This window comes from Microbulbifer maximicatervae (SeqCode) (genome assembly GCF_052467695.1).
Window position 1 is genome coordinate 2,669,956 of the sequence record NZ_CP174320.1, and the last position, 230,686, is coordinate 2,900,641.

The following is a 230,686-nucleotide window of genomic DNA, read 5'->3' on the forward strand; positions in this document are numbered from 1 at the left end:
GCCCTCAATTCTCCTCCGTAGACCGCCTGGATTTTCCATCTTCCGCCCACAAATTCGATATGCGTGATGGGGTTGAACCCTAGACCATACAGTTTCGCTTTAATAGTGGATAAGTCCAAGGCAATGACCGAAGGTTCTGCTCCGTAAAGGTCGGGGCTGTCGTAGATGGGGGCGGGTTTATTGGGATCGAGGCCGGGGGGGATTGGGTTAGTGAGATTGCCAACTAAAGCTATGGCGGTAAGAAAAATCATCTACGGCTCCATACTGCTAACAAGCCATAGTATTAGTTTGGACTAGGGATTATCGCAGTGCCAGCGGGCTGTAGTGATTTCGGTCTTACCTGAGTGCGATTATAGCAGTGAATGGCCCGGCAACAGATATTGCCGGACCTAGGGAGCCTAGCGTGTAAGCTTTAGCATAAAATCGATAACACGAGTTGAGAGTTTGCCATAGGGAGGCCGCAGTAATTTTAATAGATCGATTGGGCCCTGATAGAAGATGGGGCGAAGTTTAGAGAAGGTTAAAAACCCCTCGTAGCCATGGTAGTGGCCCATACCGCTTTCACCAACGCCGCCAAATGGAATATCGTGCTGACCAACGTGCAGTACACAATTATTTACCGACACGCCTCCAGACATTACCTTGTTGATATATAAATCTTGTAAGGTTTTGTCGTGAGTGTAAGGGTAAATCGCCAGGGGTCTGGGGCGAGCATTAATATAATCAATAACTTCCTCTGGCTTGGAATAAGTGATAATCGGCAATAGAGGGCCAAAAATCTCACGCTGCATTGCCAGCATCTCGCCGTCTACGTTGGTCAGGATATGCGGAGGGAATTTTCGCAGTTTATTGTCCCTATCCAATTTGCCAGCACTTAAATCTATGGCATTAGCACCCTTAGCCTTGGCGTCATCCAGGGTTGCCCAGATTCGCTGGTAAGATGTGTCGTCGATAATAGAAGTGTAATCCTGGCCATCTAAGTCGGGGTAGCGCTTCTGAACATAATGTTTTGCGTGCTCGATAAACTCTACGAGATGCTCCTCCGGCAAGAAAAGATAATCCACGTTGACACAGATCTGCCCGGCGTTTACCAGCTTCCAGTAAATTAGTTGCTCGGCGGCTTTCTTAACCGGGTAATCCGGGCCAACAATTGCCGGTGATTTACCACCAAGTTCCAATGTGACTGGAGTCAGGTTTTCTGCGGCGGAGCGCATTACTGCACGGCCGGTATTACTGGATCCGGTAAAAATTAAGTGATCGAATTTAAGGCTGGAAAACACCGGGCCTATTTCATCGGCATCGGGAATAAAAACCAGCTTTTCTTCTGGGAAGTATTGTTCACAGACTTTACTGAGTAACTCTGCAAGATGCTTGGAGTTGGTAGACATCTTGACCATCGCCTGATTGCCTGCGGCGAAAATATTGGTCAGTGGTGAAAAGCTTAAGTTTATTGGGAAGTTCCACGGCACTATGACGCCAATTACCCCCAGAGGTTGTGGGACCACACGATTTTTAGAGAGGGGATAGGATTTAAAATCTGTATGGCGCCCTGTGGGTTTCATCCACTTCTTTAAGCGCTTGATAGTCTCTTTAATGCCGGAGAGCGCTGGGTAGATATCGTAGAGCAGTATCTCTTCCCGGGCTCGATTGCCGTAGTCGTTACTGATCGCCTGGATAATGGGTTCCTGCTGTTCACGCAGGAGCTGGGCAAGGGTTCTAAGATCCTGCACACGTTGCTGATAGCTGGGAGCCGGGTTGGCCAGGTAGGCACTGCGCTGTTTGTCCAGATAGTTTTGCAGTACCGCTTTGTCTGCATCCTGCCGGGTCAGGGTTTGTGTTGTCATTTTATTATCCTGTGGCGTTGATCTCAGAAAGACTAAACGAAATTGAATCGGAGTGATTGACCAATCCGGTAAATTCCTTTGATGATCGGATAACAAATTTTATCCGGGGTATGGCCAAGTTTGTTTTGCCATCGCAATTTATGGCGCGGATTACATCACTATGTTCAAGCAGAATAGGTTAGGGCCGGCTTTGGCAGCCGGCCCTGGCAGGATAGCTCAGAATGAGGACGCTAATCCTTAATCGTTGTCCGGTTTTTCCGACAAAACTTCCGCAGAGTTGGGGTCTACGTGCAAGTCGTACTTCTGGTCACCCTTATAGGCCTCAATCTTCCACTTACCCTTGTCCAGATCGACCTCAACAATTGGGGTGTAGCCCTGCTGTTCCAATTTGGTCAATACGGTGGAAAGGGCCATAGCGCCGGGTGGGGGCTTTTCTTTGGCGAGTGCATAGGGTAGTGCTGTTGCGGCGATAAAGGCCAGCAACAACTTGCTGATAGGCTGCATGGTGCTATTACCTCGCTGTCTATTTGCTAAATCGCAGTATCCTATGAATCAAATCTTCCCTTAACCGAGCGATCGGTATTTCCAAACTGTAAAATAAAAACTAATGCGTCTGCGTTTGGTCTCCAGGCACTTATAACTGGTTTTGTGGACTGCCCTCGGTAAGATGCTTCTGGATAGCCTCGCACCACTCCATTCCTCCGGGTTTGAGACCGTTGGTATTGGCTCCGCTGAGCCGGGTGATGGCTGTGAACCACTCCTCACTACCGGTAGTTGGCATACCGGATGGGTATAGTTTCGCCATATCGCCATTCTGCTGGGCAAGCACTTGCTGTTGAACCCAGGCAAACCATTCCGGGGTGCATATAGCTGCAGCTTTCTTTTCCGCTTCCACTCCATTGCCCGGTGGGGCAATGGGCTCCTTCATGGCGCTGGTAGCCGACTCATCTGCAGGAGGGGTTGCAGGTGACTTGGAGTCCTTCGGGCCCCCACAGCTGCAGAGGACAAAGATCAGTGCTATTAAAGGGCCAAAGCGGTACATAGGACCTCTATGGGTGGCGGTATCAAGCCTAAGCATAGGAGGAAATTGACGACTTTGCCTTATCGCCTTAGGTCATATGTATTTTTATTGACATTGCCATTAAATCAAATGAGAATGTTTCTCGTTTAATCCAAGGGTGATCTACGATAATGTCTACCAGAGCTCTATTTCAAAAAGTGCTGGCTGTAGCCGGCTTGTTGGGTGCTGTGGGTGCCAGTGCGGCCGAGCAGGTAAATATCTACTCCTACCGACAGCCTTTCCTTATAGAGCCGATCTTAAAGGAGTTCACCGAAAAAACCGGTATTGAGGCCAAAGTGGTCTACGCCAGCAAAGGCTTGAACGAGCGTTTGCAAAGGGAAGGGCGCAATAGCCCCGCTGACCTGGTCCTGACTTCCAATACCAGCAGCCTGATGGATCTGCTTAATAAGCAGCTGACCCAACCGGTAAGCAGTGAAATCCTGGAAGACAATATCCCATCACAATTTCGCGATAAGGCAGGCAACTGGTTCGGCCTGACCACCCGGGCGCGTTTGATCTACGCCTCCAAAGACCGCGTTAAGCCCGGTGAAATTACTCGCTACGAAGAGTTGGTAGACCCTAAGTGGAAGGGCCGAATTTGTACTCGTAGCGGCAAGCACCCCTATACCTTGTCCCTGATCGCCTCCATGATCGCCCATCACGGTGAAGCAGAAACCAAAGAGTGGCTGCAAGGTGTGAAAGCGAATCTGGCGCGTAAGCCCCAGGGTAATGACCGCGCTCAGGTTAAAGCTATTAGCGAAGGTGTCTGCGACCTTTCCCTGGGTAACAGCTACTACTTCGGTAAAATGATTACCAATAAGGAGCAGCCGGAGCAGGTGGATTGGGCCAAGTCTGTAAACCTGGTCTTCCCTAACCAGAAAGATCGCGGTACCCATATGTTTATTTCCGGTGCGGCGCTGACCAAGCATGCCCCCAACCGTGAAAATGCCGTTAAGCTGCTGGAATTCCTCAGCGGCGCCGATGCTCAATACTCTTACGCCGAGAAAAACTTTGAGTTCCCGGTACGCCCTGGCACTGCCCGCTCTGAGTTGATTAAGGAGTATATGGGTGAGTTTAAAGAAGACGATCTGAGTCTCACGGAGATCGGTTCCTACGTTCCAACGGCTTCCCGCATGGTTGATGAAGTACGCTTTGACTTTTAGAATGGTTAACTGAATGGGAATTGCTGCCGAGTAAATTGACAGCACTATCTCAGCCTTATTCGAACGGCCCTGTCGAGAGACCAGGGCCGTTCTTTTATAATGAGCTTTTGATTCCTTAATCATGCTAAACCGAGCAAACTTATCAGCTTCCCGCTGGCTGCTACTGGTAGCTACCATTTCCCTACTGGTAGCCCTGCCAGTGCTATCCATTTTTTGGTTGGCATTTTTCCCTGAAGAAAATATCTGGCCGCACCTGGTGGACACGGTGTTGTTTCACTATGTGTCCTCCACATTGATTCTGGCTGGCGGTGTCGGTTTGGTAACGCTGATAACAGGCGTGGGCAGTGCCTGGCTGGTGAGCATGTGCCAGTTCCCCGGGCGTCGTTTGTTTGAGTGGGGGCTGTTATTGCCGTTTGCTGTTCCCGCCTATGTGATTGCCTACGTTTACACGGACTTGCTGGAATATGCGGGCCCTGTGCAAAAGTCCCTGCGCGCCTGGTTTGGCTGGCAGACAGCCAGGGATTACTGGTTCCCGGAGATCCGTAGCATGGGTGGGGCGATAGCCATGCTGTCACTGGTGCTCTTCCCCTATGTCTATATGCTCGCGCGAGCAGCCTTTATCGAGCAGTGCGGCAGTATACGTGCCGCGAGCCGGTCATTGGGCTGTACGCCCTGGCAGAGCTTCTTGCGCGTATCCCTGCCAATGGCACGCCCGGCAATTGCGGTAGGTTTATCACTGGTATTGATGGAAACCCTGAATGATTTCGGCACAGTGGACTTCTTTGCCGTACGCACCTTGAGTGTCGGGATTTACGATACCTGGTTGAGCCACGGTAATTTAGGAGGCGCGGCGCAAATTGCCTGTAGCACTCTGATTTTTGTTGTTCTGTTAATTACGCTGGAGCGAATGGGGCGGGCGAGACAGAAGCACTTTGTACAATCGCCAAATTCCCAGCGTGAACGCTATGTATTGCGCGGCTGGCGATCCGGTGTCGCTCTATTGTTCTGCGGGTTACTGTTGGTGGCCGGTTTTATTATTCCCCTGCTGGTTCTGGGAGGTTACGCATTTAGCAACTTCTCCAGTTACTGGAGCGAAGATTTTATACAGATCGCCAGCAATAGCTTGTTGCTGTCAATCACAGCGGCACTGGTCTCTGTACTGCTGGGCTTGCTGTTGGCTTACGGTAAGCGACTGCAACCCAAAAGATCCGTACGGGTCTTGGTCGGCTTTTCCAAGCTGGGTTATGCAATGCCCGGGGCAGTACTGGCGATTGGTGTCCTGATTCCCCTGGCCGCTTTTGATAATGCGGTGGATGGTTTTTTACGTGAACACTTTGATATCTCCATAGGGCTGCTGTTAAGCGGCAGTATTTTCGCCATTATTTTTGCCTACACGGTGCGCTTCCTGGCAGTGTCCACAGGGGCCATAGAATCCAGCCTGGAGAAAGTAACCCCTTCAATGGATCGCGCTGCCCGCTCCCTGGGACGCAATAGCTGGCAAACCCTGTGGGCTGTACATCTACCTTTGGTGCGTACAGGTCTACTAACGGGTGGCTTGGTGGTCTTTGTGGATTGTATGAAAGAACTACCGGCGACTTTGTTACTGCGCCCCTTTGGCTTTGACACCCTGGCGATTTATGTTTACCAGTTCGCTTCCGATGAGATGCTGGAGCGCTCGGCCCTGGGAGCTTTATTGATTGTCCTGGTGGGATTGATACCGGTAATTTTACTAAGCCGTTCCATTGGTTGGCGCAGAGGTGAGGAGCGCACAGCCGTGGCGGACTCAGAAGCGCCCGCCCTGTCCTGATAGCTTTTATCGGGCTTGGTCAAACACCAGAGCAGAGGAAAGGTGCAGGGGAAGTTTATCACCAGGAGCGGCTTGAACATCTGCATTCAAAGCGGCCTCGACAGTTTCCCCTGCGGCTAGCTGAAAGCGATACCTCACCTGGTTGCCGAGAAAATTCTTTTCCACAACCTGAGCCATCACAGCACCGGGATGTTCGCCTGCGGCAATATCCTCACTGCGCACAAACAGTTCGAGCTGATCTCCACTTTCGTATGCAGCTGTTGGCACCTTCACTTCCCCCAGAGGGGTACTGATCAGGCCATTGCCCACAACAGTACCGGAAATGATATTCCCTTCACTAACAATCCTTGCAACTGCCAAGTTTCTAGGTGTTTGATAAGTGTCTTGAGGGCTGTCCCACTGCTGTAATTGTCCCTGGCTGAGTACTCCCAGCTTATCTCCGGCAATAAAAGCCTCATGGCGGTCGTGGGTAACAATAATTGCAGGGATCTTCTCTTCGCGCAGTATATGGCGGACTTCGGCGGCGAGACTGCGGCGCAACTCGGTATCCAGGTTGGAGAAGGGTTCATCCAGGAGTAACAGCTTGGGACGTGGTGCCAGTGCCCGAGCCAGAGCGACACGCTGCTGCTGACCGCCAGAGAGCTGATGTGGGTACTGTTGCCCAAAGCCTTCCAGACGCACTAACTTTAGCAAAGACTGGGTGCGGGATTGCCGCTTGCTTTTCGGCACTGACTGGATACCGAAGACAATATTCTGTTCAACGGTAAGGTGTGGGAAGAGGGCGTAGTCCTGAAATACCACCCCAATATTCCGTTGCTCTGCGGGAATCTGTAATTCAGGAGAAGAGATTACTTCTCCAGATAGCTGAATATTCCCCTCAGCGATTGGCTGGAAGCCGGCAATGGCATGTAGCAGAGTCGTCTTACCGCAGCCGCTAGGGCCCAACAAACAGGCAATTTCTCCCGCTTGTAAAGCAAAGGAAACCGATTCGATAACTACCTGCTCACCGTAGCGGCATTGCAGGTTTTCTATAGAGAGTATAGGGAGCACGGGTCTTCCGGTAGTTTGGCCTGTAAACGATTAGGGCAGCTTTCGGGTTCATAGTTATCACTACACTAACCGGTAGCCAGTCCAGAGTGAAGTATACTTTTAGCTGTGCAGTAGTGTTGGATGTTTTTTAGGCGAGTGAATTATCTAAACACTCGCCATCAACCTTGTATACTAAGGTATCCATTCTCGTGGATATTGAAATCTCGCCTGTTCCAGATTCACAGTGCTCAGCTGAATAGTAACGATATTTGATTTTAAGATAAGCCGGCCCAACTCCGATTATACCATCAGCCCCCGCATTTGGTGCATGTATCGGACTATGAGTGATCTCGAGAGAAGATAACAATACATTTCTTACATTGAATTTTTCAGGGAGGGATATCTTCACGGGGCGTTCATCAATACTGAGGTCGATATAACTAACGGAATTATCATCTGGTGTGAGGGAAATTTGCAGTGAAAATTCTTTGAAGGGGCTAATTAAACTTCCGCTTACTCTTGTGTTTAGAATCTCGGCATAGAGATCTTGAGCTGTATGCGCTATAGCAGGTGAAATAGCAAAAATTAATACAGATAGGTACTTTATCAAGTGAGCTACCTAGCGCTTGCTGACAACGATATGTACTAGTGCGTTGCTTTATTGCCAAGCATTTTTGTCACTCTTGGAATTTCCTCCCAGCAATCGCCGAAAAAGCCCGGAGAAAATATCTGCAACGATATCCTCTTTGTTGATAATGTCTTTTTCTCTTAGGTTCTTGGCCTTTATGTCTAGTTGTGTAGCCATAGAATAGTTATTGCGGACCCTAGCTTCCTCTGCTTGAGCTTCAAGTTCGTTAGCTTTCGCGTTTCTTTCATATATGTTTGGGGTTGAGGCACACCCGGAAATAAATAAAAAGGACAGTATAAAATATAAACTCTTCATGTTCGGTAAAATAAATTCGAGTTTCATAAAATTATGACTGGTAGGTGTTGGCCTGTATAGGATTACCAGCAATATACCATGGTAGCGAACTAAATGCTGGGCTTCTGATAATCAAAGCCCAGTGTAGTTGGCACGCTGACCGCATTTAAAATCCGCGTGCAAGCTATAAGGCGACCCTATTGATTTTCTATTAGCATGGACCTTTACGCATTCTCATTGTACTTCCGCGAACCATTTCAACTTTGCTTGGGGTAACTGATAAAAGTTTATGTGTCCCAACATTTGACATTATCAGCTTGTCGTCTTCAACAGACCAAGTGCCATCCTGCTTCCAAAAACTATCGACCCACTTATAGGAGCCATCTTTCTTGAAAGTAATTGTGACATTTTCAGCGGCGACATTTCCTGCTGCTTCTTGTTCGTAAAAGCACCAAGCACCATTAAGTTCATTTGCCTCGTAGGCATTGGTAACTTGTGAAGTTGAAGCAATAATAATTGCTAGCACAATTTTCTTCATTTTATATTCCTTTTAGTTTAAGGTTTCCAGTTTTCAGGTTTGATTTATATGGCCTTGAGGTTGGTTCCCCGCCTAATTATATGCAGCATTAAACTTGACCAAATATTTAACGCGAAGTGACTAGGTGCTGTAATGTAGCTTTCTATTATATTTTCCTTTCTCCTATCTCAAATACATGCTCGTGAGAATAGAATAAAATTTTGTTTGAATCATTGTGCAGAACTATTGCATCATCTCTGGCGGGCATAAATATATCCTGCCAAGCATCAAGGAAGATGCTGGTTGCTAGAATAAAAACTTCATTCTCGCTAAATACCACCTGAACTGTTCCCGCGGTGTTGAAATTACTCTTTAGCCAAGCGTCTGTAATGGTATCACTCACAATCTTAAGTCTAAAAATTGATTCAACGACTTCACTATTTAGCCCATAGAAATCGGTCGCATAGTATTTGGCTGTAAAATCGTAAGCATTTTTGGCATTCTTAGAATCAAGCCAACGAACACTTAAGTTGAGTCTTTCTATTTCAGCTTTTCGATATTTCATTTTGATACACAAAATAGTGCGAGTGCACTATTACGAGGGCGTACTAACGTACAGAACGGCAAGGAAGTGAATTGGTTGGGCATAAACCGCCTCATCTGGTATTTGATTTTGCTTTTAGAGTAAGAAAGTACCCTGCTATGAACGAGGGTACCAAAACTATATTCGATGCTATTTCATACCAAATGGGGTACTCTTTATCTAGATTCGATGGAGATTGGCCAATATAGTACATAAAACCACCATACATGGCCGCGACTAATATCGCATTTACTATATTTGGGCTTCCCGATATTTGAGCTGATAAGTAAATACCAATAACAATACCAACAAATATTGTGAACAGTGAATATACCAAAGGTTCAACTGAGGTCATCAGTATATCCATTGGGGCCTTGTCAACAATAAGGTAAGAGAATATAAAAATACTAAAGAATGAGAGAACCATTATTGTAACTAGCGCAACAATAAATCCAACGAATATACCAACTAAACTTTTAAATACTACTTTCAATTTATCTATCCTAGCTAAGAACATATCCATATTTGGAGCAGTAGGAGTATTCTGCTACAAGGCGGTGAAAATTATAGCCTATTTTATCTTCAAAATTCACAAACCAAATGTGACATACTCCAAAAATAAAGAGGTGCCTCTTAATTTCAGATGTTTTTGCTCTCACTCAGGAGTGATTGCGTACATGAAATGTTATCGGATTACAAGGGAGAAAAAATATCTCCTTTCTGTGATAAGAAAATAAAATATTTCAAGTTCGCAGGTTGCTGAGCGGATAGATTGCCATTAGTCAATGATTTATCTCGGAACAAAGAGAAAACTAAGTTTTTGTGCTCGCTACTACCAACCTTTGGGGCTCACAGAATGTCACAAGAGTGCCATCATTGATCTCGAAGGAGCTAATTTACCTCCGATAAAAAGTTTGTCCTTATGATACCACTATTATCTTAATTGCTACCTCAGGAGTAATCGCTCTGCTAAACAAAAACATTGTTTTAAAGTAATAGAGATAAGCTTATCTAGCTCGGTTGTAAAGAATATAATAACTATCAGTTTGGCTGCTATCTTATTTTCTATATCAAACTGTAACTCTTTCACCTGCAGATTATTTTCCCATATTCCTACGCGGACCTCTGAATAACGGTAGCTGTGACTATAGATTGATCAACATCTGCAATCCCTGTGGGGCTATTGAAGACCCAGAGGATAAGTGTGCCAAAAGAGGGCAGGGATTTGGTAGGCAGTCTGAAAATAGATAATTGATGTTTGTCCGTTGGAATTAGCGCTAGTTTAGAGTTTGGATGGATTACTCTCTGAGAAGAAAACTTAAATTGGTTCTTAAATTTTGATTTATAGATATTCAACATGAACATATTTAATAATAACTGCTAACTATGGAAAAATTATATATCTCCTAATGCAGTGACTAATATTGGCTTTGTGTGGTAATCATGAGGCTTGTTTTTTCATATTTGCTTTATGATTATTTAGCAATAGAAAATATATCCATAAAGTTGATATTGCAGCAAAGAAACACCAGGTTGATACCCATGTTTCACGCTGGGTAAAGTAGACGATAACACCGAGTGCCATGACAAGTGCCCAAAACTTCCTAAAAATCATATTGCTCGATAATAAAAACAAAAATCCGAGTAAAGAATAAATAATATGTCCAGCTGTAATGGCGAACAAGCTGTAATCGGAAGTGATATAGCATAAGCTATGTCCGCATACACTCGTTTTTATCAAGTGTCTTGGCCCTGTTTCTAATAAGATGGGTACCCAAAGATATAAGCCAAAAATAAAACCTATGATTATTAATGTAATAAAGAAGATTCTTTTCCATTTTTTTGCCTCAAGACTAAAGGCAACGATTGGTATCCAGACAAGCCAAAAAAATAGAGCAAAAAATAAGTAAAAAATAGAAGACGCTGCCGTCAGTGACACTAAATTTTCGTTGTATCCAATCCATACTACCCCTTCACTTGCTTGTTGTAACGCAAAAAGGAGGGGGGTAACAGCGAGTAATAAATAGGTTTTATCATTTTTCATAGCATGTGTTGTACACAAAGCACCACCGACAATAAGCAGAGCTGCTGACCCGAACGATGCCGTGACTGAAAAACACATAATGATTTTCTCTATATGTAAAATATTCTAACTTAAGCTAAAGCCATATGATTTGATATGCAACATAACAATATCCTTAGCGTAGAAAATTAGTTGATTTTGCTATGTTGTACTAAACTTATGAATTAGTCTGTGATGACTAGGTCTACTTCAATGTTTTTAATTCTCCTTGTAAGTTAAGTCTATAAAATTCGCAAAGATACATTTAGTTTGCCTTTGGATATTGATGCTTACAGAAGTAAAGCCTATTTCGATAGGGTGTAACAAGCCCAGTGTAATACTAATTGGATAGTTACTGTTCTTTATTCCATTTATCAAAATTGGTCACCGATATTACCCTTGGGTTAAGGGTTAAGGGTTAAGGGTTAAGGGTTACTGGTTGAATGCTAGAGTGATGATGTTTCACCTAAATTGGGGGATTTATTCTAGTCGGTACTCTCCGGTCATTCACGTTGCACTAACTAAGCGGGGATCTCCAATGACTAGGAGGTAATAGGATTGCTGGACAAGTCACGACTACAATCCGATTTTTGCATGTTTATTTGAGCATTAAATACCCCCCAATTCTATTGGTGGCGCTAACGCTTCTTCGATCGAAAATTTTTTGTTGTCCGTTTTTACGAGCTCTTAATAGATCCTCTTTAGCGTGCCAATCTGTACATACTAATATACTGCGATCATGAAGCTTGTTTTTTCATCTTTGCTTTAAAATCATTTATTAATAGGAAATAAATCCATAACGTTGATATTGCAGCAAAGAAACACCAGGTTGATACCCATGTTTCACGCTGAGTAAAGTAAGTGATAACACCGAGTAGCATGACAAGTGCCCAAAATTTTCTAAATAGATGATTGCTCGATAACAAGAATAAAACACCTAGTAAAGCATAAATGCTTTCTCGAACTGTGACGGGTAGTAAACCACCTTCGGATAACTCATAACATAAACTATGTCCACATACACTTGTTTTTATTATATGTCTTGGTCCTGTCTCCAATAGAATAGGCACCCAGAGATATAATCCAAAAATAAATCCTATAATTATTAATATGATATAAAAATTTCTTTTCCATTTTTTTGTTTCAAGCATATAGGCTACAAGAGGTATCCAAATAAGCCAGAAAAAGAAAGCAAAAAACAGATACAAAATAGAAGCTTTTGTCGTTAGTGAAATCAAATTTTCGTGGTACCCAATCCAAACCATCCCTTCACTCGCTTGCTGTAACGCAAACAAGAGAGGGGTAACTGCGAGTAATAAATAGGTTTTATCATTTTTTATAGCATGTGTTGTACACAAAGCACCACCGACAATAAGCAGAGCTGCTGATCCGAATGATGCTGTAGCTGAAAAACACATACTGATTTTCTCTATATGTAAGATATTCTAATTAAAACAAAGGTCTTATAACTTGATGTACAACATAACAATACCCTTAACCAAGAAAATCAGTTGGCTCCGCTAATTTGTACTAAGCTACTTAATTTATTTGCGAAGACTATTTTTACTTCAATGCTTTCAATTCATCTAATGAGTTAAGCTGAAAAGACTAATAATGCTATATTGAGTTTGCTTATGTAGGTCGACACCTATATAAGTAAAATCTATACCGAGAGGGTTAAACAAGCCAGTGTAATGTTGCTGTGGTGGTTGCATTATCTATTCAGTTAATCAAAGTGGGTTTCAGTTTTGCCTCTTGGGTGTGGGGTTGGCTTTTATGATTAACTACCTTAATACGTCCGTTAAATTAAATACATTGGAGGTATTAACCCATTTGATACTTGTCGGTCATTACGATGAGCACATTTAGCAGGGGGCGCTAATAAGTCGTTGATATCAGAGTAATTGCCTTTTATTCAAGAGATGTTAGATTTCAGATGTGCGTGTTACGAATAAACCTATCTACCGTAAACGAGAACTGACAGTCAAAGGTCATCACTGCCATAGCCCCGGTATCCTTGCCATGCTTTACGACTCATTTTGGATATTGCGGTTAGGGCTGGCAGTCACGTCCATTTGAACCCTATTTTTCCAGATGACTGGCCATATAAGAACGATTAGGGCGTTTAAAATGACGTTGTCTTGTTCGCGGTGATTGTAAATGAGGCAACCAAGGTTTAATCCAGCAGCTAGGGTGAATGGATATACCTTATTTTTTTAATCTAAAACTCATATTCAAATCAATAGGCTTTTAACAAAGAGTATGGGTGGGGTATTGGCGCCGTGTTCAACATTAAAGGGGCAATATTTTATGATCGCTGATTATCAAGCTTTTGGAAGTGGCCGCAGTCCTTGCATTTAACTCCATGTTGATAGAAAAATAAAGGCATCCCCAAAAGTAGGAAAACCAAAAATGCGGGCTTTTTCTCCTTGGTAAACGGCTCGACATTTCGTGATGAGCAGGACTCGCAAACTCTTTCTTCATCATGCCCTAATTCTTGGTCTACAAAAATGGAACGGTCTTGATTTAGTATTTCATTGGCTTCATCAAGGTCTCTTTCCGACACTTGGAGCCTTACTCCACCCATAGCATTAGAATATAGCCACTGCATATTCACTGTGTGCTCATCTGCAATGAAAGCGTGTATTCCTTCAGATTCAAGTCGTGCTTTTGCAATCTGCGCTTCATATGGAAATGAGAATCTAGCAACGGTTACTAGCAAGTGATCACCTTAGCGCTTAACGTCTTGAGCTGCGGGACGAAGTGTCTGAAAACTTAGACGTGTTATCTTTTTATAGCCCACTAAGGAAACCCCACAACTTACCCCAGCGTTCTAGCTTTTGATCAGCGCTCAATAGCCTCGGCTGAACTTGAATAGGGTCGCCAAGTCTATCTACACCTTTCAATAAGTTGAGATTTACTGCTCCACGAAGCTGGCTATTTATATTGCAGCCTACGGCTAGCAGTTGATTACAACCTTTGCAATGGTAGAAAACTGCAAGCTGATCTCCATTTTGATTAGTTGAAATTCCATCGCCAATGAAAACCGCAGACATAGTTGGGTCACTTATAATTGGGGAAGGATTGGCTTGGCAATAACTGCAATCGCAAATCCGCGGATTCAAAGCTTCGAGCGGCTTTGCTAACTGAACTTCAATATGCCAACGGTTACATTTACACGATCCCTTAAAGAGCATAAAAATTAGTTCCAATTATGATGAAGCATAGTGTCTATATAATGGGCAAGTGCAGCGGCTCCAGAGCTTTATCGCACCTGCCACCCTAAGGACTGTAGCAACGAATGCTTGGTTTATTTGATTGTAATGTCGTTTAGCTTGAACAGGACACATCGTTTGCCACCCCAACAACAATTACGAAGTTGGTGAAAAACTCACTCGCAGTGAAGTAACCACATTCCCCAGACAAATTTACACCAGAGTTCAAAGCAATTGTGTATTTGTAGCTTCCACTATTTTGCTCAATGGCCGGTAAATTGTCCCGGACTCATCTGGCGCTACAGCACCAAACCTAAGTCTATTGCTTGGAAGCTGAACAACTGCCGAGTCTACCTATATTCCACTTTGGCTCTTGATCATATTCGGCATCACCCCAAAGTGAGTCTCTCTAACACCAATACAGCGGTAACTAGTAAGCAATATCTTCTCTTCAAAATCGGATACTGCACAGAACGGAATAATACCCGCCAGCAGTGGCCGCAGAGAAGTGGAGTTTCCTCTGGCTGAACTTGGATTACTGGAATGAAAGCCCCTTTAGCACGACCGCCGTTTATGACTCCCATTAAATGCCAACTACTAAAGAATGGCAACCAAAAGACGGCGAGATTCTGAGGGAAAGACGCCCTATGAAAGTAACGAGTTGACGAACAGAAAACGATATAAGGCTTGACCTGTAGGTGAGGTGGTCAGGGACACCAAAACTATATGATCGTGAATGCGGAAGTTGTATTGTGAAAGTTCATATTCTTATATAGCGAGCTACTTTAAAGCTGTTAGTGTGGCCGCTGACTCATAAGATGAGTAGTGTTGGAGCCGGTAGTTTTAAACTATCGGCTACCCGATTTAGGCTGGCTGTATCTTTGTATTGCGCGGATTAGAATTTGGGTCTGTGTTTTTCGATGATTTGGGCATCTACCCAATAGATATCGCCCTCAGGATCGACACCATCTTCTCTCTTAATGGGGTTGTGATTGAAGAACAGATACTTACCGTCTAGTGACACATACGCGCTGCCTCATTACCGGCGGTGTTTATGGTATCTCCTAGGTTTATTGCTTTACCCCAGGAACCATCTTGTTGGCGGAAACTGATGTAGAGATCTTTGTCACCGTAACCGTCGTCTTTTTCGCTGTCCCAGATGAGGTAAGAGCCATCGGCGGCAATGAAGGGGTGGGCTGTCCACTTACCAGAGTTGATATGCGGCCCCAATAATACAGGTGGTTGCCGCTTGCCGTTGCTAACGGTTGATATACGTAGCACGTCATTGCTCTTGTAGTCGTCAAACACTATGGTGCCATCAGCTGATGACGTCAGACGCATGATGCCCCAATCTTTGCGGTCGAACATCGTCCCCATACTTTTAATATCTGACCAGCCTGATTCGGTACGGACCATGTACTTGTTCCCCAAGTGCATGGTTTTGCCATCTGGGGCAAGTAGAGGGCGGCCGACCCTTGGTCCAACAACGGATTCGTGCCACTGGTTACCTATCTGCTTGAAACGAATGAGCAACCACTTTTCAGTGTCGATATCCATTCGGCTAAAGTAAAACTCGGTCATATCTGGTGTGAAAGAGCCGCTATAGTCACGATGCCGGGTTGCGACATAGCCCGGCGCGAATATTTTGGGTGTTAGTCCCGGTGGTGTTTGCCCAAGGTAGGGGCCTTCCAGCAGGGGAAGTGCTTCTTGGCTACAACCGTGGCTACTCACCGCAAGAAGAGAGATCAGGAGTATGATAGAACTACAAAAATGCTTCACAGCTTGCCCTTGTTTTTACATCAACGAATAAATGAACTGCGGGCAATTTAATCAGTTCGGCATGAAAACACCTGAAGTACTTATGATTTTTAAATGATTTTGAGCTGACGACACCAAACTTTTAAACCTAAAGTGCACAAAAACCGACACACTTGGCAAAGGTAAAGACCGGCAGCTGGCCACTGTAGGCTGGTCAACTTTCAAATATCTAGGGCAGGAAGATCATGGGAATCCGTACCAACCAGCTGTCCTTGAAAGAAGGATACTAGATGGAAGCGCTTACTGGACTGAAATCTTTAGTCTGGAGCATCGCATAGTGCCTCCATCAAGGGTATAAGGTCGCCTCTCGCTGCTGTGCCGAGAGTACCCACTAAGGATGTTGCAGCGCCAGCACGAAGCTTTAAACACACCAAACTCAACTCTGCCATATCGGTGTAAATTGACCACCATTTAAGAAATTCAGGCCTTGAGAAATCGCTAGGCGAATATGGCTTGGAGGTGTGCGAAAAGGGTTAGTTGTTTAACGATTCAATGCTGGGTGGTCGAATGAAGTTAGAATTTGCTGTGGCTGGCGTGTGACGTAAGCTGTCTGATCGCGATAGCAACGAACAGCATTCGCTAGTTAGGCGCTAGCCTTCTAAATTGGCTCATATGATGAAATTCCAATATATGAGTCATATTCCTGTTTTTCTTTTTCCGAACCAAGCTGTTCTCTTGTTACCCGCAAGGTGTAAGCGCCTATTGCATGCCCGTTTTCAATCACCATCCAATCAAATAAATCCTCTGGATCGAAACCAAGTCGCTCACCTACTTGATGCCACTTTCTAAGCTCTTCTGGGACATCGAAGAATACTCCTGAAAGGAAGTTTTCTTCGACATGGAAATATACATCTGACAACCAGAGGTATAGAAACCGATCTTCTCCAAGCTTTTCAGATAAATCCGGATCTCTAAACCTTAGCTTTGCTGCGTAAATGGCTTTAGGGCCGGATTTCACAAGATTGATGAAATCACCAATAGTGTTCGATGCTCGAGCGGCTGCCTTAAGCATTTCTTGATCTTGATTATGCGTGTTTCTGAATAACGGTTCGGTCATTCTCGATTTTTCCTTGCCCGCTAACGCCCAGTCTGTGTTTTATACACATTATTTAAGTCCATTTAAAACCTCTGCTGCTTCAATATAATGGAGTAATTTAGCATATCCTTGCCAAACAGTTTTAACCCCTGGCTCGCCATCCCCTTTACGTCCTAGAAATCCTCCTAGACCTGCCAGCATACGCGTTATATCTCTTATGCTCGGAGGTATATTTGGCGGGGAGCTTTTATCTCGCATCATCCATACCATGCGCCATTCTTTTTCAGAGTAAGCACTCGTACATGGTTCATCAGGAAGACTTCTTGCTTGTGTAGTTATCGAATGTAGTCGCCATCCAATAATCATATAGATCGCAATACAGTTCAACATTCGCTGCTCTGTTCTAAAACGATTACTTTCTATCTGGCATCCACCTTTTACCACCCGAAAATAGGTTTCAATTTCCCACCGGCTTCGATACCACTCAATGATAACTCTCGCCTGCTTATAGTCTTCAACTGGAAGATCAGTTAACAGCATCCACTCAATGCCTTTTTCACCCTCTGGTGGGTTTAATTCTTTAGCCAATACAGCATAGAGAGAAAGTGGTCGTTTAGATTTTCCTTTTCCAAGTAGCCGTATCTCAGTAGTGGATACGCTGACTTTGGCTTTTCTTCCAGGTTCCCCATTCCGTTTGGGAATGTCTACCGTGTATAGACCAATAGATTTCTGCTCGTTCATATGATCCCAAAGCAAAACCGTTTCTTCTCCATCGAGCTCTAAAGTGCGATTGGCCTTAGCTCGAACGATATAGCTCGCCCGCCGCTGTTCACTTTGCTCTTCAGCCAGCTGAAACCACTCATGAATATCACCCTCTCTATCAGCAATACTCACAATTGTGCTTTCAGGGCAGTGCTCTTGTATCTGACAAGCCGTTTCGTAATGGTCTAGCCAGCGTCGACTCTCCTTATCCTTTATCGACTTTGTATAGCGGGAATTAGAACTTGATTCCTTATCTCTCTGCCACATACTACCTTCAACAACACCCAAATTAATTAACACATAGGTAAACCACCGCCTCTGGCGGTGAGACTTGACAGGGCTCTGCCGTTCCGGCGTGCAGAGTAAAAATATGGCCTCCATGAACCGGCAAGTTCTATAAGGAGGCCATATACGAGATTGGCAGTGCCAAGCTCACGTGAAACATTATTGCAGGTACCACGTGGTGTTTGTGCCCAAGTATCGAAAGAAAGCGTTATTTGGGACATTAAGGCGGGAGATTGGAGCAATATTTCGAGACTTATGTCGTCAAAAGGGCATTGAGTTGGTCGAGGGGTACGCAATGAAGGATCACATCCATATGTTGTTAATGATTCCTCCGAAGTTCAGTGTTTCCAATACGATTGGGTTTCTGAAAGGGAAATCTGCGATCCAGATATTTCGGAAGTACAAGCATGTACAGAGAAATTTCACAGGAAGACACTTTTGGGCTCGGGGCTACTGCGTGAGTACAGAGGGGCTTGATGAGCGGGTGATTCGAGAGTACATCAAAAATCAAGAGGTTGAAGAGCGCCGCCAAGAGCAGATGCGACTGGCAGGGTTGTAACTAGCCCCCTCTGGGGGCTTTCACCATACCACCCGCTATGCGGGTGGTTGCTGATTCTGGATGGTGTTATTGCGATGGAGGTGTGCAAGAGTTGTTGGTTGGTCTCTTTACGCCTAAGTGTTCCCATCTCTTTACCTTCTAGGTCAGTGGCAAAATTTAGAAAGGTAGTATCTTGTGGGATAAGAACAACAGGCTGCGCCTTGATTCTCTCAAGAGTTGCCGATTTATGGCCGCTCATAATAGAGTCAAAATTGACTTTATCATTTTCGATAAAGCGATAAGCTGCAAACGTTTCTGCCCAAGTTTTGTTTGCACAAGGAATGCTATTCTTTGGGTCGGAGCTTAAATTACTAAGAATATTAGACAAGCGCTTATTCAAGCGTGTATCACCCATAACCTGATTTTTTACTTCGTCCATGACCCAGTCCTGCATAATTATCCAGCCAAATCTGTAGTTCTTACTGGGCTAAACTGTAACTTATTGATTTATATAATAAAACTGAAAAAACTTGTGTATAAAACTTAGCGCCCTGCTCACGGATCAAATTTTTGATGGCGGCTTTTGTGAGCCTTTTCACAAAAGGTGGCAGCAAAAATTTGTCCGGTGCAGCCGATTGTTATGTGTTCCGAATTCATACACTAAATGTTTACTCATTATATTCAATAAAATCCCATGGAATTTCTTTTGAATATATCAATACATTCTTGCATTAGCTCAAGAAATACTGATGCTCTGAAGACTGTGATAGTGCGAGTTTTATCCGTATCATCTCGGAATATCTCTATGGCAAGCTCGTCGTCTCTATAAATTTCGACGCCGATGCCACCTCTTGGGTTTACGTCGCTAGCCACTACAACTCTATCTTTTGGTTGAGGCATCAATACTCCATTGACACATAACCCCCAAAACACGAGTCGGAACGGAGGTGCCAATTTTGTAGTTCACAAAATTGAGAACCGCAGTGGAGGTCCGGCCAGCTATCTGGCTTTACGTAGTTTTGTTTGCTATGCATTTTTGCATTTATATACTTGGTTTAAATTGAGTTTTAGCTACCAACTAAAGAAAGAGGCAATGCAAGAACAAGAATATAAACAGCTTTTGGATACCTGAAACCCACCCCCCCCGCGAAAATACCAACAAGAAGAGCTGCGATGTATTGAAGAGTAACTGATTCCGTTGAATTACCTGCTACTAGATATGAAAACATAAAAATCACAACAATGGACAATAGTGCGTAGCAAACTCTCTCCTTCTGTGAATATTCACTATTCCTTTTCTTCAATCCTTTAAACATATCCGTAAAACCCTATTCATGTATAACGCCTCAATAACCGGCAGCTGGAACGAAGCGAAGCGCAGTGTAAGCTGTCCGGCGCCGAAGGCGCGTAGTTGATTGATTTGGTACGCCCAGCATGGGCGTGAACTAATGGGGTGAAAGTCCCCTGTAGGAAGATCACCGTTTAATGGACTTCATTAAATGCTAACTACTAGCGAATGGCAACTGCAATACCGCGAGGTCTTGTGGGGAGGAAGCCGCTAGCAAAACTACGAGCTGACGGACAGAAACATCATATAAGACTTAGCCTGGAGGCGAGGTGGCCAAGGACACCGAAGCCATGTGATCTAACGGGTAGAGTAAATGATGCAGTTGTGTAGTGAAAGTTCACGTTCTTATCTGGGGAGATCTGTTTAACTTGCCGCTGTGAAGCTGTCAGCGTGGCCGCTGACTCATAAATAGACCCAGCCCGCTAGCCACCATCGCGGGGATAGAAAAAAATGGTGGAACACAGCAGGGCTCCGCTCAGTAATGAGTAGGGTGATTAAACAGAAGTCAGCAGAAGGCATCGTAGCCAAATGCCAAGATTAATACCTTGGACAGGGTGAAGGCCTGAACCTAAATCCACGAGTTGAAAGACAGGGCTAGCCTACTGATATGTTTCCAGTCGGTTAAAGTTGATGTAGCGCACTGCCATGACACTCAACTCAAATGAAGATCTGCTCGACACTATCGTTGGGTAGAGATTCATTATGGATAGGAACCGCCCATTGCGAACCCGCACGATGGGTGGTGTGGGGGCCGGTAGCTAAAACTACCGGTTACCCGATTTAAGTGCAGGACTATCTACCTGCACCACAGTTAATTTAAACCCTTTGATACCTAAGCCATCAAATTTTTTACGATGCTCTGGATACCAAATTGACACATTCGTTGTTTCAGCAGCCGACTCAATTCTGGGCTTTTGCCAATAGCTATAACTTTCTCGCCCTGCTAAATATGCGTTGTTAGAGTTTACTAGCCCAGAACAGTTTGGGGTGCCTATTTTAAATGTGGCACTATCTGAGAGCGGTGCTGATAAAGTGATGCTCTCGGCCGGGACTGTTTCCCAGACCTCTGCAAGCCCCATTTCTCCGGCGTGGCACAGATAATCTACTACGTTGCACTGGATGGTTGTTTTTGCCTCATGCTCACCTAGCTCGCTGGTAAAAACCATTTTTGCCTCGAAGTACTTCGTTTTTTCAACTAACGAAGTAAATGGCTTTTCTACGGCACAACTTGTAAAAAGAATTGGTTCAATACAACCAGTAAGTGCAATCGATGCAATTGTAAGTATGAGTAGCTTCATTTCCTTTGTACACTTAACGCCTAAAGTAACGGCGAGCGTAGCGAGTCCAGGCCCGCAAGGCCGATTTTGGCTTTACTTGGTACGCCCAGCATGGGCGTGAACTAATGGGGTGAAAGTCCCCTGCAGGAAGATCACGGTTTAATGGATTTCATTAAATGCTAACTACTAGCGAATGGCAACTGCAATACCGCGAGGTCTTGTGGGGAGGAAGCCGCTAGCAAAACTACGAGCTGACGGACAGAAATATCATATAAGGCTTAGCCTGAAGGCGAGGTGGCCAAGGACACCGAAGCCGGGTGATCAAGCGGGTAGGGTCAATGATGCAGTTGTGTAGTAAAAGTTGATGTTCTTATCTGGGGAGATCTGTTTAGCTTGCTGCTATGAAGCTGTCAGGTGGCCGCTGACTCACAAATAGACCCAATCCGCTAGCCACTATCGTGGGTTAAAAAATGTTGTTGAACACAGTAGTGATCGTTGAGTAGAAATTCATTACTGATACGGAATTGCCCATTGTGGACCTGCACGATGGGTGGTGTGGGGGCCGGTAGCTAAAAACTACCGGCTACCCGATTTAGCATTGAGACTCGTCCCCCGTAGCAAATTTTACGTACCAGTGGTCTCGATTCTTTCCTATTTCTAAACTTGTTTCTTTATACAATCTGTTCCAGCAAAACACCTTTTCTCCTTTTTTCCTGCGTGAATAAGGATTTGGTGGATTGTTGGCAATTTCGGTTAGGAGCGCATCTGGAGAACCTAGCGCTTCTGCCGAAACGTTATATATTTTCCTAAATAGTATTTTTGCTCTTTCAAATTCAACCTCCGTTGTAAAGAAAACCACATCGTAAAGCCCGATATCGTTAAAACATTGAATCTTTAGATGCCCCTCTTTCCCGAAATACTCTTTACCAATAAATATTTCACCATCATTTTTTAGAACCGGATCGAAACCCTCTTCCTTGAATCCCCTTAGGAGGCTGTCACAGGAGTCTCCCATTCCTGCTTCTACCAAGGTGAGTGCATAAGAACAAGAAGAAAACAATAATAATGTCGTAAATAATAGTTTTTTCATGATTGCATGCTAACGAGGGTGTAGAAAAACTCACCCTACTTTTCATATTATGGTTGTACGTAAAAAATTGAGTCTTTGTCAGTGAAAATTCAGCCAGACTTCACGCAGGACCACGATTTTTGATCGATATTTAATCAATCTCAACCTCTCACAAGTATAATTTAGTTTTTCTACAGCCTGAACGCCTCAAACAGCGGCAGTTTTGGAGCGGCGAAGCCGCGGAAAAGCTGTCTAGCGCACGACGTGCAGCGTTGCTGCTTTGACTTATTACGCCCAGCATGGGCGTGAACTAATGAGGTGAAAGTCCCCTGTAGGAGGATCACCATTTAATGGGTCCCATTAAATGCTAACTACTAGCGAATGGCAACTGCAGCATTGCGAGGTCTTGTGGGGAGGAAGCCACTAGCAAAACTACGATCTGACGAACAGAAACATCATATAAGGCTTAGCTTGGAGGCGAGGTGGCTAAGGATGCCGCAGCTATGTAGCTAATGAGCCGAGCTAATGATGTAGTCGTGCATTGAAAGTTCACGTTCTTATCTGGGGAGATCTGTTTAACTTGCTGCTATGAAGCTGTCAGCGTGACCGCTGACTCATAAGTAGGCCCAGCCCGCTAGCCACCATCGTGGGAGTAAACAAAATTGGTGGAACACAGCGACGCCTCGGTCAGTAATGATCAAGGTAATTAAACAGAAGTCACCGACGGCATAGTAGCCAAATGCCAAGATGAATACCTTGGACAGGGTGTAGGCCTGAACCCAAAATCCACGAGTTAAAAGACAGGGCTAGCCTACCGATTTGTTTCCAGTCGAGTAAGTTAAGGTATTGCACGGCAATGACACTCAACTCAAATGAAGATCTGCTCGAGACTATCGTTGGGTAGAGCTTCATTACGGATAGGGAACCGCCCATTGCGGACCCGCACGATGGATGGTGCGGGGGCTGGCAATTAGAAACTACCGGCTACCCGATTTAAATGCGTGGTTCAGATTGCTCGTAGATCTTCATTGAATTCTAACCCTGAATGGCCATTAATTAGATCTATAAAACCCTTTTGGCAATAAATTCCCATGAACCCATCATAGCTTGTTTTGAAGATAAGATCGTCAGGAGATGGATTAAAAGAAATCTCTTTCACATATGAAGATTCTTTCCCATCGATTATTTCTTTTGAACTTTTTGTTACATCAGCTTCAATACTGTGGGTTATATTGAAAATAAACCACGTTTCTCCAGAAAGATCTATTGGCAGAAACTCACCATATCTGTCAAGATTCAAATGAAGAGCATTATATGCTTTTAAGTTAAAGCATATATTTCTTTGCCATTCTCCTAAGTCAGTTGCAATTTCTTCATTGTTAAAGAGCGACGCTGTGAATTTTTTCCAAATTTCCTCTCGAGGAGTGCCGTCAAAGACAAACTTGAAACCACCAAGTGTCTTCATCATTGTTGGCACATCTATGTTTATTCGTGGAGCTTTTTCCTGAAAGGTTACTTTGTAGACTGACACTTTTATATCCTACCAACACTTTTCCAAGGTGTACCATCCCAGAAGGGCTCTTGATACTCTGCAAGACTAGCCCTTTTATCTCCTTTTACAAGCATTACCTTTTTAGGGAAATTAGCTGTCAGCAGCATATTTTCAATCACATTTAGTGTAGTAATAAATGTGCTTAAATCCCGTATATGCAAAAGAGATTCATTAAGCCAGTCATAGTAATTTTGACGATGTATTCTACTATGAGGAACTGCTCTTGGGTAGGGATTTTGACCTGTATCAGCCGTTCTGCGCGGAAGCCAAACACCATTATTAGGGTCGTCTATTCGTAGTTTTAACAAAGCAATTATTCCGCGTAATGCGGCAGCTTCATTATGAGATCCACTGACTATGTGATGCGCATCCCACCTATAATTTGGTTTTGGCTTTCCAGATGCTCTCATGTTTTTACCAAGTTTTGCAGAACTTGCTTCTTCGTTCATTAATTCTTCTGCATCGAGACTTGATGCTTCAGATTGATATTTGTCCAATTGTGTTTGAAGCTTTACGATTGATTTTATATGTGATATTTCATGCCTAATATACGCATCCTTTTCAGCTTCATTCTTCCATGGCCTTTTGCCATACCCTTGAATGGCAGAATCGATAGTCCTTTGAAGTATATTTCTTGTTTTGAACACCTTGCTTTCCTTGAACTCTGATGTTGATATTTTGGGAGCATTTAACGTCTAAAGGCGGCGCGCAGCTTTAGCTGTCCGCTGCCTTTACTTGGTATGCCCAGCATGAGCGTGAACTAATGGGGTGAAAGTCCCCTGTAGGAAGATCACCGTTTAATGGACTTCATTAAATGCTAACTACTAGCGAATGGCAACTGCAATACCGCGAGGTCTTGTGGGGAGGAAGCCGCTAGCAAAACTACGAGCTGACGGACAGAAACATCATATAAGGCTTAGCCTGGAGGCGAGGTGGCCAAGAACACCGAAGCCATATGATCTAACGGGTAAAGTAAATGATGCAGTTGTGTAGTGAAAGTTCACGTTCTTATCTGGGGAGATCTGTTCAACCTGCTGCTGTAAAGCTGTCAGCGTGGCCGCTGACTCATAAGTAGGCCCAGCCCGCTAGCCACCATCGCGGGGGTAAAAAAAAAGTGGTGGAACACAGCGGCGCCTTGGTCAGTAATGATCAAGGTAATTAAACAGACGTCAGTCGACGGCATAGTAGCCAAGTGCCAAGATTAATACCTTGGGCAGGGTGAAGGCCTGAACCCAAAATCCGCGAGTTAAAAAACAGGGCTAGCCTACCGATTTGTTTCCAGTCGGATAAGTTGAGGTAGCGCGCTGCCATGACACTCAGCTCAAATGAAGATCTGCTCGACGCCAAGGTTGGGTAGAGCTTCATTACGGATAGGGAACCGCCCATTGCAGGCCCGCACGATGGGTGGTGTGGGGGCCGGTAGCTAAAAATCACCGGCTACCCGATTTATGTATTTATCTCACTGCTGCTTTTTCACTATAAATTGGGTTTACATACCCGCTTATCAAATAACAATAAAGCTCATTCATATCCCTGTAAAGGTGATAGTAATCATCTTGGCAGTGTGGAGCATGCGGATAAATACCAAAACGACTTTCTGGATGAAATGCTTTGATTCTATTTTGGTAATATTCTTCGAAGTATGAATCTAGTTTATATGGGTCATTAAAGACATCATGTAAATGATGCATAGCTTCTTTAGATGATGGGTTCTTATTTCCTTGCGCAGAGAGAATGCCCAAGACTAATCGATAGGATACTTCCATAGCTATAAAAAGCGTATTTATAGATTGCTCTGCAAATTGATAATGCTCATGGAGCATTCTAGACTTCAATAACGCAGTAACTCCTCTAACGATCAAGTTATTATTTATATCAAAGTCGTTATATAGTTGATCAATTAGCTCAAAATTGATTCCCTTTTCCACAAGCCTATATTCTCTATCTCCTATTATCGTAGGTAACGGAATATCGTGGCAGTTTAAGTAGTAGTTTGGAATCTGGTGCCCTGAATTTGGATGCTTAACACAAGGCACGTTAAATATATCTAAAAGAAAAGACTTAATAATTTCTTTAAGGTTTGGAGATTGATACTCTTGTAATGAAAGCGAAATCGACTCTGTTTTTGGGAATGGATAAAACATCGAGTAGCCCTCGTGTTTATCTGTCGCTAGGTTTACTATGCCGTATAGCCTAGCTTCTGTTGGATTAAGCCACTCAACCTCGCTGTAATATTCATCTCCATCATCAATATCATATTCATGAAATCTACTAATTGAAAAGCAAATATCTTCGTCTTTAAAGAATGCGCAATCATCAAAGATTAGATCCCTATTTGGATATACACCTATCGGAGACAGCACTCTAATTTTATACTCTTCTCTATCCATAGATCACAGTTCTAGTTTTTTAAATAACGTCGCGCTCAGCCGTGGCTAACTTAATGCGCTTTACATGCAAAATCGGAGCGTAGCGACCGCGCACAAAGCGTATAAAGTTAGACGTCGGTCCGCAGCGCATTGTTAGGCATGCAGAGGTACTGATACCTTTTGGTGATCGGCACCACATGAAACAGTAACCTCTGATGTCTTCGGGTCACCATTAGGAAAACCTAAGGGCTTCTGAACCCACGGTACAACCTCTATTGTGTAGGTTTTATCCACCAACAATGAACCAGCTTCGATCACGCAATGTTTGTCTGTACATTTCGCCACATTTACTCTAGCTCTGGCAGGAACAGATATAACCCCCTTGGATGCCGATGCATTTGAAATACTTGACTCTTCATAGTTGAGAATGCTGTATACGGACGAAAAAACGTCATTGTAAGATATTTTAAGATCTAAGCAGGTGGAATTTCCGCTATTTGAAATATGCAGGTATCGAGTGTCACTTATATTCGAGAGTCGTACTTCAAGTTCCGGCTGTGTATTATTTTGAGACAGCCCATAGGCTCCAAAACCTATTGCAGCTAAAACACCGATAATTCCAAATATTCCATTTGCCGAAGTTATTTCAGTGCTGAATTTTTTTAATGCCATGTCATCTTCCTTGTAAATGCCTAACGCTTGCCAGCAGGGGCGGTAACGTCCCCCTGGCTGGCTTTGGTACGCCCAGCATGGGCGTGAACTAATGGGGTGAAAGTCTCCTGTAGGAGATCACCGTTTAATGGACTTCATTAAATGCTAACTACTAGCGAATGGCAACTGCAATACCGTGAGGTCTTGTGGGGAGGAAGCCGCTAGCAAAACTACGAGCTGACGGACAGAAACATCATATAAGGCTTAGCCTGGAGGCGAGGTGGCCAAGGACACCGAAGCCATGTGATCTAACGGGTAGAGTAAATGATGCAGTTGTGTAGTGAATGTTCACGTTCTTATCTGGGGAGATCTGTTCAACCTGCTGCTGTAAAGCTGTCAGCGTGGCCGCTGACTCATAAGTAGGCCCAGCCCGCTAGCCACCATCGCGGGGGTAAACAAAATTGGTGGAACACAGCAGCGCCTCGGCCAGTAATGGCCAAGGTGATTGAACAGAAGTCAGCCGACGGCATAGTAGCCTAATGCCAAGATTAATACCTTGGATACGGTGAAGGCCTGAACCCAAAATCCACGAGTTAAAAGACAGGGCTAGCCTACTGATATGTTTCCAGTCGGTTAAAGTTGATGTAGCGCACTGCCATGACACTCGACTCAAATGAAGATCTGCTCGAGACTATCGTTGGGTAGAGCTTCATTACGGATAGGGAACCGCCCATTGCGGACCCGCACGATGGGTGGTGTGGGGACCGGTAGTTAAAAGCTACCGGCTACCTGATTTAGCCATTCAATAATGGAACAACTGTGTTATTAAGGAACTTTGTTCCTTTTTCAGTATGAAGCCAAATTAAGCCACCTAAATTCAAAAAGACAGTTACCCAATAAACACTTTTAAATTCTTTTTTACTCGACTTGTGACGTAACTTGTTTTGAGCAAAGTAAGCACCAGGCCAACCACCAAATGTAGAAAACAAATGTAATGTACTTTCTTTTGTTCTCCAACGCCCATTTTGAGCAGCGGACTTATCAATTGCGTAAGCGATAAATGTTATTAAACTCATTGCAACATACAAGCCAGCAACGATTAACGGTAATTTACCGACAACGATCGATGTCGAAAGGCCAATACAAAAAACTATTATAAAAGGTACACCAAAGTTGCCACCACCGTTAGCTTTGCTTCGATTACTTGAAGATTCAGTATCTCGAGCAAATTTGATATTTGTAGCTTTAAACCGATTACTATTTTCTCTGACTAGTTCGTAGATGATGACTTCACCATTAATAGGCCTACGTGAACGAGGCTTAAAAGCTTTAATGTGAACAAAAGCACGATCGCCTCCACCATTAGGCTCAACAAAACCGAAGCCTTTATCATCATTCCAATTTACTACTTTACCTTGAAGCTGCATGCTCCCTCTCGAACCTGATGGCTAACGCCCGTACCTACGCTTGGTACGCCCAGCATGGGCGTGAACTAATGGGGTGAAAGTCCTCTGTAGGAAGATCACCGTTTAATGAGTCCCATTAAATGCTAACTACTAGCGAATGGCAACTGCAACACCGTGAGGTCTTGTGGGGAGGAAGTCGCTAGCAAAACTAGGAACTGACGGACAGAAACATCATATAAGGCTTAGCCTGAAAGTGAGGCGGCCAAGGACACCGAAGCCGGGTGATCTAACGGGTAAAGTAAATGACGCAGTTGTGTAGTGAAAGTTCACCTTCTTATCTGGGGGGACCTGTTTAGCTTGCTGCTATGAAGCTGTTAACGTGGCCGCTGACTCATAAGTAGGCCCAACCCACTAGCCACCATCGAGGGGTAGACAAGAGTGGTGGGACACAGCAGCGCCTCGGTCAGTAATGATCAAGGTGATTAAACAGAAGTCAGCCGACGGCGTAGTAGCCAAATGCCAAGATTAATACCTTGGACAGGGTGAAGGCCTGAACCCAAAATCCACGAGTTAAAAGACAGGGCTATCCTACCGATATGTTTCCAGTCGGGTAAGTTGAGGTAGCGTACTGCCATGACACGCAACTCAAATGAAGAGCTGCTCGACGCTATCGTTGGGTAGAGATTCATTGCGGATAGGGAACCGCCCATAGCGGACCTGCATGATGGGTGATGTGAGGGCCGGTAGCTAAAAACTACCGGCTACCCGATTTAGCACTGTTATTTGCACGGTATAGCAAAATCAACATGGTAGTGTTCATCATGCCTGACCCACGACCGTTTTTTGGAAAACTGGATATATTCCTTCAAATACTGCGCATACTTTGTCTTATATAAATTTGGCTGTAATTTTGGGTCGAAAATCACTCGCCATAAATCATGCCCATGTTCCTTGGCTTGTTTGTGTAAAGCTACAACATGAGCTGCAATCGCTTCGTAATCAATGTACATGCCATCATAATGATCATTAGCATCAAACTCGATATTGTAACCCAACTTATTTAATGCGTTTGTTGGCAAATGGACTGATTTTCCATTCTTATCCTTTACTGGAGTCATGAAATCAACTGAAAGTCCATTTCTGTGGGTTTTATGAGGCTTGAATTGGCCACCATCCTTAAATCCTGTTTCTGCGTATTTGTAGACCTTTGTTGGCTGTTCAGTTTCTAAGTCTTTATATGCAGATACTATGATATCTCTTACTTCTGAATGAACGTAGGTACGACCAGTCAATCTCGCTATAGTGCTATAGCCTACGTAGTTTTCCCCTTCGGATGGCAGTTTCACTCCATTAGTAAGGCTGCCATTGGAAGTCGTCCCAAAGCATGTGCTGGTTTCAGCCAAAGCTATCAGCGGAAACAAAAATGTAATTAATAAAAGATACTTTATGTTCATGTGGTGCTATCGCCTTGCGAGGGGGCGAAGTGCGCAGCACTTTGTCCCGCTTGCGCAATTTGTTATGACAGGGAGCCAATTCATGGCACGAGCTTATAGTCATTGCCGAATTCTTTTGTTTTAAACAAGCGGAATTGCACATTAGTTAGATCGAGGTAAGGGAAGCGGCTAGCGTACTCTTTGACCTGATCATCGAATGCCTCCCTACCATCTGAGTGATACCGCCATAATGTTGGACCATAAGCGCAATCTAGGTAAAAGTTGCCAATAAAAACGGCCTCGCCCGGCTTAACTGTGAATGTACCACCAACGGGTTTGCCAGCAGAATACAGTTTATCTCGTTGCGCCGTAAGAAAACCTACATTGGATACAGACTTTGCTGCCTTGATGCTAAAGGCGCTGATCGCATATTCTCCGGGCTCTAGAGAGTAAGCATAATTTGTAAACACTGGATCAACAGCCAAGCGTGAAGGGCTATGCAGTACAAGGGCTGGCTCGGCTTCATTATTGATAGAGCTCATTGGTAGCTTATCGAATGCCATGCTAATGAGTTGCGCATTTTCATAGCCTCCACAGTCCCACCAACGCCCCCAGTTTACGTCTAGCAGGACAACACCATTTGTTACTTTGGTGGCGTGATAATAGTCCTCTGTTAAGACACTAGAAGCTTTAAACTTTATCGGCTCAGTGACACCCGCGCACGCAGTCAGCACGACAGACATTGCAATTAGGGTATATTTCTTGGTGATCATTCTTCGATCCCTGTGGAGTCATAACGCCGCTAGTAAAGGCGCCGCGGATGCGGTGTCCAATAGAGCGTAGCGTAATGTTTTTGCCTAGCCTTGGTACGCTCAGCATGGGTGTGAACTAATGGGGTGAAAGTCCTCTGTAGGAAGATCAGCATTTAATGGGTTCCATTAAATGCTAACTACTAGTGAAAGGCAACTGCAACACCACGAGGTCTTGCGGAGAGAAGCCGCTAGAAAAACTGCAAGCTGATGAACAGGAATATCATAACGCTTAGGCTGGAGGCGAGGTGGCTAAGGGCAGCGAAGCCATGTGATCTAAAGGGTAAAGTAAATGATACAATTGTGTAGTGAAAGTTCACGTCCTTATCTGGGGAGATCTGTTTAACTTGCTGCTATGAAGATTTCAGGTGGCCGCTGACTCACAAATAGGTCCAATCCGCTAGCCACTATCGTGGGTTAAAAAAAGTGGCTGAACACAGTAGTGATCGTTGAGTAGAAAATCATTACAGATAGGGAGCTGCCCATTGTGGATTCGCACGATGGGTGCTGTGGGGGCCGATAGCTAGATACTACCGGCTACACGATTTAGAGCCTTACTCTTGATCCCACTCTTCTTCATAGCCATTACTCACCAAGTAGCCATTCAGTGAGTGAAAAATATACTCCATCCACTGCTCGATTCCTTCTTTCTCCAGCAGTGGGAATCCAGAACCTTGATCATCAGCAGCAACGTCTATCATTCCCCAATAGAGTTGAGAAAGAGCTAATGCCTGCTCTCGATTAGAAACTACGCCTTTCTGCAGAATATCTAGTGCAGTTTCATTGTCCATCTTTTCAGCGTAGTGAATAAGGATCTCGCGTTCTTCTGGGTATTTATATTCAATCATAGTGCGTCTTGAGCCTCTTTAATTACTGGTATTCGATCAGCAACCCAAGTTAACTTACTTACCAAGTCTTCAACCCTCATTCTTTTGGTGGCTACAATCAGGTAGTGCCTCTTATCCGGTAAGGCCTGTTTAACTTGCTGCTATGAAATTGTGTGTGGCTGCTGACTTGTAAGCAGGCCCAACCCGATTTTCACTATCGTGGGGATAGAAGAAGTGGTGGAACACAGCAGCGATTCTGTCAGTAATGACCAAAGTGATTAAACGGAAGTCAGCCGACGGTATAGTAGCCTAGCGCCAAGATTATTACCTTGGACATGGTGAAAGCCTGGAGCCAAACTCCATGAGTTAAAAGACAGGGCTAGCCTACCAATATGTTTCCAGTCGGGTAAAGTTGCGGTAGCGTACTGCCATAACACTCAGTTCAACTGAAGATCTGCTCAAGACTATCATTGAATAGAAAATCAGTACGGATAGGGAGCCGTCCATTACGGGCCTACACGATGGGTGGTGTAGGGGCCGGTAGCTAGAAATTACCGGCTATCCGATTTAGAGTTCAATTCTCCAATTGGAGTGAAGAAACTAAATCCTCATAACTAGGATAGTTACAGTTATCGCTCCACTTATGCTTATACAATTCCGCAAGTGCTGTCGATAGAGATAATAGTTGCATGGAATGCTCTCCACTGGCATCCACTTCCTCTTCTGTTGAAGAGGGATTATCTATTATCAATTTCATTCGATATATTTCTGACTCAGTTAGCTCGATCATGAGTGACAAATGTGAAAGGCTTAGTTCCATAATTAATTCTCGAATATTATTTCTTTAGTAAGTTCATCTAAGAGTATACAAAACTTAGCGACTGGTATATCCCAATGAGGCCGGATTGAGTAATGTGTAGCTTCATAACTTCTATTATATGAATCCTTCGTTATAACTAGGCCATGAGGGATTACAATGTTTGGTGATAGCCTATAATAATCCCAACGAGAAACCGGTACTCCCAGTACATCAAATAATGAAACACCCCCTGAAGTACAGTCTACCCACCACTCACCATTGCTCCAGTATGTGTCTATGTCAGGATTTCTAATTTTTCCGTTAGAAAGCCTAAAAGACTTTAGTATAGGATACAAAACAGGCGATCCTCGATCAGCTCTACGCTGCCCTCTCCACAAATTTACGTCTAAATTAAATTCGGAGTCAAAAAGTTCACCAAGTTCCCTCTTTTTAATGAAGAACTCTTCTTCCTTCTTGTTTTTTTTCATAAATTCATTCCATTGAATATTTGAAATTGGTTTTATTTTAACGCGGTAAGTATGGGCATGCAGCGTGGGCACAAAGTGCGACGGAGAACCAGCCGAAGCTGAATATGCCTTAACTTGGTACGCCCTGCATGAGTGTGAACTAATGAGGTGAAAGTCTCCTGCAGGAAGATCACCATTTAATGGACCCTATTAAATGCTAACTATTAGCGAATGACAACTAAGACACCATGAGGTTTGTGAAGGGCGGCAGCTAGGAACTACTTGCTATCCGATTTAGCTCTCGGACTGCCCGCCGGGCATGGGTTTAACGTTTATATCCACATTATCAGCAAAAGGCCATTTAATTGAAATTTGTTGTATAAAACTTCCTGCGTCACAAAAAGCGATTACACTTCCTTCAATGTTTTTTTCCCATGACACGCCATTCCAACTTGCGAAATCATAACATCCCGCTGCCGGTCCCATTTTAACCGCTACAAAATATAAACCTTCTAGTGAAGGGTTTCCGTCCTTCCATTCGATTTCTTGCATAAAACCCTCCTAAAATTTTGATCTAAACCTTTCTGCTTCTTCCGCTAATAATGTGGCTCAGCGCTTCATTCAGGCCTAACTGGACTGCAGTGAAAAGAACAAGCTTAAAGAGCTGATTGAGCTGTGGCGAGAGCGATTAATGGATATCAGTTGGTTTATGCGCTGCCTAAACGAATCTATTGCTCGCCAAGCCAATGCAGAAGACCGTTGTACTGGCCGCTTCTGGGAGGGCCGTTTCAAGTCTAAGGCGCTATTGGATGAAAGAGCCTTGGTTGCCTGCATGGCCTATGTCGATCTCAATCCTATCCGTGCCGATATTGCAAAAATCCCGAAGGACTCCGATCACACGTCCATTCAGCAGCGTGTTCGCGCTGTGATCTCAGGTGAGAAGCCCAAAGAGTTACTACCGTTTGTGGGCGGCGAGCGCCTTAATATGCCGAAAGGGTTGCCCTTTCAATTGGAACACTATTTGGCGTTAGTAGACTGGAGTGGCCGGCATTTAGACCCCAAAAAGCGCGGTGCCATTTCTCAAAACGCGCCCCCTATCCATGAGCGGCTGGGCATCTCAGCAAAACACTGGCTCTATCTCAACCGGAACGTTGAAAGCCGCTTTAAAGGACTGGTGGGATCAGCAGAGGTTGTACGGCTCAATAAACGCTGTGTACATGGTATAGGCGACTGCCAACGTTTCCTTTCGTTAAGTCCTTCCTAATTCCCCCCAGCCTTTCGATACTATTCCTTCCGGCTTGACCAAAATCATGCAATTTTTAAACCTAAAGCATAACTTTTCAGTATTTCACTTTGCCCTATACTTGATCAGGAGAAATGGCTGTCAAGATGGAAGGCCTGTACTTTTTCCTGTGTCATATTTCAATCTATGGGTGTCCTAGTGTTGCTATTCTAATAATACTTAACTCCGTGATTAACCGCGCATAAAGTGCACAAAGGTGGCCGCCGGTCTGCAGCGCTTTATCAGCCTAAACCTGCTGTGCCTCACTAGCTGCAGTAACCTCTTTCCCAATATTTTCAGCTGAACTGATAATTTCCATAGACTTTTCTAGAACGAATTTAGCATCTTCACCAGGCAAAGTTGACGCTTTTAGCGCCATTGCCACAAAGGAAAAGCCTACTGCAGCCTCAAAGCTTTTATTGAAAACTTCTCTAGCTTGCTTCATAAGGAGTTTCGACGATTCTTTTCTTCCTATTTCTGGAAGTTCGAACACACTTTTTCCATACTCTTTATGTAGGTTACCCATCAAAGAATAAATGGTTTCAATAAGAATTGGGCTGCCGACAAGATTGCGAGATTGCAGATGTTCAATCATATCTATGAATTCTTTTCTGAGCTCAACTCCGCCCGCCAAGTCCCAATTAGGTTTTAGAGAGCCAAATAGCCCGCGACCACCTTCGGTGCTTTCGACTGAACCGCTTCTAATCATGGCGGTTACAATTTTAAAAGCAGCAACTTCAGTAATAAATGCTAGAAATGCAAAGAATCCATATGTCGAATTGCTAAGTAAGTACCCCCATATAGCACCTGCAGCAGCCCCAAAAATAAGCATAATACCGAATAGCTCACCAAATTTTTTGTCTTTTGTTGAAAGGTGAAAAACTAGGGCTGCAATTATGAGTAATGGGTCAACCATTATTCCGGCTAGGGATCCTAAAAAGTATGCTAGTGAGTTTGACATGATATTTTTTCTCAGGCTTATAGATACTGTTTAAAGTACTTGCGTTGAAATCATAGCGAAGCGACGATTTTGAAGTCGGGTGTCCTTGCTTGATACGCCCAGCATAGGCGTGAACTAATGGGGTGAAAGTCCCCTGTAGGAAAGCCGCTTCCGGACACCTATAAAAGGTAGAGCTTAAGGTGCCACAGCCATTGACACAATACGGAAATCATAATAAAAATACTGGACATTAAACAGTTAAACCTATACCCCCATGACTCAGCCTCGCCGCATCATAGATCTCTCTTGATGCGACAAACGCTGGGTAAATGGCATAGGCGATTGCCAACGTTTCCTTACTGCAATGCCCCACTAATTCCCTCCAAACCTTTAGATGCTGTTCCTTCTGGTTTGGCCAAAATCACGTAATTTTCAAATCTAAATCTTATTTTTCAGCATTTCACCTTGCCCTACACCAAGCCAGGAGAAATGGCCGTTAAGGTGGAAGGCCTATACTATTTCCGATCTCATCTTTCAATCTGTGAGTGTCCTAGTGTTGGTTCTCTTGTTGCCCATTGCGGACTTGCAAGATGGTTGGTGTGGGGCCAGTAGCTAGAAACTACCGGCTACTCGATTTAAGTGTCTACCGAAAATTTAGCTAATCCAAATCTACTGTTTGGTCATGACGATTAGCATCTGAACGATAGTGATCTGCAAGTTCCCTTAATATTTTAGCTGTTCGTGGATAAATCAACTGCACTGATTCTGAGTCCGTTTGATATCGATCAGCCAACGTCCTCTCTTGTTGTCCACCAGCATATGGATGCCTTGTGGTAATCCCTCTGGAATTTAGTTTTCCATTGATTATACCTTCTTCAAAAGACTGACTCTTTAGAGATTCTATAACATCTCTAACAGATTTTTTAGGCCATATACCATCTTCTTCATCTGAATGACACTTGGATAGGTATTTCCCTATATACAAGTCCCCAATTTCTAACCTGCCGCATTCTATTAACTGTTCTCTAGCCAGTGAAACCCACTCATCGGTAAAATCATCTTCTGGCAAAAGGTGTAAAGAATTGAGTATATCCCATGCGGCACCAGCTACTTGTTTGGCTTGTCCTTCCTGCATGGTCTCCTCTTCTTCAATGCCATCTTTCCTTAAACACATCCACTTTATGAATTGAATAAAGTTCGATGGATTTGTTGCAATTGACTTATGAATAAAAGTTGGAGAGAAATCATGATGGCGAAATGCTTTTGCATATAGCCATTCAACCTGCATCACTTCTTCATCACTGCACTGGCCAGAATCCTGAATAAACTTTATCGTCCGGGTGATATCATGAATTACACTCTGTATTGAAACCCTATCTATATCTTCAGCGTTAGTAGCTACTTTTATAAGTATTTGATAAGCAAGCTTGGCATCCATATCTCCCGCACTGGTTCCCCTGTGAAGCGATTGGGCAAAGGCATCAATGGCTGCTAGAGGCCTTCCATTCTTTAACAGATTGCTAGAAATATACTCGACCAAGGACGAATCTTTATCCTGAACAAAGTAATATGCAACTTTCTGCCAATAACTCTCTTTTACAGAGCCATCACACTCTTCAAGAATATCGAATGTTTCTTGAAAAACAGGGAAGTTTACTAATAATTGGCTTTTAATGATTTCATTCATCAAGTGATGATCGCTAAGAATTTTCTTGGCACCAGCAAAATCAGAGTGCGCCATTGCTGAAAAATATCCATTTGCACATTCTTGATAGCCACCATCTTGACCTAACCAAACAACCAACTCATCAATAAAAAAATCCTTGATCTTAGATTTATATAATGAGAGACCTACTAGGCGAGGAAATTTACAACTTTCTAACAGCTCTTTAAAGCCATCAATCCCAGACTCATCGTATAAATCCTCTAGTTTTTCAACTCGCAGTGAATCTAAGTATTCCTGTCTTTCATTATATGGCACTTCTTTTCTTTTTGTAGGGTCAATCAAATCGGGCCAATGATCATCAAAAAGATATTTCGCGTTGAGTACTGGGCTTTCAAAATCAAGGTGCAGATATACCTTTTCTAATTTGGTTATTACTTCATCTGGCCATGCCCAATCTGAATCTGAAAACTCTCTATGCCTAGAGATTAAGTCCCTTAAGTGTTTAAGTAATTCTTTGCGAGACTCGTCAGATATCATATCGATATTAACTGACAGTAATTTGTTAATGATAACTTCGCGTTGAGCAATGGTATAGGAATCAAAGTTACTCGCGAGATCAATGTATCTGCTGTCTATATCTTTGTCAGCTTCAGCGATTATCATGTCAACGATCCTTCCGATGTATGAAAAGTAATCGCTTTGTTTTGTGGATTCATCAACCCCTTCAGCCCAATCTTGATAATCTGGACTAGATAACCCACTTGACGATCTAGCACTACCAACTAATAATTCATTCATCAACCTCCAGGTAACTTCAGAATACTGTTTTAAAAGAACTTCTTTAATTAGATTGGCCCGTTCATCATGCGTAGCGGAGCTATATGTTATCCAGCCAATAAAAATATTGACTAAGGAGGAAAATGGCCTATTACTATATCTGCCACCAGGGTCTATTTCTGAAAGCCTCGCTAAAGCCTGACAGACTCTAGTTAGGTAGTTTTTATTCCAGGATATATTTTCTAAGGCCCATAAAAGATCAGAGTGATAACAGCCGCCTGCAAAACTATCTTCGGCTTCCGCGTTAAATAGGCCGAGTAATGGTGAATTTTCACCTAACGAGGAGTTATCTACCGCATCTAGAAAAACGTCTGGCGCAGCTTCCGCCAAAGATGATGTGGACTTTCCAAGTGAATACCAAAATTCTGTCGTATTATTTTCATTGAAAAGGTGGCTCAGCCATACATCAATCTTATTCTTTACGGACACCCCACCAAGCTGAGATGCATGATCATCACTATAAGTTGATAGTAATGCTAAAGTATCGGCTATCCCCCCTTTTAATAACCCGGAATATTTTGGTGTATTTCCCTTGACAGAAGCCATCCACCTTTCATTTGAATCCATATCATACGATGGATCAATATCTCCTAGTACTTTGCCGCAAATGTCACCAAGCCTATCGATATGGGACACGGACATTAAACCTCTTATATTCAGCCAATAGTCAATCTTAGATATCACTTGCCAAATCCTACCAACTCTACGGATAGGCGTATCAGAATAACTGGAAAGTTTGTCTAGTTGACTTTCAAGCTGATTGTAATTCATTCCTGATAAAGCGGACAAAATATCCTTGTCATTATCATTATTTGAATTCCATTCTGTAGCAAAAAATGCTGCAAACAAAACATCTACATCAACTTCTGTTGGCCACTTTGGCGCAATATATTCACGAGGCCTTAAAATTTCATGTCTCAGCAGAGGTTCCAAATAGCCTTTAGTATCAGAATATAGCTTAGAGGCTTGGCTATCGTTAAAACCGAGCTTTTGTATTGCCTCCTGCTGAATCAATCGAGGCCTCTTTTCCAAACGAATAAGAGGGGTCTGCTGGCTTGATTCATCCACAGGCAGAATAACAGTGTGTCCATTACTAACTGCGTCACCGACACCGTTTGGTTGAAAATTAATAGGCATCAATATGAGCGGAGATTTAGATGAAGCAATATCATCCCAAGCCGACTGGTCGAGTACTGTTAGAAATTTTGAGCTTAATGAATCACCATTTAATATGATTGAAAGGATAAAACCCTGAGATTCATTAATAGACTTCGCACATACTGCATAACTGGCAGGGCCACCCATTAAAGAATCTTTTAAGCGATCGGCTTGCTCATCCCTACTATGAAGGAAAAAATCATCAGTAAGTGAAATCTCTGTGATATTCGAAAACTTTGACCAGCTTTGTTCAATATCCCATAAATTAGGGCATCGTTTATCGATTAACTCTGCAAACCAACGATGTACCGCCGGGCATTGCTCTAGCCAGTCACACAAAAATTTTGCATTAATTGCTTTTACACTACCCCATTCTTCTTCAAGGTTTTTTTCGGCTTCCCACTTTGATCTATCTTTCCAATGCCTCGATGTTACAAAAACATAGGTAGTGTTTTTTTTATCAAATGGGTCAGGATCCTTGGTTCTTTTTTCATAGTCATCATTAGCTTTAGAGTTAACGCTTTTATCGGTTCCAAACTCCCAAGCTGACAATCCCGATGGTACAAATAGACTACCCTGATCAACTTCAAGCTCGCCATCCCAACCACCGGTGGATACAGAGTCCCCAAATGGAAAATTAATTTTTGTTGGATTTGATGAAGCCAGTATAAGTTTATATATAAGCCGAGGAAGTAACTCTTCTGACCTGCGCTTATCTGTCGCAGTCCAGTTTTTTATATCATTCTCCGTGACATGCCAACCAGACATATTTACTCCTTTTAGTGATCGATAATCATGAACTCATGATTATTTAATTTGCTTAGCCCGCATAAGTTACACGTGAACGTGATTTCAATGCCGTATAATACCCGCGTAATAGATCCGAGCTTGCGAGCGTCCTATTTGATGCGTTTGTTAATTATTTTAGGTACATAAGTATGAGAGCTGTCTTTCTAGGTCGTCAATCAAATTATCTAGCTTGAATGGATTTATATTTTTTATCGGCTCCCTAGACATTCTTTGAAACGATATTTCTTCGTTCCTCTTTAAAAGCTTAGTTACTGCTTTGTCACCAACCTTTTCTCCTATATCGACCATATCGAAACTTAATACAGGCATGCCGGTTCCATCATCATCTGTGCGGCATGCCAAATGTTGGATATCAAATAACTTGCCTATTTCGTAGAGCTTTACCTCAGAAGTTGCTACATAAGCAGTATTTAGCTCAGGCAAATGATTTGGTGTTAGTAGCTGTTCCGGTAGCTTGAGAAGATAAAGATCCCAAGCAGTAGCTTTTAAGTCATGCTTAGCATCTTCAGCAGCCATGTTGGTCTGAGTGTTTATAAATTTTCCTGCCAAATTGCAGAAGTAATATATAGCCAAACTCGATTCTCTAGCTAACCTGACACCAAGGTCGTTGATCATAAAATTTTCAAAAGCTTCGCTTTTCTTGTAAACACCCTTATTATCTTCAAACTTAATTAAGACCATTTTTAAAAGGCAGGAATATATTAATTTTATTTTGTACTCGATATCAGTGTCTTTTATATTCTTGACAATCTTTTTAGCCCAATTTAAGCCACAACCTTCATAATCACTTGCTTCATACAGGTCAAAGTAATGTTTGGTTTCTTTATCTTTAACTGATATCAATCCTTTGCTGACAAAGGTGCTTTCACACATTGAATGAAGTTTTAATATTGATGCCAAAGCTTTTGGCACATTCTCATAAAATTCAGATTCATCCGATTTAAAGAATGACTCCATTACATAGAAGATTGGACTATAATCGCAATTGACCTCAGACAGATGAGCCAGAAATGAATGTGTCGCTACACGCTGCCCATCTTTCATAGACTCCCTGTTGGTGACATACTGATGAAGTAGACTTACCACATTGGAGTCTAGAGTAATAGAGCACCAAAACTTTAGTTTTAATTCATTATCACTTGTGCAAAAGTCGTGGTTAAAAAGAGCTGGCCTCTTTCCACAAAATTGATCGACTATATGTATTTTGTGAGAACCAGTGCCGAACACCTTTGATTCAGAGTAAAACATAGATTCATAAGGGGATGCAGCTATTTCAAAGAAGTGTGCGTCTTTATCTTCAGTCCCTTCAAAATAATCCTTATAATATTGGTACATACCAATTTCCTTTTAGTACTTAACACTTATATAGTAATCAGTCATGACCACTATTATTATGATTGTTATCTTATAATCAATTTCTACGCCGCAGCAAAAAATTTCATTTTAATTTAAATGCTTAATGCAATCTTATACGTTCGTGCAAACTATGAAAATGATCGCTTTGACTGCTATCCAGATTTCAAGTCTGGCCTGTAACCTATTGATCTAAAAGAAATCTTTATGCGTATGTTCTTGTTCCTTAACATAAGGGCAAGATAATCATAAACTCCTAAGTTATCACTTGCTAACGTTTGTGGGCTGGTGATATTTCGGGGGAAGGTGTCGAAGTAGGTGGGGACACAGTAAACTTCTGTAAGAGTTACTTTTCTTTATTCGATAAACGCTTAAAGCTACTGCGACAAAACCAAAACTAAGCGGACGTTTGATACAGAGTATTTGGATTTTAGGTCTCGTCCAGAACTAACCGAAAGCTGTCTTCGCTCACTCTTTATATATTGGATGTGACTTCCTTTATTGAGGACTCTTTTCAGCTTTTAATCAGTGGCTTCAAAAGTCGCTGCAATGATATTGCCCGTCAACATATCTCAATTTATGAAAAATATAGGCACAAAAATAATCTTATTAGATTTTATTAGGATTGTTTTAGTGTCAAAGCCACGTAAAATCGATAGATATTTATTGGTAGTTTGGCCTTAACTAAGAAGCCATCTAAAGGGAACAATCAAAGCAGCTCGGTTCAAGAGTACCGAGAGAATCAAGAACCCAAGAATTCTCTAAAAACCATCCCCTCAAAGGAGAACGGTAGCGTGAAGTAAGAATAAGTAAAAGGCGCTGACCCAAGGTGCTGGAACACCTGGGGCCAGCTAACCAAATTGATAGGTAAAGTATCAAGATGGCTATATGCATAGTACGCTAGAAACCCGCTCGTCTTCAATAAAGTGGAGCACGATCAGCAGCTTGGAGAGTTTCTCCAAGCCCTGGGTGCGTTGCGTCTGCCTTTTCTTTTTCTATGCCTACCGTTCTCGCGCACCACCTCGCAGTTACTCAAAACATTTCTATCCAAACTTTCCCTTTGTGGAAGGTCTATCCATGGTTTGAGTATCAGTAGGAAACAAATATGTTGATCTTAAAGCGCCGCACAGGTGAAAACTTACGGATTGGAGCAAATGTCTCAATCACTGTATTGGAAGTTAAGGGCAATCAGGTAAAGGTGGGAATACTTGCTCCAAAATCCCTGCCCGTACACCGCGAGGAGATTTATAGGCGGATCAAAAGGGAAGGAAATATGGGCAGTGGAAATCGTTGAAAATCTGATCGGGATTGTGGTGTGTCGCCATAAGCGGGTGATGTTGCTATGAAAGCGCTAACTGCTGATAGTTAGCGCTTTCAGTCGAGCCTTTCGCTGCGGATAGTGCCACAGGTTAAGCTCGGAAGTGATCTGTATTAGTGATGTTTATGCTTAAATCCAGCAGCAAATTTGTCTGCTAATTTAAAGTAGTGATTTAGATCCTTGCGGGTTTTTTCTGGGCGGTTGTTTTCGGAGTTAATGTGGATGTTTTCCACAACAACGGCGATGTCTTTTGCCAGCTTTTGTCTTTCACCCTTCAGGTTCTCAGCGAAATACTCAACACTTTTTTCGAGTCTGTAGGTGATGACATGAATCTCGTGAAGTTCAGCAGGGTTAAGCTTTTTCTTGCCCTTAATTTCTTCTGTTGTTTCAACAAAAATCTTTCTCGCATCCTTCAAAGAAGTAACTTTCGCTACTTTAAAGTGCTGGATGGGCTTTTCGCCTGATGCAGGGCTAGCTTGAGCAGTGGTAGCAAAAGTAACAGCAAAAAGTAATGCAATTAAAGTTCTCATCTTTCCTCTCTAACGCCCAAACTTTAAGGGTTGGTAAGGCATTGATCGGGCGAGGTGAATGCCTAACATTTATCAGTGATCATTTTGACCACTTTGATCGCTATCGTAAATGAGGATAACTATCATTAACATTCATGATACAGGAATTTTTAGGTGCTCAAAACACTTCGCGTAAAAATTGCTATCAAGCTGATCGAAATTTGTAAGGAATAAGAAAATTGAATCTGGAAAGGATGCACAGGGGAGGGGCAACGGAGGTTTTTAGCCGGGAAGAGGCGCCCCCGTGTTATGGAATTTGATCTGTTAACCCTCTCTTCGCGGTAGCAAAGAGAGGGTTATTTATAGGATGAGTCGGTTAGTTCGGGATTATTGAGACCGGCTTCACAAACTAATTGGTACGGAGGCTAGGAAATCTCTCCCAGTGCATCAACCATTGCCGAGGTTAATTGGCTAAGGTCTTGTTTAGAGATCACATAGGGCGGCATGGCGTAGACCAGTTTGCCGAAGGGGCGCAGCCAAACTCCGCGTTCGATTAGGGCTTCCTGCACCTTTGCCGTATTTACCGGCTCGCGCATTTCCACCACGCCAATTGCGCCTAGGGTTCGAACATCGGCGACACCCGGTGCGGATTTTAACGGGGCCAGCTGTTCGGTCAGCTGCTGTTCGATCGCAGTTACTCGCTCCTGCCAAGGGCTGTTGAGTAACAATTGGATGCTGGCGTTAGCGACGGAACAAGCCAGGGGATTCCCCATAAAAGTGGGGCCGTGCATAAATACACCGGCTTCCCCTTGGCAAATACCTTCGGCCACTTTATCGGTACAGAGGGCGGCGGCGAGGGTCATGGTGCCGCCGGTGAGGGCTTTGCCCAGGGTGAGGATATCGGGGGTGATATCGGCGTGCTCACAGGCGAACATTTTGCCGCTGCGGCCAAAGCCGGTGGCGATTTCATCGGCGATCAGCAGTACGTCGTGCTCGTTGCAGAGTTCGCGCACCCGGCGCAAATAATCGGCAGAATAAAAACGCATGCCGCCAGCGCCCTGGACGATGGGCTCTAAAATAATCGCGGCCAGTTGATCGCGGTTTTCTTCCACTTGCTGACGCAGTTCGGCAATATCACTGTCACTACAGGTACTGCCAAATGGTGTTTGCGGAGCGGGTGCAAACTGGTGCTGGTTCAGATGCTCAGCAAACAAATGATGCATTCCGGTGACTGGATCACAGGTGGCCATGGCCCCGAAAGTATCACCGTGGTAACCGTTGCGCAGGGCCAGCAGGCGGTTCTTTTCGGGCTTGCCATGGGAGTGCCAGTATTGGACGGCCATCTTGATAGCCACTTCCACAGACACTGAACCGGAGTCAGCAAGAAATACCCGGTTGAGGCCAGCTGGAGTGATTTCCACTAATTTCTTGCACAGCTCGATCGCCGGTTCGTGAGTCAATCCCCCGAACATGACATGGGACATTTTGTCCATCTGATCGCGCATGGCCTGGTTTAGCTCGGGCACATTGTAGCCGTGCAGGGCGCTCCACCAGGAGGACATACCGTCGATCAGGCCGCGCCCGTCTTCCAGGTAAAGTCTTACCCCCTCGGCCCGCGCTACCGGGTACACCGGGGGCGGGTCGATCAGGGAGGAGTAGGGATGCCAAATATGTTTGCGATCGAAATCCAGGTCCATAAAAACTACATCTTTATTCTCAAGAGCCGACATTCATCAGTTAGGCCAGTTCGCGCAGTACTCTGAGCGGGGGCTGGCTGATCGAGCTGTAACAGGCCAGGGTACCGGCGGTGCCAACCAGTACTGCACCGGTGAGTGGTCCGGTTAGCCAAAGGACTGGGTGCAATATCACCGGCAGTTCAAAGACCCAATAAGACAGCACAGCCAAGGTGGCTTCAGCACCGATAGCCGCGAGCAAACCGGCGGCAAAACCCAGCAGGCCAAATTCCAGTATCAGGCTTCTCAGTAACAAGCGCCTGCGGCCTCCCAGTGTGCGGATAATTGCCGCTTCCTGCAATCGCTCGGCGATACTGGCGCGCACCCCGGCGATTAATACCAGGACCCCGGCAACCAGCATCAGGGCCATAACTGATTCGATAGCAAAGGACACCTGGTTAATGGTGTCGCGGATACGCTGGATGATCTTATCCAGCTCTATCACGCTGACGCTGGGGAAGGCGCGAACCAGATCGTTGACCAGCAACTTGTCCTCCGGTGGGAGGTAAAAACTGGTGATATAGGTAGCCGGGAAATCATCGATAGTGCCTGGCGCAAATATCATATAGAAGTTGGGGCGCATGCTGTTCCAGTCCAACGAGCGGAAGCTGGCTACCGGGGCTTCTACTTCCAGTCCGCCGATGGAAAAGCGCAACTGATCTCCCAGTGACAGTTCCAGCTGGGCTGCCAGCTCCACTTCTACGGAAACACCTTCGCTGGCCTTGTCCCACCACTCGCCTTCCAAGATGCGGTTATCCGGCGCCAGGGTGTCGGTGTAGCTCAGGTTTAACTCCCGGCGAACGCCACCGGGGCGATCTTTTTTCTCTTTAATCGAGACGCCGTTAATCGCCACTAAACGGCCACGCACCATGGGGTAAAACTCGGTGCTGCTTACCTCGCCCTCTGCCAGCATGTTTTCCATGGTTGGAACATCGTGGGGGGCGATATTCAGGAGAAAGTGGTTGGGGGCTTTTTCCGGTAATTGCATCCGCCATTCGTCCACCAGGGCGGTGCGGGCAAAGACCATGGCCAGCATTGCCAATAATCCGGTGCCAAAAGCGGCAATCAATAAAGTGTTGAACGCGGCTCGGCGTTGCAGGCTACCCAGGGCAATGCGCCAGGCGCCCCCCAGGGAAGCCAATTTGCCGCGCACCAGGAGTCGGTTAACCAGGGCGCTGCCCGCTACCAACAGGAGCATGCCGACAAACAGGGCGAGTGTCATAAGCAGGCTGCCGGAAAGCCACCAGATCAGGAGCAGCATGGCGCTGGGGCCGAGAATCAGCCCGAGCCATTCGCGTCTGTCCGGATTACTCCAGTCATGTCGCAAGGTTTGCATCGGGTCTGTACGCGCCAAACGGAACAGCGGTGGCAGGGCAAAGCCCAGGGCGCAGGCGAGGCCGGTAGCGAGTCCAATCAGCAGTGGGCTCCAGCTGGTGGCCGGGGGTTGAACCGGGAAGAACCCTTCCATCAGGTTGACCGCCTGGCTCTGGATAAAGGTGCCCAGTGCCAGCCCGATAGCAGTGGCAATCAGGGTGAGGGCGGCCAGCTGCCCCAGGTAGATACCGAGGATTTTATTGCGCCCGGCGCCGAGACTTTTCATTACGGCTACGTAGGCGCCATGGCGCAGTCCGTAGCGCCTTGCTGCCAGGCCGACGGCGACACTGGCGAGCAGTACAGCCAGGCTGGCGGCGAGAAACAGGAAGGACTCGGCTCTATCCAGGGCTGAGGCAACACGGGGCTGGCCTTCGCGCAGGTCCAGTATCCGCTGATGTTCAGTCAGTTGAGGTTTGAGCCAGTCAAAGTAATCCTTCAGGACTTGGTCATCACCGGCAAACAGGTAGCGGTAGCGCACTCGGCTGCCGGGCTGGATCACACCTGCGGCGGGCAGGTCGGCGGTATTGGCTAATACTCGCGCGCCCATATCAAACAGGCTGGTGCCCCGGTCGGGTTCCCGCTCCAGTATGGCTGTCACTTTTAATTGGGTGTCGCCGAGGGCGATAGGATCGCCGAGCTGGATTCCCATCAAAGGTAGAAGGCGGGACTCCACCCAGGCTTCTCCAGGGGGAGGTCCTTGTGGTGCCACTTCACTAGGGCCGCCCTGGGCCTTGCTGATTTCCAGTTGCCCCACCAATGGATAGCCTTTGTCGACGGCTTTGACCGAGACAAATTGGAACTGGTCGTTGGCGGAGATCATGGAGGAAAACTGGACTATCTGGCCCTGTTCCAATCCCTTTTTGTCGGCCTCTTCCAGCCATGCGCTATCCACGGGTTTGCTGCTGCGCAGCACCCGCTCTGCGGCCAGGAAAGTGAGGGATTGCTGCTCCATGGCGCGGGTAAGGCGGTCGGTAAAATGGGCGATCGCAGTGACACAGGTAACAGCTAAAACCAGGGCTGAGGCAATTAGCGCTAACTCGCCACCGCGCCAGTCCCTGAACAGCAGTCTGAGTGGCAGCATCAGGCGGACACCTCCGACAGGTTGTCCCCGTCGATAAGGGGAGCGTAGGAATCTACGGCACCGGCCGACATATGCAGGTGGGAGGCACAGCGCTCTGCCAGTCGCTGTTCGTGAGTCACCAGCACCAGGGTGGTGTCAGACTCTTCGTTGAGTTTAAACAGCAGGTCGATAATTTTGGCGCCGTTGCCGGCGTCGAGGCTGCCGGTGGGTTCGTCGGCAAAGAGGATGGCATCTTTGCTGCTAAAGCTGGCAAAGGCCCGGGCAATGGCCACCCGCTGTTGCTCACCGCCGGATAACTGGCGCGGGTAGTGGCGCAGTCGCTGTTCCAGGCCCACCCGGGCGAGAAACTCTTCCGCCCGCTTGGCGGCGCCCCGCTCACCGCGCAATTCGCTCGGCAGCATCACATTTTCCAGGGCGGTAAGGCCGGGTAGCAGCTGGAAAGTCTGGAATACAAAGCCCACGCAGCGGGCGCGCACTGCTGCGCGCTGCTCTTCGTCCATGGCGGTGATCTCGTCCCCCGCCAGCCAGATCTTGCCCTCGGTAGGTTTGTCCAATCCTGCCAGCAGGCCGAGCAGGGTGGACTTGCCGGAACCTGAGGCCCCTGTCACAGCGAGGCTCTCGCCACGGGCGACTTTCAGGGAGATATTGTTTAATAGGGTCAGTGGCCCTTCGCTGGTGGAGACCCTGTGATAGAGGTTTTCTGCCGTGAGAATGGCGGACATACTGTATTCCCTTTGCGGATACGCGAGATTTTTGGAGAGTATGACATGACAACAGCCTTTTTTCGGCAGTTACTGACTCGGTTCGGCTTGGTGCTGATGCTGTCGGTCCCCAATCTGGCACTGAGTGCCAACAAGCCCGGCACTCTGCTCGTATTAGGGGATAGCATAAGTGCAGCCTACGGTATCGATGAGGAGTTGGGCTGGGTCAACCTGTTGCAAGAGCGCTTGCAGGAGAAGGGGCGCCCGGTCAAGGTGGTCAATGCCAGCATCAGTGGGGAGACCTCCGCAGGCGGCCTGACCCGGCTGCCGCGCCTGATGGAAGAGCACAATCCCCAGTGGCTGATTGTCGAGTTGGGCGGTAACGACGGTTTGCGCGGCTACCCACCCCAGAGTTTGCAGCGCAATTTGCAGCAGATGGTCAAGCTGGCTAAGGATTCCGGGGCCGAAGTCCTGCTGTTGGGGATGCGTATCCCGCCCAACTACGGCCGCGCTTATACCGAGGCTTTTGCCGCTGTATTCCCCAAAGTGGCCAAGGCCGAAGAGGTCGCCCTGGTGCCTTTCTTGTTGGAAACCGTGGCCCTGGAGCAGGGCGCTATGCAATCCGACGGTATCCACCCCACCGCCAAGGCGCAGCCGGCCCTGCTGGATCATGTCTGGCCCTGCGTGAAGTCCCTGTTGGGGGAGAAGGCGGCTGGTGAGTCGTGTACTCCGTGATCGAAATGCGTACAATCGCGCCCCCAGGAACAGGAAAGCCTGGCTCTGGTCCCAAAGTTTAAGGTTTTGTGCCGGTACTCTGGGCCCGGTCACTGGTCGCGAATGAGTTAGAGAGACACCATGCCCGAATTGGAAAACCGCCGCGAGCGGCTCGAGTTTAATAAGCTGCAAAAGCGCCTGCGCCGCCATGTGGGCCGCGCCATCGCCGACTTCAACATGATTGAAGAGGGCGACAAGATTATGGTCTGTTTGTCCGGCGGTAAGGATTCCTACGCCATGCTGGACGTTCTGCTGAATTTGCAGAGGACAGCGCCGGTTAACTTTGAACTGGTGGCGGTCAATATGGACCAGAAACAGCCGGGCTTCCCTGAGCATATCCTGCCGGAATACCTGCAGTCCCTGGGTGTTCCCCACCATATTGTCGAGAAGGATACCTACTCGGTCGTGAAGGAAGTGGTGCCCGAGGGCAAGACCACTTGCGGGCTCTGCTCCCGTCTGCGCCGTGGCACCTTGTATGGCTTTGCTGAAGAAATTGGTGCCACCAAGGTGGCACTGGGCCATCACAAAGACGATATCGTCGAGACCCTGTTCCTGAATATGTTTTACGGTGGTCGCCTCAAGGCGATGCCCCCCAAACTGCGCGCCGACGATGGCCGCAATATCGTGATTCGTCCGCTCGCCTATTGCCGTGAAGAGGACATCGCCCAGTACGCCGAGTACAAGCAGTTTCCGATTATTCCCTGCAACCTGTGCGGCAGCCAGGAGAACCTTCAGCGCCAGGCGATCAAGCAGATGGTGCGGGAGTGGGATAAGAAATTCCCAGGCCGCAGCGAGAATATTTTCGCCGCGATTACCCGGGTGTCCCCGTCACAATTGGCGGACAGGGACCTCTACGATTTTGAGAGTCTGGAACTGGATCGCTCTACGCCGTCGGCTGTCGAGCGTCCTGACCATTCAATCCAGCGCCAGGTGAATTCTTGGGAGCCTGAGGATGCTCAGGAAGTGGAGCCCCAGTATATCGAGGCGCTGAATCTGTAGGATCGGCACCGCTGACCAGCTGTGCGTAGCTGCATTCAAAGTCCCGGGGACTGGCACTGGGTCCATGGTGAAAGTGCTGATGCCAGAGGCGCGCCATATTGGCCACGTCTGAGGTTTCCTCGTCCTGGATCTTGTGCACTTCGGCCGACCGGTAAATCAGCCAGGCGATGGCTGTGGCATAACGCAGGTTGGTGGTCAGTTCGCTGTGGGGGTGATCGAGAAAATCCCGCTGGCTCGCCAGCCCCCGCACTTTTGAGGCGAGGCTTGGGTGATCGATCAGGTATTGATCCCAGATTTCCCGGTGGGTGTGGGGCTGGATTTGGTAAATACCCAGCCCGTGGCGCCGTCCCTGTTTGAGGTGGAAGCCCAATTGCGACTCCTGGGCGGCGGTTCCCAGAAGGAGGTTCTCCATGCCCTGGCTCCAGGCTCTCAAGTGCTTGAGGGTTGGACGGATAACCTGGAGTCGGAGCTCGTCCAGACAAATGCCCATAGTGTTGTCTTTTTTTCTGTAGTTGTATCCAACATATATGTAGTTTGCTGATTGAGTCGGCGCCACCTTATGGGTAGATTTACGCGCAATAAACATAACAATTTTTAGGTGGTGCTCTTTCCATAGCTCAATGCGCTGAAAAATTGAGCAGGAAAACGCAGACTATTCCCGCGCCAAGTACCACCCCACTTTGATCAGAAGGAATCCCTTATGGCCGCCGAGTGGCTGATCGCCCTTACTTTTGTCGCCTATTTGGCGTTGATTGTTGTTATCGGTATTTACGCTTACATGCGTACAAAAAATGCCAGTGATTATTTCCTCGGCGGCCGTTCCCTGCCGCCGGCAGTGGCGGCCCTGTCTGCCGGAGCCTCGGATATGAGTGGCTGGCTGCTTCTGGGTTTGCCTGGCGCGGCCTATGCAGCGGGTCTCTCTGCCGGTTGGATCGCAATTGGTCTTTTCTCCGGCATCGTTCTGAGCTGGGTGACAATGGGCCGGCGTCTGCGCATCTACACCTATGAGCTGGACGACTCCCTGACGGTGCCAGCCTATCTGGATCGTCGGTTTAAGATGGGGCACCCCTATCTGCGCACAGTCTGCGCGATATTCATTCTGTTATTTTTCCTTTTCTATGTGGCTTCGGGCCTGATTGCCGGCGGCAAATTATTTGAAACGGTATTTGGCTGGGATTACCGCTGGGCGGTGATTATCGGTGCGGTTGCCGTTATTTCTTACACGCTGTTTGGCGGGTTTTTGGCGGTGTCCTGGACCGATGTGTTCCAGGGACTGCTGATGAGTGCGGCGCTGATTGCGGTGCCTCTCGTTGTTATTTCTGACCAGGGTGGTTTTTCTGCCAGCTGGACTCGCCTGCAAACGGAGATGCCACAGCTGACCCACTGGATGACCGATAACACCGGACAAACCTTAAGCCTGGTGGCGATACTCAGTTCCCTTGCGTGGGGACTGGGATATTTCGGTCAGCCGCATATCTTGGCGCGATTTATGGCGGTGCGCAGCCCTAACGATATTCCGGTTGCGGCGACAGTTGCGGCGGTTTGGTCCCTGGCCGGCTTCTTGGGGGCAATGGCGGTAGGTTTGTTTGCGCACCTGGAAATCCAACAGAGCCTGCCTGATGGCGAAACTGTGTTTATGGAAATGGTGCAGGTGCTGTTCCACCCGCTAGTTGCCGGTGTTCTTTTGGCGGCGATTCTATCTGCCATTATGAGTACGGCAGATTCCCAGCTGTTGGTGTCCTCGGCTGCACTGGCAGAGGATATTTACCACGTTTGGTTTGGGCGTGAGACCACCCCGGAAGCCATGGTGAAAGTGGGGCGCTGGGCGGTGGTTGCTTTATCACTGGTCGCTGTGTGGATTGCGATGGACCCGGATTCCAAGGTTCTGGATGTGGTGAGTTACGCCTGGGCTGGTCTGGGTGCCGCCTTTGGCCCGGCGTTGTTGATCAGCCTCTATTGGTCCCGTATGACCGGTAGTGGCGCCATTGCCGGTGTTATCGTTGGCGGTCTCACCGTTGTGGTGTGGGAGCAACTCTCCGGTGGCATTTTTGATGTTTATGAGCTGTTGCCGGGTTTTGTTTTCTCTTCAGCTGCTATCGTGTTAGTGAGCGCGCTGACGAAGTGCCCGGAAGCCGTTGCCTCACAGCACCGCAAGTTGCTTGGTTGAGGGGGCAGGGCAGGACTTGAGCCCGAGCGACTTGCTCGGGCCGAGACAGACCAGTCGCGCTAGGGACGCATCTCTGGCAAAGGTGCGACTGTTGTGAAGTGAAATGGATTTCCATCCGCAGCAATTATTCAAATAGCGGTTGGAGATGCTGAGTGATCAAAGTTCATCTCGGTGATATCACTCGATTGCACGTCGATGTAATCGTCAATGCTGCCAACAGCCGTCTCTTGGGAGGCGGTGGTGTCGATGGGGCCATACACCGCGCAGCGGGGCCCAATCTACTGGAGGCCTGTCGCAGTCTGGGCGGCTGTCCTGTTGGTGAAGTGCGCGCCACTGGCGCTTATTCCATTCCCGTAAAACGTATCTACCACACGGTTGGGCCAGTTTGGCGCGGCGGCAGTTTGGGTGAGCCCGAGTTGCTCTCCAGCTGTTATCGGCACTGCTTGGCATTGGCTCGGCGCGAAAATATGCGCTCGATCGCTTTTCCGGCGATCAGTTGTGGCGTTTACGACTACCCCCCGGAGCTGGCCGTAGAGGTGGCTGTAGAGCAGGTGCAGCAATTTCAGGAGAAGGAGGGGGCGCCGCAGCAGGTTGTATTCTGTTGTTTCGATAAATCGATGGCGGATCTCTATCTATCCCAGTTGGATGCCTACGTTAGGCGCTAAAAGCCACGTTTTGTAGGCCTCGTGGTATTTTCGGCCATTGATTGATATCCATGGGTTGGGGATTATTATTGCTCTGACAATAACAATATAAGAATGAGGAGATTGTCATGCGCAGTGCCCAGCAGTGGTTTTCCGAGTATGGTGAGAGTCATCAGAATCCGATCAACAAATCCATTCATTGGATTGCTGTTCCCGTAATTTATGCAACTGTGGCCGGACTTTTGTGGGCAGTTCCGCAGCCGGAATTTATGGCGACAATTCCCTGGCTGAACTGGGCTGTCGTGGTGACAATCCCGATTCTTCTGTTTTATTTCGCGATGTCGTTTCCCATTGCCCTGGGAATGACGGGATTAACTGTTCTGTGTTTGTGGGCTTGGTCGGTATTGGAGCGGCTGGGGGTGCCTATCTGGCAGACGGCACTGGCCCTATTCGTGATTATGTGGGTGTTCCAATTTATTGGCCACCATATCGAAGGCAAGAAACCCTCTTTCTTTAAGGACTTACAATTCCTGTTGATCGGCCCCGCCTGGGTGATTGGTTTTATTTACCGGAAACTGGGCATTCAATACTGATTGCCGGTTTGTGCAGATGAGTGGCTGTGGCCACTCATCGATCTATCCCGCTATCGGTTGTAGTGAACCGGTACTTCCAGTGTCTCTTTGACTTCTTCCATCACCACATAGCTGGTGCACTCCTGTACCTCCGGCAGCGTTAAAAGCGTTTCGCCGTAGAACTTCCGGTAGGCACTCATATCCGCCACTCGGGCTTTGATTAAGTAATCGAAATTCCCCGATACCAAATAACACTCCTGCACTTCCGGCAGGGCGGCCACGGCGTTGCGAAATTCCTCAAAGGCGTCCTGTGCGGATCGATTCAGTCTGATCTGCACAAAAACTACCAGGGCGGCATCGAGATACTCCGGGTTGATCAGGGCGGTGTAGCCCTGAATGACGTTGTCACTTTCCAGGCGTTTGACCCGTTCGACGCAGGGGGTCGCGGTCAGACCTACCTGCCGGGCCAGCTCTGCATAGCTGGTTCGTCCATTCTTTTGTAGAACACGCAATATGTTCCGGTCGATAGTGCTTAGCTCTCCCGCACGTTTGCGCATAACTGCTGACTCCGAATTGGTCGACATGGTCAAAAAGTAGACTTGGCGACAGGTTGTATAGTGGATTCCACTAGTTTTATCAAAAATCTACTAAATATCCACTTCTTATCTGTTCTTATACTGGGGAAAACATAGAAATTAGGTACTCCTATTTGATTAAGGCAGTACCGAGCGCACAGAGCGAGGAGAAGGAAAATGTTGATTGGCGTCCCTAAAGAGATTAAGAACCACGAGTATCGTATTGGCCTGACGCCGTCGAGTGTTCGCGAACTGGTTGGCCACGGCCACGAAGTGATTGTACAGAAGGATGGTGGTGCCGCTATTGGTTTCCCCGACGAGATGTACGTTCAAGCCGGCGCCAAGATTATCGATACTCCGGAAGAGATTTTTGCCACTGCCGATATGATCGTCAAGGTAAAAGAGCCCCAGCCCCACGAGTGCGAAATGCTGCGCCCTGGGCAGGTTCTGTACACCTATCTGCACCTGGCTCCAGACCCCAAACAAACTGAGCTGCTGGTGAAATCTGGCGCTACCTGCATCGCTTATGAAACTGTAACCGACCGCTTCGGTGGCCTGCCCCTGCTGGCGCCTATGTCTGAAGTTGCCGGTCGTATGTCTGTACAGTGTGGTGCCCACCACCTGGAAAAAGCCCAGGGTGGTCTCGGCGTACTGCTCGGCGGTGTTCCCGGTGTAGCTCCCGCTAAAGTCCTGATTATCGGTGGCGGTGTTGTTGGTACTAACGCAGCGAAGATGGCCCTGGGTATGGGTGCTGACGTTACTATCCTCGACCGCTCCCTGCCGCGTCTGCGTCAGCTGGACGATATTTTCGGTGGCGCGGTTCGCACTGAGTACTCCACTAACGATGCTATTGAAAAGCACGCACTGGAAGCTGACCTGGTTGTTGGTGCGGTTCTGATTCCTGGCGCGGCAGCCCCCAAACTGCTGACCCGCGACATTATCAGCCGCATGAAGAAAGGCGCAGTTGTAGCTGACGTTGCTATTGACCAGGGCGGTTGTTTCGAGACTTCCAAGGCGACTACTCACCAAGAGCCTACTTACGTAGTTGATGGTGTGGTTCACTACTGTGTTGCCAACATGCCCGGCGGTGTAGCTCGCACCTCCACTATGGCCCTGAACAATGCCACCCTGCCTTTCGCGGTAGCCCTGGCAAACAAAGGCGCCAAGCAGGCACTGTTGGACGATTCCAACCTGCTGGAAGGCCTGAATGTTCACGCTGGCATGGTGACCTACCAAGCCGTAGCCGACGTATTGGGTTACGAGTTTGTAGATCCCAAACTGGCTCTGCAAAAACAAGCAGTAGCGGAAGACGCTGTAGCTTAATTGCCCCCGGTGGCCGCCTGAGGGCGGCCGCATTGTAAATAAGCGGTAACGCGCTTGTTGTTGGGAAGTTTCCCCCGGAGCGCTCTTTGCGTTCCTCTCTGTGAGACCTGGTGGCATAGCCACTAATTGATAGCCGCGTATTTACGCGGCTTTTTTATGCGCGTTATTTATGTTTTGGAGAAAGCTGGGCTTGTTGTTTAGGGAAAAACTGGGGAAGGGGAGGGGGAAGAGAAAAAAGGATGCTGAGGGACGTCCTTGTCGCCTCACGGGGGAGAGGGGTTTAGGGCTAGGGTTAAATAACCCAGATTTCTACCCGGCGATTTTTTATCTTTGAGCTGGAGCTGTTGGAGGCTACCGGCAGATAGGCACCAAAGCCCTGAACCGGTGCTGTATTAATCTGGTGATCCCTTAGAGCGGAGCGAACGGTAACTGCGCGTAGTTTTGATAAAACGATTGAACGCCCCTCACTGACTTTCTCATCGCCAAACCCGATCAATAGCAGTCGCTTGTGGCTGTTCTCAGGCTTTTGCATAAAGCGGACAAGTCGCTGTATATCCTGTTTTGCCTTGTTATCTAAAGAGGCGCTGCCTTCAGAGAAACGGAAGTTAATGCTCAGGCGCTCTGCATTTTCCGTTAATTTCAGGTATTCGCTGGGCCCATCTCGGTTGGCTTCAGGTTTTACACCGATTGGCGTCTGCGCGACAAATCCAGTGGCCTTTACCAGCTCCTGCCCCTGCTCGCTCTGCACAAAGTGCAGGAACTCTTCGGCGACGGGTTTTAAACCGTAAGCAGCGGTATAGAGAAATAGACGGCGGGAGAGGGGGTAGTCCTCGGTTGCAATTGTCAGATGCTCTGGAGCTTGCGGTTGGGTGTTCTGGTCAGATACCGATACGGCCTTGGCTCGTCGAATAGACGCCAAGCCGACAAACCCAATACTGTTGGGATTCGCCGAAACACGGTCTGATAATTGATCATTCGATTCGAAGCGTTTTGCATTAGTAATAAGGGAGTGCTTTTTCCCGAGCACCAAGCTTTTAAACGTATCCCAGGTACCGGACTGATTATCTCTCGCCAGAACTTTGATACGACCTTTCCGCCCGCCCACTTCAGACCAGTCGGTAATTTTCCCGGAAAATATTGCTGCTATTTGTTGCAGGGTTAATTGAGTAATGGGGTTTTGAGGGTGAACAATAATGGCGAGTCCATCGATGGCAATGACATGTTCTGCACCTTGACCGCGCATATCTCCAAAGCGACTCAGGGCTGCGTGTTCAGTATCTTTTATTGGTCGCGAAGCCATGGCGATATTGGCCTGGGAACGTTCAAGGCCTTTAAATCCGGTGCTCGAACCGTGTGCCGCAATATCGACATAAATTTTATTGCCACCGAGATCCCCCTGTACTCGAACCTCATTTTCTTTCTCTAAAGGGATAATCTCCAGATTACTGCCACCTCGGGATTCCAGGTAATCACTCACCAGGTTGGGTGCCAGCTTTGCACCGACAGTATTGGAGCCGTGTAGAGTAAAAAGCAGGCCCGTTGTATCGGGAGGGAAACGGGTTTGGGCTGTAGAAGTTGCAGCAGCCAGTGCCCCCCCAATAAGAAGTAAGGTAAGGGTTTGCTTTAGCCGGCTTAAGAATACGCTCATAGTAATTCGACCGTAAGGTGGTAAAACGAGGGCGCAAAATATGACTTAATTGTGACAAATTGATGAAATATTGATTGCTGAATTGTGCAACTGTCTCATCGCAAGAGATAGGTAACTTTACTGGGGGTTATTTGAACAATTGAAGTATGGGTAGTTAAGCTTTCGTAAAAGCTTAAAAAGCAATACGTCGGGTAAGTACTCAGAGGCTCCTGTGGATATGCAGCAGAGCCTCGTAAAGTCCGATAATTTAAAACGCGGGAAATAACCGGCTAATCAGTACTGGCAGTGCAGTTTCTACCCGCAAAATACGTGGACCCAGGTGAACGGATTGAAAGCCTGCTTCCTGGAGCTTCTCGACTTCATAGCTGATAAAGCCGCCTTCAGGGCCAATGGCTAAAGTGATCGGTTGCTTTATGTCCACAGGGCAAGCCGTTCCCCCTACTGGATGAGCCACCAGTTTACGAGAGTCACTGGAGAGGGAAGGGAGTTCGTCTTCGACAAACGGTTTGAAGCGTTTGCGCAACAGAATTTCCGGCATTTGCGTATCGACAGCCTGCTCTAGTCCGAGTAAGCATTGCTCAAAGAGTTTGTCTTCCTGCAACCAGGGAGTTTGCCAGTAAGACTTTTCGACCCGGTAACTATTAATTAAAACCAGTTTTTTGACCCCGAGCGCAGTCAGGTGCTGGATAACCCGCTTGAGCATTTTGGGGCGAGGCAGGGCCAAAATAAGTGTGAGAGGTAATGGCTGGGGCGGATCAATTGCGAATGCCACTTCAAGCTCAACGCACTTCTCGTCGAGTTTAACAATCTCGCCACTACCTATTTGCCCGTCGAGCATTCCGACACGAAGTTGTTGTCCCGGTGCTGCTCTGTGAACCTTGGTGATATGCTCCAGCTGGCGTCCACTAAGGCGGACGCGATTGGGACTAATAAAGTCGTGCTTTTGTAAAACAATCAGGTTCAAAGTCGGGCGCCTTGGTACTTCAATTTATAATGGTGTCGATGCTATGGGGCTGGATTAGCTGGTTTGAGCTGAAGCAATCGCGCCTTTGCCAATACCTTCGTAGGCTCTTACGGTAATCGCTTTCCCCGGTTCTCTTGCCGCCAGGGTGTTGGCGATATATTGGGCCAACTGCTCCACCGTGGTATCACAGTCAAGAATTTCACAAACTTTGGCAGGGATGGACAGGGTGAAGTTTCCCTGTTGCGCACTGTAAGCAAAGTTATGGATTTCCTCACTGCGATCATCGGCAGTTGTTGAAACCAGATCCTCGCGAGTGCCCAGGTAGATATCTTCCCAGCGCTCAGCCCAGTACTTTTCCAGCTCTGTATCGCGTTGGCCACCCGTCATGATCTGAATGCGTGAACGGTGTCCATGGGCGATACGTTGGCAGTTGCCAAGGTGTTTTTTCAGGCCATGGCTGTAGTGGTAGAAGGCATCTTCAATCACTTCACAGTGGAAGCTGAGCTTGAGCTTCTCCACGCTGTCGGGGAAGTGGCTGGCCAGCTGCTGGACACACCAGACGGCGACGCTCTCAGGAGTAATTACCTCGGCGTCCACTAAGGCAAAAGCTTGTTCCGGACCTGACACTTTAATAGAGGCCCCGTTTTCCAGTAGCCAGGTCAGGTTAACCTGGTCTCCACTGTGCTCCAGGGTCAGTTGGGGTGAGCGGGTAGGTACCAAGAGGCGGTGGTCGACTTGATCATCCAGCCAATGCCTCAGGGTCTTTTTCACTATGCCAAAGTCGCAAACCATCCCCTGTTCATCCAAGGCGCCATCGAGGGCTGCGTTTGCCAGCCAGGTCTCGCCTACGATGCCTCGTTTTGAGTCGAGGTAGCTGAAGTCAACGTTGGTTAAATTATCGACAAACAAGTGCATGAGTAACTCTTTGCAGGGGGTGAGATAGTAGTCGTTTATTATAACCTGTTAATAGGGCTGGATCTTATTCGTTTATGCCTCTATAATCGCGCCCTCTTCGGATGCACTGACACCGAAGATCGTTGTGGCGGCCCTCCCGGTCCCCTCGCAATGAGCAGCTGTGAACTCCGCCAGGCCCGGAAGGGAGCAACGGTAGCAGTGGTATCATGTGCCGAGGGTGTTGCTGGTTGGGCTGCCTCCAATCTCTCCCTTCTTTGTTTCAAAAATCACCCCCTGAAAAACCCCCCGTTGAGAGTGTTTTGCTCGACCGTGTCCTGGGTTTTTACTCTTTTCCTCACCAAATTTTTTCCCGCAAAGACGATATAAAAGGGGATTTTGTGTCGATCTGGCTCGATCTTCGGCCTTGCCGTCGCTGATTGTGTGGGGCTTATGCTATAAACGGCGTCAACTATAAGCAGATCTAAAAATGATTCTTGAGGAGAAAATGAAAAAAGTTGCTCTCTCGATAGCGGTTGCCGTTGCACTGTCTGCCTGTGACAGTGGGCAGCAAGCGGTAAAACCGGTTGGTGTGGCCCAGGCGACTGCGGAAAGCCCAGCTGATAATTCCCAGCTGACAGCCAAAGATGCGCAAGCTTTCCTAAATGATGCCCAGGCTCGCTTGGAAAAAATGGGGCAAGAGGCAAGTCATGCGGCTTGGCTTGCTTCTACCTATATCAATATTGATTCCCAATATGTAGAGGCTTTGGCTTCAGAGCGATACACCACCCTGGCAGTGGAGCTGGCTTCAGAGGCCGCCAAATTTAACGACCTGGACCTGGACCCGGATACCCGTCGCCAGTTGACCATGTTGAAGCAGGGTTTGGTTTTTCCCGCGCCGAAAGATCCGGCATTAACTTCTGAGCTGGCGCAAATTGGCTCAAAAATGCAGGGCATGTACGGTGCCGGTAAATACTGCCGCGAAGATGCTGGTGAAGAAAAGTGCTATACCCTGACCGAGATGGGGCAGGTGATGGCGACTAATCGCGATCCTGAATTGCTTAAGGATTTGTGGGTTGGTTGGCGTAAAGTTTCTCCTCCCATGAAGCCTCTATATGAGCGCCAGGTGGAGATTGGTAATGCCGGCACCAAAGAATTGGGTTATGACAACCTGAGTGTTTTCTGGCGCTCCAAATACGATATGGCTCCGGATGCCTTTGCTGCGGATATGGATACCCAGTGGGGTAAAGTGAAGCCGTTGTACGAAGCTTTGCACTGCCATGTTCGCGCCAAGTTGAATGAGCATTACGGCGATGACGTAGTGCCGGCTCAGGGTAAAATCCCTGCGCACTTGCTGGGTAATATGTGGGCCCAGGAGTGGGGTAACGTCTATGACATAGTCAAAGACGATGACATGCAGGCGCCCTATGATCTGACTCAGCTGGTGGTTGATTCCGGCATGAGTGAAAAAGACATGGTTAAAGTGGGGGAGAAGTTCTTCACCTCCCTGGGCTTTAAGCCTCTACCGGAAACTTTCTGGGAGCGCTCCCAGTTCACCCAGCCACGCGATCGCGATGTAGTTTGTCATGCCAGCGCCTGGAATATGGACGGGCAGGACGATCTCCGCATCAAGATGTGTATCAATAAAACGGGTGAAGACCTGGTTACCATCCACCACGAGTTGGGCCACAACTTCTACCAGCGCATCTATAAAGATCAACCTTTCCTCTATAAAAATGGCGCTAACGACGGTTTCCACGAAGCTGTTGGCGACACCATCGCGCTTTCCATCACGCCGAAGTACCTCAAGGAAATCGGTTTGATGAATGAGGTGCCGGATGAGAGTAAAGATATCGGTTACCTGATGCAGCAGGCACTGGATAAGATTGCCTTCCTGCCATTTGGTCTGCTCGTTGATAAATGGCGTTGGCAGGTATTTAACGGTGAGGTGAAGCCGGAAGACTACAACAAAGCCTGGTGGAAACTGCGTGAAGATTACCAGGGCATTGCCGCTCCGGTAGAGCGCTCCGAAGAGAACTTCGATCCGGGTGCCAAGTACCATATCCCCGGTAATACGCCTTACGCTCGCTACTTCCTGGCGCGTATCCAGCAGTTCCAATTCCACCGCGCGCTGTGTGAAGCCGCTGGTGAAACCGGACCGCTGCACCGCTGCTCCATCTACCAGAATGATGAGGCTGGTAAGAAGCTGCGCGCTATGTTGGCAATGGGTGCAAGCAAGCCCTGGCCGGATGCTATGGAAGCGCTCACTGGTCAGCGCGACCTGGATGCTTCCGCCATTATCGATTACTTCCAGCCGCTGATGGCGTACCTGGAAGAGCAGAACCAAGGGCGTCAGTGCGGTTGGTAGTCTGAAGAGTCTTAGCTTTATTTTTGAAGCTAAATGAAGAAGGGGGCTTTGCCCCCTTTTTTTGGCTGGCAGTCTCGTTTCTAATGTAGTTTGGTTTGTTTCTCTTCCTCTTTTAAGAAGCTTGCGGCAGCCTTGGTGAAGGCTTCCATCGGAGGACGAAGAGACCCAATTCCCGCCATATAGCGGTTCATGGTTTTGTTCGCCAAGCTGGAGTTAATGGTTGGTGTAATATTTGCCTTGATGATTTTCAGTAGATCAAAGCCCAAGGGTGGACCCCTGTCATCAATTCCTGGAGTGAGGAAGGTGTCACTCTCTGAATGGGAAAGGTTATACATCTGCAATGTGTTGTTGACCGTTTCTACACTGGAGCCGGAAATAGACCTGACGGTGCCACCCAGTCCCACTGTTTCGGTAATCGCGCTGTCTCCCATGTCCCTGTTGACATCTGCTGGGGTAACGCCCTGTACTAATTGCCCGTGTCCTACTCCTGCAATTCCAGTAAACCAAGTGTTTCCAAGACCAGAGACCTTGATCCCAAACTCTGTTCCATTGCGGGCCATTGTGGTGATGATACTGCTATGGGGAATACCACTTCCTGCGTCGGCTACAGCTTTACAGGTGGCCATAATAGGGTTTAGGGAAAAGGAGCCGTCCTGATAGATTTGAGTCGATATTTTTTCAATATCGTGTTTGTTCGTACAGTTTTTGATGATGCCCGGTAATATGATTCCGGAAAGTAGTAATGTGGCTGCATTCGTCATCAGGTGGCAGTCATCACCCATCAGTAAGCTTCTGCCGATAATGGGCAGGAAATCGATACCGCCTTGCTCTTTGATCACTTGATCGAGGACTGGAGCTATATGATTTTCTATCCAGTGAAGTTGGTCGATTGCATCTTGGTCATAGACACCGAATCGCATCGAGCTTCCCCGGTTGTCACCTCGATCGTCGCTGAGATTGGAGTAAGCTCGATACCCGGTTACCTTGTCTTCTACGATATAAACCGACATTGAGTAGGTGATAATACCCGCCATTGGTCCAACGGCACTGTGATCGTGGCAGGGCTCCAGGTCCACCCCGCCTTCGGCCATAATTTTTTCAGCCTCAGCTTTATTCTTTGCCAGCCCTTCATAAATCAGGCCGGCAATAATGGCGCCCTTTAATGGCCCGGATGCCCGCTGCCAGGTTATTGGAGGGCCGGCGTGGAGCATTAAGTTCTTGCGCATGCCAGGTATATTATCTCCGGCCTTGCCTATGCCGATTAATACCGGAGTGGCCTGCTTCATGCGCTTGACCGTTTCATCATTAGCCTGTTGATTAAGAGCTTGGAAATCAGGGTCGGCCAGTTCGTGCAAGATTTTTTCTGTGCTGGGCCTGAACTCAATGTCCGTTCTCATTGCTACTCCTGTGAATTTAACAATTCGGCGTATTGTTGAGTAATGATGTTCATATTGCGTAGCATCAGATCCGTGGTGCCGGTGATCACCTGAATTTGGCGCTTTTCAGATATTTTCATGTTTCCCTCAAACCCCCGGCTGGCATAATTTAGGTGGTCTTTTGCCTTTCGTAGGTTGCCATTGATCTCTGGTGTATTGAGGGGGCTCTCCAGTAGTTGGTTTAGTCGATTGGAATACTCAGAAAGATCTTCTTGCAATCCGGTTTCGGCATCATCCAAGGATACTTCCCAAAGTTTAGCAGCGTAGTTCTTGGCGATTCTCTGGGAGAGCATACGCTGGCGGCCGGCGATATTAATGAGCTCGGCGCTGTTGTGATTGGCGACTTGTTGGAGTTGGACCACATAGGTGTGGGCAGCAGAAAGAAGGGAGTTGCTGCGCTTAAATAATTCGCTGGCACTTTGTTTATTGACGGGTTGTGAGGCGACAGACTCAAACGCTTTCCATTCTCTTTCAACTTTAACAAGTTGAGCTCTGATCTTTTCTGCGCCATGAAAATTATTTAGTTTCTCGTGATTCTTTTTAAATTCGTGAATTGATCGGGCAAATACCTTTTCGTGGCGTTCTGCATCCGGTTGAATGCCACGCAAGATGTAAGTCTGGGTGATGCGTTGGGATAGCATTCTCTGTCGGCCAGCCGTATTGATGGCGTCTCCCATAGAGAAAGCTGCGACATCCAGGCTTAAAATTAACAAGATAAATACTGCTGACAACTTCATGATTTTACTCTTGTAGTTTGACTTACTTCACAATTTAAGTGGGTTTTATGTTTGCAATGCATGCGTGAGCCCTCTCGGTTAATGAGAGGTCGCAGAGGTATTACGGAGTTATTCAGAGGTCCTTGAGTAACAGTGATGTGAGCTTATAGGTGCTGCTTTCTGAATAAGGCGATTTTGAACAATATTGATAAGTTAAACAAATAAGCTCCGAATTCCATTGATTGAGCAAAAATAAATAATTTAAATACGTTGTTAGGAAATATGATTTTGCAAACTCATCTGGTTTTAGGATTTGACGTTCCTTATATCAAATTTAAGGATGGAGATATCTAACCCTTTTTTTCAGTGTTAACGCTTTGGTGGTATTTGGATCGGGGGTGAGGGGGAGTTTTCTGGGGAGTGGATTGTTGTGGGGTTAATAGAGGCTTAGGTGAGGAGGATAATAGCTGGAAATAAAAAAGGCCCTACAAGGGGTAGAGCCTTCTTTTCATCAGATCTAAGGTGACTTAGAACTGGTAATTCAGAGCCAAGCTGAACAGGTAAGCTTCGGTTTTGGTGGTGCCACCATCGAAGTAGGTAATCAGGGAGTCGTTAATGTTGTTAGCTTCCTGGATAACTTCGTCATCACCCCAGATGTAGGCGAAAGCGCCATCAACAGTGAGTTTGTCAGTCAGTGAGTAGGTGCCGCCAACAGTCAGCCACTGGCGATCAGTGTCGGGAATAGACAGGGTACGCCAGGTAATCGGAAGGTCTTCGCCTACCAGTTCTGAGAGTTCTTCGGTTTCATGGCGGTTCAAGCCGTCGCGGGCAGCGCCTTGATCGTAAGCGTAACCAAAGCGGAAGGTCCACTCGTCATTGCGGTAGTATTCACCACCGATACTGAAACGAGAGCCGCTTTGGAAATTTTCTTCTTTCAGTAGAAGCGGGTTGTAGTCTTCACCAGCGGAGGGGATAAAGGCTTCGAGGCGCTCGAAACGGTCCCAGTTGGTCCACATGTAGCCTACTGCCACACCCCAGTTATTGTTGAAGCGGTGGTAGAAGCCCAGTTCCAGGGTGTCAGGCAGGTTCAGGGTCAGGTTGCCGGAAGTATCGTCAAATGAATCCAGCGGGCTCGGAGCGATGTCGGAGCTTACTTCACCCTTAATTTTGGGGTCGTACTTAGCGTGGTAAGAAATACCTGCGCGAGTGTTGTCGCTGATGCGCCACAGGCCGCCGATGGTCCAGCTCAGGTCCCAGGCATCCCCTTTTACGTCCAACACGGTGGCGCCGGAGGGGTTAAATCCAAAGGCGGGTGCTACAACGTCACCGATCAGGAAGTCATCGGGGAAGGTGGTGTTCAGTTCTGCATCAACGTAGAAAATATTCGCTGCCAGGCCAATGCTGAATTGATCGTTAAAATCGTAAGCAACAGATGGCTGGATGTTTACAGTCAGCAGAGAGGTTTTGTTAGCGATCGTAGTTGCGGGGAAGTTGTCCGGGAAATCAGTTTCCAGGCCAAAGTCGGTGTACATGGCCAGGCCCCAGGACCACTCATCATTGATCGGGGCGGCCAGGTAGCCGTTGGGGATTACTGCGCTGGTGGCGTAGTCTTTGGCACTCGCGGGAGTTTCGAATCCCAGGTAGCCAGTTTCCTCACTGCCGACGTAGTAGGTGACATCACCATCAACATCGATTTCGGGGTCAACGTAAGTCGCACCAAGAGAAATGGTGTAAGTATTGAATAGTGCTGAACCGGCTGGGTTGCGCGCCAGAATCGCAGCGTTGTCGCCGATAGTGTTTTCGGCAGCAAATGCGCGGCCAAGGCCTGTTGCACTGGTTTCCTGCAAGTAGAAACCTGCAGCCATAGCGCCTTGGGAAACGGAGCTGATAGCTGCGGCCAGAACTGCGTGTCGCAGGTATTTTTTATTCATGAGAACCCATCTCTAAGTCTGCTGATTACTGAAAGCCATAAACAGGTTGGAATAAACTCTGCCATGGCAGGAAGGCCTTTAGACTTATATAAGTACCTTCCACTTCCGTAGCAAATCCCTTACTAAAAAGTCTAGCAATACGTCATTGCCCTAGTGAGGGAGAGGAGTGACTTTATAAAGACAATGGGGACAAAAATCTATCCAAGTCGACGGATTTTTTTTCATCAGTCGAAAATGTGGCCATTTATTGGCTGGCAGCGACTTTTTCGCCGTTGATGGATAAATTTGTCAGGTTGATTTGATACCTTTTGCCATTTTCTTCTCTTTGGATAAGTTTCACCAAAGCGTAGTTCCATTGCGGTGCGATCCAGACAGTTGTCTCTCTTCCTGAGTCTTTATCTCTCACTCGAGCGACTTTAATTGTCTCCACCGGACCCAGAGGTGTTTTTAGGGTTTCAGTGCCAACTTGACTGAATTTGTAATCGCGAATTTTTTTGCCGTCGGCAACTTTGTATTGAAGGTCTGTTTTTCCAGCGGCGACATCGAGTGCCAGTTGGATTTGATAGCTCACCTTGTCAAGAATATTGGGTGGGGCGTCTTTGAGATCCCGCTCCGGATTATGGACGTTAAAGATCATACCTTTTGACGGTTCGAAATTAAGCACCGTGGCGCGATTTCGACCAAGGCCTTTGCGGCGATATTCGTAATGTTGGGGGGTGATATGGCCATCCTGGCTGGTAAAGCGAGAGTACTCTTTAATACTGGCAAAAAGGGCGCTGCTATCGAAGTCCAGGCGCCAGTTGCCGTCCTGTCCGGACAATTCCCGAGTGGCGGTAATGCTGATCCCATTAAATCGGGCGGCGTAGGTGGCTTTGAAAGGTTCCAGCTCAGCAGCAATTGCCTGGCCGGTAATTAAAAAAAGAAACAGAGAGGTAGCAAAAAGGCGCACTGTGATATCCCACAAAAAACTGAACCCTTTTGAATACTAGCTGGCGAGGCGCGCAAAGTACATTGAAGGACTTTTACCCCGCCAGCTATCAAGGGCTGGTTTTATGCGGAAACCTGAACCCCGTGGTGAGGTAGTAATTCACCATCCAGCTGAACTCGATCATCTGCCATTTGCAGGCGCTGTTGAGCAAACCAGGTAACTGCCATGGGGTAAATGATGTGTTCTTGAACCTGCACTCGCTTTGCCAGTAGCTCTGGAGTGTCTCCCTCCTTAATAGGAACAATGGCTTGGACGATAGGTGGTCCGCCATCGAGTTCCTCGGTGACAAAATGCACGGTTACGCCGTGTTCTTTGTCCCCGGCTTCCAGTGCCCGCTTATGGGTATGCAGGCCCTGGTACTTCGGCAGTAAGGAGGGGTGAATGTTGATCAGGCGGCCGTTGTAGTGGCGCACAAAGTCGGGTGTCAAAATACGCATAAACCCAGCCAGTACAACCAAATCTGGTTTGCACTTGTCGATCTCTTCGATCAAGGCGTGATCGAAGGTTTCTCTGCTGGAGAAATCCCGGTGATCCACCACAGAGGTGGGAACGCCTGCCTGTTCTGCGCGAGTCAGCCCATAGGCATCTGCCTTATTGCTGACAACTGCAGTCACGGAAAAAGGCGCGTCCTCTTGTGCGGCGGCATCCAGCAGAGCCTGCAGGTTGCTGCCACTACCGGAGATTAATACGGCAACTCTACAAGACATTACAGCCCCGCCAGCTCTACTGCTTCCGCCCCTTCTTTGGCATCTTCGATAGTGCCAACGACAAAGGCGTCTTCGCCCATTTGCTTGAGAGCGGATAGTGCCGACTCGGATTGCTCTGCAGGCACGCAAATAACCATGCCAACACCGCAGTTAAACGTGCGGTACATTTCGCGGCTATCGATATTGCCTGCATCACGCAGCCAATTAAATACAGGAGGCATTTCCCAGCTGGTGACATCAATACGCGCGCTGCAGCCTTCGGGCAGTACGCGGGGCAGGTTTTCCAGTAAGCCGCCGCCAGTGATATGGCTTAGCGCATTCACCTGGAAGCTCTTCATTAATTGCAGCAGGTTTTTAACGTAAATACGGGTCGGGGCCATCAACGCTTTGGCCAGGGTTTCACCGCCGATGTCCTGCTGGAGATCGGCACCGCTGACTTCTAGAACCTTGCGGATCAGGGAGTAGCCATTGGAGTGGGGGCCACTGGAGGCCAGGCCGATCAATACGTCGCCAGCTTTAACTTTGCTGCCGTCGATGATTTCAGATTTTTCTACGACACCGGTGCAGAAGCCTGCCAGGTCATAATCGTCGCCTTCGTACATGCCGGGCATTTCGGCGGTCTCGCCGCCGACCAGTGCGCAGCCTGACAGCTCACAGCCTTTGCCAATGCCGGTAACTACTTCTGCAGCAATATCGACATTGAGTTTGCCGGTTGCGTAATAGTCGAGGAAGAAGAGGGGTTCAGCTCCTGCTACGATCAGGTCATTCACACACATGGCGACAAGATCGATACCGATGCTGTCGTGAATGCCCAAGTCCATTGCCAGGCGTAACTTGGTACCTACACCGTCGGTGCCGGAAACCAAAACCGGCTCTTTATAGCCGCTTGGAAGTTCACACAGGGCGCCGAATCCGCCCAGTCCGCCCATTACCTCGGGGCGGGATGTGCGTTTGGCGACATTTTTGATGCGCTCTACCAGTGCATTACCTGCGTCGATATCGACACCGGCATCTTTATAAGAGAGGGATGTTTGCGTAGATTGCGGCTTGGAATCGCTCATGATTCTTCCTGCGGTGGGTATTCGAAGGGCGCGTATTCTATCTGGGTCTTGCCTCGGGAGCCACGCCCAGACGGCATCTCGAAGGGGGATTTCGGCATTTTCTCACCATTTGAACTGTGAAATCACTCCGATAGTGAGAACTCGGGGCTGAGAGAAACGTCTGACGCTGATACAATAGCCGCAATTTTTAGTCCGCCCTAAAATCTGGCGTCTTGCACATCGATAATAATTTCTGCAAGCTCAGGGGCGGAAAATAAGAGGTTTGGAGAGAAGTCCTATGCACAAGCTGCTCCGGCAGGGATTGGTGTTGCAGTTGCTGGCTCTGATCATCAGTGTTCTAGCCCTACCGGTCCAAGCTCGAGTCATCTCGGATTTGTACGAAGTTGTCGAGGCTGTGTCGAGTCGCGGAGCCACGGATCGTGCAGCAGCCGGAAGTCGCGGCCTGGAACGGGTGTTCGTACGTGTTACGGGAGATGCCGCTGTCGGTAGTAACCCAAATGTGCAGCCGATATTAAAAAATGCACAGCAGTTTGTTCAAGGGTATCGCTATACCCGTGAGGACAATCAGCTCTACTTGCACCTTTCCTTTGATCCCCAAGCGATCTCCCGGCAAGTTAATCAAATGAACTTGCCCATGTGGCCTAACAATCGCCCCGGCACTTTGGTGTGGCTTGCAGTAGATACCCTGCAAGAGGGCCGCAGTGCTCTGAGTGAAGAAGCGACCCCGGAGCTCTTCTCTGTACTTGAGGCAATGGCTATCGAGCGCGGTGTCCCCCTGGATTTCCCGGTAATGGATCTCAATGACCAGCGCAATATGCCTTTGGGAGCTCTCTGGGCCCAGGATGAGCAAGCAGCTGAGAAGGCGGGTTTTCGCTATAGCCCCGATGCCACTTTGATGGGCCGGGTGCTTCAAGCTTCAGGCCATCGCTGGCAGGCAGATTGGTTGCTAATTCACGGCGGTCGCAGCTATGCCTTCGATACCGCCGGAGGTTCGCTGGAAGAGGTCGCTCTGCGCGGCGTTAACCAGCTGGCCAATATTCTCGCTCAGCGCTATGCAGTGTCCCCGAATGGGCAGGACAATCAGTTGGGTGCGGTGATTGTTGAATTGTCTGGTATCGACAGTTTTGCTGATTATGCCAAGGCATCTGGTTACCTGCAGGGGCTGGCACAAGTCAGCAGTGCTAACCTGCTCTCTGTTGAAGGGGACCGAATGCGCCTGGCACTGGTCACTTCGGCAGGGTTGAGCAATTTGCGTGATACCCTGGCTCTAAACCATAAATTGCGAGCACAAGCGGACGGAGACGCCATTAACCTGAATGGATACCGTTCACCCTTGGGCAGCGCTGAGAATCCGTTGCGCTATCACTGGGATTGAGATGAGTATTCCGCAACAATTGCCGCTGGGGGTATCCCTGCGGGATGACGCCACTTTTGATAACTTCTACCTGTCGGATTCAGATCCAAATCGACAGGTAGTTGCCCTGCTGCAGTCTTTTGCCAGTGGCGAGAATCCCGAGTCTGTAATTTACATTTGGGGTGAGGCGGGTAGTGGTATTAGCCACTTGCTTCAGTCTGCTTGTCAGTGCGCAGAGGCCAATGGTCGCTCTTTCCATTATCTCCCTCTCGCAGACCTAATGAACATGGACCCGGCTGTTATTCTCGACGGACTCGAACGCCTGGACCTTGTCTGTATAGATGACGTTCATTTGTTGGAGGGGCAGCCCGAGTGGCAGACTGCTATTTTCCACCTCTATAACCGAGTTAAGGATGGCGGCCGGCAGTTATTAATGGGGGCTCGCAAGTCACCCCGCGGTATGGATATTGCCCTGGCTGATTTGCAGTCACGCCTACACTGGTCCCTGGTGTTCCAGCTCAAAACCCTGAATGACAGCGATAAAGTTGCCGCCCTGCGCCGTCGCAGCCGTCTGCGCGGTTTTGACCTGCCGGAAGATGTGGCCCAGTACATATTGCACCGCGCCCCGAGGGATACTCGAGCACTCTTTCTGTGTCTGGAGGAGCTGGACCGGGCTTCACTTATGGCTAAGCGTAAAATTACCATTCCTTTTGTTAAGCAGGTTTTGGATATCTGACCCCAGAATTGGGTCCTGGCCGACCTGCTTTAGCTCCCTGAGCTCATTTGGGCTCCTCTATCTTGTGTTTTAGCGGCACTAGACGCTTTTTCCGCCTACTATGGTTGGTGTTTACTCACTTCACCTCCCCCTATCTACTCCTGCTCCATCTCCTTCACCTGTGTATTTCCGTGTGAAATCTGCTCTGCTCACGATACCAATTTGAGGCAGCGAGTGGGTTTATGGTGAGTCTTGCCCCTGTTTGCTCCCAAATGTCTCTGGTTGAGGGCAGCGTTATGCCAAACATTCATAAAATCCTGTATGTCAGCCATGCTGCTGAGGATGAAAGCAGTGGGCTCATGCAGGCTTTTGCAGTGGCGCGCAATCATCAGGCGGAGATAAAGGTTTTACTGGTCTGTCCGAAGGTGCCGGAAGGGTTTGAGGAGTTTAGTCGGCTCTGTGTGAGGACAATGCTTGATAGGGTCAGGAGTGAAATTGAGTCGGCCCGCGTACATATGGAGTTATCGGCGGAAAGGACCAATTTGGAGATTGAGTCAGATTGTGGTGCCCGACCTGCCGAGCGGGTGATCCGCCGGGTATTGGCTGAGGGCTATGACCTGGTGATCAAGAATGTTGAGGGTCGTAGCCAGCTTAAGGGCTTCAAGGCAATGGATATGGATCTGCTGCGAAAGTGTCCCTGCCCGGTATGGCTGTGCCGCCCAATCAAGGAACATCGCAACAAGATACAGGTGGCTGTTGCTCTCGACCCTGAATGCGAGGATGGCAGCACTTATGACTTGGCGATCCGGTTGCTGCGCTGGTCGCGAGTACTCGCTGACAGCTGCAGTGGCGTGCTGAATGTTATTTCCTGTTGGGACTTCGATATCGATGAATACTTGCGGCGTCATTTTCCCTTGAGCGCTTCTGAGGAAGAGTTGGATGAGGCCACTGAATCGGCGCGGGCCCAGCACCGATCAAAGCTCGATGTATTGATACGTGCATCCGGAATTGAGGGGGAAATACGTATTCACCATGTGGTTGCCCATCCAGATAACTTTATTCCATTGCTGATTGATGAAGAAGGTCTCGACTTGCTGGTTATGGGCACTGTTGGACGGGCGGGTATTCCCGGTTTCATTATGGGGAATACTGCAGAGAATATATTGCAGAAGGTCAGTTGCTCCCTGCTGGCTCTGAAGCCCAGTGACTTTGTATCGCCGATAAAATAGTTGTGGATTATGGGTCTAATTCAGCTTGGCCCCTGCGCTGATCGCTCTATCGGAATTCTCTGCTGCGGGAGTTGAGGTGATCCTGATACCGGGACAAAATTACAGCTAAGAATTCGGGAGAAATATAATGATTAAGACTATTGCCAAATGGTTTGGCGGCTTATTTTTTGTGGGGGGTTTGGCAGTTTCTGCTTTTGCTATTAATGCAGTTTATTTCAAGCCTTGGTCTATAGATGTATTTTTTGAACGTGTCTTTATAAAAATCGGTAGTAGCAGTCCGGAAATCCTTTCACAAATTAGAATTTTGGAACAATTTGGAATTGATGGACACAATGCGCATCTCGATGATTTGTCTGAAGAAGAGCAGTTACGTGTTATTGAAATGATGAAGAGCGAGCTGGCGGTATTGCGCAGCTATGATCGCGAAAGTTTGGAAGGGCAGCAGGCCATTTCCTATGATGTGTTAGAGCATCTTCTCAGTATAAAGGCGGAAGTTGAACGCTGGAGGCACCATGATTACCCGCTTAACCAAATGTCGGGTGAGCAGAATAGGTTGCCGGAGTTTCTCGCTGAAGTACATCAGATCAACAATGTAAAAGAAGCTGATTATTACTTGTCTCGTCTGGGAGAGGTCGGACGTAAGTTTGATCAATTGCTGGATGGTCTGAAGATAAGGGAAGAGAAAGATATCCTGCCCCCGCGCTTTGTTGTCGATAGTGTTTTAGAGGAAATGCAGGGTTTTATCGCCGCGCCGGTAAAAGAAAATATACTTTATGCCTCATTACTGGAGCGACTTAACAAAATTGAAAAGCTGGATAAACAGGAGCGGGAACGTATTCTCAGCCAAGCTGAGTTGCTGATTGGTACAGAAGTTTACGCCGCGTATCAAGGGCTAATCGATTATTTCAGTACTCTCCGGTTAAAAGTTGGAGAGAACAATGGTGTTTGGACATTGCCGGATGGGGATGCCTACTATGCCTATCAGGTACGCAACTTTACCAGTACAGATATTGCACCGGAGGAACTCCATAGTATTGGATTGGAAGAGGTTGCAAGAATTGAAACGGAAATGAATGAAATTTTTTCATCCGTTGGTAGAACCAGTGGCACTATTAGTGAACGTTTCTCTGCACTGAATAATGATCCCCAGTTTCTTTATGAGGATTCAGATTTAGGGCGGGAGAAAATTATTGCCGATTACCAGGTAATGATTGATGAAATTGATGCAGGCCTGGGTGACTATTTTGATTTAAAACCCAAAATGGGTGTTGAGGTGCGCCGAGTCCCAGAGTTTAAAGAGCAAGGTTCGGCGGGAGCCTACTACAACCCTCCAGCAATGGACGGGTCTCGCCCCGGGGTATTTTATGCAAACTTGCGGGATGTTCATGAAACCAAAAAGTTTGGAATGCGTACCTTGGCTTACCATGAAGCGGTGCCTGGGCATCACTTCCAGTTGGCAATTGCACAAGAGCTAAAAGGTGTGCCGACTTTCCGTAAAATGGGGCTGTTTAATGCTTACTCGGAAGGGTGGGCACTGTACTCTGAGAAGCTTGCTAAAGAAGCCGGTTTCCAGGAAAACCCCTATGATGATTTGGGTCGGTTGCAGGCGGAAATGTTCCGGGCTGTGCGGTTGGTTGTGGATACTGGAATGCACTATAAGCGCTGGAGTCGCGAGCAATCGATTGAGTACATGCTGGAAAAGACCGGTATGACTGAGTCCGAAGTCACCACCGAGATTGAGCGATATATGGTTTGGCCCGGTCAGGCACTGGCCTACAAAACCGGTATGCTGAAGATTCTTGAGTTGCGTGAACGCGCTAAAAAAGCGCTTGGTAGTCAGTTTGATATCCGCCAGTTCCACAATGTAGTTCTCACCAATGGCGCTTTGCCATTGGCTGTGTTGGAGCAGCAGGTAGATCAGTGGATAGCAACCAACAAGAGTTAAGATTCACTTTTGCAGAGTATTGGGCTATAGGATCGTCAAAAGAGTAACTTAAAAGTTTGAGCGTCTTTACCGCTAGAAAGGGTGAAGGTGCTCGGATTATGTGGTTTTAGCTACTAAAAAGGGAGAAGGGAAGAATACACCGCGCTTGGGACCCTATGAGGCATGGATGCCGATTAGGAGCTATTCACAGCGTGTCTCGAGTGCGGTGTATTCTTTCCTTCCACCCCAGTAGTAAGAGTAGTACTTGTAAGGGGTTGGTAAGTGCCGAAGTCAAAAGCTATTACGGTAGATGATGGGTTTTCTAGAGTTAAATTTCTAAAAGGAAGAACTCCCGAAACAACGGATGAGGAAGCTAAAGATGCATTTGCCTTATTGTCCGAGTATAGGGATGGTGGAATATATGTAGCCCACTATTCAGGGAATAGCGAGTGGGAAAGGCACACCAATGGAGATGAGTTTGTTCAAGTTGTAGATGGAGAAACAACTCTAATTCTTCTCGTAAACGGTGAAGAGAAGCAGAACAAATTATCAGCCGGGCAAATATTGGTTAAACCAAAAGGTATCTGGCACCGATTTGAAACGCCTAGCGAAGTAAAAGTTATGACTATTACCCCGCAGCCAACTGAGCACAGTATCGCTAAGCCATGCGATACCTAAGAGATAAGATCATTCTACATACCGGCAGCGGTTTGCAGTATAAGAGCGAGCGCTATTAGCTTAAATTAAAAAAGGCCACAGATAGTGGCCTTTTTTAATTCTGTTTTAACCTTTTAGTTATACTTTTGGAGTTCTGGTGTTTGCTATCCACTCGTCAATAATTTCCTCCAGGGCATCCAGTGGTACTGGGCCGTTGGCCAGAACTGCATTGTGGAATTGGCGAATATCAAACTTTTCTCCCAGTTCTTTTTTGGCTTTCTCGCGGAGCTGTAAAATTTTGAGCATGCCAATTTTGTAGGCTGTTGCCTGGCCGGGTAATACGATATAGCGCTCGACAGCTTTAATAACATCCCCCTCAGGATTAGGGGTGTTTTCCATCAGGTATTGTATGGCTTGTTCTCGGGTCCACTTCTTAGTGTGAATTCCGGTATCGACTACAAGGCGTCCTGCTCGCCACAACTCCATGGCGAGGCGCCCAAAATCTGAGTAGGGGTCTTGGTAGAGTCCCATCTCTTTTGGCACCATTTCAGAGTAAAGGCCCCAACCCTCGGTATAGGCGGTATAGTGACCATATTTGCGGAATTTAGGGATATCCTGTAATTCCTGGGTGATAGAGAGCTGCATATGGTGGCCGGGGATACCCTCGTGGTATGCCAGTGCTTCCATCTGGTAACTGGGCATATCGTCCATGTTGTAGAGGTTGGCATAGTAGATGCCTGGGCGTGATCCGTCGGCAGCAGGTTGCAGGTAAAAAGCTTTACCGGCAGATTTCTCCCGGAATGGTTCTACCGCTCTCACATCGAGGTCCGCTCTAGGTTTGGTGATAAATAACTCGTCCAGCCTACCCTTCATGGTATCGATAATGGTAGTAGCCTTCTCAAGATATGCAGCTTTCCCCTGTTCAGTGGTCGGGTAATAAAATTGCTGGTCGGTGCGCATGAATTCGAAGAAGTTTTTCAACTTACCTTCGAATTTTACTTTACGCATAATTTCACGCATCTCATCATGGATGCGAGTCACTTCTTCAAGGCCAATCCTATGAATTTCTTCGGCTGTCATATCGGTAGATGTGTAAAAGCCGAGGCGAAAATTATAAAAGTCACTGCCATCTGCCAGTTTCCAGGCGCCATCATCAGTAGTTGCGCGTATCTCAAGCTCTTGCAGGTAGTCGATTAGGGTTTTATAGGCGGGGCCAGTGTTGTCTTTTAGTGCTGTTTTAGCTTTATCTATTAAGGACTTTTTCTGCTCTTTACTGATATCGAGACTTTCTACTTTTCCCTTAAAGTCAGCAAATAGAGGGCTGTCCTTTTGTCTGTCAAAAGGAGCACCAGTAATTAGGTTTTGTGCATCTCCAATAACATAGGGGAAAACGAATTTTGGGATAGTGGTGCCAGCTTTGGCGTTTTCTTCCAGTTGGTCTTGCAGCTGTGCGAAATACTGGGGAATTCTATTTAATCGGGAAATATAAGCTTCGGCATCCCTGATGTTATCGATACGGTGCTGGCTGATAAGTGTTGAAGCGGCGCCGGTATGGATGGCGAACATTTGGTTGACTGGGTAATTATGATTTCGCCACTTATAGGCTTCGATCTCTTGTTGCAACGTGCGTTTTGCCAGTCGAAGATTAAGTTGGGTAGGTCGATCCAGTATAGCGGGATCAATTTTATTCAGCTCGGATAATTGACGCTTATTAATTTCATGGGTTTCTTGCGCAAATTCAGGAGTTAGATCATTCCATTTGCCGTACTCCTCTTTCAGACCCAAGAATGTTTTAAATTCAGGGCTGCGGTCTAGATGCTCCTGGAAGAAATTATCGAACAGCAAATTGACCTTCTTGCTGGCCTCGCTCATTTCTTTACTGACCTTCGGGGGAGGTGGCTGATTAAGTGCACTTTCCTCTAAGGGGGCAATCTTATGTGCATCTGCATTGTTGGTACTATCGTTGCAGCCCGTGAGGATGAGTGAGCTTACTGCCGCTGCAATCAGAGTTACTTTTAACTTCATGAGTACAATCCTTGCGTTCAAAGAGTAGCTCTTACTTTTTTATCATTATTTTTGCAGTTAATGGACTTTTTTATGTAAAAGCATCCCATTATTTGGTTTTGTGGATATAAATTCAGCAGAAAATAAGAGCGGTGCACTTTTTTGGTATGGGGAATACTGGGTATGTTTTATTTTGGTGCTTTTATACGACAGTGGCGGCTAAGGTGAGCTGAAAATAGGGGGGGTTGAAATAAGACCACAGTGCCAATCATGCTGGGAGCTGGTGATTGCTTAATAAGAAGTCCGGAGTGTCATTCCGGACTTCCCTGTAAAACAATAAATGCCGTATTGTAAAAACTATACAGAATTTTTACTTCTGCAATGCTCTACTGACGATAAGAAAAAGACAGACAAGTAGTTATCAGGTACTTATCTGTCGCTTCTATTATTTATTGTTGGGTTTTTACTTTTGCAACCCACTCATTAACCAGTTCTTCCAGTACATCCAAGGGGACTGGGCCACTGGCCAGGATAGTGTCGTGGAAGCCGCGAACATCAAACTGATCACCCAGTTCTGTTTTGGCTTTTTCACGCAGCTCGACAATTTTCAGCATACCGATTTTGTATGCGGTCGCTTGGCCAGGCATGACGATATAGCGTTCGATCGCTTTAACCACATCGCCTTTCGGGTTCGGGGTGTTCTCTACGAGGTAGTCGATCGCTTGCTCGCGGGTCCATTTCTTGGCGTGAAGGCCGGTGTCTACCACCAATCGGCCAGCGCGCCACAGTTCCATAGCCAGGCGTCCAAAGTCAGAGTAGGGGTCCTCATAGAAGCCCAATTCCTTGGGTACCAACTCGGAGTAGAGACCCCAGCCTTCGGTATAAGCAGTGTAACCACCGTATTTACGGAACTTGGGAATATCCTGTAATTCCTGAGCGATAGAAAGCTGCATATGGTGGCCGGGGATACCTTCGTGGTAGGCCAATGCTTCCATCTGGTAAGACGGCATATCGTTCATATTGTACAGGTTGGCGTAGTAGATACCTGGGCGCGAACCATCGGGAGCCGGGCGCTGGTAGAAGGCCTTACCCGCAGATTTTTCGCGGAAGGCCTCTACGGCTCTTACATCGAGATCGGCTTTGGGCTTGGTGATAAACAGTTCATCCAGGCGGCCCTTCATGGTGTCGATAATTGCGGTGGCCTTTTCCAGGTATTCCGCTTTACCTTCCTCAGTGGTGGGGTAGTAGAACTGCTTGTCGGTGCGCATGAACTCGAAGAATTCCTGCAAGTTACCTTCGAACTTCACCTTGCGCATAATCTCGCGCATTTCGTCGTGAATACGGGCAACTTCCTTAAGACCGGTTTGGTGGATCTCATCGGCAGTCATATCCGTAGTGGTGTAAACACCGAGGCGGAATTTATAGAACTCTTCGCCGTCTGCCAGTTTCCAGGCGCCGTCGTCAGTGTTGGCTTTTTTCTCAAGCTCTTGCAGGTAGCTGATTAATTTTTCGTAAGCGGGGCCGGCGCTTTCAGTCAGGGCCTGGCTGGCTTTATTGACCAGTGATTTCTTTTGATCTTCACTGATTTCCAGCTTTTCTACTTTGTCTTTAAAGTCTGCAAACAGTGGGCTGTCTTTTTCACCGTTAAAAGGTGCACCGGTGATCAGGTTGCGGGAATCGCTAATAACGTAAGGGAATACAAACTTAGGTACGATTGTGCCGACTGCAGCATTGGCTTTCAGTTGTTCTTCCAACTGGGAGAAATACTTGGGCATGCCGTTCAAGCGGGCGATATAGGCTTCTGCATCGCTGACATCATCAATACGGTGCTGGCTGATCAACAGTGTGGCGGCGCTGGTATGGGTGGCATACATCTGGTTAACAGGGTAGCCGTGGTTACGCCACTTGTAGCCATCAATATCCTGTTGCCAGTTGCGTTTTGCCAGGCGCAGGCTCAGGCGGGTAGCGTCATCCAAGGTGGAAGGATCAATTTTATTCAGTTCCGCCAGCTGACGCTTGTCGAGCTCCAGGGTTTCCTTGGCAAATTCTGGGGAGAGGTTATCCCACTTATCGTAGTCTTCTTTTTTACCCAGGAAAGTTTTGGTCTCTGGACTGCGGGCGAGGTGCTCCTGGAAGAAGTCCTCGAACATCTGGTTTACGCGTTTGACTGCGGCTGGGTCCACTTTTCCTGCGACTTCTTGAGTCGCCGTGCTTTCCGTGGCTGTGGCGGTTGCACTCTGCTCGGCTGTGTTCGGGGCGCCGCGGTCACAGCCGCTGATTACCAGCGCGCTTATGGCGGCTGCGATCAGGGTTGGTTTCAACTTCATGAGCATATTCCCAGTGTTCGGTTCTTCGTTGCTAATTTGTGCCACTCCAGTGGCATTCTTTAGGTTGATTGCCTAAATCCCCCACACTTTATGCGGGATGTGTAGTGCAGATCAGCAGGTATTGTGCTGACTGGAGCAGCATTTGGCCAGTAGTGGGGAGAATTTGATTGGGAGGAGGGCATTAAGAAATAAAAAAAGCGGGCACATGGCCCGCTTTTTCTGGTGACTTCGGGATTAAGCGAAGTTCTGGTTTACAAACTCCCAGTTCACCAGGGCCCAGAAAGCTTCCATGTACTTCGGGCGCAGGTTGCGGTAGTCGATGTAGTAAGCGTGTTCCCAAACATCGCAGGTCAGCAGGGGAGTAACGCCTTCTTCAGTCAGCGGGGTTGCTGCGTTGGAAGTGTTTACAATAGCGACTGAGCCGTCAGCATTTTTTACCAGCCAGGTCCAGCCGGAGCCGAAGTTGTTCACAGCACTGGTAGTAAATGCTTCTTTGAACTGGTCGAAGCTACCGAAGGCTGCGTTGATAGCCTCGGCAATCGCGCCAGTGGCTTCGCCGCCACCGTTAGGGCTCAGGCAGTTCCAGTAGAAAGTGTGGTTCCAAACCTGGGCTGCGTTGTTGAACACACCACCGGAAGAGGACTTGATCACGTCTTCCAGAGATTTGTCAGCGTCAGCAGTGCCTTCCAGCAGGCCGTTCAGCTTGTCTACGTAGGTTTTATGATGTTTGCCGTAGTGGTACTCCAAAGTTTCTTCGGAGATATGCGGTGCCAGGGCGTTCTTAGCGTAGGGGAGTTCAGGCAATTCGAAAGCCATGGTGTTTTCCTTCCTTTGTCTGAGGGTTATTGGTGAGGGCATTCTACACGTGCCGTATCTCAGAATTAAGCCGGCGCGATGGATTAGGGAAGTTTGGGACGATTTCCTCAAACACAAGGGGGGAAGTTTTTGCTGTCAGCTCTATTCGACTGTCGTCTATTATTACTGACGACCGCTTACTTTTTCGTCAATTTTTGGTATAACTGCCGCAGAATTCGACGAATCTGAATGGATTCTATTGTCATATATTTCTGAAAATACGGTACCGGAAAGAGCAGCATAGAACTGGCGGGTACCGGACTCATCAGCACAGTTATCGGGTGTATCGAACCATGCAACGCAAAGAGCCCACACTGGGCGGCAGCGCCGCTCTTGAACCATCACTGGATCTCACTACCAGCGAAGAAAGGAGTGATTCACCAGAGCCCCAGGTGATCGTGGAGGAGCGCCGAGGTGGTTTCTCTTTCTTGGGGCTATGTGCCCTGATTATGGCGATGGGTGGCCTGGGTGCCTCGGGTTTCCTGTACCAGCAATGGCAGGACAGCCGGACCCTGTTGAGTGATGCTGAGACTCGTATTGCCGATGCGGAAAACCGTATTGCTGAACTGGAGAAGCGCTTTAGCCTCTCCGATGAGGAATCTACGGCATCGGTCGAAGTGCTGAATGCAAAAGCCAAGGAAAACTCCTCGGAGATCCGCAAACTGTGGGGTGTTGCCTATGACACCAACCGCAAGAGTATCTCGGCAAATAAAACAGCAGTCGCGGCTAACAAAAAGCAAGTCGCCGCTCTCAGCACAAAGCTCAGCGGCCTCGAGTCCAGCGTGAAGAAAATCGCCGCTGTAGAGGCTTCGCTGGCAGAGTTGCGCAAGGGCAATACAGATTCCCAGCGTGAGATGACCGACAAGCTTGCACGCCTGGAGCGCCAGCTGGCTTCAGTGCGCAGTGACCTGACTATGCGTGTCGGTGCGAATGAAGAGGCTGTAGAGTCTATCGATGCTTACCGCCGTTCGGTGAATAAGGATCTGGTGCAGCTTCGCGATGCGATTCGCTCCCTGCAGTCCAGCGGTGATTCCACAGCTTCATCCATGTAGTTTTCCGGTTGAGTTAAAAAAGGCGGACCTGGTGTCCGCCTTTTTTATTCCGTTTTCCCTTAAGGTGAATGGGATTTCTGGGAATATCTGGGTCAATAACCCTACATTTCGTGTAGAATCGCCGGCCTCGAGACGTTAATCGGAGTTGGCAATGACCACTATCCGCCAGGATGATCTGATCGGCAGCGTGGCCGATGCGCTGCAATTTATTTCTTACTACCACCCACAGGACTTCATTCAGGCCCTGAACAAGGCTTATGAGAAAGAGGTCAACCCGGCGGCCAAGGACGCCATGGCCCAGATCCTGATCAACTCACGCATGTGTGCCGAGGGCCACCGCCCAATCTGTCAGGATACCGGCATTGTCACCGTGAAGTTGAAAGTGGGTATGAATGTGCGTTGGGAAGCGGATATGAGCGTTACCGATATGGTTAACGAAGGTGTTCGCCGGGCCTATCAAAATGCCAGCAACGTGCTGCGTGCCTCTATTCTGGAAGATCCAGATGGTGCCCGTAAGAATACCGGAGACAATACTCCGGCGGTGATTCACTATGAAATCGTTCCCGGTGATACCGTAGAAGTTTATGTGGCAGCTAAAGGCGGCGGCAGCGAAGCCAAAACCAAGTTTGCGATGCTGAACCCATCTGACTCGGTGGTTGACTGGGTGCTGAAGATGGTTCCGCAGATGGGTGCCGGCTGGTGTCCGCCCGGCATGCTGGGTATTGGTATTGGCGGTACCGCTGAGAAAGCGATGCTGTTGGCCAAAGAATCCCTGCTCGACCCCATCGACATTCAGGAGCTGCAAGAGCGCGGAGCCTCTAACCGCGCTGAAGAGCTGCGTCTGGAACTCTATGATTCCGTCAATAAACTGGGCATCGGTGCCCAGGGCCTGGGTGGACTGACCACTGTGTTGGATGTGAAGATCAAGGATTATCCTACCCACGCTGCCAACAAGGCTGTAGCGATCATCCCCAACTGCGCGGCTACCCGTCACACCCACTTTACCCTGGATGGCTCCGGGCCCGCACGCCAGACTCCGCCTAAGTTGGAAGACTGGCCGGAAATTACCCGCGAAGCGGGCAGCAATACCCGTCGGGTAAACCTGAATAACATTACTGCAGAAGATATCCAAAGCTGGCAGCCCGGTGAGACCCTGCTGCTGAACGGCAAGATGCTGACTGGTCGCGATGCGGCGCACAAGAAAATGGTAGATATCCTCGCCAAAGGCGAGAAGTTGCCTGTGGATCTCACCGGCCGCTTTATCTACTACGTAGGCCCGGTAGATCCGGTGCGCGATGAGGTTGTTGGTCCCGCTGGTCCAACCACCGCTACCCGTATGGATAAATTCACTCGCACTATGCTGGAAGAAACCGGCTTGGCGGGGATGATCGGTAAGGCGGAGCGCGGCCCCATGGCAATTGAGGCGATCCGCGATAATAAAGCGGTATACCTTATGGCCGTCGGTGGCGCTGCTTATCTGGTTGCCCAGGCGATTAAAGGCTCCGAAGTTATCGCCTTCCCTGAGCTGGGAATGGAAGCGATTTACGAGTTCGAAGTAGAAGATATGCCGGTAACTGTGGCTGTCGACAGTCAGGGTGAGTCAGTACACACTACTGGCCCGCTGATCTGGAAAGCCAAGATTGCCGAAGGTGAGGTGTAACGCTTCCGCCATTTAAAGAAAAGGCCCCAACAGGGGCCTTTTTTATTGGAATTTATTGCCTTGCTCAGCTAAGTCCGCCAGCATCAGTTCGCGAATAATTGGTATAGGTGCACTGCCATAGCTCAGGAACATCTCGTGGAACCCCTTGAGACTAAAGTTGTTGCCCATTTTCTTTTTGATTTCCTCACGCAGGGCCAAAATATCTGTAAAGCCAGCAAAATAGCTGGTGAGCTGCACTTGGCTTAAGGTCGCCCTGCGCCATTTGCCCTCTGCTTCAGCCTGTTGTTGAAAGGCATCCCTGACCATTAACTTCATCGCCTCTGCTTGGCTGATACCCTTTACCTGTACCTCATAATCCAAAATGGTATTAGTGATAGTGCGCAAGTTCCACTTGTAGTACATCAGCCACAGCTCGGGGGAAAAATTACCGTAACCCGCATCCAGCATCATGCGTTCCGCATAGACGGCCCAGCCTTCGATCATGGCAGTATTGCCGAGAATAGTTTTCAGGATACTGGGGGACTGGTTGGCGTAAACCAGTTGGGTGTAGTGCCCGGGAATCGCTTCATGGATATTGAGTATCTGCAGGATATAGTCGTTGTATTCTCGCAGTAAGCTCTCCGCCCGTTGATCGGAGTAGGTCTCTATGGGCATCACGTTGTAATAGGTATTTGCATTTTTATGGTAGGGGCCAGGCGCATTAATGGAAGCTACAGCAAAGCCTTGCATATAGGCTGGAGTTGTTCGAACTACCAGTGGCTTTTCCTTGTCCAGGCTTAACAGGTTTTTTTCGGTCACAAACTCTGCCAGCTCCGGGATCTGTTGCTCTACTTTTTTCTTGAAAGTGTCTTTGGTGGCATGATATTGGGAAAGCTTGTTCAGCAGCTTTTCAATTTTTACCAGTGGCTCGTTGGGTGGGGAATCAGAAGGAAAGTATTTTGGCCAGAGTTGATCGGCAAGCTTAGTCATTTTATCGTGGGTTAGCTGCTTCTCTATGATGGCGCGCTGGTATAGTTCAGCAGCGCTCATTCCAATATTGATATCAAAATGGAATTTTTCTTCGTAGAGTTTTTCACCGATACGAAAATCACGGAAATTTCCGGATTTAGTCAATTTCTTTTGCAGGTTTTGCAGGAAGTCAATATAGCCTTGTATTGCCAAGCGAGAATCGTGCATTCGCCGTAGGAAAATCTCCTTTGCGTCCGCAGGCATCTGACTTTCTTTAACCGTTTTTTCCAGCTCTTCACCAAAGACTTCCAGTGAGCCTGTACTCTGTTGAATTGCTAATTCAAGCTGTGGCGCTGCCGGACGATAGATAGCTGCCTTAGCGGCCTGATAGTACTCGGGCACTTGCAGCATACGAGTGCTAACGGTATGTAGGCGCTTTAGAAGTGGCGCATAGTCGGTGTTTAGGATCAGGGCAAAAGAATGGGAAACATTATAGATGGATGGGTCCCATTGGTATGACTTAAAGCGGGTATATTGCCATTGTAGTCGCTGCAGAAAATTTTCTATAAGAGCGAGATTACTGCGTGAATTGATATTGAGCTGGCTTTTATCCAAGGCTGCAAATTTGCGTTCATAGATTTGAGCAAAATCCAATACAAATTCACGATAACTCTTATCGGGCACCTGAAGCTCTTTGGCTACTTCATAGTAGCCTTCACTGAGCGCCCAGGATGGGAATAAATTCCATAGGCCGTGTATAAATTGCTGACAGAGCTGCTCGAATGCCAGGTTTGTCTCGGAGCGCATTTCCTCCAGGATAACCTTCTCAGGTGGAGGAAGGCGCTCTCTATCCACTTGCTGGCGCTCACAGGCTCCTAGAGATACTAGAAGTAGTAATAGACTGAGGTGTGCTTTCATGACAATCCTCACGTTAATCTGCCGATGTCGACCCAAGGCTGCGGTGGCCATAGATCGTCCAATATTTTTAGCATGCGGTTCCATTTTGTGATGGTAAAACCGGATAAAATGCGTTTTTGAGCCCTGTACTTGTTTCGTTAAGGGGGGGCGGGTAGAGTGAGGCCGGCCCAATTGAGCCGATAATAAACAAGGTTTTGAGGACCGATTCATGACCGAACTAGCTCAACAACAATGTGAAGCCTGTCGTGCCGATGCGCCGCTGGTGAGTGATGACGAACTGCCAGGACTGCTGCGGCAGATCCCTGACTGGACGCCGATGACCCGTGACGGAATTATGCAGCTGGAACGCGTGTTTAAGTTTCGTAACTTCAAGCAGGCTCTGGCGTTTACCAACCGTGTCGGCGCGATTGCTGAAGAGGTGGGGCATCACCCCGCACTGCTGACTGAATGGGGTAAGGTTACGGTTACCTGGTGGAGTCACGAGGCTAAGGGCCTGCACAAAAATGACTTTATCATGGCTGCTCGCACCGATGAGCAGGTGGATGCCGCTTAACTAGTATTTCTTGTGGCGCCTATATCCGGCTTCGGGAGGCGATGGACCATTTGAAATAGCACTCACCGGTTCTTGGTAATCTTAGGGCTGGTGAGCATCCCAATTTAGCCCCTTTTCCCCAAGACTAGGGGTGTCGTCTAAAGGGAGATAAGTCTTGTCAGAGTATACTTCAACGGTGACCTGGAAACGCGACGAGCAGATTTTCACCGATAATCAATACAGTCGAGCCCACACCTGGCAATTTGATGGTGGGGCATCTATCCCAGCCTCCTCTTCCCCCCATGTTGTACCCATTCCCTATTCAGTAGTTGAAAACGTTGATCCAGAAGAAGCTTTTGTAGCGGCTCTGTCCAGCTGCCATATGTTGTTTTTTCTATCGATTGCAGCCAAGCGAGGGTTTGTGGTTGATGAATATTGCGATGAAGCTATAGGAATTATGGGGGCCGATAAGGATGGTCGAATTGCTATGACTAAAGTTACCCTGCGTCCTTCAGTGCGCTTCTCCGGTGAAAAACAACCCAGTCGCGAGCAGTTAGAAAAAATACATCACCTTTCCCACAAACAGTGTTTTATTGCGAACTCTGTGAAAGCTGAAGTGGTGACAGAGATCCGGGAAGTTCCAATTTAAGGAGCCTATAGCGGTTTGGTTGTCGCTGGGTACTAGATAGGCTTGGCGGCACTATTAATTTGTTTATTTTTTTCGGTAATATATGTACACAATTATTGAGAAAGTAGCTTCTACCGAGGATTTCCTCAAACTGCGAGAGATAACAGGCTTAACCCCCAGAAGCCGTGAAGCAGCGGAAAAAGGCCTTCCAAATAGCTTGTACGGTATCCATATAAAAAGACAATCTGAAACTGTCGCTATGGGGCGGGTAGTGGGGGATGGCGCACTTAATTTTGAGATAGTGGATGTTGCTGTCGATCCCAAATTCCAAGGTATTGGCCTGGGGCGTCAGATCATGGAGCACATTATGGCTTACCTGGATCGAGAAGCCCTTCCTTCAGCATATATTACGTTGATGGCAGATGTTCCCGAGCTTTATAGAAAATTTGGATTTGAATTGAGCCGTCCAGACACTGAAGGGATGTATCTTATCAAATAATAGTACAGAGCTATTATTGTGGATTCGAAGTTGGCTTTACATCAATGAACGAATGATTGATTCAGTGTTGGCTATATCGTTTATGGTATTGAAATCATTTAGGTGTTGAATAGGTTGCTTGTGTTTCATCATACAGTTGATTCCTTTAATTGCGTTACTTTGGATCTTGAGAATTTTTCTGGTACGGAAAATCAGTTCTTGGTTGAACTGGTAGCCATTATAGAAGTATCCAGAGTTAACAGCCGAAAGTTGATATGGATAGATCTCCGAGATGCACTTACCCGGTTTATCCCGATATGCCTAAAGCATGGTTTTACATTTCATAGCTGTCGGGATTCTGCTACAAGGCTGGTTCTTAAGCTTCAGGAAGATGCATATGTTCCCTTCTACCCAACCCATACGGTGGGAGTTGGGGGATTCGTACTTCTTGATGGGCAACTGCTCTGTGTCCAGGGCCACAGTGCAGCATCGAGCCCGAAGCTGCCTGGAGGAACCGTTGATCTGGGTGAAAAGATAGCCGATGCGGTGATTCGTGAGGTTTATGAGGAGACCGGTGTGTCCTGCGAGTTTTCCTCAGTACTCGGATTTGCTACCCGATTTCCTACGAATTTAGGCTATACGGATATCTACTTCGTATGTGAATTGAGTGCCTTAAATCGGGATATTGTAATAACAGATACAGAAGAAATTAAGCATGCTTCCTGGGTAGATATTGACCACTACTTAAATGGAGGGCATATCTCAGCATTTAATAGACATATCGCTGAAATGTCCATGCAAAGGCTTGGTTTAACCCAGGTCAGCCAGGATTCTTACAAGGATCCCTTCGCAAAGCAGGAAATATTTTGGACTAATGCCTAAAAGATCCAAGTGATTAGTTGAGTATATATCGCAGTTTAACTACTTACTTTTTGGGCAGAGGGAAAGACTAAGCTGCATTCTAAACACATCGTGAATTCTTCATTCTCATTGAGTCCAGAACGCGGCGTATGCTTTTCTTTCTCTTCTGATTATTAAATTATTAGTGGGTTAAATGGTTAGCTGGTGGAAAGATGGAGTGTTCCTATGAAAGGCAAATTTATAGCAATTTTAATTGCTGCATTTTGGAGTTTGACTGCTCAATCCAATGAGTTAACTATTGGTGAGCGCAAGGTTATTGTCTCGCAAACTCTCGAAGAGAGAAGGGAGTATTGGGTTTCTCTTCCCGCATCCTTTAAAGACGGTGGATATAAAGATTACCCGGTTCTCTATTTGCTTGATGCAGATTTTAATAGCTTCTTTCATGTCTTCACAGGTATGGTTCGGCAGCTGAGCTCTGATGCCACCCCAGTAATTCCTGAAATGATTGTCGTAGGTATTGTAAGCCAAGAACGTGTTAGAGATAGCTCACCTACTAGATCGCTAATTGAATATGGCGGGCGTAAAAATCAGGCGCTTTCCAATACAGGGGGCGCTGATCAATTCCTTGAGTTCTTAAGAGAGGAGCTTACCCCAGAGATAAACGCAGAATATCCGACATCCGGGTATCAAATTCTTGCAGGTTACTCATTTACAGGTCTACCTGTTATCCATAGCTTATATTCGGCGCCTGAAGCTTTTAATGCGTATATCGCTATTGATCCAAGTATGTGGTGGGATGAGCAGATTATGTTAAAGCGATATTCTGAGTTCCTACAAGGTAAATCAACTGAAAAGCGCAGATTGTTTGTCGCTACTTCAGAGAGAGTAGAAGGCGTATATCCTGAAGAAAACTATGTTGCAGAATTTATTAAGCTGCTAAATGAGAAGCCCAAGAAAGGGCTGTACGTTGATTCAGTAATATATGGGCCAGAGGAAAATCATCATACCATGCCCGTTATTAGCTTTTATAGAGGGCTTCGATCAATTTTTGAAGGTTATATGATCGATGATCAAGCTAGATTTCGCCCCGCAGTGAATGTTAAAAATCACTTCGAACAGTTTTCAAGAAAGCTCGGAGGAACGTTCATGTTGAGGGAAGATGTTATTAGTTTCTTTGGCTATGATCGTCTCTATAATGATCAGTTTGGCATAGATGTTGATAAGGCAATAGAGTTTTTCGAATTGAATACACAGTCTTATCCGGGTTCATATAAGACCTGGGACAGCTTGGCTGAAGCTTACATGGTAAAGGGGAAGAAAGAGCTTGCTATAGATTGCTTTAGAAAATCATTGTTAATTAATCCTGATAATGAAACAGCAAGAAATAGAATGGCTCAACTTGAGGTCGATTAGATTTATTTTCAGTAGTTATGCTTAACTTGGTGATCTGAAGTGCTGCCGTTGCCCTAAAGTCAGATCGCCAAGTTATTTTATGCTGTATTTTTCTGATTTCTATTGCGTTTGATCTAGTTATCTAAAATTAAGTTGTTCTCTGGATTGTAGTAGCAGTAATCGTAGTCCAAGTTCTTGCGAAAACAGTAGGGGTCTATAGCATCAGTGTTCGACCACAACCCAAGACCGTAGTAGTAAGCAAATTCCTGCTCGAGTTCAAACTCGCTGCCGCAATAGTATTCATAATTCCAGGCAGCTCCCCGTATTACCATTTCTTGATTGATATTGTACCCATTCACATGCAGATACCCAGTTTCCCGACCATAGATGTCTTTCCCTGTAGATTCAAAATCAACTGAACCAAATGACAATAGGTCGCTTAGGGTTTGAGTGGCTTCGGGGCCGTACGTTTGGGTGCTGGGGTTGGTCTCAGGGGCATCAATGCAATTCAAGCGTATTTTTACATACTCATTGTCGACGTAACCGTGAACTGTATCGCCATCAATAACTTGATAGTTTGTTAGCGGAGCTGCCTGACTAGAAGTGGATAGGACCGCCATGATAAGTAATTTTTTCATTATGTTTATCCTCGATAGAGTTACATGGCGCAGCATAGGTGTGGGTTGTTACGGGGCTAAGTAGGAATGGTGATGGAAATATAAAGCTCTTAAGGAGCCTCTGAATAACTCAGTGATGCCTCTGGCATGCAGAGCGGTTCACAATCAAGGCGCGGCTTCGCAGGAATGTCTAGACCTTTCAAGAAGTCGCAACGCGGAGTGTGAATCGCTCTGCAAGCCCCGAAGGGCGGGCCTTGAAGGCCGCATCTGCTGCGTTGCAGCTCTTGCAAAGGGCTACGGCCATTCGCGGCGAGCTGCGCCTAACATCTGCAGCCTTCAAGACCCGCAGAGTCATTGCGGTGTTATTCAGAGGCTCCCTAGTTATCTAAAATTAAGTTGTTCTCTGGATTGTAGTAGCAGTAATCGTAGTCCAAGTTCTTGCGAAAACAGTAGGGGTCTATAGCATCAGTGTTCGACCATAACCCAAGGCCGTAGTAGTAAGCAAATTCCTGCTCGAGTTCAAACTCGCTGCCGCAATAGTATTCATAATTCCAGGCAGCTCCCCGTATTACCATTTCTTGATTGATATTGTACCCATTCACATGCAGATACCCAGTTTCCCGACCATAGATGTCTTTCCCTGTAGATTCAAAATCAACTGAACCAAATGACAATAGGTCGCTTAGGGTTTGAGTGGCTTCGGGGCCGTACGTTTGGGTACTGGGGTTGGTCTCAGGGGCATCAATGCAATTCAAGCGTATTTTTACATACTCATTGTCGACGTAACCGTGAACTGTATCGCCATCAATAACTTGATAGTTTGTTAGCGGAGCTGCCTGACTAGAAGTGGATAGGACCGCCATGATAAGTAATTTTTTCATTATGTTTATCCTCGATAGAGTTACATGGCGCAGCATAGGTGTGGGTTGTTACGGGGCTAAGTAGGAATGGTGATGGAAATATAAAGCTCTTAAGGAGCCTCTGAATAACTCAGTGATGCCTCTGGCATGCAGAGCGGTTCACAATCAAGGCGCGGCTTCGCAGGAATGTCTAGACCTTTCAAGAAGTCGCAACGCGGAGTGTGAATCGCTCTGCAAGCCCCGAAGGGCGGGCCTTGAAGGCCGCATCTGCTGCGTTGCAGCTCTTGCAAAGGGCTACGGCCATTCGCGGCGAGCTGCGCCTAACATCTGCAGCCTTCAAGACCCGCAGAGGTATTGCGTAGTTATTCACAGGCTCCTTAAATGTCTGATAAGGCGTTTTTTGATTTTTTGTTTTTGCTAAGAAGTGCATAGCGAAGGGGGTGATATCGGTTGGCAAATAATGTGGCTTTTTTGGCTGAATATACCTCGAGCTTAAAATATATTTGAATGAGATTGAGGGAGATTTGGTGGTTATAGAGAAAACATTAATTCTAAAGTATGAATATCATGTGGATTAAGTAAATATTATTTCACTTTCTTTTTTCTACTAGGCATTATTATTTTGGTTGCATAACGAAGCGTATTCAAGGAAGCTCTATGAAGAATTTAAAATATGCCTGGGTTATTCTCTGTGTTTTTATTGGTTTGCCGGCTAAGGCTTATGATCAGGAATTTGATTATTTTATAGAGGTTTCTAATGCTGAGCTGCTTAGGCGAGATCCTGAGTTGGCATTGATTCATCAAGTGCATGAAGAAATAGGGCTTCTATCACCTGGTATTACACCAATATCTCTACAGTATAAAGCTAAAACGCTTGCGTTATATGTCAAAGTGCTGGCTAAGTTAAAGTCATTCGATAGACGGAAGTTGAGTGAGGTGCAGAAGGTTGATTATGACTATTATTTATGGTTTTTAAAGAATTACTTGTCGGTTGAGGGGCAACCTCAATTTAGAGTTAATGCATTTACTGCGATTAGTGCTTGGTATGTCTTCCAGAGCTTTAATCTTGATGATGTTAGTGGTGTTGAAAACTATTTAGAACAGATGAAACGCTTGCCTTCATATTATTCTTCAATAAATAGTTGGCTGTCTGTTAGGGCACGATTGGGAATAATTGATGATAAAGAAACAGTGATATGGGTGAGTGATACACTTGAATTTTGGAATGAAGTTCCTGAGCAAGACAACATCTATCTGTTATTTGAATCAGCCGTAAATGAAATGGCCGTTTCTGACTTGCAAAAAGAAGAGTGGTTGCTCCAGTGTAAAGATATCTTAGCAAATCAGATAGCACCAGCCCGTGCAAAAGTATCTAGCAAGCTCTTGAAGTTGCTACCAAACGCACCCGAAAACCCTGGGTTTTCACAGTACCCGGGAGGAAATGAATTTTACAATAGGCTGTTAAGTAGGTTTGTCGGTCTTCCACAAGATGCCCATGAAGCACATCAAATTGGGATTGCTGCTCTGAAAGATATTCACACTGAAATATATTCTGAGTTTGAATCACTTGGTTATGATGTCTCAAATGATTTGCCGACGCTATATGAGATGGCTCGCCGGGATTCACCGCAAATTGCCAGGGAAGATGTTCTGAGTGTATTTAAGACGTTGTTAGATGAGGCAGCAGGGAAAAGTGCTGGTCTGTTTCCTGATTTTCAGTACCCTGAATTGGAGTTCATAGAATCGCTTGGCTATGGGTACCGTCAGGCTAGCGGAGGAGAAAGTGCAGTGATCTTTGTAGATACTTCTGTAGATACCACCTTATTGGAATTGCCCGGATTTGTTTACCATGAGGGAATACCTGGCCACCATGCGCAATTTTCATTTACGGGTAATCTAGACCTGCCCCTATTTAGGAGTATTACCAATATTTCAGGTTTCTCTGAAGGTTGGGGGTTGTACGCAGAGCGTTTAGCCTTTGAGCAGGGTTGGCATGACAACAATCCGTATGGAAACTTAGGAAGATTACAAGCAGAGGCCCGCAGGGCAGCCCGCTTAGTGGTAGATACGGGTATAAATGCAAAAGGATGGGATCTAACTGAGGCCGAAGAATATTTTTCTCAAGCTACAGGGCTGGTAGAGTGGGAGGTTTTTAAAGATCTTAATCGCTTTGTTTTTCATCCCGGCCAGGCAAGCTCATATCATATTGGTTTTACACATATTCTTCAGTTGCGTCAGAAAGAGCAGGAGAGGGTCAATTTTGATATCAAAGAATTTCATGGAAAAATTTTGAAAAATGGCGTTATACCACTCAGCTTGCTATCCGATCAGTTTAGTGGTTCACAATAGGTTCTATTAGTTTTATTTATGGTGAGGGGGCTTTGTTGAGGTCCCTCGCTTACTATTTTATATCTCTTAAATATCTCATATTAATACAGCATTGGCAGGTGTTACCATAGATAAAATTCTCAGTTTCCATCTCTGTCTTTTTTTGGTCTGCTAATATACTCATTTGCTTCAAATTCCAAATCTTCGCATAAAGCCCTAATGCGCTTGCGCACCTCCGGGAAGTATTTGGCAGTCAGCATCCGTAAAATAGAACTTTATTTGGTTTTGATTTAGGCGCCTTCATCAAAGCGGATAAAGCTCACATTCTAACTAATGGTAGAGTTGTTGCTTGGCCAGTCATATAGTTCAGATTGATATTTCTGTAACTGAGGATTTAATTGTTATGGCTCACAAGAAGCAAGTGCAGCGCTGCTGTACTGGTGAGAGTTAAGTTGTCCCCTCGGATTAAGTCGCCCTCCTTCACCTGCTCTGTGATGTGCCCTGAGGTTACTTTTGCACTTCCACTAATTACATAGATTAAGTGAGTTTCATTTAAAGATAATTGTTCATCTGTTTTTAAGTGTGCAATGTCCATTAAAGTGCTGCTATCAAAAGTACTGCCTTTCTCGTCAATACCTCCATAAATACGAGTGGCGCCATTTAATGCTGGTTTGTAGGTTTTATACCCCGCAGGCTGGCCAGCTTTCTCTGGCAGCGCCCAGACTTGCAGCATTCTGTTTTGTTGTTTGTCTGGATTAATTTCATCGTGAGAGAAACCCTCTCCCCCTGCACGTTGTACCTGAACTTCACCTGCGGCTAAATCCTTGCCGTGTTCTAAAGATCCCTCATGGCTGACCCGACCCTCGACAATGATAGAGATAACATCGATTTCACTGTGCGGATGCATACCCGATGAGCCCTGGGGTAAATAGCGTGCATCAGCCAAATACACCATGTTGCCCAGTCCTTCAAAAGCCTCTGCTTTTTTGCGAGCACCAAATACGCGGCTATCAGTCACCAGTCGATGTTCAGTAATACCTGCGAATCCGCCTAACTCCAGTGTGTCTCGGGCTAAAATTTCCATTTTTTTCTCCGGGTGGTTTGTCTGTTGCTGTAGTCGATGGAGTCATTCTAGATATCCCTTTTTGTTTGATATATAGTTATTTTTCGTAATCATTATCCCATTTTTAACAACAATAAAGCTTTGCAGGTTTCATAGAATGGGCCGTAACGTTGATTTGAACGACATGCTGCTTTTTATGGCAGTAGTGGATGCAGGTAGTTTTACCTCAGCTGCGGAAAGGCTTAATTTGCCTAAGGCAAATCTCAGCCGGAAAATTGCCAAGCTGGAACATGCTCTGGGAGTCACTTTGCTAGAGCGAACCACCCGCACACAAAGCTTGACCGAAGCCGGCAGTACCTACTTGCAACATTGCCGTCGAATACAGCATGAAGTCGATCTAGCAGAAAGCAAAGTCGGCAGTTTAGTGAGCAAGGCGTGCGGTAAGCTGCGGGTGGGCGTCTCTGTTGGTGTAGGCCATGCGATATTGAAAGATGTGCTGGGTGAGTTTCTACAGGCCCATCCTGATATTGAATTGGAGTTAACTCTATCTAACAAAAGAGTGGATTTGATCGAGGAGGGCTACGATCTGGTTATCCGCGTGGGAGAGTTGGTTGATTCTCGGTTGATAGCCAAGAAGTTAGGGAAAATTCGGCGCCGTTTATACACTAGCCCAAATTACATAGAGCGGCAGAATCTGAATGCCGAGTTAGAATCTTTGGCCGATTGCGAGTTTCTAATTATGAGCAGTGCACAGTATGGTGGCAGGTTGAACTTAACGAATGGCACTGATGTTCGAGAGATAATGATCGAGCCGAGAGTGAGAGTCGATGACTTCTTGATGCTAAAGCAGATGCTGGTTGATGGTTGTGGAATCGCAATTCTCCCCGACTATATGTGCCAACAAGAAGTAGCTGCGGATTTATTGGTGTCAGTATTTCCTGAGTGGGAGATGTCACCGGTGGATCTGTATGCGCTCTACCCACAACATCGACAAAAATTGCCAAAGGTGAGCTCTTTTTTGGCCTTTGTTCACCAGGTGTGTATGAATCGACTGGGCTGAACGCGTTAAAAAACCTTTTCAAGATGCATATCAAGCTAACTAAATATGTATTTAAATATTAACTCGGTAGATAGCCCTTATTCGTTAGGGCTATCGAAACTTTAGCAAAGGTTTTTTCTGTAAGGTTTAATTCACCTGAAGAAATTCAGGTTAGCGTGGATACCGAGTGGCCCAAAGTAAAAACTCCCGGTTGCCATCGCCGCCCTTTATTGGACTGTCAATATACTCTTTCACCTCAAGTCCCAAATCTTCGCATAAGGCAGTGATGCGCTCGCGCACCTCCGGGTAGTATTTTGCATCACGCACCAGACCACCCTTGCCGATCCCCTCCGGGCCCACTTCAAATTGCGGTTTAACCAGACTTAGGAGTTGTCCCGAAGGTTTAAGCAAGGCGGGTAACTGCGGCAGAATGAGTGCTTGGGAAATAAAAGAGACATCCATAACGATGGCATCAAAGCCTGCGTCTCCGTGGGGGGCGATTTGGGAGGCTTCCAGATGGCGTGCATTTACCCCTTCAAATAGGTGCATACGGGGGTCGTCCAGTAACTTCTGCGCCAACTGATCTCGCCCAACATCAACACCGACAACTGATGCTGCTCCCCGTTGAAGTAGGCAGTCGCTAAAACCGCCAGTAGAGCAGCCAACATCCAGTGCGTGCCACCCAGAGGGGTTTAGTCCTGTCTGGTCGAGGATGGCGGCCAATTTCAGGCCCGCTCGGGAAACATACTGGTCTTCCGGTAGAGGGGTGACTTCAAGGGCGCAATCTTCCGGAATGCTCTGCCCGGCCTTGCGCGCGGGCTGGAGGGTACCGCCATCGGATACCATGACCCTTCCGGCATCAATCAGTTTCTTTGCATGGGTGCGGGAGTTTGCCAGCTCTCTCTGTACAAGCAGTTGATCCAATCGGGTCATGTTTCGCGGTGCAATCCTGTTTACATAATTGAGAATACAGGGCCCATGCTAACCTCTGGCTCCAGCAGGTAGAAGTGCGGCTCCGCAAATTGTGGGACTAATCTTTAGTAAGGAGGATGTTAGCTGATGGCAAAAAGCGTTCTGGATAAGTTCAAAATTCGCAAGGGAAAGGTCTTTGAGGCGCCACTTGAGGGCGCCTTTGGGCGCTTGGTTACTCCCTTTGAAGAATTTATCCATCGCCAAAGTAGCAGTGGTATTTTGTTGATGCTATCTGCTCTGGCGGCGTTGGTTATTGCCAACTCCCCTTTGCAGGAGGCATACAAGCACCTGTTGCATATGCCCATCAGCCTCAGCGCTGGAAACTGGGAATTCTCTCTCTCCTTACACCACTGGATTAACGATGGCTTGATGGCGATCTTTTTCTTTCTGGTGGGATTGGAATTAAAGCGCGAATTTATGGTGGGAGAGCTGTCCGACCTTCGCCAAGCTGTACTTCCGGTGATGGCGGCAATTGGCGGAATGGTGGTGCCGGCACTTATTTACGCTTCTTTTAATGCGGATAGTGGTGCAGAGCGCGGCTGGGGCATTCCCATGGCCACGGATATAGCATTTGCTGTCGGCTGTATTGCTCTTTTGGGGAATCGGGTGCCTCGTGCGGTGGTTACTTTCCTGGTTGCGCTAGCCATTGTGGATGATTTGGGCGCAATTTTAGTGATTGCAATCTGGTATACCGAACAGGTGAATATCACTGCGCTGATTGCGGCGGGTTGCCTGGTAGTGATTATGTGGCTGCTAAAAGCGGCAGGGGTTCGCAGTTCTCCGGCCTATGTATTTGTCGGTGTGCTGCTCTGGTATGAGTTCTACCTGGCGGGGGTACATGCGACTATTGCGGGGGTGATTACGGCAATGGCACTGCCGGCCAAACCCAAATATGACCCGGTGGCCTTTAGTACCTTTGTAAAGGATATTATTCGCAGCTTTGACCGCTGTTTCCGTCCAGGCGATAAGATTATTGCTAACGATGCGTTGCGCGCCCGAGTGATGGCGCTGGGAAATGGCGTCAACCTGGCGCAATCGCCGCTACAGCGCATGGAAACCCGCCTGCACACACCGGTGGGTTTCGTAATAATCCCTATTTTTGCATTGGCTAACGCCGGTATTCCCTTTAGTAGTTTTACCAGTTCTTCGGCAGTGATAAACCCTGTCACCCTTGGGGTTATTTCCGGCTTGGTTGTGGGCAAGCTGGTGGGTATCGTTGGCGCCACCTGGATTGGCTGGAAGCTTGGCTGGGGCAAGTTGCCTAAGTCCGCCAATTTCCAACATATTGTCGGTGTTGCACTCCTTGGCGGGATTGGCTTCACTATGTCGATCTTCATTGCCGAGCTGGCCTTTAGCTCTGAATATGAGCTGTTGATCCAAGCTAAAGCGGGTATCCTACTGGCATCAGTAATTGCTGGAGTGGCGGGGTTCCTGGTATTGCGCAAAGCTCCGGTGGCCGATGAGTTTGAAGTTCATGGGGAGGGGGAGCCCCTGGATGAAGGTGGCAGCGATAGCCTTGGGGAAGGGAAAGACGTAGAACAGCAGCCCAGTCGCCAGGGTTAAGTTGTTTTAGCGTTCCTGATGTCACTGCGTCTCGGTCCTGGAGGGGCCTGATTCCATTAGTTTCCAGTTCCCATTGTTAATGTACGTGAGAGAAATAAGAATTATGTATTTGAGAACACTGGCACAGGCGCTATCAGTGCTGGCTATTTCCCTTCTGCTCGGGGCTTGTGATGGCCAAACTACAGCTAATAAAAAAGCCGATTCTGAAGTCGGGGTTGATAATCAATCGACTACAACCAATCCCAAGTCCGATAATGGAGTTAGTGCGATGGATAGTCTGGCCCAGGCTTATGTCCTTCTAGTACTTGAACTGGGAAATCATGACGACAGCTATGTCGATGCCTATTACGGTCCGGCTGAATTGCGTGAAACTGCCACCAAGAGTAAGGCGAGCGCTGCAGATATCGCCCGGCGTGGTGAGTCTTTACTGGCAGAGCTGCCAGCGGTAATCGACGGCGATGGGTCTATCGAAAACCTGCGCATGCATTACCTGAAGACACAGTTGCGGGCCCTGGTGTTCCATGCTCGTAGTCTGGCAGGAGAGAGCCCGAGAAGCTTCACCAACGAAGCTCGAACCCTCTACGACACCGAGCCCCCGCAGCAGGATTTGGAAAGTTTTGAACCCATGCTGGAGGAGTTGGAAGCATTACTCCCAGGTGAGCAGCCCTTGAGTGAGAGGGTAGCCAGCTTCCGCAAAGCTTATGAAATTCCTGCCGATCGCCTTCAGGCCGTATTTGATGCCGCCATTAAAGAATGCCGCGCGCGCACCAAGCAGTATGTTTCACTCCCAGCGGATGAGAGTTTTGTTCTGGAGTATGTCAGCGACAAACCCTGGAGTGGCTACAACTGGTATAAGGGGCGTTCGCACAGTCTTATACAGGTGAACAATGGCCTGCCAATTACGATAGATAGGGCTATTGACCTGGGCTGTCACGAAGGGTATCCGGGGCATCACACCTATAACGCGTTGTTGGAGCAAACTCTGGTCAAGGAACGGGGTTGGGCAGAGTACAGCGTTTACCCGCTTTTCAGTCCACAGTCACTGATTGCCGAAGGAAGTGCAAACTATGGGATAGAGCTGACTTTCCCTGGTGAGGAGAAAACCCGTTTTGAAATGGAGGTTCTCTACCCCTTAGCTGGCCTGGATCCGAAAACGGCGGAAAAGTATGAGCAGGTAATGGCCCTGGTAGATAAGTTGGGCTTTGCCGGCAATGAGATTGCCCGCCAGTATATCGACGGGGAAATTGAGGGCGCGCAGGTACCTGCGTTGTTTGAGAAATATACCTTGATGAGCCCCGCCAAGGCGGCACAGCGGAAGGATTTTGTAGATGCCTACGGCGCCTACGTAATTAATTACAATTGGGGTAAGACACTGGTTGCTGATTATGTAGAGCAGGGCAGTCAAAATAATGAAGAGCGCTGGCAGCGCTTTACCCGTTTATTATCCTCGCCGCGCCTGCCGTCATCCCTGGATTGGTAATCATGCAAAAAGGCACTTTGAGAGAGTATTTACTATCGCGACCGGAAGCTATCGAGGATTTTCCTTTTGGCCCGGATGTAGCGGTATTTAAGATTAAGGGGCGTATGTTTGCTACCTTAAGCTGTTACCGCGGGGTGGACGCCAGTAATCTCAAGTGTGATCCCGATGAAGCCCAGGCCTTAAGGGACATCTTTTCCGGTGTTATCCCGGGTTACCATATGAACAAGAAACACTGGAATACGGTGTTGTTGGATGGCACAGTGCCCGATTATGAGATTGAGCGAATGGTAGATCGCTCATATGGCCTGGTGGTTAAGGGGCTTCGCAAGCTTGAGCGGGATTCCCTGGAACTGGCCTATGGAGCGGAGTTGCTCTACCGCTAGAGGCCCCTGAGAATAGAAATACCCAGATTTAGTCTAGGAGAGGATGTGAACGAATTTATTGTCGATGTAACGGCAGAGAACGCCCAGCAAATTCTGATTGAAGAGTCCATGAAGCGCCCGGTAGTGGTGGACTTTTGGGCCGATTGGTGTGAGCCGTGCAAGCAGTTGATGCCGGTGTTGGAAAAACTGGCCAATGAGTATAGCGGTCAGTTTTTATTGGCGAAGGTCAATGCAGATACCGAGCAAATGCTGGCGGGTCAGCTGGGTGTACGCAGCTTGCCCACGGTAATGGTTTTAAAAGATGGCCAGCCGGTAGATGGCTTTGCCGGTGTGCAGCCAGAGACACAGATTCGTGAGATGCTGGATAAGTATCTGCCAAAACCCTGGGACATAAAGTTGCAGCAGGCACAGGCGTTAATCGGTGAAGATAAAGTGGCGGAAGCCCTGCCTCTGTTGCGTCAGGCTTATACGGAATCGTCTGAACGCACTGATATCGCCAAACAACTGGCTGCTATCCTGCTCGACCAAAACCGTGCCCAGGAAGCGGAGACTGTGCTCAGTAAAATTCTGCTGGCAGATCAGGATGCGGAATACCAGCAGCTGATGGCTCAATTGGAGCTGAAGCAACAGGCAGCGGAAACTCCAGAAATTCAGGCTCTGCAAAAGGCGCTGGAAGAAAATCCTGCGGATAGCGATTCTGCTTATCAATTGGCCGTGCAGTACAGTCAGGCCAACCGCCATGAAGAAGCATTGGAATTATTGCTGGATATTTTGCGTAAAGACATGGGCTTTGCCGATGGTGCTGCCAAGCAGACGTTCCTGGATATTGTAAAAAGTTTGGGTGCTGGCGACCCTGTTGCCACTCAGTACCAGCGCAAGTTAATGACTATGATGTTTTAAAAAATACTTTACCGGTAAACAAAGGGGCCCAAGAGGCCTCTTTGTTTTTTTGGGGAGAGAAGGACGATTATTAATGTATAAGCTCTGTGTTTATATTCCCGAGTCTCACTTGGAAGTGGTAAAGCAAGCGCTATTTTCCGTGGGTGCAGGACGTATTGGCGACTACGATAGTTGTTGTTGGCAAGTTCTGGGAGAGGGGCAGTTCAGGCCGCTGGATGGGAGTCAGCCATTTATTGGTCAGTCGGGCCAGGTCGAGACTGTGATGGAATACCGTGTGGAGATGGTCTGTGCCGATGAGCTGGTGGATGCTGCTCTCGATGCAATGCGAGCAGCCCACCCCTATGAAGAACCGGCGTTTGACCTCTGGCGATTGGATGATCGCTGCAGTAGTGCCGGCTTAAATAAAGCAGAGGTCTCTTAAAGGCTATCGAGTACCTTTTGTCGTTCGTGGCTTTTTTGCTCGATCGCTTTCGCATCTTCCAGTAATTTTGAAACGCTGGTGTGATGGGTCGGCAGTTTATTTTCGGCGGGGCTACTGTCTTCAACGATCGAGTCGGATCTCAACTCAATAGGGTCATTGGCAGTGACTGTATTTAGAGGTTTGACGCGGTGAATACGCACGTGTGAATCCAACCCCTCCGGTACGGTGTCTGAGAAGTGCCAGTTTCCGTCCTTGTCTTTCCAGGTAAATACTTCAGATGTTTGCTTGGTAGAATCCCCTTGAGGCACAAGCCCACTGGAAGTTGCCAGCTCCTCAATTTTTGAAACCGATTCCTGGGTGGTTTCGCGCACACTTTGCATAGCTCGCTCACCGGTTTCGCGAATCGCTGAAATATCCGGTTTTTGTGGCAGCCAATCGGAGGGTGACATGATGGGTTTGCCATCTGGGCCCGGTAAAATCATTGGTAGTACAACGCCTACCAGTAATAAAGCACCGAGCATTGAGAAGTATTTCATGCAAACATCCTTTTAATGCAGGGTCATTAACTCATTAAGTAAAGTGGCTTACAGCTTTCGATTGATGACACCGCGGTGTAACTGGTATTGCCCGATACGGGTATCTTCGAAATAGTGCTCCAAGGTGCGGTGCATGATGGGAAATGCAATCTCCCTCCAGGGAATTTCGTCTTCGCGAAATAGCTCAACTTCGAGTGATTCAGGCCCGGGTCCGAAATTCATATCGGTCAATTCACCCCGGTACATCATGTAGACCTGATTGATATGGGGGATATCGTAGACGGAGTAGAGCTCGTCCACGCGGATACTGGCCCGGGCTTCCTCCCAGGACTCCCGTAAAGCGCCCTCTTCGCTAGTTTCGCCACTCTCCATAAACCCGGCAGGCAGAGTCCAAAGCCCCAGGCGCGGCTGTATGGCACGCTTGCACAACATCACCTTGTCGCCAACGTAGGGGACAACTCCGACAATAACTCGGGGGTTGATGTAGTAAATGGCGCCGCAACTGCCACAGATGTGGCGGGGGCGGTCATCGCCCTTGGGAATGGAAAGTGTTACGGCGTTACTGCCGCATTGGCTGCAAAATTTCATGGCGTCAGTATACCCATGCGAGATTTGAGCGCCAGCTTCCGGACCGGTTGACGCCTATAGTTGTTAGTGATGTTGAAGTATAAAGGCGGTATCTACCCTGCGATGGCGCATTTTTTTCTGCTCGGACTAGTGCTCCTTGCCCTTTGCGCCTGTGGCGGTAAAGGCGAAGAGGAAAAGGCGCCACCTCCCCCGCCAGTAGAAGTACTGGTTGTTAGGGAAGAGCCTGTTATCCCCCGCTTTGAATTTGTCGGGCGGGTAGAGGCAACTGATGAGTATCAAGTCCGCCCACGAGTACAAGGGTATATCCAGAGCCGCAATTTTACCGAGGGGGAAACCGTCCAGAAAGGGCAGTTACTGTTTGAAATTGACCCGCGCCCTTTTATTGCCGAACTGGCGAATCAGCGCGCTACTCTGGAACAATCCCAAGCCTCCCTGAGAGTTGCTGAGCGTAACTTCCACCGTGGCCGCCGTTTGGTGGCCACTGGGGCTATCAGCCAGGTACAGATGGATGAGCTTGAAGGTAATTTTGAGGAAGCGGAATCCCAAGTCGATGCCAATCGCGCCAAAGTGCAAAGCGCTGAGCTGGACCTTTCTTATACCAAAGTTTACGCGCCACTCACTGGAAGAATCGGGCGTACAGAATTTCCAGTGGGTTCCCTGGTAGGGCCAAGCACCGATCCCCTGGCCACTATCGTAAAAATGGATCCCATTTATGTGCTCTTTGAAGTGCCAGAAGAGCAACTTTATGCGGTGCAGGTGGATTCCCAGAGGCGACAGCGAGAGGGTTTAAATCCCACTCGCCTGGATGTTCGCATTGAGTTACCCGACGGCAATTACTACCCCCATAAGGGCAAAATCGTATTTATCGATAATCAGATCGATCCCAATACCGGATCGGTAGCGGTGCGCTCCCTGTTTCCCAATCCAGGCCAACTATTAGTGCAGGGCCAGTTTGCCCGAGTTTCCATAAGCGTCTACACCGGCAATGACGCGCTGAGGCCGTTGGTACCCCAGTCAGCGGTCATGGAGGATATGCAGGGCCGTTATGTCTTTGTTTTGGGCAAAGATAATATTGCGGAGAAGCGCTACCTGACCTTGGGGCAGAGGGAAGGGGAGTTGTGGGCTGTAGATCGCGGGCTTGTCGCCGGTGAATCTGTAATCGTTAATGGTTTGCAGAGGGTCGTCGCAGGAAAGCCGGTGACGCCGCAAAATACCCCTAGAAACCCCTACGATGTTGAAGCGCCACCAGCCCCTCCCGCCGAGCAAAGTAGTAGTTCTTCGGCGAAACCTGGCTCTACAGACAGTCAAGGGGAGAGAGAGCTACCGGTAATTGATGGGGAAGCGGCACCAGCAAGCCCTGAATCTGAGGGGCATGACGATGACTACAAATAGCTGTCGCTGCCCATGATTAGTGCCTTTTGTATCCGGCGGCCACGATTCGCCTTTGTTATTTCCATATTGATCACCCTCGGTGGGATACTCTCCTTGCCACAATTACCGGTGTCGCAATTCCCTGAAATAACGCCACCGACCATCAATGTCGCCGCCACGTTTGCCGGTGCCAGCGCTGAAGTAGTGCGCGATAGTGTGGCTGTGCCGATTGAGTCGCAAGTTAATGGTGTGGAGGGCATGGATTATATGTCTTCCACCAGTGGCAATGATGGCTCCTACAGTCTCACAGTGACATTTAAGCCTGGCTACGACGATGACATCGCCCAGGTTAATGTTCAGAACCGGGTGGAGCAGGCCACTCCCCAGCTACCTGAGGATGTGAAAAGAGATGGGGTGGTAGTTTCCAAGCAGAGCACCACGCTGTTGCTAGTAGTCAATTTGTTTTCCCCAGATGAAAAGTTTGATGAATTATTTTTGGCGAATTACGCCGAGATTTATTTAAAAGATGAATTGGCGCGGGTGCTGGGGGTGAGCAGTGTTGTTATTTTTGGCTCGCGCAATTACGCCATGCGCCTCTGGCTCGACCCCAACCGGATGGCCTCGTTAGATGTCACCGCCCAGGATGTTATCTCTGCTGTACAGGCACAGAACGTAGAGGTAGCCGCCGGTCAGATCGGGGCGCCACCGATCCGCCAAGATCAGCAGTTCCAATACAATATTTTGGTGCAGGGGCGCTTGGTATCTCCCAGCGAGTTTGAGGACATCACCATCCGCGCCAAGCCCGATGGCGCCATGGTAAAAGTCAAGGATGTGGCAAGGGTGGAGCTGGGAAGTGAATCTTACTCTTCCTATGGGCAATTGGATAACCAGGCTTCAGCAGTGATTGGGGTGTACCAGCTGCCGGAGGCAAATGCGATCGAAGTGGCCGATGGTATTAAGGCCAAGGTTGCTGAGTTGTCGAAGCGCTTCCCGGATGGGCTGGAAGCGGAGATTCTCTACGACACCACATTATTTGTAGAGGCCTCAATTAAAGAGGTTGTGGAAACACTGATTATTGCCCTGATACTGGTAATACTGGTGGTTTTTTTGTTTCTGCAGGATTGGCGCTCTACGCTGGTGCCAGCCATTGCCATTCCCGTATCCCTGATAGGCACCTTTGCCTTAATGCTGGCATTTGGGATGACGATTAACACCATCACATTGTTTGCCTTAATCCTGGCGATCGGCATAGTGGTAGATGATGCGATTATCGTGGTGGAAAACACCCAGCGGTTAATGGCTGATGGCCTCCCGCCAAAGGAAGCCGCGCTGGAATCCATGCGTGAAGTTACCGGCCCCGTTATTGCTACGACCCTTGTTTTGTTTGCAGTTTTTGTCCCGGTAATGTTGATGCCGGGAATTACGGGAAAAATGTATCAGCAGTTTGCTGTCACCATTTCAATGGCGGTGGCCATTTCCTCCCTGAATGCACTTACACTAAGTCCGGCTCTCTGTGCCAGCTTGTTAAAGCCGAGTAAAGACGGGGAAGTTGCCGGTATTAAGGAGACCGGTATTTTTGGTTTCTTTAATAAAGCTCTGCATATTTCTACAGGTTTTTATGTGGGAATGGTGAGGGCTTGTATCAAAATACCGCTTATCGGTATCGCCTCAATTATTCTGATTTTATTATTCTGTTATTTGCTCTTTACCCGAATCCCCACCGGTTTTATTCCCGATGAAGATCAGGGCACGTTTATGTTGCACGTGCAGTTGCCTGATGGATCTTCCCTGGAGCGAACCGGACCCATTGTCAATCAAGTGACCGATGTTCTAATGGAAGAGCCAGGTATGGCTCATGTGGTTGGTGTGCCCGGTTACAACCTGCTTACCAGCAGTGTTTCTTCCAACACGGCAATGATGTTTGCTGTGCTAAAACCCTGGGATGACCGCACGAATAGAGAAGATAGCCAGTTTGCCATTATGGATCGGGTACAGAAAAAATTATCTGCAATTCCCGATGCGCAAGTGCTGCCGTTTGTCATTCCACCACTTCCGGGTATTGGCACTGTTGGTGGATTTGAATTTGTACTCGAAGATCTACAGGGGCGCAGTATTACTGAATTGTCACAGGTCTTGTTTGACCTGTTGGGCAATGCCAATCAGCGCAGTGAAATCTCCCAGGCCTTTACCAGTTTTCAGGCCGCCACACCGCAGCTTGAATTAAAAGTAGATAAAGAGAAATCGCATGTGCTTGGGGTCCCCCTGCCGGATGTGTATTTAACGTTGCAAACCTTTTTGGGGGGCTATTACATCAATGACTTTAACCTATATGGAAAGGTCTTTCGTGTAATCGCTCAGGCCGATGCTCAATTTCGCGATAAAGAGGAAAATCTGGCTGGCTTTTATGTTCGTGCCAATAGTGGCGGTTTGGTACCGCTGACTTCTATCTCAACTATTACCCCGGTGGTCGCGCCACAAACAATAACCCGTTACAACTTATATAACAGCGTCACTATCAATGGATCACCGGCACCAGGGTATTCCAGTGGCCAGGCAATGGATGCTATGGAAGACTTGGCATCAAAGTTGCCAGAAGGTTATGGATACGAGTGGACGGGGATCAGCTTACAGGAGGTGACCGCGGGTAATCTGGCCCCAATCCTGTTCTCTTTGGCCGTTATATTTGTCTACTTGTTTTTGGTCGCCCAATATGAGAGCTGGACTATCCCCTTTGCAGTGATGTTGTGCGTCCCCATTGCGATTGGTGGCGCTATGTTTACGGTATTTATCGCGGGGTCTATCAACAATCTCTATACGCAGATCGGTTTGGTATTGCTGATTGGGATGGCAGCAAAGAGTGCGATTCTGATAGTAGAGTTTGCCTGCGTGGAACGCGATAAGGGTCGGTCTATTGCGGATGCGGCTCTATCGGCTACGCGCCTGCGATTCCGCGCGGTATTAATGACGGCCATGTCCTTTATTTTAGGGGTAATTCCACTACTGGTCGCCACCGGTGCCGGTGCAGTGAGCCGGGTTTCCCTGGGGCTGGTGGTCTTTGGCGGTATGTTGGCTGCGAGTCTCTTCGCCACTTTGCTAGTGCCTGTGTATTACGCCTTGGTGCAAACGGTGCGGGAAAAGCTGAAAGGGGGCTATACCCCCAAAATTGATGAGGATAAGACCGCGAATGGTGGGTCTGAATCCACCTGAGCCAAGCTGTTGATTGTGTGGTAGGGTGGTAAGTCACAAATGGATATTGTGGCATATCGCTCAGTGTTACCGCTGAAAAACGGTATGATGAATGTTATGGAGCCCCCGCAGCGATCGGGGCAGGGCACAGATTTATGCTAGAGATTATTGAACAGAAAATCGTAGGGCAAATTGAGGACTTGGAAGCAAGGGTTCCGGCAGGACCTGACCTGCAAGGCCATGCCGCAGTACTGATTGCCCTGACAGAAGAGCCGGACCCTCAAGTAATTCTAACTAAGCGCTCTGCAAATCTCTCCACACATTCCGGTGAAGTTTCTCTCCCTGGGGGGCGCTGGGATGCCACAGACCCATCGCTTCAATTTACCGCCTTGCGTGAGGCGGAAGAAGAAGTCAGCCTACCTATGGATGACGTGCGCGTACTCGGCCCCCTTTGGCCTCGCACTACCCGCTGGCAAGTACATGTGACTCCTTGGGTAGGGATAATTTCACCGGATATCCAATTGTTCCCAAACCCAGGAGAATTGGATGCGGTATTTCGAGTCCCCCTGTCTTTCTTTCTTGCAGACCCGCGTATTCGCACTGATCGTATTATTATTGATAACCAGGAAATATACCTTCCGGCGTATATGTATGAAAACTATGAAATCTGGGGCTTTACTGCAGGGGTATTAACCGAATTTTTAGTAAAAATATTAGGGGCATCAATAGGGCGCCGCGATGATGTGCCGCTGCGTGCACTTAATTAGCTCAGCTTACTAAATAGGATTTAGTTTTATTTTGGGGGAGGTTCAGGTATTGGCTCACCTAAGTCATCCCAAGCATCGATTAATATTTTCATTATTTTTCCGGCATCAGGGTCGGCGCTGAGGATTGGGAAATCAGGGGCTTCAGGAAGTTTAACTTCTTCTCCTCGTCGACATTCGATTAACCAGTTATTATCGATTTTAACGAGTTTGTCCCGGTACTCTCCAACAGCAGAAATGCGATAGCCGGATCGTGTTGCTATGATTTCTACGGTCGTTGCTTTCCCTGAGGCGGATTGCCCATCTTCAGAAATAAAATGTAGGGGGGAGCTTGTAATATGCCGGCTTCCCAACTTGCTGTGAACCGCTGCGTAGCGCTCCAGTTTTTCTCTTCCCCGAATCATAATATTGCCATGCTCAAATCGGCCATTGGGTGTAAATAATGAGGCCCAGCCTCGGGCATCATTGCTGTCGATAGTTAATGTATAACGGGCGAGTAGATCACTAATCGCTAGTCGATCTTTTAGCTGTTGAATCTCATCCATTTCTTCACCTTGACCTTTATCGCCAGTAGCTATTGAAGAGGATAGTTTCTAGTGATGGTTTTTGGGGGCGCACCTAGGATATTAATTGAGTATTAATCAAAACCTGTTATCTAACCCGGAATCCTGTAAGTAACCTTGAGAGAATTATTAATAAAATTGGGAAGTGTTTGTTTGTGTAAAGTGAAGCAATACCAAGCCCTAAAATCCTTTGTCGTTTGGTGACTATTTCACGGTTTTAGCTAATGGTGGGATTTATTTGAGACGTAAGTACTAGATATACTGTAAGGTTCTTATATCCTTAATTTTTCTTATTATATACGTTATTGGATTGCTTGAATGAGATCTCTCTCTTTTTTCTGTGTGTTGCTGGGAATCGGATTAATCCAGGCTTGTGCAATGTCCACTGTACCTCCTAAGTATCAGGGACAATGGGCTGGAACCGAGGAATCCTGTAACGCTTCTTCATCGGCCGACTCGATGACACTGGCGGATAGTCGTATTCAATTTACGGAGTCTTCAGGCCAGTTGATGTCTGCTAGCCAAAGTGATGGCAATCTTCATCTGGTTTTCAATATGCAAGGCGAAGGAGAAGTTTGGAAGTCAGAGGAAGTGTACTCTCTGACATCTGGCGGAAAGGTATTGGTGCGTTATACCCAGGATTCTACGTTTAAGTATTTCCGCTGCGATTGATTGGAATTGAAGGCTGGGTTAGAACTCAGCTGCTAAAAATGACTGGAGCTTGCAGCTCTGGTCATTTAAATGTGGAGTTGCCTGTTAAAATATCTACTCAGTCCACGCCACAAATTCTTCTTTGTATTTCTTTGTGAAATGAATACCCCCCTTTGTACCTATTGAGTTAACAGGCCGCAGGTAGCTCCCTGTAGAATGACAGTTTCGTCATTTCTAAAGTTTCAAATGTAGGTCTATTTGGGCTGCTATGAGGTTAGCTTGATAGTTATAAATAGACTAAACCTTTCTCTACTATTAATTTTTACTACAGATTTGCAATTGGGACTTGATAGCCCTGATAAAAGTCTGAACTTTTGTTGGCGGTCTTTTTGAAAATAGATGCATATAATGGATGGGCGCAGCGGCAACAGATGTTATTGGACAAAGTGTGCCGGTACCCACTTTTTTTCGAGCGATAATATCGGGCAATCTGGCAATCCCAATTCCGGCTTCGGTTAACTGTACTATATCGTGTAAGGAGTTACAGCGAACCTTAGGCGTGGCTTTTACCTGAATCCCACTATTCAATTCATACTTTAATGGCATGCCCTGCCAATCATTAGCGATATGCGGCCAATTTTGTAGTTCAGCAAGGTCTGAGGGAATGCCACATAGCTTTTCAATAAGCTGCGGGCTGGCGTAGAGACTTTCGCCTAACAATCCCAACTTTGAAACTTTTGCCGATTGAAGTGCAAGACTGCCTACTCGAATGGCTAGGTCTACCTGCGATTCAATCAAATCCATGGGGGAGTCATTAGCTAACAGCCTGATTCTCAGTTGCGGGTGCTGCTCGGCCAACTTAATGATTGCAGGAATAATTACTGGTTCGCACAGTGCGTGAGGCGCTGTTACAGATAGGGAGCCCGCCAATTTGTCACCGCTATTCCTAAGACCCGCTATTGCTGAGTTATAAATATCTTTAATCTCCCGGCAATGGGCGTAAAACTCTGAGCCGGCCTCGGTGAGAGATAGGGAGCGGGTACTGCGGTAAAGCAAGCGGGTGCCGATATCAGACTCCAGCCGGGTAACTGCTTGGCTTACTGCCGATTTGGTGCGCTCCAGGCGGTCGGCTGCCAGTGTGAAGCTGCGCGCCTCTACAACGGCTAGGAATACCTGCATATCCTCCAGGCTTGGCTTCATTGTTTAATTTTCCTAAACACTAATATCAATTAATGGATGTTTATCACAACCATGACCATGGGGCAATCTATAGGCACAAGGTCGTTACCTATTACAGAAGAGGATTTTGATATGAGCGACATTCTGATTGAGAAAACAAAAGCTGCCAGTGAACAGTGGAAGTCTTACTTCAATAGTGGCAATGCAGCTGGGTGTGCATCCATGTATGAAGAGCAGGCTCAGATGACTGCCAAACCCTTTGGCCAGTTCGAAGGTCGAAAGAATATACAAGCTTTCTGGCAAAATCTGGTAGATCAGGGTTTTGCAGATGTGACCTATATTGGCGCAAAAATTGAAGTAGTGGATGAAGTCTCAACCGTACTCTCAAGTAATTGGAAAATGAACAACGCAGAAGGTGTCATCACTCGTGAGCTCTGGGTCCTACAGGAGGACGGTACTATGCTACTGCGTGATGACCAGTTCGAAGCTATAAATCCTAGCGAAAAGTAAGGGTGCTAGCCGTGAGTGAATTTTGGAATAGCTTTACCCGTGAGAAAACGGACGAGCAATATAACCCTACGTTGTGGACCCGCCGTCTTCCAACCGATCTTCTGCTGCCTTCTCATGCTGAGTTTACTGGCAGTCGTAGCTCGGCATATCGCAACGCGATTAAGGACGGTTTACAAACTGTCAATTTTGGGGAAGGTGATTTAGCTGGCTCGATGGATGTTTTCAGGTCAGACGAAGTTGCTGAGGATGCACCGGTCGTAATTTATATTCACGGTGGCTGGTGGCAGTGGTTTTCAAAAGAGCAATTTTCTTTTCTGGCCGAGCCTTTCAATAAAGAGGGATTTGCGGTCTATATGCCGGGTTACCGTATGGCCCCGGATTGGGAAAATGATACTCCAATGGAGTCTATTGTCTTACAGATGCAGTGGGCAATGGCTACCATACTGAAAGAGGCTGAAGAAAGAGGGGCTCCATCTGTGTATCTTGTGGGGCATTCGGCAGGTGGCCAACTGGTAGCACTGTTGCATCAAACGGATTGGAGTCAATTTGGTGTACCGGCATCTGCTCAAAGTAAGTTTAAAGGTGCATTTTCCCTGGCAGGACTATTTGACATTCGGCCACTGGTCAATAGTTTTGTCAATGACGCCATTAATATGTCGATGGAATCTGCCGAAAAGGTAAGCCCCCAGCTGCTAGAGCCTGGTATTGACACAACCGAATGCCCGCTACATTTAATTGTGCCTGAATTTGATACGCCAGAGTTTTTTCGGCAGACCAAAGAGTATCAGGAGAAAATGCTAAAAATGGATAATCCCTGTTATTTCAAGTTAGCGAATAATCGGGATCATCTTGACCTGATAGAAAAGTTGGTAGATGACCGTGACGAAGTTTTAACTTATATGCTGGAGCATATGAAAGACTAACAACGATTTATTGCTTTGTGTCTTAGGCAGGTCTGCAATGATGTTTTGTGCTTTGGTGACTTAAGCTGTAGCGTTGACGAAATCATCAGTGTCACGGCCTGCCAGAGGGGGAGGATAGGTGCTTCAAGGTATTACTTTGAGACTGCGCTTTAGAGGCAAGCGTCTATATAAGTTCTATTGACGAATTATAATGGGCGCCTGTTTCCTCCTCCTGGATAGATTATGCCGAGACCCAAATCCACTGTCTCTTTGGATGAGGTGCACTGGGGTGCACTCAAAACCCTCTTCCCCTACTTATTGGAGTTCCGCCGCGCCGTAGTCTTGGCGATCCTCTGCTTGATTGGCGCCAAGGTTGCGGGTGTTACCCTGCCATTTTTGCTCAAACATATTGTCGATGACCTAGATAGTGCTGGGGGCATGGCCCAGGCAGTGGCATTACCTTTGGGGCTGCTGTTGGCCTATGGGGCTGTGCGCCTTTCCAGCACTCTGTTTGGCGAACTGCGAGACACGATTTTTGGCCGTGTCACTGAGCGGGCCCAGCGCCGGATCGGGCTTGAAGTGTTCCAGCATTTGCACAAGCTGGACCTGGATTTTCACCTGAACCGCCGTACCGGAGGGCTCTCTCGGGATATTGAGCGGGGCAATAGCGGCATCGGGTTCCTGATGCGGTTTATGGTTTTCAATATCGTACCCACGCTGGTAGAGATAGCTATGGTGGCGGGGTTGCTCTGGTGGAATTACAGCGGCTTATTTGCGCTATTAGTGCTGGCCGCAGTGATTATTTATATCGGCTTTTCAGTGGTAGCCACTGAATGGCGTACGCGCTTTGTCAGGGAGTTGAATGAGGCGGAGTCACAGGCCAGCAGCCGTGCAGTTGATAGTCTGCTCAACTATGAGACCGTTAAGTACTTTGCCAATGAGCGACATGAATTCGGTCACTATGACCGGGAGCTGGCCAGTTGGGAGAAGGCCCGGCGTAAGAACAGGCTGTCCCTGTTTGGCCTAAATAGTGGCCAGGCGCTGATTATTGCCAGCGCAATGTGTGCAGCAATGGTTCTTGCCGCGGTAGGAGTCACCAAAGGCACTATGACCATCGGTGACTTCGTATTGGTGAATGCCTTTATGATGCAGATCTTTATACCGCTAAATTTCCTCGGCTTTGTGTACCGGGAGATGAAGGGGGCGCTGGCAAATATTGAGAAGATGTTCTCTTTACTGGCGGTAAAACCTGCTGTGGAAGATCTTCCCCAGGCGGCCCCCCTCACTGTGATGGAGGGCCGAATTGAGTTTGATAACGTCCAGTTTGGCTACAAAGATAATCGCCAGATCCTCAAAGGTATCAGCTTTGTTGTGGAACCACGGCAAAAAGTGGCAATTGTTGGCGCTAGCGGTGCAGGTAAGTCCACCCTCTTTAAGCTCCTGTTTCGTTTTTATGACGCTAACAGCGGTTCCATTTCCATTGATGGCCAGGATATTCGCAGTGTTTCCCAGGAGTCGCTGCGCAGGGCTATTGGTGTTGTGCCTCAGGATGCAGTGTTGTTCAACCAGTCGATCCGGGACAACGTGCGTTACGGACGTGTAGCTGCCTCAGATACTGAGGTGGATGAGGCGATCCGCCACGCCCAGCTGGAAGGCTTTGTTCAGCAGCTGCCAGAGGGAGCCGATACCCTGGTGGGGGAGCGGGGTCTCAAATTGTCCGGAGGAGAAAAGCAGCGGGTTGCTATCGCTCGGGCCCTGCTGAAAAAGCCTCCAATTATGATCTTTGACGAAGCGACCTCATCTCTCGACAGCCACTCAGAGCAGGGCATAGTGGCATCCCTGCAGGATATTGCCCGCGAGCAGACATCGTTAGTGATCGCTCACCGCCTCTCCACAATTGTGGATGCTGACTGCATTCTGGTAATGGATCAGGGCGGAATAGTCGAGCAGGGAGCCCACCGGGAATTGATGCAGGCTGACGGACACTACGCGGCCCTCTGGCGTATGCAGCAACAGGAGCGTGGAACTGAGACCCAGGCGGCCGAGGTGCCTACGCCATGACGGTTGATAAATCCCTACAGCCAGACTAATGTGGCGCCGATACAAAAAAATGATAGGCAGAGCGATATGACCATTCCTTTTCAGGCTACCAAGATAGCGGCAGCAGTGTTGGCACTGGCCCTTGTTGGCGCTTGTTCCAAAAAAGAGCAGCAGCCCGAAGAAGTTGCCAAAGCGGAAGCTGAGGCTCAGATTGTAGAGTCCAAGACTGTACCTGTGCCCTCAGGCCAAAAGGTAGAAGATGCGGATAAGCGTTTTGATATCTATGTACCGGTTGAGCTCACTGCAAATCTAAGCGGTCTCTCCGACAACCAGCGCAAAATGATTGGCCTGCTGATTGATGCCAGCCAGATTATGGATCGCCTGTTCTGGTTGCAATCCTACGGCCCAGCTGAGGAATTGCTGCCGGATATTGAAGACAACCGCGCTCGTAAGTTTGCCGATATCAACTATGGCCCCTGGGACCGTCTTAACGACAATAAGCCGTTTATTGTTGGTTATGGAGATAAGCCCCTGGGTGCTAATTTCTACCCAGCGGACATGACCCGCGAAGAGTTCGAGAAATGGGACCAGGCAGGAAAAGACGGCTTGTACTCCTTGGTACGCCGCAATGAGTCTGGCAGTCTCGAACTGGTGCCTTACAACGAAGCCTACAATGCGGACCTGAATAAGGCGGCTAGTATTCTGCGCCAGGCAGCTGAATTGGCTGAGAGCAAGGAATTTGCTAACTACCTCACCATGCGTGCCGATGCACTTCTCTCCGATAATTTCCGCCCCAGTGATATGGCCTGGATGGATATGAAGGAGAATGATATCGATGTGGTTATTGGTCCTATTGAAAACTATGAAGACCAGTTGTTTGCCTATCGTACCGCTTATGAGTCCTACGTCCTGCTGAAAGACAAAGAGTGGAGTAAAAAACTGGCCAAGTTTGCCGCTCTGCTGCCCGAGCTACAGAAGGGTTTGCCGGTTGAGGAAAAATACAAATCTGAAGAGCCGGGAACAGATTCAGACTTGAATGCCTATGATGTACTCTTCTACGCTGGCCACAGTAACGCTGGCTCCAAGACTATCGCCATTAACCTTCCCAATGATGAGGAAGTACAGCTGGCCAAAGGCACTCGTCGTTTGCAGCTGAAGAATGCAATGCAGGCCAAGTTTGACAAGATCCTGGTGCCGATCAGCGATGTATTGATCGCAGAAGATCAGCGCAAGAACATTACCTTCCCGGCATTCTTTGCCAACACCATGTTCCACGAAGTGGCCCACGGTTTGGGAATTAAAAAGACCGTAGAAGGCGGAAATAATGTTCGCCAGGCTTTGAAGGAAACCTCTTCCGCCCTGGAAGAAGGTAAGGCTGATATCCTCGGTCTGTACATGGTTACCCGCTTGCATGAAAAAGGTGAGTTGGAAGAAGGCCAGTTGATGGATAACTATGTCACCTTCTTGGCGGGTATCTTCCGCAGCGTACGTTTTGGTGCGGCCAGTGCCCACGGTAAAGCCAACATGATGCGCTTTAACTACTTTAAGGAGCAGGGTGCCTTCACTCGCGATCCCAAGACTGGTCAATACAGTGTTGATTTTGAAAAGATGCAACAGGCGATGACCAACTTGTCTCGTTTAATCATTACTATTCAGGGTGATGGCGATTACGAGAAAGCCAAATCATTGCTGGAGACCAAAGGCGTAATTGGCCCTGAACTGCAGGCTGATTTGGATCGCTTGGCTGAGGCCAGTATTCCGGTTGACGTTACCTTTATCCAGGGTAAAGAAGTACTTGGCTTGAAGTAATATCCTTATCTTTTGTTAAAAAAACCCGGCACCGGCCGGGTTTTTTTGTGCCCCTAATTTTTACCCCCCCCCTTCGATTTGCTGTTTCCCCGCTGATTGCAGCTTAGTACTTTAGGTACTTTTTCTTATGGCGGAATTAATAGTCAGGTCCAAACTAAGGAGGCAGTCTGTATCCCAGGCCAGGAAATCCAATTCATATTTAAAATTGACAGAGGTTCTACATGGATATTAAACAGTCAGTTATTAAGTTATTAATATTAAGCGTAATGGGGCTATTTACAGCGTCATACTCTTTTGTAGCATCAGCTCAGGTATCCTGTGGTGATGTTATTACAACCGCCGAAGTGCTTACACAGGATTTATCCTGTGACCTTACTGCTGCTGATCCAGATGCCCTGACTATAGTTGGCCCTGAAGGTAGCTTGAGTATGGAAGGCTTCTCTGTGACCTGTGCTACAGGCGCGGGATTTGGTGGTGCTGGAATACGTATCCAGGGGCAAGGCGCGGTGCTGATTGGCGGTACCATTGATGGATGTTTTGACAATATCTTTATAGAGGGTGTGGGTTATCACACGGTCATAGGAACTGAACTTATTAATAGTGTTGACGATGGTATTGATATTGACAGTATCTTTAACATTATTAATGGATGCATAATTACCAACAGTGGTCGGGTGGGTGTTGATATGGATGATGATTTCAATACTTTCTCTTCTTGCATCGTCACCGGCAGTTTCTCTGATGGGATTCAGATAGATGATAGCTTTTCAAGTGTATTTAATAATATATCCACCAATAATGGTGGGGCAGGAATTTTAATCGAAGGCTCATCCAGTAATGTAATCTCCCAAAATATAACAACAGATAATGGAGATGGAGATACTGCTGATGGTGGTATCGTACTGGAATCCACCAATTCAACTAATAATATCATAACTGGGAATATCTCTTCAGGTAATGATCCCTTTGATTTGAATGATACGGTTGACCCTACTTGTAGTGGCACCAACACCTGGTACGCTAATGATGCCATTACTAAAAACCCGAGCTGCCTAGATTGAATTTTTAAGCTATTTGAGAAACTTAAGTTGTACTTCTTTGGCGATTCAATTGAATAGAGAGAGTTAGCTTTAACTTGAGTCGCCATTTAATCTCCTCCAAGTTTGTGAAGGGATTCAAAAAAATAGCTGTTTGTGCTGATTCATTGATGACCATGAATGGCAGTACAGTTAATGCGCAATAAATTTGATGCTATATTCTAATTGTTTAGCTGTTGAACGGTATAATTGAAGCTATAAATTGATCAATATAATTCAACTATAACAATGGATTAATTATGTCTCGTGTTCTGTACTCGGGTACTAAAAATGCATCCACTTGGGCTTTTAGGGCTTGGCTGGCACTGCGTGAACAGGAAGTTCAGTTTGAGGAAGTGGTTGTAGATATTCGTCGGCCACAGCGATTCGAGAACTTACAGCGTATAGGAGAGTTATCCCCTGCGAGATCAGTACCCGTACTGGAAGAGGGAGATATGATTATTTTTGACTCCTTGGCCATTATGGAATATGCCAATGACATAGGCTCTGGTGAACTGTTACCTCAAGATCCATTGATGCGGGCGCGAGCACGGGCCATGCTTAGCTGGCAACATTCTGGGTTGTCCGGGTTGTGTCCACGTCTGTCCTTTGAAAGTGCATTTTATCCAGATAAACGTTTAATGACCCCTGAAGAAGAGATGGATGCGGAGCGCTTATTTGCCGCCTGGGAAGGAGAGCTTGAGCAAAATGGTGGCCCTTACTTGATGGGCGCTTTGTCCCTGGCAGATTTAGCCTTTGTGCCAACCGTGATTAGAATTTTCTCCCACGCCCCAAATTTGCAGCCCTGGCCGCTTACTAAACTGTGGATAGACCGGTTGCTGGCGCGTGACAGCGTAAAAGAGTGGATGTCAGAGGCCGCTGAACTGCCGCCGGTAGTACTGTCGGATTATCGGTAGGGACTAACTTCCGCAAAGATCAGGATTTTTTTAATTACTAAACCCGTTAGGTGAAGCTGTAACAGCTTCACCTTTTTTACTATTAGTGGCGTAAATTAATCGGAAAAAGAAGCAGGGTACGTATTTTTTATCGTAAGAAAGTTTCAAGCGCAATCACTGGCTAATAGTGATGCCAATGAGGTCTAAACTGTGCTGGGTTAACCAGTGCGCCAGTTGATGTTTGAGGCGATCAATTTATCAAATATTAAGGATAATATTTAGATCAATGAAAAGATTAGCCTTTAGTCTATGTTTCTTGTTGAGTAGTGGGGTACAGGCATCGTGCCACTTGGAAGAATATGAACGCTTTATCAATACTCAAAGCCTGGTAATGCTTGAAGCATCCGTGAAACTATTTGAGGAGGATAAGGAGAAGTTTAAAATTATTAAACCGTTTGTAAAATTGGAAGTGCGCAATAACAAGCTTAAGGTTTATGTGGCGAAGAAGTTGAGTGAGAAGGAATCCACCGTTCTTAACTTTGACGGCCCTATTGCGAATTACGTTCCCAGCGTATCGGTACAAATTATGCCGGATGGCTCCATACGGGATAAAGTTGATTTGGCGATGTCTGATGATGTTTTTTATCGCACAGAGAAAACTGCCATGGCACCACTGCAAAGCTTATATATGTTTAACGAGGGAATGAATGCAGCGGAAAAGAGAAAATTCACACGTGCAAGAAACTCCCTGAGTAAGCATATGGAGACCATTGAACAATTTTCATATATGAAAAGAGCCTTCACAATGCGTCTTGAAAATGTTTGTCCGGTAAATAGCTAAACACCTAGACGTTCATGCTACTGTTTGAAATAAAAACTATAGCTTTGTTCCTGGCTACGGCGCTTGCAGAGATAATAGGCTGCTACACGGCTTACTTGTGGTTAAAGCAGGACAAGAGTATTTGGCTTCTAGTACCTGGCGATATTTGCTTGGTTATTGACGTTGCATCCGGCTCCAGCGGGCCGGGTGTATGCCGCCTATGGGGGAATTTATATTTTTTCCTCAATAATGTGGTTATGGCTGGTTAACGGTGTTAAACCCACTGTTTGGGATGTGAGTGGTGCCGCTGTAGCAATGCTGGGTATGGCTATTATTATGTTTTCACCGAGGCAGATGATCAATTAGATTTGATAAATCTATGCGCTTATTTAAGGGTGACTTTGTGATTTATCCTTAAAGCTGAGAAATTCTTGGATCGCGTAAATATCTTACAGTTTATTAAGCCAGCTGATAATTGCTTCGTGTTCAATATTTCCAATGGTCGATATGCTTGGGTGGCTTCTATTGGGAATTTTCACCAAATTAATATTTGATTGATCTAAAGCTATATAATTACCATAGGGTGCAATTAGATCCGAGGGGGAAGATATTAGCAGTATGGGGAGCTTGGAAGAATAGAGAAGGGGAAGTATATTGGTATCACTCGGTTCAATACCAGACTGCTCCAGAGCCAGACTTGCTCCTTTTCGAATTTTATTTTCGGGTATAACCCGGCTAAGTATGGGATGATTGAGCCTACCGTAGTTATACACGGCTTGATCAAAAGGGACCATTGGGGCAAGTAAAATAATTCCATTTAAGTCAGATCTCATGGCTGAGATATAGAGAGCCGTTAAGGCTCACATAGAGTTTCCTACGATATATAAGGGCTTGTCCTTGATGTCCCCTTTACTGATGAGTGCATCAATAAGTTTATTGATGATTTCACTATCTCCTACACCATATTTTTTGGTGCTATTCGATTCCCCGTGACCAAGGAGGTCCGGAGCTACAACTTGAAATCCAAGAAAGCGAAAGTATTGAGCAGAAAATAACATGAACTCTTTTGATGATCGGAACCCATGTAATAAAATCACTGTTCCAGAATATTTTTCTTTCAGTGCATCTTTTGGTAAATCAAGTTTAACGGTGCTTTCTTTGCCGTCGGTGTCATATTTGACTGAGTAATGAATGCCGTCTTTAGATGAAGCAGGAGCGTGATAATACCTGATGTATTCTTTGCTTTTTTCTATATCATAGCTGCCTTTTTTAAACCCTAAGTCTTTAATTTGTTCTTGGGTTATTGTCTCATTGAAAGGAAAGCTTTCAGATTCTTCAATAAGTTTGGCAATTCTCTGAGAGAAGCTAGACATGCTAAAGCATGTGCTAATGACAGCAAATATCGTATTTAGTTTAATTGCATTTTTCACTGGCCGTTGATATCCAATGGACCTAATCGTATAGAGAAGGATATCTTGTTGCGATTAGGTTTGGCTGGAATTGGTGCCAATATAGCCAGTTCCTGAAAATGGTAACTTATTTAGAGAGGCTAGGCGAAATCCCTCTAATGCTGGCAGGAGAGAACACCTTGTTTCTTTAGAGCTTGTTCGATCGTGCCAAATAAATGCTCGCCGAGTGTACTTTTTGTCTTAAATCAACAAGAGTGACGGCAAAATCAAAATTTGAGAAATTAGATTTTAATCTCTGTGGGCTGCGTGATACTTTATGCGCCACTATAGCTACATAGATGCGATTGCTGTATTTATGTACAGTATTTGGCTGTATAAGGCAAGAGATGAATATTTCCCTAGAGGTTGTGCAAGAACTGGCCCCAGACCAGGCTTCTTTAAACGCAGCCAAAAAACTGTTGAAGCCGGCTAAATGGCCTTTGCGCGGTAAAGCGGCTTCTGTAAATTGTATATGGGGGCAATGCCAAGGGTCGGGGGCCAATCCCTATTACACCATGGCAGATACAGTAGATCACGGTTACAAGTGTACCTGCCCCTCACGTAAGTTTCCCTGCAAGCATGTTCTAGCCCTTTTGTGGCAATTCGCCGACGGCCCGGATGACTTTATTGAGACTGAAACACCGGAGTGGGTAGTGGAGTGGTTGGGGCGGCGGCGTAAGAGTAAGCCTGAAGCCCAAGCTGAGACAAAAGCTTCTACCAATAAAAACATTCACGGTATTTCTGAGGAAACCTCGGAAAGTAAAGAGGCGCAGAAAAAAAAGGAAGCGGCCAGGGCTAAGCGGGCAGCGCAGACACGCGCTAAAACCAACAAGAGTATCGCCACTGGACTAGGTGAATTCCAGCAGTGGGTTGAGGATCAATTGCGCACTGGCATGGTGGGATTTCTCAAGGAACTTCGCCAGCGCTGCCGCTATATCTCTGCGCGCTTAGTGGATGCCAAAGCTGCCGGCCTGGCATCCAGGGTTGATGAGCTTCCAGCCAAGGCCCTGGGGCTTGCACCACAGAAACAGGCGGAAGTGGTATTCAAGGAGCTGGGGCAATTAATGTTACTCAGCAGTGCTTGGCTAACCGATGAGGAAGATGTGGATGCTCGCAGAGCTATTGCCGTTGCCGAGAACCGTGACCAGGTCTTGGAAAACCCAGCCAGCCTCAGGCAAAGGGGCATTTGGCAGAATGTAGGAGAGAAAGTGAGCACCCGCCGCGATGGTTTGGTGAGCCACGCTTCCTGGTTGCTCAAGCTTGATAGTAATACCCCAGTATTTGCCCTGTTGTTGGATCACTATCCGGCTTCTGCGGGGCGCCGGGAGGTGGGAATTGGTATCGGCGCCAGTGTAGAAGGGGAGTTGGTTTTTTATCCCGGTCGCATGCCCCTGAGAGCTTTCCCTGTGGAGTTTAAAGTCGTGCAGGATGGTGTGAATCAGAGATGGCCAGCCCAGCAAGAGAGCGTGTTCTCCCACTACCAAAAGCAGCTGTCTCAGCAACCCTGGATAGAGCAGGTACCGCACCTTCTTGAAGGGGGGCGTCTACTGCGCTGTGCCAACGGCCATTACTGGTGGCGCTGCTCGAGTGGTCAGCAAACGCTACCGCTCAACAATGAACAGATTCCTTCTCTATTACTGGGTTCAAAATTACAGGCGGCGTTTATTTTGTGGGATGGAAGCAGTGCTGAACTGCACAGCGCGCGGACAGATGAGTGGGGGACAATCGCATGCTAACGCCTGAGAAAATCCAGGAAGAGCAGTTGTTGGTAGAGCGCCTACAGCAGCGTTGGATGGTGGGCAGTGATTTGCCCTTAGAGCTCGACGCCCTACCTGAGTCCTGGCGTCCATTGTTTGAAGGCCTGGAAGAGGAGCGCTTGGCATCAGCGGCGGTAGCGCTTCTCAGCCAGCATCAAAGCGCACTCTACCAGCCCCAGGCTCCAGCAGAATTACGCGAATTTCCCTTGTTGCCGGAGTTGAATAAGCCCGTGCTTCCCTACCCAATGCGGGCCCATTTTCGTCGTGTCACTGAAAGCGTTCAGTCCCGCTCTATGGAGCAAACCGGATTGCTCCTGAAGTTGCTGTTACAGCGGGGATTTATTGCCCATCCTGCGGACTGGCTTCCCTCAAGTAATGATGAAGGCTTGCCGGAAGTATATCTTCCCTGGTCACAATGGGCCGCGAATGAGCGGGGTAGTATTGATAATACTGAAGTGTTAACTGAGGAAAACTGGGATGATTGGTATCCTGCCAGTCGCCTGGCAAAGCTCAGGGAGTTGCGCTTCAGTAAACCCGCCGCCGCTTTAAATTTGATCCAGACCTGCGCCGGGCGTGAACCCGCTGATAAACGTTTAAGGATCGTGCGAGTTCTTGCTATCCGGCTGAGTGAGTCCGATGGGGAATATTTACAGTCCCTGCTTAAAGATCGTTCACAAAAGGTGGCGCGTCTTGCCAATCAGTATTTATCCCGATTGGGATTGTCATCGGAACTTGAATCCAATACTCAGGAAGAGTCTTCTGCGCAGGAATTGGCTGAGTTTTACGAATTAAAAAAAGTGGGCTTGGTAAAGAAGCAGTTGCAACTATTGCCCCGCAAGCTCAAGAGCAAAAAACAGCAAGCCATTCGCTCGGAATTTTTGCAGAAGGTATCTCTACAAAGCCTTGCGGAAGCACTGGGTATCACCGTGACTGACTTAGCTGGGGCTTGGCAGCTCGATAAAAATCGTGATTATGATAACCACAGTTTTGTTACCAATGCGGTAGATACTTTGCCAGATAAGGCTATTGCCCTGTTGGTCACCAATATTGAGAGCTACCTGGATACCGGTGAGGCCGGTATGTCTCTCCTGCACAGTTTATTGCCGCGCCTGGAACAGTCCCTCCGTGCCGAATTGATGTTTGGACTTTTGCGTAATAAAAAGGCCAAGGTTGATTTTCAGGGTCTACTCAAGTTTTTGCCCGAACCGTTAACGGAGCTTTCCTGGGATGATTTGAAAAAAACGTCACCCTGGAAGGCGCTGTTAAAGCTCGTTGTCGAGGAATTAAGTGAGAGTGGTTATTTGCAGTCTATTTATCTACAGAGGGAGTTGACTGCGTTGGGCTTGATGTTACCCAGAGAGACCGCTCGACAGTTACTGGAAGCGCTTTTTGAGCAGGGCGTGCTACGGGCAGACCCCGCAACTGACTGTCTTCGATTTAATAGCGAGCTTGCCGGCGTGGATGGCCTTTAGTCCATACACACCCAACACAGATTTAATTTTAAGACCGATCGTTGTCCGGCAAAATTCATAAAACAAGCAGTGAATTTACGGGCAAGTAAAACAAAAGGATTCCCCATGAGTGACGTACTTCGTCAACCCGCTGAAATTACCTATCAATCAGAACTGGATGCCTTAAAAGCAGAAGACACCGGCAAAAAACCAGAGAACTGGAGCCTGTCTCCGCAGGCAGTCGTGAAGTACTTGATGGGCGGCACAACGGCTGAAGGTACTGAGATCAGTGCAAAATATATCGGCAACCGCCGCCTGATTGAAACTGCTGTTGCCACCCTCGCCACCGATCGAGCACTGCTGTTACTCGGTGTGCCGGGTACGGCAAAGTCCTGGGTATCTGAACACTTGTCTGCGGCGATCTGTGGCAACAGTACCCGTGTGATCCAGTGTACGGCGGGCACCGACGAAAACCAGATTCGCTATGGCTGGAACTACGCTCAGCTACTGGCAAAGGGCCCCAGCAAAGAAGCCCTGGTGCCAACGCCTTTATATCGCGCTATGGAGCAGGGTACCTTGTGTCGTTTGGAAGAGCTGACTCGTATGGGTTCTGATGTTCAGGATACATTGATTACTGTGCTTTCAGAGAAAATGTTGCCGATCCCCGAGTTGAATGATGCGGTTTATGCGCAGCGCGGTTTTAATGTGATTGCTACAGCCAATAATCGCGATAAGGGCGTTAATGAATTATCCTCCGCATTAAAACGTCGTTTTAATGTGGTGGTGTTGCCGCTGCCCGATGATATGAATGAAGAGGTCAGCATTATTTCTCGCCGCGTGGCAGAAATGGGTGAGAGCCTGGAGTTGCCAGTACCGGCAAACGCCGGCGAAGAGATCGAGAAAATAGTGACCATTTTCCGCGAGCTGCGCGGTGGTGAAACACTCGATGGAAAAATAACCCTGAAAACACCGTCCGGTAACTTGTCTACAGCTGAGGCAATTGCGGTAATGGTGGGTGGATTGAGCCAGGCGAACTGGTTTGGCGATGGTAAATTCAGTGCAGAAGAGCTTTCCAGTAATTTGGTGGGTGCCATTGTCAAAGATCCAGTGCAGGATAAAGCTGTATTGGAAGAGTACTTGGAAACGGTCCTGAAAAAGCGCCGAGACTTTGCCGGTTACTACCACACCATGAACGAAGTACTGTAAGGGATATCCCGTGTCCAAGGTGGATTGTCATTATTTTGGTATTCGGCACCACGGGCCCGGTTCTGCGCGGCGCCTTGTCGCCGCGTTGGATCAGCTGAAGCCAAAAAAAGTATTGATAGAGGGCCCCGCTGATTGCAGTGAATTACTGCCTCTGCTGGCTAGCGCACAGATGCAGCCGCCGGTAGCGCTACTCGGCTATGCTGCAGAGTCGCCCGGCTCCAGCCTTTACTACCCGTTTGTGGAATACTCCCCTGAGTACCAGGCCTGCCTATGGGCTGTACAACAGGGGGTAGAAGTTAAATTCATTGATCTGCCCATTAATATCCAGCTGGCGCAGTTACTCCAATCTGAAGCCCAGGACCCTGAAGCGGAGCAAAACGGCGGAGAGTCTGATTCCCCTGCGGTGGCAGGCGAGCCAGAGCCACCATCTGATACCTCTGATCCTATCGGCCTTTTGGCGAAGCTGGCGGGTTATGAAGATGGTGAGGCCTGGTGGAATGACCTGATCGAGCAGAATAACGATGACAGTGCGGAGATATTTGCCCGGGTAGAGTCGGCGATGACCGTGCTGCGCGGAGAAATAACTGAAACCGCGCCGTTATCGCAAAGGGATTTACTGCGCGAAGCCTATATGCGCCTGGAAATTGCCAAAGAAAAGAAAGGGGTGGAAGGTGAGGTTGCTGTAGTCTGTGGGGCCTGGCACTTACCGGCATTTCGTGAAAAGCACACAGCAAAAGATGACCGCGCACTGATTAAACAGCTGCCGGCGAAATTGCCCAAGAGCAAAGTGAAAACCACCTGGATTCCCTGGACATCGCCGCGATTGGCGATGGCCTCCGGTTACGGGGCTGGGGTTGCTGCACCTATGTGGTATCAGCATATTTGGCGCGAGGGCACCGGCGAGCAGTGGCTGGAGCTTTGGTTTGGGCGGCTGGTGCGCGCATTGCGCGAAAGTGGACAAGTGGTCTCTACGGCTTCGGTTATTGAAGCCGTGCGTCTGAGTCGCAGTTTGGCAGCCGTTAGAAATCGTCCAGCTCCGGGGTTTGAAGAAATTATTGAAGCCGCTGTGGCCTGCCTCTGTTTTGGCGAGCGCCTTATTTGGCAACAGGTAGAAAGAGAGTTGCTACTGGGTGAACAAGTTGGCTCCATCCCCGAGGATGCCCCGCTGGTGCCCCTGCTGGAGGATCTACAGCGCTGGCAGAAAAAGACCAAGCTAAAGCCCACGGCTCTGGATAAAGAAGTTTCCCTGGATTTACGCAGTGATATCGGCCTGAATAAATCTACGTTACTGCACCGTCTTGCTGTGCTGGAAGTGCCTTGGGGTAAACCCTCCCATACCGGAAAAAGTCGCGGTACTTTTCGGGAAAACTGGGTGCTCAGCTGGCAGCCGGAGTATGCAGTTAAGTTGGTGGAAAGCTTAGTTTACGGTTCCACCATTGAGCAAGCGGCTAACAATAAACTTATCGAGGCGATTACCGCTGAGAGTCATTTGGGCAAATTAGCAGAAGTGGTTTTGCTGTCCCTCGAATCTCAGTTGCACCGGGCTTCTGAAGCGGGGCTGAAGCGATTGGCCGAGAGAGCGGCTCTGGCCAGTGACGGTATCGAGCTTCTCGACAGCCTGCCGGCGTTAATCCAGGTTCAGCGCTATGGTACCGCGCGAGAATTAGCGTTGGAGCAAGTTGCCGGCCTGGTAGAACGATTAGCCATGCAATCTGCCTTGGCCCTGCCGTACGCCTGTCGCAATCTTAACGATGAAGAGTCCCTACGGCTGCGAAACAGTATTCACAGCGCTCACCAGGCACTGCAATTGGCAGAGTTGGGTGATGAAGTTATGGAGGACTGGTGGCAAGCCTTCGAGCAACTGGTAGATAGCTCTCTTTCCAGTTTGCAAGTTAGCGGCCTTTGTGCGCGTCTTTTGCATCAGGCCGAGAGAATTGATGGGCATCGGTTACAGCAATTACTGGAAAAATCACTGTCTCCAGCGGTAGCTGCCGCTGATGCAGCACGATTTTTCGAGGGCTTTTTTGCTGAAGCGGTTGAGCGCCTGCTGTACGACCCGGTATTGATGGGAGCGGTACAGCGCTGGTTGCTGCATCTGGACGAAGAAGTATTTATCGAGTACTTGCCCTTGTTCCGGCGCGTATTTTCCAGTCTCGATGCGATGGAGCGTCGGCGCATGATGGAGCTGGTACTCGGTGCCCGATCTAACCACTCGGTATCCAAAGCCATTAATCCCGAAGTTTTGCCGCTGTGGTCAGAGCATCTATTGCGTATCGGCAAATTAATCCAGAAGGACAAGACATGGGCGCAGTAAACGAAGTGTCTGAAGAGCAACAACCCGATGAGATAACGGTCGATAAAGACCAGCAAAAGGAACGCCGTTGGCGCCTGGTATTGGGGGCTGATGAAGGTGAGTCCGGGCTTTCTGAGCGGGATATGCGTTTGTCCCAAGCGTTAAGTGCGCTTTATGGCAGCGGAGACTCGGAGTCTGGTAAAAAAGGTCGAGGTGGTTTGTCCCGCTCGTCGCCACAAGTTTCCCGTTGGCTGGGTGATATCCGCGAGTTCTTTCCGACTTCTGTAGTACAAGTTGTCCAGCGCGATGCGTTTGAACGCCTTGGCCTCAAGCAGATGCTCATGGAGCCTGAGTTTTTGTCAGCGATTGAAGCGGATGTTCACCTGGTCGCAGACTTGGTTAGTCTTCGTCCAGTGATGCCCGAGAAGACTATTGAGACTGCTCGCCAGGTCATCAAGAAAGTGGTCGATGAGCTGATGGAGCGTTTGGAGCGAAAGACCACAGAAGCGGTTAGGGGAGCTGTCAATAAATCAAAACGCAGTTTCAGGCCGCGTTTTGCCGATATCGACTGGCATAGAACTATTCAGCAAAATCTCAGGCACTACCAACATGACTACCACACAGTGGTGCCTGAGAAGTTGATTGGTTTTATGCGACAAAGCCGCCGGCTTGCGGACCTGGATGAAGTCATTCTATGTGTCGATCAGTCCGGCTCCATGGCGACATCGGTGGTGTACAGCTCAATCTTTGCAGCGGTAATGGCTTCAATACCGGCAGTGAAAACCAAACTGATCTGCTTTGATACCGCAATTGTCGATCTCACTGAGGATCTGGAAGACCCGGTCAGCGTTTTATTTGGCGTGCAACTGGGAGGTGGCACAGACATTAACCAGGCGGTGGCTTATTGCGAGGATAAAATTGAACGGCCTGGCAAGACACATTTAATCCTGATTACTGACCTGTATGAAGGGGGGAATGAAGAGGAGTTAAAAGCGCGGGTTGCTAACCTTGTTCGCCAGGATGTAAATGTGATTACCTTGCTGGCACTCAGTGATGATGGGCGTCCATCTTATGACCAGTCTTTGGCGGAAGAGTTTGCTGCAATAGGCTCTCCAGTTTTTGCCTGTACACCGGATCAATTCCCGGACCTGATGGCAACGGCGCTGCGTCGCGAAGACGTCCTTAACTGGGCTGCAGATCAGGATATTAAAGCCGTTCGGCCAAAGACTTAATATCTTGTTAGTTAAGTGATGGAGTGAGTGTGGGCACTTACTCCATATCTGATACTTTTTCTATTCTCTCAGATTATTAAAACCATAGTTTTTTAATCATTAGATAGTTATCTAACATATTTTTTAAATGAAATTGTTTATAGTGATTTGTTATTGCTCAATTCGACATCGGTTTAATAGCTGAATGTATGATCCTGGGAAGTTCGTATGGGTTACAACCCCAAAGATGCGTTTAATGTAGCTTTCTCGAAAAAAGTCCTGGTCGTCAATTTAGCCCAATTATAGAGCATTCCAAAATTTCCATGTCTCAGTCAGTCATTACTATAGAGATTGAACTCTATAGTGGCATATGGTGCAATTGGAATGATAGCCTAGTTAATATTTTGATCTGTTCACATCTTTACTTAAACATCTAAGTTGTTACGTAAATGTTTGTATATATAAAGGGTAAGAAATAGCCGGAGAAAGTGTAGGTAAATAAAGGGGGGATTTATACGAATATTTTGTTGAGTGGTGTGGCAATATTTTACTGTTTTTTTTCAAAAGGAAAATTATCCCATTTTTCTAGTGCTTTTTTCCTATTGTGTATCCGCTATTCATGGATATATTGATCATTATGTTGGGTAGAGGTGGCCGGGGTCTTAAATTTGTGTGAGTACACTAGTTAAGGCTGAAGGGGCATTTGGATTCTAGTGGTATTCCTTGAATACTAGAGAGCTTCAGATAAGTGATGGTTGATGATTCAGGTTATATAAGATTAACTCTACTGAGGATATAAGCATGAAAAACTATACTTCAATTTTAGTAATTCCCTTGATGGCATCTTGTGTTCAAGCACAGGCAGATTCAAGTACGGCAATAATTGAGCAGTTAAGTAATAATAATAATGCGCAAATCACCCAGATGATAAGCATGAATGATAGTTCTACCCTGAAACAGGTAGGGGATTTCAATTCTATTATTTCAGAGCAGAGAGAAAGTTTGCAAGGTGCAATCATGATTACTCAGGTGGGGGATAATAATTTCGTTTCCGCCGTCCAATTTTCGATGTCAGCTAATAATGTAGCTAATAGTAATGTAGCTACAGGGAGCCAGCAAGGGGATGGTAATATGTTTTTCATATCCCAAACAGATAGTTTTAATAGCGCCACCATTAATCAGCAGGTGGAAATGAACCAGGCAACAACTATTCATGCTGGTATGTTTAATAGTTCAGTTACCAATCAGATTGGTACAAGTAACATAGGTACAACAATACAGTCTGGAGTATCACATTTGGCTTCAGTCTCACAGGCAGGGGATATGAATATGTATACCGTAAGTCAAGGTCTTCAAGTTAGGCAGACAGCGGTTATTAATCAGCTGGGTAGTAATCAGAGTGCAATTATTCTGCAATAAGAATTCCGGTTTTTCTGTTTCAATTGATTTGATTTTTTAATTAGTGGTTTCATAGAATTATTATTTTGGCTCAAAATTTTAGAGGTTATATATAACTTCACGTAAATATTATTGCAAATTGTATTTGTATATTGTTTATTTGGGTTTGAGTAAACAATATGGCTAAATATTTTTCAGCTTATAAGGTTGTCTAATTTTTGGGGCGAAAAGTCGCTATGTTACCGTATGCGATTAGATAGTCGGTTTTTTAATTTTTATGATAATTCATCGTAGATTCAGTAGTAATTTCTCATGGTTCTTTTTGTTTGTTGGATCAAAATTTCTAGCGTAGTGGGAAGTTTTTAATCATGTACGTAACTCCAGCAGGAAAATATGAACATACTTAAATCTATTGTTAATAGAGTCGTCACGATCATATTGATAAGTGGGGCTAATCTATCCATCCCTGAGATAGCACTGGCTGATGATGTTGAATGTGGGGATACGATTACCACATCCGTTACTTTGGATGAGGACCTCACTTGTGATGTCAGCCCCGCTTTAACTGTGATAGGCCCTGATGGACGCCTGAATATGACCGGGTACGAGGTTCAATGTGATGGTAGTGAAGTTGGAGTGCTGTTAGAGGGGCGTGCTGCGCTACTTCGAGGAGGGCAGGTTGCGGATTGTGAGGTGGGTGTTTTAGCGAATGGAAATGGGTTCCATAATATTCAAGCGGTATCGACCACGGCAAATGCCAGCGCCGGATTTGAATTAGTGAGCAATAGCAACTATATGACAGCCTGTACCGCTCAGGAAAATACAGGGGTTGGGCTGATTGTTAGTGGGGAGAGAAATAACGTCTTCCAGAATACCTTTGAAGAAAACACCTTGAGTGGTATTCAGATAGATGGTGATCGGTCATATATAACAGAGAATTTCTGTTTTGAGAATATGGGCTCAGGCATAGAGATTAATGATTCCAGTAATAGCTGGATCGTTGAAAATGCATCGGAAAATAATGGCACTTCAGGTGCGGGAACGGCAGGAATCTTAATGAATGATTTTGATCAGCAATATAACTTGATCATTTTAAATGTGGGGATTCTCAATGAAGATTTCGATGCGCAAGATTTAAACAGTGATCCCTGCAATGGTACCAATTTATGGCGAAACAATACGTTTGATACTGTAGATCCTAGCTGCCTGGATTGAAATATACGGATATAAAAAGATAGTGCCACTATGGTGGCTTCGGTAGTGGTGTTATCTTTTACAATTTATATTCCTGTAGCTTGTATATCAATATACTCCGTTCTCCGCTTAAACTATTTTACTAAATTTTGCGGACAAATTTCCCATGGCCGTAACCAGTTTTTGGCTCAAAATCAGCATGACATATCTTTTCTGTATTTGAGCTTTATTTGGGAGGACTCTCGTGAGATTTATATCTCGAAGTGTGATAAACAAGGCATTGATAACTTCTTTGGCATCTTCTTTATTGTCTGTATCTGTGTGTTCACAGGCAAATGGTGCCGTTGAGTGCGGAGATATCATTACCAGTCCGGTAATACTGGATCAAGATTTGCTCTGCAATGTTACCCCGGCTTTGACTGTAACTGGGCCGACCGGATATCTGGATTTGAATGGTTATACGCTGAGTTGTGATGGAACTACAGTGGGAATTTTGGTCGATGGTTTTGCGGCCATAATATCGGGCGGGGTGTTACAGGATGGGTTTGTATCTAATTGCAATACAGGTATTTCTGTGGAAGGTTCCGGTATTCATAATTTGTTCGGCCTGAACACCTCTGGTAATACTTCTTCTGGTATTGAGTTTGTTAGTAGTAATAATACGCTAACCATATCAAATATATCGGATAATGCAGGTACAGGTATTATAATCGCGGGGGGAACAAATAATCTGTTTTCTAATGACATAAGTCGAAATGAAATAACGGGTATACAGGTAGATGGTAGCAGTTCAATAATATCGTCAAATACAGTATCGGATAATACTTTAACTGGAATACAAATTAATAGCGCCAGTAGCTGTCTTATCAGCCAGAATACGGTGGAGAATAATGGCACTCAAGGGTCAAATACTGCAGGAATCTTAATGGAGCTATTTGGCCAGACTGGAAACAATATCGTAGGCAATACTGTCTCTGGCAATGTGGATTTTGACTTGCAAGATGATAATTCTGCCCCCTGTGAGAATAACTGGGTAGGAAATTCACCTGACGCTACTACCTCCGGAGATTGTGTAACGTCAAATTAATAGCGTTTTACGATAAGTTGATAGGCTTGCAGGCAGTTTAATGGTGTCGCCACAGTATTGCGGACACTGCAGCTAGTGTAATTGCTGAAAGCCTGATTTCCCTTTAGATTTTCGTTTTCATATTTATTTCTGAGGGATATCCAGTCGGCCAGTGTGGATTGATGTAGTGAGAGGAGAGTTTGGTTTGCTAGGCTGGTTCAGTTATAGAGAGATATTCTCAGAAGTAAGATATAGATAAGCGTTAATTGTTTTTATGCGGGATTCAAAGGCTAGAAGTTTAATGCCTTGAATCCCGCAATTTTTTTTAAGCTAGTTTATGCAGGCGTCATTTGATGAGCTGAAAATATTACCGTACCATGTGGTTCCTACACAGGCAGGAGTATTATCATCAAATAGGTCATCTATGTCGTTGGATTCAGCAGTATTTCCTGTTATGAGATTCCCTACTTGCCCAAAATTACTTACTGAAATACCGTATTCATTATTACTTGATGTAGTGTTTAGTAAGATGCTTGTGTAGTTTGCATCTTGGATTGCTATTCCAGAAAAAGTATTATTTCTGGCGGTACTTTGGGAAACTTGATTGTTATCTCCTGAGATAATAATGCCACCTTCCCCGTTGCTGGTGGCGCTTACTTCAAAAAAACTATTCAAGTCGCCGAGAACGATAATGCCATTACCAAAATTAAAGTCATTTATTGAGCCGCTGACAATATTGCGACTGCTACTGACTGACATTCCCAAAGATCCATTTTCTTGCGTTGTAACGCCGATGACATTGTGAAGGCCGCTGCCTTCTACAGATACGCCTATATCACATGTTGTAATGATGCCACTGGATGCTTGGCTATTAATAAGTACAGCTGTAGTTCCTTCCAGTAGAATTCCTGTGCCAGCCAGGCCATCACAGGATAATGAAAATCCATTGAGATCGAGACTACCGGTAGGGCCCATTATTGTGATGGCAGGAGAAATCGCACAATTAGATATATCCGCATCCAATACTTCGGCAGTAGAGATTACATCACCACAACTTACGGCTAAAGCAATGCCCGGTGCACTTATTAAGCAGCAGCTTGCTGCTGCGATTATTGATGTTTTAATATTTAAAATCGCCTTCATTGATATATTCCTATTGTGATTGTCTGATATTTTAAGTGGTTGATAGGGTGTAAATATCTCGAATTTTGGTCTTTGTTTGGTTGATGACAATAGGAAGTTGTTCTCATATTTATGGAGAATAATTCCTATTGATTAACTATGTTGATGGGATATGTGCTGGAGGAGTTGGATTTTTATTATTTGGTGTTTTATAGATGAGTTTAAAGGTTGGCTTTTCGGTTCAAATATGCGTAGTGTTTCCATAATTGTTCTTTGGTGGCGTGTCAATTAGTGAGGGCGTGATTTTCTAGAGTGGTTTGTGGCCTGGTTGATATTAAGAGAGGGTGTGTTTGAGAGGTTTCGTTGTATGTGTGTAGTGATGGCGTTAAAAATAATGGATTCGCCTACAGTATGGCTGTTTTCCTAAATAGGGGGGGGGAACTTTCTTCCTATATTTTCCGCACTATTCTCCTATTGCTGAAAGTGCCATCGGAGATAAGACTCAACACAGCATCAAGCATAGATTCCTGAAGGAAGCTGGGGATTGAGTCCTTGAGAAGCAAGAGTTTATAAGCATAAATGCTGAAGTTCCGGTATTTGTTTTAGCAAAATTAAGCGCAGCTGATCGTAAATCGCTTTCTCTTAATGTTGTTGCATATGGTGCTAATTAACTTCGTGTGTTGATGCAGTATAAGAATCTTAATTTTGCGACATTTCATATTCTAAGGAGATAAATATGAAAAGGTGTGCCCCGTTGGCGGCTGCGGTCCTGCTTGCTGTTGCAAGTCAGGGTGTTTTTGCCTCCGACAATGTTGCGGTTCAGAACCAAAGTGGAATAGGTAATACCGCGACAGCGGATCAAAGTGATCCATCCGTTACATTTAACTTTATCAGCCAAACCCAGACTGGCGACACTAATACAGCCACTGCTACTCAGGTAAACGGAAATACCGGAAGCACAGTTAATCAGATACAAACAGGGAATTTAAATTCTTCCACGGTTGCTCAGAATTCATCTGATACTGTGGCTGCCGTTATTACTCAAAATGGGAATACTAATGTTGGCGTAATTAATCAGGTGGCGTCTACAACCAGTACTGCAACTATTAATCAGTTTAATCTGGTTAACTTTGCCACTGTTACACAGTCAAGTAGTACTACTGATACAGCAGTTATTAATCAAGTAGGTGACAACAACACCGGTACGGTTGTTCAAACCAATAGCACGACGAGCTCGGCGGTAACTGCCCAGCAAGGGAATTTGAATGTGGCTACTGTGTCGCAGTTTAACTCTGACACGAATACTTCCACATTGAGTCAGCTGGGAAATAGTAATAATGCTACAGTGAATCAAACAGATAATAATAATACCAGTGCCATTAGTCAGCAAAATGAATTTAACACTATTATCCACGCTCAATCAGGTAGCTTCAATTTAGCAAGTACTACTCAGATCGGTTTGAACAATACGGGTTCTACGATCCAAAGCGGAACCTTTGGTGTTGCTACGGCATTACAGCAGGGTAACTTAAATATGTTTACCGTTAGCCAGGTTAACGATTTTCAAAATGCTAATGTTTCCCAGATTGGAAACAGCAATATGGTAATAATTGTGCAGTAGGGCGAGGCTTAGGACGATATCGGAATTCCGGTCCCTGTGTGAGATAAACTCAACTAGGGGCCGGATTTTTAGCTGTTGGTAAAGGAGCTAATTAGAAGCGGTAGATAGCAGAAACACCAATATTGCGGGGCTCAACAATGGCTGCGTAGCCGTCTGGATAACGTGCACTGACCGGTTCAACGGTTAAGTAACCTTCTTCATCCAGGGCATTATTAATATAAGCTGAAACAGTCCAGTCCTGGCCTTCATAGTTCGCATTCAGTCGTGCCAAAACGTAATCCCCAGCAACTCTCTCATCGGTGTTGCTAAAGTCACCGTAGTACTCACCTACATAATTTGCGGAAATACCTACGTTGAACGCATCGGTAACCCAGAATTTCGTACCTAGATTTGCAGTGACGTTGGGCGCTGAGTTGAGCTCATTGCCATTCGCATCGGCGTAGTCAACACCGGCGTCAGTGATTTCGGTTTCCAACAAGCCCAGGCCGGCACGCAATTCCCATTGCGGGGTCAGCATAGCTACGGCTTCAAGTTCAAGACCATAAGTCTCAACTTCATCCATGTTGACGATAACACGGGAAGAGCTTAGAGCTTGGTAGCCGGAGTATTCATTAAAGAAGAGGTTACCACTCAGGTTGATAGTGCCGTTTGCCAGGGAGCTGCGAACGGCCAGCTCGTAGGTATTAACGGTTTCTTCATCGTAGTAGTAATAGTCGCCTGCGCTGAAGTTAAGGGCACCACCTGCCGCGTTGTAACCTTTACGGGCACTGGCAGAAACAACGGTGTCTTCAGTTAGGTCGTATTGCAAGGCAAGCTTTGGAAGAGTGATGGTTTCATCAGTGTCCAGGCCTGCAATCAAGAAACCATTGTTAAAATTGAAATCACGATTTTGTTCTTCATTCTCCACACGCAAACCGCTAATTAGATTCAGTCGGTTTGTCAGTGCGTAAGTTACTTCACCATAAAGTGCAGTAGAGGTACTTTCGTCATCACCGAAATAGGTGGTGGAACCAGTACTGTCAAATTCTTGCTCTCTTTCGAAGTGAGCAAAGCCAATAAACCCGTGCAGGGTGTCACTGGTGAGACCAAAGTTTAACTTTGCATCGATGGTGGTGTTCTGTTCATCCATACGAACATACTGTTGACTGCTGGCTTCCTCTTCGTAGGAATCAAAGCCCCACTGGTAATCCATATAGGCTGCCAGGACTTCAATAGATATATCGTCGCTGATTTGATAATCCACTTTAACGCTGGTAGTTGTGGATTCAGTGTCCATGTCGCGATAGAAATAAGTTTCGTAGTCATCAACACCGGTTAGTGTGTAGTACATACGCCCGGTATTTCCCTCTTCACTGTTAGTGGACACAGTAAATAATGTCTTTAACTTTTCAGTGGGGGTCCACAGAAGCTTGCCTTTCAGTCGCTCGGTTTCCAGAGTGTTCAGGTCGAAGTCAGCGGGGTTGCCCTCATACTCTTGGGCATTACTGATAGTGTCGCCGGTGAGTTGCTGGGCCGTCAGGCGGAAGGCGAGGGTATCATCAACAATTGGGCCGGAAATCATACCGGAAGTATCGATGTAGCCGTCCTGGTCGCGGTAACCTAAGCGAGCAGCACCTTCCCAGTCGAAGCTGGGATCTTTGGTTTTGATAAATACAGAGCCGGCAATGCTATTACGGCCATTGCTGGTGGACTGGGGTCCACGAAATACTTCAATTTGTTCTACATCCCAAATACCGGAATCACCCGTGAGGTCTGCGACAAATGGCTCGGCGACACCATCAATTAACGTGGAGACACGGGCTTTGGCACCACCGGTAAAGGAGTTAAAGCCGGTGGCTGAACCGTTACCGGACACACCGCGAATATCTGGAGTAGCGCCGGAAAGTACCACCACGTTAGAGATATTAGACACCGCATCGGTGATGCTCAGGTGTTGCATGCTATTTAAGGTTTCTTCGGTAATTACGGATACCGAAGAAGTGGTTTCCTTGAGGGAGCGCTCTGTTTTCTCGCCAATAACAATGACATTTTCCATTGCCTGCGGCGCATACTCTTCTTTCTTCTCATCTGCGGCGATCGCTGTCGCTCCAATCGAAGCAAGAATAGTGAGTGAAACGGCTTTGCTGAGCAGGTGGCGTTTGTACATAGCGTAATCCCTAGCAAGGTAAAGAAGTCAGGACGACAAGGAAGATCGGCGGTGAATATAATGCTAATCATTCTTATTTGCAAATAGGGGATTGCCGCAATAAACTCTCACTATTATTTCGTCTGGGAACGGCTTAGCTGCACCGATTGATCAGTGCCTGGCAAACAATTTTCTACCACTTTAGTGGTAGTGCTTCTAACTCTTAAGTGAAACTAGAAATGTATTCCTCAGTTTTAACGGGACTCGGCCTATTGAGTTGTGTCCTTGCGTCTTCTGTCCTTTATTTAGGGTGTCCCAATCAGCAGTGGCGTGAGCAGAGACCAATCCAGTTTTACCCCGCTCTTCTCATCAGTTTTGCGCTCCTTTTCATTTCCTGGGCGCTTTTCCACCAAAATTTTTCGGCAATGTCAGCTTCATTTACGCTTCTTAGTACTTTTATGTTAGCGCTGGGACTGCTGCCTTTTAGCGGAGTGCTGGATAAGCCAGGCAAAGTCTTGGCAAAGAAAAAGAAGAGAATTGAAAAAGGGTTAGAAGGCTATAAAACCCACTGGTGGGTAAAAAGCCTGTGTGCAGTTTTCTTGGGGTTACCCATTGCAGTTGCCGTTGCTGGGTTGATTGCTCTGTGGGGCCCCGGTGATGTAGTGGTCGATGATAAAAGCCAATTCGTGATGTGGCTGATCACACCTGTCTGGCTCACTTTGGTAAGTCTGGTTTACCTGTTTATTAGTGTCAGACGTATGTTGTCTCTCTACCTGGGGCTAAATTTGGTGCTGTTTACCCTGATGTGGGTAGCGAGATTCGGAGTCTAAGAATATGCGCGTTGAATTGATTAAAACTTATAAGAGCGTGCATACCTGGACCGGTATTCTTGCGGGCTTGTTTCTGTATATCGCTTTTGTCGCTGGTGCCTTGACCATGTTTAAAGGGCCCCTCAATCAATGGGCTCTGCAGCCTGAGACCACCCTGCCAAGTATTTCTATCGATCAGTATGACAGCCTTATTTCCGAGGTTCTGCAGGCGCACCCGGAAGCAGCAAAACAGATGACTGTCCAATTGCCTCTGGCGGGTCTGCAGGCGGCACCGGTGAGTTGGGAAATCGAGGATGAAGAAACCCATGACCATACTCTCTGGTATGCGAGTTTCAATGAGAAAGGGGAGCTAATCACTCAAAGCTTTACGGTTTCCGCCATTGGTGAATTTGTAGACCATTTACATCGCACTGCCGGTATTCCCGGTGGTGAGGGCCACGATGCTTTTGGTACTTATGTATTGGGTGTTGTGGCGGCTCTGTATTTTGTCGCGCTAATTTCGGGCCTGATTGTTTTCCTGCCCACTTGGTTCAAGGATTTATTGGTACTCCGAAAGGGAAAGAACCGCAAGCGCTACTGGCTGGATTTTCACAATGTATTGGGTATTACCTCGCTGCCGTTCCACCTGATTATCGCTTTTACCGCCTTCGTGTTTGCCTTCCATGATCCACTTTATGGTGCCCTGCGCGTGGCGGTCTACGGAGATTCCCCCATGTTCACTCGCCCGGCGCCAACAGAGGTGAAGAGCTTCTCTGAGTTGGTGCCGGTCGCAGAGTTGGAAGCTGTGATTCAGGAGGGGGAGCCCAAATTCCAGATGGCGGAAATCCTCTATATGAACCTGGATACCCGCGCTCCGCGTATGCGAGTAGGTGGAATCATGCATGGCGAGGTGGTGCGCGGTGCTGAGTACGGCTATGTGCTCGGTAATCCCTATCAAAGGGAGATTCCCTATAGCAGCTTTCTACCCAGCAACTTGAATGGGTACAGTGGCGCAGTAATGAGTTTTTTCTCGCTGCATTTTGGCAGTTTTGGTGGAAATGCCGTGCGCTGGGTGTACTTTATTCTCGGCATTATGGGAGCGCTGATATTCCTCACCGGCAATCTGCTGTGGATTGAAAGCCGCCGCAAAAAACGCAGGGGGCAGGGGGCGCTGCCGGTACAAACAACCTCATCAGTGGTAATGGCAAAGCTCACAGTGGGGGTTGGGCTGGGCACTATCTTGGGGGTCGCCGCTAGTATGCTGGCAGTTAAATGGCTGCCCCATGCGCAGGTGGATATTGAGTTTTGGCAGAAAGCCGCTTATTACACAGGGTTCTTATTTGCGCTGATCTGGGCATTTATACGTCGTCCCATGGCTGCTGCTCGACAGCTTCTTACCTTCTGTATTGCCACTATTTTCCTGATACCAATTAGCTCACTTATAAATGGCGAGTTGCTGGGAGCTGCGACTCTGGTATGGGCGGTTGACTTTGTTGCGCTACTGATAGGTGTATCATTTGTTTTACTCTTGATTCATCTTCGCAAGCGGCGGGCAAAAATCGAAGCGGACAGTGTATGGTCTGAACTTGTGGAGAAACCCGCAGTAGAGAGCAGTATTCAAAATCCTTTACCTGATACCCATCCACAGGCATCAGGATAATTAAAAGGGGCTCTATTCAGAGCCCCTTTTTTGATGATATATGGGTACTATTGGAATGATTATTTTACCTTGAGTTCGTGCCTGATGTCTCTATAGGTATTGCTAGACAGGCTGACTCCAATTCTTGTACTTATGCGTTTATAAATAAGTTGAATTGCCCACTCCTTTTTTATTAGATTTTGATCCTGAGTAGACAGAGAGCGTATAAAAGCTAATAGGCTTTGCATTGCTACTTGCTAAATAGAAGGCGCTAATTTAAATGAAGACATTACGTCGTTTGATGTGCTTGGGTTTTATTAGGTCCTAGGCCGAAAGGATTATTCAGTGTCAATTTGTTTTAATTTCAAAATTTAAGGTATGAGAAAATTTTCTTATCGTTAAGTTAATAACCGTAGCTAGACTAAAAAATGCTTCGCCTCCGTTAAAAGTAAAATCTTCGGATGCGAACTTTATTAATTGTTTTTTTACAGACTTAAAGGTATGGCATATGAAACTAATGGATGTGAAGCTTCTAGTGTCAGCAATATTGGCTCTTCCCTTTGTGTCAGTGGCAGCGGTGGAGTGTGGAGATACTATTACAAGCGCAGAGATTCTCACTGAAGATCTATTAAATTGTAGTGGTACGCCGGCGCTAACGATTGAGGGGCCAACTGGAAGTTTAGATATGAATGGATTCACCTTGGAGTGTGGCGGTGGATCCTCTAGAGGTATTGACGTCCTGGGCAACGCGGCTGTTCTTTCAAATGGAGTGGTGGATGGATGTGCAATAGGTATTTTTGTGGATGGGGATGGGTTTCATAGTATTCAAACGATGACTGTGCAAGATGGTATCGACGTCGGTATTTGGTTAATAAGCGAAAATAATATTGTGAATGGTTCTACTGCTACTGGTTTCTTTAATCGAGGGATTGAAATTCAAGGTTCTAACAGTCAAGTAATTGGTAATTTTCTTATAGATAACCAAGGAGGAACCTCTAGCGGGATATTGATTAACGGTGATAACTCATTAGTTGCTCAGAATATTTGTGATAACAATAATGGTGAAGGAATAGTCATTGACCCTTCTTCTGGTGGCTTGGTTGTTCAAAACATAGTGACAAATAATGGACAGACTGGAATATCAATGGAGGGAGGGGGTCAAAGTGATTATTTGATTACCGGAAATATAGCAACAGGAAATCCGGATGGTGACTTGGTTGACTCAAATCCGGATGCCTGTATGTCTACCAATTTATGGTATGGAAATATTTTTGATACGGCTGATCCGAGTTGTTTAGATTAAATAATAATCTATGGAGTAGTCGAAGTGTATGGCTGCTCCTTCATTTTCTAGTAAGAAATACTCACTCTCTGGTTGTTCGCCTGTGTAAACAGGATACTTTCTTCCCACTAGCATACAACTAATCTCTCATAGAAAAACCTCTGTTTCTTATCAATACTGAATTCAGCATCGTTTTATTACTCAAGAAGTATCGCAATATTGATGTTTGTATGCGAAGTAGTATGAGTTTGGCTTATGAAGCTAGTCATTCAACTGTCACCGCCCGCCCCTAAGTGGCCCATGCAATGCGCCACGACCTCAATATTTGTTCTACTCAATGATGCTGCTTTCTTGAAAAAATCGTCGTAAAAGCTTTCGAGCTGGACCTGTCATCTTTAAGGAGTATTGGATGAACATGTACAGACCTATCGCAGCAGCTGTTTTACTTTCTATGAGCGGTACTGCCGCTTTCGCTGGAGATAACACCTATGATGTTCTTCAGGTAGGGTCGGGTAATACCGCAAACTCAGAGCAAAGCGATCCTTCTGCTATTGGCAATACCGTTGTTCAAGTTCAGGTGGGTGATGACAACGAGGTGTATGCAACCCAGAATCTTTTTACCTCTTTCAGTTTGATTCAGCAATCCCAAATTGGTGATAGCAACTATATAGAATCAACTCAGAGCGGCTCAGTGTTATCAAGCACCTTTGTGGAGCAGGTTGGTAGTAATAACTCGGCAGGTACTCTACAGCAATTTGCTGAACTTAGTACTTTACTGGTAGTTCAAATTGGTGAGAATCATGACACATCCCTAATTCAATCTGGGACTCTTGGCGAATTTGTCAGTGTCATACAAATAGGCGATTCAAGTGAAATAACTGTTATTCAAAATGGAACTGCTGGGAATACAGTCTCATCCCTTCAGGAGGGCAGTGATCAGGGTGCGGTAATTGTGCAAAATTTGAGTGTCGGGAATAGTATCACTACAGAACAATTTGGAAGCTCTCACGATTTAGATGTGAGTCAAACCCTTGCCTTTGATTCTACGGTTATTATTTCCCAGGCTGGGAGTAATAACCAAGCAGAGACTTCCCAGCAATCGATTGGGAATTACAGTGAAATACGACAGGTAGGAGAAGGCCTGTTCGCTAGACATTCTCAGGCAGGTGTCTCTAATGAAGCCTATTCCCTACAGTTTGGTGATTCAAATAGTGCCGAACTCTTGCAGGCAGGTGACTTTAGCGTGTCCCAGAGTGAGCAATTTGGCAGCTCTAATACTGCCGAAACTGCACAGACTGGTGGTTTTAATAATGCAGGTATTTTGCAGCTAGGAGGGTCCGGAAACTCTTCAGTGATAGCTCAGCTTGCTAGTTTCAATACAGGAACTACTTCCCAGTTAGGCAATTCTAATCAGGTCACTTTAAGCCAGACGACGATTAACAATATTGCATCTGCCACTCAGGTAGGTGATAGTAATGTTGTCTTAGGGTTACAGTAAATCCTGATATAAATATCTTTTTAATTATTTAATCTTCAAGGTTGAATATTTGTTTATACAGATATTTAGCAGTTGGCTACTCTGTAGCCGGCTGCTTAAAAGGAGTTAGTGATGAATGTGATGAAGCCTATTTCACTCGGCGTGTTTGTTGCGATGGCCAGTGCAGTCGCTTTTTCTGCCGATAACACTTATCAGGTTACACAGATTGGAAGTGGAAATTCTGCAACTGGTGAACAGAGTGACCCAACAGTAAATGGTAGTACGATTATACAATTGCAGATTGGTGAGAGTAACCAAGCTGTTGCTATGCAGGAATCATCGACAGAATTTAGCACGATTATCCAGAGGCAAGTCGGTAGTAACCTCTCTGCAAATGCTGTGCAAATGGATTCCGTCTTGTCAACATCAATACAAAATCAGTTTGGAGAGGGGAGTTCTGCAAACTCGCTTCAGGCAGATACGGAAGGTGATTATTCCTACGTTTTTCAGGCTGGATCAAATCATGATATTTCTGTGATACAGGCTGATAGTGTGAATGATTCTGCCAGTATTACTCAATTAGGCAGCTCCAATACAGGTTTTCTATCTCAAACTAATGGTTTTGGTAATATGGCAACTATGGTTCAGGTCGGTGAAAGCCTGAATTTCCTTATGAGTCAGGATTCAGGTGTAGAAAATAATGCATTGGGTTTTCAGGCGGGAAACTCAATGATAGTGAGTATTACGCAAAACTCAGCGTCATTCTCCAACTCTGTAGCTCTGCAGGGAGGCAATACTAATTTAATTGACAATACTCAGCAGGGGGTTGGTCACGATAGTTTTGCTGTTCAAAATGGCACCAGTCTTGAAATTATTCACTTGCAAATTGGTGCTTTTAATACGGCATTAACGGAGCAGTTTGGTGGATTAAATTCTGCAGAGACCGTACAGAGTAATGGATTTAACTTTGCAGAAACACTGCAGTTTAGTGGTTTGCTCAATACCTCGCTAATAGTACAGCTGGAGAGTTTTAATACCGCTGTTGCAGTGCAAACCGGTGATACTAACCAGTTGACGCTTAGTCAAACAACACTTAACAATCTAGCTACCGCAAGCCAGCTGGGGGATAATAATGTAGTGCTGGGTCTACAATAGTGTTATTTCATCTTTGAATATATGTGAAATAGAGCTTCCCAGTTTAGGAAGCTCTATTTGTAGGTTGCTATCAGGTATAGGTTACCAGGTCTTTTTTTCAAGTTGAATTTATGGGTTCTTATTTTAAGTGTTTCTTATCTTCTGAATTTTTAGCTCTAAAACTTATATGGGAGAATATTTAAAATTTATTAACGCTTAGAAATGCTGTGAGGCTACCAGTGAAGAAAAAGATAAGTGATTCCCTGGGCATAATATATTTTCTTTAATTTCGATCATGGCCAGGCTTCTATACAACGAATTGAGAAGGTTGTTTATCTAGTCGTGCAGGAAATTTTATATTCCTAGTGAAATGGTGGAGTGTTGGGTCCAAGTGCTAGTAGTGAGCTACTTTAAGTATACTTCTCAAATCTAATGGAAGTTATATCCCTTGGCGTTGTATGGGGTCGGTGTGAATAGCGGTAAGAATAATATTCACTTATAAGGAAGTCTCTTAAGAAACTGGTAAGTGTCAGATCGCGTCTGTGCTAGCCCAGTAAAATTGATTGCATAATCATGGGTTAGTTTGTGTTTGGTGTCTATGCAAACTTAGTTTTATATTCATAGAGTCTCTCGTTATTTTTCTTTTTCCAGTGCGTGTTGAGGTCCGTTCTTTACTTGCTCTTTGGTCTTTTTTGTATTGCCACCATGTTTTCACCAATTTTTCCCAACTACTTCATTACTTCGGTGTGTTGATAAAGGCAGTATCATGGACTTACCTTTTTAGATTTATATTTTCCTAAGCTTTAAGTTGAAATCCTCACAGGAAATTTTAGGACTTTGCGTTGAGCCTTCTTGCCTACATCGCCAATTGTTCCATCCTTGCTTGAGATTTATCCGGTCAATCGGTAGGCCCGTAAAACTAACGATAATATAATGATCAATGGGTTTCTGTGTAAGAGGTGATATGAGTTTATTGAAGTTCTGGCTAGTTCGCTGCCCATACAAGTTCTTGTAGTTATCAATGGCTGAAAATCATAGATACGCTAAAGTGTGTTTTCACCTAAAAATGTCACCAATTGCCTCCCCCTAATGTAGTTACAGGTAGCACCTACCGATTCTTCTTTATTCTTATATTTAAATCAACTAGCTGTCATCACTTTGGGCTAGTGTTATTCCAACTCATAGGGACATTTAAGAAGGCGATCATGGAGAGAAAACAGTCTGATGGCACTTCAAATCCGTCACCGACTAAAAATGCCCAGTTGAGCGAACACCGTTCTGCAGACTATTACATTGATGAAACCCCTGTTTGGCGTGATGGAACCTCTATTCCCCAAAATATTTTTACGTCAATGCAGTGGCGAATCTGGTGGCTTGCTACAGCTGGTAAATTCTTTGAGGGTATGATCGTCTTTATGACCGGGGTATCTCATACTCTGATCGCTAAAGAATTTGGTTTATCTGCCTTTAGTGTTGGCTTTGTGACATCGGCGACATTGTTTGGAATTCTGGTTGGAGCGATAACCCTGGGAGGGCTCAGCGATCATTATGGCCGGCGGAAAATGTTCATCGCTGAGATGATCATGTTTATCTTTTTCCTGGTGATATTGACTTTCGCAGACTCTTTTCTCGTGATTGTTATTTCATTATTTGGTCTGGGATTGGCGCTTGGATGTGATTATCCCACAGCTCACATGATGATCTCTGAAAGTATGGCATCGCGGATGCGGGGCAGGCTAGTTCTCGGAGCCTTTAGTTTTCAGGCTGTTGGAATTTTGGTGGGGACAGGTCTCGCATTTTTGGTCCTCTCTTGGTACCCCTCTCTGGAAGCTTGGCGGTATATGTATGCTGCGGCGATTGTTCCAGCGATTTTGATCACGATTGGTCGTTTCTATATTCCAGAGAGTGCGATGTGGCTTCTGGCTAAAGGTCGCATGCCTGAGGCGGAGAAATCTATCAGCCAACTGTTGAAAAGAGATCCTCCATACCCGTCCAGATTCTTATTGAAGAATGTTGCCACAGCGGAGACGAATGAGAAAAAGATAGGTGAACTATCGAGTATTAAGCATTTACTTCAGGATAAGAATTCTCGAAAAGCAATCAAACTCTCTTCTATTCCCTGGTTTTTGCAGGATTTGGGAACCTATGGCGTTGGTATCTTCACGCCAGTAATTTTAGCGAATGTGCTTGGATATGCGTCACCCCATGCACACTCCATTTCGGAATTAATCCATAACAAAGTCGAGGCGGCGAAAGGGGCAGCATTAATCGATGTAATGCTGGTAGTTGGCGTTATTCTAGCAATTATATTTGTGGATAGGGTGGGGCGTATCCGATTGCAAGTTCTTGGCTTCCTTGGTTGTGCACTCGGCCTTCTTATTGCCGCTTATGGAGAATCTTTAAATACTAGCCAGCAGTTACCATTCATTTTCGGGGGGTTGATGTTGTTCAACTTGATGAATAATATGGGGCCAAATTCTCAGACTTATCTAATCGCTGGGGAGGTATTCCCGACCCGCTATCGTGGTGCTGGTGCGGGATTGGCCGCATCCATCTCAAAGTTCGGGGGTGTCGCAATCGCATTTTTTTTTCCAATTTTACTTAGCGACATTGGCGCAAGTATGTTGCTTAGTGCACTAGCGGTGACTTCCTTGATTGGCGCAATGATAACCTGGAAGTACCGGATAGAAATGACGGGGAAGTCACTTGATGACGTTGGCTAATCATTAAAAAAACCATGGAGTTCCTCGTCAAGTACTTCACATCCGAATGTACAGATACATCTGCATGTTATTGATAATGGCAAGTCCATATTTTTTCTAAAGTCTAATTGCAGCTGGAATGGCTTCTGAGAGGCGTTCGAGTGACTATAAGTTTAATTGTCAACTATGGCTAAAATATAAGCCGGCCAATATATAGTTACTAAAAAGGGAGAAGGAAAGAATACACCGCGCTTGGGACCCTATGAGGCATGGATGCCGATTAGGAGCTTACAGGGATGTATTCACAGCGTGTCTCGAGTGCGGTGTATTCTTTCCTTCCACCCCAGTAGTAACTTACTGGTCAGTAACTATAAGGCGCTCCGCTGTCAATTTGACCAGACCTATCTTGAATGTTTAAAAAAGTTTTATTTTTAGGATTTTTGATTTTGTAATTTTTGGTGTATGGGGAATAGGTGGGGGGTAAATAAGTTCTTTAGCTTGCGTTCTTTATTGTTTTAAAGGTTGGAATTGGTTTTCTTTATGTGCTTTATTCCTTTCAATTTAATTGTAAATAAAAAGCCCCGGCGTACCGGGGCTTTTTATTTCTTCTTTTAGTTATGGTTGGCCCACAGCTTTTGAGCAGGCCAGGTAAACATCCAGTTGGTTGTTTATAAAGCTCAAGCCGCTCAAAGATAGCCTGACCTGATCAAAGTCACTATTGGTGGTGACTAATAGCAGGCGGTGATTGCGTGCACCATTGACTTTAAATGGGGCCAGACGATACCCGCTGATGGACTCTCCAGTAGCTACTCCATCCAAGTATGTACTGATTGTGATGGTGTTGAGGTAGATGATATCCAGCAGTGGTGTGGTGTGCTCTACCAGGAAACCGACCACATGGCGTCCCTCTTTAACCGAGTGGTGGTTGATTTGAATATGGGTAGAGCCGCCCGCACCGCTGACAACTTCCATTCTGGCTGCATCAGATAGGACGCCGTTAAATACCCTTTCTACTGCAGTAATAGAACATCCATCACAGGGCTGTTCAATTCCGTAAGTCAGGTCTGCATCTACACCGTTAACGATCTCCAAATCTTCAAACGCTGCACAGGACAGGCCTGATTCGAGGTCGCAGGCGTCGCCGATACCATCGTTATCAGAGTCCTCCTGGTTGGGATTGTGAGTCTGGGGACAGTTATCGAGATCGTTTTCTACTCCGTCCCCATCCAGGTCTGCATCGCAAACATCTCCCACTCCATCACCATCAGTATCGGTTTGGTTTGGATTTGGAATCGCGGGGCAGTTGTCGACGGTATCATCAAGACCGTCATCGTCGCGGTCGTTATCGCAGAGATCTCCGGCACCGTCGTTATCGCCGTCTTCTTGCCCTGGATTCGGAATCATTGGGCAGTTGTCGACGTCATCATTAACGCCGTCACCATCCAGGTCTTCGTCACAGGCATCCCCAAGACCGTCACCGTCAGTATCGGTTTGGTCGTTTGGCGTTAGTGGACAATTGTCATCGGTGTTGTCCGTGCCATCGCCATCGGCATCGCTATCACACTCATCGCCGACACCGTCACCATCCGTGTCCGTTTGATTCGGGTTGGGAATGGCTGGGCAATTGTCTTCACCGTCGTCGTGGCCATCATTGTCGGTGTCACTGTCATCATCACAAGCGTCGCCGATGCCGTCACCGTCCTGATCGGCTTGATCATCATTTGGAATAGCCGGGCAGTTGTCGGAAGTGTCCGGGACTGTGTCGCCATCCCGGTCGCTGTCACAGACATCACCAACGCCATCCTGATCGATATCCGACTGATCGCTATTGGCAGTATCCGGGCAGTTATCGTTAGCGTTATCTACGCCGTCGTTATCGTTGTCGCCGTCGCAGGCATCGCCGATTCCGTCGTTATCACTGTCTTCCTGTAGTGTATTGCTGACATAGGGGCAGTTATCGTCGTCATTGAAGATACCGTCGCCATCGAGGTCTGGATCGCAGGCGTCACCAACTGAATCCCCGTCGGTATCTGTTTGATTACTATTGGATTCAGTGGGGCAGTTATCGGCTATGTCATCGACGCCGTCGTTGTCGTCGTCGCTATCACAGATATCGCCACTGCCATCCCCGTCAGTATCAAGTTGGTCTGAGTTGGGTATCGATGGGCAGTTGTCGCCATCGTTATCGGTGCCGTCGCCGTCCAGATCGCTATCGCAGGCATCCCCGACACCATCTCCATCCTGATCAGTTTGATCGGTGTTGGGGATGAGTACACAGTTGTCGACGCTGTCAGGTACCTGATCGCCGTCGACATCGGTGTTGTCATCGCAGGCATCTCCGTAACCGTCACCATCTGTATCTGTTTGATCTGCGTTGGGCACCAGGGGGCAGTTGTCATTTTCATTTTCAACGCCGTCATCATCGCGATCGCTGTCGCAGGCATCGCCGGTGCCGTCGCCGTCGGTATCGGTTTGATCATCGTTGGCAACGGCCGGGCAGTTGTCATTACTATCGTCTATACCATCGCCGTCATCATCGCTGTCACAGCTATCGCCTTGCCCGTCACTATCAATATCGCTTTGGTCTGAATTGGCGGTAGCAGGGCAGTTATCATCGTCGTTATCAATGCCATCACCATCCTGGTCGCTATCACAGGCATCGCCGACACCGTCTTCGTCGATATCACTTTGGTCGGTATTGCTATGGCTGGGGCAGTTGTCGACCTCATCATCGACAGAGTCATTGTCGTCGTCGCTGTCACAGGCGTCGCCAATGCCATCTCCGTCGTTATCGTCTTGGCTCGGGTTGTGGGTGGATGGGCAGTTGTCATCTTCGTTATCGATGCCGTCACTGTCCGCATCGTCATCACAGGCATCACCTATACCATCACCATCCTGGTCGGTTTGTGAGGAGTTGGCTGCGGTTGGGCAGTTGTCGTCTTGATCGTCTACGCCATCACCGTCGTCATCGCTGTCACAGGCATCGCCAATGCCGTCGCCGTCAAGGTCGGCTTGGTCCGGGTTGGATACCGCTGGGCAATTATCCTGGCCGTCGTCGTGGCCGTCATTGTCAGTATCGCTATCTTCGTCACAGGCGTCGCCGATACCGTCATTGTCCTGATCCGACTGGTCTGGGTTGGCTACATCTGGACAGTTATCCAAGCTGTCGGTGTAGTTGTCCCCGTCGCGGTCGTTGTCGCACACATCCCCGACGCCGTCGCCATCGATATCACCCTGCTCACTATTTGAATCAGCAGGGCAGTTGTCAGAATCGTTGGGGACATTGTCGCCATCCAGATCACTGTCACAGGCATTGCCTATGCCGTCGCTATCACTGTCGGCTTGGTCCGAATTTGGGGTTTGTGGGCAGTTGTCTGAAGTGTCTGGGTGGGAGTCGCCATCGTCATCAGTATCACAGGCATCACCGCTGCCGTCGCTATCTAAATCATCCTGGTCTGAATTACTAACACTCGGACAATTGTCATTATCATCATCGATACCGTCACCATCTGAGTCTGTGACGCCAGGGGGCGGGAGCAAGTCATCGGCGGCATCGCCCCGGCCTCCATCAGAACCGCAGGCACTTAAAAGCACCAATGAAAATAGTATCGCAATAAGCGAAGGTAGACGCATGGTCATAATCTCCCGAACAAAATCCATTTTTGTTATCTGTCGGACAAGCGCAGTAGACCTATAAAAAATACGCCTGCAATAAATCATTTATGCTGGCGCACTTGGACTCCGGCTTATTTTTAGATAGATGTCATTATTTTGGTTGTGCGTATTTCTAATACTAAAGTTATGGCGCACAACCGTTTATGAGTGTGGTAACTATGCGTTCTTTCTCACTAAAAGTGTGATGAATGGCGAAATTTTGGCGGGATAATTTATGGGTGATAAAGCGTGTAATTAGTGAAGACAAATTTACGCCATAAAATATAATGGAATAGATAATTTGACAGCTTGATTTGCTGTTGCTCTTGACTCTTTCTAAAGTGGAATCTGATTCTGAGCCTGATTAAGCCGCTACTAAGATGGGGAATTACCCCGCCATATCAAGTTGATTATAAATCTTGCAGGCAGGTATTTAGATCGAAGTATATTGGCTAAGGCTTTTTTAATAACACTCTTTGAAATCGCCTGGTGTAAATCAGGTGAGCCAAGGGCATCGGCATCACCTGGGTTTATAAGCTGTGAACTTTCTATTTAAGATTTAACTTCATTTCCATAAGTGATGGTTGGAAGCCAACTTTTTCATAGGCTTTTATCGCGGAGCTATTTTGAGAGTAAACATCAAGGTAGAAATCTTGAACTCCATTCTGTTTACCCCATGCAATTAATTTTTCTATTAGCTTTGAGTTAATGCCCTTTCCTCGGTGCGCTGGTGATACATACATAAATCCCAGATAAGCATGCCGCTCATGATCAAGAGATATTTTTGAGCTTCGAATCTGGGCATATCCCGTTCCAATAACCTCACCTTCGATTTCAACTACCAGAAGATATGAGTCATCAGATAGTATCAACTTTTCTATATCATAATAGAATGCTGATTCAGCTTTAATGGATGAATTGTATGGCCTTTCGGCTTCGATAAGACACTGTTCCAGCTTAAGTAAATCAGGAAGGTCTTCTATAAGTGCTGTTCTAAAATTTAACATCTTTATTTTCAGTGGTGATAGATTTGGTCATAAAAACTGCTCCAACTCTACAAAGGCCTGTATCTGACTTTGGTGTGGGCTAACAAAGCTAGACAAATTTCTATTGAGTGGCGGTCAATTCATACTTGTATCTGGCCTCTACTGCAGGCCGTGATCTGTGTGATTGCGTGAGGATAGCAGATTGTAAGTCTTGAAGCAGCTTTTGTGATTCAAGCTTTGTTTGATTAGGAAATTAGCCCAACGGTCCTTTCAATTGCCCAATACCCACTGACTACTCCAACTGGATAAATAGCGTATTTTGATTGTGTTAGAAAGTGTTGATACAAAATTGAGATCTTCCAGTTCGAGAATATCCACTGAACTGTAGATGATAAGAAAATCAAAACCAAGACAAATAATATCTGCCCCAGTTCTACACCTATATTAAAGCTAAATAATGCGGTGATTTTACTGCTGTGAGGAAGGCCTAATTCCGCTAGCGCACTGGCAAAACCAAATCCGTGAAGTAATCCAAAGCCACTGGCAACAATCGCAGGGTAGCGTCGGGTTAAACTCGTTTTACTCTGTCCATTATGCGCGTATACAATTTCTGCGGCTAACAGCATAATACTCAATGGGATCAACACTTCAACAACATCTACTCTTATGGTGAATAAGTTTAAACTTGCGAGCCCCAGGGTGAGGGAGTGGCCTAACGTAAATCCGCTAATCGCTATTAAAGTGCTTCTAAAATTTCTGGCGATAAAGACTAAACATAACACGAATAGTAAGTGATCATAGCCCTCCAATATATGTAAGAAACCTGCTTCAATATATTGTTTGACACAATCCCAAATAGTTAGGCGGGAAGGTAAATTTATCTCTAAGACCTTGGGGCTATTAAAGAGATTAATAGTGTCACCGTCTGATTTTTCAAAATGAATTAAGCTCGATAAGGCTGGATTGGCAATGGGGTATGTGATTTTTATAGTTAGGGGATTATATAGCCTTGTAAAATTGTTTGGGTGGGGGTTCCTGCATAGGTAACTCTTCACGTTGGGTCCGGCAGGCCCTGTTATCTCTGGTTGTATTTGGCAGAATTCGCCCTTTAAGTGTATCTCAGGTTCAGTGCCTGGCTGCATGATAGGCGGGATTTTCCATCGAAGGATATAGCTGCTTTCCGTGACTTCTTTTAACTCAATGTATATCGGTCTTCCGTCATGAGCGAAACTAAAATTGCTAGTTGTTGTAAGTAACAATAAGAATAGAATGGCTTTGATGATCTTGTAGGGATTTTTAGTTGACATAGGTGATATCCACAGGTACATATGGTATCGAGGCATCCCTCTCTATTCTGTAGCCTGCCAACAGCTCTTGTATCCTAAGTTGTCTGTTTTCCTCCATTTTATTTCGTCGATAATCTTCAAGGACTAAGGGGGAGGCTTCTCTAAAGCTGGGTAGACGGCTTGTTTTGTTTTCACTAACCAAAATTAGATGTAGACCATACGGAGATTCAAATGGACCGGACCAGGTATTCAATGGTAGTTGAAAGATACTTTCTGCCAAATTATCTCCGAAATGGCTGGCCACTAGATGGAGAGTACGATCTACATAATTCCGATGAAAGATAAATCTGTCTCCGTAGAGGGCGGATTCCTCGAATGGAACAGACTGCTTTATTAAGTGGTTCAAGCTCTGCTTAACAGTCTTCTCTAATTTTTCTTTAGAGTGACGTCTAAAATCAAAGAAAACATGAGTGAAGGTAATAGATGCTTCAATTCGATATTTTTCGCGATGAAGCTGGAAGTAGTTTTCCAGGTCTTCTTCACTAATATCAGTGTTACTGGAAAAGCCACCATTTACATAGTCCAGCTTTTGAATAAGGCGTCGTCGTATAATCTGATCATGCTTCTGCAGGCCTAGATTAAGGGCTTCACGGTAAAGTACTTCTTCTTTAATGTAATCATTAATCAGGTTGGACTTCTCTGGCTGAGTCAAGCCCTCCCAATAACGCCGTGCAAAACTCTGGTTAAATGTTTTTTTCTGGAATTGGAGGTGCTCAATTAGTATGTCCTCGCTGATAAGCAAGGTATCTTCATAGTTGGTTCCATTCTCCTCTATTAACAACTCTGCGACAACGAATAGCACTAAAGCGATAATAGAAAAGTGTACCAAAGGCTCCCTTTTCAGAATCTCTAATTTCCGCTGCATGAAGCTTCCTCCATTGAAACCTACAGAGAGTATTGATATCAGTATGCAAGCTACTTTTATAGATATGCTATTTGCTTGCTGTAGCGTCGAGGTATCCTATCGGTATCAGGGGGTATACCAAATTGGGGATGTATAAGCGCGCTCCTGGATAACAGCGGGTCCTTCAGTCGGTACCTGAATATTTCCATTATTGATTTCTTTTGTAGCTATCGCATCGTAGAGTGAATGGCGCGGGGTAGGGATTTGCAATACCCGAACATAGTAAAAGGCTCTTTCGTTTATATTAAACTTTGGATCTTGCCATAGGGTTGATAACTCAATGGAGCCAATGTTGTTAGTGTATTGCCCCGTTTCTCGATTTACCGTGTCCCCCACAGGCCTTAGCTGGCCTTGGTTATTAAGCGTGCGTTCGCCAGACCAGGCAACATTAATTACTTTCTCATGACTTTTTCCCGCTGCGTCCAACCAAGATTTAACCACCTGAATTCGATCCAGGTTCGCCCCTTTAGGATCTTTTGTCGCGCGTATAAGTAGCTGAATTGGTTGGTCAGTTCCTTGTGGTTTGACTAAATCACCCCCCATAGGTACTCCATGGGAATAACCTAGTTCAGCAATATTTTCAGCATCTATAGCGTGCTTAGGAAAATTCCAGCCTGCAAAGACGCGCACCTGAATTCGAGGGCCTGTAGTGGCGTATACCTCACGACGTTTAAATGCAGCGAAAAGGCTTTCTCTGGTATTTTCTTCTGCCCAAGCGGCGGCGAGTCCAGAAGCGGACATGTTCCAACCTGTAGCCTTGGTTCCGCCAATGACAGTGTTAGTTCGCTTGCTGCTTGGTACTGAGTCGTGGGCAAACTTGCCCCAAAAGTTGTTCTCCTCCGCAGTTGACATACCCGTATGTGAATCTGTCGACCCTATGAACCCCAGCTTATAAGGGTTTACACCAATTTTTTTCTGTATTTCCAGCCCAGAGCGCAAGGCGGATCGGACGAAGTCACCTCTAGCGACACGGTACGACTCCGGGTCAGCTTGTAGGTAGAATGGATAATTCTCAAAGTCTGCGAAAGGATCGTCCGGGGAAAGCGTTGAATGGGTTTCTGAGTCTCCCTTAATTTGTGTTATTTCAACCAGGGGCTCCCAGCGCATGCGTGTACGTGCATACTGGGTATCAATTGGCTCACCACGCAGAGTGGTTTCTGCAAACATATAGCCTTTGGATACATTGGAGTTGTGGGGAATCGCAATGAATTCACTGCCAGTTCGTTTAGATGTCTCATCTAACCAGTACCACAAATCTTCTGGGTACTGGCTCTGATCAGCCCCAAAAGGAAGATACTGCTTAGCTTTATCCGCCCCATCAGGGGAGACTACCACCCGGTGTAAGTTGGCCCCGGTTGGTGTTGAGCTCCATTCCCAGCCAATAAAACTGGTAAAAGTGCCCGGGTTATTATGGCGCTCTGCGGCATCGACTATTGCGCTCCATGCGCTTGTCCGGGTCTTATCCAGATCTCCAAGAACGGGCTCAGGGGGCGTGTTAGCTGGGTCCTGGACAGGGTCAGCGGGAGCTACTGTGTCGAGAGCCTTAGCGGGCAGTAACTCATTGAAAATATCCATACCTTCATTCATAGATACTTTATATCGGATATGCTGCTTGGCAAACCAGCGCATCATCGACTGGTATAAGGACATATCGCTGTCTAGCTCATCTGTCTTATTCACCACTGCCCTCATAACACCCAGCCCTTCAGCGTGATCTGAAACCACGAGAAAATCCAACGGGGTGTCTATACGTACTTTTGCATGAGTGTAGGGGTGAATAACCGGTTGTCCCTTGGCCCACCGATAAGCGGTGTCCGGAGTTGCCGAATAATTTTGGCTTAAAAAGGCATCGAATGAGTAGGAGGTATGAAGGTGCATATCTCCCCAGAAAACCTGAGTGGGCTCACTAGCTGCAACACCAAGGTGAGTGATGGATAATGTAAGCCCTACCAGACGTGCTATTCTTTTTATGGGATTTTTCATATTTCCAATTGCCAGCGTCGGCTGGCTATCTTTTAGGTGACTAGATCCTCTTAACATATCAGGATCGTTAGGATAATCTTGGTAAATAAGGAAGTGATTGATTAGATGCTAATCATTTGGCTTTTAGGTTTCTTTGCAAATAAAGCCAATCTCTTGACCAATTAGGACACACGACCATTGCAACCTGGGTATTACCTATTATTGAGGCCCTAAAACCATTCTGTTCTACCCAAGAAATTTTGCAGCGTGCAGAAATTGACCCCAAATGCATAGTGGATGCGAACCAGAGAATTCCTTTAGAGAATATGAAAAAACTATGGGGGCTCGCTGAATCTATATCAGGTGATGATTGTATCGGCCTGCAAGTCACTAAGTATGTTAATCATACAAACCTTCACGCTCTAAGCTATGCCCACTTGGCCAGTAGCTCCATCAGGGAGAGCTTACTGAGGTCTGCTCGATTCTCAGAAGTGGTTACCACCGCTATGCGAATCAATGTTCATGATGAACAGCAGCAAGTAGTAGTATCCTGGGAAAAGGTTGACAATTTCCCATATGATCCAAGTATTCATGCTATAGATGCCTTTATGGCTTTGCTAATAAAGTCCATCAGAAAGATATGCCCTGATGTGCATCATCATTTGATTTCTATTAATCTGGAGAGGCACAGACCTGCCACCCTTGAGCGGCATCAATTGATGTATAAGTGCCCAATTAACTTTTCGGCAGACATTTGTGAGATTAGATTTAAACAAGAGTTTGTTGATCGAAAGCTCTCTTCGGGAAACGATGAGCTGGTCAGAGTCAACGAGCAAGCCCTAATTGGTTACTTGGAGCGTTTGCAGAAGAATGACATAGTTAGCATGACCAGTAGAGTGCTTGTTGATCTGGTGTCTTCAGGTAATTTTTCACAAGAGGTCGTGGCCAAGGAACTTGGTATTAGTTGCCGTGGTTTGCATAGAAAACTAAAAGAAAGAGGTTCCAGTTATCAGACTGTTCTAGATGAAATACGCCAGCATCAGGCTGTACAGTATCTTAAGCAAAGCGATACCCCGATCACGTCAATCGCCTACAAATTAGGGTTCTGCGATACCAGTAGTTTTTCCAGAAGCTTTAAAAAATGGACTGGGAAATCTCCACGAGAGTTTCGGGGTAAGCATAGTAGAGATACCTCAACAGAAATATGTGTAGATTAAGAGTGATTTAATATCACAATATGTGAGAATGCCCGGCAGCGCCGACTCATATTGTCGAGTTCCTCATCATCAAATTGAAACCTCTCTATAATTGTTGCGACCTACCCAGTTATAGGGGGTCTTATTTCTGTCAGGAATTCTCTCGCTACCCATTAATTCTCCCCGCTTGCGGTCAAGTAAAATAGGAATAAAGCTGCAGCGAAATATAGGGGGACACGAATAATGCCTGCAATTCTATTTGGGCCCCACTCATCTTTAGCTATGGCTGTCTTGAACTCATTTAGAGTGAAATAACAAAATGCGCAGCCAAGTAAAAAGGAGCCTGCCCGAGTATTGAAAATGGACAGATTTAGCATCTCAGGATTCAAAAACCGGATAGCCAGCAAGCCAAGCATTGCCAGTAGGGTGGTGAGGATAATAAATTCATTAATTCCAAATGCCTTCTTGCTCATAAAATACGATATTCCAATTAGTGCGGGCTTACCGGTTTGATAAAGTAGTGCATGTCCTCGCAAGCTTGTATGGTTGCTCTCATCCGAACTTGATCTTAACGCCCCCACCGCGAGGGGATAGATAGGGCCCCACCTTGGGAGCCAATTCTAGACCAAACAAAGGATCAATTGCAGTCTAATTCCCATACTAACCAACACACTTGGCGGTAGTAATGGAAGCTAGCAGTGGACAGGCGTACCCTACACAGACAAGCCAGGGATTCCATAGGTATTTATATCGGCTCGCCGCACCTGGATAAGCGGCACTAGATTGGTGTCGTCAATTGATAGGAGCGCTAGTTCCAAACCGTTGCTTTATATCTCAATTACTCTGCAATCCCACCCCTAGCGAGTTCAATCGATACACGTATATTTCGATTGGGTTTCACTTTCTGAGATACACTACGAACATTTAGAATTTATAGTTTCACCCTATGAGTGAATTGAATTCTTAGGGGGTGTCGCATCAAAAAGTCCAATCCCTGAAGGGTTATAAAATAACACCATTACTATTCCTAATAGGATGGTTACCTAAAATCCACTGCAATATATTAAAAATACCTAAGCAATTTTGGCTGTAAGCAGAAGGGGACTTGTGGTAAGTAGCAGTATTAAAGATCTTATCTTCTGAGTTCTTTCGAGTGAGCTTAATGGAAGCACAAGCATAAATGGTTAATTTTATGTGTAACTCAGATTGTTCAAAGCGTTAAGTTAAAAAATATAGGCACAAAAATAATCTTATTGGATTCTATTAAGTTTGTTTTAGTGTCAAAGCTGCGTAAAATCAATGGATGATTATTGGTATTTTAGTCGGCGTTGATCCACCTTTTAAAACGCCGACTACCAAAGAAGTTTAGCCGAGTCAATAATTTTCTAAAAATCAGCCCCTCAAAGGAGGGCGGTATTGTGACGTAAAAGCAAGTAAAAGGCGCTGACCCAAGGTGCTCGAACACCAGGGGCCAGCTAACCAAATTGATAAGCAGACTATCAAAATGGCTATATGGATCATACGCTAGAACCCCGCTCGTCTTCAATAAACTGGAGGATATTGAGCAGTTTGGAGAGGTTCTCCAAGCTTTGGGAGCGTAGTGCCCGCCTTTTCTTCTTCTATGCCTACCGTTCTCGCGCACCACCTCATATTTCCTCAAAAAGTTACTTACAAAGCCTTCCATTAAGGGCGGCCTACAAATGGTTTGAGTCTTAGAGGAAACAAAATGTTGATCTTAAAGCGCCGGACGGGTCAAAACTTAAGGATTGGAGCAAATGTCTCAATTACCGTACTGGAAGTTAAAGGTAATCAAGTGAAGATAGGCATACTTGCTCCCAAATCCCTGCCTGTTCACCGTGAAGAAATATATATACGTGTACAAAAGGAGCGGGCACTTGGAAGAGGAGATCGTTGATAGCCCCGCTGTTGCTACGGATGTCCCAAAGCATCCGTGTCAAAACCATGGTGAGGTAGCGGTTTTGATATTGGGTGCCTTTGCTAGCGACCCCCTACTTGCTGGATGTAATCAATGAGTAAATGTTGAATTCACCTACCAATATGTCATGTCATAGATGTCCAATTTATGGGCGCCCAAGATCGTTCCAACTCAAATTAAGAGCTGCTCGACAGTATTGTTGAGTAGAGATTCATTATTGAGAGGGAGCTGCCCATGTCTGACCCGCACGATAGGTGGTGTGGGGGATGGTAGCTAGAAACTACCGGACACCCGAGTTATGTTTTTTAGCTCTTTCATAAAGACTGAAGACTATTAGATAACCTAGAGCCTGGATTACCCATACTTCAAAACCTAGAATAGTGTTGCCTATATCCAATAGCTCTTGAATGCCAAGATATATTGATACTGGCCACCAACACACAATCGCTATGGCAAATTCGATTTTATAGTACCATTTCAAATATTCATCACCATCACTTGCCATCCCAGCGTGCAGGAAAAATAGATACCCGACTATAGATACGATGATTATGAATATACTTCGCTTAACCCATTTCATTTGAGTGCCTAGGTAAACATACGCTTTGATTTTATCTGCACGTTAGCGCGTCTTGTTGAGCTATACTTTTCATGGTTAAATCGAACAAGACAAACTTGTTAAGTATCTCGATTAGTGTTTGTAATTTGACCATTTGATAGTTGTATTTCTAATAACATTACATGATTTTAGTTTTACCTTTTTAAATTCAAGTTTAGTATTAATCTTGTCCTTAGCGCTTAGAGTAATCATAATTCTGTTATTAGACCATATCATGCCAGTATTCTGAAAAAGATAAGCCTTATCATCTAAGGCTATTAATTCTGCGGTAACACATCCTTCAGGGTACTTTCTATCAGCTATTTCACGTGCCTCAAGGATAGCAGAAGCATTGATCTCACTAGATGTATCAATTTTTAGATTTGCCCCCATAGTAACCACATTTAAATTTTGGGCTGGGATAAGTACTACTGGATTGTCATTAACTGTAATTGGATTTTGATTTAGTTGTATTGTTGCACCAAAAAATATTATTTTTAGAAAGGTTGACACGGATTTATCCTGTATACACAACGCTAAAATAACCGACGACTCTAAGCCGTCGCGCTTGATTGTTTTATTAGGCCTTTACTTGAAGATATGCACGACCTCTCCAATTATGCGATCGCCGGTAACATAGCCCCAAAACCTGCTATCTGCTGAGTTGTCTCGGTTGTCACCCATAAAGAAATAGCTTTCCTCAGGTACTACAATTTCCTCCATATCACTAGCTGGACGCATTTTCATTCGTTGAATCAAATACGTGATACCATTCAATTGCTGCTCATAGACTGCTAGATGATCTGTTTCGTATAGAAGATTTGTGATTAATAAAGAGCCATTAATAGTAATGTCATTGCCTTTGATAGCAATCCTATCACCAGGTAAAGCGATCAATCTCTTGATAAAAGGAGTGTCCTTATGAGGTGGATAGAATGCATATAATTTCCCTCTCTGCATTAGATCTCTTGAAGTTATATTCCCGCTGGTTAAAGAAGCACCATACGTTCCATATGTGCGATAGCCTAACTTCTGAACAATGATGTAGTTTCCGTTATCTATTGTTGGTTGCATTGATGCGGAAGGAAAAAGAAAAGGCTCGTATAGGAAAGACCTAAATAGAAAGACTGTTGTAAAAAACGTAATATAGATGGTAGGGATGCCCCACCACTTGGAGTACCAACCCCGCTCACTAGAACTCTCAAATTTCTTTACAACAAAATACGCATGTATTGGGCAGATTAATGAAAAAATGGCCGCAAATAGAGTTTGATACTTCCAATCAAGTATAGAAACAATACAAGAAAGCAGGACATAGAGCCAAAACAGTTTTGGCCTATTTAAGTATAGAAATGTGAACGCTTGTAGGACTACACCTAACAGTACTGCAATCCATGCCTTCGGTTTCCAATTGATATTCAAACTTTCTCCTTAGTTCCGTAGGTCTAATGCCACCAGCGGTGGTTTTTGTTCCCATGTCTTAGCTTGTTAACAGCTGATGCGACGGATATCGCCATCAGCTGCGAATGATTCAAATAGCGAATCTAGTGGCTCATATATGTGCCACCGATCCACTGACCAAATCTGGAGACGGATTCCTAGCCAGTTCTTCCATCATTTTTGCAGCATATATTTCGCCTAGTAAATGAATACTAACAGTGCCTAGAACGATATATATCGAAACACAGATGCGGCTGTCTCTTTTACTCATGTTGCCTCGGGTTATAGGGAACGTCTAGAGCCCTGCGTCAAAACCAAAGTTAAGTGGCGTTTTTGATCTCGGGTGCCTTTACTTGGTACGCCCAGCATGAGCGTGAACTAATGAGGTGGAAACCTCCTGTATAAGGATCACCGTTTAATGGGTTCCATTAAATGCTAACTATTAGCGAATGGCAACTGCAGGACGTGAGGTTTTGTGGGAGGAAGTTGCCAGCAAATCTACGAGCTGACGAACGGAAACATCCTAAAAGGCTGAGCCTGTAGGTTGGGGGGATAAAAGACACCGAAGCCGGATGATCTAGCGGGCAAAGTCAATGATACAGTTGAGTATATAAAGTTTACGTTCTTATCTGGGGAAATCTGTTTAGCTTGCTGCTGTGAAACTGTCAGTGTGGCCGCTGACTCATAAGTAGGCCCAACCCGCTAGCCGCCATTGCGGGGTTAAAAAAAGGTGGTGGAACACGGCAGCGTCTCGGTCAGAAATGAATAGAGTGATTAAATAGAAGTCAGCTAACGGCATAGTAGCCAAGTGCCAAGATTTACACCTTGAACAGAGTGAAGGCCTGAACCTAAACTCCACGAATTAAAAGACCGGATTTGCCTACCGATATGTTTCCAGTCAGATAAAGTTGAGGATGGGCACTGTTATGGCACTCAACTTAGATGAGTATCTGCTCGACGCTATCGTTGGGTAGAGATTCAGCGGATAGGGAACCGGCCATTGCGGACCGGCACGATGGGTAGCGTGGGGCAGATAGCTAGAAACTACCGGCTACCCGATTTAACTGCATGCCACAAAATATTTAAATATTATTTGTATCGTTTACGGTTTCTTCAAGCATCTCTGAAAATTCTTTGGGCTTGGCCCGATAAATCACATGATCACCATTAAATGTACGAATTGTCCATTTCCGCTCTACTGCCCGATGCCAAGAGGGATCTTTAGCTCTATCGGCTTTCGACACCCCCTCAGGAATAAAAGCTACATAAGTGACATTGAGTTTTTTGGCCAGAGGATTCTTATACGATACAGGTTCCGTAAGTGTTTTTAATGGCTGCGTAACATCTCGTGGAAATTCGGAATTAATATCAATCCATGAGAAGTGAACTTGACCATTTACCACTTTATGTTCCGCAGGTATTGGCTGCCCCTCCATCATTGACATGCCATCCTCAGGTACTTTCGCGTCTAAAAATGTAACATGATGAATTCGCTCTGGAATACGATCGATAACTCCGGTGATTACCATGCCACCATAGCTATGGCCTACAAGTACCACATTTTTCAATTTTTCAAAAATAATCAGGTTAACGATATCGTTGATATGTGTAGTTAAGTTAATATCAGGAGAGGAAAGATGATGCCTCTCACCTAACCCCGTCAGTGTTGGCCTGTAGACGGTATGACCTTTAGCGCTAAGATGTTTACCAACCTCTTTCCAGTCCCATCCACCGCCTGTAGCACCATGTACCAAAACAAAGGTGTGATAATCTTTTTTTGTATCAACTTCTTCAGCAACAGTTTCAAATGTCGCAAATATTAAGAATATTACTAATGAGAATATAGTTTTCAATGAAATCCCTCTTTTTGTATTCTTGATTTTCCACTTGCAAGTAAAATTGCTAATAAAGCAGTTAACGCCTCAAGCTGCAGAGCGAAGCTTCCGATAGCCTTGACTTGGTACGCCCGCCCAGTATGGGCGTGAACTAATGGAGTGAAAGCCCCATATAGGAAGATCACCATTTAATGGGCTTCATTAAATGCTAACTAATAGCGAATGGCAACTGCAGGACGTGAGGTTTTGTGAAAGGAAGTTGCTTGCAAATCTACGAGCTGAAGAACAGAAACATCCTAAAAGGCTGAGCCTGGAGGCGGGGGGATAAAGGAAACCGAAGCCGGATGATCTAGCGGACAGAGTCAATGATAAAGTTGTGTATATAAAGTTCACGTTCTTATCTGGAGAGATCTGTTTAGCTTGCTGCTATGAAGCTGTCAGCGTGGCCGCTGACTCATAAGTAGGCCCAACCCGCTAGCCGCCATCGCGGGGATAGAAAAAAGTGGTGGAACACGGCAGCGTCTCGGTCAGAAATGAACAGCGTGATTAAATAGAAATCAGCTGACGGTATAGTAGCCAAGTGCCAAGATTAATACCTTGAACAGAGTGAAGGCCTGAACCCAAACTCCACGAATTAAAAGACCGGATTTGCCTACCGATATGTTTCTAGTCAGATAAAGTTGAGGTTTGGCACTGTCATAGCGCTCAACTTAGATGAGAATCTGCTCGACGCTATCGTTGGGTAGAGATTCAGCGGATAGGGAACCAGTCATTGCGGACCGGCACGATGGGTAGCGTGGGGGCCGGTAGTTCGAAACTACCGGTTACCCGACTTATAGCCTTAGAGCAATTTATCCAAAGGAATTCCAGTTTCAGATTCTATACGCTTGTATTCTGATTTAATGAACTCCAAGAATTGGGTTAGCTGAAGGAGGTGCTCCTCATAATCTTCTCTATCTCTAAGAGTTTCGCTATTCAGTAAGTTTTCTTGGTAAAGAACAGCGTCTCTGACAGAGGATACAAGCATTGGTGCCCACGTATTTGGTATTTCCATTATGCGGCCTCTTTGATTAATTGTTTTGCAAGCTGCAACAACTTACTTTTGAATTGAGATATCGGCATATCAAAAGCTGGCGCAATTGTATAGTGAGTCGCCTCGAACTTTGAGTTATACTCATCTTTTACGATAGCAAGACCTTCGGGAAGCTTGGTACCTTTAGGTATCTTAAAATACTCCCAACCGTTCCCTTTAGGGACGCCTTTCTCATCGAATGTACTCAGCCCCCTGGGGCGATCTTTCACACATACCCAATCTTCATTAGCCCTACGCTCAATTGTAATATCTGCCGGTCTAGGTCGACCATTAGATAGAACAAAGCCTTTCTCAACAAAGTCAAAAGGTTGTTGCCCTGATTTTTTCTTTAATGCTCTCCATAAGTCAACTGGAATTGATTTATCGAAGAAGCGATCAAGTTGATCTTTTTCTATAAGAACGTCCTTTAAAGTTGTAACACTCATTTTCTATCCTTGATTTGATGTTGATTGCTATAACGTTGCCAGTAAGGGCAGCCGAAGCGGAGCGTAGGCTGTCCAGCCCAGCCTCCGGCTGGGCGATCCTGCCACTGCCCAATAAATTTACAGGAAAAAAATACCATACTTCTCCGATCAATTAACTATCTGATTGGCACTCCACAATGGGGCAACAAGCTTGCAGGACTTATTGACTCATAACGAAGGCACTTGAACGAAACTACGGTACCAGTTTTGCAGGGCAACTCTCTGGAAATTGTGCTCAGATAGAGATTGATGCTTATAGCAACTACAAAATATCTAAAAGCTACCCGCCACAATAACACCCGTGTATGCGGGCGTAGTGGAAACGCGAAGCGTTGAATCGGAGTTCCGGCATTACACGTTTGGTACGCCCAGCATGGGCGTAACTAATGGAGTGAAAGTCTCCTGTAGGAGGATCACCGTTTAATGGGTCCCATTAAATGCTAACTACTAGCGAATGGCAACTACAACACCGTGTGGTTTTGTAGGGAGGAATTCGTTAGCAAATTTACGAGCTGACGAACAGAAACATCCTATAAGCTTAGCCTGGAAGCGAGGTGGCTAATGACACCGAAGCAGGGTGATCTAACGAGTAGAGTAACTGATGCAGTTGTGTATAGGCCTAGCCCGCTAGCTACCATTGCGGGGATAGAAAAAATGGTGGAACACAGCAGCGCCCCGGTCAGGATTGATCAAGGTGATTAAACAGAAGTCAGCCGACGGCATTGTAGCTAAGTGCCAAGATTGATACCTTGGACAGAGTGAAGGCCTGAACCAAAATTCACGAATTAAAAGATAAGGCTAGCCTACAGATGTGTTTCTTGTCGGATAAAACTGAGGTAGCGCACTGTCATGGCGCTCAACTTAGATGAGCAGCTGCTCGACGCTATCGTTGGGTAGGGATTCAGCAGATAGGGAACCGGCTATTGCGCCGGCACGATGGGTTGCGTGGGAGCTGGTAGCTAGAAACAACCGGCTACCCGATTTATGCGCCTGTCCCTGCCTAATTACAGCAACATCTATGTAGTTACCAAATAGTGCTTATTTACGATTAGCCCACGGAGATTTATTTTCAAAAGTTGAGATATACAGATCTTCGACTTTATCTCGTGCCCACTGGGTTTTGCGTAAAAACTTGAGCGAAGACTTAATTGATGGGTCGCTCTTAAAGCAATTGATATTGATCCTATCTGCCAAACCATCCCAGCCATAATGTTCCTGCAAACGTGTAACAACTTTCTCAAGAGTAATACCGTGTAGCGGATTATTTGGTTGATCTTTACTCATTTTTCAATTAATACTCTATGTTTAATGGCGCATAATGCCGTGAACATGGGTGATGAAAGTAGCACCTAATCGCAAATAAAATTAGGTGACAGGCTTGCAAGTCCTTTCCCTAAACTTATTATGTGTTTAAAGCCCTTTAATAATTATAATTGATATACTAATAAATGTGGATATAAGTAATATAGTGATACATTGTTTGAATCTTTGATTACTTCGTTTTGTTAAATTTTGAGTAAAGGTAGTATCTGTTTCGATAGCATCTTTTAATAGAATATTTGAGCTAGATTGCAATAGTTCACCTATCTTGTCAGCTTCCTCTGGGCTAATTTCAGTCTTCGATGATATTTCAGATATCCTCTGGTGAATCGATGAGAGCTGATTGTATTCAGCCTTGTTGATTTTTCCTGACTGAAAAAACTCTTCCTGCTTTTCTCTCAGTGTAATTACATCCACAATTCTTCCTTACACATAACGCCTTGCACAGGTGCCGCCGGATGGAGCCGCTTTGTGCTAGCGAAGCGTACAGCACAAAGTGAACGGAGTATAGGTGGTGGGATTCAGCAACTTGTTAAAAGCTCACTCGGACCAGTAACCCAATATATGGTATTTGCCAGACTCTTCAGGTTTTAAGCGAATGCCGAGAGCTCTAAAGCCAGGGCAGGTAATGAGAGCATGATTGCTAGCGCTACCATCACCTATTGGTTGTTTGGCATCACCTTCGAGAATGTTGAGGGTGCATAACGAGCTAATGCTTCGCCGCTTGTTGAATTCTGACTGTGTGCTGTTTCCGACGTGAACAAAGCTATCTGTACCCCCTGACTCTAATAGAGATCTGACGGCCGTTGAAAGTGCCTGATATGATAAGGCGCTAGAAGATAGAGCAGTCAAAATTAATGCTGCGATTATTTTCATAACTTTTACGCCTTATACACAGGCGAGTGGAACGACGTGTAGCGAGTCCAGCCTGTATCCTATGTGGGCAATTGTGCCACAATTTGTAAGTACTATTTAACAGCATTGATCTGAACTACCGTGACATTAGCAATGCGACCACCGCGCCACCAAGTCCCTTTTGCACCAATCTTAAGCCTTTTATGGTGATATTCACGGCGTTCTTCACTTAATATCCACATATTGGCAAAGCCTTCATTAGGAATATTGCCCGGAGTAGTATCTCTTATGACTCTGCTATCTTCATCAAGAATCTCTGGCCAGATCATGTGTATACCTTCAACTTGCGGATCAGCCCCGTCATATAGAAAATCCACTCTCATTCCTTGTCCCGGCTTGGCATTTTTATTCTCTTCAGATAAGTCTATCTTGTACCTGACTACAAAATCCGGCTTTCTTCCAGATCTTTCTTCATAAGGTATATGTGCTTTCATATATTGTGTTAACGCGAAGTTGTGAGGCGCCGTAGGCGTCCCTGGCAGTTTGCTGCCGAACGCCGACGTTTTGTTATGCCCACTGGTTTTATTGCATAAATGTGGTTCGCAAAGCGTTCACTGTTAAGGCCAATAATGGAATATTTGATAAAGCAAATATTAAAAACCTGATTTCAATTTTGTTGAAAGTTGCTTGCACAATGCTATGAATTACTCGAATACCGACATATGCCCATGCCAGAATATAATTTATGCCATCTCCTGCACCAAGGACGGCAAGTGATATTGCTAAAGCATAGAAAATAGTTGGTTGCTCCATGAGATGATTATAATTATCAGCTTTCCAACGAACATGGGGAGGTAGGGTTGACATTTGCTCTCCGCGAGGAGCATTCGGATCAAGCTTTAATTTAGCTTTCTTCACTGCAGGCAATCGTGTTGCGTACATCCACAACCACATAACCATTGACCAAGCTATCAAGGCAATTACAGGCTGAATTATTTGGGCACTTTCAATCATTCGTTGATTCCTTTTTATTATTTACTGATGTTAGAGAGCTGAACGTGGAATAGCGGCCACAAAAATGGGCTGTTGGAGCATCGCGTAGGCCATCCTGTGAAGGGCCAAAGTCCCGCAGTAATGTGTCTGTGATTGTTAAGCACTTATCTCATTGGCTTCCACCATACTCTGGCGAGGAGCTATGTCCCACAATGCCGGTAACGCTCCAAGAACAAAGCCACAAAATAGAGTTTGAATTTGTACAGGCCAAAATGCAAGCTTCACTCCTACACCGTAAATTGCATATGAATTCAAGGTAACATCTAGCACCATAACTATGGCAGCGAAAATTAGGCCAGCTCTCAATCTAGCTATAAGCAAAACCACCACAAGGAGATCAATTACAGACAATGCAGTCCAGAACACATTAAAACTGAATGGCGCGAAGGTATATGGAAAAGGGCCACCATTTACGATATCTGCTACGTGATTAATGCATCCGATCATAAAGCATGCAGCAATTACATAAATATATATTTTTTTTAACCGTGGCACGATATTTCTCTGTATGCTTAACGTCCAGCAACCAATAGAAGCGATTGCTGTGGGTTGTTAAATATCACTGCTTTAAAGGATTTGGTCCTGTTGCTATGCACTGCCTTGATCCTTTTATTATGTATTGCTGATTCAAAAAGATACAGTGTTCGCCATCCATCGCCACGCTATGCCTGCCATCCTTCTCACGATAAAGCACCATAATTGAAACGATATAGCCACCATCTGTTGCATAAGCATGAAACTCATAATCAATAGGTTGGTTTGTGCTCGTTACATTCTTTACATAATATTCCTGAGCGGCATCGAAGGCCAGGATTACTTTATCTGACGGTGTATAGTCTTTATGTGGATACCATTTAGGGGGAGCAAATTCCGTGGCCATTGCTAGTGATGAAAATAAAACTATAAAAAGTGCGATTACTCTCATTAGATACCTAACGCTCCTTGCCTATGCTTGCTATGTGTTTTACCAAGCTTTATCACTAATTTCCTCACCTTTATCGGAGATATGAAGCCACGTATATGGATTGTACTGGTTTGTTCCGTGGGAACAAACAACTTTGCAATGAAAGTGTTCATGTAGGTCGAGCGCACATTCTCGGTCATTTCCCCATTTGGCAACACCTTCAAAAACGAGAAAAAGACACGAAAATTCCGTGAAATCATCTAGGTTAGTGGTGACGGTTACAGAAACACGGTCATGGTGAAATTTGCCGTGATAGATATACAAATCGTCTTCGTGGTCTACTTGTTCTACAGATTCGAAGACTGAGGAGATCCAGCTCTGAATCTTATCTATATTAGTTTCTTTGATGTATACAGAGACAGTCATACGTGCACACACATAATCCTCTATAGCACGCGCGCATTTTTTGCGTCGCTTTGCCTGTTATTGTTATGTGGTTTCACTGCAAAGTACCAAAATACGAGTGACACAATCAAACCACCTCCTGAATACAACGCATATCCAGCTTCTTGTAATTGAGCAGGCATCTCATCACCTAGGTATTGAATATATTGATAGCTTACCGCGACAACTATTCCAGATAATGTATAGGCCAACCAGGATGTAATATTAAGTTTTGAAAATACAAAATGAATAGGTAGCCCGACAAGCAAAACGAATACATATGATTCAACTATAGAACCAATTGCAAACAAAGTTAGAATCAAAAGCCCCTCTAATGAAACCAAATTTTGCCCATTGAAAAGTGAATCTACAAGTATCGCAACTATTAAGACTAAGGATGCAATAGGAGATAGCAGTACAGCTAGTAGGGTGCGCTTATTGTTCATACTTGACCACATAACTGTAAACGGCGAGTGGTGCAGGAGTGAGTCCAGCGGAACACCGAAGATATGTGGCGGTGTTTGACAAGCTTGTATGGTGACATGACTAGAAGGCCTCATTAATATGTATTAGTTCAGACCAAATCTGACACATCCTCTTGAAAAAGAGGGGTTTACCGGTTTTGATGAAGGTGCCTAAACCTAAAAACAAAACCAAGGATAAACCCCATGATCCATACTAATGATCGTATCATCAAACACAAGACCGGATTGCTCAATCTTGCAGAAGAGCTTGGCAACATCTCAAAAGCTTGCAAGATGCTTGGTGTTTCGAGAGACACTTTCTATCGGTACAAGGAAGCTGCTTCAAGTGGCGGTGTGGACGCCCTTCTTGAAAAGAGTCGACGGGTGCCTAACCACAAGAACCGTGTTGACACAGCAATTGAAGAGGCCGTGTTGACTTATGCCCTCCAAGAGCCTGCCCATGGACAGGTTCGAGTCTCCAATGAGCTACGTAAACGTGGCGTATTCGTGTCCCCTAGTGGTGTTCGGAGTATCTGGTTACGGAACGACCTGGCTAACTTCAAGTTACGATTAAAAGCACTTGAAGCCAAGGTGGCTAAGGAGGGGCTAATCCTCACGGAGTCGCAGGTTCAGGCCTTGGAAAGAAAGCGACATGATGATGAAGCCTGCGGGGAAATTGATACTCAACACCCCGGCTATCTAGGTTCTCAGGACACCTTCTATGTAGGAACATTTAAGGGGGTTGGGCGTGTTTACCAACAAACCTATGTCGACACCTATGCAAAGGTAGCCCATTGCAAGTTGTACACCACTAAGACGCCAATCACAGCAGCAGATCTTCTGAATGATCGTGTATTACCGTTTTACGCCATGCATGATCTGCCGGTGTTGCGTATTTTGACTGACCGCGGTACTGAATATTGCGGCAAGCTGGAGCAGCATGATTATCAGTTGTACTTGAACATCAACGAGATAGAACATACCAAGACAAAAGCCAGGCACCCACAAACAAATGGTATCTGTGAGCGCTTCCATAAAACTATATTACAAGAGTTCTACCAGCCATCGTTACGACGAAAGATCTATGGATCAATAGAAGAGCTACAAAAGGATCTGGACGAATGGCTCGTATATTACAATAATAATCGAACTCATCAGGGTAAAAAGTGTTGTGGTCGCACACCGATGGTAACCCTTGAAGAGGGTAAAAGTATCTGGAAGGAGAAACTCGTAAACTGAATTTGACCTGACAGAGTACCTTCTGAAAAACCGGTAACTGTCAGATCAAGTCTGAACTACTACAATTAATATCTGATATTGCTTCATCAGCTACTTTGATCAACATATCGAATTCAATTTCTCTAGATTCATGATATGACCTTCTCATTAAACTCCTGACATCAAAGTTGCTATCCGCTAACATCCAATACGTATCCTTTAAGTGTTCAGGGTGAATTATTTTTGCTGCGTACTTTCCAGCTTCGCCATCCAAGTTTACATGATGAAATATGTTGCAAAAATCGACCAACTTTTTATCCTTTGTGGCAATCCAGGAATCCTGCCTAACACCATCAATACCATTTTGGTCAGTAATATTTGCAGCCTGTAATAAGCGAATATCACAAGCTCCATTGAATGCTATACTCATAACTTCAGATGCATCTTTGGGCAGCTTCCCTTCACTTGTTTTAAGAAAATTATTTCTTATCTTCCTTCTTATTTTAATGATTTCCTTGCAGTCAGGTGGAGGTTCGGCAAAACAATATTTTGCAATTTCAATTTCAGCTGAGCTCAAGACGTCAACTTTATTTTCAAGCTTGTCTAAGAATTTTTTGAATTTATCGATGGGTTTGCCTTTGAATTTGTTATCAATCAAATTCAAATATAGAAGGCATGAAAAAGATATCGCTAGAACTGCTTTTGATTCGGTTGAAAGATCATCATAACCGTATCCTTCCTTTTTGCCTTTATATTTCGAATATATGCAGTTAGGTGTGTCGATAAACCCTGGTAGGTGCTCAGCGCAAAATACCTCGTATTTTTCTCTTGACTGTTGTGCTAACCCGGGAGGCATTTCATTCAAAGCCAATCCCGGAGATATACATACGCTCTGAGGGGGGCATCTTTGTAATAGTTTTATTAGATTATGCAGTCCTTGCTTTTTCACTGAAGCCCATTTGTTTCCATTATTTACAACTTTCTCCATGCTAATTAGGATATTGGTATCTAACGTGATAGTTGTTTCAATACCATCTGTTTTATTTCGTGCAATCAAGACTGGGTCGAGTTTCGCCTCTCCACTAATTGACCTACTTGGCTTAATAAATAAGGTTCGTTTTTCCATTTTTTCTGACTCTACCACCTTCCTCAGAATACATAATATTTATATAGTGATAATTCTGACTGCTATTATCCTGATTGCTACCCTGGAATCAATCTTACATCTCGTCTAAAAAATGTTATTCAAATCAAAAGCTTTCTTGTTTTTATGTCAATCGTACCAAATATAAAAACGATCACTTTAATTAATATCCCAACTATGGACTCACTTTGTAATCAATTATATTTCAATAAATTTTTGCCTGTTAAAGCCATTCTGAAAAAATAACAGTCAAACTGATCAAGAATATCTCTGTACACCCTTTTATTACTCGCGGGGCTAACACATATAGAGCTGGTGCTGAGCAAAGCAACGGCCTGGCTGTTTGCAAAGCTAAAGAGTCATTGGATGATTTCGTGGAGCCTCTGGTCTACAGATCGATTCAACTCCGCATTGCGACTTCCTTAAAGATCTAGACATTTCTGCGTAGCTGCGCCTTGACTGTGAACTGTTCTGTAAGCCAGAGGCATCAAGGAGTTGTTCAGAGGTTCCTTAGGTGTGGCTTATCAACCGAGGCATACTTTGAGAGAGATATTTAAAGTGAGCCTAGTGACCTCTTCCCCTCTGGATCTCACTTTCCTGACTTTCAAGTCTACAGCCTAAAATGGTCAGTTCCGTTTTTGACTAGTTCCGATACTGTCCAATCCATACACTGGTAGTCAGAAACGAGAGAGACTTATGAAGATTGATGCAGCAGTTTGCTACAGTGCGCGATTGGCCCGAGACAGGCGCTTTGATGGGAGGTTCTATACAGCAGTGAAAACAACCAACAGATCTAGACACCCACAGAACAAAAAGCATAAGACGCCAACCCTGTTGGGCCATGATTCTTGGGTGTCCTATTTCTTATTCCTTACAATTTATGGCTGTCCTGGACTGTTCACCATCGGGAGTAAAATATCGTCTGGGAAACATATTTTCCAGCTCTGTGACGGTATGGTATAGCGGGCGTACTAATGAGCCCAGCTGGTCTTGATCAATCACAGAATCTTCGATGTATATGCTCTACCTGATATCGTGAAAGCGATAAATCCGCCCATTCTCGTTCACCTCCGCAATCTTTCTCAATGCCTCCGCTGGCGACACACCGAACTTTCGGGTTAACACCAAGAAAAGGTGATAGAACTCGGATTTCAGATCCGCTGCGAAGATCCCGGGATCATCAGATCCCAGACAAATAGACATAGGGACATCACCTTCAATCACCTCACCCGGCAAGCCCATCCAGCGAAAGATATGATGCTCGCTAACATCACGATACTGACTGATACGGGTATTGCTGGTCGGAGGGCACTCAATCGCGATGTTTCGGTCTGCCATTTTTGCCATTACAGCCTGTTGCAATGAAACAATCGCCTCATCTGGCAGGTATTCAAGGGCGACTTCAACATATTCTGCACGCTGTTTTCGAACGTCGTCAGATAATAGCCATTTCCGATACAGCTTCAGAGGCCTTTTCATGCCCGCCGTTTTAGCCCACTTTCTAGCGCGCTCGTACTCTTCCAGCCAGAGGGATTTGGGTTTTAATGGCCCATCCGGTTCACCCAGCAGACCTTCAGATTCAGCCAACACACCCCGCAATTCAAACACCTTATCAAGGGTGGTAATCGAGATCTCTTCTTCCAACGAAAACACCTCATGGGCCAAACTAACAGCTTCGATCGCGGCATCACTGGCGTAACGCAGTAGTTCAGGATGATTTCGAAGTTCCTGCCAGATAAACACCAGATCGAGCAATCGCGTCTCTTTGGTCATGGCCAAAAACGATGGCAAAGAGCGTTTCCAGATGTCAGGCTTGATGCCAATCGCCGTGCAGTGACCAAGACGGTCGCCATTACGCAGCGGCAAAAACCTCAAGGCATCATCAATTGATCGAATACCACTGATCAGATGCGGAAAATCCTCGCCAACATGATAGGTAAAATGAGCAATACCGGATTTGGCTAGCACTCGGAACAAGGGCCCAAACAATTCCGGTGGCGCGTGCATCTCGTTAGCAGCGGCATCCACTCCTCGAATCCAGCGTGTCAGGCGTGGTTCATGCTTCAGGATGTCCATCAGAATAGTTGCCTGATTCTTCAAATCCTTGAACAGCAACGCGTAGGGATAGACTTCATTCTTTTTGGGCTTTCTCTTGATGAAGTGCGGTACCAGCGCGAGCTCGGCACATTTACTGCCAGGCTCAACCTGCTCAAGATTATCAAGCATCTGAGTGATATTCAGTGGCTGGGTATGCATCCAGTCTACGGTCATGTGACCTTTCAGGTATTCCCAGTACCCACGTAACACTCTGAAGAGCAATTTTTTCATTTTGGCGGGATCGCTTTTTGGTGCAAATCGCCCTTCCAGATAACGCACCTGTGAATGTACACCGTTGCCATGAGCACTGTTGAAACGAGACAAATAGGACTTCTCCGTTTCCTCTCGTAGCTCGGTCATGGTGTATTTCTGGAACTGATCAAAACCGAAAAAATCGTCTCGCTGAACCAGCAAGCTCAGATACTGATTTTGAATCAGTAGGTAAATCCACAGTAGCCGCTCCAGCCCTTCCTGCGCGCCGTAGCGCCAGCGTTCAAGCAATTGCACCAACAGCTGGAATTCGGACTCCTGACTGTACTTATCGTCAGAGGGCCACACTGTGGTAAAACGATATTCCTTGCACTGACGCTCCTCCTTAGCCTGATGCAGAATCGTGACATCCGCCAACTGCTGCGGGTGCTGCAATGACGCCATCCACTCCGGTAATTCCATGCCCTGAGCCACCCGACAAAGGATTTCGCGAATATTGCTGGCAATCTGCAAACGATCCTTGAAGGTTTTGGGCGTCAGGGAGGAATCAATCTGGGCACAGAGTTGTTTCATCTCTTGAGAGTTCCAGCCCTTCTCGAAATCTCTGACGGTCACTTCAGGGTGCTTGAGTGCATCCAGCCAGCATTCTTCCGCACTGGTACTGCCATTCAGATGTTGGTGAGTTTCGTGCAGGCCTTCACGGGTAATGTAGTCCTCAACCGCCGGGTGATAAGGGTACAAAGGCCAGCGAAAGCTATATTCCTGACTGGCAGGCCCAGGATTAAATACCCGATGGCAGGCCATAATTGGCAGGCACGACACACGGCTCATGAGGGTTTGCCATTCCGAGAACAAAGTAAGGTCAGTTTTGGGGCCATCTTTCTCGTTTTTAACAAATCTTTCAGCAATCAGGCGCAAGGCCGCAACCGGGCCGAGTTTCATATTTCGCTGTTTGAGTTGTTGCAGCAAGGATGACCAAGCCGATTTGGCTACATGATCAGGCAAACTGCGCGTCTGCTCGTATTGAGCAAGGAACACGGATGACTCCACCCTGTCATCAAGTGATACCTCATCCAATGAGACAGCACTCAGGCGATGCAACAACGTTGTTGAATTAAGAAGAAACCGTTCCATATCCAATCCTTAGACGGCTGCCATGATTATTCACCTGCACCATCTATTGGTGAATTTTTATCTTATTTCTTAGCTGCCGTAGGGGTACCCTATTTTGCACCTGCGATTGTAGCCGAGTTCAGTGATTTAATGATTTTATCGAACGATTCACTTTCGGCAGGATCAGGTTGCGAAGTCAAAACATTCCAGTCATCATCAGAAAATAATTTATGCCCTACAATCTCAGATATAAGATCACGAAATTTTCTTTCTTTTTCAAGTGGTTTCGGCGAACTATTAACACCACCAAATGGGAAAATAAATGGGTGAAGGATAGGGCAGCTAATCAACAAGAAAAATAGTGGGTGAGCTTTACCCCACTCCTTGCTAGAAACTTTCAAAGCATTATTTATATTCTTGAGTTTTCTCTCAAACTCATCGACTGATGTAACCGGATTAGACCGCAAACCACCCCCAATATAATCTCTATCCTCCGCCGCATGATATAGACTTTCCTCAACCAAAACCGCATGAAGAAGAGCCAATACATTAAATCGCATGATCTTTGCAGCATTAGAGTGTTTGGCAAGAACTCCAAGCTGAGCGTCCGGTTTATTCAGCCTAGCTTTATGCGAATCTGCCACATCAGCAATATTAAAATAAAACCTCGTCCATATTTTACCTGTCAATAGTGCAGAAGGCCGAATTTTCGGTTCCCATTCTTTAACACTTTCAAGCCAATCTTCAATATCCTTAAGGGCACTTTTAAATTCTGCTTCAACTGTTTGGTAATCATCTTCGTGATCAATTCCATCGTCTAACTGACCGAAAATTTCGCCTTCATCATCAGATTTACCAGTCTTCACCTCCGCGCGAGCAGCGGTACTACTCCAGGGCGGAGCAATACAGGTCGGTTTAGATATAGTTTTATTGAAAACTTTAGAAGCTGCAGAGATGTCACTTGAGCATGCAGCGATATCAGAAATAGCGCCAATCAAGTTGAAAACACTGCTAAAATCCATCAAGTTATTTGATGCAACTGTACTTAAAGATGCAGCCATTGCTGCTTTGGCTAAGCCATTTTCGTTATCAAGATTAAACTTATGATAGTGTTCTCGTTTCCCTGGTCGTGAACCACGGTTCAACTGGACTTGGCCGATGAAAACTCCAACTTTCCCGTTAATACTTGCATCCGCTATGACTGCACAACAACGGTTAGCCCAATGAGAGGCGCTTTCATTTCTGCCAACAGACATATAAGCGACGTACTCACTGACAAGCTGCTCAAACTTTTCCTTATCATTTTCCGCCTGAACCAACCTGGAAACGAACTGGTTAAATATACTGACCGAACCACAGCCTACTAAAAGTATTTGTAATACTTTGGAAAGACTTCCCTGGCAGTTCTCACTTACTTGAGATGCCAAATAAATCGAACAATTCCTTAATGCCTCACTTTCTGACTGGGGCCTTAAATAGAAACCAGTGTTAAAATCACGATCCTGCTTAACATAGGTAAAAATATCTTTACAGAGCGAATCCATACCAAATCGATGTTGCTCATAATTTAAGCCCGCACGATAGATGCTGCTTAGCATCGAGCCATACAAGGCATTTCTGAGTAAATTCGGAGCTAATAGCTTATCATTGTCTTGATTACCTTCGATTTTTATCGATGTAGCACGATATTTTTTGGTATAGAAATCTTGAAGCACCTGCATCAATAACCGCACAGGCTGCTTCAGCAGTTCATTCACATACATATCCGCATCAGAGCCCACCCTCAGATTAAGTCCGTCCCTAACAGCTTTGCCAATCGCTTGCCGGATTTCTATGGCATCAATATCCTTCATGCCACGCTCGGTTTTAACCCTGATATTTTCTTTACGGACTTCTCCCTTTTCACCAACCAGTTGCAGCATGGTTTTCAGCTGAATACGCTTCTGAACCGGGAACAGTTTTAACAAATATTGCTGTTCAAGGTGTTCCACCATATAGCCCCGTTCGGCTAAACGGGCGCTTTCTTTTTCCTGATCGAGCAAGGTCTTGCTGTAGTTTTCATATTGCTTGCCTCGAATCAGCTGGGAATAAAGACGCAAATCACCTGTCGCGACCACCACCAATCTCTGGCTATTAAAGAATCTACGAATGGATTCGAGCACATCCCAACCCGTATCAAACTGGGTATCGATATCATCAAACGAGATCAAAATCGCCGTGCAGTCGAGAATGTCACACGCACATTTAACCAGCCGATCAAAGATTTCTGACAAATCCTGGCCACCGATGGAGTAATCAAGCTGGGCATCCAGCTTCAAAGCGTCACTGAAATATTCCGGCTTGTATTCCTTGCCGGTCAGCAGATGTAAACCACGCTGGAGCTGCTCAAGGTGACTCTGCCATTGTTCCTTTTGCTTTGGGTGGTGATCCGATGAACAGCACCTTTTTAACTTGCTGGACACCATCTTATTCAGGCGAGCTGTCACCGTGACCAGAATAGGTTCATGACGTGGCAGTTTGGTGGGGTCGATGGTCGGAAGACACTTGATGCTAGTGTCCGCGTCACCGTTGTCATTGTTCAGGCGTTCGACCACACTGTTAATAAAGGTGGTCTTACCTGCACCGCGAGTACCGTCCACAAAGAACACATTACGGCCTGATTCATCAATAAATCGGGCTACATCTGACGAATTGTTGGGTTTGGGGGGGGTAATCGAGCTTCGAATACTTTCAACCAGCTGATCACGCAATGTTTTCTGGATCAAATCGCCTTCCTTGGTGCTGCCCGGAAGATTGGGGGCGAACAAGTCGATGATGATTCCGTTTGTCTCTTTGTTTTCGGTCTGCGTGCTATCAGTCATATCCGTATCGATCCAGTCATTTTACTTTTTGGTCAGCCAGTACATCAGAACTGGCGCTTTCAATTTACACAGCATTGATTGATGCAATGCTCAATGTCCTACGCCTCAGTCAATTCGTTAGGCAGTGGTTTCACCAGGGCCCAACCTACATAGCTATGTGGAGCGCAGGTAAAACTGCACCACTTCATTCACTCCTCCTACCACCCTTCATTTACTGCCCGTTCGATCTGTTCGCTGATTTATTGATGCACTTCGGGGAAGGCCTGTTCGATAAAGGCATGGGCTTTTTCGACCTGGTGGCGTCTGACGCATATTGCTTACCAACTGCGGCCCTAGCTCGCGGGGCCCACCCAGTCAGAGGATACAATCGATAACCAAAACTTCCCTGCGCCCATCCTCACGACTGAGCGAGCAGGCATTACCACACGGAGCGTGGGAATGAGGGTAACGTATAATGCCTAAATAAGTGGCGACTGTAAGCCGTCGCGCTTGATTGTCTTGTTAAGCGATTCTTGGTACACGGCTAGAATCACTTATCTGTTTATTTAGTTCTTTCAGTTTATTCAATGATATTTGAAACTGGCCATTGCTCGGGATTTTCTTGCCTGCGAACTGTTGCCATACCAAGCTGCCCGGCCCGTTATATGCTTCTTCAAATGTGCCATTTGGAAGAATCTTAATAATAATTGTATGTTCTGGCTCGCTACGAAAGGCCACCGATTTTGATTGAGTAGCTTTTATCTCTACTTCCTTGCCGTCTCTGGCTATTGCATCAAAGCCTTTGTTTGATGCTGTTTTTAATTCTAGGCCATATGCGTCTGCCACAAGGCATTCGCCGATACTACCGACCATATGGCCGTCCGGCGTAAAGTGGCGCCCAGGGAACATCGTTTCTAGCTCACTCACTGTTGAGTAAAGCTGCTTGATTAATCCTTGAAATTTATCCTGATCCATTTTTTCGCTTAACATTTATATAGTGATCATTCGAACCACTATTATCCTGATTACTATCCTGGAATCAATCTTATGCCTAGGCTAAAAAATGTTATTTAAATCAAAAAGTGGGCTGCTTTTATATCAATCGTACCAAATGTAAAAGCGATCACTTTGACTACTATCCTAAATGTGACTTCGCCTTGTAGGTTATGGTATTTCAGCAAGTTTTTGCCTGTTAATGCGGTTCTGGAAAATAACGGCCAAGCTGATCAAAAACATCTCTGCGTGTTTTTTTATTACTGGCTGGAAGTAGCGCATATAAAGCTAGCGCTGAGCCAAGTAACGGCCTGGCTGCTCGAAAATCTAGATTGCTGTTGAAGCACCCTATGGTGTCACTGGCTTACAGACAGATTCAAAGGGGGGGGCAACTTACAAAGGCAGCTTTCTAAATCGCGTATTTATCCAATTATTTTTTTGCCAGGCGATAAGCCTATCTCAATTCTGTTTAATCCGTTTAAGAAATACCTTTCTGCAATTTATAAAAACTCGATTGTATAGTTTTACTTAAAAATAATTTTTAGATGTGACTTCTCAACCTAGGCATTCCTTGAAAGAGATAATTAAAGAGAGCCCAATTGGCCCCTTCCCCTCTGGATCTCACTTTCCTGACTTCCAAGTCTACAGCCCAAAATGGTCAGTTCCGTTTATGACTAGTTCCGATACCGTCCAATCCATACACTGGTAGTCAGAAACGAGAGAGACTTATGAAGATTGATGCAGCAGTTTGCTCCAGTGCGCGATTGGCCCGAGACCGGCGCTTTGATGGGCGGTTCTATACCGCAGTGAAAACAACCGGCATTTTCTGCCGTCCGATCTGTCCCGCTCGGCCACCGCTGGAGCGCAATGTCACTTATTTTGAGACTGCGGCGGAGGCGGCCAATGCGGGCTTTAGGCCCTGCCTGCGCTGTCGCCCCGATTCTGCGCCGGGCAGTCCAGCTTGGGGATTGGTTTCGACCACCGTACAGCGCGCTTTAAAACTGATGCGCAGTGAGCGCGAGCCTCAATCTGTGGAGCGACTGGCAGAGCGTCTCGGGGTCAGCAGCCGCTACTTGCGCCGCCTGTTCTCTGAGCATCTGGGCGTAAGCCCCTTGGCAGTTTGGCAAACCGAGCGGGCACTGTTTGCTTTTCGCTTACTGCGAGATACGGACTTGCCTATTGCTGAAATCGCCTACGAGTCTGGTTTTAACAGCTTGAGGCGCTTTAACGGCGTATTCAAACAGATCTATCAGCGCACCCCCTCCGAGGTGCGCAGGGAGGGACACGCAGTGCGCGCCGAGACGGCGAGTGCGACTCGGGTGCGGTTGTACCTGGATTACCGCCCGCCATTAGATTGGCAACAACTCCTGGCTTTTTTGGGAGCCCGCGCTTTGGCCGGGGTAGAGCAGGTGGAGGGGGAGGTTTATTCACGCAGTTTCGAACTGGATGCTTGTCGTGGCGTGATGGAGGTTTCCCACGATCCGGAACGCAATCGCTTGGTAGTGGAGGTTTATGGTCAGGAAGGTGGGGCAGGGTTATATCTACTGAACCAGCGCCTACGCCGGCTGTTTGATCTGGATGCGGATATTGAAGAGATCCAGACGGTATTAAATGAAGATCCACTGCTAGCGGATCAGTTGGCGAAGAATCCGGGCCTGCGCTTGCCCGGTGCCTGGGACCCATTCGAATATGCACTGCGGGCGATTCTCGGTCAGCAGATCAGTGTCGCGGCGGCGACCACTATTGCCGGACGTATAGTAGCCCGCTATGGGGAGTCTTTTGTGGACGATGCTGGCAGAGAGCGGTTTTTATTCCCAACGGCCGAGCGTCTCGCTGAGGCGGACTTTGCCGATCTGGGCTTGACCCGGGCTCGGATGAAAACCCTACAGGAGTTTGTCGCCGCAACTTTGGATGGCCGTGTGAGTTTTGCCGATCAGTCCCTGGAGGACTGGTGCAGCCAAGCCACGGCACTGCCGGGTATTGGCGATTGGACAGCGCATTATATTGCTATGCGGGGCCTGTCGATGCCGGATGCTTTCCCCGCGTCGGATTTGGGTATTTTGCAAGCCCTGGGCAGTGATGGTGAAAAGGCAAAACCCAAGCAGGCCCTGGAGCGGGCAGAGCAGTGGCGGCCCTGGCGGGCATATGGAGCCATTTTGTTGTGGCAGTCCCTGAAATCTGGAGAGAAAAAATGATTGTCTATGAGAGTTACACCACGGAATTGGGTGATGTTGCCATCGCGGCCTGCGAGCAGGCGGGAGAGGGTCTCTCCCGGGGTATAGTTGCACTCCAGTTTTATGACGATGAACGACCATTGCGTTTGGGGGCCGGTTGGCAGCGCGGCGCCTCGGAGCTGACAGATTTGGCCGCTCAGCAGTTGCGGGAATATATCGCCGGCCAGCGCAAAAATTTTGATCTGCCACTGGCGCCAAAGGGTACTGAATTTCAGCGCCGGGTTTGGGATGCGCTGTTGCAAATTCCCTTTGGCGAAACCCGCAGTTACAGCCAGCAAGCCCAGTGGTTGGACCAGCCACGGGCTATTCGCGCGGTGGCGCGGGCCAATGGTGCGAACCCGATTGCCATCGTTATTCCCTGCCACCGCGTAATCGGAGCCAATGGCAGCCTTACCGGCTACGCCGGCGGCCTGTCTTTGAAAGCGCGCTTACTCACTCTTGAGGGTGCCAACTTTGTCCAGCAGGGCGAGCTGCTCTAGCGGGTAATATTGGGAAAAGCGCAATCATCTCTCCCTAGCCACGGCCTCTTTGGCGCGAGATAATGAGCGGTTCATAATCATATCGAGCCGGAGGCCAAATGCTGTACAGATTGGGGGATAAACAGCCACAACTGGAAGGTGAGGGCCACTATATTGCGCCCGGTGCCCATGTGATTGGAGATGTGCGTATGCTCGCGCACAGCTCCGTATGGTTTAACGCAGTGGTGCGCGGTGACTGTGCGCCGATCACTATCGGTGAATACAGTAACGTACAGGATGGCTCGGTACTGCATGCCGATGTGGGTGTGCCATTAACCATCGGCACCGGTGTCACCGTAGGCCATAAAGTGATGCTTCACGGCTGTGCCATTGGTGATTACAGCCTGATTGGTATCAATGCCGTGATCTTAAACCGGGCCAAAATCGGCAAGTGCTGTATCATTGGCGCCAATGCGCTGGTGACCGAGGGCACAGAAATCCCCGATTACTCTATGGTGCTGGGCTCTCCCGGCAAGGTAGTAAAATCTCTCGATCCCGCCACCTACGAGCTGCTCAAAGCCAGCAGCGATCACTATGCGGCCAACGGCAAACATTTCGCCAGTGAACTGGTCCCGCTTGAGGCTAAAGATGTCTGAACAACCGGTAAAAACCGTGGAGCCGAAAGAGCGCCCGGTGAAATCCCCCTGTATCTCCGTATGTGCCCTGAATGAGCAGGACCTGTGCGAGGGCTGTTTTCGCAGTGGTAACGAAATCAGCCGCTGGGGCTCCATGAACAATGATGAGCGCCGTGCAGTGTTAAAGCTCTGCACCGAGCGCGCGCGGCAAATGGGCCGAATCTGGTAAACAATCGATAGCGCTTTGTCGGGGCCGGGCCTCGCAGGGCCCGGAACTAAATGCGACTATGACCCAACCCTTTGTCCACCTAAGAATTCACTCAGAATTTTCCCTGATCGATGGCCTGGTAAGAATCAAGCCGGCCATCGCCCGCGCCCAGGAGCTGGAAATGCCAGCCCTGGCGATTACCGACCAGTGCAACCTCTACGGGCAGATTAAATTTTACCGGGCCTGTTTGGGTTCCGGTATCAAGCCGATTACCGCAGCGGATTTTTGGCTCAGCGAAGGCGGCGAGGGCAAGCCCACGCTGATCACGCTTTATGCGATGAACGCCGATGGTTACCGCAATATTACTGAGCTGATTTCCCGCGCCTGGATGGAGGGCCAGTACCACGGTAATGCCTATATCAAGCGCGAATGGGTTAAGGAGTACAGCGAAGGGGTGCTGATGCTGTCCGGTGCCAAGTACGGCGATGTGGGCCGTGCCCTGGTAGCGGGGCGCCGCGCTCAGGCGGAGGAGCTGGCACGGGAGTGGGCGGAGTTATTCCCCGGCCGCTACTACCTGGAATTACAGCGTACCGGTCGCGCCGGCGATGAGGACTACCTGCACTCGGCGGTGAAGTTGGCCCAGAATCTGAACTTGCCCGTGGTAGCCACTAACGACGTGCGCTTTATGGATGAGAGCGAGTTCGAGGCCCACGAGGTGCGCGTTTGTATCCACGAAGGCCGCGCTCTCGATGATCCCCGCCGCGAACGCCGCTATTCCGCGCAGCAGTATTTCCGCACACCGGAAGAAATGTGGGAGCTGTTTGGCGATATCCCCGAAGCCCTGGAAAACACTGTGGAGATTGCCAAGCGCTGCTCCGCACCGATCCAGCTGGGTAAGTACTTCCTGCCGGAATATCCGATTCCCGAGGGCATGACCGAAGACCAGTTCTTCGAAAAGGTCTCCTATGAAGGTATGGAGCGGCGCCTCGCCACAATCCTCGACAAGTCCGCTGCGGACTATGCCGAGCGCCGCCAGATCTACGAAGACCGCCTGCGCTTTGAGCTGGATATCATTATCCAGATGGGATTCCCCGGTTACTTCCTGATCGTAATGGACTTTATCCAGTGGGCCAAAGACCACGATATCCCGGTGGGCCCGGGGCGGGGTTCCGGTGCCGGTTCCCTGGTGGCCTACTCGCTGGACATTACCGATCTGGACCCGCTGCAATACGATCTGCTGTTCGAACGATTCCTGAACCCGGAGCGGGTGTCGATGCCCGACTTCGATATCGACTTCTGTATGGAGAAGCGCGACCGGGTAATTGGCTACGTTGCGGATAACTATGGCCGCCAGGCGGTGAGCCAGATTATCACCTTCGGAACCATGGCCGCGAAGGCGGTGGTGAGGGACGTGGCGCGGGTACAGGGCAAGTCCTACGGCCTCGCCGACAAGCTGTCCAAAATGATTCCCCCCGATGTGGGCATGACCCTGCAAAAGGCCTTCGACCAGGAAGAGATCCTGCGGGAATTCCTCGACCACGATGATGAGGGCCAGGAAATCTGGGAAATGGCCCTGCAGCTCGAAGGGGTCTCCCGTAACGTGGGCAAGCACGCCGGTGGTGTGGTTATCGCCCCCACCAAGCTTACCGACTTTGCGCCGCTTTACTGTGACGAGACTGGCGCGGGTCTGGTAACCCAGTTCGATAAAAACGATGTGGAAGATGCGGGCCTGGTGAAGTTCGACTTCCTCGGCCTGCGGACGCTGACCATCATCGACTGGGCCAAGCGCATGGTGGACGAGACCCGCGCGCGTGAGGGTGAGGAGCCCCTGGATATTGCCGCGCTGCCGCTGGACGATGAAGAAACCTTCAAAATGCTCAAACGGGCAGAGACCACGGCGGTATTCCAGCTGGAATCCCGGGGTATGAAGGACCTGATCAAGCGCCTGCAGCCGGACAACCTGGAAGATATGATCGCCCTGGTGGCCCTGTTCCGTCCGGGTCCGCTGCAATCAGGCATGGTTGATGACTTTATTAACCGTAAGCACGGTCGCGCCCAGGTGGCCTACCCGGATGCCAAATACCAGCATGAAAAACTGCAACCGATCCTGGAGCCCACTTACGGGGTTATTGTCTACCAGGAACAGGTTATGCAGATCGCCCAGGAGTTGGCGGGCTATACCCTCGGTGGCGCCGACCTGTTGCGCCGGGCGATGGGTAAAAAGAAACCGGAGGAAATGGCCAAACAGAGGGCCACTTTTGAAAACGGGGCAAAAGAGCAAGGAATTGACCCCGAACTTGCGATTAAGATCTTCGACCTGGTAGAGAAGTTCGCAGGCTATGGTTTTAACAAATCGCACTCTGCGGCTTACGCACTGGTGTCATACCAGACCGCTTGGCTGAAAGCGCACTATCCCGCCCAGTTTATGGCGGCGACCATGTCTTCGGATATGGATAAGACCGATAAGGTGGTGACCTTTATCGAAGAGTGCCGAGCCATGGAGCTGGTGCTGGTGCCGCCGGATGTGAATCTGGGCAGCTTCCAGTTCTCGGTGGATATCGACAATCGCATTATCTACGGTCTCGGTGCGATTAAGGGCCTGGGTGAAGGTCCGATCGAAAATATTATTGCGGCGCGGGAAGAGGGGGGTCCCTTTACCGACCTGTTCGACTTCTGCTCGCGGGTTGATCCGCGCAAGGTGAACAAGCGCGCGCTGGAGGCACTGGTGCGCTCTGGGGCACTGGACAGCATAGGCCCGGATACCAATGGTGCCGACGGTTTGGATTACTCCCGTGCAGTGCTGTTTAACGCGCTGGATGAAGCGGTAAAAGCGGCGGAACAGCAAAAGGCCAATGCCAATGCGGGCATGATGGACCTGTTTGGCGAAGTGGTGCCCCAGGCATCCGAAGGCGATGTGTACGAGGATTTCCGCCGCACACGCTGCTGGAGTATCCGCGAGCGCCTGGAAGGCGAAAAGAATACCCTGGGTCTGTATCTCACCGGGCACCCGATTGACGAGTATGCCGGTGAGTTACAACACTTGGTGAAGGCGCGAATCGCCGATTTGAAACCCGGCCGGGAATCGCAAAAAGTTGCGGGTCTGGTTGTGGCGATGCGGGTAATGAAAACAAAACGCGGTGATTCCATGGCTATTGTTACCCTGGATGACCGCAGTGGCCGTATTGAGGCGGCCATGTTCAGCGAGGCCTTTGGCGAACATAGAGACAAGTTGGCCAAGGATGCTCTGCTGGTATTGGATGGACCGGTTGCCACTGACGATTACAGCGGCGGCCTGAAGATGACAGTAAACAGCGTTTCCACGCTCGATGAGTTGCGCCAGAGCCGGGTGACCGGGGTGCGCTTGCGAGTGGATAGCGGCAGTGTGGCACCGGGGCTGGCCAAGCGGCTGGCCGCTTGCCTGCAACCCTATACCGGTGGTCAGTGCGGGGTCAGCCTTGAGGTTTCCCGCCACGATGCCCGGGGTTTGTACCGACTGCCGCCGCAGTGGAACGTAGAACCAAACGACCAGATGGTCCAGTCCCTCAGGGAACTGTTGGGACGTGAGCAGGTGGCGCTTCAATACGCACAACGGCGTTAAAATCTACCGGGCTCGACTGGCTGGTTCTGTACAGTTAAGCTATGCCGCTGTGATAGCCCGGTGGTAACAAAAAGAGTTAAAGGCGCAGATTTCATGAATTTTAATTTTCTCGAGTTTGAGCAGCCAATTGCAGAGCTGGAAGGCAAGATAAAAGAGCTGCAGCTTGTGGGTGATGACAACGAGCTGAATATCGCCGATGAAGTTACCCGGTTGCGGGAGAAGAGTAGAACTTTGACCGAGTCCATCTACTCCGACCTGAGCCCATGGCAGGTCGTACAGGTAGCCCGCCATCCGCAACGTCCCTATTCAAAAGACTATATCGAGCGTTTGTTTACCGATTGGGATGAGCTGCACGGCGACCGCCACTTTGGTGATGACAAGGCGATTATCGCCGGTATCGCGCGCTTAAATGGCAAGCCGGTAGCGGTGATTGGTGAAGAGAAAGGCCGCTCTGTAAACGAGAAGGTTGCGCGCAACTTTGGTATGCCGAAGCCGGAGGGTTACCGCAAAGCCCTGCGTGTTATGGAAATGGCCGAGCGCTTTAAAATGCCGGTGCTGACCCTGATCGACACCCCGGGAGCCTATCCGGGTATCGACAGTGAAGAGCGCGGTATCAGTGAAGCCATCGCCCAGAACCTGGCAGTGATGTCCCGCCTGCGCACGCCGATTATTTGTACCGTGATTGGTGAAGGTTCCTCCGGTGGTGCACTGGCGATCGGTGTGGGTGACCAGCTGAACATGCTGCAATACTCCACCTACTTTGTGATTTCCCCTGAGGGTTGCGCCAACATTATCTGGAAAACGGTCGAGAAAGCGCCTTTGGCCGCTGAGGCGATGGGGGTGACTTCCAGCGTGTTGGAAGAGTTGGGTATTGTGGATGAAACTATCCCCGAACCTCTCGGTGGCGCTCACCGTGACCCGGATGCAATGGCCAATAACCTCAAAGACCGTCTTAGCGAGCAGCTGGATCAGCTGAGCAGCATCCCCATTGATGAGCTGCTGGAGAAGCGCTATCAGCGCCTGATGAGCTACGGCAATATCGTTTCCTAAGCTTGGTCCTTTCCCGCCGTGCCAAGGGTATAAATATATTGCCCTTGTGCGCGGCTGGTGTTTCCTTCCTATCCCCTTCTTTCCCTACTCATAGAAATTTGCGGTTTCGTATTATTTTCCGCGCGATTGAGTTTTCATTTCGCTGTCCCTCTGCCTGAAAAAAAACCACTATTTACAGAGCTGCCTTGTGGTCAGTCTCCTCTATGTGGCTAGGTTATTGGACTCCCGGGAAGTCTAAGAGGGAAATAAAGTACTCAAACAGGTTGATCTACTCTTTCGAGGGAGGCCGCTGAGAAAGCGGTTCAGCTGGTCCGATAGCAGACAGTCTGGAGCTTGGCGGCCGCTGAATGTCCACGCTGCCCCCATTTTGAACCCCCTTATCGAAAAGCCCTCTGAGGCGGCGCTACCTCCATGATAGAAAGTACCAACAATAAAGATTGGTGCAATAGGCACAGGTTTGCCCGGATAAAAATATTGACCGGAGAGACCTGTGAGCTGAAGTCTCAGGATTAATAATTATGGCAATAATGCAGAGTAATACAGCAACGGATGCTGCGCAGATACCGACGGGTGACCAGTCGGGGCACAGGTTTGCCCTGGTGGCGCTGACCTCACTATTTTTTATGTGGGGCTTTATCACCTGCCTGAATGATATTTTGATTCCCTACTTGAAAGGAATTTTCGAGCTGAACTATGCCCAGGCAATGCTGGTGCAGTTCTGCTTTTTTGGCGCTTATTTCCTCGTTTCCCTGCCTGCCGGTGCTCTGGTCAGTAAAATTGGTTATCAGAAAGGGATTGTGACCGGCTTAAGTATTTCGGTGGTTGGCTGTTTGCTGTTTATCCCCGCTGAAAGAATGGAAGTCTATGCACTGTTCCTCGGTGCACTGTTTATTCTGGCTTCCGGTATTACTATTTTACAGGTTTCCGCCAACCCTTATGTGACAGCACTGGGCGATGAGCGCACGGCGCCCAGCCGCCTGACGCTGACCCAAGGCTTTAACTCCCTGGGCACCACTATCGCCCCTCAATTTGGTGCATTGCTGATTTTACCCGCTGCCGGTGTTGCAGCGGGTGCTGCCAGCGCTGCTGTTATTGAAGTTCCCTACCTGATCCTGGCCTCCGCGCTGGCGATCCTGGCTATCGTCTTCGCATTTTTGAATTTGCCGGCAATTGTCAGTAGTGCAACTTCTGAGTCTGTTTCCAATACTGAAGCCGCTTCCGCCTGGAGCTACCGTCACTTGGTGTTGGGTGCGATCGCTATTTTTGTCTACGTGGGTGCTGAAGTCTCTATCGGCAGCTTCCTGGTGAACTTTATTGCTGAGGATTCCATCGCCGGTTTGGAAGAGTCTGAAGCCGCCTTCTATATCTCCCTGTATTGGGGTGGCGCTATGGTTGGTCGCTTTGCCGGCGCTTTAATTATGCGCTTTATCTCTGCTGGCAAAGTGCTCGCAATCTGCTCTATCGGCTCCTGTGTACTGCTGTTGATTACTGTTACAGGTAGCGGCTATCTGGCGATGTGGGCGGTACTGGCTGTGGGTCTGTGCAACTCTATTATGTTCCCGACTATCTTTAGTTTGGCTCTGGCCAAGCTGGGCCCATCGACCAGTCAGGGCTCCGGAATCTTATGCCTGGCCATTGTAGGCGGTGCCATTGTGCCGTTGTTACAGGGGCTTCTGGCTGACCAAATTGGTATCCAATTGGCGTTCGTTCTGCCGATCTTCTGTTACCTCTATATTCTCTACTACGGTCTCTCAGGACACCGTACAGATAAACGCGCTTAAGTTTTCTTTTCTTCTCTTCTGAGCTCGTTTGCCGGCATTTTTATGCCGGCTTTTTTGTGTCCGGAATAAATGGCCAATTTGAAATGCATTTGATTGTGGGGGGAGGGGGTACCGGCGATCCCTGCCAGTTTTAGAGAGGTTGGGGGTTAGGAAGCTTGGGGGGCAGTTAGATCAGACTGTTTGTTGGAATCGAGAAACTCTTTAATCGGTAAGCGATAGTTGCGACTTACTTTCAGCTTTGCACCGCTGCTCAGGGTGAGAAAGTACTCGCCTTTGGTTAAAACCTTGATATGTACAATAAAGTTCAGGTTAACCAGTGTGGATCTGTGAATGCGTTTAAAAGTGTCCGGGCAGAGTTGTTTTTGCAGGTCTTTAATAGTGCTGCGCATTACATGGGTTTCCCCTTTGGCATGCACACACATATAGTCCCCAGCCGCATCGATCCACTCGATATCCGGTTGGCTAACCATAGTAATACTGCCCCGGTCTTTAATGGCAATACGCTGGGTTGCAGCCGCAGCAGTACTCTCACCACTTGAGGGCTTGCTGGGACTGCTTTCGAAGGATCGCATCAGGCGGTTTTTCTCTTCCTGATGGCCATCCTCCCCTTTGGATATCATCTGTGCCTGGCGCTGTCGGGCCCGGTCGAGGGCGGTTTCCAGTCGGCGCGGGTCCAGTGGTTTGAGCACATAATCGACCGCGTGGACTTCAAAGGCCTTAAGGGCGTATTGGTCGTAGGCTGTGGCAAAGATGACCAGAGGCATGGTGTCAGCCTGAAGGTTGCGCACCACATCAAAACCGTTCATTCCTGGCATCTGCACATCGAGAATGAGTAGGTCCGGGTTGTGCTCTGAAACTGCTTGGACAGCTTCCCGGCCATTGCGACAACAGGCGAGAATATCCAGGTCCTTGCGTTCTTCGAGCATACTTTTCAGTAGTCTTAAAGCCAGGGGCTCGTCGTCCACCAGTACAACGCTGAGCTTGCTCATTGAACTTCTCCCTGTGTCAGGTGGGTTGATGGGTTGGAAATTTCCAGTGGAATATTGATGAGTACTTGCATGCCGCCATCAGAATTATTGTTTTGTTCTATTTTGAAATCTTGAGGGTAGAGCGTGGATAATCGTTCGCGCACGTTTTTAAGCCCCACTCCTGTTGAGGAGGATTCCGGGTCACATTCGCTGGCAAAGTGATCTGGGCAGCCGGTATCGTAGACTTCCAGCACCAGGCGATCATCGGTGTTGTGTGCGTGGATACCGATAGTGCCCCCCATTTCGTTGGGGGCTATGGCATATTTCACCGAGTTTTCCACCAGTGGTTGCAGCAACATGCTGGGCACTTGTGCGCGGCGCACGGTTTCATCGATCGACAGGTCTACGGACAACCTGTCGGCAAAGCGGGTTTTTTCAATCTCCAAATAAAGCAATACCGCCTCGATCTCTCGTTCAAGTTCAACTTTCTGCATCGGATCTTCTTTTAGGGAGAGCCTTAAAAAATCACTGAGACGCACAACCATTTCCCGCGCTTCATCAGCTTGCTGGAATCGAATCAGGGCGTTAATGGAGTTGAGCGTATTGAAGAGAAAGTGGGGGTTGAGCTGGTAGCGCAACATTTTTAGTTGCGCCTCATTGGCGATGGCCTCTGCCTGAAGTCTGCGGAGCTGCTCCCGCTCATGTACTGCTGCGACCTCCAGCATTTTTTTGTGCTCTTCATTGAGTAGGAAGTGATATTTTACCCCGCAGTACAGGGCGCTCCAGAATAGAAACACAAATAAAGAAGCGTAATACCAGCCGCCGAACTCAGACCAAATCGAGTGTTCACCGCTGAGGCGTATGTAGGCCTCCATGCGAACCAAGGTCCATATTCCCGAAATAACAGCGACAGCCAGAAGGTAGATCACGGTGCGGAAAGCGAGCTCTGATTCCCAGGCGACATCAAAAATCGGTTTTAGAAACAGGGATAATAAAAATGCAATAGCGCACTGGAATACTGTATTGACAGGCTCGAAGTGAGGCCACTCGGTAGGGGAGTGCCACAGGGTCAGTGAAAGAAAAGTGACCAGCAGTATGCCAACCCAGCTGACCAGCTGCAGTTTCCAAAACCAGCGGGTCGACTGAATTTCAGTGTTCGGTCTCGTATCTAGACGGGTCGAGTACTGCATGATTTCCCGCATATTTAGTATTGTGAAAAGGACGGGATAGACGCTCATCGTCGCGTTCATTATTATCCGCAGAATATTACCTTGCAGAAACGTGACCCGCCAGAGGGGATAGCGCCACGCTTCCGGCTTGTCCCCGAGAAAGTCCTTTTTATCTGATTTCGGGGTGAATAGTCGAGTAATTTTCGGCAATCTCGATTCAGAAGACAACTCCTCTCTATTTTTAAATGAGAGTTAATCAGCCCGGACTTCTTTGAGGCTAAAGTTCAGTGGTACTTCTGTTTATCCAGCTCGACACTATTAGATTGTCTATCTGGTCAAAAACGGTAATTTGAAATTTGGTTGAGTAGATAGGTAGTTGCCAATAATTGTGGTAAAAATGTGCAGGGCCTTTAACGGCTTGAATGAATCCACAGTCGCAGAGGTGGTACTAACTTTTGCGCAAAATAATGTGGTGGCGGAAAAAATTCCGGGTGAATGGACCAACCGCTAGAAAGAAATAGTTTAGATTTGGGGATCGGTTTCCGATGAGCCAGATGTTGCCCGAATCGGGGTTCTCCTCGAGCGAGATGGCTAAATATGACACTGATGCCCGTGCCGGAGTAGCGGCCGGCGTTGCCCCGCGCTATATCAATTTAATTGCACTTACGTCCCTATTTCTAATTTGGGGATTTATTACCGGCCTGAACGATGTGCTGGTGCCGCACTTAAAAAATGTTTTTGAGTTGAGTTACACCAAGGCTGTCTTGGTGCAGTTTTACTTTTTTGCTGCCTATTTCCTGGTATCCGTGCCGGCAGGCATGTTGTTGAGGCGGGTTGGTTATCAGCTTGGGCTGGTGCTCGGGCTTTTGGTGGCTTGTGCGGGCTGCCTGGTCTTTATTCCCGCTGCCCGTCTGCAAATCTACGAAGTGTTTTTGCTGGGGCTGTTTGTTCTGGCCTCAGGGATTACTTTGCTGCAGGTTTCCGCAAACCCCTATGTTATCGCGCTGGGCAGTGCTCGCACGGCGCCCAGTCGACTGAATCTTACCCAGGCTTTTAACTCCCTGGGAACTACCTTGGCACCGGTGATTGGCGGCGCAGTTTTCTTTGCGGGACTTACTATTACCGCTGACCCGGATACAGCGGCGAGTATTATTGAGTTCAGGGCCCGCGAAGCGGCTTTGGTTGAGACGCCTTATTTCTGGTTAGCAGTGCTTCTACTGGTGATGGTCGCTTTCTTTTCCTGGATCAGGTTGCCGGCTATTCCCGAGCACCAACAGGGTGGAGGAGCGGATGGTCACGATGTGTTTTCTCTGTGGCGTTTCCCCCGCTTGACCCTGGGGGCTGTAGGTATTTTTGCCTATGTGGGTGCGGAGGTGGCTATTGGCAGTTTTCTAGTGAGTTTCTTTGGTGAACCATCAGTGGCAAAGATGGCTCCTTTTGAAGCGTCAAAGTATGTCTCTTATTACTGGGGCGGAGCGATGATTGGGCGCTTTGCCGGGGCCTTTTTGCTGCGCTTTGTCTCTGCTGGAAAAACCCTGGCGGTTTGTGGCCTGGGTTCGGTGGTACTTATAGCAATCGCGATGATGACGTCTGGCCCGATCGCGGTCTGGTCCATAGTTGCGGTGGGTCTGTGTAACTCGATTATGTTCCCGACTATATTCAGCCTGGCCTTGCGCGGGCTGGGTAAACATACCAGCCAGGGTAGCGGTATCTTATGCATGGCAATTGTAGGTGGTGCAATTATTCCTCTTTTCCAGGGAATGCTGGCTGATAGCGCCGGTATACAGTATTCATTTTTGGTGCCTCTGGTTTGTTACTGCTACATCGTTTATTACGGGGCTTTTTCACGAACCCTGCGCGGTAGCGCGGTGGAGTAGAACCTTCATTTATCCTTTCCGCCTTGTCTGCAATTTGGACCAGCCCATCGGATTTCTATTGGCCTGTAGAGACAAGTACTGCAATTTGTTGTCATTGCGAACTGTGCCCACTGGGTAGCCATGACTCAGTTTTATGGCCGATCGGTGAATACGGCATTAGCAGAACTTGATTCCGACGAGAGCTGGATCTGGAGTTATCTCTAATATTTCAGCTCGGTGGAGGCAGACCGTGCACAACTGCCGGGGCAGGTGATGTGCGGCATAATAAATATGGCGATAGTAGGTCGCGCTGGGTGTAGGGCTTTGGAGATATTTCCTCTGAAGTTTGTCTGAGCGCAACTCGTAGAGCCAGTTAACAAGCGTGGAATAATTTTGGGAGTTATTCGTGAATTTTAGTAAGCGATTTTCGCTGGGCTTTGTGCTCTGTGCTTCTGTGCTCGCCGGGTGTCATTCCGAGAGCCAACAAACTGAGCCAAAAGCCGATAAAGCGCAGGCCGATACTGGCACCAGTGCCGCCGAGGGCATCGACAACTGGCCTGAACTCAAGCCAGCCTTACCGCGCGATGAAAAGCTGGAAGCCCAAATCACTGAAATCATGTCCCGCATGTCTCTGGAAGAGAAAGTGGGTCAGATGATCCAGGCGGAAATCCGCAGCGTTACTCCTGAAGATGTGAAGACCTATCACCTGGGTTCCGTATTGAATGGTGGTGGCGCCTTCCCGAACAACGATAAGTTTGCCACGCCGCAAGACTGGTTGGCCCTTTCTGACGCCTTCTTTAAGGCTTCTATGGACACTTCCGATGGCGGTGTTGCGATTCCCCTGATCTGGGGTTCCGATGCGGTTCACGGCCACAACAATGTGATCGGTGCGACCCTGTTCCCGCATAATATTGGTCTGGGTGCCGCCCAAGACCCGGAGCTGATTGAGCGTATTGGTAGCGCCACCGCCCGCGAAGTGGCAGTGACCGGTATCGATTGGACTTTCGCTCCCACCGTCGCGGTAGTGCGCGATGACCGCTGGGGCAGAACTTACGAGAGTTATTCCGAAGATCCCAAGATTGTTGCGGATTATGCCGAGGCAATGGTGACGGGGCTCCAGGGCGAAAAATCCAGCGCTGAGTTCCTGCGCGGCGAAAATCTGGTAGCCACTGCCAAGCACTTTGTCGGTGACGGTGGTACGAATCGAGGAATTGACCGAGGTGATAATGCGGTTCCGGAAAAAGAACTGGCAGAGGTCCATGCGGCGGGTTACCTGACATCTCTGCCGGCAGGCGTACAGACCGTTATGGCTTCATTCAATAGCTGGAACGGTGAAAAACTCCACGGCCACAAATACCTTCTGACCACCGTTCTGAAAGAGCGCCTCGGTTTTGATGGCTTTGTTGTGGGCGACTGGAATGGCCACGGTTTCGTGCCCGGTTGCACTGTAGAGAGCTGTGCAGCGGCGATTAATGCCGGCCTCGATATGTTTATGGTGCCGGCGGACTGGAAAGCCCTGTACAACAACACCCTGGCCCAGGCCAAAAGCGGTGAAATCGGTGCGGAGCGTATCGATGATGCCGTTCGCCGCATCCTGCGAGTGAAGATCCGTGCAGGTCTGTTTGACCGCAATATGCCGCTGGCAGGCAAAGACGGCATCCTGGGCAACCCGGAGCACCGCGCAATCGCTCGTGAAGCGGTACGCAAATCCCTGGTGTTGCTGAAAAACAACGACCAGCTGCTGCCATTGGCTGCGGACCAGAATATTCTGGTTGCCGGCGATGGTGCGGATAACCTGTCCAAGCAGAGTGGTGGTTGGACGATCTCCTGGCAGGGTACCGGCAACACGCGCGCAGACTTCCCTGGTGCGACTTCAATCTTTGAAGGTATTTCATCGGCGGTTAAAGCCGCTGGCGGTGAAGCGGTATTGAGTGCTGATGGCAGCTTCTCAGATGCCACTTTTGCCAATGGTAAGGCACCCAAGGTTGCTGTTGTTGTATTTGGCGAAGAGCCCTATGCAGAGTGGCACGGCGATATTACCAACCTGGAATACCAGCGCGGTAACAAGAAGGATTTGGCGCTGCTGAAAAAACTGCGCGAGCAGGGTGTTCAGGTAGTCAGTGTGTTCCTGTCCGGTCGTCCGCTTTGGATTAACAGTGAATTGAATGCATCCGATGCCTTTGTTGCTGCCTGGCTGCCTGGCTCTGAAGGTGCTGGTGTTGCAGATGTGCTGATTAAAGGCGCCGATGGGGAAGCCCGTTACGACTTTACCGGCAAGCTGCCATTCAGCTGGCCAATGCACAGCTATCAGAATGTCCTGAATCCTTACCACGAGAATTACGAGCCACTGTTTGAGTTGGGCTATGGCCTGGCTGCTGAACAGGAATCCCTGGTGAGCAACGAATTGCCGGAGACCAGTGAATCCAGTGCCGGTGGCGGTTTGGAAGAAGCCTGGCTGTTGGTATCCCGCCCGCAGGCTCCCTGGGTGTTAAATATTGCTGAAGCTGGGGCAGAGGTTGTACCTGTGCACGGTAACTTCGCGGTTAGCGGAGACGATAAAAACATCACTGTCAGCTCCATCGATATGTCTTCCCAAGAAGATGCTCGACTGATTACCTGGAAAGGCCTGCGTCCTGGTGCAGTTCAGTTGTCTGCTGAATATATGCAGGACCTGAATGTCTACCTGGAAGAGAAATCTGCGCTGACACTGAATATCCGTGTCGATCAGCCAATTGAAAAGCCAGTGGTGGCTACCATGAACTGTGGAGATGGCTGTTCTGCCAAGGTACCGCTGGAGTCTGCGCTGAAATCCATGGAGCAGAAAAGCTGGACCCGGGTTTCTGTAGATCTGCAGTGCTTTGTAAAAGCCGGTGCGGATTTTGGCAAGGTGTTTAGTGCCTTTGGCTTGGAGAGTGAAGCTCCGATGGCTATTGCGGTTGCCAACGTTAAGTTGACCCCGGAAGCTGGAGTATCTGCTGATATTCGTTGTGACGGTTAAGTTACAACACACTTAAAGGGCTAATTACCCTCAGTTCTAACCGGAGCCTGTTTTTTGGATCCGGTTAGTGGCTGAAACAATTTGTTCTCACAGGAACGGTGCCAGTGTGATGTTCTATCCCGTTGGCACTTCTTTGCCCGCCAATCTCTTCTTTCCAGATATTACTATTTCTTTTATCCCATAGATTTACTACTGGGGTGGAAGGAAAGAATACACTTCACTTGAGACACGCTGTGAATACATCCCTGTAAGCTCCTAATCGGCATCCGTGCCTCATAGGGTCCCGAGCGCAGTGTATTATTTCCTTCTTTAGTGTATTGGATAGTGTTATCCCACGATAAATCTACCTCTCCTGATTTTTGTTATTTCACGCCTTCATAGTATTACTTGTCACAAAATTATTGCCGCTATTGGTGCTGTATTGAGTTGTCAGGCACTGCAAACGTGCAGGCGAATAAATAATTCAATAAATTTTATTTTCTAATCTTATTTAAATTTTGGAGTGGGGTAGGCTTTGCGCAGGTTCCATTTTCTCGGGAACAGAAAGGTAATTGATTTGAAATGAAGCTGCCATTCCTCTCTGGTTAGTATGACTTCGCTCTCAAAATTAGGGCTCTTGGATAGTTGGCATTCTTATTGCTGGTTATTTTTCGAGTGTTTACTTTTCAGACCTGGCCTTCCATTGAATTATGGCGGTTATGGTGGGTTGGTTCCCTGTTTGATTTTTATGCATTTTGAGGTCCTCGGTCATGGTGGTGCCGGGGATGGTGCGGATAAATTAACTTGAAATGGAATTGGAGGAACTAATGGCACCTTGTCATATCGTTTTTTTACCAGGACTTTTCGCGCGTGGGTGGATTTGGAACCAGGTTGCAGACGCTTGTCGGCAGCAGGGGCATAAAATAACTGTTATCGAGCCATCTATCCCCGAGGTTTTTATGGGTAAGTTGGATTCGGCGCACGAAATGATTAGAGAGTGTCTCCAGTTAAATGGAGATATGGATAATAATATTTTGGTCGGCAACTCGATGAGTGGGCTTATTACGTTAGATTTTGCCGCAAAATATCCTGAACTGGTAGCTGGGGTGGTTATCAGTGGAGCCCCGGGGCTTGAGGAGTTGGAGGCAGGAGTTTCCCTTTCTGATTTACGCGGGTCGGTACCTGGAGCAGCAAATATACTTTGTGAGCGGGTCTTCCGAGATATTAACCGCCTGCCGAAACCGGACTACGAAAAGGGCGTCGCCGATATCAATACTATTTTCTCCACTAACGAAACGTTTAAATCAGTGGTTAAATGGCTGAATATAAGTAGGAAGTATGATGTTTATGGCAGTCTGAAGAAAGTGAGATGCCCGATCAAGTTAATATGGGGAGACTTCGATCAAATAACACCGGCTGAATCCTGGCGGTCGCTGGCCTCCCAGAATGATAATTTGGATTATTGTGAAGTGTATGATTGTGGGCACAGTCCTATGCTGGAAAAGCCCGAGGCATTTTATCAGCTTCTCTCTGGATACATCTCAAGTCTAACAAATCCTCTAGCTAAAACTGCTTGACTGCGTTTTTTGCATAGCTATAGCGGTAAAAGTATCTGCTATAGCTATGTGGCTGTAGCGTTTTATTGGGTGTTTGGTTGTCGATTTCTGAATTTCTTATGTTGGACTTTAAGTTAGTAGCCGAATGAAAAATTTAATTCATATGCCCGCATATTTATTTTTGTTAAAGGCGAACGCGGAAGAGTGATGATATTCATTGGTTGCTCGGAGGTTAGGGTGAATGGTTAAATTTTATGGGCTTAAATGTTAGTGGGATGGGGTCGTGAGTGTTAGCTTTAAGTCGACTGGTAAAAAAATAACCTTCTCCTTTTGTCGCAGTTTTTAGACATATTTTATGGGGGCTGGCATTGGCGGTAGTGCGGTTAGTATCACTTTTATTGCAAGGGTATAATTTACGGTTAGTGCCCCAAATCCTGAGGTGAACTACTCCAAGATTAATTTCATCTAATTTTCGAGGTTTATATATGCGACTAGCTAATCGTCTTAGCAGTGACAATTGAGGAGTTAGATAATTTGCTCCTAAAGTGTAAGGTAAAGCCTTTGTGTGAAATTTAACCTTTAGTGACCCTCTATTTAATATTGCGGTCTTGGCGTGTCTGAAGTTGTGGGGGCTTTCTTCTATCTGTATTCTGGTCTATTGGCGGTATACTGATTGGAGCTTAGACTTTGTTTAACTCCCCGTGAAAAATGTAAATCCCAGCGAAAAACTCCCATCTCTGATAAAGAATATACTGCAGTCCCACCCTGCCAGCGGCCAGTTGTGGGTGGGGTTTTCTGGTGGTCTGGATTCCACTGTTCTCCTGCACCTTCTGGTAACTTGCCAAATTCCCGTGCGTGCGCTTCATATTCACCATGGTCTGAATGCAAATGCGGACATTTGGCTGGCTCACTGTAAGGAGTTTGCTGAAAATCTGGCGGTACCCTTTACAGCCATTCAGGTTACTGTTGATTACAAAGATGGCGGATTGGAGCAGGGGGCTCGCCGGGCGAGATATGCCGCCTTCAATCAGGTGATGTCCGAAGGTGATCAAATTCTGCTCGGTCACCACGCGGACGACCAAGCTGAGACTTTCCTGCTGCGCTTAATGCGGGGCGCGGGCGTGTTGGGATTGGCCAGCATGTCCGAGAGTCGAACGATCGGAGATAATAAGTACTTACTGCGCCCTCTACTCGGAGCGGGGCGAAAAGAGCTAGAGCAGTGGGCTGAGGCTCATGGATTGAGCTGGATTGAAGATGACAGCAATGCGGATGAGGCCCTAGAGCGGAATTTTTTGCGGCATCGAGTTGTGCCACTGCTCAACCAGCGTTGGGGAGTGAGTCGCCAGATCGCTCGGGCAGCGGAGAACCTGAGGGAGTCTGCGGACTTGCTGTCTGAGTTGGCACTTGCTGACCTGGAGGGGGTTGATTTAAAGGTGGAGCGATTTGGCGAAAGCCTGGCCCTGCCTCGCTTCTTCAGCCTTAGCGAGGGGCGCCGTAAAAACCTTATGCGGCATTGGGTGTTGCGCCAAGGGGGGCAGCCGCCAGAGTCGGCCCTATTAAATCAGGCGCTTTCCCAGGTGACTCATGCGGCAGAGGATGCACAGCTTGAAGTTAATTTAGGTGGGCAAGTGGTACGACGTTTTCGGAGTCGCCTTTACCTGACCCCTGAGCTGGCGCCAATTGCCAATAAACCCGATAAAAATTGGCACTGGGATGGCCGCTCTAATCTGGCTCTGCCAGCGGGTGGCATTCTTCGGCCCTCGTCGGATTGGCCAGTGGGCGATTATCGAGTGTGTTATCGCAGAGGAGGGGAGCGTGCTCATCCGGTAAATCGCTCCAGGTCACAAACGCTTAAGAAGCTCTTGCAGGAGTGGGCCCTTGAGCCCTGGCTCAGGGATCGTGTCCCATTGGTATTTTTGGGGGATGATCTGGTGGCTGTCGCGGGGCTCTTTTCATGCAAAGCAGGCTGCGCCATCCCGGATGACCCACCCGGCTGGCGGTTTTTCGATTGAGTGTTAAGGGGGTTTCTGCTACCCTGGCGCCCCGTCTAAAAGGCACCGGGAGAAGCTGGATTATCCGCCCGGGCCAGCCCTGTAAGCTCGACATTCATCGAGCGCTCAACTGACCAAGGTTTTGCATGACGCGCTATATTTTTGTAACTGGTGGCGTGGTTTCCTCGTTGGGGAAAGGTATCGCCTCCGCCTCTTTGGCCGCCATTCTCGAGGCCCGCGGCCTCAAGGTTACCATCCTCAAACTGGACCCCTACATCAACGTAGACCCGGGTACCATGAGTCCCTTCCAGCACGGCGAGGTGTATGTCACCGAGGATGGTGCCGAGACTGACCTGGACCTGGGTCACTACGAACGCTTTATCCGTACCCGGATGTCCAAGCGTAACAACTTCACCACCGGCCGCGTGTACGAAACCGTACTGCGCAAAGAGCGCCGTGGTGACTACTTGGGTGGCACCGTACAGGTGATCCCCCATATTACCGACGAGATCAAGCGCCGTGTTGTAGAAGGTGGCCGCGATGTCGATGTCGCTATTGTTGAAATCGGTGGCACCGTAGGTGATATCGAATCCCAACCGTTCCTGGAATCTGTGCGTCAGCTGCGTGTGGAAATGGGCACCAATCGCGCCCTGTTGATCCACCTGAGCTATGTGCCTTTCCTTGCCACTGCTGGTGAAACCAAGACCAAGCCGACCCAGCACTCTGTTAAAGAGTTGCGTTCTATCGGCTTGCAGCCGGATATTCTGCTGTGCCGTTCCGAGCGCGAGATCGATGAGGACTCCCGCCGCAAGATCGCACTGTTCACCAATGTTGAAGAGCGCGCTGTTGTACCTCTGCCCGATGCCAAGACCATCTACGGCGTACCGCGTCTTCTGCACAGTTACGGCCTCGACGATATCGTTGTGGAAAAACTGCAGCTGGAATGCCAGGCACCAGACCTTTCCGAGTGGGATGAAGTGGTCGATGGCAAGCTGAACCCGCAGCACGAAGTGAAAATTGCCATGGTTGGCAAATACATGGAGTTGCTGGATGCCTATAAGTCCCTGATCGAGTCCCTGACCCATGCGGGTATCAAGCATCGCTGCAAAGTGGATATCGACTTTATCAACGCTGAAGACGTTGAGGGTGAGAACGGCATTGACCTGATCAAGGATGCCGATGCAATCCTGGTTCCCGGCGGATTTGGTGAGCGCGGTTTAGAGGGCAAGCTTGAATCTGTTCGCTACGCTCGTGAAAACAATATTCCTTACCTGGGCATCTGCCTCGGTTTACAGTCTGTGGTTATCGAGTTCGCGCGCAATGTGCTCGGCCTCGAAGGTGCCAACAGTACTGAATTCAATACTAAAACCCCGCACCCGGTTATCGGCCTGATCACAGAGTGGATCGATAGCGAAGGCAATATCGAGAAGCGCGACGAGCAGTCCGACCTGGGTGGCACCATGCGCTTGGGCGGCCAGGAATGTCGCTTGGCTAAAGACACCAAGGCTCGCGATATCTACGGCGCAGACGTCATTGTAGAGCGCCACCGCCACCGCTATGAAGTGAACAACAACTACGTTGATCGCCTGCAGCAAGCTGGTTTGAAAATTGGCGGCTGGTCTGCAGACGATACCCTGGTAGAAATGGTTGAATTGCCGAACCATCCCTGGTTCGTTGCTTGCCAGTTCCACCCGGAATTTACTTCAACCCCGCGCGACGGCCATCCGCTGTTCGAAAGCTTTGTTGCCGCCGCAATGAAGCAGCGTGAAAACCAGGGTTAATCAGTAATCCGCCCCCCGGTCTCTGTGACTGGGGGTGAGATGACAGGGAGCTGACAGTGAAAACAATTGAAGTCGGAAATATTCAGGTCGCCAACGATAAGCCCTTTGCGCTGTTTGGCGGTATGAATGTACTGGAATCCCGCGACCTGGCGATGCAGGTGGCTGAGCACTATGTAAAAGTCACTGAAAAACTGGGTATTCCCTATGTTTTTAAAGCGTCTTTTGACAAGGCTAATCGCTCTTCCATCAATTCCTATCGCGGACCGGGAATGGAAGAAGGCCTGAAGATTTTTCAGGAAATCAAAGATACCTTTAAGGTTCCCTTGATTACTGATGTCCACGAAGTACATCAGGCTGCTCCGGTTGCCGAAGTCGTGGATATTATCCAGCTGCCGGCCTTCCTGGCCCGCCAGACTGATCTGGTCGCGGCTATGGCAGCGACTGGTGCAGTGATCAACGTCAAAAAGCCCCAGTTTATGAGCCCGCCACAAGTTAAAAATGTGGTGGAGAAATTTGCTGAGTGTGGCAACGAAAATATTCTTTTGTGTGAGCGCGGTGCCTGCTTTGGCTACGACAACCTGGTTGTCGATATGCTGGGCTTTAGCACCATGATCAATGCCTCCGGCGGTGCACCGCTGATTTTTGACGTCACCCACTCACTGCAAATGCGCGATCCTTCCGGTGCTGCCTCTGGTGGTCGCCGTGCGCAGGTCACTGAGCTGGGCCGCGCAGGTTTGGCTATCGGTATTGCCGGCCTGTTCCTGGAAGCACACCCGAATCCAGACAAAGCATTGTGTGATGGCCCCAGTGCATTGCCACTGGAAAAGCTGGAGCCATTCCTGGCGCAGATGAAAGCGGTAGATGACCTGATTAAAGGTTTTGAGCCGCTGGATACGAAATAAAAAAGAAATATTTTGCGCGCCCTGATTGGGCGCGCGGCACTTTCCCGTCTGCTATTTAGCCTGAGTGCTGTAGCAAAAGTGCATAACGTCTGATTTACGAAAACCTATTTTCAGTAAGTACCAATACGGAGCCCATTGTAAATGAGCAAGATTGTCGCTGTTAAAGCCTTTGAAGTAATGGATTCTCGCGGTAACCCTACCGTTGAAGCCGATGTAATCCTGGAGGATGGTTCTATTGGCTCCGCCTGCGCCCCCTCCGGTGCCTCCACTGGCTCCCGTGAAGCGCTGGAACTTCGCGATGGCGATAAAAGCCGTTACTTGGGCAAGGGTGTCCTGAAAGCGGTTGAAAATATCAACACTACTATCGCCGACCTGCTCAAGGGTATGGATGCTTCCGATCAGCGCGCCCTGGACAAGGCGATGATTGATGCCGACGGCACTGAAAATAAGGCGAACTTCGGCGCTAACGCTATTTTGGCGGTTTCCCTGGCTGCCGCTAAAGCAGCTGCTGCTTCCAAAAAAATCCCCTTGTACCAGCATATTGCTGAGGTAAACGGCACTCCGGGCGAGTACTCCATGCCGGTACCGATGATGAATATCCTCAATGGCGGCGAACACGCTGACAACAATGTGGATATTCAGGAATTTATGGTTCAGCCGGTTAAGGCTGAATCTTTTGCTGAAGCTCTGCGCCAAGGTGCTGAGATCTTCCACTCCCTGAAAAAAGTACTGTCCAGCAACAGCCTGAACACTGCGGTTGGCGATGAAGGTGGCTTTGCTCCGAACCTGCCTTCCAACGAAGCAGCGCTGAAAGTGATTGCTGAAGCGGTAGAGAAGGCCGGTTACACCCTGGGCGATGACATTACCCTGGCTCTGGACTGCGCTTCTTCCGAGTTCTACAAAGATGGCAAGTACGATCTGGCTGGCGAAGGCAAGCAGTTCGACAGCGAGGGTTTTGCCAGCTACCTGGCCGATCTGTCCGCCAACTATCCGATCCTGTCTATCGAAGACGGTATGGACGAGAGTGATTGGGACGGTTGGAAAGTACTCACCGACAAAATTGGTGAAAAAGTACAGCTGGTAGGTGACGACCTGTTCGTAACCAACACCAAGATCCTGAAGGAAGGTATCGAGAAAGGTGTCGGTAACTCTATCTTGATCAAGTTCAACCAGATCGGTTCCCTGTCCGAGACTCTGGATGCGATCAAAATGGCTAAAGATGCGGGCTACACCGCTGTGATCTCTCACCGCTCCGGTGAGACCGAAGATACCACTATTGCAGATCTGGCGGTTGCGACTGCTGCTGGCCAAATCAAGACCGGTTCCCTTTGCCGTTCAGACCGCGTAGCCAAGTACAACCGTCTGCTGCGCATCGAAGCTGAGCTGAATGGCTCCGCGCCTTATCGCGGCCGCGCTGAATTCAAGTAATCCATTATTTGAATTAGCGTGCAAGTACTACAAAGAAGGGCCAGCCCCTCTTTGTAGTACTATAAATACGAACAAGCGAAATATCGTAATCTCGTATGAAATGGCTGCTGGCAATACTCACCATTATGCTCCTCGCCACCCAGTACCGACTTTGGGTTGGTGAAGGTAGTCTCGCCGAAGTTACCCGTCTCAAGCGTCAATTAGCCCAACAGCAAGAAAAAAATATCGCGCTGGTGCGGGAAAACCGTCAACTGTTCAGGGAAGTCCGCAGTTTGAAAGTTGGCACTGATGGTGTGGAAGCGAAAGCCCGTTATGACCTGGGACTGATCAAGGAAGGGGAAACACTGTTTATCTTCCTCGATAAGGAAGAGGCTGAAAATTGATTAAGGATTATTGGGTCATTGTACCCGCTGCCGGCGTTGGCAAACGTATGGGGGCTGATCGCCCGAAACAGTACCTGCCGTTGCTTGGGCGACCACTGCTATCCCTGACTTTAAAAAATATTCTTGGGTGGCCAGGATTGGCCGGCGTTGTAGTATCGCTATCGGAGCAGGATACCTACTTCCCTCACCTGAAAGAAGCAAACCACCCCTTGGTACACACCGTCATTGGTGGAGCTGAGAGAGCAGACTCTGTTCAGTCCGCCCTGGATTTCCTGGCGGAGCGAGAAAGCGGCGATACTCCAGTTTTAGTCCACGATGCTGCACGACCCTGTGTGTCTGAGCGCGATATTTGCGCTTTACTCAGTGACGAAGTCTCACCGATGGCACTTCTGGCGCGCCCCGCAAGCGACACATTAAAGCGCAGTCATGTGACTGGCGGTGTAGCCTGTGTGGAAGAAACGGTTGACCGCGAAAGTATTTGGCTGGCGCAAACCCCGCAACGGGCCCCTCTCAGTACTCTGCACTCTTGCCTTGGTAAAGCCCTGGAACAAGGGGTTGCTGTAACCGATGAAGCCAGTGCACTGGAGTTTTTTGGCCATTCACCGCAATTGGTTGCGGGTGATAGTGACAATATTAAAGTGACGCACCCCGCCGATATCATAATTGCAGAAACTATTTTACGTCTGCGCTACTCCCCGACTGAGGATAAGCGATAGTGAGTTTTCGAATAGGCCAGGGCTTTGATGTTCACGCATTTGGCCCTGGTGATTATGTAGTGCTCGGAGGAGTACAAATCCCCTATGGGTATGGTTTGGTAGCTCATTCTGACGGGGATGTTTTACTGCACGCCCTATCGGATGCCTTACTGGGGGCTCTGGCCCTGGGAGATATCGGTAAGCACTTTCCCGATAACGATGAACAATTTGCCGGAGCGGATAGCAGAAACCTGCTTCGACATGTTGTTGGGTTAATCGATAGTAAAGGGTATCGCCTGGTTAATGCTGATATGACGTTGATTGCCCAGGCCCCCAAAATGGCTCCGCATATCGATGGAATGCGAGTCAATATTGCCGCTGACTGTGGTGTTGATTGCGGTGCGATCAGTGTCAAAGCAACCACTACAGAAAAGCTTGGATTTACTGGTCGCGGTGAGGGTATCGCCGCGCAAGCTACTGTTTTATTAGAGCGCAAAGATGTCTGAAGTTTGGAATCTGGATTGGCCCCGAGCGCTTGGGGGTGCGGTAATTTCTGGCGATTTTCGCACAGAACCAGAAGATTTTATTGTCGATGAACTGGCTATGCCGCCGGCTGATAAAGATGGCGAGCATGTTTACTTGCAGGTTAAAAAGCGCGGGGCAAATACCGCCTGGGTTGCCAAGGAATTGGCGAAGTTAGCTGGGGTGCAAAGCCGGGATGTCAGCTTTTATGGCTTGAAAGACCGACATGCTGTTACCACTCAATGGTTCAGTGTATGGCTCGGACAAAAGCCAGAAGCAGACTGGTCGCAAATTAACAGCGATGAGATTTCATTGCTCCAGGCCTTCCGGGGACCACGCAAGTTGCGTCGCGGCGAGCATATGGGGAATCGCTTCAAGATTCGGTTGCGCAATGTAGAAGGTGATCGGGACAAAGCAGAAGAAGTACTTCAGATGATTCCCAAAGGGGTCCCCAATTACTTCGGTGAACAGCGCTTTGGGATTGATGGCAATAACCTTAGCCTGGCAAAAAACTTAGCTGAAGAGGACGGTCGCTGCCGCAAAAGCGAAAAGGCCTTCGCCATGTCTGCTGCCCGTAGCTGGCTGTTCAACCAGGTTTTGGCTGAACGAGTCAATACCGGAGCCTGGCAGAGCCCCCTCGTTGGAGAGCCTGAAGATTACCCAACCGGGCCTCTTTGGGGGCGTGGCAGAAACCTGTCAACGGATGCCCTGGGGCAGTTGGAAGAGCAAGTGTTGTCCCCGTGGCAGCCTTGGTGCAACTGGCTGGAGCACTGCGGTCTTAGTCAGGAGCGCCGGGCCATGATTTTATCCCCGGAGGCATTTCGCTATGAGTGGGAAGGTGATCATTTAATCGTCGAATTTGCCTTGCCACCGGGTACTTTTGCTACGGCTTTGCTACGGGAGATAGCTCAGCTGGTCAATGTTAAACAGTGCACATAAAATTTGTATTTAGGTGACTGGCGCTGTTGCACAAATCATGGACAAGAAAAGAATATGGATCGCTTGAGACAAGAAGGTCTGGGGATGACTTCCCAGCGAACCCGTAATCGCTTGATCCAGCGATTGCGGGAAGAGGGGATATCCAACGAGGAGGTACTGGATGTAATGGCATCTACACCTCGACACCTCTTTTTGGATGAGGCCCTGGCTATTCGGGCTTATGAAGATACTGCTTTGCCCATAGGGTATGGCCAAACTATTTCCCAGCCATACATTGTCGCCCGTATGACTGAACTCTTACTGAGTAGAGCCAAGTCTCTACACCGAGTTCTGGAAGTGGGTACGGGCTCTGGCTACCAAACGGCCATTCTTGCTCGTTTGGTCGAACAACTTTATTCCGTCGAGCGTGTCGAACCTCTATTGGAAACCGCTCGCCATCGGTTGGGGGAGCTGGGTTATAGCAATGTAGAGTATAAGCTCAGCAGTGGGGGCTTTGGTTGGAAAGAAGAGGGTCCTTACGATGCTATCCTGGCTGCAGCAGCACCTGCAATGATTCCTGATGAGCTGCGAGAACAGCTGGCTCCCAATGGAGTTTTGGTAATTCCGGTGGGGGCTGAGCAGCAATACCTGACGATGGTGACTCGTCGTGAGGATAGTAATAAGTTTGATGTGGAAAAGTTGGAAGCGGTACGTTTCGTGCCTTTACTCGGTGGCGTGGTTCGATGAGATTTACTGAGGTTCTAAAAAGTCGCTACCCCGGAGTACTTCTGCGGGGAATGGCAATGGGGGCTGCCGATGTGGTGCCCGGTGTTTCCGGGGGAACTATTGCCTTTATTACCGGCATCTACCAGGAGCTTTTGGACTCCCTCAGTCGAATAGGCCCGCATTGTATTACAGTGTGGCGGAAGGAGGGGTTTCTATCCACTTGGCGCTATATTAATGGGAGCTTTTTGCTCTCTCTTTTCCTTGGGGTATTGTTGAGCGTTTTTAGCTTGGCCCACCTGATTAGTGGCTTACTGCAAAATTATCCAATTGTTGTGTGGTCTTTCTTTTTCGGTTTGGTTCTCGCCTCAATTGTTCCCATTGTGAGAAATATCCCCCGGTGGTCGCCATCTGTTTTGGTTTTTCTTGCACTGGGTATTGCGCTTGCAGTAACAGTGAGCGAGATGCGGCCTTCGGAGATACCGGCAACTCCACTTACGCTGTTTTTATCAGGTGCTTTGGCAATATGTGCGATGGCACTGCCGGGAATTTCCGGCGCTTTCCTGCTGTTATTAATCGGGATATACCCCAAGGTTTTAGCTGCAGTTCATGAACTCCAAATTTCAAACCTATTGTGCTTTGCGGCAGGGGCGGCAATAGGATTGATGCTCTTCAGTCGCTTGTTGTCTTGGCTGATGCACAAATATGTAGCCAGGACACTGGCATTTCTTGCCGGGGTTTTGTTGGGTAGTTTGAAGATTATTTGGCCCTGGAAACTGCCAATGTCCGGGGAAATCGAAGCATCAAGCAAATTGGCCCCTTTGCTATCCAACACTTCTCCGTTAACTTATGTCGAGCAAACCGGCGACAGTGCTCATTTGGGGGGCGCAATTGTTGCGGCTCTAGTGGCAGCGCTCTTGGTTCTCGCTGTAGACTTCTTTGGCAAGGTGCACAGAGAGAAGTCTTGCGCCACTCCGCAATAAGATCTGGAAAATCTCGGTATGGCAGCGTTTTATCAAACTTTTCCAGAGATTTTTGGAGCTTTTCTTTAGACACTTTTTCCATAAATGCCGTGGTCTGATGTAAAAAGAGAATAATGGAATGTCATCTTTTGCAACCTTTTGAGCGCCGATGTTGGCGGAACAAGCTCCCTAAAATCGGTCATTGTTTGTGGGGGGTGTTTAAAATATTAGGCTTGCTGGTTCTGCTGCAGGCCGTTTCCTCCTGTTCCAGCCATAAGGCTCCCTCAAGCTCCCTACGCCAGCCCCCGAGTATCAAAATTACCCACCACACGGTAGGTAAAGGGGATACCCTTTATTCGATAGCCTGGCGTTACGGCAAGGATTTTCGCCAATTGGCGGCGATAAATGGTATCCGCTCCCCTTATCAAATATATCCTGGGCAGAGAATCAGGCTGACGGGTTCAGTGCCAACCAAGAGCACTGCCGGCACGCAAAAGAAGCAAAAAGCGCCAGTCGCAAAAGCTAAACCGAAAACAACACAAACGACCACTGCTAAAAAATCTTTAACACCAAGCCCAAAGCGCCAATCAACAGCATCTCGCCGGAGCGGATCGGTCAACTGGCGCTGGCCCGCCAAGGGGAAAGTGATTAGTCACTTCCGCTCTGGGGACCCATTGCGTAAGGGAGTTGATATCGCGGGTGAAAAGGGTGAGTCTGTACTGGCAGCGGCTGATGGCACCGTGATCTACGCAGGAAGCGCCTTGAGAGGTTATGGAAAGCTGCTGATCGTCAAGCACAACGAGGTTTACCTCAGTGCCTATGCACACAATCACCGGTTGCTCGTAAAGGAGGGCAGCAGGGTAAAGGCGGGGCAAAGGATAGCGGAACTGGGTTCGAGTGGTACCGACCGCAACAAGCTCCACTTTGAGATTCGCAAAAACGGTCAGCCAGTAGACCCTCTTGCCTACTTACCGTAAGTTCACGGCCGCAGTAAAGCTCTGCAAATAAAAATGGACTTTTAACTAGTACCACTTGAGGTAGTCACTGTAATCGTGGCCATCCCAGGGTCAGCCGATTCAGTGGCTGTCGCCACATACCTGCGGCATTGATAGTTGTGTTATCAATGTCCGAGTGTGTTGTGCGGCTGAAATTGGCAAAGTACAAGGAGCAGGGGAAATGGAAGCACAACGGCAAGACCAGTCTATGGCTGGCCAGGCAGAAGACTTTCCTCCTGAGTTAGACGTTGAAAATGATGAGCAGAAATTAGGTTCAACTGAAGCAGGTGTTAGTCGCACGCGGAAATCTGCGGCTAAAAAGAGTTCCGCACCCTCCCAGGCAGAGAAAAGTAGAGTTTGTAGATTGGATGGCGATGGCCATTTGCAGAAAAATCTCGACGCTACTCAACTCTATCTCAATGAAATTGGATTCTCCCCCCTATTGACCGCAGAAGAAGAGGTGTATTACGCGCGCAAGGCTTTGCGTGGAGATGCTGCGGCAAGAAAACGAATGATCGAGAGCAATCTTCGCCTTGTTGTAAAGATTGCTCGCCGCTACGTTAGCCGAGGTTTGGCACTGCTGGACCTTATTGAGGAAGGCAATCTGGGCCTGATTCGAGCAGTTGAGAAGTTTGATCCAGAGAGAGGTTTTCGCTTTTCCACTTACGCCACCTGGTGGATACGTCAGACGATAGAACGGGCCATAATGAATCAGACCCGGACCATACGCCTGCCCATCCATGTCGTGAAAGAGTTAAACGTGTACTTGCGTGCATCTCGAGAGTTGGCGCAAAAGCTGGATCACGAGCCATCCGCAGAAGAAATTGCGACCCTCCTTGAGAAGCCAGTCGAAGATGTCGAGCGTATGCTGGGGCTCAATGAGCGGGTTACTTCTGTAGATACTCCCATTGGGCCCTCTTCTGAGAAGACCTTGGTAGATACCATCCCCGATCAGCAGGAATCTGACCCAGCAGAGCTTTTACAGGACAGGGACCTTTTTGACAGCATCAACCGCTGGTTGGGAGAGTTACCTGACAAACAGTGTGAAGTGGTCTCTAGGCGGTTTGGTTTGCGCGGTTTTGAAGCGAGCACCCTGGAAGAAGTAGGGCGTGAAATCGGTCTCACCAGGGAGCGGGTCAGGCAGATACAGGTGGATGCACTGAAACGTTTAAGAGAGGTTATGGAGAAGCAGGGGCTCGACGGGCATTCACTATTTGGCAATTTGTAGCCTCTACTCCTTGATAATACCCCACTGCCAGTTTCTGGCTGTGGGGTTTTTTATCATCTCTTCTTACTGAGCTGAAGTCTTCGGGCTATGAGTTACTTCCTTACCCAGCGTCCCAGGTTGTCCTGGTAGTATTCTCCGGGTGACAAGCGGGCTTCCAACTTTTCAGCGGCGCGTGTTGCCACTTGGGCTATATCAATTTTATTGCGTTCAGCGATTCGAGCGTAAGCAGCTTTTCGCTTGGCATTCACTTCTTTGACCAGTTTTTCCAATTCTGGTGAGCTGGCATCTACGATAGCGATGTATCCGCTATTGGCTTCACCAACCAGGCCCTTACTTTTTGCTTCATTTAGGGAGATTGCCATTGCAGGCAGGGCGATTAATAAGCTCAGTGCCAAAAAGGCTTTCATTAATGTCTTCATATTTGCCTCCTTAGAAAATCCCTTCCTTGTCTTCAAACAGGTTGTCCAGGTCCTTGTCGACCTTGACCCGAATTTCATGCTCAATTTTCACATTCAGGTTTACTGTAATTGGCTCACTGGGAGCCTTTACCGCTACAGTGGGTGTACACCCTGTAGCAACCATAGCGTATAGCAGCCCCATAGGAATCAGTCGGCTGGCTTTCATCTGACACTCCTCACAGTACCTCTTTGGTACCCTTTTACTTTTTGTACCTAGCCCGTGTTACCTGCCTGGTTCAGCAGGTGAGTTGGATGCCGGCAGACCCAAGTATTTTATTGAGTCAACCTTAACCGGTGATGAACCAAGCAGGCTTGTACATACCAATAAAGGCTACTTCACTCCTGACCTATTGGTCCAGCTGCTTTTCCAGGGTTTCAGTCAAATCACGACTGGCTTGCAATGAACGCAGCATATCTGGGATATTGTTTTCAAGGTTCAGGTTGATCACCAGGTCTCGATCAGAATCGATAGCCTCACTTCGACCAACCAGCTTTAGCTGTAGTTGGAGATCTCCGCTGGCTGGATAGTCTATGCTGCCTTCCAGTGATTGAAACTCATAATCTTCCAGTGCATTGGCTATCAACTTAAGTTGGGGGTTGCTTGCCAGCATCTGCGGAGAAAAGGCTCCGTAGTAGCGTAAACGTCCGCCTGGAGCTTCACCCTGAAGGTGACCGGCTTCCACAGTGATACCCTCAGGCCCCGTTACAATGGGGATTTCCAAGTTAATTAGCCCGCTGGCCTCAAAGTTCTCTGAGTCCGTCTCCTGTGCTAAAGCCTCTAGAGAAATACCTTGTGCATGTACAATGCTTTTTCGAGTCTCTTCAGCGAGATTCCAAATAAGGGCTGATGAAGTAACCCTGCCTTGCAAAAAGTCAGCAGAAAAATTATGCAATGTAATATCTTTCTGTTTATCCAGTTGCAGTGATAACTGGACATTTTTCACTGGTAAGCCCGCGTTAATAGATTCTATCGATAGTGGGTATGGTGTAGGTGTGATCCAGTGCCCATCTTCGTTTTCTACTTTTAGATCTCCACTGATTCCGATGGCAAAACTATCTTTATAGGTTGCTGCAATATCGTCCAATGAAACATGGATACTGTCTTTGGACTGGGAGGGAAAAGACACAGAACCACCGGCAGAAAGTCTGCCCGAGACGATATTGAGGGGAAGCCCCTGGATCGTATCGTTTAGAGAGCGATCCGTACTAAAGATAACTTCAGGAACGGAAAATTCAACTCCACCTGAGGATTTTGATAAGTCGTAAGAGCCGCTTAAATCAATTTTAATTGCACCTGCTTTAATTTGACTATGACTTGTTAGCTTATTGTGTTGCAGGGATAGCTTGCCTTTGGCTGAAGGGTTAACCTTGTACTTTTCCGATGTCTCAATCTCTAAATTGATACTATTAAATTCACTGTCCAGCGCTGCAGCACCATTTTTGATGGTAACAATACTATCAAGAAAATTGAGGTCTCCAGAAAGGGAAAATTGCTCGGTGTTGATAATTCCAAACTGACTGCTTATTTCTGGGAGAGTGCAGATTGTAGGTTCCGTTACTTCGCAGTGTACTCTTGGTATATCTAAGTTTACTCTGTCAGCCGCAAATGTTTTGGTTGCTATTTTTTCTCCAGATACTTTAATGCTCTCTAGAGTAAAGTTTTGACCTTTAAGATTGCTTTCAATCTTTGCCTTGGCCGTTGAGCTCAGATTGGTAACTGCTAATTCTCTGGCCCGCTCATAAAGTTGGGGTACCTTTGTCTTCAGCTCAAAGTTACAGGCACTGATATCAGAGAAGTGACATTGTATGCCGCTAGCGGTTAACTGTACTGTCGAGTCCCCATTGGAGCCTTGGATTGTTGCAGTTAGAGATCCTTGTTCGACCTTAATATCTCTTTTGTTGGGATTGGTCAGGTCACCTGTAATGGAGATAAGATCTTTAATGCTTGCCTGAATCTTGCTCTGATGTAATCCGGTAGAAATTAAAGGCGAGTTTTTTCCTGATGTGGGAGCTGAAATATCCAATTGAATAGTTTGGTTTGGTATCAATTCTAATTGAAAGCTATTTACTTCTGGAGAGTTAATATTGTTAAGCGAACTTAGTTGAAGTTTACCCTTAAATGCCACATCTCCATTAACACTATCTATAGGTAGTGTTGGCAAGTGTCTGAGATATAGGGGGGAATTAACTATAGTATTTGCACTTGTTAGATGAAAAGTACCTTCGATATCTAATTCGGGAGATGTCGCCGATGTGCTCGAGCTAAAGTCCGCACTTAATAGCGGGGTATTGGTGTTTTTATCAGTACCTAAAGCTATATCAAGCTCGCCACTCCCCTTGATATGTCGAGGTTTAAATGGAAATAGTGATTCAAGTGTTATTTTTATTGGGTTACTTATAGATAATTGGGCTTCTATATTGGAGTTTAGTTGAGCGTATGGGATTGTGGCCTTTAGATCATTGCCATTAAGTTGAATGTCAATTTCTCGGTAGCTTGAAATGGATAGCAGATTGTCTGGCAAGCTAATTGCGGTGGTAGCTATAATTTTGCCTGATACTGTCGGCTTAGTTGTGGAGCTAGCTTTAGGTTCAAATATCTCTATCAGTGGGGCTATAGATTCCAGCTCTGATACAAGTTCACTGTTTAAAATCCATGTGTCAGTTTCTAGTTTAGCAATAGTTATATCAGCTTCAGACAGAATCATTGAGTTGTTAGTTAGTATTCTGGGTTTTAGTTTGATTTCTGACAAACCTAAAAAAGCCTCAAAATATAAATTAAGCTCGCCAAACTGGGGGTGTTTAAGGGGAGTTTCGGCATGAATTTTTGTGCTGTCGCGAGCTATATTTAGTGGGCCGCCAATCAATTGGCCATCGAGTACTATTTGCTTAACGGATATCTTGCCTGGCAAAAAGCGGGTTAGACTTTGGCTTAGGGCACTTAACGATAATGTATTACTTGTCTTGACATTATTTTCCGGGAGCTGCTCGTTGATATGGGCTTTGGTAACGATATCTTCAGCTTCCATGCTCCTGGTTAGCTTTTCTATTGATAGTTCAATTTTTTGGGTGTTATCTCGGTCATAAATAATATGGAAAGGATAGACAATTTTTACTCCCTCGAGGAGGATAATACTATTTACGCTGGACTTTAGGCGAACTTCCTGGATGGAAACTTCTTTAAAACCCAGTCGTAGTCCTGTCAGCTCCTGAATAACTACCTCTCCTGAGAAAATATTGATTAGCTGAGAAGCAACGATATCCTTTTTCCACCAGCTAGCTGCTATGAGCGCAGCTAAAAAACAAGATAGGGTTATGATGGATATACGGAGTTTACGCACACTGAACCTCGGAGTTCTCGCAAGAGATTAGTTCAAACTTAAATCTATTATTCGTTACAAAAGGGCGGAGTAGGAATACTTTAATCCCTTACTTCTACCTTATGGGGAGTTTACCAGATTGGATAATTATACTTGCTGCAATTTCTCGCCATGTTGATGAGTATCTACTGTGCTAAGGGGTGGGGCAGACAATAAGTGCTTTATGTAGATAGATAATCGACCATTAATTAATAGTTTTTATCTATATGAATGGTTGTACTGATAGTTTTTAGCTTCTCCGCCGCTGTTGCCGCCACGTCTGTGGGGGCAGATGTGCCAAGAGTGCCGGTGGGCAAGGCTGCAAGGGCAAGTATTAATCTAACTTATCTATGCGTGGCACCAATCGCGCTGGGAAGCTATAGTCCGGTTTTTAACTTGGGTGATAAATAGTATTAGCCCGGGTAACGATATTGTTGGTCCAATTAATCGAATTCATACTGCCCCGGAAGGGCATAGAATGACTGAAGGTGTTTCAATAATGAATGATAGCCAGCCAAAGACCATTTACCTGAAAGACTATCAAGTACCAGATTACCTGGTGGATGCTACTGATTTACATTTTGAGCTGGAACCCAAGGCAACTTTGGTCAAATCTCGTTTGAATATTCGCAGAAATCCGCAAGCGGACGCAGGGCTGCCGCCTTTAGTGCTGGATGGTGTTGAGCTGGAATTACTTTCGGTTTCTTTGGATGGAGTTTTGTTATCTACATCTGATTATCAGGTTCTACCTGAGGGCCTGTCTATCCCTGTAGAGAAACCAGAATTTCTGCTGGAAATCCGCAATCGGATAAATCCGGAGGAAAACACATCTTTAGAGGGATTATATCTCTCTAATGGTATGTATTGCACTCAATGTGAAGCTGAAGGATTTAGAAAAATTACTTTCTATCCTGATCGGCCGGATGTTATGTCCAAATTTACCACCACCATCGTCGCGCCGATGGACCACCCGGTACTACTTTCCAACGGCAATGAAATTGAGAAAGGTAGATATGAAGATGGTCGTCAGTTTGTAACTTGGGAAGATCCATTTGCCAAGCCGGCTTACTTATTTGCGTTGGTAGCCGGGGATTTGGAGCATGTGGAAGATAGCTTCACAACAGCCTCTGGTAGAAAGGTTAAGTTGCAGATCTTTACGGAAGCGAAAAATATTGGGAAGTGTGATCATGCTATGCGATCCCTTAAAAATGCGATGCGTTGGGATGAGGAAACTTACGGAAGGGAATATGACCTAGATATCTTTATGGTTGTTGCTGTTGATCATTTCAATATGGGGGCTATGGAAAACAAAGGATTGAATATTTTCAATTCGGCCTGCGTGCTCGCTAGCCCAGAAACAGCGACGGACTCAGCTTTTCAGCGGATCGAGTCTATTGTAGGGCATGAGTACTTTCACAATTGGTCCGGTAATCGGGTCACCTGCCGGGATTGGTTTCAGTTGAGTCTGAAGGAAGGTTTTACCGTATTTCGTGATGCGGAGTTCTCCGCTGATCTTAATTCCCGAGCGGTTAAGCGTATTGAAGATGTATCCCTTTTGCGTACTACCCAGTTTGCTGAAGATGCCGGCCCTATGGCCCATCCTATCAGGCCAGATTCTTATATAGAAATTTCAAATTTTTACACTCTGACAATTTATGAAAAGGGTGCGGAAGTTGTACGGATGATTCATACACTCTTAGGTGCAGAAGGATTCCGCAAAGGAAGTGACTTGTACTTTCAGAGGCATGATGGCTGCGCGGTAACCTGTGAAGATTTCGTCAAGGCGATGGAAGATGCAAACAAGGTTGAACTGAAGCAATTTCGTAACTGGTACAGCCAAGCAGGCACGCCGATACTTGATGTGACAGATAGCTTTAATGAAACTGATGGTACTTATAGGCTAACTATTCGCCAGACTTGCCCTTCATCGCCAGGTCAGGAAGAGAAGTTACCTTTTCACTTACCAATAAGAATTGGATTGTTGGGGGCTGATGGCGCAGAGCTTGTACTCAATGAGCAGGGTGATACTGAAACTGTTTTACAGTTAACAGAAGATGAGCAGTCTTTTGAGTTTTCCGGACTTACAAAGAAGCCTTTACCCTCATTGCTGCGGGGCTTCTCTGCTCCAGTAAAAATAAAGTACAACTATAGTAATGAGCAGCTTCAGTTTTTAATGAGAAAGGATAAGGACACGTTTAACCGCTGGGATGCAAGTCAGCGCCTAGCATTAAATGCTTTGTATGAGCTTCAGGTGGCTTTTCGTAAAGGTGAGGAACTACAGGTACAACCAAGTTTAATCAGTGCTTATAAAGAGGTTTTACAGGATGTTGATCTCGATCTAGCGCTGGTCGCAGAGATCTTGCAATTGCCCAGTGAGCAGTTTATCGCTGAAGAGTCATCATCTATTGATGCGGAAGCAATAATTGTTGCGAGGGATTTTGTAAGGAAGGTAATTGCAGGTGAATTATTTGATGAATTTCGCAAGCGCTATCTGGAATTGAATACGACTAAGCCCTATAGCCCGAATGCGTTAGATATTGCGCAAAGACGACTTAAAAATACCTGTTTATCCTATATGTGCATAACAGAAACTGAGGAGGCGTTAAATATAGCCCAGGTTCAGTTTGAGAACGCTAGTAATATGACAGATAGTGCGGCGGCTCTCGCTGTTATTATTAATCATGCACCGGAAGACCGAGCCAGGGGGTTGATTGAGCAATTTTATGAGCGCTGGAGAACCGATACTCAAGTCGTAGAACTATGGCTGAGTCAGCAGAGTTGTAGTCCCAAGCGCGGTACATTGGAAAATATTCGTGCACTTATGGATCACCCTGCTTTTGAAATGAAAAACCCCAATAAAGTAAGGTCTGTAATAGGTGGTTTTGCTAATCGTAATTTTAAGCAATTCCATAAGAGCGATGGTAGCGGGTTTGAGTTTGTTGCCGATCAGGTTCTGGCCTTGGACAAGCTAAATCCACAAATTTCAGCAAGGCTGGTTATACCGATCACACGTTGGAAAAAATACTCTGGTAGCCTGGGTGAGAAGATGAAAGTTGCCCTGCAAAGGGTTGCTGATTCGGGAGACCTATCTAAGGATTTGTTTGAGGTGGTTAGCAAAAGCTTGATTTAAAATGTAGTAGTTCAGACTTGATCTGACAGTTACCGGTTTCTCAGGAGATGCTCTGTCAGGTCAAATTCAGTTTACGAGCTTTTCCTTCCAGATGCTTTTTCCATCTTCAAGAGTTGCTAACGGTGTTCGACCGCAACACTTCTTACCCTGATGAGTTCTCTCATTATTGTAATATGTGAGCCACTCGTCCAGATCCGTTTGTAACTCTTCTATTGATCCATAGATCTTACGGCGTAATGAGGGTTGGTAGAACTCTTGTAAAATGGTCTTATGGAAGCGCTCACAGATTCCATTAGTTTGTGGATGTCTGGCTTTTGTCTTAGTGTGTTCTATTTCGTTCACACTTAGATATAACTGGTAGTCGTGCTGTTCCAATTTGCCACAATACTCCGTACCGCGATCAGTTAGGATACGCAGCACTGGTAGATCATGTAAGGCATAAAACGGTAGTACACGGTCATTCAGGAGGTCCGCCGCAGTGATTGGCGTTTTGGTGGTGTACAGCTTGCAATGAGCCACCTTTGCATAGGTATCGACATAGGTTTGTTGGTAAACACGTCCGACGCCCTTAAAGGTTCCTACATAGAAGGTATCCTGCGAGCCCAGATAACCTGGGTGTTGAGTATCAATTTCACCGCAGGCTTCATCATCATGCCGTTTTCTCTCCAAAGCCTGAACCTGTGACTCTGTGAGGATCAGTCCCTCCTCAGCGACCTTGGCCTCAAGTGCCTTTAATCGCAATTTGAAGTTAGCCAGGTCATGCCGTAACCAGATACTCCGAACGCCACTAGGGGACACAAATACACCGCGTTTACGCAGTTCATTGGAAACTCGAACCTGCCCATGGGCAGGCTCTTGGAGGGCATAAGTTAACACTGCCTCTTCAATGACTGTGTCAACACGGTTCTTGTGGTTGGGCACACGCCGGTTCTTCTCAAGAAGGGCGTCCACACCGCCACTTGAAACGGCTTCCTTATAGCGATAGAAAGTGTCTCTCGACACACCCAGCATCTTGCAAGCTTTGGAGATATTGCCGAGTTCTTCTGCCAGATTTAGCAATCCGGTCTTGTGTTTGATGATGCGATCATTAGTATGGATCATGGGGTTTATCCTTGGTTTTGCTTTTAGGTTTAGGCACCTTCATCAAAACCGGTAAACCCCTCTTTTTCAAGAGGATGTGTCAGATTTGGTCTGAACTAATACATTTAAAATAAATGCCTGTTTGGGGTATGCTGCACATACCCCATCTTCTTATAGAACTTTGTTATCTTTTTCCTCGCCTAGCTGGACTAAATGTAGCTTGGTTCCATCATTTTTTAGCTCAGTGATTGAAGTGTAGTCGGGCCTAAACTGTTGTACTTTTTGGTGGTTACGGATATGTGCAACAACTGAATTGATGACCATAAAATGGCAGAAGATAAAGGTATCCTCTGAAAGACTTTCCAAATACCTGATTATTCCATCGCGCCAATCTTTTTGTTCTCTGTCGCAGGGGTCCCACTCTCCAGTAAGTAATGTTCGTAACCAGGTTAGGCGTTGAGCTTTGGGTATTTCCTCTGGTGTAGGTATTTCCGTCACTGCATTTTCAATCACAACCTCTATATCCCAAACTTCGGCCAAGGGCTTTGCTGTTTGCTGTGCACGGAGTTTGGGGCTGCTTATTAATTGAACTTTCTCGAGTGTGGAAAGTTTTAGGGCTAGCTCTTCTGCCTGCTTGTAACCTTCGTCTGTGAGTATTGGATCGGGGATGTGCTCCCCTTTCGCTGCTTCTCCATGCCTGATTAAAAAAATTCTTGCCATCTATGCCAACCTAAAGATAACCATTCAAACTATCGTCGGGTATATGTTGCCATAAACTGAGAAGCTCTGGTGAGTTAAACGCCCTGGCTGAGGGATGACTGCCAAATCGTTTACTGTGTTTTCCTGAAAACTCTGGCCAATCATTGCCGGGTTTCCCTGTTTCAGCAAAATTCAGCCAAGCTTGTTGCATTGTGGCACTTAATAAATGGGGGTTTTCTTCAGCACCATATAGTGTTTTCAACGACTGATCGCTATGGGTTCCAAATACATAGCCAAGCTCAACGGCGTGACAAGCCCCTAGTAAAGGCTGTGCAGCGAGGGGTTGCGCAAAGTGATAGTGATAGTTTTCCCCCTGATGACTTTGTAGGTGTCTCAGCCCAGGCAAGGTGAATACCATATCAGTGAGCAAGAGGTTCCAGGCTCGGCTCCATTCTGGCCAGGGGTTGTCTGTCATTTTTTTTGCTAGTTGATAGTAATGTCTGAGTAGGGGCTTTAGCTCGGACTCTGGGATAAGCCATTCTAGATGAGTGCATATTTGCCGGTAGTCCATGTTAAAGCTTTCAGGGTTTATTGCGCTGAAGAGATTCCATTCCTCCAAATTGTTCCCTAACAAAAGAGATGTTTGGTGTGTCGGGGAGAGCTTTTTTTCAGGGGAAAAAAGTTCCCTGTCTGCGACAGGTTTAAATGGTAGTTGCCCCCATTTTGCTGTCATAGACGTGTCAGAGAGTATTGCTTTTTGTGTTTTCAGAAGAAGTTTGGTTGGACAGTTTTGTAGTGAGATGCCACCAGAGATTTCCTCAAATTGCTGAATGAAAGTCTTACCAACATGATTGGCGCTTTGCTGGGAGTGGGAGGCTCTTGGGTGCCCACTTTGGACAATTGCACGCCGTATAAGACCTTTACATTGTGGGGCTTCAAGTAAGGAGGCAATACTCATAGCCCCGGCTGATTCGCCAAAAAGAGTGATATTGTTTGGATCTCCGCCAAATGCTGAGATATTTTTCCGAACCCATTGTAGGGCGGCTATTTGATCTAAAAGCCCTTCATTGCCGGTTGATGGTATATCACTAATATCCTTTAAACGCAGAAATCCCAGTGCGCCTAAACGGTAGTTTATAGTGACAACAATTGTCCGACCGCTAGCTGCCAAGTATTTACCATTGTAAATTTCTTGGCATCCTGATCCCATGTAAAAAGAGCCGCCATGAACCCAAAACATTACTGGCAGCTTTTTTCCTTGCGACATTGCGGGAGAGAATACATTCAAATAGAGGCATTCCTCCCTTTCAGGAAGATTCCCGTTTTGATCTCGAACTTCCATTAGGGTGGATGAGTTTTGCGCTGCTGGTGAACCAAAGCTATGCGCTTGGAAGGGATTTTTCCAGCGGTCCAACTCTTGCGGTGGTAGCCAACGTAAATTCCCTACAGGGGGGAGAGCGTAGGGAATACCCAAGAATTTATACACGCCAGTTTCTTCATCTGTGGTTCCGATGATTGGCCCGGCAGGCGTATCAACAACGGGGGTAGGTTTTTTGTTTAAGTGCCTGCCAATTTCCGGGTCTGTAGTCATTTGTAACTTCCTAATCTTGCTGAAGTTAGCACGAAAACTGTTTTTCTCCTGCCGCTGCCTAACTCCTCCTTGAAAACGTTTTGAATTACGTCCATACAAAAGTAGTGCGCGTAAAAACGTACTGGCGTAATTGTTTTTTTATGGAGGGAAATTAGTAAGGCTATGTATTAGTGAATCTAGTCACGGATGGGCTCAAAGTGGGGTATTTTCCGTCTTTAAGCTCAGGCCATGAACTGTGTATTTAGGAAGTTGCACCGTTTGAAGTTGGTGAGAGCATGATTGCGAAAATCTTTGACAAATCCACGGGCTCAATCGACGAGCGATCACTGGAGGGGCTATCTTTGACCTCTCCTGGTCTTGTCGAAATGCCCGCAGATCCTGAGGATATTGCGTCTTTTTCCAAGGACGGATTAGACCTCGTTATTGTTTTAAAATCCGGCCAGATCGTCATTGTTTCAGGGTTTTACCTGTTAGATGAAGATGGCGAGCACAGTGAGCTAGTGCTAACAGGGGCTGGAGAGCCTCTTATGTTGGCTTCTAATGGAGATTTAATCTCTGCCTTTGCTGCGGCTGGTGGCGCTTCTTATCCAGCACCAGCACCAGTCGATCCGGGTATTTCTTGGTGGATTCCTGCATTAATTGCACTTGGAGTTGTTGTTATCGCTGTAGCGGCTAGCGATAACGATGATGACAATCGCGATCAATTTTTTATTCCTGACTCTGATGCTGATGCTGATGCAGATGCTGATGCAGATGCAGATGCAGATGCAGATGCAGATGCCGATGCTGACGCGGATGCTGACGCTGATGCCGATGCCGATGCCGATGCCGATGCCGATGCCGATGCCGATGCCGATGCCGATGCCGACGCGGATGCTGATGCCGACGCAGATGCCGATGCCGACGCAGATGCCGACGCAGATGCAGATGCGGACGCAGATGCCGATGCCGATGCGGACGCGGATGCCGATGCCGATGCGGATGCCGATGCGGATGCAGATGCTGACGCAGATGCGGATGCAGATGCCGACGCGGATGCAGATGCAGATGCTGATGCGGATGCTGATGCGGATGCGGATGCGGATGCGGATGCGGATGCGGATGCCGACGCAGATGCAGATGCCGATGCAGATGCCGATGCCGATGCTGATGCCGACGCGGATGCCGACGCAGATGCCGATGCTGACGCGGATGCCGATGCCGATGCCGATGCCGATGCCGATGCCGATGCGGACGCGGATGCCGATGCCGATGCCGATGCCGATGCCGACGCAGATGCCGATGCCGACGCAGATGCTGACGCAGATGCAGATGCTGACGCGGATGCCGATGCCGATGCCGATGCCGATGCCGATGCGGATGCCGATGCCGATGCGGATGCCGATGCCGATGCCGATGCCGACGCAGATGCAGATGCCGATGCGGATGCGGATGCCGACGCAGATGCAGATGCAGATGCCGATGCTGACGCGGATGCAGATGCTGACGCAGATGCAGATGCAGATGCAGATGCAGATGCAGATGCGGATGCCGACGCGGATGCCGACGCAGATGCCGATGCTGACGCAGATGCAGATGCAGATGCAGATGCAGATGCAGATGCGGATGCCGACGCGGATGCCGACGCAGATGCCGATGCTGACGCAGATGCAGATGCAGATGCGGATGCGGATGCGGATGCGGATGCGGATGCGGATGCGGATGCAGATGCAGATGCAGATGCTGACGCGGATGCAGATGCAGATGCAGATGCAGATGCCGATGCAGATGCCGATGCCGATGCCGATGCCGATGCAGATGCAGATGCAGATGCCGATGCCGATGCAGATGCCGATGCAGATGCCGATGCAGATGCTGATGCTGATGCCGACGCGGATGCCGACGCAGATGCTGATGCGGATGCCGATGCCGATGCCGATGCCGATGCCGATGCCGATGCCGATGCTGACGCGGATGCCGATGCCGATGCCGATGCCGATGCCGATGCCGATGCCGATGCGGACGCGGATGCCGATGCCGATGCCGATGCCGATGCTGATGCGGATGCGGATGCGGATGCGGATGCGGATGCGGATGCGGATGCCGATGCCGATGCAGATGCAGATGCGGATGCAGATGCGGATGCGGATGCGGATGCAGATGCGGATGCAGATGCGGATGCGGATGCGGATGCCGACGCAGATGCCGATGCAGATGCCGATGCAGATGCTGACGCGGATGCCGATGCCGATGCCGATGCGGACGCGGATGCCGATGCCGATGCCGATGCCGATGCCGATGCAGATGCAGATGCCGATGCCGATGCCGATGCCGATGCCGATGCCGATGCTGATGCGGATGCGGATGCGGATGCGGATGCGGATGCGGATGCGGATGCCGATGCGGATGCCGATGCGGATGCCGATGCGGATGCCGATGCCGATGCCGATGCCGATGCCGATGCCGATGCAGATGCTGACGCGGATGCCGATGCGGACGCGGATGCCGATGCGGATGCCGACGCGGATGCCGATGCGGATGCCGATGCTGACGCAGATGCAGATGCAGATGCAGATGCGGATGCCGACGCAGATGCCGATGCTGACGCCGATGCGGACGCGGATGCCGATGCCGATGCCGATGCGGATGCCGACGCGGATGCCGATGCCGATGCCGATGCTGACGCAGATGCAGATGCAGATGCAGATGCGGATGCGGATGCCGACGCAGATGCCGATGCTGACGCCGATGCCGATGCCGATGCCGATGCCGATGCCGATGCCGATGCCGATGCCGATGCGGATGCGGATGCCGATGCGGATGCCGATGCCGATGCTGACGCAGATGCAGATGCAGATGCGGATGCCGACGCAGATGCCGATGCTGACGCCGATGCGGACGCGGATGCCGATGCCGATGCGGATGCCGACGCGGATGCCGATGCGGATGCCGATGCCGATGCCGATGCTGACGCAGATGCAGATGCAGATGCAGATGCAGATGCCGACGCAGATGCCGATGCTGACGCCGATGCCGATGCCGATGCGGATGCGGATGCGGATGCCGATGCGGATGCGGATGCCGATGCGGATGCGGATGCCGATGCGGATGCCGATGCGGATGCCGATGCGGATGCCGATGCCGATGCGGATGCCGACGCGGATGCCGATGCGGATGCCGACGCGGATGCGGACGCCGACGTAGATATCGACATAAATATTGATATCGACATTGATATTGATATCGACGTCGACATCATCATTATCAATATCGGAGATCATCCGCACGAGCAGAGCGCGCTTCATGGAAGTGATGTAGCGACTCTGGGTGGCGACGGAGATATGTTGGCAGATCCGTTATTCACTTGGGAACCGGACGGAGATGCTGATGCTGATGCTGATGCCGATGCCGATGCCGATGCCGATGCCGATGCCGATGCCGATGCCGATACTAGCGTTGACATTGATATCAACATCGACATTTCAGTTGATATCGATATTGATATTGACATTACCATCATCAATATTGGATCAGATGTGGCAATGGACTCTGACGGCATACTGGATGTTGGTACTGCAACTGTGCCTGGTATTGACATGCTGGGTAGTGGCTCTGACTTGACTCTTGATGATCTATTCGAATCTGTGGGTAGCGATACTCAAATATTCGAGTCTGCTGGAGAGGTGGCTGGCGTAGATACGAGCCAAATTTCTAGTGGAGTAATGGATTCGATGGAGATGTCGGCAGCAATTGACGACACTATCGGAGATATGTGGCAACAAAACAGCTTGAGCGACACTTAGATCTGAAAGCGACAAATTAACTTAAGTACCGGGCCGTAAGGCCCGGTTTTTTTTGGCTAGACTTTTGTGGCCACTCTACAGAATTTATGTAATTAGATGTTAATAGAGTGTTTAACCTCCCGGTAATTATTGAAAGTGAATATAGTGGAAGTGTTTAAACCGAAAATGAAAATACCATTTGTGTTGACTCTGGTGTTTTGGTCAATCACAGCTGACGCCGATATATTAAGTTCTCCCCGTTCCTCTGAAGTAATTAGCCCAAGAAGCATGGAAGTAGAGGCTTATGATTCATTAAAAAAGTTTTCCTTTAGGGAGTATGAGGAAGGTATAAAGCGAACTGAATTCAATATGCTTGAAGTGGTGCACCAAGCCGTCGGTTGGCATCCATTAATTGCAGAAGCCGTTGGGAATCTCTATCAGCAGAGGCAAGGCGTCAAAGCTGCACGATCGGGATATTTTCCTCGATTGAATGCTGGAATTGTGGCCGGGAACGACTCCGAGTACAAAAGCGAAGGTGATGGACACGCGTTCCAGGTGAATATTTCCCAGATGGTTTATGACTTTGGCAAAGTATCTAGCAATGTTGACTTTGCAAAGGCTGGTGTACAAAGGTCTCAGGCTGAAGTTCTCCAATCTATTGACGAAGTTGCAAGGAGAACCGCAAAAGCGGCAATTGAGGTTCAGCGCTATCAGTCTCTGCTTTTAACTTCTGATGCACAAGTTAATGGCGTATCTGCTATTGCTGATCTTGTGCAAATTCGAAAGGAGCGTGGAGTTAGTTCCCGCTCAGATGTGTTACAGGCGCAATCAAGAGTTGATGCTGCACAGGCATCTAAACAGCAAGTAGAAGCTTTGTTACGCCGATGGCGTACCACTTTACAGAATCTCACTGGATTCCAATCTCCATTTCGGGTGGCTATGTATGTTCCTGAGGACGTCGCACAAGCATGTGATGTCCAGTCTTTTGATTTGTCGTCAGTACCAGATGTACTTATTGCTGCCGCATCTAGAGCTGAAGCTGAAGCACAGCTTAAATCGGCAAAAGCAAATGCATGGCCAACCTTAACCCTTGATGGAAATGTGAATCAGTACTTGGATCAAAACTATGTTGATGCCAATGCACTTGATAGTAATGAGAAGGCGATTTTCTTTAATGTTTCCATGCCTATTTATCAAGGTGGAAAGATATCTGCCGGAAGAGAGGGGGCGAGTTATGCCTTGCTGTCGGCTGATGCGGCGAGAGACTCGGCACAATTATTTGTAACCCAAAAATATCGTGAGGCACAAGAAGAAGCTGAAGGGTTAATGCGTAGTTTGAGTTCGCTTAGCGCTAGGGAGAGCGCTATAGCTGAAACAAGGGATCTATATAAACAGCAGTATTCCACTCTAGGCACGCGGACTCTAATTGATTTGCTAAATTCAGAACAGGAGCTACACATTGCCCGCCGAGAAAAAAATAATACGATTTTTGATTTGCACCTTCTAAAAATAGATTGTCTACATAGTCGTGGTGGTTTGCGCGAGGCATTTAAACTGGATGGAACCGAGATTCAGGGTGTGGAGGTGTTGCCTTGAATGGAAGCCAATTAGATATTGCGGGTGAAATTGAAGAGCCATTTTCCAGCTCTAAAAATAATGCTGCTAACGTTACTCCTTGGTGTGAGGCAATAATTTCTATTGCTCGACATTATCGAATTGATTGCTCTTATGAAAGGGTCCGAATAGCTGGGAATTGGGGGGGATATAACTCTATAGAAAGCGTTGTTAGGCAGATGGCGCGACAGGCCGGGCTTACGGCAACATTCAGCTCGTTCAATGAGTCTGCGATCAATTCGTGGCGTTTGCCCATTGTTGCCCAATTGGTGGATGGTCAGTTAGTTGTTGTAGAGTCTGTATCTAAAGATATGGAACTGAGTGTTATCTACTGTGGCGATAAAGGTCTAAAGAGTACAGTACATCTGGACGATTTAAAAAATAATGTTCTGAACCTGGCTATATTTCGTCCCAGGAGAACGGCAACAGACTCTCGTATAGATGACTATGTTAAGACTGAAGACAAGCATTGGTTTCGCCGGATTATCCTTAGGGATTTGAAACCCTATTTTCATGTGATGATTGCCACAACAATTGCAAATTCTCTAGCACTAGCTGGAATTGTTTTTTCAAAACAGGTCTATGACAGAGTCATTCCAGCTGAGTCTTTTCCTACCCTTTACGTACTATTTAGCGGTGTTGTAGTAGCAATTATCTTTGATTTTATTATGCGTACTATGCGAGTCAGGGTAACGGACTTGCTGGGGAAGCGTGCTGATATTCGTATGTCGGATTTGGTTTTTGGGCATGCTATTAGGGTTAAAGATCAAGCCAGACCAAAATCAACCGGTACATTTATCTCTCAGATTAGAGACCTTGAGCGCATAAGAGAATTGTTTACATCTTCCACCGTTTTGGCTCTTGCAGATTTACCTTTTTTTGTGCTCTTTCTGTTTGTTATGTGGTGGGTTGCTGGGAGCTTGGCACTAATACCTCTTGTAGCAGTTTTCTTGTTAATTATTCCTGGGTTGCTTCTTCAGCCGAGGCTTGCAAAGTTATCGAAGGAATCTATTAAAGAAGGAGCGCTACGTAATGCAATGCTAATAGAAACGGTTCAAGGGCTGGAAGATATAAAAGCCATGCAAGCGGAACAGCGCTTTCAAGGACAGTGGAATCATTTCAACGCAGTCACCGCAGATTCCAATCTAAAGCTGCGATATCTGGTTGGTGTTTTACTGAGTTGGACCCATAACGTGCAGTCATCAGTTTTTGCTGTAGTTGTGTTATTTGGAGCTCCGATGGTCATGGCTGGCGACATGACAACGGGCGCACTGGTTGCTGCCTCTATTCTTGGTTCGCGGATGATGTCACCAATGGCAAATATCACCCAGGTTTTAAGCCGCTGGCAGCAAGCCCGGTTTGCGATGAAAGGAATTGATCAGATTATGCAGTTACCGGTTGATAACCCTGAAGATGAAAAGAAAGTGCAGAAGTCCTCGCTTCAAGGAAATTATCACTTTAAACAGTCGGTTTATAACTATGGAGATGATACGTCTGATCCCGCTCTAATTATTCCTGAATTAAAAATTACTCAAGGTGAACGGATTGCTATATTAGGTCGAAATGGATCCGGTAAGTCAACGTTGCTACATGCACTGTCGGGTTATATTGAGCCCGCTCGTGGTCAGTTACGGTTAGATGATGTCAGCTTGGCTCATATAGATCCCGCTGATGTAAGACGAGATATTTCTCTCCTTAGCCAAAAGACAGGGCTATTCCATGGGACTATTTATGAAAATCTTGTCTTAGGTTCTCCCAATGCCAGCGATGATGAAATTCTCGTCGCACTTAAAATGAGTGGTGCCGAGACTTTTGTGAGTAAGCTCCCGAAAGGCTTGGGATCTATGATTCAAGAAGGTGGCTACGGGCTGTCTGGAGGGCAAAAGCAGTCTCTGCTGATTGCTAGGATTTTATTACGTCAACCAAATGTTCTTTTGCTGGATGAGCCTACTTCAGCACTGGACGAAGCCACTGAGAAAAAATTTATTTGTGCATTATCAGATTGGAGTGTAAACAAAACAGTTGTTATTGCAACTCATAGAACTAGCATCCTTAGCTTTGTAGATCGAATAATTGTGCTGGATAGTGGTCGAGTTGTTCTCGATGAGCCAAAAGAAAAAGCACTCTCTATTCTTTCTCGACGGAAGGATCCTAAGAAGGATGAAGAAGTTTCCTAGAGGTTAGGATGGAGAAGCTGTAATGCCAATTCCAGATGACTTCGGTTTTCGCCGCGAACCAAAACGCATCGCTCTCTTAGATATTGATTCACAAAATGATGAAAAACAATATGAGGATGATATTGATGATGCATCTCTCGTACGCTCAGGAAGAATAGTTTGGGTATTTTTTTTATTGTTAGCCGCGTTGGTTTTTTGGTCTTACTTGGCCAAGGTTGATGAGGTTTCTTCTGGCGCTGGTAAAGTGATTCCGACTTCGCGTTCACAGATTATCCAATCATTAGAGGGAGGAATACTGGAGGATCTTAAAGTTTCTGAGGGGGATATTGTCGAAAAGGGTGAAGTGTTGGCGCAGTTGGATCCTACAAAATTACGTTCGAATGTAGAAGAAATATTGGCTCGCTACAGAGCTGCTTTGGCTAGTGTCGCGCGATTGAGTGCTGAGGTAAATAGTACATCGATTAAATTTCCAGAGGAACTGTCTTCGCATGCGGAGCTTATTGCTAAAGAAAGAAAACTATTTGATACGCGGCGGAGAGGATTAGCAGAATCGTTGAAAGGTTCAAAGGAAACCCTAGAGTTGGTCAATAAAGAGTTGTCTATCACCAGGTCGCTTGTCGAATCAGGGGCAGCCAGTAGTGTTGATCTTTTACGTCTGCAAAGACAAAAGTCTGAGTTGGAGACAAAGATAAATGAGATAAAATCTATGTACATGGTGAAAGCCCGAGAGGAGTTGGCAAACTTTAGTGCTGAAGTTGAGGCGCTGTCTTCTGTAGTTGAGGGGCGTTCTGACTCACTAATAAGACTTACTCACAAATCTCCTGTAAGAGGCATTGTTAAAGCTATTGAGGTTACAACTATTGGTGGCGTAATCCCCCCAAATGGAAAGATAATGGAGATTGTCCCACTTGATGATCAGCTTTTAGTTGAAGCAAAAATTTCCCCCAGGGATATCGCATTTATTCGTCCTGGGCAGGTAGCTAAAGTAAAAATTACTGCATACGACTATACGATTTATGGTGACTTAAATGGTACAGTGACGACTATATCTCCTGATACGATTCAAGATGAGTTTGTGCCAGGCGAATACTATTATAAGGTTTTCATCCTCACAGATACTGATTCTCTGGAAAATCATGAGGGTAATAAATTTCCGATAGTGCCAGGTATGATTGCAGCGGTAGATATAAAAACGGGTTCGAAAACTGTTTTTGATTATCTTATGAAGCCAATCAATAAGGCGGGTGAGGCGCTACGGGAAAGGTAATGGCGAAATGGTTAGCTAACTCATTGGTGCACATTGTTTTTGGCTTCTTTGGTCTTTCTAGCTTATCTCAAGCTGAATCAAAAATTGTTACTCTTTCGGTTGAGGTCGCAATTACGAACTCTTCGAAGCAGGATATTAATGGTTATGTTCAAAGACTTTCTATGCCTGTAGAGTATAGTTTGCAGCAGTCATTAAAGAAGATTAGATATAATTATCCAGAAAAAATTATTTACAAGAAGCATGGTGTAGGGGGTTCTAAGTACCTTGAGTTTGTGCTGAGTATTCCTGCTGGAAGGACAGTTTCCAGGATTGTTGAGTTTGATTTAATGCTTACTTCATATGATTATACTCAATTGAGCAGGGGGCGAGACTTTTTTCCAAGTGGTACTTACTTAGAGTCAGCGAGGTTTATCGAGTCAGATTCCACTCCAATTAAAAAGTTATCCCTTAAAATACAAAATACTTTTGAAGATGAAGAGAGTCGTTTGAGGGCAGCTTTTTTGATTCCTCAAGCAATAATTAAATATAAAGTTCAGCCTACAAAAGGCGCTCTGGCGGGCCTTGAGTCAGGGGAGGGTGATTGTACAGAGCATGCGGCGCTTTTTGTCGCATTGGCACGCTCTATGGGGTATCCTGCAAGAGTTACTTCAGAGTTTCTTTTTTCCAAGAAAAAAAGATTTGATCGACCTAATCATCATGCCGCTGAAGTTTTTATGGGTGGTCGGTGGGTGCCGGTAGACCCCAATTTGGCGCAGAAGCCTTATCTTGGATATGGTTTCGGTAAGGGTAGTATAAGTAAAATTGTTCTTACTCGAGAGTTTTCATGGGTTTGGTCTAATTTGTTTCCGAAAGATTTTAAAGGTAAAAAAAATAATGTTAGTGTTTCTGTTTTGTGGAGTTTGCAATAAATATTGAATTTCTGGATTCAATTATTTGTTATGGGTGGGTTTAGTAGGGCGTGCAGTGGTATAGCGAATTACATCTGTCGGCCAGATGTGTAAGTTTGATCTGTATCATGTTTTTCTTGAGTTGTCATGTGTTGGATTTTAAGTTTTATTCTACCTCTATGGGTTGTCCGGTTTTTTGAAGTTTTTCTAGTAGGATGGGGATTGAGCCAAAGTCGGAGTCCCTTCTGGATCCTTTGATAAGTATTAGATCTGAATCCTGGGAGAAATCAGCTAGATAGTCAACGAGAGGTGAAGCCTCTGAAAAATGTGGTCCTAAAATTTCTTCCGGTAATAACTCCCGGAGAAATTTCATTTCCTCACCGTGTGTTATTACCCAGTTAACATTGCTGTTGAGTAAGGGGTGAGTGAGACTTTCATGTAATTCTTGTGCTTTTTTACCTAAATGGACAATGCGACCTAGCACCGCAATTCTTCGTCCATTATTTTTTATTTTACTCTGAGAAAATACTGAGAATGCATTAATCATGGAGCAAACTTCAGCGTTCCAGCTATCATCAATAAGTGTTAGGGATTTACCTTGAATGTTTAAATTTTTTCTTTTTAAATGTCCCTCATCAAGTTCTAGGTCAAGCAATCTATTTGCGCATTGGGCTAGGTCTTTATCTAGCGCGTAAGCTGCACAAATAGCAGCTATGGCATTGTACATCATGCCAGTGCTGGGTGCGGGAACCTTTAATTCTAATCTTTGAGTTGGGAACTGTAGTGTGACATTGCTTCCAGTTTCATCGGCATCAATATTTATTATCTCAACATCTGCCCTTTCTCCTTTGCCAAACACTATTATTTTTTTAGCATATTTTTTTGCTTGCGAAAGAATATAGTCGAAGCACTTTAGGTGGTCCCCTAATATAGCTACTGAAGAATTCGTTAATCCGTCAAAAATGCACGATTTCCATTTCGCAGTGTCTTCAACTGATTTTATGCGATGGTTAGTTTGTGATAGACCAATTTCCGTAATTATAGATATAGTTGGTTTTATCTGTCTTGTGATGGGGCCTCGTTTCATCCATAATGCGCTCTGAGCCACTTCGATAACGGCAGCTTCATGGTCAGGATTTAGACTGGCAAGCATCGAAGGTGCGCCTACACGTGAGTTATAGTTACCTAAACTGGATAATATCTTTTCTTTGGGGCCCAGAATTTGCACAAGCATTTTTAGGGTGCTTGATTTTCCTGCAGTACCTGTAATGGCAATGACATCGCCTTGGAATCGTTTTCTGGCTGCTAATCCGAGCTCAATTATAACTTTTAATGGGTCTTCAACTTGAAGTACAGGCAGTTCCTTAGGTAATCCATCTACAGGGTGGGAAACAATGGCGCCAGCAATACGATGTGCAAATTCAGGAAGGGTTTTATGGCAGTCAAAGTAATTGGCAGATGGCTTTGAGCGCTGTTCGTGAAAATCTCTGTCTTTACTTGTATGAGCAACAAATAAGACAGGCCCCACTGCTTGGTCTAAAAATCCACTCCCAGAAATTACGCTGCGAATGTACCAATTTTCAGGTGGCGGCGTTAGCCATTTTCCTCCAGAAACTAGTTCAAGTTGTTGAGCATTCCAAGTCTGCATAGGCGTATGTTGGTATACAGCCGGAGGAAAATCTGTTTTGTATGTAGGAATTTGTGGCGGCTTCTTAGAAAAGTTTAGCTGTGTAATCATTCCGCCAACAATTACAGGCTTTACTTGTTGTGTGTTGGAAATAATACCTACGGCAAGTTGAAGGTGAACAGGCTTAATTTGATTGGCTGCCGGGGCCCTTAACCCATAAAAGTCACGGTAGATTCTTCCTGGTTCCCATCGAGAAGTGGGTACTTGCCAATCACAAGGATCGTGGTCCATCGCCTTTCCCCAATAAGGCATAGATGTTTCTTTGATTGGGATCGCTCGAAAATCTAAACGGAAATCCTCCTTTACCTTTTTATCGGTAGTCCAAAATGACTCTACCCATAACATTTGTCTAGTCTTTATTTCACGCGGAAAAAATCTTACTCCCAATAGTTTAAGCGGCCCGCATTTTATTGGGGGGATGCGAGCATCTAGGGGGACTTGATCTACAGTCCAATTAGGGTTCAATGGACGCTTTTCTCTAATTACTTCTCGTTTGTAATGGGTTTTAAGAAGATGGGGAAGTTTACGGTATTGCCTGTCTGGAGGTGACAGTAGAATGGTTCCGCTACCATCTGGATTTAAGGTCAGGTGTGTCCCCAGCTCTGAGCAAGCTTTCGAAAATCGTTGCGTAAGATCTTTTGCTACATCTCCACTTAGTTGCTTACTGAAACCAAACCCAACACCTACGGGCACAAAAATGATTTTTTCTATTCCATTTTCGCTTAATTGGAGGCGAAAGATTCCACTATCGGCTAGGTTACGTCGGACCGCATCGAACAAAAGATCCCCAGCATCGTGGATAATAGGTCTGTCCTGATAAATTTCAATACCTTGTAGGTTATGTGCGCTGGTACCTAATATACCATCTGCTCCGGCATCGATAATGGCGTGGCCAATGGTTATTTCATCTTCGCTTGGTTTTGGTTCTCTGTTGTTTCCCCAATGAACAGCGACGAGCACGAGATGTGCTTTTTTGCGCGCTGCTTCAATCCTAGGCTTTAGGTTATCAAGCCAGAGGCTGGGTATGGTAAGTGGTAGATGAGCGCAACCAGGCGTACTTGGACCTGCGGTAAAGCGGGGCTGTGTGGCATCAATAGAGAAAATGGCGATGTTTAGCCGACCGGCGGGACGATATACTGGGGTAAGTGCTTCTTCGATATTAATACCTGATCCAGCGTAACCGATACCGGTTGCATCCAGCCAGTGTTGTTGCTCCAAAAGTGCTTTGCTTCCATAGTCCCCACTATGATTGTTTGCAGTAACAACGACATCAATACCGGCCTCCATTAACACGGATAGCATTTCAGGGCGGGCTCGGTAATAGTATGGGGATGACTCTCCCTTACTGATTCCTTGTTCGCCCTCAGTCCCTATCACACACTCTAGATTCACTACGCTTATATCTGCGTTTTTTAGGGCAATAATTGTGCCGAGCACTTTCTCGGTTCCAAATTGTGCCGTGCGATAATGTTGCCTTCGTGCCAAGTTTACGTCCCCCCCCCAAGCGAGCACAGGCAATGACTTGTGTGAATCGGCAGCTGGTTCGATAAGCATTTCTTGGTATGCCTCCTCAATATCCTCCGGTATATCTTTGGCGGCAATAAGATAATTTCGATAGGCGATAAAACCAGATAGATAGTGCTCGACATCATCAATACGAACTCTGAAAGCATGGTGCCGTATAAAAAAGCTTCCTAAGATTCGTCTGGGATTCTTGAAGTACATGGCTATTTCGGGCCAGAAATAGCCGTTTAGGAGGTACATTGCACGTTTGTGTAACGCTCTGTAAAAGTGCTTTAGATCTACCTGGTCTAGTAGGTACTGAAACTTGGGCTCTTTGCGTAAGCGAGTCACCATCTTTTCAGCAGCCATCATCAATTCAAGCAGAGTTGGGAAGGTGGTGATTCTATTTTCAACAAAATCCAAGTAACTGGAAAAGTTGCGAATACCGAACTGATAATACTTTTCTTCAGGGCGATATAGTGTCAGCTCATTGACACAGTAGCTCAGCCAGTGATCGTGGGCACGCCAGTGCTCAGCTCGGATAAAATAATTGAATGCCTTCTCGACCAATGTCAGCCAGCGGGAATCTTTAGTAAATCCGTAAAGACGCATTAAACCAAAGGCAGCTTCACCATCGTAATAGATGACTCTATGCTTGTCTTTAACTTGAAGTTCAGGATATTCAAGAACATGACAAAATTGCCCAGTGACGGCGTCTTGCATGTACTCCATACCAAGTGCCAGCTGCTCCATTAAATCGGAGTAGTGTTCGGTTTTTGTTACCTCAGAGTACTTTACTAGTGCCAGGAGTGATACAGCGTTGCCCCCTAATTTAATCTCATTATTCGACTCTACTAAAAATGCACCCATCTTCCCTGAAGGAAGGAGCGCGGATTGTATTAGCTTTTCTGTCAGGTACTTTAGTGACCGAAGGATGGAAGTCATCAGTGCTTTATCACCGGTTACCTCCCAGGCTTCAATCATCGCATAGGTACTGCTTGCATGACGCAAATTGTTATAGGTATCTATCTTCCGGTCGAAGCAGGCATGCCAACCATAGTGGAATGCTCCATTGTTTTTGACTTGGCTGCCCAGGTAATGGCTGCTTGTTTTAATTAATTTCGTAACAGTATTAGCATTTAGTTTTTCGATGATACGCCGACCAGCGTCTAATCCTGGACCATAGAGGCAGACGGGTTCACGTTTAGCTTCACAAAAAATCCCCTGAGTTGACAGAAGATATACTGGGCTGTCATCTGAAAAATCTAACTTGGTGTTTAGTCCAAAACGTTTCTTAGCATAGGCAAGGAAATTATTCTCGTTGATGATTACGTGATCGATCTGATTCCCGCCATAAAGCATGGCATTAGCATTGAGTTCCTGTTCAAGGAATGCGACATCACAGTTATCATCCAATGCCAGACCATAGCGAAAGTATGATCGTTTGGTATCTCTAAGTATTTGTTCCAGCCCAGCAAACGTCATTGCACTTTTTTGAGTTACCCAGTCAACTCTCAACCAGCAGGGGTTCACCCTGTGCGATTTTGCTGCACTTTGGATGATCTTTGCTAGGTCTTGCCATACCTCTGCAATATCTGCCGCCGTTTTATGTTTAACGATGGCACGCTTCTTTGCATCGCTAATTGAAAAAAACAACGTATAAGGAGGGCGTTGGCTCCTCAATGCCTGCTCAACCTGAGCACGCACTTGAACGAGCATGTTGGATAGGGACATGTCGCGACTTATCTCTCTATTAAAAAAGCGTGGCAGTATTTTTTCTGCTGGTCGGCTCGGGTGCTTTTCCTGAACGAGTATAGACGGGGGGGAAGATTCTGCTTTTAGTGGTTTGTACTGAGGTGGTGGTGTGGTAAATATTTTTTTGTTTTATCTGTCAATTTGGGTTTTCAAAACAAATCTTGTCGGATAGTATTGGGTAACCGTATTCAGAATGATTGTTGTGCAACTCACTCAGATTATTCTCTATTAACCTGTAATTAACAGTTTGGGTTAATGCCAAGGTTTAGCCGCAGGGCAGGAGCATTTTCTGCCAAGAAGGAAACCCGGGATCTTATCATCTCGGGTTTTTTTGTCGGTAAATATAGGTTGTTTGTCTCAAATTCATCTTGCTTACTGAAACTCTTCTTTGTCTGCCTCTTAATTTTCTGAGGTAGGCTGCTTGCCCTCCCCTGAAAGATGGGCACCTTGGCCGAATAGTGAAAGAACCTTCCG

At 47.1% G+C, this 230,686-nt stretch carries 181 protein-coding genes, 1 other RNA gene and 1 pseudogene (1 of these 183 cut by a window edge); 91 read left to right on the plus strand and 92 right to left on the minus strand.

The genetic code is table 11. From position 1 onward, the window contains the following. From ACJJI8_RS11765 to ACJJI8_RS11780, 4 genes are all read right to left on the minus strand, one after another. On the minus strand, positions 1-251 hold the 5' portion of the coding sequence (locus tag ACJJI8_RS11765) for a hypothetical protein (protein ID WP_444932482.1). Its footprint begins 55 nt before the window's first position; the window shows 251 of its 306 coding nt (coding positions 1-251); it begins with the start codon at positions 249-251; the stop codon falls past the left edge of the window. A gap of 147 nt (positions 252-398) precedes the next feature. Continuing rightward, entirely contained in the window at positions 399-1,844 is a 1,446-nt protein-coding gene (locus ACJJI8_RS11770) for a coniferyl aldehyde dehydrogenase (RefSeq protein WP_444932483.1), read from the minus strand. Positions 1,845-2,081: 237 nt separating this feature from the next. Further along, on the minus strand, positions 2,082-2,348 hold the full coding sequence (locus tag ACJJI8_RS11775) for a PepSY domain-containing protein (RefSeq protein ID WP_282931601.1): 267 nt from the start codon (positions 2,346-2,348) through the stop codon (positions 2,082-2,084). Positions 2,349-2,478: 130 nt separating this feature from the next. Then, entirely contained in the window at positions 2,479-2,886 is a 408-nt protein-coding gene (locus ACJJI8_RS11780; RefSeq protein WP_444932484.1) for a hypothetical protein, read from the minus strand. A 149-nt stretch (positions 2,887-3,035) separates the two neighbouring features. Here ACJJI8_RS11780 and ACJJI8_RS11785 point away from each other — a divergent pair, with 149 nt between their 5' ends. Beyond that, positions 3,036-4,067 (plus strand): Fe(3+) ABC transporter substrate-binding protein, encoded by a 1,032-nt coding sequence (locus tag ACJJI8_RS11785; protein WP_444932485.1) that lies wholly within the window; start codon positions 3,036-3,038, stop codon positions 4,065-4,067. A 121-nt stretch (positions 4,068-4,188) separates the two neighbouring features. After that, positions 4,189-5,874: an ABC transporter permease gene (locus tag ACJJI8_RS11790; protein ID WP_444932486.1), complete on the plus strand. Its 1,686-nt coding sequence runs from the start codon at positions 4,189-4,191 to the stop codon at positions 5,872-5,874. Between the two features lie 6 nt (positions 5,875-5,880). On the opposite strand, the gene ACJJI8_RS11795 is transcribed toward ACJJI8_RS11790, so the two are convergent. The 12 genes from ACJJI8_RS11795 to ACJJI8_RS11850 form a co-directional block, all read right to left on the minus strand. Beyond that, positions 5,881-6,924 (minus strand): ABC transporter ATP-binding protein, encoded by a 1,044-nt coding sequence (locus ACJJI8_RS11795; RefSeq protein ID WP_444932487.1) that lies wholly within the window; start codon positions 6,922-6,924, stop codon positions 5,881-5,883. Positions 6,925-7,051: 127 nt separating this feature from the next. After that, entirely contained in the window at positions 7,052-7,513 is a 462-nt protein-coding gene (locus tag ACJJI8_RS11800) for a hypothetical protein (protein WP_444932488.1), read from the minus strand. 48 nt (positions 7,514-7,561) lie between these two features. Next, positions 7,562-7,873, minus strand: a complete 312-nt coding sequence (locus ACJJI8_RS11805; protein ID WP_444932489.1) for a hypothetical protein — start codon at positions 7,871-7,873, stop codon at positions 7,562-7,564. Between the two features lie 163 nt (positions 7,874-8,036). Beyond that, positions 8,037-8,363 (minus strand): hypothetical protein, encoded by a 327-nt coding sequence (locus ACJJI8_RS11810; RefSeq protein ID WP_413664736.1) that lies wholly within the window; start codon positions 8,361-8,363, stop codon positions 8,037-8,039. A gap of 145 nt (positions 8,364-8,508) precedes the next feature. Then, complete coding sequence (locus ACJJI8_RS11815) at positions 8,509-8,907, minus strand: hypothetical protein (RefSeq protein ID WP_444932490.1); 399 nt, start codon at positions 8,905-8,907, stop codon at positions 8,509-8,511. Between the two features lie 91 nt (positions 8,908-8,998). Next, positions 8,999-9,418: a hypothetical protein gene (locus ACJJI8_RS11820; protein ID WP_444932491.1), complete on the minus strand. Its 420-nt coding sequence runs from the start codon at positions 9,416-9,418 to the stop codon at positions 8,999-9,001. A gap of 948 nt (positions 9,419-10,366) precedes the next feature. Next, positions 10,367-11,047, minus strand: a complete 681-nt coding sequence (locus tag ACJJI8_RS11825; RefSeq protein ID WP_444932492.1) for a DUF6629 family protein — start codon at positions 11,045-11,047, stop codon at positions 10,367-10,369. A 677-nt stretch (positions 11,048-11,724) separates the two neighbouring features. Then, complete coding sequence (locus tag ACJJI8_RS11830) at positions 11,725-12,405, minus strand: DUF6629 family protein (protein ID WP_444932493.1); 681 nt, start codon at positions 12,403-12,405, stop codon at positions 11,725-11,727. An 890-nt stretch (positions 12,406-13,295) separates the two neighbouring features. After that, complete coding sequence (locus ACJJI8_RS11835; RefSeq protein WP_444932494.1) at positions 13,296-13,709, minus strand: putative signal transducing protein; 414 nt, start codon at positions 13,707-13,709, stop codon at positions 13,296-13,298. 1,507 nt (positions 13,710-15,216) lie between these two features. Beyond that, complete coding sequence (locus ACJJI8_RS11840; RefSeq protein WP_444932495.1) at positions 15,217-15,981, minus strand: hypothetical protein; 765 nt, start codon at positions 15,979-15,981, stop codon at positions 15,217-15,219. A 637-nt stretch (positions 15,982-16,618) separates the two neighbouring features. After that, positions 16,619-17,077 carry a DUF2314 domain-containing protein gene (locus ACJJI8_RS11845; protein WP_444932496.1) on the minus strand — a complete coding sequence of 153 codons (459 nt, stop codon included), beginning with the start codon at positions 17,075-17,077 and terminating at the stop codon, positions 16,619-16,621. A gap of 48 nt (positions 17,078-17,125) precedes the next feature. Then, complete coding sequence (locus tag ACJJI8_RS11850) at positions 17,126-18,118, minus strand: IS4 family transposase (protein WP_444932497.1); 993 nt, start codon at positions 18,116-18,118, stop codon at positions 17,126-17,128. A gap of 109 nt (positions 18,119-18,227) precedes the next feature. On the opposite strand from ACJJI8_RS11850, the gene tnpA reads away from it, so the two are divergent. Continuing rightward, positions 18,228-18,662 (plus strand): IS200/IS605 family transposase, encoded by a 435-nt coding sequence (tnpA, locus tag ACJJI8_RS11855; RefSeq protein ID WP_444935136.1) that lies wholly within the window; start codon positions 18,228-18,230, stop codon positions 18,660-18,662. Here tnpA and ACJJI8_RS11860 read toward each other — a convergent pair. The 13 genes from ACJJI8_RS11860 to ACJJI8_RS11920 all read right to left on the minus strand — a co-directional run bounded on the left by ACJJI8_RS11860 (position 18,604) and on the right by ACJJI8_RS11920 (position 33,200). Next, positions 18,604-19,095, minus strand: a complete 492-nt coding sequence (locus ACJJI8_RS11860; RefSeq protein ID WP_507021826.1) for an IS4/Tn5 family transposase DNA-binding protein — start codon at positions 19,093-19,095, stop codon at positions 18,604-18,606. The genes tnpA and ACJJI8_RS11860 overlap by 59 nt on opposite strands. Positions 19,096-20,753: 1,658 nt before the next feature. Continuing rightward, positions 20,754-21,287, minus strand: a complete 534-nt coding sequence (locus ACJJI8_RS11865; protein WP_444915788.1) for a hypothetical protein — start codon at positions 21,285-21,287, stop codon at positions 20,754-20,756. A 571-nt stretch (positions 21,288-21,858) separates the two neighbouring features. Beyond that, complete coding sequence (locus ACJJI8_RS11870; protein WP_444932499.1) at positions 21,859-22,356, minus strand: hypothetical protein; 498 nt, start codon at positions 22,354-22,356, stop codon at positions 21,859-21,861. A gap of 985 nt (positions 22,357-23,341) precedes the next feature. Next, positions 23,342-23,866: a hypothetical protein gene (locus ACJJI8_RS11875; protein ID WP_444932500.1), complete on the minus strand. Its 525-nt coding sequence runs from the start codon at positions 23,864-23,866 to the stop codon at positions 23,342-23,344. Positions 23,867-23,868: 2 nt separating this feature from the next. Then, a complete protein-coding gene (locus ACJJI8_RS11880) occupies positions 23,869-24,534 on the minus strand; it encodes an AHH domain-containing protein (protein ID WP_444915791.1) in 666 nt (221 codons plus the stop codon). 807 nt (positions 24,535-25,341) lie between these two features. Beyond that, positions 25,342-26,277: a hypothetical protein gene (locus tag ACJJI8_RS11885; protein WP_444915792.1), complete on the minus strand. Its 936-nt coding sequence runs from the start codon at positions 26,275-26,277 to the stop codon at positions 25,342-25,344. Between the two features lie 132 nt (positions 26,278-26,409). Next, positions 26,410-26,928, minus strand: a complete 519-nt coding sequence (locus tag ACJJI8_RS11890) for a hypothetical protein (RefSeq protein WP_444932501.1) — start codon at positions 26,926-26,928, stop codon at positions 26,410-26,412. Positions 26,929-27,701: 773 nt separating this feature from the next. Further along, a complete protein-coding gene (locus ACJJI8_RS11895) occupies positions 27,702-28,334 on the minus strand; it encodes a DUF1294 domain-containing protein (protein WP_444915794.1) in 633 nt (210 codons plus the stop codon). Positions 28,335-29,092: 758 nt separating this feature from the next. Beyond that, positions 29,093-29,767, minus strand: coding sequence for a penicillin-insensitive murein endopeptidase (locus ACJJI8_RS11900; RefSeq protein ID WP_444915795.1), 675 nt, complete (start codon positions 29,765-29,767; stop codon positions 29,093-29,095). Between the two features lie 80 nt (positions 29,768-29,847). After that, positions 29,848-30,519, minus strand: a complete 672-nt coding sequence (locus ACJJI8_RS11905; RefSeq protein WP_444915796.1) for a hypothetical protein — start codon at positions 30,517-30,519, stop codon at positions 29,848-29,850. A 590-nt stretch (positions 30,520-31,109) separates the two neighbouring features. Beyond that, positions 31,110-31,403: a hypothetical protein gene (locus ACJJI8_RS11910; protein ID WP_444932502.1), complete on the minus strand. Its 294-nt coding sequence runs from the start codon at positions 31,401-31,403 to the stop codon at positions 31,110-31,112. A gap of 801 nt (positions 31,404-32,204) precedes the next feature. Then, positions 32,205-32,669, minus strand: a complete 465-nt coding sequence (locus ACJJI8_RS11915; RefSeq protein WP_444932503.1) for a Tse2 family ADP-ribosyltransferase toxin — start codon at positions 32,667-32,669, stop codon at positions 32,205-32,207. Positions 32,670-32,942: 273 nt separating this feature from the next. Next, positions 32,943-33,200, minus strand: coding sequence for a hypothetical protein (locus tag ACJJI8_RS11920; protein WP_444932504.1), 258 nt, complete (start codon positions 33,198-33,200; stop codon positions 32,943-32,945). Between the two features lie 139 nt (positions 33,201-33,339). Here ACJJI8_RS11920 and ACJJI8_RS11925 point away from each other — a divergent pair, with 139 nt between their 5' ends. Further along, positions 33,340-33,912 carry a hypothetical protein gene (locus ACJJI8_RS11925; protein ID WP_444932505.1) on the plus strand — a complete coding sequence of 191 codons (573 nt, stop codon included), beginning with the start codon at positions 33,340-33,342 and terminating at the stop codon, positions 33,910-33,912. 265 nt (positions 33,913-34,177) lie between these two features. Here the strand turns inward: ACJJI8_RS11925 and ACJJI8_RS11930 are convergent, their stop codons facing one another. The 3 genes from ACJJI8_RS11930 to ACJJI8_RS11940 form a co-directional block, all read right to left on the minus strand. Then, positions 34,178-34,891: a hypothetical protein gene (locus tag ACJJI8_RS11930; RefSeq protein WP_444932506.1), complete on the minus strand. Its 714-nt coding sequence runs from the start codon at positions 34,889-34,891 to the stop codon at positions 34,178-34,180. A 637-nt stretch (positions 34,892-35,528) separates the two neighbouring features. Continuing rightward, entirely contained in the window at positions 35,529-39,299 is a 3,771-nt protein-coding gene (locus ACJJI8_RS11935) for a hypothetical protein (protein ID WP_444932507.1), read from the minus strand. 156 nt (positions 39,300-39,455) lie between these two features. After that, positions 39,456-40,676: a hypothetical protein gene (locus tag ACJJI8_RS11940; protein ID WP_444932508.1), complete on the minus strand. Its 1,221-nt coding sequence runs from the start codon at positions 40,674-40,676 to the stop codon at positions 39,456-39,458. Between the two features lie 1,123 nt (positions 40,677-41,799). Here ACJJI8_RS11940 and csrA (ACJJI8_RS11945) point away from each other — a divergent pair. Next, positions 41,800-41,988, plus strand: a complete 189-nt coding sequence (gene csrA / locus ACJJI8_RS11945) for a carbon storage regulator CsrA (RefSeq protein WP_299583554.1) — start codon at positions 41,800-41,802, stop codon at positions 41,986-41,988. Between the two features lie 137 nt (positions 41,989-42,125). Here the strand turns inward: csrA (ACJJI8_RS11945) and ACJJI8_RS11950 are convergent, their stop codons facing one another. The 4 genes from ACJJI8_RS11950 to ACJJI8_RS11965 form a co-directional block, all read right to left on the minus strand. Then, a complete protein-coding gene (locus ACJJI8_RS11950; protein ID WP_108732203.1) occupies positions 42,126-42,542 on the minus strand; it encodes a DUF6746 family protein in 417 nt (138 codons plus the stop codon). Positions 42,543-42,946: 404 nt separating this feature from the next. Then, on the minus strand, positions 42,947-44,251 hold the full coding sequence (gene bioA / locus ACJJI8_RS11955) for an adenosylmethionine--8-amino-7-oxononanoate transaminase (protein ID WP_444912356.1): 1,305 nt from the start codon (positions 44,249-44,251) through the stop codon (positions 42,947-42,949). A gap of 7 nt (positions 44,252-44,258) precedes the next feature. Beyond that, positions 44,259-46,709, minus strand: a complete 2,451-nt coding sequence (locus tag ACJJI8_RS11960) for an ABC transporter permease (RefSeq protein ID WP_444912357.1) — start codon at positions 46,707-46,709, stop codon at positions 44,259-44,261. Continuing rightward, positions 46,709-47,431: an ABC transporter ATP-binding protein gene (locus tag ACJJI8_RS11965; protein WP_413664779.1), complete on the minus strand. Its 723-nt coding sequence runs from the start codon at positions 47,429-47,431 to the stop codon at positions 46,709-46,711. Before ACJJI8_RS11965 ends, ACJJI8_RS11960 begins: the two co-directional genes overlap by 1 nt. A 45-nt stretch (positions 47,432-47,476) precedes the next feature. Between ACJJI8_RS11965 and ACJJI8_RS11970 the strand changes: the two genes are divergently transcribed. Beyond that, positions 47,477-48,145: an arylesterase gene (locus tag ACJJI8_RS11970; protein WP_282931664.1), complete on the plus strand. Its 669-nt coding sequence runs from the start codon at positions 47,477-47,479 to the stop codon at positions 48,143-48,145. 120 nt (positions 48,146-48,265) lie between these two features. Further along, positions 48,266-49,183 carry a tRNA 2-thiocytidine(32) synthetase TtcA gene (gene ttcA / locus ACJJI8_RS11975; RefSeq protein WP_444912358.1) on the plus strand — a complete coding sequence of 306 codons (918 nt, stop codon included), beginning with the start codon at positions 48,266-48,268 and terminating at the stop codon, positions 49,181-49,183. Here the strand turns inward: ttcA and ACJJI8_RS11980 are convergent. Then, complete coding sequence (locus ACJJI8_RS11980) at positions 49,068-49,769, minus strand: hypothetical protein (protein ID WP_282931666.1); 702 nt, start codon at positions 49,767-49,769, stop codon at positions 49,068-49,070. The two genes, ttcA and ACJJI8_RS11980, sit on opposite strands and share 116 nt — an antisense overlap. 114 nt (positions 49,770-49,883) lie before the next feature. On the opposite strand from ACJJI8_RS11980, the gene putP reads away from it, so the two are divergent. The 3 genes from putP to ACJJI8_RS11995 all read left to right on the plus strand — a co-directional run bounded on the left by putP (position 49,884) and on the right by ACJJI8_RS11995 (position 52,587). Then, the gene (putP, locus tag ACJJI8_RS11985; protein ID WP_282931667.1) at positions 49,884-51,350 is read left to right on the plus strand and encodes a sodium/proline symporter PutP; all 1,467 of its coding nucleotides are present in this window, start codon (positions 49,884-49,886) and stop codon (positions 51,348-51,350) included. A gap of 152 nt (positions 51,351-51,502) precedes the next feature. Beyond that, entirely contained in the window at positions 51,503-52,015 is a 513-nt protein-coding gene (locus ACJJI8_RS11990) for an O-acetyl-ADP-ribose deacetylase (RefSeq protein WP_413664781.1), read from the plus strand. A 107-nt stretch (positions 52,016-52,122) separates the two neighbouring features. Continuing rightward, the gene (locus tag ACJJI8_RS11995) at positions 52,123-52,587 is read left to right on the plus strand and encodes an Mpo1 family 2-hydroxy fatty acid dioxygenase (RefSeq protein WP_108732210.1); all 465 of its coding nucleotides are present in this window, start codon (positions 52,123-52,125) and stop codon (positions 52,585-52,587) included. Positions 52,588-52,637: 50 nt separating this feature from the next. On the opposite strand, the gene ACJJI8_RS12000 is transcribed toward ACJJI8_RS11995, so the two are convergent. Further along, on the minus strand, positions 52,638-53,123 hold the full coding sequence (locus ACJJI8_RS12000) for an Lrp/AsnC ligand binding domain-containing protein (protein WP_282931670.1): 486 nt from the start codon (positions 53,121-53,123) through the stop codon (positions 52,638-52,640). Positions 53,124-53,318: 195 nt separating this feature from the next. Between ACJJI8_RS12000 and ald the strand changes: the two genes are divergently transcribed. Then, complete coding sequence (gene ald, locus ACJJI8_RS12005; RefSeq protein WP_444894668.1) at positions 53,319-54,464, plus strand: alanine dehydrogenase; 1,146 nt, start codon at positions 53,319-53,321, stop codon at positions 54,462-54,464. Positions 54,465-54,756: 292 nt separating this feature from the next. Here the strand turns inward: ald and ACJJI8_RS12010 are convergent, their stop codons facing one another. The 3 genes from ACJJI8_RS12010 to ACJJI8_RS12020 form a co-directional block, all read right to left on the minus strand. Then, the gene (locus ACJJI8_RS12010; protein ID WP_444932509.1) at positions 54,757-56,112 is read right to left on the minus strand and encodes a substrate-binding domain-containing protein; all 1,356 of its coding nucleotides are present in this window, start codon (positions 56,110-56,112) and stop codon (positions 54,757-54,759) included. Between the two features lie 247 nt (positions 56,113-56,359). After that, positions 56,360-57,076: a 16S rRNA (uracil(1498)-N(3))-methyltransferase gene (locus ACJJI8_RS12015; RefSeq protein ID WP_444932510.1), complete on the minus strand. Its 717-nt coding sequence runs from the start codon at positions 57,074-57,076 to the stop codon at positions 56,360-56,362. Between the two features lie 54 nt (positions 57,077-57,130). Then, a complete protein-coding gene (locus ACJJI8_RS12020; protein WP_444932511.1) occupies positions 57,131-57,991 on the minus strand; it encodes a 6-carboxytetrahydropterin synthase in 861 nt (286 codons plus the stop codon). Between the two features lie 134 nt (positions 57,992-58,125). On the opposite strand from ACJJI8_RS12020, the gene ffs reads away from it, so the two are divergent. Continuing rightward, an RNA gene (gene ffs / locus ACJJI8_RS12025) (signal recognition particle sRNA small type) lies at positions 58,126-58,223 on the plus strand. 252 nt (positions 58,224-58,475) lie between these two features. Then, positions 58,476-60,335 (plus strand): M2 family metallopeptidase, encoded by a 1,860-nt coding sequence (locus ACJJI8_RS12030; RefSeq protein WP_444932512.1) that lies wholly within the window; start codon positions 58,476-58,478, stop codon positions 60,333-60,335. 80 nt (positions 60,336-60,415) lie between these two features. On the opposite strand, the gene ACJJI8_RS12035 is transcribed toward ACJJI8_RS12030, so the two are convergent. The 6 genes from ACJJI8_RS12035 to purM all read right to left on the minus strand — a co-directional run bounded on the left by ACJJI8_RS12035 (position 60,416) and on the right by purM (position 67,174). Continuing rightward, positions 60,416-61,732, minus strand: coding sequence for a YlbE family protein (locus tag ACJJI8_RS12035; protein WP_444906086.1), 1,317 nt, complete (start codon positions 61,730-61,732; stop codon positions 60,416-60,418). Between the two features lie 2 nt (positions 61,733-61,734). After that, the gene (locus ACJJI8_RS12040; protein WP_444932513.1) at positions 61,735-62,508 is read right to left on the minus strand and encodes a type IV pili methyl-accepting chemotaxis transducer N-terminal domain-containing protein; all 774 of its coding nucleotides are present in this window, start codon (positions 62,506-62,508) and stop codon (positions 61,735-61,737) included. A 506-nt stretch (positions 62,509-63,014) separates the two neighbouring features. Next, positions 63,015-64,418 (minus strand): outer membrane protein transport protein, encoded by a 1,404-nt coding sequence (locus ACJJI8_RS12045; protein ID WP_413664789.1) that lies wholly within the window; start codon positions 64,416-64,418, stop codon positions 63,015-63,017. A gap of 244 nt (positions 64,419-64,662) precedes the next feature. Next, complete coding sequence (locus ACJJI8_RS12050) at positions 64,663-65,367, minus strand: DUF3108 domain-containing protein (RefSeq protein WP_282931679.1); 705 nt, start codon at positions 65,365-65,367, stop codon at positions 64,663-64,665. 101 nt (positions 65,368-65,468) lie between these two features. Next, positions 65,469-66,113 (minus strand): phosphoribosylglycinamide formyltransferase, encoded by a 645-nt coding sequence (gene purN / locus ACJJI8_RS12055; RefSeq protein WP_444906083.1) that lies wholly within the window; start codon positions 66,111-66,113, stop codon positions 65,469-65,471. Then, positions 66,113-67,174, minus strand: a complete 1,062-nt coding sequence (gene purM / locus ACJJI8_RS12060) for a phosphoribosylformylglycinamidine cyclo-ligase (RefSeq protein ID WP_444906082.1) — start codon at positions 67,172-67,174, stop codon at positions 66,113-66,115. The genes purN and purM overlap by 1 nt, the downstream gene beginning before the upstream one ends. Positions 67,175-67,451: 277 nt before the next feature. Between purM and ACJJI8_RS12065 the strand changes: the two genes are divergently transcribed. From ACJJI8_RS12065 to ACJJI8_RS12085, 5 genes are all read left to right on the plus strand, one after another. Next, complete coding sequence (locus ACJJI8_RS12065; RefSeq protein ID WP_282931682.1) at positions 67,452-68,549, plus strand: DUF2066 domain-containing protein; 1,098 nt, start codon at positions 67,452-67,454, stop codon at positions 68,547-68,549. 1 nt (position 68,550) lies between these two features. Then, a complete protein-coding gene (gene hda, locus ACJJI8_RS12070; RefSeq protein ID WP_282931683.1) occupies positions 68,551-69,264 on the plus strand; it encodes a DnaA regulatory inactivator Hda in 714 nt (237 codons plus the stop codon). A gap of 275 nt (positions 69,265-69,539) precedes the next feature. After that, positions 69,540-70,472, plus strand: a complete 933-nt coding sequence (locus tag ACJJI8_RS12075; RefSeq protein ID WP_413664792.1) for a universal stress protein — start codon at positions 69,540-69,542, stop codon at positions 70,470-70,472. A gap of 127 nt (positions 70,473-70,599) precedes the next feature. After that, the gene (locus ACJJI8_RS12080; RefSeq protein WP_444932514.1) at positions 70,600-72,417 is read left to right on the plus strand and encodes a DUF885 domain-containing protein; all 1,818 of its coding nucleotides are present in this window, start codon (positions 70,600-70,602) and stop codon (positions 72,415-72,417) included. Positions 72,418-72,678: 261 nt separating this feature from the next. Next, positions 72,679-73,074: a cupin domain-containing protein gene (locus ACJJI8_RS12085; protein ID WP_444932515.1), complete on the plus strand. Its 396-nt coding sequence runs from the start codon at positions 72,679-72,681 to the stop codon at positions 73,072-73,074. 117 nt (positions 73,075-73,191) lie between these two features. On the opposite strand, the gene ACJJI8_RS12090 is transcribed toward ACJJI8_RS12085, so the two are convergent. From ACJJI8_RS12090 to sodB, 3 genes are all read right to left on the minus strand, one after another. After that, positions 73,192-75,078 (minus strand): DUF885 domain-containing protein, encoded by a 1,887-nt coding sequence (locus tag ACJJI8_RS12090; RefSeq protein WP_444932516.1) that lies wholly within the window; start codon positions 75,076-75,078, stop codon positions 73,192-73,194. Positions 75,079-75,506: 428 nt separating this feature from the next. Then, positions 75,507-77,384, minus strand: coding sequence for a DUF885 domain-containing protein (locus tag ACJJI8_RS12095; protein WP_444894804.1), 1,878 nt, complete (start codon positions 77,382-77,384; stop codon positions 75,507-75,509). A 234-nt stretch (positions 77,385-77,618) separates the two neighbouring features. Then, positions 77,619-78,200 carry a superoxide dismutase [Fe] gene (sodB, locus tag ACJJI8_RS12100; protein ID WP_108732228.1) on the minus strand — a complete coding sequence of 194 codons (582 nt, stop codon included), beginning with the start codon at positions 78,198-78,200 and terminating at the stop codon, positions 77,619-77,621. 332 nt (positions 78,201-78,532) lie between these two features. Here sodB and ACJJI8_RS12105 point away from each other — a divergent pair, with 332 nt between their 5' ends. Further along, a complete protein-coding gene (locus tag ACJJI8_RS12105; protein WP_282931689.1) occupies positions 78,533-79,291 on the plus strand; it encodes a coiled-coil domain-containing protein in 759 nt (252 codons plus the stop codon). 151 nt (positions 79,292-79,442) lie between these two features. Next, complete coding sequence (locus ACJJI8_RS12110; protein WP_444915822.1) at positions 79,443-80,951, plus strand: fumarate hydratase; 1,509 nt, start codon at positions 79,443-79,445, stop codon at positions 80,949-80,951. Between the two features lie 42 nt (positions 80,952-80,993). Here ACJJI8_RS12110 and ACJJI8_RS12115 read toward each other — a convergent pair whose 3' ends face one another. Continuing rightward, positions 80,994-82,817, minus strand: a complete 1,824-nt coding sequence (locus ACJJI8_RS12115) for a DUF885 domain-containing protein (protein WP_444932517.1) — start codon at positions 82,815-82,817, stop codon at positions 80,994-80,996. Between the two features lie 208 nt (positions 82,818-83,025). Between ACJJI8_RS12115 and ACJJI8_RS12120 the strand changes: the two genes are divergently transcribed. From ACJJI8_RS12120 to ACJJI8_RS12140, 5 genes are all read left to right on the plus strand, one after another. After that, the gene (locus ACJJI8_RS12120; RefSeq protein WP_108732232.1) at positions 83,026-83,370 is read left to right on the plus strand and encodes a 4a-hydroxytetrahydrobiopterin dehydratase; all 345 of its coding nucleotides are present in this window, start codon (positions 83,026-83,028) and stop codon (positions 83,368-83,370) included. A 154-nt stretch (positions 83,371-83,524) separates the two neighbouring features. Further along, on the plus strand, positions 83,525-83,998 hold the full coding sequence (locus ACJJI8_RS12125) for an OsmC family protein (RefSeq protein WP_444932518.1): 474 nt from the start codon (positions 83,525-83,527) through the stop codon (positions 83,996-83,998). Positions 83,999-84,080: 82 nt separating this feature from the next. Continuing rightward, a complete protein-coding gene (locus ACJJI8_RS12130) occupies positions 84,081-84,476 on the plus strand; it encodes a GNAT family N-acetyltransferase (protein WP_444915824.1) in 396 nt (131 codons plus the stop codon). Between the two features lie 120 nt (positions 84,477-84,596). Next, on the plus strand, positions 84,597-85,337 hold the full coding sequence (locus ACJJI8_RS12135) for an NUDIX domain-containing protein (RefSeq protein WP_444932519.1): 741 nt from the start codon (positions 84,597-84,599) through the stop codon (positions 85,335-85,337). Positions 85,338-85,541: 204 nt separating this feature from the next. Beyond that, the gene (locus ACJJI8_RS12140) at positions 85,542-86,729 is read left to right on the plus strand and encodes an alpha/beta hydrolase-fold protein (RefSeq protein ID WP_444932520.1); all 1,188 of its coding nucleotides are present in this window, start codon (positions 85,542-85,544) and stop codon (positions 86,727-86,729) included. 113 nt (positions 86,730-86,842) lie between these two features. On the opposite strand, the gene ACJJI8_RS12145 is transcribed toward ACJJI8_RS12140, so the two are convergent. Together ACJJI8_RS12145 and ACJJI8_RS12150 are read right to left on the minus strand one after the other, a co-directional pair. Beyond that, positions 86,843-87,346: a thermonuclease family protein gene (locus tag ACJJI8_RS12145; protein ID WP_444906071.1), complete on the minus strand. Its 504-nt coding sequence runs from the start codon at positions 87,344-87,346 to the stop codon at positions 86,843-86,845. A gap of 356 nt (positions 87,347-87,702) precedes the next feature. Beyond that, positions 87,703-88,206 carry a thermonuclease family protein gene (locus ACJJI8_RS12150; RefSeq protein WP_444906071.1) on the minus strand — a complete coding sequence of 168 codons (504 nt, stop codon included), beginning with the start codon at positions 88,204-88,206 and terminating at the stop codon, positions 87,703-87,705. A gap of 636 nt (positions 88,207-88,842) precedes the next feature. Here ACJJI8_RS12150 and ACJJI8_RS12155 point away from each other — a divergent pair. Then, positions 88,843-90,534, plus strand: coding sequence for a DUF885 domain-containing protein (locus tag ACJJI8_RS12155; protein ID WP_444932521.1), 1,692 nt, complete (start codon positions 88,843-88,845; stop codon positions 90,532-90,534). A 373-nt stretch (positions 90,535-90,907) separates the two neighbouring features. On the opposite strand, the gene ACJJI8_RS12160 is transcribed toward ACJJI8_RS12155, so the two are convergent. Further along, positions 90,908-91,597: a pirin family protein gene (locus tag ACJJI8_RS12160; RefSeq protein WP_444932522.1), complete on the minus strand. Its 690-nt coding sequence runs from the start codon at positions 91,595-91,597 to the stop codon at positions 90,908-90,910. A gap of 136 nt (positions 91,598-91,733) precedes the next feature. Here ACJJI8_RS12160 and ACJJI8_RS12165 point away from each other — a divergent pair, with 136 nt between their 5' ends. Next, positions 91,734-92,636 (plus strand): LysR family transcriptional regulator, encoded by a 903-nt coding sequence (locus ACJJI8_RS12165; RefSeq protein ID WP_444932523.1) that lies wholly within the window; start codon positions 91,734-91,736, stop codon positions 92,634-92,636. Between the two features lie 150 nt (positions 92,637-92,786). Here ACJJI8_RS12165 and ACJJI8_RS12170 read toward each other — a convergent pair whose 3' ends face one another. Then, complete coding sequence (locus ACJJI8_RS12170; protein WP_444932524.1) at positions 92,787-93,548, minus strand: TlyA family RNA methyltransferase; 762 nt, start codon at positions 93,546-93,548, stop codon at positions 92,787-92,789. Between the two features lie 126 nt (positions 93,549-93,674). Between ACJJI8_RS12170 and nhaA the strand changes: the two genes are divergently transcribed. From nhaA to ACJJI8_RS12195, 5 genes are all read left to right on the plus strand, one after another. Beyond that, a complete protein-coding gene (gene nhaA, locus ACJJI8_RS12175; protein ID WP_282931697.1) occupies positions 93,675-95,150 on the plus strand; it encodes a Na+/H+ antiporter NhaA in 1,476 nt (491 codons plus the stop codon). A 103-nt stretch (positions 95,151-95,253) separates the two neighbouring features. Continuing rightward, positions 95,254-96,630: a hypothetical protein gene (locus tag ACJJI8_RS12180; protein WP_444932525.1), complete on the plus strand. Its 1,377-nt coding sequence runs from the start codon at positions 95,254-95,256 to the stop codon at positions 96,628-96,630. A 2-nt stretch (positions 96,631-96,632) separates the two neighbouring features. Further along, positions 96,633-97,013: an MmcQ/YjbR family DNA-binding protein gene (locus ACJJI8_RS12185; protein ID WP_444932526.1), complete on the plus strand. Its 381-nt coding sequence runs from the start codon at positions 96,633-96,635 to the stop codon at positions 97,011-97,013. A 45-nt stretch (positions 97,014-97,058) separates the two neighbouring features. Next, a complete protein-coding gene (gene trxA, locus ACJJI8_RS12190; protein ID WP_413664810.1) occupies positions 97,059-97,913 on the plus strand; it encodes a thioredoxin in 855 nt (284 codons plus the stop codon). A gap of 73 nt (positions 97,914-97,986) precedes the next feature. Next, positions 97,987-98,334: a YqfO family protein gene (locus ACJJI8_RS12195; RefSeq protein ID WP_444932527.1), complete on the plus strand. Its 348-nt coding sequence runs from the start codon at positions 97,987-97,989 to the stop codon at positions 98,332-98,334. On the opposite strand, the gene ACJJI8_RS12200 is transcribed toward ACJJI8_RS12195, so the two are convergent. Next, on the minus strand, positions 98,331-98,870 hold the full coding sequence (locus tag ACJJI8_RS12200; protein ID WP_444932528.1) for a DUF4124 domain-containing protein: 540 nt from the start codon (positions 98,868-98,870) through the stop codon (positions 98,331-98,333). The two genes, ACJJI8_RS12195 and ACJJI8_RS12200, sit on opposite strands and share 4 nt — an antisense overlap. 48 nt (positions 98,871-98,918) lie before the next feature. Beyond that, positions 98,919-99,458: an NUDIX hydrolase gene (locus tag ACJJI8_RS12205; RefSeq protein ID WP_413664813.1), complete on the minus strand. Its 540-nt coding sequence runs from the start codon at positions 99,456-99,458 to the stop codon at positions 98,919-98,921. 69 nt (positions 99,459-99,527) lie between these two features. Between ACJJI8_RS12205 and ACJJI8_RS12210 the strand changes: the two genes are divergently transcribed. From ACJJI8_RS12210 to ACJJI8_RS12220, 3 genes are all read left to right on the plus strand, one after another. After that, positions 99,528-100,850: an efflux RND transporter periplasmic adaptor subunit gene (locus tag ACJJI8_RS12210; RefSeq protein ID WP_444932529.1), complete on the plus strand. Its 1,323-nt coding sequence runs from the start codon at positions 99,528-99,530 to the stop codon at positions 100,848-100,850. A 12-nt stretch (positions 100,851-100,862) separates the two neighbouring features. Continuing rightward, on the plus strand, positions 100,863-104,036 hold the full coding sequence (locus tag ACJJI8_RS12215) for an efflux RND transporter permease subunit (RefSeq protein ID WP_444932530.1): 3,174 nt from the start codon (positions 100,863-100,865) through the stop codon (positions 104,034-104,036). A gap of 134 nt (positions 104,037-104,170) precedes the next feature. Next, the gene (locus ACJJI8_RS12220) at positions 104,171-104,782 is read left to right on the plus strand and encodes a CoA pyrophosphatase (RefSeq protein ID WP_444906063.1); all 612 of its coding nucleotides are present in this window, start codon (positions 104,171-104,173) and stop codon (positions 104,780-104,782) included. 26 nt (positions 104,783-104,808) lie between these two features. Here ACJJI8_RS12220 and ACJJI8_RS12225 read toward each other — a convergent pair whose 3' ends face one another. Further along, the gene (locus ACJJI8_RS12225) at positions 104,809-105,324 is read right to left on the minus strand and encodes a nuclear transport factor 2 family protein (RefSeq protein WP_444898211.1); all 516 of its coding nucleotides are present in this window, start codon (positions 105,322-105,324) and stop codon (positions 104,809-104,811) included. A gap of 396 nt (positions 105,325-105,720) precedes the next feature. On the opposite strand from ACJJI8_RS12225, the gene ACJJI8_RS12230 reads away from it, so the two are divergent. Further along, a complete protein-coding gene (locus ACJJI8_RS12230; protein WP_444932531.1) occupies positions 105,721-106,014 on the plus strand; it encodes a hypothetical protein in 294 nt (97 codons plus the stop codon). Between the two features lie 294 nt (positions 106,015-106,308). Here ACJJI8_RS12230 and ACJJI8_RS12235 read toward each other — a convergent pair whose 3' ends face one another. Then, the gene (locus tag ACJJI8_RS12235; protein ID WP_444932532.1) at positions 106,309-107,193 is read right to left on the minus strand and encodes a LysR family transcriptional regulator; all 885 of its coding nucleotides are present in this window, start codon (positions 107,191-107,193) and stop codon (positions 106,309-106,311) included. Between the two features lie 111 nt (positions 107,194-107,304). On the opposite strand from ACJJI8_RS12235, the gene ACJJI8_RS12240 reads away from it, so the two are divergent. The 8 genes and pseudogenes from ACJJI8_RS12240 to ACJJI8_RS12275 all read left to right on the plus strand — a co-directional run bounded on the left by ACJJI8_RS12240 (position 107,305) and on the right by ACJJI8_RS12275 (position 115,591). Then, positions 107,305-107,682 (plus strand): Cif family virulence factor, encoded by a 378-nt coding sequence (locus ACJJI8_RS12240; RefSeq protein WP_444916407.1) that lies wholly within the window; start codon positions 107,305-107,307, stop codon positions 107,680-107,682. 11 nt (positions 107,683-107,693) lie between these two features. Then, on the plus strand, positions 107,694-108,605 hold the full coding sequence (locus ACJJI8_RS12245; RefSeq protein ID WP_444932533.1) for an alpha/beta hydrolase: 912 nt from the start codon (positions 107,694-107,696) through the stop codon (positions 108,603-108,605). Between the two features lie 222 nt (positions 108,606-108,827). Beyond that, positions 108,828-110,645: an ABCB family ABC transporter ATP-binding protein/permease gene (locus ACJJI8_RS12250; protein WP_444932534.1), complete on the plus strand. Its 1,818-nt coding sequence runs from the start codon at positions 108,828-108,830 to the stop codon at positions 110,643-110,645. Positions 110,646-110,711: 66 nt separating this feature from the next. Then, on the plus strand, positions 110,712-112,433 hold the full coding sequence (locus ACJJI8_RS12255; protein ID WP_444906058.1) for a DUF8614 domain-containing protein: 1,722 nt from the start codon (positions 110,712-110,714) through the stop codon (positions 112,431-112,433). A 221-nt stretch (positions 112,434-112,654) separates the two neighbouring features. Then, positions 112,655-113,494, plus strand: a complete 840-nt coding sequence (locus ACJJI8_RS12260; protein WP_444906057.1) for a right-handed parallel beta-helix repeat-containing protein — start codon at positions 112,655-112,657, stop codon at positions 113,492-113,494. 275 nt (positions 113,495-113,769) lie between these two features. Beyond that, a complete protein-coding gene (locus ACJJI8_RS12265) occupies positions 113,770-114,426 on the plus strand; it encodes a glutathione S-transferase family protein (protein ID WP_444906056.1) in 657 nt (218 codons plus the stop codon). Between the two features lie 328 nt (positions 114,427-114,754). Then, the gene (locus ACJJI8_RS12270; protein ID WP_444906055.1) at positions 114,755-115,246 is read left to right on the plus strand and encodes a hypothetical protein; all 492 of its coding nucleotides are present in this window, start codon (positions 114,755-114,757) and stop codon (positions 115,244-115,246) included. A 14-nt stretch (positions 115,247-115,260) separates the two neighbouring features. After that, positions 115,261-115,591 (plus strand): annotated as a pseudogene (locus tag ACJJI8_RS12275) (YnfA family protein). A 494-nt stretch (positions 115,592-116,085) separates the two neighbouring features. On the opposite strand, the gene ACJJI8_RS12280 reads toward ACJJI8_RS12275, so the two are convergent. Continuing rightward, positions 116,086-116,655: an alpha/beta fold hydrolase gene (locus ACJJI8_RS12280; RefSeq protein WP_444932535.1), complete on the minus strand. Its 570-nt coding sequence runs from the start codon at positions 116,653-116,655 to the stop codon at positions 116,086-116,088. 365 nt (positions 116,656-117,020) lie between these two features. Here ACJJI8_RS12280 and ACJJI8_RS12285 point away from each other — a divergent pair, with 365 nt between their 5' ends. From ACJJI8_RS12285 to ACJJI8_RS12320, 8 genes are all read left to right on the plus strand, one after another. Next, complete coding sequence (locus ACJJI8_RS12285; RefSeq protein ID WP_444932536.1) at positions 117,021-118,409, plus strand: SWIM zinc finger family protein; 1,389 nt, start codon at positions 117,021-117,023, stop codon at positions 118,407-118,409. After that, complete coding sequence (locus ACJJI8_RS12290; RefSeq protein WP_444932537.1) at positions 118,403-119,902, plus strand: DUF5691 domain-containing protein; 1,500 nt, start codon at positions 118,403-118,405, stop codon at positions 119,900-119,902. The genes ACJJI8_RS12285 and ACJJI8_RS12290 overlap by 7 nt, the downstream gene beginning before the upstream one ends. 105 nt (positions 119,903-120,007) lie before the next feature. After that, positions 120,008-121,087, plus strand: coding sequence for an ATP-binding protein (locus tag ACJJI8_RS12295; RefSeq protein ID WP_413664829.1), 1,080 nt, complete (start codon positions 120,008-120,010; stop codon positions 121,085-121,087). 10 nt (positions 121,088-121,097) lie between these two features. Beyond that, entirely contained in the window at positions 121,098-123,401 is a 2,304-nt protein-coding gene (locus ACJJI8_RS12300) for a DUF5682 family protein (RefSeq protein ID WP_444932538.1), read from the plus strand. Beyond that, the gene (locus ACJJI8_RS12305; protein ID WP_444932539.1) at positions 123,389-124,612 is read left to right on the plus strand and encodes a VWA domain-containing protein; all 1,224 of its coding nucleotides are present in this window, start codon (positions 123,389-123,391) and stop codon (positions 124,610-124,612) included. Before ACJJI8_RS12300 ends, ACJJI8_RS12305 begins: the two co-directional genes overlap by 13 nt. Positions 124,613-125,392: 780 nt before the next feature. Beyond that, a complete protein-coding gene (locus tag ACJJI8_RS12310; protein ID WP_444932540.1) occupies positions 125,393-126,010 on the plus strand; it encodes a hypothetical protein in 618 nt (205 codons plus the stop codon). Positions 126,011-126,382: 372 nt separating this feature from the next. Then, a complete protein-coding gene (locus tag ACJJI8_RS12315) occupies positions 126,383-127,204 on the plus strand; it encodes a right-handed parallel beta-helix repeat-containing protein (RefSeq protein ID WP_444932541.1) in 822 nt (273 codons plus the stop codon). A gap of 223 nt (positions 127,205-127,427) precedes the next feature. Beyond that, positions 127,428-128,270 (plus strand): right-handed parallel beta-helix repeat-containing protein, encoded by an 843-nt coding sequence (locus tag ACJJI8_RS12320; RefSeq protein WP_444932542.1) that lies wholly within the window; start codon positions 127,428-127,430, stop codon positions 128,268-128,270. Positions 128,271-128,579: 309 nt separating this feature from the next. On the opposite strand, the gene ACJJI8_RS12325 is transcribed toward ACJJI8_RS12320, so the two are convergent. After that, a complete protein-coding gene (locus ACJJI8_RS12325) occupies positions 128,580-129,392 on the minus strand; it encodes a NosD domain-containing protein (RefSeq protein ID WP_444932543.1) in 813 nt (270 codons plus the stop codon). A gap of 733 nt (positions 129,393-130,125) precedes the next feature. Between ACJJI8_RS12325 and ACJJI8_RS12330 the strand changes: the two genes are divergently transcribed. After that, positions 130,126-130,992, plus strand: a complete 867-nt coding sequence (locus tag ACJJI8_RS12330; protein WP_444932544.1) for a hypothetical protein — start codon at positions 130,126-130,128, stop codon at positions 130,990-130,992. Between the two features lie 91 nt (positions 130,993-131,083). Here ACJJI8_RS12330 and ACJJI8_RS12335 read toward each other — a convergent pair whose 3' ends face one another. After that, positions 131,084-133,138, minus strand: a complete 2,055-nt coding sequence (locus tag ACJJI8_RS12335) for a TonB-dependent receptor (protein WP_444932545.1) — start codon at positions 133,136-133,138, stop codon at positions 131,084-131,086. Between the two features lie 404 nt (positions 133,139-133,542). On the opposite strand from ACJJI8_RS12335, the gene ACJJI8_RS12340 reads away from it, so the two are divergent. The 6 genes from ACJJI8_RS12340 to ACJJI8_RS12365 all read left to right on the plus strand — a co-directional run bounded on the left by ACJJI8_RS12340 (position 133,543) and on the right by ACJJI8_RS12365 (position 142,181). After that, positions 133,543-133,947 carry a hypothetical protein gene (locus ACJJI8_RS12340; RefSeq protein ID WP_444932546.1) on the plus strand — a complete coding sequence of 135 codons (405 nt, stop codon included), beginning with the start codon at positions 133,543-133,545 and terminating at the stop codon, positions 133,945-133,947. A 4-nt stretch (positions 133,948-133,951) separates the two neighbouring features. After that, a complete protein-coding gene (locus tag ACJJI8_RS12345; protein WP_444932547.1) occupies positions 133,952-135,586 on the plus strand; it encodes a PepSY-associated TM helix domain-containing protein in 1,635 nt (544 codons plus the stop codon). Positions 135,587-136,073: 487 nt separating this feature from the next. Next, positions 136,074-136,868 carry a right-handed parallel beta-helix repeat-containing protein gene (locus ACJJI8_RS12350; RefSeq protein ID WP_444932548.1) on the plus strand — a complete coding sequence of 265 codons (795 nt, stop codon included), beginning with the start codon at positions 136,074-136,076 and terminating at the stop codon, positions 136,866-136,868. 388 nt (positions 136,869-137,256) lie between these two features. After that, positions 137,257-138,345 (plus strand): hypothetical protein, encoded by a 1,089-nt coding sequence (locus tag ACJJI8_RS12355; RefSeq protein WP_444932549.1) that lies wholly within the window; start codon positions 137,257-137,259, stop codon positions 138,343-138,345. A 111-nt stretch (positions 138,346-138,456) separates the two neighbouring features. Beyond that, positions 138,457-139,479, plus strand: a complete 1,023-nt coding sequence (locus ACJJI8_RS12360; RefSeq protein ID WP_444932550.1) for a hypothetical protein — start codon at positions 138,457-138,459, stop codon at positions 139,477-139,479. Positions 139,480-140,663: 1,184 nt separating this feature from the next. After that, positions 140,664-142,181 (plus strand): MFS transporter, encoded by a 1,518-nt coding sequence (locus ACJJI8_RS12365; RefSeq protein ID WP_444932551.1) that lies wholly within the window; start codon positions 140,664-140,666, stop codon positions 142,179-142,181. Between the two features lie 594 nt (positions 142,182-142,775). Here ACJJI8_RS12365 and ACJJI8_RS12370 read toward each other — a convergent pair. The 5 genes from ACJJI8_RS12370 to ACJJI8_RS12390 all read right to left on the minus strand — a co-directional run bounded on the left by ACJJI8_RS12370 (position 142,776) and on the right by ACJJI8_RS12390 (position 151,033). Further along, on the minus strand, positions 142,776-145,793 hold the full coding sequence (locus tag ACJJI8_RS12370) for a thrombospondin type 3 repeat-containing protein (RefSeq protein WP_444932552.1): 3,018 nt from the start codon (positions 145,791-145,793) through the stop codon (positions 142,776-142,778). 569 nt (positions 145,794-146,362) lie between these two features. Further along, a complete protein-coding gene (locus tag ACJJI8_RS12375; RefSeq protein WP_444932553.1) occupies positions 146,363-146,821 on the minus strand; it encodes a GNAT family N-acetyltransferase in 459 nt (152 codons plus the stop codon). A 224-nt stretch (positions 146,822-147,045) separates the two neighbouring features. Further along, complete coding sequence (locus ACJJI8_RS12380; protein WP_444932554.1) at positions 147,046-148,107, minus strand: HupE/UreJ family protein; 1,062 nt, start codon at positions 148,105-148,107, stop codon at positions 147,046-147,048. Continuing rightward, entirely contained in the window at positions 148,097-149,011 is a 915-nt protein-coding gene (locus ACJJI8_RS12385) for a peptidylprolyl isomerase (protein ID WP_444932555.1), read from the minus strand. Before ACJJI8_RS12385 ends, ACJJI8_RS12380 begins: the two co-directional genes overlap by 11 nt. A gap of 105 nt (positions 149,012-149,116) precedes the next feature. Continuing rightward, complete coding sequence (locus tag ACJJI8_RS12390) at positions 149,117-151,033, minus strand: DUF3604 domain-containing protein (RefSeq protein ID WP_444932556.1); 1,917 nt, start codon at positions 151,031-151,033, stop codon at positions 149,117-149,119. A 236-nt stretch (positions 151,034-151,269) separates the two neighbouring features. On the opposite strand from ACJJI8_RS12390, the gene ACJJI8_RS12395 reads away from it, so the two are divergent. Beyond that, on the plus strand, positions 151,270-152,229 hold the full coding sequence (locus tag ACJJI8_RS12395) for an AraC family transcriptional regulator (protein ID WP_444935167.1): 960 nt from the start codon (positions 151,270-151,272) through the stop codon (positions 152,227-152,229). A 152-nt stretch (positions 152,230-152,381) separates the two neighbouring features. Here the strand turns inward: ACJJI8_RS12395 and ACJJI8_RS12400 are convergent, their stop codons facing one another. Beyond that, positions 152,382-152,681, minus strand: a complete 300-nt coding sequence (locus ACJJI8_RS12400; protein ID WP_444932557.1) for a hypothetical protein — start codon at positions 152,679-152,681, stop codon at positions 152,382-152,384. A 1,253-nt stretch (positions 152,682-153,934) separates the two neighbouring features. Here ACJJI8_RS12400 and csrA (ACJJI8_RS12405) point away from each other — a divergent pair. Further along, the gene (csrA, locus tag ACJJI8_RS12405) at positions 153,935-154,123 is read left to right on the plus strand and encodes a carbon storage regulator CsrA (protein WP_444915871.1); all 189 of its coding nucleotides are present in this window, start codon (positions 153,935-153,937) and stop codon (positions 154,121-154,123) included. 712 nt (positions 154,124-154,835) lie between these two features. Here the strand turns inward: csrA (ACJJI8_RS12405) and ACJJI8_RS12410 are convergent. From ACJJI8_RS12410 to ACJJI8_RS12460, 11 genes are all read right to left on the minus strand, one after another. Continuing rightward, positions 154,836-155,255, minus strand: coding sequence for a hypothetical protein (locus tag ACJJI8_RS12410; protein WP_444915872.1), 420 nt, complete (start codon positions 155,253-155,255; stop codon positions 154,836-154,838). Between the two features lie 75 nt (positions 155,256-155,330). Continuing rightward, positions 155,331-156,164 carry a signal peptidase I gene (gene lepB, locus ACJJI8_RS12415; RefSeq protein WP_444915873.1) on the minus strand — a complete coding sequence of 278 codons (834 nt, stop codon included), beginning with the start codon at positions 156,162-156,164 and terminating at the stop codon, positions 155,331-155,333. Positions 156,165-157,264: 1,100 nt separating this feature from the next. Beyond that, positions 157,265-158,035, minus strand: coding sequence for an alpha/beta hydrolase (locus ACJJI8_RS12420; protein WP_444915874.1), 771 nt, complete (start codon positions 158,033-158,035; stop codon positions 157,265-157,267). Positions 158,036-159,070: 1,035 nt separating this feature from the next. After that, on the minus strand, positions 159,071-159,535 hold the full coding sequence (locus tag ACJJI8_RS12425) for a Tse2 family ADP-ribosyltransferase toxin (protein WP_444932558.1): 465 nt from the start codon (positions 159,533-159,535) through the stop codon (positions 159,071-159,073). 1,077 nt (positions 159,536-160,612) lie between these two features. Then, complete coding sequence (locus ACJJI8_RS12430; RefSeq protein WP_444898167.1) at positions 160,613-160,858, minus strand: VF530 family protein; 246 nt, start codon at positions 160,856-160,858, stop codon at positions 160,613-160,615. A gap of 126 nt (positions 160,859-160,984) precedes the next feature. Further along, on the minus strand, positions 160,985-161,311 hold the full coding sequence (locus ACJJI8_RS12435) for a hypothetical protein (RefSeq protein WP_444932559.1): 327 nt from the start codon (positions 161,309-161,311) through the stop codon (positions 160,985-160,987). Positions 161,312-161,862: 551 nt separating this feature from the next. Next, positions 161,863-162,243, minus strand: coding sequence for a hypothetical protein (locus tag ACJJI8_RS12440; RefSeq protein WP_444932560.1), 381 nt, complete (start codon positions 162,241-162,243; stop codon positions 161,863-161,865). An 88-nt stretch (positions 162,244-162,331) separates the two neighbouring features. Continuing rightward, positions 162,332-162,763, minus strand: a complete 432-nt coding sequence (locus ACJJI8_RS12445; protein ID WP_444932561.1) for an MAPEG family protein — start codon at positions 162,761-162,763, stop codon at positions 162,332-162,334. Positions 162,764-162,898: 135 nt separating this feature from the next. After that, entirely contained in the window at positions 162,899-163,297 is a 399-nt protein-coding gene (locus ACJJI8_RS12450; RefSeq protein ID WP_444932562.1) for a hypothetical protein, read from the minus strand. 64 nt (positions 163,298-163,361) lie between these two features. Beyond that, a complete protein-coding gene (locus ACJJI8_RS12455; protein ID WP_444932563.1) occupies positions 163,362-163,727 on the minus strand; it encodes a hypothetical protein in 366 nt (121 codons plus the stop codon). A 425-nt stretch (positions 163,728-164,152) separates the two neighbouring features. Continuing rightward, complete coding sequence (locus tag ACJJI8_RS12460; RefSeq protein WP_444932564.1) at positions 164,153-164,596, minus strand: hypothetical protein; 444 nt, start codon at positions 164,594-164,596, stop codon at positions 164,153-164,155. Positions 164,597-164,818: 222 nt separating this feature from the next. On the opposite strand from ACJJI8_RS12460, the gene ACJJI8_RS12465 reads away from it, so the two are divergent. Continuing rightward, positions 164,819-165,853 (plus strand): IS481 family transposase, encoded by a 1,035-nt coding sequence (locus ACJJI8_RS12465; protein WP_444932565.1) that lies wholly within the window; start codon positions 164,819-164,821, stop codon positions 165,851-165,853. 40 nt (positions 165,854-165,893) lie between these two features. Here ACJJI8_RS12465 and ACJJI8_RS12470 read toward each other — a convergent pair whose 3' ends face one another. Continuing rightward, complete coding sequence (locus tag ACJJI8_RS12470) at positions 165,894-166,958, minus strand: hypothetical protein (protein ID WP_444932566.1); 1,065 nt, start codon at positions 166,956-166,958, stop codon at positions 165,894-165,896. A gap of 714 nt (positions 166,959-167,672) precedes the next feature. Here ACJJI8_RS12470 and ACJJI8_RS12475 point away from each other — a divergent pair. Next, positions 167,673-167,939, plus strand: coding sequence for an Ada metal-binding domain-containing protein (locus ACJJI8_RS12475; protein WP_444932567.1), 267 nt, complete (start codon positions 167,673-167,675; stop codon positions 167,937-167,939). Between the two features lie 60 nt (positions 167,940-167,999). Here ACJJI8_RS12475 and ACJJI8_RS12480 read toward each other — a convergent pair whose 3' ends face one another. From ACJJI8_RS12480 to ACJJI8_RS12490, 3 genes are all read right to left on the minus strand, one after another. Beyond that, complete coding sequence (locus ACJJI8_RS12480) at positions 168,000-170,417, minus strand: amidohydrolase family protein (RefSeq protein WP_444932568.1); 2,418 nt, start codon at positions 170,415-170,417, stop codon at positions 168,000-168,002. An 89-nt stretch (positions 170,418-170,506) separates the two neighbouring features. After that, positions 170,507-173,257 carry a hypothetical protein gene (locus ACJJI8_RS12485; protein ID WP_444932569.1) on the minus strand — a complete coding sequence of 917 codons (2,751 nt, stop codon included), beginning with the start codon at positions 173,255-173,257 and terminating at the stop codon, positions 170,507-170,509. Positions 173,258-173,758: 501 nt separating this feature from the next. Further along, positions 173,759-174,211, minus strand: coding sequence for a DUF6998 domain-containing protein (locus ACJJI8_RS12490; RefSeq protein ID WP_444932570.1), 453 nt, complete (start codon positions 174,209-174,211; stop codon positions 173,759-173,761). Between the two features lie 746 nt (positions 174,212-174,957). On the opposite strand from ACJJI8_RS12490, the gene ACJJI8_RS12495 reads away from it, so the two are divergent. The 7 genes from ACJJI8_RS12495 (at position 174,958) to ACJJI8_RS12525 (ending at position 184,193) form a co-directional block, all read left to right on the plus strand. After that, complete coding sequence (locus ACJJI8_RS12495; RefSeq protein WP_444932571.1) at positions 174,958-176,424, plus strand: AlkA N-terminal domain-containing protein; 1,467 nt, start codon at positions 174,958-174,960, stop codon at positions 176,422-176,424. After that, positions 176,421-176,942 (plus strand): methylated-DNA--[protein]-cysteine S-methyltransferase, encoded by a 522-nt coding sequence (locus ACJJI8_RS12500; RefSeq protein ID WP_444932572.1) that lies wholly within the window; start codon positions 176,421-176,423, stop codon positions 176,940-176,942. Before ACJJI8_RS12495 ends, ACJJI8_RS12500 begins: the two co-directional genes overlap by 4 nt. Before the next feature lie 98 nt (positions 176,943-177,040). After that, entirely contained in the window at positions 177,041-177,577 is a 537-nt protein-coding gene (locus ACJJI8_RS12505; protein WP_444912436.1) for a gamma carbonic anhydrase family protein, read from the plus strand. Beyond that, on the plus strand, positions 177,570-177,785 hold the full coding sequence (locus tag ACJJI8_RS12510; RefSeq protein ID WP_108732299.1) for a DUF1289 domain-containing protein: 216 nt from the start codon (positions 177,570-177,572) through the stop codon (positions 177,783-177,785). The genes ACJJI8_RS12505 and ACJJI8_RS12510 overlap by 8 nt, the downstream gene beginning before the upstream one ends. A 58-nt stretch (positions 177,786-177,843) precedes the next feature. Continuing rightward, positions 177,844-181,362: a DNA polymerase III subunit alpha gene (gene dnaE, locus ACJJI8_RS12515; RefSeq protein ID WP_444906003.1), complete on the plus strand. Its 3,519-nt coding sequence runs from the start codon at positions 177,844-177,846 to the stop codon at positions 181,360-181,362. Positions 181,363-181,455: 93 nt separating this feature from the next. Continuing rightward, positions 181,456-182,412 (plus strand): acetyl-CoA carboxylase carboxyltransferase subunit alpha, encoded by a 957-nt coding sequence (locus tag ACJJI8_RS12520; protein WP_282931792.1) that lies wholly within the window; start codon positions 181,456-181,458, stop codon positions 182,410-182,412. A 518-nt stretch (positions 182,413-182,930) separates the two neighbouring features. Then, positions 182,931-184,193, plus strand: coding sequence for a sugar MFS transporter (locus tag ACJJI8_RS12525; protein WP_413664876.1), 1,263 nt, complete (start codon positions 182,931-182,933; stop codon positions 184,191-184,193). A gap of 146 nt (positions 184,194-184,339) precedes the next feature. Here ACJJI8_RS12525 and ACJJI8_RS12530 read toward each other — a convergent pair whose 3' ends face one another. After that, a complete protein-coding gene (locus ACJJI8_RS12530) occupies positions 184,340-185,182 on the minus strand; it encodes a LytR/AlgR family response regulator transcription factor (RefSeq protein ID WP_444898154.1) in 843 nt (280 codons plus the stop codon). Next, positions 185,179-186,351: a sensor histidine kinase gene (locus ACJJI8_RS12535; protein ID WP_444932573.1), complete on the minus strand. Its 1,173-nt coding sequence runs from the start codon at positions 186,349-186,351 to the stop codon at positions 185,179-185,181. The genes ACJJI8_RS12530 and ACJJI8_RS12535 overlap by 4 nt, the downstream gene beginning before the upstream one ends. A gap of 524 nt (positions 186,352-186,875) precedes the next feature. Here ACJJI8_RS12535 and ACJJI8_RS12540 point away from each other — a divergent pair. From ACJJI8_RS12540 to rpoS, 15 genes are all read left to right on the plus strand, one after another. After that, positions 186,876-188,207, plus strand: a complete 1,332-nt coding sequence (locus ACJJI8_RS12540) for a sugar MFS transporter (RefSeq protein WP_413664879.1) — start codon at positions 186,876-186,878, stop codon at positions 188,205-188,207. Between the two features lie 385 nt (positions 188,208-188,592). Continuing rightward, the gene (locus ACJJI8_RS12545; protein WP_444932574.1) at positions 188,593-191,184 is read left to right on the plus strand and encodes a glycoside hydrolase family 3 protein; all 2,592 of its coding nucleotides are present in this window, start codon (positions 188,593-188,595) and stop codon (positions 191,182-191,184) included. A gap of 806 nt (positions 191,185-191,990) precedes the next feature. Beyond that, the gene (locus ACJJI8_RS12550) at positions 191,991-192,740 is read left to right on the plus strand and encodes an alpha/beta fold hydrolase (protein ID WP_444932575.1); all 750 of its coding nucleotides are present in this window, start codon (positions 191,991-191,993) and stop codon (positions 192,738-192,740) included. Between the two features lie 680 nt (positions 192,741-193,420). Further along, complete coding sequence (gene tilS, locus ACJJI8_RS12555; protein ID WP_444932576.1) at positions 193,421-194,731, plus strand: tRNA lysidine(34) synthetase TilS; 1,311 nt, start codon at positions 193,421-193,423, stop codon at positions 194,729-194,731. A gap of 125 nt (positions 194,732-194,856) precedes the next feature. Continuing rightward, positions 194,857-196,491 (plus strand): CTP synthase, encoded by a 1,635-nt coding sequence (gene pyrG / locus ACJJI8_RS12560; protein ID WP_252085084.1) that lies wholly within the window; start codon positions 194,857-194,859, stop codon positions 196,489-196,491. A 56-nt stretch (positions 196,492-196,547) separates the two neighbouring features. Beyond that, the gene (gene kdsA, locus ACJJI8_RS12565) at positions 196,548-197,393 is read left to right on the plus strand and encodes a 3-deoxy-8-phosphooctulonate synthase (protein ID WP_413664888.1); all 846 of its coding nucleotides are present in this window, start codon (positions 196,548-196,550) and stop codon (positions 197,391-197,393) included. A 141-nt stretch (positions 197,394-197,534) separates the two neighbouring features. After that, positions 197,535-198,821, plus strand: coding sequence for a phosphopyruvate hydratase (gene eno, locus ACJJI8_RS12570; RefSeq protein WP_282931805.1), 1,287 nt, complete (start codon positions 197,535-197,537; stop codon positions 198,819-198,821). Between the two features lie 95 nt (positions 198,822-198,916). Beyond that, positions 198,917-199,204: a septum formation initiator family protein gene (locus ACJJI8_RS12575; protein ID WP_282931806.1), complete on the plus strand. Its 288-nt coding sequence runs from the start codon at positions 198,917-198,919 to the stop codon at positions 199,202-199,204. Continuing rightward, positions 199,201-199,920, plus strand: coding sequence for a 2-C-methyl-D-erythritol 4-phosphate cytidylyltransferase (gene ispD, locus ACJJI8_RS12580; protein WP_282931807.1), 720 nt, complete (start codon positions 199,201-199,203; stop codon positions 199,918-199,920). Before ACJJI8_RS12575 ends, ispD begins: the two co-directional genes overlap by 4 nt. Next, positions 199,920-200,405 (plus strand): 2-C-methyl-D-erythritol 2,4-cyclodiphosphate synthase, encoded by a 486-nt coding sequence (ispF, locus tag ACJJI8_RS12585; RefSeq protein ID WP_444932577.1) that lies wholly within the window; start codon positions 199,920-199,922, stop codon positions 200,403-200,405. The genes ispD and ispF overlap by 1 nt, the downstream gene beginning before the upstream one ends. Further along, complete coding sequence (truD, locus tag ACJJI8_RS12590) at positions 200,398-201,360, plus strand: tRNA pseudouridine(13) synthase TruD (RefSeq protein ID WP_444932578.1); 963 nt, start codon at positions 200,398-200,400, stop codon at positions 201,358-201,360. Before ispF ends, truD begins: the two co-directional genes overlap by 8 nt. A gap of 54 nt (positions 201,361-201,414) precedes the next feature. Next, positions 201,415-202,086 (plus strand): protein-L-isoaspartate(D-aspartate) O-methyltransferase, encoded by a 672-nt coding sequence (locus ACJJI8_RS12595; RefSeq protein ID WP_282931810.1) that lies wholly within the window; start codon positions 201,415-201,417, stop codon positions 202,084-202,086. After that, the gene (locus ACJJI8_RS12600; protein ID WP_444932579.1) at positions 202,083-203,045 is read left to right on the plus strand and encodes a DUF368 domain-containing protein; all 963 of its coding nucleotides are present in this window, start codon (positions 202,083-202,085) and stop codon (positions 203,043-203,045) included. The genes ACJJI8_RS12595 and ACJJI8_RS12600 overlap by 4 nt, the downstream gene beginning before the upstream one ends. A 194-nt stretch (positions 203,046-203,239) precedes the next feature. Then, positions 203,240-204,001 carry a peptidoglycan DD-metalloendopeptidase family protein gene (locus ACJJI8_RS12605; protein ID WP_444932580.1) on the plus strand — a complete coding sequence of 254 codons (762 nt, stop codon included), beginning with the start codon at positions 203,240-203,242 and terminating at the stop codon, positions 203,999-204,001. A gap of 199 nt (positions 204,002-204,200) precedes the next feature. Then, positions 204,201-205,247: an RNA polymerase sigma factor RpoS gene (gene rpoS, locus ACJJI8_RS12610; protein ID WP_413664895.1), complete on the plus strand. Its 1,047-nt coding sequence runs from the start codon at positions 204,201-204,203 to the stop codon at positions 205,245-205,247. Positions 205,248-205,339: 92 nt separating this feature from the next. Here the strand turns inward: rpoS and ACJJI8_RS12615 are convergent, their stop codons facing one another. The 3 genes from ACJJI8_RS12615 to ACJJI8_RS12625 all read right to left on the minus strand — a co-directional run bounded on the left by ACJJI8_RS12615 (position 205,340) and on the right by ACJJI8_RS12625 (position 209,043). Continuing rightward, a complete protein-coding gene (locus ACJJI8_RS12615) occupies positions 205,340-205,666 on the minus strand; it encodes a YdbL family probable chaperone protein (RefSeq protein WP_282931814.1) in 327 nt (108 codons plus the stop codon). 10 nt (positions 205,667-205,676) lie between these two features. Beyond that, positions 205,677-205,871 (minus strand): YnbE family lipoprotein, encoded by a 195-nt coding sequence (locus tag ACJJI8_RS12620; protein WP_282931815.1) that lies wholly within the window; start codon positions 205,869-205,871, stop codon positions 205,677-205,679. A gap of 181 nt (positions 205,872-206,052) precedes the next feature. Continuing rightward, positions 206,053-209,043, minus strand: coding sequence for an intermembrane phospholipid transport protein YdbH family protein (locus ACJJI8_RS12625; protein ID WP_444932581.1), 2,991 nt, complete (start codon positions 209,041-209,043; stop codon positions 206,053-206,055). A 496-nt stretch (positions 209,044-209,539) separates the two neighbouring features. On the opposite strand from ACJJI8_RS12625, the gene pepN reads away from it, so the two are divergent. Continuing rightward, the gene (gene pepN, locus ACJJI8_RS12630; protein ID WP_444932582.1) at positions 209,540-212,191 is read left to right on the plus strand and encodes an aminopeptidase N; all 2,652 of its coding nucleotides are present in this window, start codon (positions 209,540-209,542) and stop codon (positions 212,189-212,191) included. A 66-nt stretch (positions 212,192-212,257) separates the two neighbouring features. Here pepN and ACJJI8_RS12635 read toward each other — a convergent pair whose 3' ends face one another. The 3 genes from ACJJI8_RS12635 to ACJJI8_RS12645 all read right to left on the minus strand — a co-directional run bounded on the left by ACJJI8_RS12635 (position 212,258) and on the right by ACJJI8_RS12645 (position 215,561). Then, the gene (locus tag ACJJI8_RS12635; protein ID WP_444905427.1) at positions 212,258-213,292 is read right to left on the minus strand and encodes an IS481 family transposase; all 1,035 of its coding nucleotides are present in this window, start codon (positions 213,290-213,292) and stop codon (positions 212,258-212,260) included. A gap of 150 nt (positions 213,293-213,442) precedes the next feature. Beyond that, a complete protein-coding gene (locus ACJJI8_RS12640) occupies positions 213,443-213,991 on the minus strand; it encodes a histidine phosphatase family protein (RefSeq protein ID WP_444932583.1) in 549 nt (182 codons plus the stop codon). A gap of 10 nt (positions 213,992-214,001) precedes the next feature. Beyond that, entirely contained in the window at positions 214,002-215,561 is a 1,560-nt protein-coding gene (locus tag ACJJI8_RS12645; RefSeq protein ID WP_444932584.1) for a carboxylesterase/lipase family protein, read from the minus strand. Between the two features lie 275 nt (positions 215,562-215,836). Between ACJJI8_RS12645 and ACJJI8_RS12650 the strand changes: the two genes are divergently transcribed. From ACJJI8_RS12650 to ACJJI8_RS12670, 5 genes are all read left to right on the plus strand, one after another. Then, positions 215,837-219,343: a BapA/Bap/LapF family prefix-like domain-containing protein gene (locus tag ACJJI8_RS12650; RefSeq protein WP_444932585.1), complete on the plus strand. Its 3,507-nt coding sequence runs from the start codon at positions 215,837-215,839 to the stop codon at positions 219,341-219,343. A 144-nt stretch (positions 219,344-219,487) separates the two neighbouring features. Beyond that, positions 219,488-220,918, plus strand: a complete 1,431-nt coding sequence (locus tag ACJJI8_RS12655) for a TolC family outer membrane protein (RefSeq protein WP_444932586.1) — start codon at positions 219,488-219,490, stop codon at positions 220,916-220,918. Continuing rightward, positions 220,915-223,113, plus strand: a complete 2,199-nt coding sequence (locus ACJJI8_RS12660) for a type I secretion system permease/ATPase (protein ID WP_444932587.1) — start codon at positions 220,915-220,917, stop codon at positions 223,111-223,113. Before ACJJI8_RS12655 ends, ACJJI8_RS12660 begins: the two co-directional genes overlap by 4 nt. 22 nt (positions 223,114-223,135) lie before the next feature. Next, on the plus strand, positions 223,136-224,380 hold the full coding sequence (locus ACJJI8_RS12665; protein ID WP_444932588.1) for a beta-barrel domain-containing protein: 1,245 nt from the start codon (positions 223,136-223,138) through the stop codon (positions 224,378-224,380). Continuing rightward, positions 224,380-225,288 carry a transglutaminase-like domain-containing protein gene (locus ACJJI8_RS12670; RefSeq protein WP_444905978.1) on the plus strand — a complete coding sequence of 303 codons (909 nt, stop codon included), beginning with the start codon at positions 224,380-224,382 and terminating at the stop codon, positions 225,286-225,288. Before ACJJI8_RS12665 ends, ACJJI8_RS12670 begins: the two co-directional genes overlap by 1 nt. A gap of 145 nt (positions 225,289-225,433) precedes the next feature. Here ACJJI8_RS12670 and ACJJI8_RS12675 read toward each other — a convergent pair whose 3' ends face one another. Then, the gene (locus tag ACJJI8_RS12675; RefSeq protein ID WP_444932589.1) at positions 225,434-230,191 is read right to left on the minus strand and encodes a CapA family protein; all 4,758 of its coding nucleotides are present in this window, start codon (positions 230,189-230,191) and stop codon (positions 225,434-225,436) included. Positions 230,192-230,686: the final 495 nt, after the last annotated feature.

Coding starts and splice junctions, on each gene's coding strand:
- ACJJI8_RS11770 (WP_444932483.1), bottom strand. CDS start 1,844: ATGACAACACAAACCCTGACCCGGCAGGATGCAGACAAAGCGGTACTG.
- ACJJI8_RS11775 (WP_282931601.1), bottom strand. CDS start 2,348: ATGCAGCCTATCAGCAAGTTGTTGCTGGCCTTTATCGCCGCAACAGCA.
- ACJJI8_RS11780 (WP_444932484.1), bottom strand. CDS start 2,886: ATGTACCGCTTTGGCCCTTTAATAGCACTGATCTTTGTCCTCTGCAGC.
- ACJJI8_RS11785 (WP_444932485.1), top strand. CDS start 3,036: ATGTCTACCAGAGCTCTATTTCAAAAAGTGCTGGCTGTAGCCGGCTTG.
- ACJJI8_RS11790 (WP_444932486.1), top strand. CDS start 4,189: ATGCTAAACCGAGCAAACTTATCAGCTTCCCGCTGGCTGCTACTGGTA.
- ACJJI8_RS11805 (WP_444932489.1), bottom strand. CDS start 7,873: ATGAAACTCGAATTTATTTTACCGAACATGAAGAGTTTATATTTTATA.
- ACJJI8_RS11810 (WP_413664736.1), bottom strand. CDS start 8,363: ATGAAGAAAATTGTGCTAGCAATTATTATTGCTTCAACTTCACAAGTT.
- ACJJI8_RS11815 (WP_444932490.1), bottom strand. CDS start 8,907: ATGAAATATCGAAAAGCTGAAATAGAAAGACTCAACTTAAGTGTTCGT.
- ACJJI8_RS11825 (WP_444932492.1), bottom strand. CDS start 11,047: ATGTGTTTTTCAGTCACGGCATCGTTCGGGTCAGCAGCTCTGCTTATT.
- ACJJI8_RS11830 (WP_444932493.1), bottom strand. CDS start 12,405: ATGTGTTTTTCAGCTACAGCATCATTCGGATCAGCAGCTCTGCTTATT.
- ACJJI8_RS11845 (WP_444932496.1), bottom strand. CDS start 17,077: ATGACCGAACCGTTATTCAGAAACACGCATAATCAAGATCAAGAAATG.
- ACJJI8_RS11860 (WP_507021826.1), bottom strand. CDS start 19,095: ATGCAGGACTGGGTCATGGACGAAGTAAAAAATCAGGTTATGGGTGAT.
- ACJJI8_RS11865 (WP_444915788.1), bottom strand. CDS start 21,287: ATGAAGCTACTCATACTTACAATTGCATCGATTGCACTTACTGGTTGT.
- ACJJI8_RS11870 (WP_444932499.1), bottom strand. CDS start 22,356: ATGAAAAAACTATTATTTACGACATTATTATTGTTTTCTTCTTGTTCT.
- ACJJI8_RS11885 (WP_444915792.1), bottom strand. CDS start 26,277: ATGGATAGAGAAGAGTATAAAATTAGAGTGCTGTCTCCGATAGGTGTA.
- ACJJI8_RS11890 (WP_444932501.1), bottom strand. CDS start 26,928: ATGGCATTAAAAAAATTCAGCACTGAAATAACTTCGGCAAATGGAATA.
- ACJJI8_RS11895 (WP_444915794.1), bottom strand. CDS start 28,334: ATGCAGCTTCAAGGTAAAGTAGTAAATTGGAATGATGATAAAGGCTTC.
- ACJJI8_RS11900 (WP_444915795.1), bottom strand. CDS start 29,767: ATGAACATAAAGTATCTTTTATTAATTACATTTTTGTTTCCGCTGATA.
- ACJJI8_RS11905 (WP_444915796.1), bottom strand. CDS start 30,519: ATGATCACCAAGAAATATACCCTAATTGCAATGTCTGTCGTGCTGACT.
- ACJJI8_RS11910 (WP_444932502.1), bottom strand. CDS start 31,403: ATGATTGAATATAAATACCCAGAAGAACGCGAGATCCTTATTCACTAC.
- ACJJI8_RS11915 (WP_444932503.1), bottom strand. CDS start 32,669: ATGAAAAAAAACAAGAAGGAAGAAGAGTTCTTCATTAAAAAGAGGGAA.
- ACJJI8_RS11920 (WP_444932504.1), bottom strand. CDS start 33,200: ATGCAAGAAATCGAATGGAAGGACGGAAACCCTTCACTAGAAGGTTTA.
- ACJJI8_RS11925 (WP_444932505.1), top strand. CDS start 33,340: ATGGATATCAGTTGGTTTATGCGCTGCCTAAACGAATCTATTGCTCGC.
- ACJJI8_RS11930 (WP_444932506.1), bottom strand. CDS start 34,891: ATGTCAAACTCACTAGCATACTTTTTAGGATCCCTAGCCGGAATAATG.
- ACJJI8_RS11935 (WP_444932507.1), bottom strand. CDS start 39,299: ATGTCTGGTTGGCATGTCACGGAGAATGATATAAAAAACTGGACTGCG.
- ACJJI8_RS11940 (WP_444932508.1), bottom strand. CDS start 40,676: ATGTACCAATATTATAAGGATTATTTTGAAGGGACTGAAGATAAAGAC.
- csrA (WP_299583554.1), top strand. CDS start 41,800: ATGTTGATCTTAAAGCGCCGCACAGGTGAAAACTTACGGATTGGAGCA.
- ACJJI8_RS11950 (WP_108732203.1), bottom strand. CDS start 42,542: ATGAGAACTTTAATTGCATTACTTTTTGCTGTTACTTTTGCTACCACT.
- bioA (WP_444912356.1), bottom strand. CDS start 44,251: ATGTCGGCTCTTGAGAATAAAGATGTAGTTTTTATGGACCTGGATTTC.
- ACJJI8_RS11960 (WP_444912357.1), bottom strand. CDS start 46,709: ATGCTGCCACTCAGACTGCTGTTCAGGGACTGGCGCGGTGGCGAGTTA.
- ACJJI8_RS11965 (WP_413664779.1), bottom strand. CDS start 47,431: ATGTCCGCCATTCTCACGGCAGAAAACCTCTATCACAGGGTCTCCACC.
- ACJJI8_RS11970 (WP_282931664.1), top strand. CDS start 47,477: ATGACAACAGCCTTTTTTCGGCAGTTACTGACTCGGTTCGGCTTGGTG.
- ttcA (WP_444912358.1), top strand. CDS start 48,266: ATGCCCGAATTGGAAAACCGCCGCGAGCGGCTCGAGTTTAATAAGCTG.
- ACJJI8_RS11980 (WP_282931666.1), bottom strand. CDS start 49,769: ATGTTTATTGCGCGTAAATCTACCCATAAGGTGGCGCCGACTCAATCA.
- putP (WP_282931667.1), top strand. CDS start 49,884: ATGGCCGCCGAGTGGCTGATCGCCCTTACTTTTGTCGCCTATTTGGCG.
- ACJJI8_RS11995 (WP_108732210.1), top strand. CDS start 52,123: ATGCGCAGTGCCCAGCAGTGGTTTTCCGAGTATGGTGAGAGTCATCAG.
- ACJJI8_RS12000 (WP_282931670.1), bottom strand. CDS start 53,123: ATGCGCAAACGTGCGGGAGAGCTAAGCACTATCGACCGGAACATATTG.
- ald (WP_444894668.1), top strand. CDS start 53,319: ATGTTGATTGGCGTCCCTAAAGAGATTAAGAACCACGAGTATCGTATT.
- ACJJI8_RS12010 (WP_444932509.1), bottom strand. CDS start 56,112: ATGAGCGTATTCTTAAGCCGGCTAAAGCAAACCCTTACCTTACTTCTT.
- ACJJI8_RS12020 (WP_444932511.1), bottom strand. CDS start 57,991: ATGCACTTGTTTGTCGATAATTTAACCAACGTTGACTTCAGCTACCTC.
- ACJJI8_RS12030 (WP_444932512.1), top strand. CDS start 58,476: ATGAAAAAAGTTGCTCTCTCGATAGCGGTTGCCGTTGCACTGTCTGCC.
- ACJJI8_RS12035 (WP_444906086.1), bottom strand. CDS start 61,732: ATGAGAACGGACATTGAGTTCAGGCCCAGCACAGAAAAAATCTTGCAC.
- ACJJI8_RS12040 (WP_444932513.1), bottom strand. CDS start 62,508: ATGAAGTTGTCAGCAGTATTTATCTTGTTAATTTTAAGCCTGGATGTC.
- ACJJI8_RS12045 (WP_413664789.1), bottom strand. CDS start 64,418: ATGAATAAAAAATACCTGCGACACGCAGTTCTGGCCGCAGCTATCAGC.
- purN (WP_444906083.1), bottom strand. CDS start 66,113: ATGTCTTGTAGAGTTGCCGTATTAATCTCCGGTAGTGGCAGCAACCTG.
- purM (WP_444906082.1), bottom strand. CDS start 67,174: ATGAGCGATTCCAAGCCGCAATCTACGCAAACATCCCTCTCTTATAAA.
- ACJJI8_RS12065 (WP_282931682.1), top strand. CDS start 67,452: ATGCACAAGCTGCTCCGGCAGGGATTGGTGTTGCAGTTGCTGGCTCTG.
- hda (WP_282931683.1), top strand. CDS start 68,551: ATGAGTATTCCGCAACAATTGCCGCTGGGGGTATCCCTGCGGGATGAC.
- ACJJI8_RS12075 (WP_413664792.1), top strand. CDS start 69,540: ATGCCAAACATTCATAAAATCCTGTATGTCAGCCATGCTGCTGAGGAT.
- ACJJI8_RS12080 (WP_444932514.1), top strand. CDS start 70,600: ATGATTAAGACTATTGCCAAATGGTTTGGCGGCTTATTTTTTGTGGGG.
- ACJJI8_RS12090 (WP_444932516.1), bottom strand. CDS start 75,078: ATGAAGTTAAAAGTAACTCTGATTGCAGCGGCAGTAAGCTCACTCATC.
- ACJJI8_RS12095 (WP_444894804.1), bottom strand. CDS start 77,384: ATGAAGTTGAAACCAACCCTGATCGCAGCCGCCATAAGCGCGCTGGTA.
- sodB (WP_108732228.1), bottom strand. CDS start 78,200: ATGGCTTTCGAATTGCCTGAACTCCCCTACGCTAAGAACGCCCTGGCA.
- ACJJI8_RS12105 (WP_282931689.1), top strand. CDS start 78,533: ATGCAACGCAAAGAGCCCACACTGGGCGGCAGCGCCGCTCTTGAACCA.
- ACJJI8_RS12110 (WP_444915822.1), top strand. CDS start 79,443: ATGACCACTATCCGCCAGGATGATCTGATCGGCAGCGTGGCCGATGCG.
- ACJJI8_RS12115 (WP_444932517.1), bottom strand. CDS start 82,817: ATGAAAGCACACCTCAGTCTATTACTACTTCTAGTATCTCTAGGAGCC.
- ACJJI8_RS12120 (WP_108732232.1), top strand. CDS start 83,026: ATGACCGAACTAGCTCAACAACAATGTGAAGCCTGTCGTGCCGATGCG.
- ACJJI8_RS12130 (WP_444915824.1), top strand. CDS start 84,081: ATGTACACAATTATTGAGAAAGTAGCTTCTACCGAGGATTTCCTCAAA.
- ACJJI8_RS12140 (WP_444932520.1), top strand. CDS start 85,542: ATGAAAGGCAAATTTATAGCAATTTTAATTGCTGCATTTTGGAGTTTG.
- ACJJI8_RS12145 (WP_444906071.1), bottom strand. CDS start 87,346: ATGAAAAAATTACTTATCATGGCGGTCCTATCCACTTCTAGTCAGGCA.
- ACJJI8_RS12150 (WP_444906071.1), bottom strand. CDS start 88,206: ATGAAAAAATTACTTATCATGGCGGTCCTATCCACTTCTAGTCAGGCA.
- ACJJI8_RS12155 (WP_444932521.1), top strand. CDS start 88,843: ATGAAGAATTTAAAATATGCCTGGGTTATTCTCTGTGTTTTTATTGGT.
- ACJJI8_RS12160 (WP_444932522.1), bottom strand. CDS start 91,597: ATGGAAATTTTAGCCCGAGACACACTGGAGTTAGGCGGATTCGCAGGT.
- ACJJI8_RS12165 (WP_444932523.1), top strand. CDS start 91,734: ATGGGCCGTAACGTTGATTTGAACGACATGCTGCTTTTTATGGCAGTA.
- ACJJI8_RS12170 (WP_444932524.1), bottom strand. CDS start 93,548: ATGACCCGATTGGATCAACTGCTTGTACAGAGAGAGCTGGCAAACTCC.
- nhaA (WP_282931697.1), top strand. CDS start 93,675: ATGGCAAAAAGCGTTCTGGATAAGTTCAAAATTCGCAAGGGAAAGGTC.
- ACJJI8_RS12180 (WP_444932525.1), top strand. CDS start 95,254: ATGTATTTGAGAACACTGGCACAGGCGCTATCAGTGCTGGCTATTTCC.
- ACJJI8_RS12185 (WP_444932526.1), top strand. CDS start 96,633: ATGCAAAAAGGCACTTTGAGAGAGTATTTACTATCGCGACCGGAAGCT.
- ACJJI8_RS12195 (WP_444932527.1), top strand. CDS start 97,987: ATGTATAAGCTCTGTGTTTATATTCCCGAGTCTCACTTGGAAGTGGTA.
- ACJJI8_RS12200 (WP_444932528.1), bottom strand. CDS start 98,870: ATGAAATACTTCTCAATGCTCGGTGCTTTATTACTGGTAGGCGTTGTA.
- ACJJI8_RS12205 (WP_413664813.1), bottom strand. CDS start 99,458: ATGAAATTTTGCAGCCAATGCGGCAGTAACGCCGTAACACTTTCCATT.
- ACJJI8_RS12210 (WP_444932529.1), top strand. CDS start 99,528: ATGTTGAAGTATAAAGGCGGTATCTACCCTGCGATGGCGCATTTTTTT.
- ACJJI8_RS12215 (WP_444932530.1), top strand. CDS start 100,863: ATGATTAGTGCCTTTTGTATCCGGCGGCCACGATTCGCCTTTGTTATT.
- ACJJI8_RS12220 (WP_444906063.1), top strand. CDS start 104,171: ATGCTAGAGATTATTGAACAGAAAATCGTAGGGCAAATTGAGGACTTG.
- ACJJI8_RS12225 (WP_444898211.1), bottom strand. CDS start 105,324: ATGGATGAGATTCAACAGCTAAAAGATCGACTAGCGATTAGTGATCTA.
- ACJJI8_RS12230 (WP_444932531.1), top strand. CDS start 105,721: ATGTCCACTGTACCTCCTAAGTATCAGGGACAATGGGCTGGAACCGAG.
- ACJJI8_RS12235 (WP_444932532.1), bottom strand. CDS start 107,193: ATGAAGCCAAGCCTGGAGGATATGCAGGTATTCCTAGCCGTTGTAGAG.
- ACJJI8_RS12240 (WP_444916407.1), top strand. CDS start 107,305: ATGAGCGACATTCTGATTGAGAAAACAAAAGCTGCCAGTGAACAGTGG.
- ACJJI8_RS12250 (WP_444932534.1), top strand. CDS start 108,828: ATGCCGAGACCCAAATCCACTGTCTCTTTGGATGAGGTGCACTGGGGT.
- ACJJI8_RS12255 (WP_444906058.1), top strand. CDS start 110,712: ATGACCATTCCTTTTCAGGCTACCAAGATAGCGGCAGCAGTGTTGGCA.
- ACJJI8_RS12260 (WP_444906057.1), top strand. CDS start 112,655: ATGGATATTAAACAGTCAGTTATTAAGTTATTAATATTAAGCGTAATG.
- ACJJI8_RS12265 (WP_444906056.1), top strand. CDS start 113,770: ATGTCTCGTGTTCTGTACTCGGGTACTAAAAATGCATCCACTTGGGCT.
- ACJJI8_RS12285 (WP_444932536.1), top strand. CDS start 117,021: ATGAATATTTCCCTAGAGGTTGTGCAAGAACTGGCCCCAGACCAGGCT.
- ACJJI8_RS12290 (WP_444932537.1), top strand. CDS start 118,403: ATGCTAACGCCTGAGAAAATCCAGGAAGAGCAGTTGTTGGTAGAGCGC.
- ACJJI8_RS12295 (WP_413664829.1), top strand. CDS start 120,008: ATGAGTGACGTACTTCGTCAACCCGCTGAAATTACCTATCAATCAGAA.
- ACJJI8_RS12305 (WP_444932539.1), top strand. CDS start 123,389: ATGGGCGCAGTAAACGAAGTGTCTGAAGAGCAACAACCCGATGAGATA.
- ACJJI8_RS12310 (WP_444932540.1), top strand. CDS start 125,393: ATGAAAAACTATACTTCAATTTTAGTAATTCCCTTGATGGCATCTTGT.
- ACJJI8_RS12315 (WP_444932541.1), top strand. CDS start 126,383: ATGAACATACTTAAATCTATTGTTAATAGAGTCGTCACGATCATATTG.
- ACJJI8_RS12325 (WP_444932543.1), bottom strand. CDS start 129,392: ATGAAGGCGATTTTAAATATTAAAACATCAATAATCGCAGCAGCAAGC.
- ACJJI8_RS12335 (WP_444932545.1), bottom strand. CDS start 133,138: ATGTACAAACGCCACCTGCTCAGCAAAGCCGTTTCACTCACTATTCTT.
- ACJJI8_RS12340 (WP_444932546.1), top strand. CDS start 133,543: ATGTCAGCTTCATTTACGCTTCTTAGTACTTTTATGTTAGCGCTGGGA.
- ACJJI8_RS12345 (WP_444932547.1), top strand. CDS start 133,952: ATGCGCGTTGAATTGATTAAAACTTATAAGAGCGTGCATACCTGGACC.
- ACJJI8_RS12350 (WP_444932548.1), top strand. CDS start 136,074: ATGAAACTAATGGATGTGAAGCTTCTAGTGTCAGCAATATTGGCTCTT.
- ACJJI8_RS12355 (WP_444932549.1), top strand. CDS start 137,257: ATGAACATGTACAGACCTATCGCAGCAGCTGTTTTACTTTCTATGAGC.
- ACJJI8_RS12360 (WP_444932550.1), top strand. CDS start 138,457: ATGAATGTGATGAAGCCTATTTCACTCGGCGTGTTTGTTGCGATGGCC.
- ACJJI8_RS12365 (WP_444932551.1), top strand. CDS start 140,664: ATGGAGAGAAAACAGTCTGATGGCACTTCAAATCCGTCACCGACTAAA.
- ACJJI8_RS12370 (WP_444932552.1), bottom strand. CDS start 145,793: ATGCGTCTACCTTCGCTTATTGCGATACTATTTTCATTGGTGCTTTTA.
- ACJJI8_RS12375 (WP_444932553.1), bottom strand. CDS start 146,821: ATGTTAAATTTTAGAACAGCACTTATAGAAGACCTTCCTGATTTACTT.
- ACJJI8_RS12380 (WP_444932554.1), bottom strand. CDS start 148,107: ATGTCAACTAAAAATCCCTACAAGATCATCAAAGCCATTCTATTCTTA.
- ACJJI8_RS12385 (WP_444932555.1), bottom strand. CDS start 149,011: ATGCAGCGGAAATTAGAGATTCTGAAAAGGGAGCCTTTGGTACACTTT.
- ACJJI8_RS12390 (WP_444932556.1), bottom strand. CDS start 151,033: ATGAAAAATCCCATAAAAAGAATAGCACGTCTGGTAGGGCTTACATTA.
- ACJJI8_RS12400 (WP_444932557.1), bottom strand. CDS start 152,681: ATGAGCAAGAAGGCATTTGGAATTAATGAATTTATTATCCTCACCACC.
- csrA (WP_444915871.1), top strand. CDS start 153,935: ATGTTGATCTTAAAGCGCCGGACGGGTCAAAACTTAAGGATTGGAGCA.
- ACJJI8_RS12425 (WP_444932558.1), bottom strand. CDS start 159,535: ATGAGTGTTACAACTTTAAAGGACGTTCTTATAGAAAAAGATCAACTT.
- ACJJI8_RS12430 (WP_444898167.1), bottom strand. CDS start 160,858: ATGAGTAAAGATCAACCAAATAATCCGCTACACGGTATTACTCTTGAG.
- ACJJI8_RS12440 (WP_444932560.1), bottom strand. CDS start 162,243: ATGAAAGCACATATACCTTATGAAGAAAGATCTGGAAGAAAGCCGGAT.
- ACJJI8_RS12445 (WP_444932561.1), bottom strand. CDS start 162,763: ATGATTGAAAGTGCCCAAATAATTCAGCCTGTAATTGCCTTGATAGCT.
- ACJJI8_RS12455 (WP_444932563.1), bottom strand. CDS start 163,727: ATGAGAGTAATCGCACTTTTTATAGTTTTATTTTCATCACTAGCAATG.
- ACJJI8_RS12460 (WP_444932564.1), bottom strand. CDS start 164,596: ATGAACAATAAGCGCACCCTACTAGCTGTACTGCTATCTCCTATTGCA.
- ACJJI8_RS12465 (WP_444932565.1), top strand. CDS start 164,819: ATGATCCATACTAATGATCGTATCATCAAACACAAGACCGGATTGCTC.
- ACJJI8_RS12470 (WP_444932566.1), bottom strand. CDS start 166,958: ATGGAAAAACGAACCTTATTTATTAAGCCAAGTAGGTCAATTAGTGGA.
- ACJJI8_RS12475 (WP_444932567.1), top strand. CDS start 167,673: ATGAAGATTGATGCAGCAGTTTGCTACAGTGCGCGATTGGCCCGAGAC.
- ACJJI8_RS12480 (WP_444932568.1), bottom strand. CDS start 170,417: ATGGAACGGTTTCTTCTTAATTCAACAACGTTGTTGCATCGCCTGAGT.
- ACJJI8_RS12485 (WP_444932569.1), bottom strand. CDS start 173,257: ATGACTGATAGCACGCAGACCGAAAACAAAGAGACAAACGGAATCATC.
- ACJJI8_RS12490 (WP_444932570.1), bottom strand. CDS start 174,211: ATGGATCAGGATAAATTTCAAGGATTAATCAAGCAGCTTTACTCAACA.
- ACJJI8_RS12495 (WP_444932571.1), top strand. CDS start 174,958: ATGAAGATTGATGCAGCAGTTTGCTCCAGTGCGCGATTGGCCCGAGAC.
- ACJJI8_RS12500 (WP_444932572.1), top strand. CDS start 176,421: ATGATTGTCTATGAGAGTTACACCACGGAATTGGGTGATGTTGCCATC.
- ACJJI8_RS12505 (WP_444912436.1), top strand. CDS start 177,041: ATGCTGTACAGATTGGGGGATAAACAGCCACAACTGGAAGGTGAGGGC.
- ACJJI8_RS12510 (WP_108732299.1), top strand. CDS start 177,570: ATGTCTGAACAACCGGTAAAAACCGTGGAGCCGAAAGAGCGCCCGGTG.
- dnaE (WP_444906003.1), top strand. CDS start 177,844: ATGACCCAACCCTTTGTCCACCTAAGAATTCACTCAGAATTTTCCCTG.
- ACJJI8_RS12520 (WP_282931792.1), top strand. CDS start 181,456: ATGAATTTTAATTTTCTCGAGTTTGAGCAGCCAATTGCAGAGCTGGAA.
- ACJJI8_RS12525 (WP_413664876.1), top strand. CDS start 182,931: ATGGCAATAATGCAGAGTAATACAGCAACGGATGCTGCGCAGATACCG.
- ACJJI8_RS12530 (WP_444898154.1), bottom strand. CDS start 185,182: ATGAGCAAGCTCAGCGTTGTACTGGTGGACGACGAGCCCCTGGCTTTA.
- ACJJI8_RS12535 (WP_444932573.1), bottom strand. CDS start 186,351: ATGCAGTACTCGACCCGTCTAGATACGAGACCGAACACTGAAATTCAG.
- ACJJI8_RS12540 (WP_413664879.1), top strand. CDS start 186,876: ATGAGCCAGATGTTGCCCGAATCGGGGTTCTCCTCGAGCGAGATGGCT.
- ACJJI8_RS12550 (WP_444932575.1), top strand. CDS start 191,991: ATGGCACCTTGTCATATCGTTTTTTTACCAGGACTTTTCGCGCGTGGG.
- pyrG (WP_252085084.1), top strand. CDS start 194,857: ATGACGCGCTATATTTTTGTAACTGGTGGCGTGGTTTCCTCGTTGGGG.
- eno (WP_282931805.1), top strand. CDS start 197,535: ATGAGCAAGATTGTCGCTGTTAAAGCCTTTGAAGTAATGGATTCTCGC.
- ACJJI8_RS12575 (WP_282931806.1), top strand. CDS start 198,917: ATGAAATGGCTGCTGGCAATACTCACCATTATGCTCCTCGCCACCCAG.
- truD (WP_444932578.1), top strand. CDS start 200,398: ATGTCTGAAGTTTGGAATCTGGATTGGCCCCGAGCGCTTGGGGGTGCG.
- ACJJI8_RS12595 (WP_282931810.1), top strand. CDS start 201,415: ATGGATCGCTTGAGACAAGAAGGTCTGGGGATGACTTCCCAGCGAACC.
- ACJJI8_RS12600 (WP_444932579.1), top strand. CDS start 202,083: ATGAGATTTACTGAGGTTCTAAAAAGTCGCTACCCCGGAGTACTTCTG.
- rpoS (WP_413664895.1), top strand. CDS start 204,201: ATGGAAGCACAACGGCAAGACCAGTCTATGGCTGGCCAGGCAGAAGAC.
- ACJJI8_RS12615 (WP_282931814.1), bottom strand. CDS start 205,666: ATGAAGACATTAATGAAAGCCTTTTTGGCACTGAGCTTATTAATCGCC.
- ACJJI8_RS12620 (WP_282931815.1), bottom strand. CDS start 205,871: ATGAAAGCCAGCCGACTGATTCCTATGGGGCTGCTATACGCTATGGTT.
- pepN (WP_444932582.1), top strand. CDS start 209,540: ATGACTGAAGGTGTTTCAATAATGAATGATAGCCAGCCAAAGACCATT.
- ACJJI8_RS12635 (WP_444905427.1), bottom strand. CDS start 213,292: ATGATCCATACTAATGATCGCATCATCAAACACAAGACCGGATTGCTA.
- ACJJI8_RS12640 (WP_444932583.1), bottom strand. CDS start 213,991: ATGGCAAGAATTTTTTTAATCAGGCATGGAGAAGCAGCGAAAGGGGAG.
- ACJJI8_RS12645 (WP_444932584.1), bottom strand. CDS start 215,561: ATGACTACAGACCCGGAAATTGGCAGGCACTTAAACAAAAAACCTACC.
- ACJJI8_RS12650 (WP_444932585.1), top strand. CDS start 215,837: ATGATTGCGAAAATCTTTGACAAATCCACGGGCTCAATCGACGAGCGA.
- ACJJI8_RS12665 (WP_444932588.1), top strand. CDS start 223,136: ATGCCAATTCCAGATGACTTCGGTTTTCGCCGCGAACCAAAACGCATC.
- ACJJI8_RS12670 (WP_444905978.1), top strand. CDS start 224,380: ATGGCGAAATGGTTAGCTAACTCATTGGTGCACATTGTTTTTGGCTTC.
- ACJJI8_RS12675 (WP_444932589.1), bottom strand. CDS start 230,191: ATGTCCCTATCCAACATGCTCGTTCAAGTGCGTGCTCAGGTTGAGCAG.